The 230,686-nt window shown below is 48.9% G+C and carries 199 protein-coding genes, 1 tRNA gene and 1 pseudogene (2 of these 201 cut by a window edge); 57 read left to right on the plus strand and 144 right to left on the minus strand.

Annotation, left to right across the window (positions count from 1 at the left end; all coding sequences use genetic code 11):
* Positions 1-979, minus strand: the 5' portion of a protein-coding gene (locus ABEW34_RS09615) for a phosphodiester glycosidase family protein (RefSeq protein WP_430158545.1). Its footprint begins 131 nt before the window's first position; only the first 979 of its 1,110 coding nucleotides appear in the window; the start codon lies at positions 977-979; the stop codon falls past the left edge of the window.
* 216 nt (positions 980-1,195) lie between these two features.
* On the opposite strand from ABEW34_RS09615, the gene ABEW34_RS09620 reads away from it, so the two are divergent.
* Positions 1,196-2,071 carry an aldose epimerase gene (locus tag ABEW34_RS09620; RefSeq protein WP_430157557.1) on the plus strand — a complete coding sequence of 292 codons (876 nt, stop codon included), beginning with the start codon at positions 1,196-1,198 and terminating at the stop codon, positions 2,069-2,071.
* A 187-nt stretch (positions 2,072-2,258) separates the two neighbouring features.
* On the opposite strand, the gene ABEW34_RS09625 is transcribed toward ABEW34_RS09620, so the two are convergent.
* The 4 genes from ABEW34_RS09625 to ABEW34_RS09640 are packed head-to-tail and all read right to left on the minus strand — an operon-like array spanning position 2,259 to position 6,469.
* On the minus strand, positions 2,259-3,281 hold the full coding sequence (locus tag ABEW34_RS09625) for a mannonate dehydratase (protein ID WP_430157560.1): 1,023 nt from the start codon (positions 3,279-3,281) through the stop codon (positions 2,259-2,261).
* A gap of 48 nt (positions 3,282-3,329) precedes the next feature.
* Complete coding sequence (locus ABEW34_RS09630) at positions 3,330-4,679, minus strand: ABC transporter substrate-binding protein (protein ID WP_430157562.1); 1,350 nt, start codon at positions 4,677-4,679, stop codon at positions 3,330-3,332.
* A gap of 60 nt (positions 4,680-4,739) precedes the next feature.
* On the minus strand, positions 4,740-5,570 hold the full coding sequence (locus ABEW34_RS09635) for a carbohydrate ABC transporter permease (RefSeq protein ID WP_430157565.1): 831 nt from the start codon (positions 5,568-5,570) through the stop codon (positions 4,740-4,742).
* Positions 5,567-6,469, minus strand: a complete 903-nt coding sequence (locus ABEW34_RS09640) for a carbohydrate ABC transporter permease (RefSeq protein ID WP_430157568.1) — start codon at positions 6,467-6,469, stop codon at positions 5,567-5,569. The genes ABEW34_RS09635 and ABEW34_RS09640 overlap by 4 nt, the downstream gene beginning before the upstream one ends.
* Positions 6,470-6,729: 260 nt before the next feature.
* Here ABEW34_RS09640 and ABEW34_RS09645 point away from each other — a divergent pair, with 260 nt between their 5' ends.
* Positions 6,730-7,635: an RraA family protein gene (locus ABEW34_RS09645; protein ID WP_430157571.1), complete on the plus strand. Its 906-nt coding sequence runs from the start codon at positions 6,730-6,732 to the stop codon at positions 7,633-7,635.
* Between the two features lie 424 nt (positions 7,636-8,059).
* Positions 8,060-8,738 (plus strand): annotated as a pseudogene (locus ABEW34_RS09650) (Rpn family recombination-promoting nuclease/putative transposase).
* A gap of 75 nt (positions 8,739-8,813) precedes the next feature.
* Here the strand turns inward: ABEW34_RS09650 and ABEW34_RS09655 are convergent.
* Positions 8,814-9,983: a helix-turn-helix domain-containing protein gene (locus ABEW34_RS09655; RefSeq protein WP_430157574.1), complete on the minus strand. Its 1,170-nt coding sequence runs from the start codon at positions 9,981-9,983 to the stop codon at positions 8,814-8,816.
* A 63-nt stretch (positions 9,984-10,046) separates the two neighbouring features.
* Positions 10,047-10,694 carry a GntR family transcriptional regulator gene (locus ABEW34_RS09660; protein ID WP_430157577.1) on the minus strand — a complete coding sequence of 216 codons (648 nt, stop codon included), beginning with the start codon at positions 10,692-10,694 and terminating at the stop codon, positions 10,047-10,049.
* A gap of 198 nt (positions 10,695-10,892) precedes the next feature.
* Between ABEW34_RS09660 and nagZ the strand changes: the two genes are divergently transcribed.
* Positions 10,893-12,200, plus strand: a complete 1,308-nt coding sequence (gene nagZ / locus ABEW34_RS09665; RefSeq protein WP_430157580.1) for a beta-N-acetylhexosaminidase — start codon at positions 10,893-10,895, stop codon at positions 12,198-12,200.
* A gap of 14 nt (positions 12,201-12,214) precedes the next feature.
* Here nagZ and ABEW34_RS09670 read toward each other — a convergent pair whose 3' ends face one another.
* Positions 12,215-13,174 (minus strand): hypothetical protein, encoded by a 960-nt coding sequence (locus tag ABEW34_RS09670; RefSeq protein ID WP_430157582.1) that lies wholly within the window; start codon positions 13,172-13,174, stop codon positions 12,215-12,217.
* A 101-nt stretch (positions 13,175-13,275) separates the two neighbouring features.
* Entirely contained in the window at positions 13,276-14,103 is an 828-nt protein-coding gene (locus tag ABEW34_RS09675; RefSeq protein ID WP_430157584.1) for a uroporphyrinogen-III synthase, read from the minus strand.
* A gap of 335 nt (positions 14,104-14,438) precedes the next feature.
* On the opposite strand from ABEW34_RS09675, the gene ABEW34_RS09680 reads away from it, so the two are divergent.
* Positions 14,439-15,287: an AraC family transcriptional regulator gene (locus tag ABEW34_RS09680; protein WP_430158548.1), complete on the plus strand. Its 849-nt coding sequence runs from the start codon at positions 14,439-14,441 to the stop codon at positions 15,285-15,287.
* Here the strand turns inward: ABEW34_RS09680 and ABEW34_RS09685 are convergent.
* The 6 genes from ABEW34_RS09685 to ABEW34_RS09710 all read right to left on the minus strand — a co-directional run bounded on the left by ABEW34_RS09685 (position 15,242) and on the right by ABEW34_RS09710 (position 21,518).
* The gene (locus tag ABEW34_RS09685) at positions 15,242-15,886 is read right to left on the minus strand and encodes an HAD family hydrolase (RefSeq protein ID WP_430157587.1); all 645 of its coding nucleotides are present in this window, start codon (positions 15,884-15,886) and stop codon (positions 15,242-15,244) included. The two genes, ABEW34_RS09680 and ABEW34_RS09685, sit on opposite strands and share 46 nt — an antisense overlap.
* Before the next feature lie 68 nt (positions 15,887-15,954).
* On the minus strand, positions 15,955-16,548 hold the full coding sequence (locus ABEW34_RS09690; RefSeq protein ID WP_430157590.1) for a DUF1349 domain-containing protein: 594 nt from the start codon (positions 16,546-16,548) through the stop codon (positions 15,955-15,957).
* Positions 16,549-16,656: 108 nt separating this feature from the next.
* Positions 16,657-17,901: an MFS transporter gene (locus ABEW34_RS09695; RefSeq protein WP_430157593.1), complete on the minus strand. Its 1,245-nt coding sequence runs from the start codon at positions 17,899-17,901 to the stop codon at positions 16,657-16,659.
* 96 nt (positions 17,902-17,997) lie between these two features.
* A complete protein-coding gene (locus ABEW34_RS09700) occupies positions 17,998-19,029 on the minus strand; it encodes a zinc-dependent alcohol dehydrogenase (protein ID WP_056029850.1) in 1,032 nt (343 codons plus the stop codon).
* 35 nt (positions 19,030-19,064) lie between these two features.
* On the minus strand, positions 19,065-20,336 hold the full coding sequence (locus tag ABEW34_RS09705; protein ID WP_430157596.1) for an aminotransferase class III-fold pyridoxal phosphate-dependent enzyme: 1,272 nt from the start codon (positions 20,334-20,336) through the stop codon (positions 19,065-19,067).
* A gap of 24 nt (positions 20,337-20,360) precedes the next feature.
* The gene (locus tag ABEW34_RS09710) at positions 20,361-21,518 is read right to left on the minus strand and encodes a glycosyltransferase family 2 protein (protein WP_056029856.1); all 1,158 of its coding nucleotides are present in this window, start codon (positions 21,516-21,518) and stop codon (positions 20,361-20,363) included.
* 369 nt (positions 21,519-21,887) lie between these two features.
* On the opposite strand from ABEW34_RS09710, the gene ABEW34_RS09715 reads away from it, so the two are divergent.
* Entirely contained in the window at positions 21,888-23,720 is a 1,833-nt protein-coding gene (locus tag ABEW34_RS09715; RefSeq protein WP_430157599.1) for a UbiD family decarboxylase, read from the plus strand.
* A gap of 210 nt (positions 23,721-23,930) precedes the next feature.
* Here ABEW34_RS09715 and ABEW34_RS09720 read toward each other — a convergent pair whose 3' ends face one another.
* The 5 genes from ABEW34_RS09720 to ABEW34_RS09740 form a co-directional block, all read right to left on the minus strand.
* Positions 23,931-24,692 (minus strand): spermidine synthase, encoded by a 762-nt coding sequence (locus tag ABEW34_RS09720; protein WP_430158551.1) that lies wholly within the window; start codon positions 24,690-24,692, stop codon positions 23,931-23,933.
* A 212-nt stretch (positions 24,693-24,904) separates the two neighbouring features.
* Positions 24,905-25,903, minus strand: coding sequence for a biotin synthase BioB (gene bioB, locus ABEW34_RS09725; protein WP_430158553.1), 999 nt, complete (start codon positions 25,901-25,903; stop codon positions 24,905-24,907).
* 282 nt (positions 25,904-26,185) lie between these two features.
* Positions 26,186-26,683, minus strand: coding sequence for an SRPBCC family protein (locus ABEW34_RS09730; protein ID WP_430157601.1), 498 nt, complete (start codon positions 26,681-26,683; stop codon positions 26,186-26,188).
* Entirely contained in the window at positions 26,676-27,047 is a 372-nt protein-coding gene (locus ABEW34_RS09735) for an ArsR/SmtB family transcription factor (RefSeq protein ID WP_430158556.1), read from the minus strand. The genes ABEW34_RS09730 and ABEW34_RS09735 overlap by 8 nt, the downstream gene beginning before the upstream one ends.
* A 272-nt stretch (positions 27,048-27,319) precedes the next feature.
* A complete protein-coding gene (locus ABEW34_RS09740) occupies positions 27,320-27,604 on the minus strand; it encodes a hypothetical protein (RefSeq protein ID WP_063892464.1) in 285 nt (94 codons plus the stop codon).
* A gap of 217 nt (positions 27,605-27,821) precedes the next feature.
* On the opposite strand from ABEW34_RS09740, the gene ABEW34_RS09745 reads away from it, so the two are divergent.
* The 6 genes from ABEW34_RS09745 to ABEW34_RS09770 are packed head-to-tail and all read left to right on the plus strand — an operon-like array spanning position 27,822 to position 31,355.
* Entirely contained in the window at positions 27,822-28,043 is a 222-nt protein-coding gene (locus ABEW34_RS09745; protein WP_056029873.1) for a sugar ABC transporter permease, read from the plus strand.
* A gap of 38 nt (positions 28,044-28,081) precedes the next feature.
* Positions 28,082-28,600 carry a hypothetical protein gene (locus tag ABEW34_RS09750; protein WP_430157605.1) on the plus strand — a complete coding sequence of 173 codons (519 nt, stop codon included), beginning with the start codon at positions 28,082-28,084 and terminating at the stop codon, positions 28,598-28,600.
* Between the two features lie 12 nt (positions 28,601-28,612).
* Complete coding sequence (locus tag ABEW34_RS09755; RefSeq protein WP_430157608.1) at positions 28,613-29,137, plus strand: tubby C-terminal domain-like protein; 525 nt, start codon at positions 28,613-28,615, stop codon at positions 29,135-29,137.
* Positions 29,138-29,153: 16 nt separating this feature from the next.
* A complete protein-coding gene (locus tag ABEW34_RS09760) occupies positions 29,154-29,504 on the plus strand; it encodes a LytTR family DNA-binding domain-containing protein (protein WP_430157610.1) in 351 nt (116 codons plus the stop codon).
* Complete coding sequence (locus ABEW34_RS09765; RefSeq protein WP_430157613.1) at positions 29,501-30,448, plus strand: ABC transporter ATP-binding protein; 948 nt, start codon at positions 29,501-29,503, stop codon at positions 30,446-30,448. The genes ABEW34_RS09760 and ABEW34_RS09765 overlap by 4 nt, the downstream gene beginning before the upstream one ends.
* Positions 30,417-31,355 (plus strand): ABC transporter permease, encoded by a 939-nt coding sequence (locus tag ABEW34_RS09770; RefSeq protein ID WP_430157616.1) that lies wholly within the window; start codon positions 30,417-30,419, stop codon positions 31,353-31,355. The genes ABEW34_RS09765 and ABEW34_RS09770 overlap by 32 nt, the downstream gene beginning before the upstream one ends.
* Before the next feature lie 101 nt (positions 31,356-31,456).
* Here the strand turns inward: ABEW34_RS09770 and glpK are convergent, their stop codons facing one another.
* The 3 genes from glpK to ABEW34_RS09785 all read right to left on the minus strand — a co-directional run bounded on the left by glpK (position 31,457) and on the right by ABEW34_RS09785 (position 34,401).
* Entirely contained in the window at positions 31,457-32,947 is a 1,491-nt protein-coding gene (gene glpK, locus ABEW34_RS09775) for a glycerol kinase GlpK (protein WP_430158559.1), read from the minus strand.
* Between the two features lie 20 nt (positions 32,948-32,967).
* On the minus strand, positions 32,968-33,510 hold the full coding sequence (locus ABEW34_RS09780) for a glycerol-3-phosphate responsive antiterminator (protein WP_430157618.1): 543 nt from the start codon (positions 33,508-33,510) through the stop codon (positions 32,968-32,970).
* Between the two features lie 243 nt (positions 33,511-33,753).
* The gene (locus ABEW34_RS09785) at positions 33,754-34,401 is read right to left on the minus strand and encodes a hypothetical protein (protein WP_430157621.1); all 648 of its coding nucleotides are present in this window, start codon (positions 34,399-34,401) and stop codon (positions 33,754-33,756) included.
* Between the two features lie 252 nt (positions 34,402-34,653).
* On the opposite strand from ABEW34_RS09785, the gene ABEW34_RS09790 reads away from it, so the two are divergent.
* From ABEW34_RS09790 to ABEW34_RS09825, 8 genes are all read left to right on the plus strand, one after another.
* Positions 34,654-35,211: an RNA polymerase sigma factor gene (locus ABEW34_RS09790; protein WP_430157624.1), complete on the plus strand. Its 558-nt coding sequence runs from the start codon at positions 34,654-34,656 to the stop codon at positions 35,209-35,211.
* A complete protein-coding gene (locus ABEW34_RS09795) occupies positions 35,198-35,962 on the plus strand; it encodes a hypothetical protein (RefSeq protein WP_430157627.1) in 765 nt (254 codons plus the stop codon). The genes ABEW34_RS09790 and ABEW34_RS09795 overlap by 14 nt, the downstream gene beginning before the upstream one ends.
* A 1-nt stretch (position 35,963) precedes the next feature.
* Entirely contained in the window at positions 35,964-36,845 is an 882-nt protein-coding gene (locus tag ABEW34_RS09800; protein WP_430157630.1) for an ABC transporter ATP-binding protein, read from the plus strand.
* Complete coding sequence (locus ABEW34_RS09805) at positions 36,842-38,023, plus strand: hypothetical protein (protein WP_430157632.1); 1,182 nt, start codon at positions 36,842-36,844, stop codon at positions 38,021-38,023. The genes ABEW34_RS09800 and ABEW34_RS09805 overlap by 4 nt, the downstream gene beginning before the upstream one ends.
* A 14-nt stretch (positions 38,024-38,037) precedes the next feature.
* Entirely contained in the window at positions 38,038-39,192 is a 1,155-nt protein-coding gene (locus ABEW34_RS09810) for a hypothetical protein (protein ID WP_430157633.1), read from the plus strand.
* A 437-nt stretch (positions 39,193-39,629) separates the two neighbouring features.
* Positions 39,630-41,030 (plus strand): discoidin domain-containing protein, encoded by a 1,401-nt coding sequence (locus tag ABEW34_RS09815; RefSeq protein ID WP_430157636.1) that lies wholly within the window; start codon positions 39,630-39,632, stop codon positions 41,028-41,030.
* 244 nt (positions 41,031-41,274) lie between these two features.
* Positions 41,275-42,081 (plus strand): alpha/beta fold hydrolase, encoded by an 807-nt coding sequence (locus ABEW34_RS09820; RefSeq protein ID WP_430157639.1) that lies wholly within the window; start codon positions 41,275-41,277, stop codon positions 42,079-42,081.
* A 170-nt stretch (positions 42,082-42,251) separates the two neighbouring features.
* Positions 42,252-43,406 carry a PQQ-dependent sugar dehydrogenase gene (locus tag ABEW34_RS09825; RefSeq protein ID WP_430157642.1) on the plus strand — a complete coding sequence of 385 codons (1,155 nt, stop codon included), beginning with the start codon at positions 42,252-42,254 and terminating at the stop codon, positions 43,404-43,406.
* A gap of 136 nt (positions 43,407-43,542) precedes the next feature.
* Here the strand turns inward: ABEW34_RS09825 and ABEW34_RS09830 are convergent, their stop codons facing one another.
* The 14 genes from ABEW34_RS09830 to ABEW34_RS09895 form a co-directional block, all read right to left on the minus strand.
* Entirely contained in the window at positions 43,543-45,225 is a 1,683-nt protein-coding gene (locus ABEW34_RS09830; protein ID WP_430157645.1) for a hypothetical protein, read from the minus strand.
* Between the two features lie 54 nt (positions 45,226-45,279).
* On the minus strand, positions 45,280-46,443 hold the full coding sequence (locus tag ABEW34_RS09835; RefSeq protein ID WP_430157648.1) for an MFS transporter: 1,164 nt from the start codon (positions 46,441-46,443) through the stop codon (positions 45,280-45,282).
* An 11-nt stretch (positions 46,444-46,454) separates the two neighbouring features.
* Positions 46,455-47,330, minus strand: a complete 876-nt coding sequence (locus ABEW34_RS09840) for a carbohydrate ABC transporter permease (protein WP_430157650.1) — start codon at positions 47,328-47,330, stop codon at positions 46,455-46,457.
* Positions 47,331-47,356: 26 nt separating this feature from the next.
* The gene (locus tag ABEW34_RS09845; RefSeq protein ID WP_430157652.1) at positions 47,357-48,259 is read right to left on the minus strand and encodes an ABC transporter permease; all 903 of its coding nucleotides are present in this window, start codon (positions 48,257-48,259) and stop codon (positions 47,357-47,359) included.
* 150 nt (positions 48,260-48,409) lie between these two features.
* Positions 48,410-50,008 (minus strand): extracellular solute-binding protein, encoded by a 1,599-nt coding sequence (locus ABEW34_RS09850; RefSeq protein WP_430157654.1) that lies wholly within the window; start codon positions 50,006-50,008, stop codon positions 48,410-48,412.
* A 385-nt stretch (positions 50,009-50,393) separates the two neighbouring features.
* Positions 50,394-52,664 (minus strand): helix-turn-helix domain-containing protein, encoded by a 2,271-nt coding sequence (locus ABEW34_RS09855; protein WP_430157657.1) that lies wholly within the window; start codon positions 52,662-52,664, stop codon positions 50,394-50,396.
* Between the two features lie 303 nt (positions 52,665-52,967).
* Positions 52,968-53,624: an urease accessory protein UreH gene (locus ABEW34_RS09860; RefSeq protein WP_430157659.1), complete on the minus strand. Its 657-nt coding sequence runs from the start codon at positions 53,622-53,624 to the stop codon at positions 52,968-52,970.
* A gap of 33 nt (positions 53,625-53,657) precedes the next feature.
* Entirely contained in the window at positions 53,658-54,497 is an 840-nt protein-coding gene (locus ABEW34_RS09865; RefSeq protein WP_430157662.1) for an urease accessory protein UreD, read from the minus strand.
* Positions 54,490-55,206 carry an urease accessory protein UreG gene (ureG, locus tag ABEW34_RS09870; RefSeq protein WP_430157663.1) on the minus strand — a complete coding sequence of 239 codons (717 nt, stop codon included), beginning with the start codon at positions 55,204-55,206 and terminating at the stop codon, positions 54,490-54,492. Before ureG ends, ABEW34_RS09865 begins: the two co-directional genes overlap by 8 nt.
* Before the next feature lie 59 nt (positions 55,207-55,265).
* Positions 55,266-55,988 carry an urease accessory protein UreF gene (locus tag ABEW34_RS09875; RefSeq protein ID WP_430157666.1) on the minus strand — a complete coding sequence of 241 codons (723 nt, stop codon included), beginning with the start codon at positions 55,986-55,988 and terminating at the stop codon, positions 55,266-55,268.
* Positions 55,989-56,015: 27 nt separating this feature from the next.
* Positions 56,016-58,046: an urease subunit alpha gene (gene ureC / locus ABEW34_RS09880; RefSeq protein WP_430157669.1), complete on the minus strand. Its 2,031-nt coding sequence runs from the start codon at positions 58,044-58,046 to the stop codon at positions 56,016-56,018.
* Positions 58,043-58,369 carry an urease subunit gamma gene (locus ABEW34_RS09885; protein ID WP_430157672.1) on the minus strand — a complete coding sequence of 109 codons (327 nt, stop codon included), beginning with the start codon at positions 58,367-58,369 and terminating at the stop codon, positions 58,043-58,045. The genes ureC and ABEW34_RS09885 overlap by 4 nt, the downstream gene beginning before the upstream one ends.
* A gap of 207 nt (positions 58,370-58,576) precedes the next feature.
* The gene (locus ABEW34_RS09890) at positions 58,577-58,954 is read right to left on the minus strand and encodes an ester cyclase (protein ID WP_430157674.1); all 378 of its coding nucleotides are present in this window, start codon (positions 58,952-58,954) and stop codon (positions 58,577-58,579) included.
* 45 nt (positions 58,955-58,999) lie between these two features.
* Positions 59,000-59,584 (minus strand): TetR/AcrR family transcriptional regulator, encoded by a 585-nt coding sequence (locus ABEW34_RS09895; RefSeq protein WP_430157677.1) that lies wholly within the window; start codon positions 59,582-59,584, stop codon positions 59,000-59,002.
* Between the two features lie 201 nt (positions 59,585-59,785).
* Between ABEW34_RS09895 and ABEW34_RS09900 the strand changes: the two genes are divergently transcribed.
* Complete coding sequence (locus tag ABEW34_RS09900) at positions 59,786-61,030, plus strand: MFS transporter (RefSeq protein ID WP_430157680.1); 1,245 nt, start codon at positions 59,786-59,788, stop codon at positions 61,028-61,030.
* A 561-nt stretch (positions 61,031-61,591) separates the two neighbouring features.
* On the opposite strand, the gene ABEW34_RS09905 is transcribed toward ABEW34_RS09900, so the two are convergent.
* From ABEW34_RS09905 to ABEW34_RS09915, 3 genes are all read right to left on the minus strand, one after another.
* Positions 61,592-62,611, minus strand: coding sequence for a Leu/Phe/Val dehydrogenase (locus ABEW34_RS09905; RefSeq protein WP_430158562.1), 1,020 nt, complete (start codon positions 62,609-62,611; stop codon positions 61,592-61,594).
* Between the two features lie 316 nt (positions 62,612-62,927).
* Positions 62,928-63,152, minus strand: coding sequence for a DoxX family protein (locus ABEW34_RS09910; RefSeq protein WP_430158564.1), 225 nt, complete (start codon positions 63,150-63,152; stop codon positions 62,928-62,930).
* 30 nt (positions 63,153-63,182) lie between these two features.
* Positions 63,183-64,844: a helix-turn-helix domain-containing protein gene (locus tag ABEW34_RS09915; protein WP_430157683.1), complete on the minus strand. Its 1,662-nt coding sequence runs from the start codon at positions 64,842-64,844 to the stop codon at positions 63,183-63,185.
* A 194-nt stretch (positions 64,845-65,038) separates the two neighbouring features.
* Between ABEW34_RS09915 and nikA the strand changes: the two genes are divergently transcribed.
* Both nikA and cntE read left to right on the plus strand, forming a co-directional pair.
* Positions 65,039-66,676 (plus strand): nickel ABC transporter substrate-binding protein, encoded by a 1,638-nt coding sequence (gene nikA, locus ABEW34_RS09920; protein ID WP_430157685.1) that lies wholly within the window; start codon positions 65,039-65,041, stop codon positions 66,674-66,676.
* Position 66,677: 1 nt separating this feature from the next.
* Complete coding sequence (gene cntE / locus ABEW34_RS09925; RefSeq protein ID WP_430157688.1) at positions 66,678-67,874, plus strand: staphylopine family metallophore export MFS transporter CntE; 1,197 nt, start codon at positions 66,678-66,680, stop codon at positions 67,872-67,874.
* Positions 67,875-67,905: 31 nt separating this feature from the next.
* Here the strand turns inward: cntE and ABEW34_RS09930 are convergent, their stop codons facing one another.
* The 9 genes from ABEW34_RS09930 to sbnA form a co-directional block, all read right to left on the minus strand.
* Positions 67,906-69,486, minus strand: a complete 1,581-nt coding sequence (locus ABEW34_RS09930) for a helix-turn-helix domain-containing protein (protein WP_430157690.1) — start codon at positions 69,484-69,486, stop codon at positions 67,906-67,908.
* A 45-nt stretch (positions 69,487-69,531) separates the two neighbouring features.
* A complete protein-coding gene (locus tag ABEW34_RS09935; RefSeq protein WP_430157692.1) occupies positions 69,532-70,485 on the minus strand; it encodes a FecCD family ABC transporter permease in 954 nt (317 codons plus the stop codon).
* 44 nt (positions 70,486-70,529) lie between these two features.
* The gene (locus ABEW34_RS09940; protein WP_430157694.1) at positions 70,530-71,519 is read right to left on the minus strand and encodes a FecCD family ABC transporter permease; all 990 of its coding nucleotides are present in this window, start codon (positions 71,517-71,519) and stop codon (positions 70,530-70,532) included.
* 97 nt (positions 71,520-71,616) lie between these two features.
* The gene (locus ABEW34_RS09945) at positions 71,617-72,609 is read right to left on the minus strand and encodes an ABC transporter substrate-binding protein (protein ID WP_430157696.1); all 993 of its coding nucleotides are present in this window, start codon (positions 72,607-72,609) and stop codon (positions 71,617-71,619) included.
* A 146-nt stretch (positions 72,610-72,755) separates the two neighbouring features.
* Complete coding sequence (locus ABEW34_RS09950; RefSeq protein WP_430157698.1) at positions 72,756-74,630, minus strand: IucA/IucC family protein; 1,875 nt, start codon at positions 74,628-74,630, stop codon at positions 72,756-72,758.
* 4 nt (positions 74,631-74,634) lie between these two features.
* The gene (locus ABEW34_RS09955) at positions 74,635-76,452 is read right to left on the minus strand and encodes an IucA/IucC family protein (RefSeq protein WP_430157701.1); all 1,818 of its coding nucleotides are present in this window, start codon (positions 76,450-76,452) and stop codon (positions 74,635-74,637) included.
* The gene (locus ABEW34_RS09960; RefSeq protein ID WP_430157704.1) at positions 76,449-77,699 is read right to left on the minus strand and encodes a type III PLP-dependent enzyme; all 1,251 of its coding nucleotides are present in this window, start codon (positions 77,697-77,699) and stop codon (positions 76,449-76,451) included. Before ABEW34_RS09960 ends, ABEW34_RS09955 begins: the two co-directional genes overlap by 4 nt.
* Entirely contained in the window at positions 77,690-78,709 is a 1,020-nt protein-coding gene (gene sbnB, locus ABEW34_RS09965; RefSeq protein ID WP_430157706.1) for a 2,3-diaminopropionate biosynthesis protein SbnB, read from the minus strand. Before sbnB ends, ABEW34_RS09960 begins: the two co-directional genes overlap by 10 nt.
* The gene (gene sbnA, locus ABEW34_RS09970; RefSeq protein ID WP_430157709.1) at positions 78,706-79,743 is read right to left on the minus strand and encodes a 2,3-diaminopropionate biosynthesis protein SbnA; all 1,038 of its coding nucleotides are present in this window, start codon (positions 79,741-79,743) and stop codon (positions 78,706-78,708) included. Before sbnA ends, sbnB begins: the two co-directional genes overlap by 4 nt.
* A gap of 232 nt (positions 79,744-79,975) precedes the next feature.
* On the opposite strand from sbnA, the gene ABEW34_RS09975 reads away from it, so the two are divergent.
* Complete coding sequence (locus ABEW34_RS09975) at positions 79,976-81,205, plus strand: MFS transporter (protein ID WP_430157711.1); 1,230 nt, start codon at positions 79,976-79,978, stop codon at positions 81,203-81,205.
* A 28-nt stretch (positions 81,206-81,233) separates the two neighbouring features.
* The gene (locus ABEW34_RS09980; protein ID WP_430157714.1) at positions 81,234-83,027 is read left to right on the plus strand and encodes an IucA/IucC family protein; all 1,794 of its coding nucleotides are present in this window, start codon (positions 81,234-81,236) and stop codon (positions 83,025-83,027) included.
* 457 nt (positions 83,028-83,484) lie between these two features.
* Here ABEW34_RS09980 and ABEW34_RS09985 read toward each other — a convergent pair whose 3' ends face one another.
* From ABEW34_RS09985 to ABEW34_RS10040, 12 genes are all read right to left on the minus strand, one after another.
* Positions 83,485-84,411, minus strand: coding sequence for an ABC transporter ATP-binding protein (locus tag ABEW34_RS09985; RefSeq protein WP_430157717.1), 927 nt, complete (start codon positions 84,409-84,411; stop codon positions 83,485-83,487).
* Complete coding sequence (locus tag ABEW34_RS09990; protein WP_430157720.1) at positions 84,375-85,478, minus strand: ABC transporter ATP-binding protein; 1,104 nt, start codon at positions 85,476-85,478, stop codon at positions 84,375-84,377. Before ABEW34_RS09990 ends, ABEW34_RS09985 begins: the two co-directional genes overlap by 37 nt.
* Before the next feature lie 13 nt (positions 85,479-85,491).
* Positions 85,492-86,505, minus strand: a complete 1,014-nt coding sequence (opp3C, locus tag ABEW34_RS09995) for an oligopeptide ABC transporter permease (RefSeq protein WP_430157723.1) — start codon at positions 86,503-86,505, stop codon at positions 85,492-85,494.
* Positions 86,498-87,439: an ABC transporter permease gene (locus ABEW34_RS10000; protein ID WP_430157726.1), complete on the minus strand. Its 942-nt coding sequence runs from the start codon at positions 87,437-87,439 to the stop codon at positions 86,498-86,500. The genes opp3C and ABEW34_RS10000 overlap by 8 nt, the downstream gene beginning before the upstream one ends.
* A gap of 80 nt (positions 87,440-87,519) precedes the next feature.
* The gene (locus tag ABEW34_RS10005; protein WP_430157729.1) at positions 87,520-89,205 is read right to left on the minus strand and encodes an ABC transporter substrate-binding protein; all 1,686 of its coding nucleotides are present in this window, start codon (positions 89,203-89,205) and stop codon (positions 87,520-87,522) included.
* Positions 89,206-89,421: 216 nt separating this feature from the next.
* Positions 89,422-90,918: a monooxygenase gene (locus tag ABEW34_RS10010; protein WP_430157731.1), complete on the minus strand. Its 1,497-nt coding sequence runs from the start codon at positions 90,916-90,918 to the stop codon at positions 89,422-89,424.
* Positions 90,919-90,948: 30 nt separating this feature from the next.
* Positions 90,949-91,455, minus strand: coding sequence for a MarR family transcriptional regulator (locus ABEW34_RS10015; protein WP_430157732.1), 507 nt, complete (start codon positions 91,453-91,455; stop codon positions 90,949-90,951).
* A 99-nt stretch (positions 91,456-91,554) separates the two neighbouring features.
* Positions 91,555-92,115 carry a nitroreductase family protein gene (locus tag ABEW34_RS10020; RefSeq protein WP_430157734.1) on the minus strand — a complete coding sequence of 187 codons (561 nt, stop codon included), beginning with the start codon at positions 92,113-92,115 and terminating at the stop codon, positions 91,555-91,557.
* Positions 92,116-92,481: 366 nt separating this feature from the next.
* Positions 92,482-93,465 (minus strand): glycoside hydrolase family 43 protein, encoded by a 984-nt coding sequence (locus tag ABEW34_RS10025; RefSeq protein WP_430157735.1) that lies wholly within the window; start codon positions 93,463-93,465, stop codon positions 92,482-92,484.
* Between the two features lie 22 nt (positions 93,466-93,487).
* Positions 93,488-94,288 carry a carbohydrate ABC transporter permease gene (locus ABEW34_RS10030; protein ID WP_430157738.1) on the minus strand — a complete coding sequence of 267 codons (801 nt, stop codon included), beginning with the start codon at positions 94,286-94,288 and terminating at the stop codon, positions 93,488-93,490.
* Positions 94,289-94,329: 41 nt separating this feature from the next.
* Positions 94,330-95,187 (minus strand): carbohydrate ABC transporter permease, encoded by an 858-nt coding sequence (locus ABEW34_RS10035; protein WP_430157740.1) that lies wholly within the window; start codon positions 95,185-95,187, stop codon positions 94,330-94,332.
* Between the two features lie 81 nt (positions 95,188-95,268).
* The gene (locus ABEW34_RS10040; RefSeq protein ID WP_430157741.1) at positions 95,269-96,615 is read right to left on the minus strand and encodes an ABC transporter substrate-binding protein; all 1,347 of its coding nucleotides are present in this window, start codon (positions 96,613-96,615) and stop codon (positions 95,269-95,271) included.
* A 190-nt stretch (positions 96,616-96,805) separates the two neighbouring features.
* On the opposite strand from ABEW34_RS10040, the gene ABEW34_RS10045 reads away from it, so the two are divergent.
* The gene (locus ABEW34_RS10045) at positions 96,806-97,888 is read left to right on the plus strand and encodes a GntR family transcriptional regulator (protein WP_430157743.1); all 1,083 of its coding nucleotides are present in this window, start codon (positions 96,806-96,808) and stop codon (positions 97,886-97,888) included.
* Positions 97,889-97,982: 94 nt separating this feature from the next.
* Here the strand turns inward: ABEW34_RS10045 and ABEW34_RS10050 are convergent, their stop codons facing one another.
* From ABEW34_RS10050 to ABEW34_RS10060, 3 genes are all read right to left on the minus strand, one after another.
* Positions 97,983-99,047, minus strand: a complete 1,065-nt coding sequence (locus ABEW34_RS10050) for an LLM class flavin-dependent oxidoreductase (RefSeq protein ID WP_430157745.1) — start codon at positions 99,045-99,047, stop codon at positions 97,983-97,985.
* Positions 99,048-99,222: 175 nt separating this feature from the next.
* Entirely contained in the window at positions 99,223-100,359 is a 1,137-nt protein-coding gene (locus tag ABEW34_RS10055; RefSeq protein ID WP_430157748.1) for an SMP-30/gluconolactonase/LRE family protein, read from the minus strand.
* A gap of 42 nt (positions 100,360-100,401) precedes the next feature.
* Positions 100,402-101,181 (minus strand): SDR family NAD(P)-dependent oxidoreductase, encoded by a 780-nt coding sequence (locus ABEW34_RS10060; RefSeq protein WP_430157751.1) that lies wholly within the window; start codon positions 101,179-101,181, stop codon positions 100,402-100,404.
* Positions 101,182-101,536: 355 nt separating this feature from the next.
* Between ABEW34_RS10060 and ABEW34_RS10065 the strand changes: the two genes are divergently transcribed.
* The gene (locus tag ABEW34_RS10065) at positions 101,537-102,202 is read left to right on the plus strand and encodes a TetR/AcrR family transcriptional regulator (protein ID WP_430157753.1); all 666 of its coding nucleotides are present in this window, start codon (positions 101,537-101,539) and stop codon (positions 102,200-102,202) included.
* 115 nt (positions 102,203-102,317) lie between these two features.
* Here ABEW34_RS10065 and ABEW34_RS10070 read toward each other — a convergent pair whose 3' ends face one another.
* From ABEW34_RS10070 to ABEW34_RS10100, 7 genes are all read right to left on the minus strand, one after another.
* Positions 102,318-104,384: an ABC transporter substrate-binding protein gene (locus tag ABEW34_RS10070; RefSeq protein WP_430157756.1), complete on the minus strand. Its 2,067-nt coding sequence runs from the start codon at positions 104,382-104,384 to the stop codon at positions 102,318-102,320.
* A gap of 146 nt (positions 104,385-104,530) precedes the next feature.
* The gene (locus tag ABEW34_RS10075) at positions 104,531-105,532 is read right to left on the minus strand and encodes an ABC transporter substrate-binding protein (RefSeq protein ID WP_430157759.1); all 1,002 of its coding nucleotides are present in this window, start codon (positions 105,530-105,532) and stop codon (positions 104,531-104,533) included.
* A gap of 129 nt (positions 105,533-105,661) precedes the next feature.
* Positions 105,662-106,489, minus strand: a complete 828-nt coding sequence (locus ABEW34_RS10080) for a helix-turn-helix domain-containing protein (RefSeq protein WP_430157762.1) — start codon at positions 106,487-106,489, stop codon at positions 105,662-105,664.
* A 146-nt stretch (positions 106,490-106,635) separates the two neighbouring features.
* Positions 106,636-107,475, minus strand: coding sequence for a DNA alkylation repair protein (locus tag ABEW34_RS10085; RefSeq protein ID WP_430157765.1), 840 nt, complete (start codon positions 107,473-107,475; stop codon positions 106,636-106,638).
* Positions 107,476-107,643: 168 nt separating this feature from the next.
* Entirely contained in the window at positions 107,644-108,327 is a 684-nt protein-coding gene (locus tag ABEW34_RS10090; protein WP_430158566.1) for a Crp/Fnr family transcriptional regulator, read from the minus strand.
* Positions 108,328-108,334: 7 nt separating this feature from the next.
* On the minus strand, positions 108,335-108,865 hold the full coding sequence (locus tag ABEW34_RS10095; protein ID WP_056030046.1) for a PadR family transcriptional regulator: 531 nt from the start codon (positions 108,863-108,865) through the stop codon (positions 108,335-108,337).
* Between the two features lie 151 nt (positions 108,866-109,016).
* Positions 109,017-109,892 carry an RNA polymerase sigma-70 factor gene (locus ABEW34_RS10100; protein ID WP_430157768.1) on the minus strand — a complete coding sequence of 292 codons (876 nt, stop codon included), beginning with the start codon at positions 109,890-109,892 and terminating at the stop codon, positions 109,017-109,019.
* A gap of 236 nt (positions 109,893-110,128) precedes the next feature.
* On the opposite strand from ABEW34_RS10100, the gene ABEW34_RS10105 reads away from it, so the two are divergent.
* Together ABEW34_RS10105 and ABEW34_RS10110 are read left to right on the plus strand one after the other, a co-directional pair.
* The gene (locus ABEW34_RS10105) at positions 110,129-110,449 is read left to right on the plus strand and encodes an ArsR/SmtB family transcription factor (protein ID WP_056030054.1); all 321 of its coding nucleotides are present in this window, start codon (positions 110,129-110,131) and stop codon (positions 110,447-110,449) included.
* 94 nt (positions 110,450-110,543) lie between these two features.
* A complete protein-coding gene (locus ABEW34_RS10110) occupies positions 110,544-111,623 on the plus strand; it encodes a saccharopine dehydrogenase NADP-binding domain-containing protein (RefSeq protein ID WP_430157771.1) in 1,080 nt (359 codons plus the stop codon).
* Between the two features lies 1 nt (position 111,624).
* Here ABEW34_RS10110 and ABEW34_RS10115 read toward each other — a convergent pair whose 3' ends face one another.
* From ABEW34_RS10115 to ABEW34_RS10195, 17 genes are all read right to left on the minus strand, one after another.
* Entirely contained in the window at positions 111,625-112,281 is a 657-nt protein-coding gene (locus ABEW34_RS10115; RefSeq protein ID WP_430157774.1) for a M48 family metallopeptidase, read from the minus strand.
* Between the two features lie 3 nt (positions 112,282-112,284).
* A complete protein-coding gene (locus ABEW34_RS10120) occupies positions 112,285-112,761 on the minus strand; it encodes a GNAT family N-acetyltransferase (protein WP_430157777.1) in 477 nt (158 codons plus the stop codon).
* 158 nt (positions 112,762-112,919) lie between these two features.
* Positions 112,920-114,080 (minus strand): hypothetical protein, encoded by a 1,161-nt coding sequence (locus tag ABEW34_RS10125; protein ID WP_430157779.1) that lies wholly within the window; start codon positions 114,078-114,080, stop codon positions 112,920-112,922.
* 167 nt (positions 114,081-114,247) lie between these two features.
* The gene (locus tag ABEW34_RS10130; RefSeq protein ID WP_430157781.1) at positions 114,248-115,459 is read right to left on the minus strand and encodes a VWA domain-containing protein; all 1,212 of its coding nucleotides are present in this window, start codon (positions 115,457-115,459) and stop codon (positions 114,248-114,250) included.
* Positions 115,460-115,462: 3 nt separating this feature from the next.
* The gene (locus ABEW34_RS10135) at positions 115,463-117,772 is read right to left on the minus strand and encodes a DUF5682 family protein (RefSeq protein WP_430157784.1); all 2,310 of its coding nucleotides are present in this window, start codon (positions 117,770-117,772) and stop codon (positions 115,463-115,465) included.
* Complete coding sequence (locus ABEW34_RS10140; protein WP_430157786.1) at positions 117,769-118,872, minus strand: ATP-binding protein; 1,104 nt, start codon at positions 118,870-118,872, stop codon at positions 117,769-117,771. Before ABEW34_RS10140 ends, ABEW34_RS10135 begins: the two co-directional genes overlap by 4 nt.
* A 57-nt stretch (positions 118,873-118,929) precedes the next feature.
* Positions 118,930-120,723, minus strand: a complete 1,794-nt coding sequence (locus ABEW34_RS10145) for a HEAT repeat domain-containing protein (RefSeq protein ID WP_430157789.1) — start codon at positions 120,721-120,723, stop codon at positions 118,930-118,932.
* Between the two features lie 29 nt (positions 120,724-120,752).
* Positions 120,753-122,192, minus strand: coding sequence for an SWIM zinc finger family protein (locus tag ABEW34_RS10150; RefSeq protein ID WP_430157790.1), 1,440 nt, complete (start codon positions 122,190-122,192; stop codon positions 120,753-120,755).
* 242 nt (positions 122,193-122,434) lie between these two features.
* On the minus strand, positions 122,435-125,002 hold the full coding sequence (locus ABEW34_RS10155; RefSeq protein WP_430157792.1) for a LuxR C-terminal-related transcriptional regulator: 2,568 nt from the start codon (positions 125,000-125,002) through the stop codon (positions 122,435-122,437).
* A 363-nt stretch (positions 125,003-125,365) separates the two neighbouring features.
* Positions 125,366-126,076, minus strand: coding sequence for a tautomerase family protein (locus ABEW34_RS10160; RefSeq protein WP_430157795.1), 711 nt, complete (start codon positions 126,074-126,076; stop codon positions 125,366-125,368).
* A 170-nt stretch (positions 126,077-126,246) separates the two neighbouring features.
* Positions 126,247-127,089: a YitT family protein gene (locus ABEW34_RS10165; protein WP_430157797.1), complete on the minus strand. Its 843-nt coding sequence runs from the start codon at positions 127,087-127,089 to the stop codon at positions 126,247-126,249.
* Positions 127,086-128,555, minus strand: coding sequence for an NAD-dependent malic enzyme (locus ABEW34_RS10170; RefSeq protein WP_430157800.1), 1,470 nt, complete (start codon positions 128,553-128,555; stop codon positions 127,086-127,088). The genes ABEW34_RS10165 and ABEW34_RS10170 overlap by 4 nt, the downstream gene beginning before the upstream one ends.
* 75 nt (positions 128,556-128,630) lie before the next feature.
* Positions 128,631-130,034: an amino acid permease gene (locus ABEW34_RS10175; RefSeq protein ID WP_430157803.1), complete on the minus strand. Its 1,404-nt coding sequence runs from the start codon at positions 130,032-130,034 to the stop codon at positions 128,631-128,633.
* A gap of 1 nt (position 130,035) precedes the next feature.
* Positions 130,036-131,466: an aspartate ammonia-lyase gene (locus ABEW34_RS10180; RefSeq protein ID WP_430157805.1), complete on the minus strand. Its 1,431-nt coding sequence runs from the start codon at positions 131,464-131,466 to the stop codon at positions 130,036-130,038.
* Between the two features lie 48 nt (positions 131,467-131,514).
* Positions 131,515-132,960, minus strand: coding sequence for an aldehyde dehydrogenase family protein (locus ABEW34_RS10185; RefSeq protein ID WP_430157808.1), 1,446 nt, complete (start codon positions 132,958-132,960; stop codon positions 131,515-131,517).
* A gap of 45 nt (positions 132,961-133,005) precedes the next feature.
* Positions 133,006-134,046 carry a homoserine dehydrogenase gene (locus ABEW34_RS10190; protein ID WP_430157811.1) on the minus strand — a complete coding sequence of 347 codons (1,041 nt, stop codon included), beginning with the start codon at positions 134,044-134,046 and terminating at the stop codon, positions 133,006-133,008.
* A 12-nt stretch (positions 134,047-134,058) separates the two neighbouring features.
* Entirely contained in the window at positions 134,059-135,282 is a 1,224-nt protein-coding gene (locus ABEW34_RS10195; protein ID WP_430157814.1) for a cystathionine gamma-synthase family protein, read from the minus strand.
* 336 nt (positions 135,283-135,618) lie between these two features.
* Between ABEW34_RS10195 and ABEW34_RS10200 the strand changes: the two genes are divergently transcribed.
* The 3 genes from ABEW34_RS10200 (at position 135,619) to ABEW34_RS10210 (ending at position 137,870) form a co-directional block, all read left to right on the plus strand.
* A complete protein-coding gene (locus ABEW34_RS10200; protein ID WP_430157817.1) occupies positions 135,619-136,266 on the plus strand; it encodes a GntR family transcriptional regulator in 648 nt (215 codons plus the stop codon).
* Positions 136,267-136,401: 135 nt separating this feature from the next.
* Positions 136,402-137,277: a LysR family transcriptional regulator gene (locus ABEW34_RS10205; RefSeq protein WP_430157819.1), complete on the plus strand. Its 876-nt coding sequence runs from the start codon at positions 136,402-136,404 to the stop codon at positions 137,275-137,277.
* 131 nt (positions 137,278-137,408) lie between these two features.
* Positions 137,409-137,870, plus strand: a complete 462-nt coding sequence (locus tag ABEW34_RS10210; protein ID WP_430157821.1) for an Lrp/AsnC family transcriptional regulator — start codon at positions 137,409-137,411, stop codon at positions 137,868-137,870.
* Between the two features lie 12 nt (positions 137,871-137,882).
* Here the strand turns inward: ABEW34_RS10210 and ABEW34_RS10215 are convergent, their stop codons facing one another.
* Together ABEW34_RS10215 and ABEW34_RS10220 are read right to left on the minus strand one after the other, a co-directional pair.
* Positions 137,883-139,094, minus strand: coding sequence for an MFS transporter (locus ABEW34_RS10215; protein WP_430157823.1), 1,212 nt, complete (start codon positions 139,092-139,094; stop codon positions 137,883-137,885).
* A 192-nt stretch (positions 139,095-139,286) separates the two neighbouring features.
* Positions 139,287-140,183 carry a LysR family transcriptional regulator gene (locus tag ABEW34_RS10220; RefSeq protein ID WP_430157826.1) on the minus strand — a complete coding sequence of 299 codons (897 nt, stop codon included), beginning with the start codon at positions 140,181-140,183 and terminating at the stop codon, positions 139,287-139,289.
* 126 nt (positions 140,184-140,309) lie between these two features.
* Between ABEW34_RS10220 and ABEW34_RS10225 the strand changes: the two genes are divergently transcribed.
* The 6 genes from ABEW34_RS10225 to ABEW34_RS10250 all read left to right on the plus strand — a co-directional run bounded on the left by ABEW34_RS10225 (position 140,310) and on the right by ABEW34_RS10250 (position 146,651).
* Positions 140,310-141,083: an ABC transporter ATP-binding protein gene (locus tag ABEW34_RS10225; RefSeq protein WP_430157829.1), complete on the plus strand. Its 774-nt coding sequence runs from the start codon at positions 140,310-140,312 to the stop codon at positions 141,081-141,083.
* Between the two features lie 35 nt (positions 141,084-141,118).
* Entirely contained in the window at positions 141,119-141,913 is a 795-nt protein-coding gene (locus ABEW34_RS10230; protein ID WP_430157832.1) for an ABC transporter permease, read from the plus strand.
* A gap of 44 nt (positions 141,914-141,957) precedes the next feature.
* Positions 141,958-143,178, plus strand: a complete 1,221-nt coding sequence (locus ABEW34_RS10235; protein WP_430157835.1) for a PLP-dependent aminotransferase family protein — start codon at positions 141,958-141,960, stop codon at positions 143,176-143,178.
* Between the two features lie 60 nt (positions 143,179-143,238).
* Entirely contained in the window at positions 143,239-144,585 is a 1,347-nt protein-coding gene (locus ABEW34_RS10240) for an LLM class flavin-dependent oxidoreductase (protein WP_430157838.1), read from the plus strand.
* A gap of 62 nt (positions 144,586-144,647) precedes the next feature.
* Positions 144,648-145,694 carry an aliphatic sulfonate ABC transporter substrate-binding protein gene (locus ABEW34_RS10245; protein WP_430157841.1) on the plus strand — a complete coding sequence of 349 codons (1,047 nt, stop codon included), beginning with the start codon at positions 144,648-144,650 and terminating at the stop codon, positions 145,692-145,694.
* A gap of 222 nt (positions 145,695-145,916) precedes the next feature.
* Complete coding sequence (locus ABEW34_RS10250) at positions 145,917-146,651, plus strand: EcsC family protein (RefSeq protein WP_430157843.1); 735 nt, start codon at positions 145,917-145,919, stop codon at positions 146,649-146,651.
* 157 nt (positions 146,652-146,808) lie between these two features.
* Here ABEW34_RS10250 and ABEW34_RS10255 read toward each other — a convergent pair whose 3' ends face one another.
* From ABEW34_RS10255 to ABEW34_RS10280, 6 genes are all read right to left on the minus strand, one after another.
* On the minus strand, positions 146,809-147,015 hold the full coding sequence (locus ABEW34_RS10255) for a helix-turn-helix domain-containing protein (RefSeq protein WP_430157845.1): 207 nt from the start codon (positions 147,013-147,015) through the stop codon (positions 146,809-146,811).
* 10 nt (positions 147,016-147,025) lie between these two features.
* On the minus strand, positions 147,026-147,508 hold the full coding sequence (locus ABEW34_RS10260) for a DUF2975 domain-containing protein (protein ID WP_430157848.1): 483 nt from the start codon (positions 147,506-147,508) through the stop codon (positions 147,026-147,028).
* Positions 147,509-147,685: 177 nt separating this feature from the next.
* Entirely contained in the window at positions 147,686-148,153 is a 468-nt protein-coding gene (locus ABEW34_RS10265; protein ID WP_430157851.1) for a DMT family transporter, read from the minus strand.
* The gene (locus ABEW34_RS10270; RefSeq protein WP_430157854.1) at positions 148,150-148,878 is read right to left on the minus strand and encodes a Crp/Fnr family transcriptional regulator; all 729 of its coding nucleotides are present in this window, start codon (positions 148,876-148,878) and stop codon (positions 148,150-148,152) included. Before ABEW34_RS10270 ends, ABEW34_RS10265 begins: the two co-directional genes overlap by 4 nt.
* Before the next feature lie 37 nt (positions 148,879-148,915).
* Complete coding sequence (locus tag ABEW34_RS10275) at positions 148,916-149,341, minus strand: DMT family transporter (RefSeq protein ID WP_430157856.1); 426 nt, start codon at positions 149,339-149,341, stop codon at positions 148,916-148,918.
* A gap of 124 nt (positions 149,342-149,465) precedes the next feature.
* A complete protein-coding gene (locus tag ABEW34_RS10280) occupies positions 149,466-149,663 on the minus strand; it encodes an SDR family NAD(P)-dependent oxidoreductase (protein WP_430157859.1) in 198 nt (65 codons plus the stop codon).
* 274 nt (positions 149,664-149,937) lie between these two features.
* Between ABEW34_RS10280 and ABEW34_RS10285 the strand changes: the two genes are divergently transcribed.
* A tRNA-Ala gene (locus tag ABEW34_RS10285) sits at positions 149,938-150,008 on the plus strand.
* A gap of 75 nt (positions 150,009-150,083) precedes the next feature.
* The gene (locus tag ABEW34_RS10290) at positions 150,084-151,304 is read left to right on the plus strand and encodes an acyltransferase family protein (RefSeq protein WP_430157862.1); all 1,221 of its coding nucleotides are present in this window, start codon (positions 150,084-150,086) and stop codon (positions 151,302-151,304) included.
* 95 nt (positions 151,305-151,399) lie between these two features.
* Here the strand turns inward: ABEW34_RS10290 and ABEW34_RS10295 are convergent, their stop codons facing one another.
* Positions 151,400-153,721: an ABC transporter permease gene (locus ABEW34_RS10295; RefSeq protein ID WP_430158569.1), complete on the minus strand. Its 2,322-nt coding sequence runs from the start codon at positions 153,719-153,721 to the stop codon at positions 151,400-151,402.
* Between the two features lie 2 nt (positions 153,722-153,723).
* On the minus strand, positions 153,724-154,428 hold the full coding sequence (locus tag ABEW34_RS10300) for an ABC transporter ATP-binding protein (protein WP_430157865.1): 705 nt from the start codon (positions 154,426-154,428) through the stop codon (positions 153,724-153,726).
* A 238-nt stretch (positions 154,429-154,666) separates the two neighbouring features.
* Here ABEW34_RS10300 and ABEW34_RS10305 point away from each other — a divergent pair, with 238 nt between their 5' ends.
* Genes ABEW34_RS10305 through ABEW34_RS10315 form a run of 3 tightly spaced genes read left to right on the plus strand, consistent with a single transcriptional unit; the run spans position 154,667 to position 156,615 of the window.
* The gene (locus ABEW34_RS10305) at positions 154,667-155,053 is read left to right on the plus strand and encodes a GntR family transcriptional regulator (RefSeq protein ID WP_056030147.1); all 387 of its coding nucleotides are present in this window, start codon (positions 154,667-154,669) and stop codon (positions 155,051-155,053) included.
* 7 nt (positions 155,054-155,060) lie between these two features.
* Positions 155,061-155,930: an ATP-binding cassette domain-containing protein gene (locus ABEW34_RS10310; RefSeq protein WP_430157869.1), complete on the plus strand. Its 870-nt coding sequence runs from the start codon at positions 155,061-155,063 to the stop codon at positions 155,928-155,930.
* Between the two features lies 1 nt (position 155,931).
* A complete protein-coding gene (locus tag ABEW34_RS10315; RefSeq protein WP_430157871.1) occupies positions 155,932-156,615 on the plus strand; it encodes a hypothetical protein in 684 nt (227 codons plus the stop codon).
* A gap of 179 nt (positions 156,616-156,794) precedes the next feature.
* Here ABEW34_RS10315 and ABEW34_RS10320 read toward each other — a convergent pair whose 3' ends face one another.
* Positions 156,795-157,466: a TetR/AcrR family transcriptional regulator gene (locus tag ABEW34_RS10320; protein ID WP_430157874.1), complete on the minus strand. Its 672-nt coding sequence runs from the start codon at positions 157,464-157,466 to the stop codon at positions 156,795-156,797.
* A gap of 169 nt (positions 157,467-157,635) precedes the next feature.
* Between ABEW34_RS10320 and ABEW34_RS10325 the strand changes: the two genes are divergently transcribed.
* Positions 157,636-158,604 carry an aldo/keto reductase gene (locus ABEW34_RS10325; RefSeq protein WP_430157876.1) on the plus strand — a complete coding sequence of 323 codons (969 nt, stop codon included), beginning with the start codon at positions 157,636-157,638 and terminating at the stop codon, positions 158,602-158,604.
* A gap of 111 nt (positions 158,605-158,715) precedes the next feature.
* Here the strand turns inward: ABEW34_RS10325 and ABEW34_RS10330 are convergent, their stop codons facing one another.
* From ABEW34_RS10330 to nrdR, 5 genes are all read right to left on the minus strand, one after another.
* Positions 158,716-159,069: a winged helix-turn-helix transcriptional regulator gene (locus ABEW34_RS10330; RefSeq protein WP_046230239.1), complete on the minus strand. Its 354-nt coding sequence runs from the start codon at positions 159,067-159,069 to the stop codon at positions 158,716-158,718.
* Between the two features lie 65 nt (positions 159,070-159,134).
* Positions 159,135-159,692, minus strand: coding sequence for a 6-phospho-3-hexuloisomerase (hxlB, locus tag ABEW34_RS10335; protein ID WP_430157879.1), 558 nt, complete (start codon positions 159,690-159,692; stop codon positions 159,135-159,137).
* Positions 159,693-159,697: 5 nt separating this feature from the next.
* The gene (gene hxlA / locus ABEW34_RS10340; RefSeq protein ID WP_056030167.1) at positions 159,698-160,330 is read right to left on the minus strand and encodes a 3-hexulose-6-phosphate synthase; all 633 of its coding nucleotides are present in this window, start codon (positions 160,328-160,330) and stop codon (positions 159,698-159,700) included.
* Positions 160,331-160,474: 144 nt separating this feature from the next.
* On the minus strand, positions 160,475-160,921 hold the full coding sequence (locus ABEW34_RS10345; protein ID WP_430157882.1) for an N-acetyltransferase family protein: 447 nt from the start codon (positions 160,919-160,921) through the stop codon (positions 160,475-160,477).
* 162 nt (positions 160,922-161,083) lie between these two features.
* Entirely contained in the window at positions 161,084-161,563 is a 480-nt protein-coding gene (gene nrdR, locus ABEW34_RS10350) for a transcriptional regulator NrdR (RefSeq protein ID WP_046230243.1), read from the minus strand.
* A 110-nt stretch (positions 161,564-161,673) separates the two neighbouring features.
* Between nrdR and ABEW34_RS10355 the strand changes: the two genes are divergently transcribed.
* Entirely contained in the window at positions 161,674-161,892 is a 219-nt protein-coding gene (locus tag ABEW34_RS10355; RefSeq protein ID WP_046230244.1) for an alpha/beta-type small acid-soluble spore protein, read from the plus strand.
* A gap of 76 nt (positions 161,893-161,968) precedes the next feature.
* Here the strand turns inward: ABEW34_RS10355 and ABEW34_RS10360 are convergent, their stop codons facing one another.
* From ABEW34_RS10360 to ABEW34_RS10410, 11 genes are all read right to left on the minus strand, one after another.
* Positions 161,969-162,634, minus strand: a complete 666-nt coding sequence (locus ABEW34_RS10360; RefSeq protein ID WP_430157886.1) for a lytic transglycosylase domain-containing protein — start codon at positions 162,632-162,634, stop codon at positions 161,969-161,971.
* A complete protein-coding gene (gene coaE / locus ABEW34_RS10365) occupies positions 162,550-163,149 on the minus strand; it encodes a dephospho-CoA kinase (protein WP_430157889.1) in 600 nt (199 codons plus the stop codon). The genes ABEW34_RS10360 and coaE overlap by 85 nt, the downstream gene beginning before the upstream one ends.
* 17 nt (positions 163,150-163,166) lie before the next feature.
* Entirely contained in the window at positions 163,167-163,904 is a 738-nt protein-coding gene (locus tag ABEW34_RS10370) for an MntP/YtaF family protein (RefSeq protein WP_430157892.1), read from the minus strand.
* A gap of 140 nt (positions 163,905-164,044) precedes the next feature.
* On the minus strand, positions 164,045-164,902 hold the full coding sequence (gene mutM, locus ABEW34_RS10375; protein WP_430157895.1) for a DNA-formamidopyrimidine glycosylase: 858 nt from the start codon (positions 164,900-164,902) through the stop codon (positions 164,045-164,047).
* Between the two features lie 48 nt (positions 164,903-164,950).
* The gene (gene polA, locus ABEW34_RS10380; RefSeq protein ID WP_430157898.1) at positions 164,951-167,626 is read right to left on the minus strand and encodes a DNA polymerase I; all 2,676 of its coding nucleotides are present in this window, start codon (positions 167,624-167,626) and stop codon (positions 164,951-164,953) included.
* 216 nt (positions 167,627-167,842) lie between these two features.
* The gene (locus ABEW34_RS10385) at positions 167,843-169,078 is read right to left on the minus strand and encodes an EAL domain-containing protein (RefSeq protein ID WP_430157901.1); all 1,236 of its coding nucleotides are present in this window, start codon (positions 169,076-169,078) and stop codon (positions 167,843-167,845) included.
* Positions 169,029-170,636, minus strand: a complete 1,608-nt coding sequence (locus ABEW34_RS10390; RefSeq protein ID WP_430157904.1) for a GGDEF domain-containing protein — start codon at positions 170,634-170,636, stop codon at positions 169,029-169,031. Before ABEW34_RS10390 ends, ABEW34_RS10385 begins: the two co-directional genes overlap by 50 nt.
* A 255-nt stretch (positions 170,637-170,891) precedes the next feature.
* A complete protein-coding gene (pstB, locus tag ABEW34_RS10395) occupies positions 170,892-171,650 on the minus strand; it encodes a phosphate ABC transporter ATP-binding protein PstB (protein WP_056030197.1) in 759 nt (252 codons plus the stop codon).
* 14 nt (positions 171,651-171,664) lie between these two features.
* A complete protein-coding gene (pstA, locus tag ABEW34_RS10400) occupies positions 171,665-172,552 on the minus strand; it encodes a phosphate ABC transporter permease PstA (RefSeq protein ID WP_430157906.1) in 888 nt (295 codons plus the stop codon).
* Complete coding sequence (gene pstC / locus ABEW34_RS10405) at positions 172,549-173,472, minus strand: phosphate ABC transporter permease subunit PstC (protein WP_430157908.1); 924 nt, start codon at positions 173,470-173,472, stop codon at positions 172,549-172,551. Before pstC ends, pstA begins: the two co-directional genes overlap by 4 nt.
* A 76-nt stretch (positions 173,473-173,548) precedes the next feature.
* Complete coding sequence (locus ABEW34_RS10410) at positions 173,549-174,505, minus strand: phosphate ABC transporter substrate-binding protein (RefSeq protein WP_430157911.1); 957 nt, start codon at positions 174,503-174,505, stop codon at positions 173,549-173,551.
* Between the two features lie 167 nt (positions 174,506-174,672).
* Between ABEW34_RS10410 and ABEW34_RS10415 the strand changes: the two genes are divergently transcribed.
* Positions 174,673-175,575: a LysR family transcriptional regulator gene (locus ABEW34_RS10415; protein WP_430157914.1), complete on the plus strand. Its 903-nt coding sequence runs from the start codon at positions 174,673-174,675 to the stop codon at positions 175,573-175,575.
* 65 nt (positions 175,576-175,640) lie between these two features.
* Here ABEW34_RS10415 and phoU read toward each other — a convergent pair whose 3' ends face one another.
* The 5 genes from phoU to ABEW34_RS10440 form a co-directional block, all read right to left on the minus strand.
* Complete coding sequence (phoU, locus tag ABEW34_RS10420) at positions 175,641-176,300, minus strand: phosphate signaling complex protein PhoU (RefSeq protein ID WP_430158571.1); 660 nt, start codon at positions 176,298-176,300, stop codon at positions 175,641-175,643.
* Between the two features lie 66 nt (positions 176,301-176,366).
* A complete protein-coding gene (pstB, locus tag ABEW34_RS10425; RefSeq protein ID WP_099519433.1) occupies positions 176,367-177,122 on the minus strand; it encodes a phosphate ABC transporter ATP-binding protein PstB in 756 nt (251 codons plus the stop codon).
* Between the two features lie 331 nt (positions 177,123-177,453).
* Complete coding sequence (locus ABEW34_RS10430) at positions 177,454-178,671, minus strand: methyl-accepting chemotaxis protein (RefSeq protein WP_430157917.1); 1,218 nt, start codon at positions 178,669-178,671, stop codon at positions 177,454-177,456.
* Between the two features lie 299 nt (positions 178,672-178,970).
* The gene (locus ABEW34_RS10435; protein WP_430157920.1) at positions 178,971-181,082 is read right to left on the minus strand and encodes a methyl-accepting chemotaxis protein; all 2,112 of its coding nucleotides are present in this window, start codon (positions 181,080-181,082) and stop codon (positions 178,971-178,973) included.
* A 177-nt stretch (positions 181,083-181,259) separates the two neighbouring features.
* Complete coding sequence (locus ABEW34_RS10440) at positions 181,260-183,326, minus strand: beta-galactosidase (RefSeq protein ID WP_430157923.1); 2,067 nt, start codon at positions 183,324-183,326, stop codon at positions 181,260-181,262.
* Positions 183,327-183,468: 142 nt separating this feature from the next.
* Here ABEW34_RS10440 and ABEW34_RS10445 point away from each other — a divergent pair, with 142 nt between their 5' ends.
* Both ABEW34_RS10445 and ABEW34_RS10450 read left to right on the plus strand, forming a co-directional pair.
* Complete coding sequence (locus tag ABEW34_RS10445; RefSeq protein WP_056030225.1) at positions 183,469-184,296, plus strand: AraC family transcriptional regulator; 828 nt, start codon at positions 183,469-183,471, stop codon at positions 184,294-184,296.
* A 216-nt stretch (positions 184,297-184,512) separates the two neighbouring features.
* On the plus strand, positions 184,513-185,688 hold the full coding sequence (locus ABEW34_RS10450; RefSeq protein WP_430157926.1) for a M20 family metallopeptidase: 1,176 nt from the start codon (positions 184,513-184,515) through the stop codon (positions 185,686-185,688).
* Positions 185,689-185,837: 149 nt separating this feature from the next.
* Here ABEW34_RS10450 and ABEW34_RS10455 read toward each other — a convergent pair whose 3' ends face one another.
* The 3 genes from ABEW34_RS10455 to ABEW34_RS10465 all read right to left on the minus strand — a co-directional run bounded on the left by ABEW34_RS10455 (position 185,838) and on the right by ABEW34_RS10465 (position 188,177).
* The gene (locus ABEW34_RS10455) at positions 185,838-186,422 is read right to left on the minus strand and encodes a GNAT family N-acetyltransferase (protein WP_430157929.1); all 585 of its coding nucleotides are present in this window, start codon (positions 186,420-186,422) and stop codon (positions 185,838-185,840) included.
* Between the two features lie 190 nt (positions 186,423-186,612).
* Complete coding sequence (locus ABEW34_RS10460; protein ID WP_430157932.1) at positions 186,613-186,885, minus strand: CD3324 family protein; 273 nt, start codon at positions 186,883-186,885, stop codon at positions 186,613-186,615.
* A 323-nt stretch (positions 186,886-187,208) separates the two neighbouring features.
* The gene (locus tag ABEW34_RS10465; protein WP_430157934.1) at positions 187,209-188,177 is read right to left on the minus strand and encodes a 2-hydroxyacid dehydrogenase; all 969 of its coding nucleotides are present in this window, start codon (positions 188,175-188,177) and stop codon (positions 187,209-187,211) included.
* 137 nt (positions 188,178-188,314) lie between these two features.
* Here ABEW34_RS10465 and ABEW34_RS10470 point away from each other — a divergent pair, with 137 nt between their 5' ends.
* Positions 188,315-189,181 (plus strand): AraC family transcriptional regulator, encoded by an 867-nt coding sequence (locus tag ABEW34_RS10470; RefSeq protein ID WP_430157936.1) that lies wholly within the window; start codon positions 188,315-188,317, stop codon positions 189,179-189,181.
* Positions 189,182-189,584: 403 nt separating this feature from the next.
* On the opposite strand, the gene ABEW34_RS10475 is transcribed toward ABEW34_RS10470, so the two are convergent.
* The 9 genes from ABEW34_RS10475 to ABEW34_RS10515 form a co-directional block, all read right to left on the minus strand.
* Positions 189,585-190,310, minus strand: a complete 726-nt coding sequence (locus ABEW34_RS10475; protein ID WP_056030237.1) for a response regulator transcription factor — start codon at positions 190,308-190,310, stop codon at positions 189,585-189,587.
* Positions 190,311-190,401: 91 nt separating this feature from the next.
* Complete coding sequence (gene pnpS / locus ABEW34_RS10480; RefSeq protein ID WP_430157939.1) at positions 190,402-192,177, minus strand: two-component system histidine kinase PnpS; 1,776 nt, start codon at positions 192,175-192,177, stop codon at positions 190,402-190,404.
* Positions 192,178-192,617: 440 nt separating this feature from the next.
* Positions 192,618-196,775 (minus strand): DUF5695 domain-containing protein, encoded by a 4,158-nt coding sequence (locus ABEW34_RS10485; RefSeq protein ID WP_430157942.1) that lies wholly within the window; start codon positions 196,773-196,775, stop codon positions 192,618-192,620.
* A gap of 496 nt (positions 196,776-197,271) precedes the next feature.
* A complete protein-coding gene (locus ABEW34_RS10490) occupies positions 197,272-199,275 on the minus strand; it encodes a glycoside hydrolase family 127 protein (RefSeq protein WP_430157945.1) in 2,004 nt (667 codons plus the stop codon).
* 27 nt (positions 199,276-199,302) lie between these two features.
* Complete coding sequence (locus tag ABEW34_RS10495; protein ID WP_056030239.1) at positions 199,303-200,154, minus strand: carbohydrate ABC transporter permease; 852 nt, start codon at positions 200,152-200,154, stop codon at positions 199,303-199,305.
* A gap of 4 nt (positions 200,155-200,158) precedes the next feature.
* A complete protein-coding gene (locus tag ABEW34_RS10500) occupies positions 200,159-201,088 on the minus strand; it encodes a carbohydrate ABC transporter permease (protein ID WP_430157948.1) in 930 nt (309 codons plus the stop codon).
* A 283-nt stretch (positions 201,089-201,371) separates the two neighbouring features.
* Complete coding sequence (locus ABEW34_RS10505; RefSeq protein ID WP_430157951.1) at positions 201,372-202,739, minus strand: ABC transporter substrate-binding protein; 1,368 nt, start codon at positions 202,737-202,739, stop codon at positions 201,372-201,374.
* A 210-nt stretch (positions 202,740-202,949) separates the two neighbouring features.
* Positions 202,950-203,987, minus strand: coding sequence for a LacI family DNA-binding transcriptional regulator (locus ABEW34_RS10510; protein WP_430157954.1), 1,038 nt, complete (start codon positions 203,985-203,987; stop codon positions 202,950-202,952).
* Between the two features lie 282 nt (positions 203,988-204,269).
* Positions 204,270-205,211, minus strand: coding sequence for a bile acid:sodium symporter family protein (locus tag ABEW34_RS10515; protein ID WP_430157956.1), 942 nt, complete (start codon positions 205,209-205,211; stop codon positions 204,270-204,272).
* A gap of 224 nt (positions 205,212-205,435) precedes the next feature.
* Between ABEW34_RS10515 and yfbR the strand changes: the two genes are divergently transcribed.
* Complete coding sequence (gene yfbR / locus ABEW34_RS10520; RefSeq protein WP_430157959.1) at positions 205,436-206,035, plus strand: 5'-deoxynucleotidase; 600 nt, start codon at positions 205,436-205,438, stop codon at positions 206,033-206,035.
* 177 nt (positions 206,036-206,212) lie between these two features.
* On the opposite strand, the gene ABEW34_RS10525 is transcribed toward yfbR, so the two are convergent.
* The 4 genes from ABEW34_RS10525 to ABEW34_RS10540 form a co-directional block, all read right to left on the minus strand.
* On the minus strand, positions 206,213-206,560 hold the full coding sequence (locus tag ABEW34_RS10525) for a hypothetical protein (protein ID WP_430157961.1): 348 nt from the start codon (positions 206,558-206,560) through the stop codon (positions 206,213-206,215).
* A gap of 7 nt (positions 206,561-206,567) precedes the next feature.
* On the minus strand, positions 206,568-209,573 hold the full coding sequence (locus ABEW34_RS10530) for a DEAD/DEAH box helicase (RefSeq protein ID WP_430157964.1): 3,006 nt from the start codon (positions 209,571-209,573) through the stop codon (positions 206,568-206,570).
* Positions 209,570-211,180 carry an SWIM zinc finger family protein gene (locus ABEW34_RS10535; RefSeq protein ID WP_430157967.1) on the minus strand — a complete coding sequence of 537 codons (1,611 nt, stop codon included), beginning with the start codon at positions 211,178-211,180 and terminating at the stop codon, positions 209,570-209,572. The genes ABEW34_RS10530 and ABEW34_RS10535 overlap by 4 nt, the downstream gene beginning before the upstream one ends.
* Before the next feature lie 296 nt (positions 211,181-211,476).
* Positions 211,477-211,875, minus strand: coding sequence for a hypothetical protein (locus ABEW34_RS10540; RefSeq protein WP_430157970.1), 399 nt, complete (start codon positions 211,873-211,875; stop codon positions 211,477-211,479).
* Positions 211,876-212,125: 250 nt separating this feature from the next.
* On the opposite strand from ABEW34_RS10540, the gene ABEW34_RS10545 reads away from it, so the two are divergent.
* A complete protein-coding gene (locus ABEW34_RS10545; RefSeq protein ID WP_430157972.1) occupies positions 212,126-213,130 on the plus strand; it encodes a hypothetical protein in 1,005 nt (334 codons plus the stop codon).
* 636 nt (positions 213,131-213,766) lie between these two features.
* Here the strand turns inward: ABEW34_RS10545 and ABEW34_RS10550 are convergent.
* The 4 genes from ABEW34_RS10550 to ABEW34_RS10565 form a co-directional block, all read right to left on the minus strand.
* Positions 213,767-214,354 (minus strand): NAD(P)H-dependent oxidoreductase, encoded by a 588-nt coding sequence (locus ABEW34_RS10550; RefSeq protein WP_430157975.1) that lies wholly within the window; start codon positions 214,352-214,354, stop codon positions 213,767-213,769.
* Positions 214,355-214,387: 33 nt separating this feature from the next.
* Complete coding sequence (locus tag ABEW34_RS10555) at positions 214,388-214,813, minus strand: MarR family winged helix-turn-helix transcriptional regulator (protein ID WP_430157977.1); 426 nt, start codon at positions 214,811-214,813, stop codon at positions 214,388-214,390.
* 162 nt (positions 214,814-214,975) lie between these two features.
* Complete coding sequence (locus tag ABEW34_RS10560) at positions 214,976-216,733, minus strand: sensor histidine kinase (RefSeq protein WP_430157979.1); 1,758 nt, start codon at positions 216,731-216,733, stop codon at positions 214,976-214,978.
* Between the two features lie 101 nt (positions 216,734-216,834).
* A complete protein-coding gene (locus tag ABEW34_RS10565) occupies positions 216,835-217,509 on the minus strand; it encodes a tetratricopeptide repeat protein (protein WP_430157982.1) in 675 nt (224 codons plus the stop codon).
* 218 nt (positions 217,510-217,727) lie between these two features.
* Between ABEW34_RS10565 and ABEW34_RS10570 the strand changes: the two genes are divergently transcribed.
* On the plus strand, positions 217,728-217,952 hold the full coding sequence (locus ABEW34_RS10570) for a helix-turn-helix domain-containing protein (RefSeq protein WP_006040330.1): 225 nt from the start codon (positions 217,728-217,730) through the stop codon (positions 217,950-217,952).
* 246 nt (positions 217,953-218,198) lie between these two features.
* Here the strand turns inward: ABEW34_RS10570 and ABEW34_RS10575 are convergent, their stop codons facing one another.
* Entirely contained in the window at positions 218,199-220,211 is a 2,013-nt protein-coding gene (locus ABEW34_RS10575) for a GDSL-type esterase/lipase family protein (RefSeq protein ID WP_430157985.1), read from the minus strand.
* Between the two features lie 406 nt (positions 220,212-220,617).
* On the opposite strand from ABEW34_RS10575, the gene ABEW34_RS10580 reads away from it, so the two are divergent.
* From ABEW34_RS10580 to ABEW34_RS10600, 5 genes are all read left to right on the plus strand, one after another.
* A complete protein-coding gene (locus ABEW34_RS10580) occupies positions 220,618-221,514 on the plus strand; it encodes an ABC transporter permease (RefSeq protein ID WP_430158574.1) in 897 nt (298 codons plus the stop codon).
* Positions 221,515-221,531: 17 nt separating this feature from the next.
* Positions 221,532-222,407: a carbohydrate ABC transporter permease gene (locus tag ABEW34_RS10585; protein ID WP_430157988.1), complete on the plus strand. Its 876-nt coding sequence runs from the start codon at positions 221,532-221,534 to the stop codon at positions 222,405-222,407.
* Positions 222,408-222,458: 51 nt separating this feature from the next.
* Positions 222,459-224,051 (plus strand): extracellular solute-binding protein, encoded by a 1,593-nt coding sequence (locus ABEW34_RS10590; RefSeq protein WP_430157990.1) that lies wholly within the window; start codon positions 222,459-222,461, stop codon positions 224,049-224,051.
* A 78-nt stretch (positions 224,052-224,129) separates the two neighbouring features.
* On the plus strand, positions 224,130-226,400 hold the full coding sequence (locus ABEW34_RS10595; protein WP_430157993.1) for a helix-turn-helix domain-containing protein: 2,271 nt from the start codon (positions 224,130-224,132) through the stop codon (positions 226,398-226,400).
* 141 nt (positions 226,401-226,541) lie between these two features.
* On the plus strand, positions 226,542-228,152 hold the full coding sequence (locus tag ABEW34_RS10600; RefSeq protein WP_430157995.1) for an RICIN domain-containing protein: 1,611 nt from the start codon (positions 226,542-226,544) through the stop codon (positions 228,150-228,152).
* A 213-nt stretch (positions 228,153-228,365) separates the two neighbouring features.
* Here ABEW34_RS10600 and ABEW34_RS10605 read toward each other — a convergent pair whose 3' ends face one another.
* The 3 genes from ABEW34_RS10605 to ABEW34_RS10615 form a co-directional block, all read right to left on the minus strand.
* Positions 228,366-228,626 carry a hypothetical protein gene (locus tag ABEW34_RS10605; protein WP_430157998.1) on the minus strand — a complete coding sequence of 87 codons (261 nt, stop codon included), beginning with the start codon at positions 228,624-228,626 and terminating at the stop codon, positions 228,366-228,368.
* A 348-nt stretch (positions 228,627-228,974) separates the two neighbouring features.
* Positions 228,975-230,198, minus strand: a complete 1,224-nt coding sequence (locus ABEW34_RS10610) for an MFS transporter (RefSeq protein WP_430158000.1) — start codon at positions 230,196-230,198, stop codon at positions 228,975-228,977.
* 229 nt (positions 230,199-230,427) lie between these two features.
* Positions 230,428-230,686, minus strand: partial view of a YhcN/YlaJ family sporulation lipoprotein gene (locus ABEW34_RS10615; RefSeq protein ID WP_430158003.1) — the final stretch only. It continues 530 nt past the right edge of the window; 259 of the gene's 789 nt are visible here — the last part of the coding sequence; its start codon lies beyond the right edge, outside the window — the gene reads right to left on this strand; its stop codon occupies positions 230,428-230,430.

A 230,686-nucleotide genomic window follows, 5' to 3' on the forward strand; every position in this document is an offset into this window, starting at 1 on the left:
GCTTATTAATGAGGTCGCCACCCTCCTTGATTAGCACGGAAGAGGAGCCGCCATCCAGATTGGCAGCAATGACCGCGCCATGCTCCAGCATAATTTGCTGGCAGTCATACAGATCGGCGCCAATGCTGTAGCCGATCTGCCTGCCGTCAATGACGAGGAACAAAATCGAGCCGTCCTCCTTCTGCCCCATCACCGTCCGTGGCGCGACACCCCAGCCATCGGCGTGATTTTTGATCAAGCCTTTGCCATTCACAATCATTCGCGGCTCGAAGCTGACCGCCTCAGAAATGCCCAGCTTCATAAGCTCCTTGATCGAATAGCGGCCTGCCAGCATTTTACCTTGCTTGTCCAGTCCGACAATTTGCGCACTTGCATCCTTGCCAAGGCCGTTATAATAAATTTCCCCCTGCGTAATGACAAGCCCAATCGGCTGAAAGCCATTGCCCTGCCACTCTGGATCGGCAAACCCTCCGGCATTGACGCCAGCAACGGCACCTGTCCGCTTGACCATGCTTCCTACCTTCTCGCCTCGTCCCGCTTTCTCCGGTACGACGAGCCGGATTTTCGTCGGGTCCTTCACCGTCATGAGAAAACCGTGATAACCTTTGCCATCGACTTCCTCTACGCTGGTCAGCGACTCTGCAGCATGGTCACCTGCACCAGTCGGCAGCGTAATTTGATGGGTGTCCAGCTCCTCGCCCATCTCCTGAAACTGCTTGGCATAATCAGCTACACGATCAGCAAGGCCCTGCTCGCCTATTAAATATTTTGCCAGAAAGCGGTGCTGGGTTGTAATTAACGCATCCGCCAGCTTATAGCGAAGGCTCGTTCCTGAAGCGGTAAAGAAAAACCAGCTCAGGAAAAGCAGGGATGAAATCAGGATGGCAGCGAATAACGCTGCCACTACCCGCCAAAAGCCAGGCTTCTTGCGTTTGCTCACAGGAGAACTGTTCTTCCTTGCAGAAGTACGGCTTCCCATCGACGGGGCAGAATGTGGTGCATGCGGTAAATTTGAAATGGTGCCCACTCCCTAATCCATAAATTTGATCAATGAATAGACGGGTGCAGGAGGCAAGTTGTTGCAAGCGGGCTCACTTTCACAAATCATTCCATTATTGCTGCTGAACTTGTTATAATGGACGGGAAGTGTTAAAGGCATTACAAAAACAGGAGTGCACCTATTGGAGGTAGAGAAATGACTGCAAACCAAGCAGGCTATGAAGTAACCAGCTTTACAGATACGTATCAGATCTATGAGCTTACAGAAGATGCGACTCATTCCCGCGTCCTCATCTGCCCTGAGCGCGGCGGCATTGTAATCGGCTGCCAGCTGCAAGGCCAAGAGCTGCTGTACCTTGATCGCGATACCTTTATTGATCCAGATGCCAACATTCGCGGCGGCATTCCCGTCTTGTTTCCGATTTGCGGCCAATTGCAAAATGGTGTCTATGAATGGGATGGCGTAAGATATAATATGCGTAATCATGGCGTAGCCCGCCAAGCATCATGGGACGTTGAAGGGCAGTCTACCGACAATGGAGCCTCGCTTACGCTTTCTCTGGAAAGCAGCGCACAGACGCAGGCGGCCTATCCTTTCAATTTCAAGCTGATATTCACTTACCGCTTGAAGGATGGCAAGCTGAGCATAGAACAAATATACAGCAATTTGTCCGAGACCAGCATGCCTGTACATGCCGGCTTCCATCCTTATTTTGCAATTGCCGATAAAAATCTGACTTACCGCTCTGACGCGCAGCAAGCGCTGGATTACAACGATAATCAGGTCAAGCCGTTTGCTGGCCCGCTGGATTTGAACGGGCTCGTTGAATCGGTCGCTTTGCTTGATGCTACTACACCGGAAATTTCCTTCCCCTTCGGTGATCAGCATATTAAATTGAGCTACAGCGAAGTATTCGGGACAACCGTCATTTGGTCGGTAGAAGGCAAGCCTTTTATATGCGTCGAGCCATGGACTGCCCCGAATGAAGCCTTGAACCACAAAAAAGGACTTGTCATGGTGCAGCCGGACCAAGCTTTGGAAGCCAGCTTCACGATTGAGCTGGAGGCTTAATTTAGCTGCAACAAGGTGAAACGGCTGTCGCCATCCTCTGGCGGCAAAGCTACCGTTTCGCGTAGAAATATAGAGAAAGGATGAGAAAATCATATCCTTTCTCTACATTTTAAAAAAGGTGCTGCTCTTGGCCAGCATGTCAACATGCCAGCCGAGGGCAGTACCTTTTTTCCCCTATAACTGTATCTTATTCTACCGCTATTTTCAGTGCTGCTGCCGCATTTGCGCTGGCTTGCGCGCCTTCCGTTTGCCGTCTGGACGCCGCCTCCATCAACCCTTTAATGTAGCCTACCCCGAACAAACGTCCCAGCAGCTCATAGCCAGGATTATCATTCGTTTCGCCTTCCATTGTCGGCACATGATCGGGCCTTGCCGGTCCTGTGAAGCCGACATCATAGTAGGTGTACATCGCCTCCAGCATGTCGGTAATGCCATCATCGTGGAACGTTTCCTCAAATTTCTCCGCTGTGCCGCGCACATCTCTAAAATGAACAAAAAACATTTTATCCTGCCCGGCAAAATGACGAATGACACTGGGGATATGCTCCCCCGCCGTCGCCAGCGTACCTTGGCATAGCGTAATGCCATTATAAGCGCTTGGCACAAGATCAATGGCGCGCCGCAAAGCATCTGCACTGCGCAAAATACGCGATACCCCGCGAATCGGCGTAATCGGCGGATCATCGGGATGCAGCGCCAGCTTCACCTTCGCTTCCTCCGCCACAGGCACTATCTGCTCCATAAAATAATGCAGATTTTCCCACAGCTGCTGCTCGGATACGACGCCCGCCTCGGTAAGCGGGGCATCGCGCATTAAGCTGTGATCGTAGCTGGAGACGAGCGCCCCTCCCCGCGTACGCGTCGTCGTTGAGGTGCGGAACCAATTGAACTGCGCCATAAAATTGTAGCACAGCACAGGAATACCCGCCCTCCCCATATTGACAATAAACTGCTGAAAGGTTTCAATTTCCGCATCGCGCCCCGCTGTGCCAAGCTTAATTTCATTGCTTGGCGGCATCGATTCAATGACAGCCAGTTCAATGCCGCTGTCAGCAAAACGCTGCTTCATGCGAATAAGAGGCATAAGCTCCCAAGGCTTTTCGCTTTTTTCGTCCCATGCCAGACCGCTCACCGCGTGATTGACATCCATTTGCTTCGCGAGCTGCCATAGACGGTCAGGTCGCGACGAGAAAAATTCTGCCAGCTGCATTTAAAATTCCTCCTACTTCGTTTATAAGCTCTGCATCCATTACGCGAATTAAGATTTTCCCGCTTTGGCGGCTAGCTCCTTGCCCAGCTTGTCGATTTTATTAAAGGCGTCTTCAAGCGATTGCTGGCCGAAGGAGACGGCATCCATTTCTTTTTTGTACGTATCCACCCATTCCGAAAATCCAGCAGCAGGTGAATAAAACGGCAGCGCTTTGTCCACCGACATATCATAAATCTCCTTGCCCAGCAAATCCTTGGCTTCGAGCGTCGGCTCAAGCGCCTTGAATATTTCCGGATTAATGGGCAGCCCGCGCGTCAAGCCAAGTGCCTTGCCCGCCTCCTGATCCGTTATAAACCATTTCACAAACTTCTTCGCTTCCTCTTTATTCTTCGAATTGGCGCTTACGCTAAGGAAAATCGTCGACTGCGCCCAGCCGCCGCCAGCCGGTCCCGTCTGCAAATTGACAACGCCCAGCTTGCCAGGCATCAGCTGCTCCAGCGCGCTTACAGAGCCAGTCGTCGCGCCTCGCGTCAGGACTACGCCTGAAGCCATAGGGTCGGCTTGCGGGTCATTTTCCAGGAAAGAAGCGGCTAGCTCTGCTGGTGGAACGATTTTATTTTTGCGGAAATCATCATAAATGCCATAAAACGTCATGAACAGCTCCTTGTCGAGCGTGAACGTTTTGCCGCCGTCTGACATAATGGGCGGTTTGCCCATCGCCGTCTGGTAATAGTTGAAGCCATCCCAGGTCGATGTATCGCCAATCGGATATTTGCCCTCCGGCAGCTTGGCACGAGCATCCCTCGCCCACTGAAAAAACTCATCATAGGTCCAATCCTTATGCGGCAGCGGGATGCCGAGCTGCTCCAGCTCTGTCTTGTTGTAAGCGAAGCCCTGCGCGTTCTGGCTGAGCGGGATGCCATACAGCTTGCCGTTTATTTGCAAATTTTTCAGCACATTCGGGTCCACAATGCCGGTCAAGTCTATGTCGGATAAATCCTCCAGCTGGCCTCTGGATACGTATTCCTGAATGTAAGCCGCATCCATTTGCAGCACATCGGTAATCGACTTGGAGGCTGCCAGCGTCGGAAGCTTCTGCCAATAAGCATCCCAGGCCATAAATTCCGGCTTGAAGCTCACATTTGAAAATTGCTGAGCATAAATGTCCAGCGCTTTTTTCGTCGCTTCATGACGAGCATCCGAGCCCCACCACATAATGCTGAGCGTCGTCGCTGCCTCGCTTGATCCCTCAGCCGCTGCCGTCTCCGTTGCCGAGCTTGGCTGCGCACCCTGGTTGCCTCCGCCGCTCCCGCTATTGCCGCTGCATGCGGTCATTGTCAGCATTACAGCGAGCGTCAGCATTGCCCAGCCTTTGCTTTTCAGCCACCTTTTTTCCATTATCCGCTCATCCCCTTCAAATGAAATACCTTTTTCTAGAAGCGCTTTTCACAAAAGCCGTTACCCTTTGAGTCCTGTTGTAGCAATGCCTTCTACAAAGTGCTTCTGGGCCAGAAAAAAGATGACAACGGAAGGCATAATCGACAGCAACGACATCGCAAGCAGCTGCCCCCACTGAATATCGAACTGGTCAATGAACATGCGCAGCGCAAGACCGACCGTGAACTTCTCAACCGAGCTTAAATACAGCACCTGCGCAAAAAAATCGTCCCAGCTCCAAATAAAGGTGAAAATTCCCACGGTCACAAGCGCTGGCTTAATGAGCGGAAAAATAATGCGCAGAAAAATGCCGTAGACGGAAGCTCCGTCGATTTTGGCCGCCTCATCAAGATCACGCGGGATGCCGCGAATAAACTGCACTAGCAAAAAAATAAAGAAGGCGCCGCCCCCGAAAAAATGCGGCAGCACAAGCGGAACGTAGCTGTCCACCAGCCCCAGCTTATTGAACAAAATGTATTGCGGCACGACCGTTACCTGGCCTGGCAGCATCATCGTCAGCAGCAAAATCGAAAACCAGAAGCCTTTAAGCCCGAAATACAAGCGGCCGAAGCCATAAGCTACAATGGCCGCTGTCAAGACGCCGCCTGCTACATTGCCCAGCTCCATCAGCAGCGTATTGCCGAAAAAGTGGGCAAACGTATATTCGCCAGAGAAATGCCAGCCCTTGCTGTAATTTTCCCACATCGGAATGGAAGGCCAAATGGTCGGCAGTCTCAGCTCGGACGTTTTTTTGAGCGAAGCGCCCGCCCACCAAATGACGGGGTAAATCATGATAAAGGAGAACAACGCCAGAAATACATGATCGAAGCTTTTTGCCCGCAGCCTTCTCATTTCGCTTTCCCTCCATCCGACTCGTAAAATACCCAATAGCGGGAAGCGGCAAAGTTTATGATCGTCAGCAGAGCTACAATGACGAGCAGGATCCAGGCCAGTGCAGAGGCATAGCCCATCTGATAATGCTTAAATGCTTTTTCATAGAGGAACATGGCGTACATGTAGGTTGAGTTGATCGGCCCGCCCTTCGTAATAATGTACGCGGACGTAAACGTTTGAAAGGATCCAATAATGCCAAGCACCAGGTTGAAAAACATAACGGGAGAGAGCATGGGGAGTGTAATGCTGAAAAATTTCCGCGTCTTGCCCGCTCCGTCCACCGAAGCGGATTCGTACAGCTCCTGCGGAATTTGCTTAAGCCCCGCTAGAAAAATAACCATGGTGGAGCCGAACTGCCACGTATTAAGCAGGATCAGCGTAGCCAGCGACGTATCGGGATTGGATATCCAGGCGACGCCTTGAATGCCAAACCAGCCAAGCACCTGATTCACATACCCGTCCAGGCTGAACATATTTCGCCACAGCGCCGCTACTGCAATGCTGCCGCCGATGAGCGACGGAAAATAAATCGCAGTGCGGTAAATATTCATGCCGCGCAAGCTTTTATTCAGCGCCAGTGCCACCATTAGCGAGAAAAATAGCTTCAGCGGCACGGAGAACAGCACGAACATGAACGTAACCTTGAGCGATGTCGTGAAGGTGGAATCATTCGTAAAAATGTTGACGTAGTTGTCCATCCCGGTCCACTGCGGCGCTTCGAGCAGCGAATACTCCGTAAAGGATAGATAAAATGACTGGGCAATCGGCCACAATGTCAGCAGTAAAAATCCTAGCAGCCATGGCGAAATAAATACGTAACCAGCCAAATGGGTAATCCGGTTATCTTTACGCTTCACCCCATTTCTCCCCTCCCTTTGCTTATTCGAGTCAAATGCTTGCCTGAGTCAGTTGCTTTTTGTCTAGCCTTACTTTATACGAAAACGCTTTCACAAATGAAGGAGACAATTTTATGATATGGTTGGATTTTTTTATAGTTCGCTTTGTAAAACCTTAAAAACGTCGCATCGACAAATTTGCCGCAGTCCGCAACAATAAAACTATAGCTTGAACAGCTCTATCCTTGAACCAATTACAGTAACGGAAGAGGTGCTGCAAAATGAGATTCGATAATCCGGAGGATATAAGGCAATTGACCCCGCTTTGGGAGGGCGAGCGCTTTGAGAATGGACGCCCTAAAGTAGATGAGGATATATTGCGACGCATGCGAAAAATAACGCTGGAGGAAGCGTGGGGTCCGCTGTGGAATCGCGGCTACACGTTTCAATTCGAAGGAGAGTTCAAAATCATGCATCCCGAGCAGGTGATGGTCGGGCGTGCGGTTACTGCGGTCATGGTGCCCAAGCGGCCCGACCTGCATGAAACGCTGCTTGATTACGGGCATGAGCAGGAGAATCGCCACGGCTTTTTCAACCAGTGGGTCATTGATTCTCTAGTGGAGGATGATGTGGTCGTCGTCGACATGTTCGATAAAATTCATAGCGGCACTTACGTTGGCGGCAATTTATCTACAGCGATTGCCACCCGCACGAAGCGCGGCGGGGCCGTGATCTGGGGCGGTATTCGCGATAATCAGCAGGTGAAGGAAATCGGCGGCATTAACGTCTATTATCGGGGCAGCGATCCGACAGCGATTGCCGATGTGACGATGGTCGGAATGAACGTGCCAACACGTATAGGCAAGGCGATATGCATGCCAGGGGACGTCGTGCTGGGCACGCCAGCGGGAGTTATTTTTATTCCGCCGCATTTGGCTGAGCTGACCGTTGTACAGGCGGAGAAGTCGCAGGTGCGCGACGTATTCGGCTTCATTCGCCTTAAGCAGCAGGTGTATTCAACGGCGCAAATAGACGCTGCGTGGAATACAGCCCTTTGGCAGGACTTTATCGACTGGTTTAACAACGATGATGCCGCAGCGGAATATCGGCATTTGAGCTGGGACGATGAGCTTGAGGATGCGAAGAAGAGAGAGCATGATGGGCCGCGGAGCGATGTGCGTCTATAGAACGCAAAAGGAGGTTAGGAAAAATTTCCTGACCTTTTCGCATTTTTCAATTAGCCCTTTTTAGGAATCCGCTGAATCAGTCTATCATTGCTGTCGTAGACCAGAATACATAAGTCTTTGAATTCTCCCTTCAATTCGAAGTACCTTTTAATAGCCTCTTCCTTTGACATTGCTTCGCCAAATCGCTCACTCTTGTATGCAATATAATATTTTGTCATAAACAAATACTGACAATTATCTACATTTTTATCAATTTTCTATTTTCACTGGACAACCATTAGTTCGATTAAACCATACCATGCTTTCAACTGCATTTGTGCCAACATGTTCTCTCCCTGAAATCCCTCCCTCCACGAATTGATCAACTTTCGTTAAGGTTTCTTATTTTGCATGGTATAATCATGTTGAATGGTGCTGATTTGGGATGAACGAATTGCTTGATCCTCGTAATGATTTCGTCTTTAAGCGCATTTTTGGCAGTGAAGAAAATAAAGATGTATTGCTCGCCTTTTTAAATCGCACTTTTGCCGAGTCAAATGAACCTCCGCTAACTGAAATTGTACTTTTAAACCCCTATACGGATAAGGATGCTCCGTTGGACAAACAGTCCATTTTTGACATTTGGGCCAAAACATCTGAGGGTAAGCTGATTAATATTGAAATGCAGTTATTCAACAAATACGATATAGAGAAACGTACTCTGTTTTATTGGAGCAAACGGTACTCTGCCTCATAATGGCGGCTTAATCAATTGGCTGTTATTTCTGAAAGGTGCCCATAAATCAAATTGGGAGGTGCTAAAGATGAATGAACCGACGCTAGGCAAAGCGATGGATACATTAGAGTTTCTAAGCCAGGATGGGGAGGCTCGCCGTTTGTATGAGGAGCGGCAGAAGTTTTTGCACGATGAGGCTTCCATGATTGAATGGGCTACGGAAAAGGGCATGAAACAAGGAATGGAGAAAGGAATAGAGAAAGGGATTGAAAAAGGCGAACGCCAAAAAGCGATTGAAATTGCCAAAAACATGCTGGCATTAGGCATCGAAATTGCGCTTATCGCCAAAGCAAGCGGCTTGTCTGAAGCAGAGGTAAGAGCATTATAACTGGCTGCCAGACTGTCTATAATACAGAGGGAGCCCGCCACTGCGCGGGCTCCCTCTTCATTTATGCTTCCCAATCTAATGCCCTGCCGACTCCCGGTACTCGCTTGGAGACAAGCCAACCCGTTTCTTGAAAATTTGGCTGAAATAGCGTGAATCCTGATAGCCTACCTTTTCCGCCACTTCATAGTTTTTAAAATGCGTCGTCTTGAGCATGGCTTTCGCCTTGTCGATGCGGATATCGGTCAAATGCTCGATGAACGTTTTACCGGTATTCGTCTTGAACAGCAGACTCAAATAGGTCGGCGTCATATACACCTTCTCCGCCACGCTTTGCAGCGAAACATGCTGGCATTCCTGCTCCATATAATACATCGTTTTCTTAATAATGCTGCGATGGCTCTCGCCCTGATAAGGCGACACCGCCTTCCACAAGCTCGTAACAAATTCGCTGACGCAGCGAACCAGCTCATGAAGCGTTTTCATTTTTAGAATGGATAAAATCTCATAAGGTTTATTAGCTACAGCGGCATCCGTACCAGCCAGCACTCTTCGTTCCATTCCCACGAGCAAACGCAGCGTCAGCTCATACATATGTGAAATCGCAATCGGCCCGCTGCGCATCACGCTGCGATAAAACACCTTTACCGCTTCTTCGAGCTGCCCTTCCGACGTCGCCGCCTGGCAAGCATCGTACAGCTCCTTCTCCTTATGCTCCGGATAGTCCTGAAGCGGCACATAAGCACGAAGCTCGCTATAATAAATAATTTCGCCAATGCCCTGATAAAATTGATGCTTAAGCGCTTGCCCTGCCTGTTCATAAGAATGCTTCACTTCATGCAAATAGCCACAGGGCTTCCCTACGCCAATCGTAATCGGATCGGAAAATTGCTCCCCCAGCATCGCCTGCACATTATCGAGCATCTTCTTCGACACCCAGGAAAACAGCAGCACGAGCCGATGCTCCTCATCTAAAAAAAGAACGCTTCCCGCCGGAATGCGCGGCTGCAAATATTCCCTTATTTTCTCCATATAACCGACCCGATCATGCTCATGATGAAAAAAAGCCGCAGGCGCAAGCAAGGCTACAGCCGGATACGTAAAATAAGGGCTTACATTCAGCTTCGCCAACTGCTCCTTCATATTCGCTCGGCCACCGCCTCTTTCCGACATCAGCTCTTGCAGCAAACGATCCCTCATCCATGTCAGCATATAATCGTCTTTCAGCCATTTCTCTTCCTTCAGCATGCTCCATTTCCCCTTTAAATTGAAAGGTTAACAAGCAAGTTGCCCCTCGACTTTCGTCGCGGCCTAATCCAGATGAATGATTTTGTAGGCGTGCATATGGTCGATAAACGCCTGCTCGGCCGCTGCAACATCCCCTTTGCGCAGCACGTCAATAAGTACAGTATGGTAATCTGCCAGCCCTAGTGTCGTGTAATGCCGATTGGAAATCGCCATGAATCGCATAAGCTTCGTCTTCATATCCTTCCATAGCGTTAAAATGGCCCCGTTGTCGCATTTACGATAGAAAAAACCGTGAAAATCCATGTCCAGCTCCAAAATGCTCAGTATATCGTTTTGCTTAACAGCTTGATCCATTTGCACAATAATACCCGCCAGCTCGGAAAAATCCTGCTCCGTCAACAGCGGCATCGCCTGCCTAACTGCGAAGCCTTCAATCATTTCGCGCAGCACGAACAAGTCCTTGATTTCCTTCGCCGTTATGTTGGACACTACCGAGCCTTTGTTCGGAACGCCAATAATGAGCCCTTCCTGCTTGAGCCGTTCAAGCGCCTCCCTTACAGGAGCCTGGCTAATCTGGAATTGGCCGGCGATTTCAAGTACAATAAGGCGGGCACCCGGTTGAAGCTCGCCAGCCAAAATCTCTTTCTTGAGCTTCATGTACACATGTGTACTAATAGAATGAATTGGTACGATTGCTGGATTTTCTGGCACATGAACACGTCCCTATTCCAAATTATCGATTATCGTTAATTTATTTACTTCCATTATATCGGCTCATTTCCTGCTTAACAACCCCATTTTGGAAATGATGCCGCAACAGCCCTGGCGGCAGCTTTTACTTCTAACTTGGCATAAAGTATGAGAAGCTGGCCTAAAGGGGATATTGCAAGAAAAGGAGGAACTTTCCACATGCTTAAAAAAATCACCTCATTACTTCTTGCTTCATTTCTCGTTATAGGTGCGAGTTCCTGCGGCAGCGCGAGTGATCGTCCCAACGGCAGCAAAGGCAGCAATTCCAGCTCTAATCAACCAGCCACTGCCGAGGCGCCAAGCCCTTCCCCCACAGAGCCCGCAGCGGCAACTCCAGCTGTATCGCCAACGCCAAGTGCGACGGAAGCGCCTGACCTAATCAAACAAGAAATCGCCGGCATGTCGGTCGATGAGAAAATCGGACAGCTGGTGCTTGTTGGCCTGGAGGGTACCACCCTTCAAGAAGATGCGATCGAAATGATGGATACGTTTCATGTAGGCGGCTTTATTTTGTACAAAAGAAACATTACGGACGCTTCGCAGACGCTAGCCCTGCTCAATGAGCTTAAAAAACAAAATAAAAAAAATCCCGTCCCGCTATGGCTCAGCATCGACCAAGAGGGGGGAACCGTGAGCCGGATGCCCCAGGATTTCGTGAAAATTCCATCCGCACAGTCTATTGGCAGCAAAAATAAACCGAAGTACGCCTATGGAATAGGTGAAGCTATCAGCGCCGAGCTGTATGCCCTTGGGTTTAATATGGATTTTGCCCCTGTGCTCGATATTAACAGCAACCCGGACAATCCGGTTATTGGCAACCGGGCGTTTGGCTCCACAGCGGAAAGCGTCATTGCCAGCGGCATTGAGACGATGAAGGGCATACAGGCGGGACATGTCGTCCCCGTTGTCAAGCATTTTCCCGGTCATGGCGATACATCAGTCGATTCGCATCTGGATTTGCCGGTAGTCGACAAAAGCTTGAAACAGCTTGAGCAGTTCGAGCTGCTTCCCTTCAAGGAAGCGATTAAGCAGCAAGCGCCTGCTGTCATGATTGGCCATCTGCTTATTCCGGCAATGGACAAGCAATATCCTGCTTCCTTGTCCAAAGCGATCATTACCGATCTATTACGGGAGAAGCTCGGGTTTACCGGTGTTGTCATTACGGATGACATGACGATGGGCGGCATTACGAAGCATTATGGCATTCAGGATGCGGCGGTCAAAGCAGTTCAAGCGGGTAATGATATTCTTCTTGTCGGACATGATGCCAAGCAGCAGATCGCCGTGCTGAAGGCGCTAAAAAAAGCGGTCAAAGCAGGCGACATCTCCATGCAAGCACTCGATGACAGCGTCTATCGGATCATTAGCCTCAAAAGCGACTTTACGCTAAAAGACGAGCTCATCAGCCGTACTAACGTCGATGCGGTCAACCGTCAAATTAAAAAAGCGCTGAACGCTTCTAAATAGAAGCATTCGGCGCTTTACACTGGCGACATATAGCGGCCATAGCTGATGTCAAGCTCGGATAATTTGCCATCCTGCTCCGAAAGGAACGATACATCTTCCCCTTCCGCCCCCATCCATTTGACCCCGAGAACGATACCTTCAGCTGTCTTTGCAGCGAATAGGAAGGAAAACATTTCTGGCATAACCTCACCGCCATCGTCTACCCGCCACGTCGAGCTTTCATCGAACTCAGCTGGATAGTCTTGAAAAATAAAGCCGTCTGAGGTTTGCAGCGCCAGACTCGCCAGCATGTTCTTGCCCTGTCGTTCAAACTGCACTAGATACAAGGTATTTCCTGCAGTGCCTATTTCCTCAAGCGGCCATAGCTTCTCTACGCTGCGATTTTTGCTCTTGGCAATGGCCGACTTCACATCATCTGCTGCCTGAACGCTTCGTTTATCAGCAATGGACAGCAGCATTTCCGGCTTTAACGACTGATCATCGGTTAGAAAATACGTTTCATTCGGCTCCGCCTTGCCCTCCACGACCTCAAACAATTGGCCTTGCTGGTTTGCAAAATTTTGCGCCGTTTGCCTGCCGTTATCGGCTTCGGTCGCCGTTTGCTCATTTTTGTATTTAATTTTGAGGAGCTGCCCATTGTGACCAACCGCGAGGTTGAAGCTGGCCCCCTGCTCGCCGCCCCCTTCAGCCGGGCTGACTAGCAATTGCTTGCCCGCTTCATCGGCAAAGCCAAATGCTCCTTTGCCAAGCACAGCGGTATCCAGCATTGGCGCTGCCGTCGGCTCCGCGATGGGCTCCTTCGTCGCGGTTAAAGCATTAGTCCCATTTTCCGCTGGCGCATTAGAAACAGTTGGAGTCTCCGCTGCCCCGCTTGCGGCAGTCGAAGCCTCTCCAGATGGCTTAACCTCCGAGGAGCATGCCCCCATACATATAGTCAATATGAGCAACAATATGAACAAGCTGTTTTTTTCCATTATATCTCCCCTTTTAAACAAATGATGCAACGACTACAAGCTTAAGACGAAGCAGCCATTCAAAAGGGTGCAGCCCAAACGTACTCGAATGAGCCATTCGTTTATTTACTTAAACCTAACGCTTCATAATAATGCGCTACTTCAATAATCATCGCACCCATTCGTTCAATATCCGGCACGATATATCGTTGTACGCCATTTAATTGCAGCGCCTCGGCAGTTACTTTGCCCACAGCTGCCGCCAGCACCTGTCCAGCGAATAGTTCCAGGAGCTGCTGCTCAAGACCTATTTTTCGCGCATAGCGGAATAAATATTGGACTTGAACAGCTGTTGTAAAGCAGATCGCGTCAACCTCGCCTGTAGTGAGCTCTTCCATGAGCTGAGTAAGTACGCTTACCTCGGGCGGAACATGTTTGTAGGGCAGCAGCGAAATAACCTCACCCGCTTTTTTCGCAGCAAAAAAACGCTCCAGCTCGGGCGAAGGCTCGCCATGCAGCTGAATGACGATACGCTGGCCGGCAAAATCATGCTCTGCCAGCTTTTCGATTAGATTTTGCACCGTGCCATCATCATCCGCAACAACCGCTTTCAAGCCGGTACGCTTAAGATAAGCCGTCGTCTTGTAACCTCTGGAAGCAATCGATGCTTGCGTCAGCTGCTCCAAGAACGCCTCCTTAATATCCAGCTTTTCCGCGTTGCTGGCAAGCGTCTCCGAGCCAATGCCCGTCGTTAAGACGACCCAGTCTGCCCCCTCCGCCGCAAACCGCCGCAGCGGTGCTTCCAGCGTTTCCTCATCCAGCAGCGTCATTCCCTGAAGCGACCGCACGACCGATGTCCCGCCCTGTTTTTCAATGATGGCGCTCATTTCCTCTGTCTTTCGAGATCCTGCTATGACCAGTCTTTTCCCCTTCAATGCACCTATTCCCATGCTTGCCCCGTCACCATGCTTTCTCCAAATGTGTTTGTCATATATCTTAACACAAGCGGAAACAGCTGTCGCCATTTCGAGGCAGGCAAAACTTATTTTACCCTTTAATAGCTGCGGCACACATGTAAAAAAACCGTTCTTTAAGTCAAAAACGGCAATTTCTTAACTTCAAAAAAATGTTCCAAAATAACGATAAATAGCGAAAAACATAGAAAAACATCGGAAACTAGATATAACATATATTTCTTTATGTATGTTATAATTCCAATTGTCAATTAGGCGTCCACCGTTTCGTTATCATTTTAATTCCACTTTTAGGAGAAAAGAGGAAGTTGATGCAGGAAGCAATAGACACAGGCAGCACCTACAATGAGCTACCCCTATTGATTACCGGATCTGGAAGCGTTACCGTCACTGAGCCCGACCGTTGCCCTGGAGGCAGCCCTGATTACAAAATCGTAAACTGCGTAGGAGGTACAGGCCGCCTTGTTTTTCAAGAACGGGAAATTCAGCTAAAGGAAGGCGTCGCCATTCTTTATTTTTCCCACACCGCTTCTATTTCCTGCGAAATTAGTGAAACGCTCAGCATCAAATATTTAACCTTTAACGGTTATTTGCTGCCAGCATTTCTGCAGGCATTACATATCGCCAACCTTTCCGTATTTCGGCTGGATCCCGCTCCACAAATGCTCATTGACGAAATTATTTTAAGCCAGCAATCCACCCGTCAGGAGCGTATTTTCACAGGATCAGCGCTCTTGTATATGCTTCTTATCAAGCTGAAGCTCTCCAAGGACCTATACCTCGTTCCTGAACGCAAGGAGCAAACACCGAAGCTGTCCAGTATCCTGACTTATATTAAACAAAACTATCATCTCGATATTTCCCTATCCATGCTGGCCGGACAGCTCTACATAACCGAGCAGCATTTGAATCGCATGTTCAAAAAAGAATATGCGATGACCCCGCTCGATTTTTTAACCCGCTACCGACTGCTCAAGGCAAAAGAAATGCTCATTCATGACGATTCCATGACAGCTCATGACATTGCCAAGGCGGTCGGTTTTAATAGCGCGAGTTATTTTGGCTCCGTTTTCAAAAAGCATGAAGGCTGCTCGCCGATGGTGCTGCGCAAAAGCTACAAAGCTTCGAAATCAAATTCGGCGATTGAGGCTAGCCGCTGATCATAATTCAAAAATTCCAAATCCCTTGTCACTTCATTCGGCACCACGATACAGCGGATGCCAGCCGCCTTCGCAGCTTTCAAACCATTTGGCGAATCTTCAAAGACGATGGCTTCTGAGGCATCAATGCCAAGCCGTGCCAGCGTCAGCTCATACAATTCAGGGTCAGGCTTTACCCGCTGCACATCTTCAGAGGTATGAATCATATCAAAGGCTTCAAAGATGCCGAGCTTCTTCAAATAGCTATGAACCCAGTCACGCGTAGAGCTCGAAGCAACCGCAAGGCGCAGATTTCGCTGCTTCACGCTCGCCAGCAGCTCGGCAACTCCAGGCAATAGCCCGGCTTCGCCAATATAAACGGCATATTTTTGCTCAGAGAGCTCTTTAATATGGTCATGGTCAATTGGCGTTTGCAGCGCTGCCTCCAAATAATGATAAGGATTGAATTCGTCGAAATTTGTGCCCACATTGTGAGACCACAGGCCCAGCGACAGCTCTACGCCATGCTCCTGATAAATGTCCCGAAAAGCATAATACCAAGGGGTCTCGGTATCCATAATCAAGCCGTCGAAATCAAAAATGATCGCTTTCAGACTCATCGCTACTATCAGCTACCTTTCCTGCTTATACTTGCAGCTTACCGCCAGCGACTTTCAGCTTGCAGCTGCTAGAACCGGCTTTCCACGTTAGGCTCGGTGAGATGGACAAAGCTGAACTCAGCCCTGCTGCCGCTGCCCTTCGGACATTGCGCGACGACGCCGGCCTTTACTTCATCAGGTGTACGCATGCCGAAATAACGGATCAGCCTCCAATCCTCGCCATCAGGCGAATAATAGAAGGACACGCAGTCTTCTACTTTATTGATTCTCAAATATGGATTGTCCGACTGAATCTCTTCCGAGTTGCAATCATCTGACCAGCCGTCCTTGGTGACGACCGAGACGATCGAGGCTGCCCGCCCATTAAATTCAAAGCATAATTTGCACCAATTGTCTTTATCTACGTATAGCATTAGGCATCCAGAGTCATACTGCTGCTTCATTTCCACCGTTAGCCTTGCCGTCAATTCGAAGGAGCGCTTGACTGGCGCATACAAAAAAGGAGCTGAGCTGGCAAAATGCTTGCCTGATGGATCGCAGAAAAAATCCGCCTCCGGTGGCGCCTCAATAATAACGCCGCCCTGCTCTGTGAACTGCCACTGAGAAGGTTCGTTCATCCAAGCCAGTTTATCGCGTGTTTCATGATTCAATACATTAATCATTAATTATCCCTCCGTAGCCATTTTCTGTATAACCATTCGACCTAATTAGCTTAAACCCTTCTTTTGTAAAAATATAAGAATTTATAAGTTTCACCTTGCAAATGGTTATTAGGCATGATGGTTCGCTTTCACCGCCTGCTGCTGCCTGGAAGAAACCGGGAGGAAAAACACGACAGCCATGAGCACCATATACAGTGCAACAATGACGGCGAACAGCAGCTTCGGACTGTAATTATAGAGGAGTCCCGTCAAATAACCGGAGGGAATGGCAATAAGCGTCATAACCGTCTGTACGGCCGAAAACATATCGGCTTTCTCATGCGTGCCAAGGCGATTCATCAGCAGCGCATCCCGGTACGTTTGCAAAATAAACGTTCCTGCCGCCAATATAATAATTGTCAGCATGAGCAGCGGCACATTGCCGGAAGGAATAAAGAGCAGCAGCAAGGAGCCGGCGGTGCATAAGGCAATCGACAGACTGACGTATTTTTCATCCGAGCGTTGTTTCAGCCGGGGAATGACGACCAAGTATAACACCATGACCGTTACCGCAGTGACGACTGGAATGTAGGAAATCGTCCAATCGCCGAAATGCAGCTCCTCCTTGAAAAACACGACCTGAAAAAAATTCAGCTGCAAAATAAAATTCGACAGCACCGTTATGATAATAATCGGGAACAACCGGCGGGTATAAAACGCTTTGCCAAATAATCGCAGGCTGGCTCCCAAGCTTTTCAGCACCTTGGTCTGGCTATGTACCTCAATGAGCTCTTTGCCCGCCTCCGTCTCCTCTGTCAGCCGGTTCCTTACAATAAACATAATCGTCATCATGACGCCACCGGCAAAATAAATGACAGCGAGCGTCTTCCCGATACCAAAATCGGCGATGACAAAGCCCGCTAGCGGCGTAAGCACTCCAGCTGCGGTAATAATCATATTCATGATGCCAAACACTTTCGGTCGCTTTCGCTCCTCAACATCCTCAATAATGAGCAAATTGAACGACACGGTGACGAACTTGGACGTCGCATTTAATAAGTAGGCAATCATAAACAGCCAGAAGCTTTGCGAGAACGCCCAAATAAACATCGGAACGCTCCAGGCTACAATATCAAAAATGAGCGAGGTGCGTTTTCGGCCCAGCTTGTTCGTAATCGATCCGGCAAACAACTGAAAGACAAAAGCAAAATACAGGTTAATGGAATTAATCAGTCCAATTTCAATATCGCTTAGTCCGGCATCCTTCATATAGAGCGGCGCATAAAACAAAACGATCGTTCCAGGAATCGCCCAGAGCGGCTCCAGAAAAATCGAATACCGCGGATTTTTTGGCAAATCGGCAAGCAGCTTCATATTTAAGGCTCATCCCCTCTTCTTCATGCGTCATTGCTGCGCGGCGCCCCGTAAGCCTTCCGCCGCGCAGCCATAACGCCCTTGCCTTTCCCTACATTATGAAATAAGTGCTGTCTTCACGGAGGTCATCGCTCTTGGCGCGCCTGTGCTCATGTCATAACCAATCGTTTCATTAAAAGCGCCTTCGTAGTCCTGCAGCTTTTTGGTTGAAGTGACCATGTTTTCGAGCTCTGGCAAGCTTTGCGCAAACTTGAGCGCCGTGCTGATCATTTGATGAACCGCTACATCGCCAATGACATTGACACCGTTATTAATAAAATCCGTCGGCTTAAACGAAACTTCATAGCTGTCGTCATAGCCCATTGGAATAATTCTGCCGCCTTTGCCGATCAGCTCAAGAGCCACATGCAGCTGATTGCCGACCGCATCGATAATAATATCGAATTTATGGCCATTGTTAATTTCGAGCACTTTCTCAAGCGTCAGCTCCTGAGGATGGAACACATAATCTGCAATGTTTGCAGCGAAGCTTTTACGGTATTCATCTACCTCTGTGCCAACGGTCAGGCGGCCCAGCCGCTTGCCAACAAGCTGGCATAAGGAGCCAATCGCGCCGGAGCCAAGCACAAGCACCGAATCGCTTGGTTTAACGCGAGCTTTCAAGAAGCTGTTGAGCACGCAGCCGAGCGGCTCGACCATCATGGCCGCTTCCCAGCTCATCGTGTCAGGAATTTTGAACACATATCTTTCTTCGCCCGCGTAATACTCCGCGAAAGTGCCATGGATGGTCATGCCAACCTGATGATCCTCGAAGTTTTCGCAGTAGCAGTGCAGCCCCTCACGGCAATAGGAGCAAATGCCGCATGATTGGGTCGGATCGATGAGCACACGGTCGCCTACTTTAACGCTTCTTACTTTAGGACCAACCTCAACGACGGTCCCAACCCCTTCATGTCCAATAATCGTGCCGGAATTGGCCGGAATTTTTCCTTTTACAATGTTAAGGTCTGTTCCGCAAATGCCCGAGCCAAAAATTTTAACCTTGACGCCTGTCGGCGATACGATGGTTGGCTCCTCCATCTCCAGAAGTTCCACCTTGCGATAATCCTGATAAACTAATGCTTTCATTAACTTGCCTCCTCTTTCGATTTGTGAATAATCGTTTAAACAGCCGACTTGCTGGATCTATGTTCTTGTTTGCTCCACTCCAGTAAAACTTCCTTAAGCGTTTCCTGTACGAGCAGCAGCTCCGCCTCCGAATGAGCATCCGAGAAGACGAAAAATCCCTTCGTAAAAATCCCCTGCTGAGCGAGCCGCTTCATCATATAAGCGCGGAAGGGATCGCGGTAGAAGTCCTGCTCCGCCCGCGACCTCAGGCAGAAGCTCGCATAGGTGCCGTGCAGTGCGAGCTCCTCTGTCAGTCCCAGCGCATCCAGCTGAGCCTGCAGCTCTGCCATCAGCTTCTGCGTACCGCCGCGCCAGCTTGGCCAGCTCGGTGCCGCCTGCATCAGCTTCTCGCAGGCAATTAGCGCTGCCAGTGCAATCGTCTCGCTCGAATGGGCGCTGCTGAACTTGACCTGCCCACATAGCCGCATAATCGGCTCTGAGCCTAGTACGACGCCAAGCGGCAGGCCATTGGCCAGCCCCTTCGACAAGCAAAGAATATCCGGCCACAGCCCGTATTCGCCCGCAGTCGCCTGCTTGCCCATTCTTGCGCCTGACGTAACCTCGTCGAATACGATTAGAATGCTGTGGCGTGCGGCCAGCTCCATCACCTTGGCCAGCTCCTCACGCTGCCACTCGCTGGGGCATAACACGATGCAGGCCAACTGGTCGCCATGTCGGCGCACCTCGTCTTCGATCCGCCGCAGACTTGCATGCGGCACCCAAACGGTACTATTGCGGATTTCCGCCGGAATCCCCATCGCTTCCGCGTCTCCGCCGTAATAGCCATAGGCCGACCAATCGCTCCAGCCATGGTAAGCCGTCGACATCACCTTTGGCCTGTGGGTGTAAGCTCTTGCCAGCCGGACTGCGCCGCTAACTGCATCGGCTCCGCCTTTGCAGAAGCGCAGTGCCGCATAACGCTGCTCGAAGCGGGCGAGTATAAGCTCCGCTGCCGTCAGCTCCACATCAGCGGGCACCGAGAAGCTTGTCCCTTTGGCGAGCTGCTTTACAATCGCCGCTTGCACTTCCTCGCGGGCATGTCCCCATGAGGCGGTGCCCATCGCCATCTCGCAATCGAGCCACTCATTGCCATCGATATCGATAAATCTGGATTGTCTGGCTTCTACGCAGCAGATGGCCGTTTCGCCGGGGAATAAGCGCTCTGGCGTCTTCGCCAGCGTGCTGCATCCGCTCGGAATTACTTGCTGCACGCGCTCCAACCATTGCAGGCTTTGGGTAAATACCGCCTGCTCCTCTCTCGTCTTCATGGTTTCTCCTCCATTTAGCGCGTACTAGCGCACCTTAGTTCCTGGCCAGCAGCTTTCGTAAATCCGGTCGATGGAGATGACATTGCCGTAGAGGTCAATAATCAAATCCTGTGCCCGGTGAGCGTGGCGCATTTCAATCCAGTAGCGATTTTCCAGCAGCCGCGTGAAGTTGTCTACGAGGAACAGCAGACGGCTCCGGCTCTGAATAAGCTCCTTGCCCAGCACCTGCGGCAGCCAAATCGCCCCATTCGAGTTAAAGCGGTTCGAATAGTCATACACCTCGGTCAGCGTAGCGAATTCTGCCTCGCGAAGCTGGCTCCAGAACATATCCGCATCGCTGCGCACCTCCGCCAAATCGACGCCAATCATCGGCAGCGATGCAGATGCTGCATCCTGCTGCTCCAGATGCGACTTCAAATGGTCAAACATGAACGGCCAAATATCAGCCTTAATGTCGCTGCCCCATTTTTTCCAGAAGCGGGCCAGATTGTTTTTGCGATTGAAGCTGCGGTGGATGCCGCTGCTGCGCTCCCAGTGATAGGCCAAAACTTCCGGGTTAATCACGATGTCATACCCGGCTGCCCGCGCTCTCATCTGGTAATCGAAATCCTCGTAGCCGTTGAAAAACTTCTCATCAAGCAGCCCCACCTTCTCATACACTTCGCGCTTCATGCCAAACATTGCGAAAATGACGAGCTGCACGGAAAACGTCTGCTTCGGAATATCCATGGGTGATGCGTTTAGAAATAGATGACGGCCAATCGTATCCGCAAATGCAATGCCGCAATGCTGGACGCCGCCTGTCTGCGGATACAGAAGCACGCCGCCTGCCATGCCGATTTCGTCGCTGCTGTCGAGCGTCTCGCTCATCAGCTGCTGCCAATTGTGATTCAGAATCGTGTCAGAATCGAGAAAATAAATATATTGCCCCTGTGCAATTTTTAGCGCGCTATTAATAGAAACGGCGCATCCAAGCGGATAGTCGTGCTGCAAAATCTCCACCGTCACGCCTTCCTTGCACTCTGACTGAAGCTTATCCAAATGCTGTCTGACTGCTGTGCCGGAACCGTCATTGATGAAGATAATCTGGGTGGATGGGCTTACTGTCCGCAGCAATGAATCCGTAAATAAGTTCAAAATGTTATAATCCTGGTTTACTGGTACAATAACTGTGTGTAGCATGTAATCTCCTCCACGTGATTTATAGTTTCAATTTCGTTCGACGCCAGCTGCCCTCCCTTTATCCCGACTCGACTCTATCTAATTTTGGAATTTATGACGTGTGGCTGGAATAGAATCTGGTTACAGTGTATGTTTATGCACCTTGCTGTGTAAATCTCAACATCTGAACTCTATTAAATTTTGAACCTGTTCACTAGATTAGGCGACAAATTTGACAAGGCGTTTTAATTCGTTTTAACTAGAGATAACTGGTTTTTTTAATATATTTCTCGGATTGAAACGCGCCGCGCCGCCAAAGGACGGCGAAAGCCTTTTCACTTTGGCAGATAAGCATTTCGCAAAATTCATATAGATCGGAGCTATTTCAACATGTATCGCCACTTGGAGCAATGTGTACTGGATTTGGAGCAGAATGGACATCTCGTCCGGATAAAAGAAGAGGTCGACCCCCATTTGGAAATGGCGGCGATTCATATGAAGGTATTTGAAGCTGGCGGTCCCGCCCTATTGTTTGAAAATGTAAAAGGCTCCAAATTTCGTGCCCTATCGAATTTGTTCGGAACGGTTGAGCGGAGCAAATTTATGTTCCGCCATACATGGGACTCCGTCGAACGCGTCATGGATTTGCGCGGCGACCCCATGAAAGCGATGAAAAACCCGTTTGGACATATCGGAACGGGTCTTGCAGCATGGAAAGCACTTCCGAAGCAAAGCTCAGGCACCGTGCCAGTAGCGGCGCAGGAAATTCAAATTTCCGACCTGCCGCTCATTAAGCATTGGCCGGATGACGGCGGCGCTTTCGTGACGCTGCCGCAGGTGTTTACCGAAGAGCCGGGCAAGCCGGGGCTCATGAATGCGAATCTCGGCATGTACCGCGTTCAGCTGAGCGGCAATGATTATGAGCTGAATAAGGAAATTGGCGTCCATTACCAGATTCACCGCGGCATTGGCATTCATCAGGATATGGCCAATAAGCTGGGCAAGCCGCTGAAGGTCAGCATTTTCGTTGGCGGTCCGCCAGCCCATACACTTGCAGCTGTTATGCCGCTGCCGGAAGGCTTAAGCGAAATGACCTTTGCCGGCTTGCTGGCAGGACGCCGTTTCCGCTATAGCTACCGAGATGGATTTGTGCTTAGCAATGACGCTGATTTCGTCATTACGGGGGAAATCCATCCTGGAGAGACGAAGCCGGAGGGTCCGTTTGGTGACCATCTGGGCTACTATAGCCTGACGCATCCGTTCCCACTAATGAAGGTGCATAAAGTGTATGCAAAGCCCAATGCGATCTGGCCGTTTACGGTTGTCGGCAGGCCGCCGCAGGAGGATACCGCCTTCGGAGCCCTTATCCATGAGCTTACGGGAGATGCGATCAAGCAGGAAATTCCCGGCGTGAAGGAAGTCCACGCCGTCGATGCAGCAGGTGTGCATCCGCTGCTGTTCGCGATTGGAAGCGAGCGGTATACACCGTATCAGCAGGTCAAGCGGCCAACGGAAATTTTGACGCTGGCGAACCGGATTTTGGGCACGGGGCAGCTCAGCCTGGCTAAATATTTATTTATTACGGCGGAGGACAAGCAGCCTGTAACGACGCATCATGAGGCGGAATTTCTCGCCTATGTGCTGGAGCGGCTGGAGCTGCGCCGCGATATTCATTTTTATACGAATACGACGATCGATACGCTCGATTATTCGGGAACGGGGCTTAATGAAGGCAGCAAGGTTGTATTTGCCGCTTATGGAGAGAAGATCCGCGAGCTGTGCCTCGAAACGCCCGAGGCGCTGAAGGAGCTGCGCGGATTTGAGAATGCGCGGCTCGTTATGCCTGGCATCGTAGCGATTCAAGGGCCAGCATTCACGAGCTACGCCGATGCGAAGGCGCAATTGCAGAGCTTAAGCGAAGCAATTGCCGAGAAAGGACCGCTGCCGTCCTGCCCGATGATTGTTTTATGCGACGACAGCACGTTTTTAAGCGCGAAGGTGGATAACTTCCTGTGGGCTACGTTTACGCGCAGCAACCCATCCCATGATATTTACGGGGTAAATAGCAGCTACGAGCACAAGCACTGGGCCTGCGACAACGTCATTATTGATGCGCGCACGAAGCCGCATCAAGCGCCTCCTCTCATCGCCGATCCGGCGGTGGAGAAACGGCTTGAGCGTTTGTTCGCAGCCAGCGCAAGCCTCGGCGGTCTTAAGCTGTAGACTGATTAAATGCCGCCGCATTATGAATAGACAAACAAAAGGAGTACAGGCTCATGTCCTGTACTCTTTTGTTTTGCTCATCATGCGTTGATTCATCCGCTTTATAGTTAACTATGCGATTGTACAAAATAATACGCTAAGTAACTCGCTTGGCCTCGTCGCACAGAATGTGCTCGCGGCCGCTGCTTTATTTTTCCGCTGCCGAGTACTTTAATCTCGAATAATATAGCCTTGAACGGGCTCAAGCTCCACGAATCCAGCCATGTGGCGAGCTTGAAAGGCGACGGGCCGATCGCTGCCCATGAGGATGATATTTTGCAAATCAGCTGATCCATCTGTTGGCAAAATGAACGCTTTCGTATAAGCAAAAACCTCCCCAAGCGTCGTTTGAATGGCATGAATGAGCCTGTCCCGCTCCCCCCTGCCCATGAGATTCAAAAGGACAGCGCCACCTTCGCCAAGCTTGCTTCGAATCAAGCTAAAAAACGCCAGCGACACAAGCTGCTTTGGCGTCCCCTGTCTGGTGAAGGCATCAACAATGACATAATCGTAAGCATGTTCCGCTTCTCCTTCCAGCAAAGCACGCCCATCTCCAATGACGACATTATCCTGATTATAGCCAAAATACAATCGGCTCAACTCTACGACTGTCTCATCAAGCTCGGCTACCTTGAACGTTTTATCTTCAAAATAACGGGCGATCGTGCCGATGCCATGACCGATGAGAAAAACCTTTTCAAAAGCCGCTTGATTGCTTTCCATCAGATGAATGATCGCCCGTGGATATTCGAACAATATACGTCCCGGGTGTTCCAGATCAAGTGCGCCCTGCGTCGCATCTCCTGAAAATTGCAGGACGCGAAAGCGCCCTTTTTCCCCATCCAGCTCTGTCGTGTCGTAGACGGAAATTTCGTGATGAGCGGTGTGCTGCTCAAACCAAATGCGTCCGATTTTATTTCCTGAATGACCCATCTCATTATTCACTGAGCTTCGTATCCAATATGCTTTTCATAAAATCAATTAATACCCCCGAGCTTTCCCCAATTTTCAATAAGTTCGCTGCTCTTCATATGCATCTCCTAGAATTCGACAATTTTCTATAAATTCCTTTTCAATACTCATAAGTCAGGAAGCAAACGGAGACTAGCGCAGAATTTTTTTTGCAAATGATGGGGCGCCATTAATTAGAGCGCATTCAGCTCAATTTCAAAGCCCAAGTCTTGTATCATTTGATGGTCAATCGAAATATCCTGGCCCTCTGTCGTCAAATAATCGCCGACGAACAGCGAATTTGCCGCATATAACGCTAAAGGCTGGAGCGATCGCAGACTGCGCTCCCGTCCGCCAGCAACACGAATTTCCCGCGACGGGCAGATTAATCGAAACAGGGCCAGCACCTTTAAAGCTTGCAGGGGCGGTACGCAGCCTGCATCTGCAAGCGGCGTGCCTTGTATCGCATGAAGAAAGTTAATTGGAATCGAATCCGCTTCAAGCTCGCGTAAAGCAAAGGCCATTTCAACGATCTCCTCGTCTGTTTCCCCCATTCCGATAATGACGCCCGAGCAAGGCGATAGACCGTGGGCTTTAGCTATTTTCACCGTATTAACACGTTGCTCATATGTATGTGTCGTTGTAATGGAAGGATAGTGCCTCTGGCTCGTATTCAAATTATGATTGTATCGATGAACGCCTGCATCAGCTAAACGCTTCGCCTGCTCCTCTTTCAGCAGCCCCAGACAGGCACAAATTTTCAATGGCATCGTCGCGCGTATTTCCTCAACCGCTTCCACCACCTGGCTGAGCTCCTTGTCTGTAGGTCCTCTGCCTGCTGCAACTATGCAGTAGGTTCCCGCTTTGCGAGCCAATGCTTCACGTGCGCCAGCTAGCAGTGTCGTTTTATCAAGCAAGGTATATTTGGGGATAGGGGCGGTCGACACAATCGATTGAGAGCAGTAGCCGCAGTCCTCTGGACAGAGGCCGCTTTTCGCATTTATGAGCATATTCAGCTTTACCTTTCTGGCAAAAAAATGCTGCCTCACTCGAAATGCTGCCTGCAAAAGCGGAAGCAGCTCCTCCTGCTGCGCCCCCAGAATTGACCGCCCCTCATCTAACGTTAGACATTGCCCAGCAAGCGCCTTTTGCGCCATCGCTTCCCACTTGCTCCCATTAAGCTGTTGCTCCATCATCATTCGACCTGCCTCCCCACCGAATAAAAAGCTGCACCACATTTATCCGGTCATTTATCTATTATTTTAAATCCGATTAAATTGTTAACCTAAATAAATAAATTTTAGTTAACAATTAATCTTTGCTAGTTTAGCAAAACATGCCTCCTCTGTAAAGATCGACTTCATTCCTTTCCTGAGCACTGCATAACAAAAAGACTGTCCCCTTGCAGCTTGCACTGCGAAAGAAACAGCCTTCGGTATTGCTTAAAACCTGCATAATTACTCGATTAAAAAGGCTTAGCCTGCTTGAACGTCTTTCAAATAAGCTTCGAGCTGGTCGAACGTGCCGCCAAAGCCTTGTCTCATGGAATCGAACATGCCCATGAAAAATTGGCGTTCTGCCTCCGTCGCATTAACCGGTCCTCCAAGCAAGGTAAGAATAGTTTTGCCATCCTGCTCGGTAAACGTTAACGTATTGGACACTTCAATCGGGAATGTTTCGCTGAAAGGCGCACGTACGGCATTGCCATCCTTGTCCGAAAAAGAGTTAACGAAAACGATTTTTTCTGGCTCCACGATTTCTCCAAAAACGAATCTGCCCCACATTTCAGCACCATCCGACGCCGTCATCTTGTAATGGAACATGCCGCCTGGTCTAAAATCCAGCTTGGCATAGCTAATTTCCAGTCCAGTCGGTCCCCACCATTTTTTCAAATGCTCGACCTCAGACCATACTTTAAATACGAGCTCACGCGGCGCATCCAGTTCTCTTGTAATTTCCAATCGATCAGCCATGTTCATCCTCCGTCTTTAGCTTAGTAATTGATTGCTGTGCTGGTGCTGCTTCTTGCTTCTGAAGCTCCTTCAAATAAGCCTCCAAATTGTCAAAACGCTGCTCCCACATGCTGCGGAACGTCTCCGACCATTCATTCAATTGCTGTAAAGATTGCGGCCGCAGCTTGTAAATTCGCTTATTGGCAGCCGGCTGCACCTCAACCAGGCCCGCGTCGCTGAGCACGCGAAGATGCTTCGACGTCTGGGGCTGGTTCAGCTCCAGCTGCTCGGCAATAGCTCCTACGGGCAGCGGTCCGTCACGCAGAAGCTCCACGATACTCAGGCGGTTCGGCTCGGCTAAAGCGCTGAAGGTCATCGCTTTCATCATCATAAATCTACTCCAGACTTGTTATCCATTAAAGTATACTTCAAAAGGAATATTCCTGTAAATGCATATTTAATTCAAAATGTTTTGCAGGTATTCTCTTCATCATAACAAGCCGAGCCGATTTGTACCACAGCAGAAGGAAAATAAACAAAAGAAACGGCCGTCCACGGAAAAATACCGTGAACGACCGACTTGTTTGCCCATTATTATCCTGATCACTCTACTAATAGGACAACATTTATTCAAACTAACATTCTACTAGTAGAAGACTAAAGAATATTAGCGCTTCCCCACAGTACCGAGATAATGTCTGCTATTTTCCCTGCCGGCGTTAAGCTCAAAATGAATTCTCCTAGATCAAGAATGACGCCGCCCAGATCTGCCCAAGAGAAATTGCCCCCAAATGAATTGTAAATAGCACGGAACTTCCATAGCAAGGAGTTATAAAGTGAAACAGCATCCCCTGCAACATTAAGCTTTCTGAAAATCAATTGTGCAATAGACCAAGCTGCGTCAGCAAGACTCGACGTACCAGTAAAAGCATTGTATAACATAATCCAATTTCCTCCTAAAAAATATGTTTTTGACTACAAACACATCGTAACCTGATTATTACTATTTTTTTCCGAATCTATTCGAACTAGTACGTTTGATACTTAAAACAATCATTTACCAATACGTAATGGTAAAAAATCTATTCTAAATAATCATTATTGATTAGTCTGGGCATTTTTGTTATTATTAATTTCAAGATGAAAGGGGGTGAATGGGTTGAAAAAACCATGGTTAGCTATATTACTTTCTTTTATTTATCCGGGTCTGGGGCATTTATATTTAGGATATGTAAAAAAGGGAATTATTTTGCTTGTTGTTGAATTTATTTCTATTCTACTTATTTCAGTCGTTGTCGGAATTTTCTTATACCCTATTATCTGGATATACAGTATTATTAACGCTTATCAATTATCCACAAAATCGCAAGCGGCTTCATAGTTCGGCCATGCTTCCATATCCATTGAAGGGTAATTCAAATGATGAATTTTCGAAAAAAATTGATTTTATTTTTCTGCATGTTGTCCTTTATTTTTTTTCTAATCGGCTTTTTTTCGCCAGGGCAATCTGAACATCATGAAATAAGTCAACTAGGCTTCAATGATGCTCTATTTATCTTTGTTTTCAACAGTATCAATCTATTAATCTGGTTCATGCTTTCTTTGACGGGCTTGTCCCCATTGCTTATATTAAAAGCGATTTTCGGTATGGGCACAGGCTGGCATGCGTTGTCTATCTCTCCTTTACTCTATTACAGCACTTCATTTTCACATGGGGTTTTGGAATGGATAGCCTGTCTTATCGTCTTTCTTTTTACAATCGATCATCTTTATCATTTAACTTCCTATTTCAGGAAAAAAATCTCTTATGAACAATTGAAAAGCTTTTATTGGGTGACTGTAAAGAAAACGATTCCAACGGCCCTGTTCATACTTTTCGCCGCAGCTTTTTTTGAGGTATATGTATCTAATAGGCTGTTGCTCATTCTAGTTCAATAAGAAGGGTGTCCTATGATTTATAAAACGACTTTACCTTTTCTAAGACTGAGTACCTCATCGTCCATACTAGAAGATGAGAACGGCAGCTCTGTTGGGCGTATTCAGCGCTACTACTCAAATAAGAAACAGAAGCTCATGAATTATTTATTCGATAATATGGTGAATAATGTACATGCCTACGATGAAGATAACAATCTACTCGTAGATATTAAAGAAATAAACACAATAAAAACGCTTGTAACAGAAAAATGGCATGTGCAAATTGGTCAAGATCAGTTCGTTTGCGAGAAAAAAACAAAAATCAAAACCAATCCACAATTTTTATATAAAAAGGATAATGAAGAGATTTGGATCAAAAAAGATTTTGCCGATAAAGCTGTCCGCTTTACTTTAAATGGACAGATCATTGCTGAAGCTGTTCCAGACGGTCTAATACCGCCGAAATCCAATCACATTACATTCAAAATATTCGACTCTCGATTTGAAGTTCATGAAATTGCGTCTTTATATTATGTTTTTTCTCTAAAAAATAGCTAATATTTAGGAGTTAATAATGAATATTCAATTAGTGCTTAATCGACTGATTATTGCGAAAAGAGATCAGATTGTTTACCTTGACCTGTCTGAAATTATTTTTATTGAGCGTATTGGACAAAAAACCTTGATTCACACGGATACACAGGAAATTTATGTATATGTCTCTTTGAAAGATTTAATGAGCATACTGCCCGATATGTTTGTAAGATCGCATAAGTCTTTTATAGTAAATGTCTTTAATTTAAAAGAGCTTAATTTTTTCAACCGTAATACATATGAAGCTTACTATAAAAACCGTAAAACCGCTTTAGTAAGTAAACGTGTAATACGACAATCTATTACATTGAACCAGGTGGGAACTCAGTGACCATTCATCCATTACAAATCGAAAATTTGAGCAAGACCATTCGGGGAAAAAGCATATTACAAAATATTTCACTTGAGGTAAGAAGAGGCGAAATTTTCGGATTGCTCGGGCCCAATGGAGCAGGTAAAACAACGCTATTTCGCCTAATTTCCAACCTGATATTTCCAACACAAGGCTCCATATATATTAATGGAATAAATGCTAATCAAAATCATGTTCTCGCCGCAAAATATATTGGGGCAATCATTGAGACACCGCATATGTACCCTTTTTTGACCGCCTATCAAAATCTAGTTCATTTTTCTCTCTACAGCCAACAGGAACCAGATAAAAACAGCATTTTGGAAATTTTAAAAGTCGTCGGCCTGCAAGAAGCTGCAAGAAAAAAAGTGAAAACCTTCTCGCTAGGGATGAAACAAAGGCTCGGACTAGCACAGGCATTGCTTCATAATCCCGACCTTATTTTGCTCGATGAGCCAACCAATGGCATGGACCCTGTCGGCATGAGGGAGTTCCGAGATTATCTCCATCATTTGACCAAGGAGCAGAACAAAACCGTCATTATTTCAAGTCATTTGTTAAATGAAATGGAAATGATTTGTGATCGTGTTGCGTTTATAGTGGATGGTGAAGTCAAATCAATTGAATCCATGCAAAAAACAGAAAACGTTAGGCAAGTCGTTACAATGGAGATTGACTCAACCGAACGAGCGTTAGAATTACTTCATAGGCATGAACGAATGTCAAATTTGCTCAAGGTAGGGGAATCCGAATTGGTTTTCCTGTTGCTTCGCGAAGAAATCTCGGAAATGCTTTATCTCCTGATTCATCATCAGATCAGTGTATATGCTGTTCAAAGCAAACAGTTGAGCCTGGAAGACAAGTTCATGAGCTTGACAGAGGAGGCTTCCATTGATAAGGCTTATAAGAGCAGAGCAAATTAAAATATACAGCCGTCCTATGGTATGGGCCATGGCTATCATTTTTGTAATCATTGTTATTATGACGGCACTGTTTAATATCGATAAAAGGAACGCTTCTCAAACAGACGATTGGAAAACCGTTATAAACGAAGAAAATCAATTGTTAAAAGAACAAATGAAGGAAGCTCCAGAGGATGTCCTTCCCTATTTAAATTCACAAATTCAACGTAACGAGTATGCCTTGGAAAATGGAGTGTCTCCCGATCGCATGACATCTTGGAAATTTTTAAGCCTGGTCTCCAATTTTCTTCCATTCGTCACGTTATTTACGCTTATTGTTGCCAGTGATATCGTAGCTAGCGAATTTAAATGGGACACCATGAAGCTGCTGCTCATCCGTCCAGTTCGCCGTTATAAAATATTGTTAGCGAAATATTGTTCCGTCCTTATGTTCTCAGCCTTGCTTATCTGTATGATATTTCTTTCATCTTGGATTATTGGAACCCTTTTATTTGGGGTCGATGGCGCTTCAGAACCATTCATATTTTCAAAGGATAAACAAAATTATGAACACATCCCTATGGTTATGCATGTGTTCCTATCATATGGATTAAAAATGATTACCCTTTGCGTTATTGTCACGATGGCATTTGTCATCTCTATACTGTTTCGAAGCAATTCTCTCGCCATTGCATTCTCTGTGTTCATCTTGTTTGGCGGCAATATGATCTCTGCCTTCTTAAGTCGGATTCAACCGGAATTCGCAAAATATTTTTTATTTTCTCATTTGAATCTTGAGGCTTATTTTACAGGCACCCCAATAGTAGAAGGTGTTACCCTTCCGTTTTCATTGATCATTCTCTCCGGTTATATGCTATGTTTTTACGCCGCCGGCTGGGTCGTATTCACTAGAAGGGAAATGGGCTAAAACTCACTTATAAACAAATAGGGCAATTCCTAAAGTCATCTTTCATGACAGCAGGAATTGCCCCTATTTATGACTGCCCCGGCAACCAGGGGGCCGTTCTTTTATTTAAACGCCCTCGCGGCGTTCACTGCTTTTTTCCAGCCGGTATAGAGCTTTTCTTTACGCTCTTCCTCCATGGCGGGCTGGAACGACCGCTCCTTGTGCCATTGCTCCATAATTTCCTCGCGGCTGGTCCAGAAGCCTACGGCGAGTCCAGCTAAATAGGCTGCGCCAAGTGCCGTCGTCTCTGCATTGACCGGGCGCTCGACCGGAACGCCGAGAATATCGCTCTGGAACTGCATGAGGAAGTCATTTTTCACGGCTCCGCCATCGACGCGCAGCGTTTTCAGCGTTAGCCCAGAATCAGCCTCCATAGCCGCAAGCACATCGCGCGCCTGGTAAGCGAGCGCCTCTAGCGTCGCTCTAATAAAATGCTCCTTGGTCGTGCCGCGTGTCAGCCCGAATACCGCACCGCGCACGTCGCTATCCCAATAAGGCGTGCCTAGTCCAACAAACGCCGGAACGACATAAACGCCTTCCGTCGAATCGACACGCGCGGCGTACTGCTCGCTGTCCGTCGCATTTTGCAGCATGCGCAGGCCATCCCGCAGCCATTGAATAGCAGAGCCCGCTACAAAAATACTGCCCTCCAGTGCATATTCAACCTTGCCGTCTATCCCCCAAGCAATTGTAGTCAGCAAGCCATGCTCGGACACCACTGCTTTTTCACCCGTGTTCATCAGCATGAAGCAGCCTGTGCCGTAAGTGTTTTTTGCCATGCCTTCCTGGTAGCAGGCTTGGCCGAACAAGGCCGCTTGCTGGTCGCCTGCGATGCCGGAGATCGGAATTTTGCAGCCGAAAAAATGATATTCGTCAGTATAGCCGTAGACCTCAGAGGAAGGACGTACTTCTGGAAGCATATTAGCTGGTACCGTTAGCAGCTCCAGCAGCTCTTCATCCCATTTTAGCTCGTTAATGTTATACATTAGTGTGCGCGAAGCATTGGAATAATCCGTTACATGGACTTTGCGCCCGGACAGGCGCCAGATCAGCCACGTATCGACCGTTCCGAACATAAGCTCGCCACGCTCAGCCTTCTCCCGCGCGCCCTCCACATGATCAAGAATCCATTTCACCTTCGTGCCTGAGAAATAAGCATCAATAAGCAAGCCCGTCTTGCTGCGGAACAACGGCTCATGGCCATCAGTCTTAAGCTGCTCGCAAATCTCTGCCGTTTGGCGCGATTGCCAGACGACGGCATTGTAAATCGGAACCCCTGTTTCGCGATCCCATACAATCGCCGTTTCACGCTGGTTCGTAATGCCGATTCCAGCAATCTGCTGCGTTTTAATGCCTGATTCAGACAAACAGGCGGCAATGACGGCGAGTATAGAGCCCCAAATTTCATTGGCGTTATGCTCGACCCAACCTGATTTTGGAAAATATTGCTTAAACTCCTGTTGGGCGGTATGAACCTTTTCCCCTTTTTTATTAAAAAGAATAGCTCGTGAGCTTGTCGTGCCTTGATCGAGCGCCAATATATATTTTTCCATCAATTCAATAACCTCCTGATTTACACGTTCCACAGCGCCGCATTGCTGGATGAAACCGCAATGGCCCCAGAACCGAACAAAGCGGGCAAATCCTCACGCGTATGCACAAAGCCGCCCAAAATAATTTCCGTATTCGTCTCCTGCCTGATTTTGCCGACCATGGAGTGGGCGAAGCTTGGCAGCAGCTCGATGTAATCGGGCTTCACATGCGCCGCCGTATTAATAATCGTCTTGACCGAATGCGAATCAATGAGAAATCCGCGCTGGATGGCTGCCAGCTTATGCTTCTTGGCAAGTAGAAGGCTCGATGTTCTTGTGCTGATGACGCCATCAATCTTGATTGCCTTGGCTAAATAATGAATGGAGGCCTCATCGTCCTTAATGCCCTTGACCATATCCAGATGCAAAAACAGCTTTTTGCCCGCACTTCTTACCGCATCCGCAATGCCCTGCAATTGGATAAGCTCGCCCTCGAGCAAAAATAAGATCTGCTGCGGCGAGGCCAGCGCCTGCTCTAATTCCTTGAAATTCCGAATCGCCGGAATAACCGTATTCGGCTGCATGCTTGTTCCCTCCAAACCTCGCAACCATTCACGGCTGCTAATATCACTGCTTCGGCTGTAAAGCTGTAAACGATTTCAATGGCTATCAATTAAAAAAAGCCGACAGAAAGAATGTATACACCCCATATTTGGAATTTATATACTCAATCCAGCGGCTGTTCTCATTAGTCTCACAGCGAGTTTTATTTACTTGTCAGTGACGATTATAATATACTCCGATCAAGCTGTAAACCCACTCATTCCTTATGAAAGTGCCAGAAGGCCAAGCGATTCCAGTTCCTCCAGCGCTTCCTCAGCGTCTCGCTCCGGATTCAGGCTGGCGATGAGTTCTTCTGTTATCTCGGCACCTTCAAAAACCGCGCGCACGGCTGCCAAATCCAGCTCCTCCTCAAAGTAGCCTTGCGCCCACTCCTGATAGCTTTCGGGCGAATCGCACAAATAGCCTAGGAGAAAATCCGCTCCATCTTCCCAACCATCCGGCTGCTCATATTCGCTACTGTGCCACACAGAATTTCCATTTTCCCACCATATGCAGAAGGTAACATCCTCATGGGTGAATGCCACATCCCGTATACGATGCAGCAGCGCTTCTGGCACCTCATCATAAATGCCCGGCCAGGTGCCGTATTCCTCCTGCGCATGCGGACTGTAAGGCGATTCATGGTCGAAACCTTTGATAATGGCCCCTTCCGGTGCAAAAACGACAAATACAACATCGCCCGCTCCATTGTTCAAGCTGCCCATCGTTTCATCATTCGACCATGCGGAATCATAACGGTGAACGCGAAGCCATTCTTCTTCGCACATCATCAAATCCAGCGCAGCGAGTATGCGCATCTGCTTCTCCAACTGCTCCGGTACCGGCAGCTTCGGCATATCCCATATCTTCATTCGTATCTGCCTCTTTCCCCATTAACCAATTTATGCGCTGCTTTCCTTTAATAGAGTGTTCATATATTTCCCATTATACAACAAAAGGATTGGATGTTCCGCCTGATTTAATACGAGAATGCCTGCAGCGCTTTTTCAAGTGGGCTGGAAAAAGATTTATTTCAGCCAAACTATTTTACGCTACACTACGAATATATAAATAAGCGGCAAAACATGTCGAGCAGCATAACGTTTTAGGAAAAGAGAGGGCGCATGGAGACGGAAGCAGCATGGATTAAGCAAATTCAAAAACAATCAAGCGAGGCAGCAGCGAACGCGCTGATCCGCCATTATTACAAAGAAATGTACAGCTATGTGTATAGACAGACGACGAATAAACAGCTGTCCATGGATCTCACACAGGACATCTTCATCCATATGCTGCAGGCGATCGGGCACTATGACGGAGGCAAGGGTTCCTTTCGAGCATGGCTGTACAAGCTTGCGACGAACCGGATCGTCGACTATTACCGCTCGCGGTACTATCGCTACGATCAACGAACGACAGCGATGGATGAAGAAATCGCCGAGGAGGAGGATTTCACGCTGGAAATTGAGCAAAAAGAACAGGTTGAAGCTGTTTTGCAGCTTGTAAACGAGATGGATGCTGCCGCTCAGCATATTTTCCGGCTCAAATTTTTCGCCGAATATACGTTTGCCGACATTGCTCCGCTGCTGCATATGCCGGAATCGACCGTCAAAACGAAATATTATACGATGCTCAGAAAGCTGAAAAACAGATTGGGAGACGATTACGATGAAAACCGATAAAACGGAGACGATTGAGCTGCCAAGCGAGCTGGAAATCGAGCAGCAAATCAATCTGATTGTGGCACGGGGGCTTGTGCCGAAGCAAACCTTTTCAGCCTACTTGCGCTTAATGTATACCCGTCTTGGCTTTCGTTATATGTTTCATGACTGGACGGAAATTGCCTTTGCGCTTGCTGCCGGCTCTCTGCTTTTGCTATTCGCCCTATTTTTAGAATCAAGCCATTCGCAGGTCATAGAGGAGGATATTTATGCCGCTATCTTTATTGGATCGCCCGTCCTCTACCTCCTTGTATCCACCCTCTTCTTCGTTCGCCGCAAGCATAGCGATACGTATGAAACGGAAATGGTGTGCAAATACAATGTGTATCAGCTTGCTTCGCTGCGGATGCTAGCTTTTAGCCTCATCTGTCTGGCGCTGAATGTAGCGCTCGTGCTTGCTGCTTCCGCTATGTTTCAGCACATTCATTTGCTGTTTGCGCTGGCGCTTTCAGCTTCGTCACTGTTTTTGTTTTCCGTTGTTTTTCTGTATATCATACTCCGCATTCGCTCGGACATAACGAAATACGCCCTGATCTCGCTCTGGTTTGCCGGCAACATCGGCTTGAAAGCTTTGTATAGCACAGGGTATATACAGCTGCTTCAAACGATTCCTGTCTCCGTTTATTTGCTTTTAACAGCTGTCTGCGGGGCGTTATATATCAAAAGTCTGAACCAATTGCGAAAACTGCAAAATCCGGAAGGAGCGATTTAAGATGCTGACTGTACAGCAGGTTTCCAAACGCTTCGGCAGCTTTAGCGCGCTGGAGGACATTAATCTTGAATTTACGAATGGCGTATATGGGCTGCTTGCCCCAAATGGCGCTGGCAAAACAACGCTCATTAAAATGCTCGTCACGCTGCTGTTTCCAAGCGAAGGCGAAATTTTATACAACGGGGAAAATATTATAAAAGCGGATGAGCGCTATCGCGAGCAGCTCGGCTATCTTCCGCAGCAATTTGGTTATTACAAGCATTACAGCCCGCGCAAATATTTACTTTACATCTCCGCCTTGAAAGGCATGCGCGCAGCGGAAGCCAAGCCGCGAATTGCCGAGCTGCTGAAGCTCGTTGCGCTGGAGGATGTCATGGATAAAAAGATGCGCAAGTTTTCCGGCGGCATGATCCAGCGCGTCGGCATTGCGCAAGCGATGCTGAATGATCCGCGCATTCTCATCCTTGACGAGCCAACCGCAGGGCTTGATCCGAAGGAACGCGTCCGCTTTCGCAATATGCTGGCCCAGCTTGCCCGCAATCGCATCGTCATTTTATCGACCCATATCGTCTCTGATGTGGAATCGATTGCCGATGAAATTATTATGATCAAGGACAAGCGGGTGCTGCACAAACGCCCCATCGCGGACATTTGCCGCCTGCTTGAGGGAATGGTATACGAAACGACTGTCGATTATGAGGAAGCTGATCACTTTCGGGGCAAGTATTTGTCCATCTCGGAGCGTCAGGAGCAAGGAAGGCTGAAATTCCGTTTTATTGGCAGCGGCCAACCGCAGCCGGATTGGACGATAGCTATTCCTAATTTGGAGGATGTGTTCATTTATATTTACCAGGATGAGGCGCAGGCGGATAAAACGCCATGAGGGGGATTATCTGGCGCTATGAGCTGAGAAAAGCGCTGCTCTCTCCGGTTATTTTAGCACTGCTCGCCCTCTTTCTCGCATTTAATCTGCTCTACATTATGCAGCAGTCGTATAAACGGCAGGATATGGCGGTGCTGAACACAATGGCTGGACAATTCGGTGCGCGAATAACCGATCAGATGCTGGCTGCGCTTGAACAATATAATCAGCAGCCGGGCCTATTTCTGGAATCTGAAATCGCCAGCTTTCATCGGCTGAGCATTTTGCAGCATTATGCTGCGCGAATGCAGGAGATCGATGAAGTCTATGCCAAGCTGGATACGAGCCGGATGGCTGAAGGACAAATCCAATTGTACGGCCTTAGCGGGCAAGCTGCCACTGCTTTGAAAGAGCGTTATGCCAGGCTGGACACACGGCTTCAGCAGCTTGAGGCAAGCGGTGAATATAAGCATTTATTTTTCGATGGCAAGCTGTATGGAACGCACTCGATGCTGTTTAAAAGCCTGTTTCGGATGCTTTTGCTTGAGCTAATGATTTTAGCCGCGCTCCTATCCGTCTTTTTAAGCAAAAATGAATTTGAACAGCATACGCATTTATTGTTTTATTCAGCCAGGCATGGACGAAAGCTGCAAACGGACAAGCTGCTTGCCGCGCTTGCTGCTACCGCTGCACTGACAACTATACTGGCTGGCATTTCCCTTTCCGCCTACTTTCTCACATTCAGCTACAAGGGACTGTGGCAGGTGCCGATCAGCAGCTTTTTCACCTGGGAGCCAGGCATGGCCTTTCCATTTCTCACTTGGCACGATCTATCGTTCGGCAAATATTTGGGCTGCGCTGTAGCACTTATGTACGGGCTTCAGCTGATTTTCGCTGCCTTGGCCTTTGTACTCGGATTTTTTATCCGCAGCAGCTACTTTGTATATGGCAGTTTTGCCGTACTATTCGGCAGCCTGCTCCTGCTAGGAAGAGTCGTACCGACGAGCTCGGAGCTACTATTTTATGCGGGCTTTACTCCCTTTCAACTCATACTCAATCCGCATATATGGTTCACGGCAGGCGGGGCGTTCAATATGATCCGGGATTGGGAATGGATGACCGCAGGCGGCTGGGCCGTTGTGCTGGCTGCTCTCTGTTACGTGTGCCTAAAGCAATTTAAACGCCAAAATATCCATTAATCGGAGGTGCAGCCATGAGGATCGTCCTTCACGAAATGAAAAAGCTTTTTAGCCTGAAAATGATCGTTTTAGTCGCTGTACTGAACGTCCTTTTTTATTTGATGTTCATCCAGTTTTATTTTGAATATTTCCCGAATGGCAGGCCCGATAAAGATACGTATAAGGTTGTCATCGAGATGCAGGAGCAATATGGGCTGGAGCTTGATGAAGCGGAATTCGAACAGTTCAAGCTGAGCTATCACGAAAGGGTTCAGGAAGCTGAGCAGCTTATGCATGATGACCCGCAGTTTAAGAAGGCTGGCATTTCTACTTATGAGGCTTTTCGTGCAGTGGATGTGTTCAGCGGCAATAAGGAATGGGATGAATTAGATCGCTACGCGATGTTCAACCCCGGCATTGATTTGTTCTGGGAGCTGCAGGGCAGAGAGTATTTAATCGAGCAATATGAACGCAGGCTGGAGCGACCTTATGCCAATCTTTCAAATGAGGATGCGGCCGCCCTGCAGCGAATGGATGAAATGGTGGCGTCTGGCACGCTGAATACGATTTTTCCATCCATGATTTATGATAATTTTAAAAATGTGATATTTTATGTGTATGCCATAAGCATAGTCAGCATTTTGCTAATCGTATCGCCGATTTTTTTGCGCGACAGGCGCAGCCGGGTCGTTCATCTCCAGCATGCCTCGCGAATCGGGCGCAGCCTGTTCCGCAGCAAGCTGATTGCAGCACTGCTGTCCGCTGTGCTAATTATTTCGATACAGCTCGGATGCTTTTTTCTATTGTACAGTCAGCAGCCGGGCATTGAATTATTTTACGAAGCACCCATCAACTCTGCCTTTAATTTTCCCTACTTCTGGTATGATCTTACGTTTGCCCAGTTTATCATGCTGACGGTTGCCGTCCTTTATGTGCTTGGCTTGATTACTGCTCTGGCGGCAGCTTTCTTCTCCAGCATCTCTGTGAATTATATGGCGCTCGTTGCGCTGCAAATTCCTTATATCTATCTCATTATACAGCCGCTTTCCCGTGTGCTGATTGAGGAACTCATTATGTTGTACAGACCGAAGTACGCACAGCCACTTGCTTACGGGTTGTTTTTCACAATCGCAGCTGGTTTGCTTGCATACAAGTGGCATCGGGAACGAAAAGGAGATTTGCTTCTATAAAACTTGCTTTGCCATCAAGCATCAGCCTACCCACAGGCCTCGCTTGATGGCTTTGGCTGTTTAAGCAGCGGGTCCTTGACTGCCGATGCTTGCTCAATATTTAGATAAAAAAAGACGTTCCCTCCAATTCAGGACAGCTAAATGGGGAACGTCTTTTTTTGCCTTTCTGTTTATTTTTAGTTTAATCGGCCAGCACCGCACTACCCTCACCACAACGTTATTTTCCGCTCGGCGGCTGCATGATTCGACGGTTATCCACAAATTTCAGCAGCAATTTACAAAATAATACTTTCCTATTTTTTTCATCTATTGTAAAATGATAGACGAAATGATATTTTGCTAGATGTATCCAAAAATTCAAAATCAAAGCACATGTGGGGATGAGGGTCAGCTAGCCGTTTTAAAAAAATCCAATCACAGAAAATGGAGGACCACAAATGTTAAAGAAAACCAGCCTCATCTTGACTTCCTTCTTGCTCTCGGGCTCCCTGCTTGCAAGCAGCCTTACCGTTGCATCAGCAGCTCCGGCGCTGCCAACGATTACGCCAGCAATCGCTTATCAGGCTTCAGCCGCCGCGGTCAGCAGCATTACGCTTGCAGACATGCCTGCGAACCTCAAAAGCTCCGTTGAGTGGGTATGGACTAATCGCATGGTAACGGAAGGCTCGACAATTCGCAAAAACCTGATTTTTGATCAAATCGTTGCTGGAAAAGGTACTTTAAATTACGTCGTGCGCTGGCAATCGGGCAAAAACTTGACGCTCCAGCAGCGCAAGGATCTTGCCGCCATGCTCCAGCGCCAAATGAATAACTGGACGAAGCATTTGAAGGATTATGACGGCTGGCCTTACGGAGACATTCAAGTGAAAATCGTGGGCTGGGCCGTAGCCAACTCCGCGCAAATTTTAGACAAGCAAGCAGATGAAATCATCTATACAGATTATATAACTGACCAATTGAGCACCTCTAATCCCGCTATCCCATCGAAGCTGCCTGTAGCGCCGAGCGCTTTGTCTCGCTTTGACCATTTTACGAATCCCAACTATGTTTATCCGGGCGGACTCGACAAGCGCTTTGATATGTATTTGTGGGCAACATCAGGCTTTGGCGGCGGAGCAGGCGGCGATTGGGGCCAGCGTATGTCCGACGATTACATTTTGAGCACCGTCAACTCCAATGAAATTCAAATTACAGAACATGAAATTGGCCATGGCTTTGGGTTGCCAGACTTTTATGAGGCGAACGAGCGTCCTCCGGGCGGTTTCCCAGTACCTACCATTATGTGGGCAGGAAATTCGCCAACGATTACGAACTGGGACATTTGGATGCTGCGTTATACATGGACCCAAGTGAAGAAGGATGCTACGCGATTCCCGGGCATAACTGATAATGGGAATACGAATTTGAGCAACATTGCGCTTAACGCTTCCGTTACATCCTCTTATGTATCCCCTTGGGAAAGCATTAGCGCACTCAATGACGGCTTTGATCCGATTCATTCCAACGACCGCAACCATGCGGTTTATGGAAACTGGCCGGAAACCGGTACGCAATGGGTTCAATATACGTTTGATAAAAGCTACACCGTTACACAAACGGATGTGTACTGGTTCAAGGACAATGGCGGTATTGATGTGCCGAGCTCGTATAAAATCAAATATTGGAACGGCAGCGCTTGGGTAGATGTCCAAAACGCCGTCGGCCTCGGAACGAGCATTAACCAATTCAACACAACAACATTCAATCCTGTCGCAACGACATCGCTGCGAATCGAAATGGTGTCGAAAAACCCGGCATCCACTGGCATTTTGGAGTGGAAGGTTAAAGCATCCAGCTAGCATTGGAGCCTGGAAGTCTAGTGAAAAATAAGCTAGGCTGCGCGTAAAGCAAAACAGCATAAGCATAAAAGGAACGTCAAAGGAGACTATCCCCTTTCGGCGTTCTTTTTTTACCAATGACAATTAGTAGAAACATAGACAGAAGCTGTGCAAGCCTATCCCCTATTCATCTTCCCTGCTTATGGCATGACGGCCCGCCGGCTCGAATATAATGATAAGCATCCTAATGTGGAGGCCTATTCCTATGAACGAGCTTCTAGTAACTGCTCGGCACCTGTCGTATCGCAAAAGCAGCATAGCTTATCAATTCCTGCCTAACCCTGGAAAACAAACGCTATTGTTTCTCCACCCGGCCTTCGCGGATCATCAGGTATTTTGCGCGCAGACGAGCTATTTTAAGCGCGGCTATCAGGTGATAACCCTTGATATGCCAGGGCATGGCCGCAGCCAAGTTCATGGCACCAAAGTGACGTTAAAAGATATGCCGCACATTGTGGCAGCGGTTTTAGATAAGCACAACATTGCCGCCTGCCATGTGGTCGGCGTTTCCCTCGGCTCGCTCGCAGCTCAAGCTTTCGCAGAACGTTTTAACGAGCGGGTGCTATCCGTTACGATTGTCGGAGGTTATTCCATTCACCGCGAAAATGTGGAAATTTGGAAGGAACAGAAGCGCGAGGGACTGCGGTGGCTGTTTTATTTTTTATTTTCCATGGGGCGGTTTCGCCGTTATGTGACGACCATTTCCTGCGCCAGCAGCTATGGCCGGGATGTATTCGCCCGAGGAGCGAAGCTGTTTAATCGGCGTTCTTTTGTTGCCATGTCGGGGCTGGGCGATTTTTTCACGAAAAAAGATACGCCTGTCCCCTACCAAATGCTGCTCGTGTACGGAGATCAAGATTGGAAGGTGCTTGTCGATCACGCGCACAGCTGGCACAAGGCAGAAACGCTGTCGCAGCTTGTGCTGCTGCCCGGTGCCGGCCACTGCGCCCAGCTTGACGCGCCGGAGCCGTTTAATCGCATATTGGAGTGTTTCATCATGTCTGTATCCTGACGAGTATGATATTCCTTCTGCCAAAGATACAGGTGCTGGAGCCAGCGCCTGTTTTTGCTTGCTTGCGACGTATGGCTGGGATGAAGCTTTCCCTTTTTATTTTTCTGTTTCGTCGAAGCGCCTGAAGCGTAATAATAGGTGATAGAGGAACAAGAAGGAGAGGATGAATCTTGAAATGGACACGAGTATCATCAGTACTTATGTTGAGCCTATGGTTAGGGGTATTGGCCGCTTGTGGACAAAATGAAGATCCGGCGGCAGCTACGCGCTCCACGGAGGCATCGCCAGCAGCAGCATCGGATGCAGCTGTGCCAGATGCATCCGATGCAACGGAACCATCGACTGAATCGACTGAACCGTATGAGGTTGTCGCAGAAAAACTGCGAGCTCCTTGGGTCATTGCGTTTGCCGGTGACGTTATATACGTTAGTGAGCGGGAAGGCCATATCGTCCGAATTGAGGGCGATCAATCGACGAGACAAAACGTTAACCTGTCTAAATCGGTTCATGGCGGCGGCGAGAACGGATTTCTGGGCTTTTTGCTGGCGCCGGATTTTGAACAGTCGCAGCAGGCGTATGCATACCATACGTATGAGGAAAACGGAGAAATGCTCAACCGCGTCGTGCAGCTGAAGCATACCGGCGAGAGCTGGGATGAGACACGCGTAATGCTGGAAGGAATACCCGGTGCTTATAATCATGATGGCGGCAGAATGGCCTATGGACCGGACAAGCTGCTGTATATGACGACAGGGGATGCCCAGCAGCCTGAGCTATCACAGGATAAAGACAGTCTGGCAGGCAAAATATTGCGCATGACGCTCGCTGGCGAAGTACCAGCAGATAATCCTTTCCCGGATTCGTACGTTTATTCATATGGGCACCGCAATCCACAGGGACTGGCTTGGACAGATACAGGTGTCATGCTTGTAACGGAGCATGGTCCATCGGGCTCGCCTGGCGGTCATGATGAGATTAACGTTATCGAGCCTGGCGGCAACTATGGCTGGCCCACCGTATATGGCGATCAAACTGGCAGTGGGATGACCCCGCCCGTCTATCATACTGGAGAACCGGCTATCGCGCCTTCCGGTGCAGCCATTGACGATCAGAACCGAATGCTGATCGCTACGCTAGTGGGCAGTGCACTGTATCGCTATGACGCCGCAACAAAGGATATGTCGGTCGTGTTTGATGGAGAAGGGCGGCTGCGCGATGTGAAAATCAAGGATGGCCGCGTATATGTCATCACCAATAACACCGATGGCAGAGGAAACCCGGCAAAGACGGATGATCGGCTGTTGATCGTGAACGAGTTGAAGTAAGCGTACCCATTCGCCTTTTGATCAGGCAGCGCTATTAACTGGAGAGTCGCAGCAGGATCAGCAGCAAATGCCGCCGCTTGAATGAAGCAGCGCCCCCATTTCTAACGGAAACGGGGGCACTGTGCTAGACCTTTCACTACACTCTGCTGAGCAAAAATTTCATTGCAGTGGGCGCAGCAGGCGTTGCTAATGATTTTTTCGCTTGTACCAAATAAATGATTTCCAGACGATCGTCAAAAGCTTGCACAACGGGAGCTGGAGCATCCGTCTCAACTTCAAGCGTCAGCCCTGGCAGCGTCCAGCGATTGGCCGCAATGCCGCGCGCGTCTACCCCTTGCCCCGTAATTTCAAAATAAAATTCAATATCAACGGCGGCACCGCACTGAACCTCTACCTCAAGCTCGCGTTCATTCACTGCCGCTTCATAATAGACACCTCGCAGATGGGTGTTCCAGTGCTTGCCGACTTCGCGCCGAATGAGACGGAGATCGTATTTATGCCCCTCCGCCGTCTTCCAATGAATAGTGGCCGGGTGAAGCTGGCCGTTCGTGTTTTTGCTGCCTGACATGGCGCCCATCATCAGCTCTTGCTCGATCCATGCCCTCGCCATACATAAATTTGTATTTGCATCCGGCTGATCCCGCTCACACAGCTCCCGGAACGGCTGCTCCACAAGCCGGTCACGACGATGCTCGGAAAGCTGAGGAAGCAGCTCCTCCGGTACATCTACGCCGACAAGCGCGATCATAATATCATGCTCCGTCTCGCAGTTTATCGCGGTAAAATGCTCATAGCCTTTGCCGAGTGCCAAATACAGCATAACGCCCAGCGAGCTGTGGGCGGTCATTTCCATTTCATAGGCGCGGGCAAACGGGCCGGAAAGATTTTCGATATACGGATTATAAAAATCAGCGATGTTAGCCCAAAGCCCCTTCTCCATCGCATGCCCAAGCTGCTTGAAGGCCACCGTCTTTCCGTATTGCCGCCATAAACCAAGCACCGTCAGATCGACGCCATAATAGGTTGTCGTATTGAATTCGGATAAGGAGCCAAACTCCGCATAACGGGCGTGAAGCTTCTCCGCCTCACGGCCCGCATGCTCCAGCCAATCGCTGCGCTGCAGGCGTGTGCCGTAAAAATGGACAATAAACGTATGCATCAGCTCAATATTGGAATTCATCGGGACGACATCCGACAAGCGGCGTTCTATGGAGCCGGTAACCGCCTTGATCATCGATTGCTCCATGCGACCGAGCAGCGACTGCGGTAGCTTATCTTCGAAATGCTCCAGGATGACTGCAAAAATGCAGCTGATAAACTCCCGCCAATTCGGATCGTAGCTTTTCCAAACCGGAGGCAGCACTTCATCTACCGCCGTCACAAGCCGATCGGCCCACTCCTTCTTCGCTTGCTCGCCCTCTAGGCCGCTGACCAAGCGATCGGTTATTTTTTCAACCGTTTGCGCTAGAAAATAAGCATGGCCCTGCCCTAAGCTTTTCCAAGGGTAGTTGCCCGCTGGCGGGTCGATTGACTCCAGTGCGCTTTTGAAGGTGCCATGGTAAATTTCATCTGGCGCATCGAATTGCAAATCGATAATTTTATGGAGCACTTCGCAAGCCCGCTCTATATCGCCCGGCTCGCTGCGCAGCAGCAGTCCGAGTGCGTAATGTCCACTGCCCCTCGTGCCGTGCTTGCCATGTTCCTCGCTGTCGCCAATCAGCTTCGCCTTCTCATCATACTTTGCATCCATATAAGCCAGCGCTTGATCGACTAAATAACGGCGCTCCTCCGACAACTGGCTCCATTCTTTCCATGCCATGCCCTTTCTCCCCCTAGAAGCTCCGCCATTATCCGCCCGGTTTTTATGCCTTAATTAATGCCCAGGCACAGAACGGCTTCTTTTATTAACGCCATGTAACAGCAACAAGCCCATTATAGCACTGACCGTGCATGCCAGATACATCAATTGTGCGCCGCCTTCATTGTATAAAAATCCATTAAGCAGGTTGCCAATAATGCCGCCGAGCCCGACAAAAACCATATTAAATACACTTTGCCCGGTCGCCTGCATTTCCTTGCCCGACACGTTTGCTACATACTCGACCGCTGCAACATAAAAGAGTCCGAACGACAAGCCATGCAACGCTTGGATGCCGATCATGACAGGCGGATACGGAAACAGCCATTGCACAGCCCAGCGCAGCGCATAAGCAAAAGCGGCAATGACGAGCGTTCGTTCCTTGCCAAGCCTCGCAATAATTTTAGCTGCAAGCAGCATCGAGGGCACATTGGTCATCGAAGCGAGCAGCAGCGCAAAGCCGACCATGGAGAAGCTTCCGCCTGCCTCTTGAAAGGAAAGCACAAAAAAAGAGTTGTAAGCGGTCAGCGTCTGATTGACAAAAAAGCAGGCCACAAGAAACCATAGGAAATTGCGGTTGCTGAGCAATTTTTTGAACCCTTCGGTTAAGCTCACCGTCGCTTGGTAACTATCCGATTTATTCGAGAGCGTCAGCACCATGGCCACTCCAGCCGCACTGAATATAAAAAACGGCAGCCACAGCTGGGTAATGTAAAAATAAGATAAATACAAGCCGCCCGCATAACCGCCAAGCGCCGTGCCTAAACTCCCCAGGCTGCGAATCGTCCCATAGGAGGTGCGCCCTTCGCGGGCAGCGGTAACGGCATAGGAATCGGCGATTGGGCTTTGCGTCACGCTGAAAATAATCGACGTTGTATACACGATGACAAGCAGCGCAAATAGTTGAACATTATAAAAGTAAGCGAGCAGCGCAGGCATCCCAATGCTGCATACAAGCACTAGCTTCGTCTGGCGGTAACGGTCCACCATGTAGCCCCAGAACGGCTGAACGATGATGGACAGCAGCGTGCCAAGCGACATCATCATGCCTACCTGACCCGCGGACATGCCTTGATGAACGAGCAGCGTCGTTAAATAAGGATTGAACAAACCGCCAGCAAGCCCTGTAAACAAGTATAAGGCTCGCAGCTTGAGCAGCATTTTTTTCGCGTCATTCATGATGAGGTTGATTATCCTTTCACTGCTCCAAGCATGACGCCGCTGACAAAATAACGCTGCAGCCATGGGTATACGAGCAAAATCGGAACCGTAGCAAAAATAACACTCGCTGATTTCAAGCTTTCCGGCGTAATTTTTGGTCCACCGCTGTTGCCCTCAAGGCTGGACAGCTCAGAAACCATATTGTTCTGAATCATTTGATACAGCTTGAGCTGAATCGGATACAGCTCCGGCTTGGATATATACATGAGCGTATCCTGAAAGCCATTCCAGCGCCCGACGGCGTAAAAGAGGCAAAGCGTCGCCATAACGGGGAGAGAAAGCGGCAATATGATGCGCATCAGCGTTCCAAAATGCGAGCTGCCGTCGATTTCAGCCGCTTCCTCCAAGCTTTGTGGAATGCCATTAAAGAAAGAAATCAGAATAATCAGATAAAATGGGCTAATCAGACCCGGCAGGACAAGCGCCCATACCGTATTGAGCAAATTCAAGTCACGCACGAGGATATATTCGGGAATGATGCCGCCTGTGAAAAACATTGTGATGACGATTAGAATCATAAACAGCTTGCGTCCTTTAAGCTGCGATTTCGTTAACGGATAGGCGGCCACAATTGTCATCGCCATACAGAGCGCAGCGCACAGCGCCGTAAGAAATACAGTAAAGCCTAACGACCGAATCATCGTCATATCCGAAAAAACCTTGCCATACGCATCCCAGTTGAACCCGACGGGGAAGAGGGTGACCTTGCCCGACGTAATCGCTAGGTTGGAGCTGAGCGACACCGCAATAATATGCAGAAACGGCAATATACAAACGACAACTGCCAAGGCAAGCAAAACCATATTTACCGTGTCAAATACGCGGTTAGCCGTACGTTCATTCATGAATCCTCCGCACCTTTCTGCAAGAGCTATAATATGCTCTCATCTGTTAGTTTTTTAGATGCATAATTGGCGCCAAGGACGAAGATGAGTCCCACTACCGCCTGGAATAAACCGACGACGGTCGCCAGCGTATATTCGCCAGACTGAATACCAACGCGGTAAACGAAGGTGCTGAGCACATCCGAATATTCGCGAACGGCCAAATTGCCTATAATATACGGCCGTTCAAAGCCTATTGTAATCATATTGCCTAGATTGATAATGAGGAGCGTGACAATTGTCGTTTTGAGGCCCGGAAGGGTAATATGCCAAATCCGTTTGAAGCGCCCTGCTCCATCAACCTCCGCTGCTTCGAATAGCTCGCGGTTGATGCCCGTCAATGCGGCCAAATATAAAATCGTTCCCCAGCCTGCGCTTTGCCACACGCCGGTTGCCAAATACGTCACGAGCCAATCCTTTTTATCCGTTAGAAACGGAATCGCATCAAAGCCAAGCGAGCTTAATACATTGTTAATCATGCCGGATTGCGTGCCAAATACTTGATAAACTATGCCGCCTATAATGACCCATGAGATGAAATGGGGAATATACAAAATCGTTTGCGATATTTTTTTGAACCAAACCCATTTCGCTTCATACAGCATGATCGCTAAAATTAATGGAGCCGGGAAGGAGACGATTAAATCCAAAATATTCAGCATTAACGTATTGCGAAGCGTCAAATAAAAATCCTTCATTTTGAAAACTTCTACAAAAGCATCAAATCCAATCCATTCACTGCCCGAAATGCCTTGAAACAGGTTGAAATCCTTGAATGCGATTTGCACGCCCCACATCGGTCCATATTTGAACACCAGAAAATAAAGGAGCGGAAGTGAAATCAGCGCGTAAAGCTGCCAATACCTGCGAAAATAAATGTTTGTGCTCAATGTTGTTCGCCCCTTCTTTCATTTACAGTTGGCGCAGAGGGAGAACCGCCTATATCGATTCAGTTCGGCTCCCCACTGTCCTCCTGTCTTTTACTTGCTGCTAGTTTGCTAGCTTGCCTGCCTAGTCTATTATCTAAAACGTAAGCTGCTTTACTTCGCTTCTGTATAAGCTTTCGTACGCTCGTCCATTACTTCCTTGCCGCCACGGGACATGTAATCTTCCAATGCCGTATCAAAGATGCTGTCAAATTTATCTGGGGAAGCCATCGTTGTTTTTACGATCATTTCATCAAGCTTGCTTTCAAGCGAAGTGCCGTATTTCGTTTTACTCTCGATCGGACGGGCAAATTTGACCGGGGCGATCGTATCCGTATCGGCAAATTCCATCGATTGGCGAACGCCTTCTTGATATTTCGTCGGCATCCCGTAAATAAAGGCTTCTTTATTTTTCTCGTCATCGCCTGCGATTCTGCCATTAGCTACGATGACAATATCGCCGAGGTTATAAATTCTGTCTTTCGCTTCCTGCGACGCATTTTCCAGTACGACTGGAATGCCATCCTTCAGCTCGTAGTTTTCGCCTACAACGCCGTTTTGCATATCGATCAGCACATTGGTCGAGGACATCCAATCCAAATATTTAACCGCTTCTACAGCATGCTTGCTTGATTTAGGAATCATGATGTAAAGGCCGTTGGAAGCATATTCAGGCTTTGCATGCAGTCCTTCCGCATTCGTATACGTATCGATTGGAGCGAGAACCGCTTTCGGATTGTTCGCCTGCAGGTTCTCATACGCCGCATCGTTATAATAAATGTTGTCGTAGTCATCGCTGAACATGCCGATTTTGCCGCTTTGAATATCCTGTGTGAGCTGCTTCTTATCTTGATCCAGTCCAAAATCCTTACTCATCAGTCCTTCGTTATACAGCTTGTTCATAAAACGCAAGCCTTCCTTGAAGCCCGGCAGCACTGGCAAATAATCGCGGTTGGCGAGCTGCTCATCCGTTGTCAGGCTGTTTTGCGGCTGAACGAATGACCACAGCAATGGCTCCAGCTGTCCAGGCTCAATGGTCATGCCGAGCGGAATGACGCTGCCTCCCGTTTGACCCGGGTCCTTCTCTTTAAACGCTTTAAGCGTTTCGTAAAGCTCGTCTGTCGTCGCCGGCATCGGCATGCCAAGCGCATCCAGCCAATCTTGGCGAATCCATGAGGAATATCTAGCCGTGATCGTTCTTTTGCCCGGAATAGCAAATTGTTTGCCTTCTACTTGTCCATACTCAAGCGTATCGTCGCCCAGAAACGTCTTAAGATTTTGTCCATGCTCATTTAATAAGTCCGTCAAATCGGTGAGGCCCCCTTGCTCGGCATACCGTTCGAATGTCGCTTGATCATACGTAAATACGATATCCGGCACATCATCGCCGCTTGCCATCAGCACATTCAGCTTGGCAATTTCCTCTGAACGGGGAATCGGTACGAATTGAACATCAATGTTGCTCGTTTTACTGAAGTTGTCCTTCACGTAACGGGTTAAGTAGCTGTCCGTAATCGTGTAGCCCTGCGGCGTATTGCCGCGGTCAAAAATTTCTACTTTTAATGAAGAAGCTGCTGTGCCGCCTACATTTGAGCTTGAGCTTGCGCCAGGCGTTTCCCCGCCTCCGTTTGAACAGCCCGTAACCAATACAGTTAATGCGAACGTACCCGCCATCCATTTTCTGATCGCCATTTTACTTTTGCTACGCTTCATTTGTTCACAGCCCCTTTTTGTTTGGTTTGCTTCGTCTATTGAGGTAAGCTTTCCTGACCTCTCATTGACGATGCCGCTTGTGGAGATGAGCCAAGTATGACACTATGATAGGAAATCTGACAATGAACAGAATTCCACCCCAAAAATCAGGTGGAAAATCGTCGCAAGCTACGTATTTCCGTCGATGTGACGCTATTCCTGTAAACATACCTTTTTCCGATTCACTTGAATTGGCCATCCAAGGTGAAACGGCTGTCGCCATCCTCTGGCGGTGCAGCGTGTTTCAGTCCGAGAAATATAAGCCTATTTATACGTGTGAAACTTATACATTCTTATATTTAAAAAAGCCCCCGAATTTGTTCGGGAGCCACCTTCTAGCTTCAGCTTATTCACTTGTATGCTCTGGCTTCATTTCGTATTTTCTATAGTCTCCCGGCGTGACACCGACAATCCTTTTAAACACCCGTCCGAAGGTAACGGCATTAGCGTAGCCGACCTGCAAGGCGATTTGCTGGATAACCTCATCGGTTTGGCTCAGCAAATTTTGGGCATGCACAATTCGAAGCTGCGCCAAAAAATCAACGAATTTTGTATGAAACTCTTCCTTGAACAAATGGCTCGCATATTTCGCAGATACTTGGAAGCGATCGCTCAATATCGTAAGGGACAGATCCGGATTCGTGTAATGCTCTTCAATGTAAGCTTTCATCTCACTAATCATCGCCCGGTAGCTTTTATTTTCATTTGTCGACACATATACTCGGTAAACCTCATTCATCATTTCCAGCAGCAAAGCTTCCATTTCGGGCAGACGCTGCGCTTTATCCAGCTCTGCCCGCCACAGCTGCGCCTGCTGTCCGACGAAATAATCCTTCAGATTGTCAGAGAGGTCCATCAGCTCTCTGCCCAGCATTTGGCGCAGCCAATGGATGAGCATACGAATGTCATGATCCGCAAGCAGCTCGGAGCCGACCATTTGAAACAGCGTATGCACCTGCTCCCGCCATCCCTGATTGGTCAAGCGAAACATTTTGACGATGCCAGCCATAATCGGGAAATATTTATAAGACTCCATATGCGGCTGCAGCGGCACATCCGAGCCAAACACCATTTCATTCTCACCTAGCGACAATACATATTGCAGTGCCGATCCTGCAGATTGGTAAGATTCCTTTAAGCTTAAGCTGTCGTCCAAATGCGCCACAATGCCGATGCCGAACTTCATCGTCAGCTCGAATTGGCTCGCGGCCCACTGGTGAGAGCTCCTGACAGCTAATCGCAGCCTGTCTTTGAAACCTTCTTCAGCATCTTCTACATCCTCTGCGGCACCACTTGTAAAAATAATGCCCAACTGGCTGCTGCTTATCCATTCCGCCCAGCTATCCAGTTCTCTTTCCCGTGCCAGCTCCTGAAAAAGGTTCATGAGCGTCAAACGGAACGTTTGCTGGTCCTGATGGGAGAAATCGCCGTAGGAGGCGTCAAAATCATGCATTTCCGCAATGACGACTGCGGCATGCACGACATGCTCTGAAGCTTGCAGCACGGCTAAGGAGCGGCATTTTTCAACGCGATCCCCTTGAGCATGGCCTTCGATTAAATCGATAAAAAACTGCCGCCTGCGTATAAGCAAATTCTCATGATGCTGCTGCTCATAATCTGCGGTCTGCTGGATAAGCTGCTCCAGCGCATGGTCGATTAACGCCAGCTCATCCCTGGTCGTGACATCGGAGGAGCGCGCCGGAAGCGCCTGAATACGGCTCATCATCACCTGAATGGGCTTATAGTTTTTGCGCGTAATATAAATGATGTAGAGGACGGCTAACAACAAGGTAGCCAGCCCAATAATAATCCATACATAAGAAATGACGGATACCCAGGCGAACAGCTGACCCGCGCGGAGGCCGCTGCTGAACGTCCAGCCCAGCTTTGGAGATACTAGCGTCGTTAACACATTGCCTTTCTCGTCAATACTCCCCGTTCCTAAATTACCTTTCGGAAAAATAGTTTCGCCTTCCTTGCCCGTTACATGAAGAAAGGAAACGTTGCTGCGCGTCATATCATCTATCATCCGGCCTAAAGGATAGGCGCCCAAATTAATGACCAAAACCCCCTCCTCGCCGAACGGAAGCGGCAATCGTTTATGCATGCTGATCACGTCCTCCGGTTTATCGGACTCCAGCAGCTTAAAGGAGCGAATTTGCGACCAGCCCTGAAAAGCCGGTTCATCCAGCGCCTGCTCCAAATAAGCGCGATCAGCAAACACCTCTTGCGTCGTAAACCCATATTTACTGACGATTCGCTGATCGGACAGACGGTATATATAAATGGAATCCAGCAGTTCATTGTTGCTTTCCATGACCCATAGCTTTTTGGCTAGCTCCATAAATTCGGGACTGCCCTTCTCCACATCACCCGCGAGAAATTGACCGTAAATCGGATCATTTTCCATTTGGCGCAAAATTTCCATCTCCACTTGATTGAGCGCCCTGTCCAAGCTATCTACCACATAGGAAGTGGAAATGCGGCCCGCCTTCTCGGTTTCGTTCCGTGAAATCTCATTCACAATGAGGAAGGATAGGAAAATGACAATAGATATCGTCAAGATGAAAATCGGAAAATAAGAAAAAAGCAATCTGCGATACCAATTTCTCGACATAAACCTCACTCCAAATCTGACAGTATCGAAATTGGCGTGTAATTACTCATAACAAACGCCATTCAATGATAGCTTTCCTAACATTGTAACAGATATATCGAGAAAACAAAGCTTAATTCAAAAAATGCTGGCAGGAAAACCCTTACATTTACTATAGATATGAACGGTTTAGATGGACAAAGAAAAAAAGAGAATGCCTCGGAGCTTTGGTCAGCCCCTCACATCCCCTTTTAGTCGCACCGCTTACTTCAACTATGATGGCTCCTTTAATCGAATTAGGAATTTACGGTTGGCGAATATGGGCTATACCCATAATTCAAACAATCCCTCATTCACGCCGAGATTATACATATAATACAACCCAAATACAGCGCTAACGACGCCGGTTGCCCCGATTAGGACGCGATTCAGCTTGAAGCGGCTGGAAGAAAGAATAAACGGAATGCTGATGAAGGTAGTAAAGCATAACATGCCGATTACCGTACCAACGCCAAATACGACGATATAGATCAGCCCTTCGCTAATACTGTTCACTGTACTCATCGTCAGAACGACCATCGCTCCGCTGCCAGCGAGGCCATGAATGAAGCCAATCAGCAAAGATTTACGATAGGAGCCATGAAAATGCTGACTATCCTTCGCACCCGCAATCGCACGCCTGTTTCTAAGCGAAATAATCGTATTTACGCCCAGCACAACGATCATGACACCGACAAGAAATTCTAGCGACATCGCCCATTTTTCCGTCATCTCGCTTCTCATGGCCATGAGGATAAACCCGACAATAAACAGCGTCAGCGAATGTCCGATCCCCCAAAATACGCCGGAGAAAGCGGATTTGACAATATGCTTGCTTTTAATCGCAATCGTAGATACCGCAATGACATGATCCGGCTCAAGCGCATGCTTGATGCCCAGCAGAAACCCGATAGCCAGTACAGAGAGTATACCTGCATCCATTTCATAACCCCCTGTTTTTAATTTCTATTCCCACTACTTGCGCAGCTGAAAAGCATCCATTCCTAGCAGCAGCGGGCGCAGCTCGCTCCAAATGACATGGAACAGCGCCTCAAGCGCTGCCCCGCTATTGCCAAGACAGCGCACGACTAGGCCATTCGCCTCCAAGAGCGACACGCCGCCGTAAATCTCCTGCCCCGATCTACTACTATTTGACGGCTTCACATTCGAATAACTGTCCAGTACACGCCGCACCGCATCCACATGCTCTGCCGTAATCTTTTCAGATAAACACCAAAAATTTCCAAAATGAGAATAACCCCCGAGCACCGATTGGGGCGGAAACTTCGGAGGCTCCAGCCTTAATGGGTCCCATACGACAAGCCGATCCTCCCAATATATCGCCAGCTCGCTGTGCAGCATCTCGTATTCGAATGTTTCACCGTAGCCTGCACGGCCAGGCGTAATGATCTCGCTCAGCAAAAACTGCGCCCCCCGCTGCAGACGAACTTCCGTATTCCCTCTATAGCGGACATCCTTATAAGGAACGAGCGGCCCAGGAAAATATTCCAGCACAGCATCTTTCCCCACTCGAAAAAGATTGCTCTGTCCGCTCGTCGCCTCGCCCATTCCCGGATGCAGCTTGCATGATGACTGTGTCGTAAGCAGCAGATGTGCGTTTTCCCCTACTAGGCAATCCAGCTCCTGAACATCTCCGCCGAACAGGCCGGGAGACGATTCCATTAAATAAATAATCATCTCGCCGGACGGCCCTTTGAACGGGCGGGTAATTTTCAGTGGTGCTTGATGAGCCGAATAGCTCAAAACATTTTTTCCATGAATATAATCAATTTCACCCTGCCATCGGCTATGCATGGTCGTGATGATGCTCGTGATGGTGGTGATGCGTATGGTTATGCTTTAGTGCAGGACAAGCTGCAATAATCCATTCCACAACTTTAGCGGCACTTTCTTCGCTTTTGAGATTTGTCATTACAAATGGACGATCACCGCGCATCCGCTTGGAATCCTCGCTCATCACCTCAAGGCTGGCGCCTACATAGGGAGCGAGGTCAATTTTATTAATGACGAGCAGATCGGAGCGGGTAATGCCCGGCCCGCCTTTGCGCGGAATTTTCTCGCCTTGGGCAACATCAATGATGTAGATAAACATATCGACCAGCTCTGGGCTGAATGCTGCCGCCAAATTATCGCCGCCGCTTTCAATGAACAGCAGATCCAGATCGCTGAAACGCTCCTCCAGATCCTCGACCGCTTCCATATTCATCGATACATCCTCGCGTACAGCCGTATGCGGGCAGCCTCCTGTTTCCACCCCAATGATGCGCTCCTGCGGCAGAACGCCTGTTTTGGTCAATATGACCGCGTCCTCTTTCGTATAGATATCGTTGGTAATAATACCAATGCTGTAGTCCGGATACATGATTTCGCTGATTTTCTCCAGCAGCGCTGTTTTCCCCGAGCCGACAGGTCCGCCTACTCCGATACGAAGCGCTCTTCCTCCTTGAAACGGTGTGCTGTTCCAGCTGTCATGGGCATGGCTATGATTTGCTCCTCCACACATATGCTCATCTCTCCTTCAACTTTTTTAATTGCTAACGCGGCGGCTAGCTTCATCCACCATTAAGACATAAACAAGCGGGAATACAGGCTTTCATGGCGCATAGCTGCAATTTCCTGCATGACGTTCGCGGTATACATCTCGCTTGGCAAAAGCGGCTCCGCCGTTATTGCCGCCGCCTCACGCTCCAGAAGCGGAAACAAGGCGGTCATTATTTTTTGGCCGTCCGTCTGGCCAAGACTCCACATTCGAATTAAATTTTGCAGCATGCTGTTAACCGTCTGATATAAAAAGCTCAGCACCGCCATATGTGGCGTCAGCTGCAAAAACGCGCAAATCCAGCCATGAACGATCGCCGCGTTCGCGTCCCCGCGTTCATGCTTGATCCAAGCCGCATAATCGCCCAGCAGCGATTCGGGGTATACCGCCTGTACGGTATGCAAATACCGTTTGCCGATTTTGCTTGCCCCTTCTCTGGACTCCCGCGCAAGGCGCGTGCCCGTCATCCTGCGCGATAAATCCAGCAGCTTCGACTTTATCTTTTCCTGTTCCTGCTTCCCAGACTGCTGCAAGTAGGCTGGCACCCATATGGCGCTCCAATACGCGCCAGTGCCTTCAATAGGGGAAACGGTGCCTTGAATATAACCTTCCATCCACGCCAAAAAATCGGGAATCGTGCGAATTCGCTCCTCCTGCACATACGTTTCTAGGCCAAAGGAATGGGAAAATGCCCCTGTCGGAAAAGCCGAGTCTACTAATTGTGCCACCTGCAAAAAAGACATCATCCTTGGCTTCTCCCTCCAAGCGAGCTTCTAAAATAAGTAGTAACGCTGCGCCATCGGAAGCACGCTCAGTGGCTCACAGATCGCCTGCTCGCCATCGACCAGCACCTCGTACGTATCTGGATTAACGGTAATATCCGGCGTTAAGTCATTAAGCAGCATATCGCGTTTGCCAATTGTGCGGCAGCCCGATACAGGCAGCACATGCTTTCCAAGGCCCAACTGCTGCTTAATTCCAGCTTCAGCTGCTGCTTTCGATACAAAGGTAATACAGCTGCTGTATTTCGCCTTGCCATGCGCTCCGAACATGAGCCGTCCGATTTTGGGCTCCGGTGTTGGAATCGAGGCATTAGGATCGCCCATAATTGCAAAGGCAGGCATTCCGCCCTTCAGCACCAGTTCCGGCTTCGTCCCGAAAAATGCCGGCTTCCACAAAACGAGATCCGCCCATTTCCCCGCTTCTACCGAGCCTACATATTCCGAAATGCCATGTGCAATCGCTGGATTAATCGTATATTTAGCTACAAACCGCTTTACCCTGCTGTTGTCATTGGCACTCGCTTCTCCCGCCCCACCATCCCCAGCCAATGGGCCGCGCTGGCGCTTCATTTTATCAGCCGTCTGCCACGTACGGGAAATGACCTCTCCCACTCGGCCCATCGCCTGTGAATCAGAGCTAATAATGCTAAGCGCCCCCAAATCATGCAAAATATCTTCCGCTGCAATCGTTTCAGGACGTATGCGTGAGTCAGCGAAAGCGACATCCTCAGGAATGTTGCGATCAAGATGATGACAAACCATCAGCATATCCAAATGCTCTTCGATCGTATTAATCGTAAAAGGCTTTGTTGGGTTCGTCGAAGACGGAATGACGTTCGGATGGCCTGCGAGTGTAATAATATCTGGCGCATGGCCGCCGCCCGCCCCTTCGGTGTGGTACGTATGAATCGTCCGTCCATTAATGGCTTTAATCGTCTCTTCCACAAAGCCCGCTTCATTCAGCGTATCGGTATGAATCGCTACCTGGACGTCCATTTCATCCGCGACTGTGAGCGCCGCGTCGATAACAGCTGGCGTTGAGCCCCAATCCTCATGAATTTTAAGACCAATCGCTCCCGCCGCTACTTGCTCGCGCAGCGTATCCAGACCGGATGAGTTGCCTTTGCCAAGAAAACCGATATTCATCGGGTATTCCTCAGCCGCCTCCAGCATGCGATGAATATGCCAGCTGCCCGGTGTACAGGTCGTCGCTTTCGTTCCCTCTGCCGGACCCGTTCCTCCGCCAATCATCGTCGTTACACCCGAAGACAGCGCCGTTTCGATTTGCTGCGGGCAAATAAAATGAATATGTGTATCGATTCCCCCCGCAGTAATAAGCTTCCCTTCTCCGGCAATGACCTCTGTGGAAGCGCCTACGATGAGCTCAGGATGAACGCCCTCCATCGTATCCGGGTTGCCCGCCTTGCCGATAGCGACGATTTTTCCATCCTTGATGCCAATGTCACCCTTCACAATACCGGCGTAATCAATAATGACGGCATTCGTAATAACCGTATCGAGCACCTTCTCATCCCGAGTGCGAAAGGCTGACTGCCCCATGCCATCTCGCAGCACCTTGCCTCCGCCGAACTTGCATTCATCGCCATAATGGGCATAATCGCGTTCAATTTCTATAAACAGCTCTGTATCAGCGAGCCTCACCCGGTCTCCTATCGTCGGCCCAAACATGCTGATATAGGCTTCTCTAGAAATCGGCAAACCCACCTGCTTATCCTCACCCTCTGTGCTTAACGGTGCGGCCGCTCCGCCATAAGCTACGAGCTGAACCGGCTTTTCCTCGCCTGGCTCGAAGCGTACAGCCGTGCCTGATGGAATATTGAGGCGAAAGCCTTCTGCTGTCGCACGGTCAAAATCCAGCTTCGGATTCACCTGCGCAAATGGAAAATGCGACCCGACCTGAATCGGACGATCACCACGGTTCATTACTAATACGTCTCTCACTATGCGGCCTGTATTTTGCCAAACAACATGCTGCTTCGGAACTACCTCGCCGGGGATCATTGTTCACTCCCCTTCCTTCGCGGAACAATGGGGTCATGAATCGTAACTAGCTTCGTTCCATCTGGAAAAGTGGCCTCGACCTGCACCTCATGAATCATCGACGAGATACCCTCCATTACATCCTCCTCGGCAAGAATGGTACGCCCGTAACTCATAAGCTCAGCTACCGTCTTCCCGTCCCTTGCACCTTCCATAATCTCATAAGTAATAATGGCAACGGCCTCGGGATAATTAAGACGCAGGCCGCGAGCTTGCCTTCTCCGTGCCAAATCAGCCGCCAGCACGATAAACAGCTTTTCCTTCTCTCTCTCCAGCAAATACATAGCTACACTCCCTTTATAGCATCATCTTCATCATGTTGTATAAACTACAAAGTTCTTGTCATATATACTAACATGAAAATCCTTATTTTTGGATATTTTGTTTAAAAAAATAAATATTTCGTCCGAACGCCAGCAGGCCTCATATAAAAAGAAGCCTCCAGCTCCACGAGATCCGTGGTTCTGAAAGCTTTTTTTGCGCCATCTAACTCATGGCCTAGCAATCTTAATTGGAATAATAAGCTGCATAATGACGCTAAACGTACTGCCGTTAACATTTAACTTAAAGTTTAGCATTTTGCTCCAATTGAACACGAATGCCCTCACGATCGATTTGAATCCAATATTCGACGATTTATTCCAGCGCACGTAAACCTGATCATCCTGCACTAAAAATTGTTCAACCGTTAACGTAAACTCCCCATATATTTGCATCATTTCGCGGACATGAGCTGCATAATTCGCTGGCGACCGCTCTACCGTTACTTCCTTTTCCGATTGAACCTGATGGGCCAATACGCGTTCCGCCATTACTCCATATACCGCATCAAGCTCCTTGCCTGAACGGACCTTTTCAAAAAAAATCACGTACAACCTGCGCAGCCGACATCCTCATCCTACTTTTCCTACTGGTTATGAATCTAGCAAACTCAATATCATATTCATGCTATTGTCAACAAAAGAACGATCTGGGCGGGCTTTCATCAAAACCGTAAGTCCTATAAGCGACACAACCAGCGTTTGGGCCAACCCCTTGGCGTTGATATTGGAAGCAAGCTCGCCCGTACTAATACCTCGTTCAATCGTCTCCTCAAAAATAACAGAGAGATACATCTGATGCTCCCTCGTCAAAATTTCAAATTTCTCATCATGAGGGGACAGCTCCACCATCGTATTGAGGCAAAAGCACCCCATACTTGGCCCTTCCCGGTATTCTTTATTCAGCTTTTGCTCAAAAAAAGCACGAAACGCTTCTTTAACCGAAGCCTTCTTCTGCAGGCTCGTACGTACATGAGCAGCATGTTCCCTTGTATATTTTCGCAGAGCAGCTTCAAACAGTGACTTCTTATCACCAAAAGCCGCATAAATACTCGGACGCTGAATTCCCATCGCCCCAGTCAAATCACTTAAAGAAGTCGCTTCAAAGCCCTTCTCCCAAAAAATCTGCAGCGCCGCATCCAATGCCTGCTCCTCATTAAATTCGCGTAATCGGGCCATAGCAACCTCCAATTAAATAACGATCGGTATTCTATTATATTAAAATCAAACAGGCACATTGTCAATGTATAAGCATTCAAAACTTGACAAGTGTACGGTTTTAAAATTATAGTAATCAAGCATAATTATGTACTGATCAGTATTTTATATTAGGCAATGAACAGCCCTCACAAAACCGAATCCACGAAGGAGTTATTTTTGATGATGAAAAAAAGAACACCGTCTGCGAACCTCGACGCCGCAGCCGTACTGGGTGAGTCCAAAGAAAGCCCCGTTCCGGCTTTATCGCGAAAAAAAGCGTTATTATTCGCCTTCTCCTGCGGACTTGCCGTAGCGAATATTTATTTTGCCCAGCCCTTGCTGGATACTATTTCGGGCGAGCTGGGCATAGCCGCCTCCTCGATAGGTGCGGTCATTACTGTTACCCAAATTTGCTATGCGCTTGGATTACTGTTGCTGGTACCGCTTGGCGATTTAATAAATCGCCGCACACTTATTGCCACGCAAATGCTGCTATCCGTCATCGCCTTGCTCGTCGTAGGCTTCTCAACAAGCTCGTCTGTACTGTTTGCTGGCATTGCCATTGTCGGACTGCTTGCTGTCGTCACCCAAACCTTGGTCGCATTCGCAGCGGCGCTAGCTTCACCTGCTGAACGTGGGCAAATCGTTGGAGTTGTAACGAGCGGCATCGTGTTGGGTATTTTGCTTGCTCGCACCTTTGCCGGCATTTTGACAGACATCGCTGGTTGGCGCTCTGTATATTTAGCTTCTGCCGCCCTTACTCTTATGATGGCCGTCGCGCTGTACCGCATATTGCCACGTGATGAGCGGCAGCGTGACAGCCTATCGTACTGGCAGCTGCTGCGCTCTGTAATCGCCTTATTCGCGGAAGAACGGGTGCTTCGCGTCCGTGCTGTGCTAGCACTGCTCATTTTTGCCGCCTTCAGCATATTGTGGACGTCTTTGGTACTGCCGCTTAGCGCTCCGCCCTTCTCACTTTCGCACACCGCTATTGGCGCCTTCGGTCTAGCCGGCGCGGCCGGAGCTTTAGCCGCAGCAAAAGCAGGACGGCTTGCTGACCGTGGCTTTGGCCAACGAACAACAGGCATCGCGCTTGCGCTGCTGCTTATTTCCTGGCTGGCCATTCGTTATGCCGACCAATCTCTTTTTCCATTAATAATAGGGATTATCTTGCTGGATTTAGCCGTACAGGCCGTACATGTCACCAATCAGGGCATGATCCTTAGCGTTCGACCAGAGGCGCGCAGCAGACTGACTGCAGGTTATATGGTGTTTTATTCCATCGGCAGCGCAGCTGGCTCTATTGCTTCTACCAGCATTTACGCTTATGCAGGCTGGAGCGGCGTATGCTGGCTAGGAGCAGGCGTTAGCGCCATAGCGCTGCTATTTTGGGCGGCAACCCGCTTGCCCAAAGCTGCTGCCTAGCTCTCCATTTTTTCAACGGTGCATCCGCCAATTGTATTGGGGGTTCCATTGCTTTAGGCCGTTATCCCCTTAGCTCAGAAAAAAATATCGGCGCACCATTTGACACACCGTTTCTGAGCTAAGGGGATAACTTAGCAAAGCGCAAAAAACAGCATCAGCGTTTCGCATGAACGATAAAATTGCGGCGGAAAGACGCACGATGTAAACAGTATGATTTGTCCGCAATAGCGTCGCGATAAAACCTTTAATGCGAATCCAGTCGTTTCAATTCAGTGTTTCAAATACATTGGAATAGCTGATGCGAACAAGCCAATAATTCCCCGGGAAATAAAGGATGATATTACGGCTATCGTAAGAAGCTTGAGGATAACTTTAAACATGTTAAAACTCAGTTTTCCCAGTGATTAACTTTAAATTCTTACCCGGATCAACACAAAGCAGCCACTTTTGGAATAATGAGCAGCATATGTGCCAAATAGGGAGGCGGCATTGGCATTAGTGCAACCTGGATAAGCTTACTTGGTGGTTGCAATTCTCCATTGCGTTAGCAGAATTTCACCACTAAACAGAGTCCCGGTGTTTATTTATCCGCATCTCCGCAAGCCGATCTGCTGCACGGAAGGAAGGAATTTGCTGCTCTTTCGATAGTTCAAAAATACGCTGGAGCTGGCTGTAAATTCCCTCTACCTTGCTGAGCACCCGCTCCCTGTTATAGCCATACAATTCGTCAGCCACATTCATTAATCCGCCGGAGTTGACGACGTAGTCTGGAGCATATAATATGCCTTGGGCAGTTAGCTGATCGCCATGCTTTTCTTCCTTCAGCTGATTATTGGCAGCACCAGCAACCACTTTCGCCTTAAGCAGCGGAAGCGTGTCATCATTAATAATTCCACCCATCGCGCATGGTGCAAAAATATCGCATTCGACGCCATAAATATCATCCACGCCGACCATTATTGCCCCAAACTCAAGCACTGCACGCTCTGCATTTGCTTGCACGATATCGGTCACAATCAGCTTTGCGCCCGCTTCATGCAAATAGCGGCATAAATGATAGGCAACGCTGCCTATACCCTGTACCGCAATCGTTTTTCCCTTCAGTTCCGTTGATCCAAAAGTTTCAAGGGCAGATGCCCGGATGCCATGAAATACACCTAGTGCCGTAAAAGGTGAAGGATTCCCCCCGCTACCAAACTTAGGCGATACTCCTGTAACGAACTTCGTCTTCTGACGAATAAAATCCATATCTTCCACATTCGTCCCTACATCCTCCGCCGTGATGTATCGGCCGTTCAATGTTCCAATGAATCGTCCAAACGCATGAAACAGCTCCTCGCTTTTATCCGTCAGGGGGTTGCCGATAATGACTGCCTTGCCCCCTCCCAGATTAAGCCCTGCAACGGACGATTTATAGGTCATGCCTCGCGCAAGCCTGACGGCATCGTGGACGGCAGCCTCCTCCGTTGCATAGGGATACATGCGAGTACCGCCAAGCGCCGGTCCAAGCGTCGTATCATGAATAGCGATTATCGCCTTTAAGCCCGATTTGTGATCATAACCAAAAACGAGCTGCTCCATCCCATATTGCTCCAACCGCTCAAAATACAAAACACCCACTCCTATCCCCTTCAAATAATGTCAGATATAATAACAGGCTTTAATCGTTTTAGAATATCCCTCTCGATAATCTATTCTTCAAAGCTATGATTTGACTCATCAGCATGCCTAGCCAGCCATGCAAGTTTTACTAGACGGTTTGCCTTCGATGAACCGCCCTTATAGATGAGCTGCAAACTAAAACAGCCTTATTTTCTCGGCGACCCGGAACCGTAATCGTTCCGAACGCGAGCAAATAAGGCTGTTTAGGCAAGCAGCTTCTCACCCAGTTCCTTTTCTATTTCTGAAAAGGAATTAATTTGCGCACCTGCTCATTCCGCAGCCAAATGCCACCCCAAGCAAGCACAGCAAGATATACAGGAAATAATGTGTTGCTCAGCAATGGTGCATCCAAGCGCAGATGCGTCGCGATAACCCCGCCGAAATAGCCAGTCAGCAGCACAACGCCGAGGAAAGACGTACGCGGCAGCGCATACAAGATCGAGGAAATGAGTGCAAGCACGCCCAAAATGACAATATGATGCTCCTACTGCTACGGCAAGCGGAAAATTCGCGGCAGCGCGGGTAAAAGCCTGTCCCTTGTAATGGGATCATCGAAATTCCATTTGGCCTCCGTTACATAAACCCGGCTGCTGTCTAACGACTGCCAATACGCGCTTTTTGTAATGCGCGCCGCCTCGGTTCTAGAACGCTCGCTCTCCCCTACTAATAAAAATAGGCGGTCAGCATGATATTCACTCATTTGCTCCAGAGCAATCGCTTGGAAAAGAATTCCCTCTCCAATTAATTGCTTCACTTTGTCTGCTGGCTCAAACGCCATCGGATGGTAAAGCGTCAAGGCGATGCCTCTCATGCCCATGACATATAAATCGCCATCTACCAGAACGAAAATAGCTGCCGTTTCCCTCTCCTTGGTATGTATATTCAAATACCGCCACATTTCCCCAGCTTTGCGCTCATAGCGTTCAATCCATTGCTTCGCCTGCTCTTCCTTTCCGAACAGCTCCGCCACTTGCATGAGCCGACTATAGGTCGGCTGCAAGCGATCAATGGATACGGTTGGTGCTATTTTGGACAGCTCCTCCATTCGATCCTGACGAAAGCTGCTGTAGAGAATCAAATCCGGGCATAGCGCCTTCACCTTGCCGAGCTCCCCCAGCAAGCCAATATCTGAAATATTTTTCAGCTCATTGCGATAAACGACCTTTCTGCCAATGACCGCCATGTCCGCTCCTACAGGCCTAATGCCCAGAGATAGCAATTCGCCAAGCACATAACCAACTACAACGACTCGTGAAAAAGGGCTAACGTCCTGCTTAATCGTTGGATGGCTGACGCCGCGAGTTTTAGCATATTGCTTCGGAGTCAGCCCCATGGCATGCCGGAACCTGCGGGCAAAATAATATTCATCCTTGAACCCTGCCTGGCGGGCAATAACACGCAAAGGATCATTCGTTAGCAGCAGCAGTTCCTTCGCCCGATTCAAGCGAAGCTCCGTCAAATAATCGAGCGGCTTTTTGCCCGTCAGGGTTTGGAACAATGCGCTATATTGCCAGCGGGCTACACCAGACATTTTCGACAGCTGCTCCACGGTCATCTCCTCCCGGTAATGCTCTACCATATAAGCGATGCTTTCCTGAACGGCCAGCTTAGCATCCGAAGAGGAACGTGAAGCTTGCACATGCTCCATCAGCAACACAAGAAGCTCCTGCAGCCTAATCTGCTGCTTGATTTGGTCCACTTGCTTGCAGCCTTGATGATTTGCAGCCCCCTCAGCAGTTTGCTCCAGCAAATCAACGAGCCGGGCCATCGCGGTCACATCAATTCTCGTCTCGTAGGGCAAGGTTAAGCCTATTTCTTGCGCTGGTTCCCGTTCTCCCACTCGATGAGCATCGAAAGCAATCACATATACCGCTCCCTGATGATCGCCTGTCTCACTTCCTTCCACTTGCGCCTTTGCTCCAGGAGCAAGAAGAAAGCACGCCCCTTTTTCGGCATAAATAGAGTGGCCCTCCAGATGGAGCCTGCCCCCGCTTTGAGCAAAAGCAATGAGGCGATGTCCTTCGCTTTCTAATGAATGGATCGGCCAATCAAACGTACAATCTACTATGTTAACAGACGTAAGAATATACAAGTAAGGCGGCGATAGGGAAGCTGATGTTTCACCAGGTTCTAACAAGGGATGTTCATCCATTGGCGGTTCCCCTTCTCTTCATAATTGTATTAGTATATCGGAATATACATGGGCTATCAAGAAACATCCGCGCCCGCTCTTCATTTTGTCCAATAAAAAAACAGACATTTCTCTATTGCTAGCCAAGTGAAGAATCCTTAGTATTATTGAACGTAATAATCATTCTCAATAGATGAAAAGGGGTACCTGCTAAGATGTCCAGAATAAAAAAAAATACCACCCTGCAGACGATTTCCGCTCTGTTCGTATTAGTCATGCTCGCAATGGGATGCTCGCAGCAAGAGGCGGCCTCTACGGACAACGAGGCGGGAACAGGCACAGCCGCCCCGCAGGAACAAGCGATTACCGTTGCTTGGCTAAGAGATATAGGTCCGCTTAATCCTCATGTCTACTATCCATCGCAACTCTTTGCCCAGTCCATGCTCTATGAATCATTGGTCAGCTACAACGAAGGTGGAGAGCTTAAACCGCTGCTCGCTGAGTCATGGATCATTTCAACCGATGGCAAGGAATATACGTTCAAGCTCCGCCAAGATGTCAAATTCGCGGATGGAACGCCGTTTAACGCAGCCATTGTCCAGAAAAACTTTGATGCGATCATGCTTAACAAAAGCGTACACAGCTGGATTGGACTTGTCAAAGTGCTTGAAAAAACGGAAGCTGTCGACGAATTTACGTTTAAAATAACGCTGACCGCTCCCTACTATCCAACCTTGCAGGATTTGGCGATTGTGCGGCCTTTCCGTTTTCTTGCCGAAGCCGGGTTCCCGGATGACGGAGATACGACGAAAGATATCAAGCAGCCGATCGGCACCGGACCTTGGCAGCTCGCTGATTATAAGAAAGATGAATATGCGGTTTTCACCAGAAATCCGAATTACTGGGGAGAAATGCCGAAGCTCGACAAAATAACAGTCAAAATTATACCGGATGGTGAAACACGGGTTCTCGCTTTCGAGAAAGGCGAGCTGGATCTGATTTTTGGCGAGGGCGCAATCAGTATGGACGCTTTCCAGCAATTAAAGGATTCAGGCAAATATGAGACTGGGCTATCCGAGCCTGTTGGCACAAGAAGCCTGCTGCTCAATACGCTAAACGACAAGCTGGCTGACCACCGGGTGCGGCTCGCGCTTCAGCAAGGCTTTGACAAAGCAACCATGGTAGATGGCGTAACGGGTGGCGTTGAGGAAGCTGCAAACAATATTTTATCCAAAAACTATCCTTATTCCAATATCGACTTTGAGCCTATCGGTTACGATGCCCAGAAAGCAAATGCCTATTTGGAGGAAGCGGGATGGAAGCTCGAGGCTGGTAAAACAGTACGCCAAAAAGACGGCCAGCAGCTCGAGCTTGAGTTAATGTACGATAAGGGCGATCTTATTCAGAAAGCGATGGCCGAAACGATTCAATCCCAGTGGGCAGAAATCGGAGTCAAGCTGAACCTCAATGCTGTGGAACTCGCGATGATTCCTCAGCGCTTGCGGGAAGGGACCTTCGACATCCACTTCTGGTTCAATTACGGCGTGCCTTATGATCCGCATACGCTTATTAATTCGGTCAGGGAGCCGGGCTTCGGTATATCGGAAGCACATAGCAGCCTCCCCATGAAGGCAGAACTCGATCAGCAAATTGTCACAGCACTCGCTTCCACGGATGAAGCCGAACGCCAGCAGCTGTATACGACCATTTTGAAAACATTGAATGAACAGTCGGTTATTTTGCCAATTTCTTATATTAAACAAACCGTCGTTTACCAGAAAAACTTGAAAAATTTCAAATTTCCCGCCAGCCGTTGGGACCATCCTTTTGAAGGGCTCGAACTAAATCCGTAAAATGGGCAAAAGCATAGCTGTATCCGTATCCCCGCCTTTTATGCGGCTTTATATTGTTACCTTTTTATTTTTCAGCGCGAATCCGATTATTAATATCGTTGTTCCGCTGCGCGGGAAAGCCGAAGGAGCAAGCAATTTCGAAATTGGCATGATGATGGGCGCTTATATGCTTACCAGCATGCTGCTTCGGCCCTGGGCAGGCAATGTGGTCGCCCGTTTTGGCCCACAGTTTGTGCTGCGTTTATTATTGCTCGCAAACTTTATTATTTTGGCGTTATATGCGCTTCTCGGCCTGGAATGGTATTTTCTGCTGCGTGCGCTGCAGGGCGTGACGACCGCCTTTTTTTCCTTGGCGCTGCAAATGGGCATTGTCGATACGCTGCCTGAAAAGGAGCGTTCGCAAGGACTGTCGCTATATTTGTTAGCTGGCATGCTGCCAACCGTTATCCTGCCTATGGCAGCACTTTACTTATGGAACTGGGGCGAACTGCACACCTTCGCAGCCGCCATGCTTATGATTGGTCTTGCAGCAGGCTTTGTGGGGTATAGTTCCCCCCTCCCTTCCCGCTTGGCCAGTTCTAGCACTGGTGTGAAGACAAGCTCTACACTGGCGCAGCTTAACCAATTATGGAGCAATCGGGCTTTTCTCGTGTGCAGCTTGGCCATGCTCATTGCTTCTATTGGCTTCGGTGCTGTCGTCACCTTTATTGCTCTGTATACGAAGCAAAGCGGGGTCGGCGATGCCGGCATTTATCTCATGATCCAGGCTGGCATCATCGTCATTTCCCGCTTTGCGCTGCGGACAAAGCTGCCCTCCGATGGCAAGTGGCCTGCTGGCTTAACAATCAGTTTGCTGCTGAGTATGACGATAGGTACCGAGCTGCTAGCGTTGTCCATCCATTGGGGAGCCGCCTATATGTATGTGGCAGCCGGATTAATCGGGCTTGGCATGGCTCTGCTTTATCCAACCTTAATGACCTATTTGACCTTTGTGCTGCCAGCCGCCTCCCGAAATACGCTCATTGGCTTATTTATTGCCATGTCCGACCTCGGCGTTGTGCTCGGCAACATGGCGATGGGGCCAGTCGCCGATCATTTATCCTACTCCGTTATGTACAGCATGTGCGCCTTATTATTGCTTGCCGCTGCTGCGATTGTACGCATAAGCGGCCGCCGCTTGACATCGGAATCCCACTAATACCAGAACGAAAAAAACGCTCATTGATCGGCTATTTTGCCAGCAAATCAATGAGCGTTTTTATAATTTGCTGCCTTCCCAACGGCGTCCAGCTCATCACGAACCAATTAGGAATCGCATGTACATTCCCCTCTTGAATAGCAATGGTCTCCTGCCACGCAGCTGTTTGTAACATCAGATTGAATATTTCCTCGCTGCCTGCCAGTACATGATGCTTCTGAATAAACAAATGCTCTGTTTCCAATACAGGCAAAGCCTCCGGCGGAATTTCCAGTCTCCACATCTCTTTAGGCACCTGTCCACCCGGCTTTAGAGCTAGCTCTTTATAAATCAGCTCATTAAGTGGATGGTCCGTTTCCCCCTGAATGCCGACTGCCCGGTGACTGACCTGCATGACCGTAATTCGTTCCTCGCCCATCGAATGGTGGAGCAGCCGCTTAGCATCCTCAATGCTCAAATCCAGACGGGTCAATACCGCTTCGGCTTCACGTTCCCGGTTTACAAGCTCGGCAATTTTCACAAAGTTTCGTTTCCAATCCCACACGGAAAAATCGAGAAAATACGGAGTTGCGATTTGTTTAAAGCTATCTTTAAAATGCAAATGGTAATGGTCTGCAATAATTAAATCACACTTGGAACGCTTTAGCTCGCTAAACTGTTCATCAAGTTGTTTGCTATACGCCTGTTCCCCTATTCCTGGATATTGAAACAAATCGACGACGCATACAGGCTCGATGCCAATGGACTGCAAATGCTCGTGAAAGCCAAGGGAAGAAGCTACCGCTATTTTCATCGTCCCGCGTTTCATATAAACGGTTGGCGATACGCCGACTAAACGCTGAAACATGCGGCTGAAATAAAACTCACTGCGAAAGCCGACACAATCGGCCACTTCCTTCACGCGCCGATTTTCCTGATCGAGTATTTGCTTAGCCTTTTCCATCCGAATTTGGCTCAAATATTCAACAGGGCTTGCGACCTTCATTTTGCGAAAGAGGCGTGAATAGGCGGTCGTCGTCATTTCGGCTGCCTCTGCCAAATGGTCGATGTTTATTTTCCGCATATAGTTTTCTTTCATATAAATGATGCTGCGCTCAATCCGCTCATCGCTCGCTTCACGCTGCTCCGGTGCATTTGTAATAATAAAGCTTATAAACTCTTCCAATAGCAGCCGCAAGGAAAATGCATCTGCCCTTGCTGCCCCTCTGCTTTGGTCATACATATGCAGCAATCGTTGAAGCACCTGCTGCGGTTGGCGAATAGGAATATGGCCCGGCAAAAAAGCGCCGGACAGCGCTAATGATTTTACCCCTTCGAACTTTTTGCCTTCCTTCACAAGCATGACGGGCTCGAAAAAAAGACCGTAATACGTAATCGTGCTGCAGCGGTCCGGAAAATCAACGATCATTCCCGGCACTAACAAATACAGCTCGAAGGGGAGAATTCTGCACAATACACCATCTATTAAAAGGCTTGCTTCACCTTCCAAAATAAAACACAGCACATGCACGCCTATCCGATGGCTGCCTGCTCCTTGTTGAACGGGGAACTTCCGTTTCCGCAGGGATGAAAATAAATAGAGCTGATTCGTCTTCGAAGAACGCAGCAGCATTCGGTTGAGCACCGACCTTTCGTAAAACCGTGACAATTTCTTCTATTATATAGGATTACGCCTCATCAGCAAATAGATCATATAAGGTGCGCCAATACATGCGGTAACTAGACCCGCTGGTATTTCATAAGGAGAAAATACGTTCCTCCCTATCAAATCTGCAACGATAACGATTAAACCGCCAAGCAAAGCTGTAACGGGCAGTCGTTTTATGCTGCGCGTACCAACTAGTCGCACAGCCATATGAGGAGCGATAAGGCCAACGAACGCAATCGTCCCCGCCATCGATACGGCAGATCCCGCTAACGCAACGCTCATGAGAATAAACCAAAATCTCATCCGCTCCAGGCGCAAACCCAGCCCTTTGGCCGAATCATCGGTTAATTGAAACAGATCGAGCTGGCGTACGCTTAACAGCACCAAGGGGAGCAGCACCGCCATCCACGGCAGCAAAGGCCAAAAGTGCTCCCATGTTCGACCGTACAAGCTGCCCGCCATCCACACCGACGCTTGGGAAACGCGAAATATATTGCCAAGTGTCAGCAAATAAGTAATGCATGCTGCTGCCATAGCTGAAATGCCAATTCCGACTAATAGCAAGCGAATGATCGAAATGCCATTGCTCCAGGACAACCAATAGATTAAGGCGGCTACTAGGATGGCTCCGGCAAAAGCGGCAAACGGCAGCTGGCTCATCGGATACGCAGGCACAAGCACCATGACAGCGACAACAGCCGCGGCTGCGCCCGAGTTCAGTCCAATAATGCCTGGCGAGGCAAGCGGATTGCGAGTAATGATTTGTAAAATCATGCCGGATACAGCGAGCCCGCAGCCAGCTAAGAAGCCAGTGAGTACTCTCGGCAGTCGAACTCCACGAATCGCAAACGCAAATTCATCATTGCCGACATGCAGCGCCGTTCGAATCGCCTCGAGGGGAGGCACCGCTCGTTCGCCAAGTACGATGCTGAGAAGCAGAATGAGCAGATTCAAGCCAAGCAAGAGCAAAATGATTCCTAAGTAGCGCCCCTTTATAATAGAAGAAACTATTTCGCTCCCCCCTTTCGCTGTGCCAAATAAATGAGAAAAGGCGCCCCCAGAAAAGCAGTCACGACGCCTACAGGCAGCTCCTCACCAGGCAATATAAACCGGGCTGCAATATCAGCCAGCAACAGCAGCAAAGCGCCTAATACAATGGCATACGGCAAAATCCAGCGATAATTGGTTCCGGCCATAAATCGGGCCATATGGGGAACCGCCAGCCCAATGAAAGCAATAGGTCCCGCAATAGCAACGGCGCTTCCGGCTAAAATAATAACGACGCCGATACAGAGCAGCTTAATGAATATGACCCGCTGTCCTAACCCTTGGGCCATTTCCTCTCCCAAGCTGATGACATTCATATGCCCAGCTAATAAAAACGAGCCAACCAAACCAAGCAGCATATAAGGAAGCACCGTTAAAAACAACTGCATATCCCGACCCGTAATGGAGCCGGCAAGCCAGAAACGCATCGTATCCAGCGATTGTTCGTTTAAAATGAGAAGGCCTTGTGTCAGCGAGGCCAGCAGCAAATTAATCGTCGCCCCGGCTAGCACCAGCTTGACCGACGTTAGCGGCTGTCTGCCGATGGAGCTAAGTATAAAAACGGAAAAACCAGCTATAGCCGCGCCCGCAAAGGCTGACCAAGTAAACAGGCCAAGCGAGGTTGTGCCAAAAAGGAAAGAAGCGATAACGGTCGTTAAAGCAGCCCCATAATTAATACCGAACAATTCCGGGCCTGCGAGTGCATTGCGGCTAAGCGCCTGCATCAGACAGCCCGCTGCTGCTAATGAGCCGCCAACCAGCATCGCGATCATTGCCCTCGGCAATCGTACCGACCTTACGATGAGCTGATCCCGCGATTCGTCAAAAGCCCAAAAAGTATCTAAAACGGCTGCAAAAGGCACCCGAACAATGCCAAACATAAGGCTGGAAGCCCATGCCAGCACAAGAAAAACAAGCAGCACTGCCAAACCGGTCATTCTGCCCCTCAATGTTTCTACCTCCGAACGTAAAACGGTATAATCATACAGAAAGATTGGGCCGCCAATGCGGAACCCAATCTCCAATGAAACGATATGCTCAAGCCTTTTAACCTGCAACGTAGGTGTTTAAATCATCTGCCACTTTTGTAGCGGCTTGAATGCCTAGGCCACTCATCCAATATTCCCAATCTACCGGATGAACGCTATTATTTTGCGCGCCTTTTAAGGTTTTCCATAGCGGGCTGCTTTCCAGCTTGGCAAAGGCATCCTTCTCCCGATCGAACCATAGGATAACATTACCATCAAGGTCAGCGATCTGCTCCTCGGTTAAATCTTTAGAGAAGCCTTCATCGGTTTGCGCAGCTGGACGGACGATGCCCGCTTCCTTCATAATACCACCAGCAAATGTGCCTTCCAAATAAATTTGGATTTTATCCTGACGGGGACGGAAGAGCGATACTTCCTTGCCCTCGACTTTTGCTTTCAGCTCATTTATTTTTTGCGTGTAGCCCTCCAGCAGCTTTGTTCCTTCAGCCTGCTTATTCACGGCGTCGGCATGCAGCTGCAAGTTTTCCTTCCATGTTACGCCTAGCGTTTCTACGAATACGGTTGGGGCAATTTGCGCCAGCTGATCATGAATCGCATCATGTGTATCTTTATTTCCAATAATCAAATCCGGTTTGAGTGCATCAATCGCTTCTAAATTAGGCTCATTGACCGATCCAATATTTTCAATGCCATCCGTTCCCGTCAAATAGGCAGGATAGGGATCACCAGCAGCCAAAATCGAAGGAGCACCGACTGGTTTGATGCCCATCTCCAGCAAATTGTCCAAAGCGCCGATATCGAGCACAACAACACGCGTTGGATTCGTAGGCACTTCAACATCGCCATATGTATCCTTAACCACTCGGTTCGTTGCCGCTGGCTCCGCGCCGCTTGTGCTTTCAGGTGAAGCAACTGGCGATTCAGCTGGTGAAGCGGCATTTGTTCCGCCAGAAGCCGCATTGCCGCAGCCCGATAAAATGAGGAGCAAAATCATAAACCCTGCAAAATGAATCGTAAAACGGTGTTTTTTGTCTAAAGCTCTTACTAGCATGTACGACATCCCCCTGCGATTAATAATGATTATCATTAATAATAAGGATACCAAGCCCCCTAGCAAGCTGTCCATGCAATAAGCTGTCGATCTCATGCATTATTTTTAATATCAGCAAAAATTCACCCATTTTTATCCATAAATCATCAGTAATCAGCTAAAGGATTGCGAACTTGATGAATGCGCAGCTCATTATCCGGGAACAGCCTTCTTTTCGTCAATTGCTCTACGCCTATGACCGCATCGAACAGCGAGAAACGTTCAAATCGCTCTGCATGCTCTGGAAACTGCTGCTGGTACGCCACAATAATCCGTTTAACCAGCTGCCAAAACTTCTCCTCGGCGAAGCCATAATGCTCCTCCATAAACAAGGCCAGTTCCCCTAAGTTAATAAAGAAAAAGGCATCATGGACAAAATCCCGTACAGCTGCCGGGTCATCCGTTTCCAAAAACGAATTGCGATTGACCCGCTGATGATATTCCGGCACTTGTACAAGCTGCGGACACTTGTCTGGCTGGGCAAGAGCTGCTTTCATAAATCGGATGCCGTCATGAAAATCCTTCAGTGCAACCCGCTGCGGCAGTCCCGCTTGATGAATCAATATCATATTTTGGGCGTGAGTTTCGAGAGCGATGCCATGGGCAAACAGAAAATGAATAATCGGTCGTACGCTCGCGTCCAGCAGCTCAGTCAGCCAGTTTTCCGCACCATGCTGCTTGATCCATGGATCAATGATTGGTGCGCCGTCCAGATCCGTCGCGCATAGGGCATTGAACGGTACGGCGGATTCTTCCGGCAGCAGCAGCGGGTGCAAGCTCTCCCGCCATATGCAGGCAAGCACGCCATAGGTTTGCGGCTGCAAAGCAGCGGGAATATCAGCATTGACATAAGCTGCCCCCGCAATCTCGCCTAAGAGGATGACGCGCAGCTGCTCGCGTAAATAACGGTCTTCGGCTGCCAAGCCTTGCAGCCAATCCGTAATGATCGGTGCATTTTCAACCGTATGAGGAGCCAGAATCCTTCCGGTTGATGTATTTAATATACTTAAGGCCAGCTTGGCATAAGGTTTATGCGGAGCTGTCCGATTGGCAAGTGTGCGAATCGATTGCTGGGCGGTATAGCGATCACCAGCTGTGCCTAGCAGTATCATTTCTCCCCCGCGAATTTGCGCTGCGAATACGGCCGTTAATTTATTATGCCATTGCCATGGATGCACGGGCAGCAGCACATAGGAGTCTGCATCAACGCCAGCCTGCTTAAAACAAGCGGCGAATTTGGAACGGCTGCCCTCATCCAGCTGTGCGCCGATCCATCCGTATAGGCCAGTTTGCGATGAATGGCCATTTTGGACTGTGGCTGAGCGGCTTATCCGTGCGAACTCTCGATGCACGGCTACCCATAGCGGCTCGATAGGCTTAGCAAACTCCGGTCCGTACGCCCAATGATCCGAAACATTAAAGCCAATACGCGATTTGTAGCTCGGATGATACGGATGCCCATCCATAATCAAGCTTTCCCAGTCCTCATAAGGCTGCTGATGGATAGGAATGGCCACTTGATGCCGTTCATATTGCGCGAGTGTATCGTTGATTAACGTCTGTTCAAGCTCTTGGATAAAATGCAGCGTCCGCGCCTCGTCTGCTCCACTCCCCGCAGCCGTCTCAAGCAGAAACAGCGAAAGCGAATCCGCCTCGGCTTCGCTGTTATGGATCCGGCGCCTTAGCGGCTGGCCATCCATCCGCAAGCGGTCGAACGTAAGATGCCGCGTGCCCCCGCAAATATAAGCGATCGTCTCTCCGCTTTCGCTCACCCCTTGAATTTCACAGGACCAGCGATTATCCGGCTCCGACCTCAAGCCATCGACAATCCCTTCGTAGAGCATGGACTGAACAAGCTGCCGAAAAATCCGGCGTCTTACTTGCACAAAATAAGGCGAGCGCATCGCAAGCGCATAATTGTATTCCTGCATCGCTCCCTCTTTCGGCATTGCTGTTAAAGCTTCTGTCTTACCGTATTCCATCTTCTCACTCCCCTACCAATGTGCGGTGCTTCGGGCGGAATGCATACAGCGGGTTGCTTACGCTATGAACGCAATCGTTCGGACCTACGTATAAGCGGCGTTTGGTCAGCTGTTCCACCTCGATATCAGAAGCAAATAGATCAAACATGTCAAAACGATCCTGAAGCTCTGGGAATTTCTCCTGATAGCCGGCGATAATTTCAGCCGTCATTCCCCACCATGCTTCTTCGGTCAAGCCATATTGCTGCTCCAGAAAGAAGGCCAGCTCGGTTAAATTAATAAACATAAACGCATCAAGCAAAAAGTCTTTGACCTCTTTGACATCTTCCTTCGCAATGAATGAATTGCGGTTAACGCGTTGATGATTAGCCGGAGGATGCATAATGTCCGGATAGCCCAGTGGATTGTGAACGGCTGGCGAATAGCGAATGCCATCGTGAAAATCCTTCAAAGCGATACGTGTCGGCAGCCCCCGCTCCAGCACAATCATCATATTTTGCGCATGGGACTCCAGCGCCGTTCCATGCGCATACAGCAAATGAATCAAAGGAATGACCGAGACGCTAAGCAGCTTTTTCACCCAGCCCTCCAGGCCATGCTCCTGAATCCAGCCATCAATGACCGGCGTCCCGTCCGCTTGAAGATAACTTAAGGCCCCAAACGGAAGAGCTTCCTCGCTTGGCTCCAAATAGGGATGCAGGCTTTCGCGCCAAATGGCGCCAAGCGCGCCATAAACCTTTTGCTCAAGCAGGTTCGGCAGCTGCTGATGCTGATAAGAAATACCCAGCACCTCCTTCAGCATAATGAGCCTGAGCTCATCACGTAAAAAAGCATCGCTCGCCACCATTTCGCCAAGCCAATCTGATATGCGCGCCGCATTAAGCAGCGTATGCCGAGACAAAATACGGCCGGACGATGTATTCGTAATACTAAGCGGCAGCTTAACGTATGCCTTGGACTTGTCCGCCCGATTGCCAAGTGTGCGAATGGACTGCTGGGGCACGTAGCCTTCGCTGCCATAGCCTAAATAAATGATTTCTTGCGACTCCAGCTGCTCAAAAAAAGCAATCGCCGCAAATCGCTCCCACTGCCATGGATGAACGGGCAGCAGCCTGTACTCAGAGGGATTTTTACCCGCTGCCTCAATTGTCGCTTGAAATGCTGCGTAATCGGCTCCAAGCTCATGCTGCATATAGCTAGTCAGATCAAGCATGCGAGAAATCGAAAAACTCGCAGCTGAGTAGTGAACAGCCACCCAAGCCAATTTCAGCTCCGGCTTGAATTCCGGTCCATAGGCCAAATTATCCTCCAGCGTAAAGCCGATTCTTGATTTGTAGCAGGGATGATAGGGATGTCCCGCTTGCACATAGCTCTCCCAATCGTCATAATCGGCTGGCTTGTGCTGCTGCAATTCCAGCATCCATTGGACAGCCATCGTATCCTTCAGCAGTGTTTGCTGAATTTCATCGATAAAGACGGACAATAATGTTTCCGTCGTCCCTATCGCAGCTGCGATTTCCAACAGAAAGCGCGGCAGCGAATCGGCCTCAATAGCATGACCCGCCGCACAGCGCACAACGGGCTCCTCCGACAAGCGGATGCGGCCAAAGCTTTTTTTACGGGAAGCCTTAAACCGATAAGCGACCTGCTCGCCAGAGTCTGTTTTTCCGTGAAGCTCATATTCTGTTTCTGCGCTGCTTGCGATAGCGGGCCCGGTTATAATTCGCTCATACAACAGCGACTCTATCAGTTGACGGAAAATACGCCTTCTTACTTGAATTAGCTCATGGGAGTGCATCAATGACAAACTTATATGGCTCACACGGCACCTCCAAAAAGAGTGTTCAGCTCTTCGACATAAACATGATCAGGATGCGGATGGCTCAAAAAATCATGATGCGAAATCGCCCAGCCGTATGCGCCCGCATAACGAAACAGCAGGATATCGCCTACGCGTACCTCTTTCATTTCAACCTCATGCGCCAGCACATCCTTCGGTGTGCATAGCTGGCCGACTATTGTAGCCCAGCTGTCATAAAGCGCCGGGCGCTCATAGGAATGCGGCCAATGCTCAATGGCGATCCGCTCAAACGGATGATTATGATTCCAGGAGACAGGCAGCCGAAAATGATGGGTTCCTCCACGAATAATGACATAATCCTTCCCGTGATTCCGCTTAATATCCAGCACCTCGACGGCATAATACCCGCTGGAGGCGGTAAGATAGCGTCCGCATTCAAAAAGTATGGTGGTGGTTGGCGGCAGCTCCTTTTCCAGCATTGGCGCTAGACCAACGACGAACTTATCCCAAGCAAACTGCTGCTCCAAATCCGCATAATTGACACCGATGCCGCCGCCTGCATTGATATAGTTCAAGGTCAGGCCGTATTTTACAGCCCACTGCCGGGAAATGCTGCAATAATATTCGACCAGGCGAACATGCTGCTCTGCATCCAAATTATTCGATAGGGAGTGAAAATGGAATCCTTCCACGCGGACATGCCGCAGCTTCTGCAATTGCCCCATAACCTCCGGCAGCGACTCCTCGTCAATGCCGAACTGCGTTGGCTTCCCGCCCATTGCCAGCGTCGCCTCTGGAAGCGGGCCCCGCAAATTTATGCGCAGCAGAATCGGTGCCACAATGCCGCGCCTTTCAGCAATCGCATTCAGCTTATTCAGCTCATGCCCACTCTCCACATGGATGAGACTGACGCCGTATTCGATTGCGCCTTCGAGCTCCTCCTCCGTCTTTCCGGGTCCGCCGAATAAAATCGGAATTTCTGCGGAGATTTCGCGCACTTTTCTGATTTCGCCTAGCGATGCGACCTCAAAGCCGTGCACAATTTCAGCGAGTGCAGCAAGCACCTCGCGCTCCGAGTTTGCTTTAATCGCATAAAACAGCTTGCAGCGCCGGGGCAGCGACTGCACCCGCTCCCTCACATGACTGCGCAAGGCATCCATATCACGCACATATGCACATAATAGGCCGGGCTGCTCCGCCTTCAGCTTTTGAATATAAGGAACGATGTTCTGAATTTCTGAACGTACGCCGCTTGAGGTTACAGACATAGACGGGTACCTATCCCTTTCTGCACAGCCTGCGCATAAATTTCTGCCGCGCTTGAAATATCTTCAACCGCCATTCCCATCGGATTGAGCAAAATAATTTCATCATCGGTTTCACGCCCCGGCTTGCTGCCGATTACGATTTCACCCATCTCAGCGTGCAGCTGCTCACGCGAAAACTTGCCCTCCAGCACAAGCTGATTAATCGTTTTTTTCTCGCGGTTGGATTGATCCCAGTCGTCGACAACAACTTTGTCCGCATGAACAAATACGTCCTTATGCACATCCATAATCGAGATATTGCTAATGAACGTGCCTTTGTTCAGCCATTCGTACGGGATATATGGCGAAGAGGCTACGGTTGCGGTGACGAGCACTTCCGCCTGCCGAACGGCTTGCTCAGCCGATTCCTCCACCTTGAAGTCGACCTGCTTAAACTGCTCTCGCAGCTCTGCTGCCAGCAGCTCGGCATTCCCCCTGTTCAGGTCAAATAAACGAACGGTGTGAATCGCCGAAAATTGCTCAACCAAAGAAGTAATTTGCATCTTCGCAATGACGCCGCAGCCGATGACCGACACCGCGCCAAAACCTTTTTTAGCTAAATGCTTTGCACCAATGACGGTCACCGCGGCTGTACGCATGCCGCTTATGAGACTTCCCTCCATGACCGCGATCGGATAATTGGACTCGGGATCATTCAAAATAATAAGCGCGCTTGCCCGTTCCTTGTTGCGCTTCGCCGGATTATCGTGCTTGCTGCCAATCCATTTCAGCCCACTTACGGCAACTTCGCCACCGACATAAGCAGGCATAGCAATAATACGATCAGCAATATGGCCTGCGTCCCCGTTCACCCGCAAATACGGTTTTAGAGGCTGCATAAATTCTCCCTTAGCATGAAGCTCAAACGCCCGGGTCACCGCTGCGACATATGGCGCTGAATGCGTTCCGCCAAGCTCCACAATATGCTGCTTGCTCAAATATAAAATTTCATGCTCCTGTACTTGATTCATTTGTTGACCACTCCTTGCTCGTAATGGTTTTGCCCAACTGCATCGTTGCCTTGCGGCAATTGCTGTACCCATCGCTCATCGTAAACCGTATCCAAATAACGCTCTCCCCGGTCTGGCAGTACCGTTACTACATTGGCTGAAGGCGGCAGGGTCGGAAGCAGTTTTTGCAGTGCGGCTACAAGGGAACCTGATGATCCACCTGCAAAAATCCCTTCGCGCTCCAGCAATTTGCGGCAGCCCTGCACCGATTCGCGATCGTTGACATGAATGACCTGATCGATCTCAAGCGAAGCAAACAATTCGGGCACACGATTGGCTCCGATTCCGGGAAGCTCGCGCGGCGCAGGCGGTGTTCCAAAAATAATAGAGCCTACCGCATCTACCGCGATTATTTTGGCCCGTGGAAATGCCTCCTTTACGCGGCGTGAAATTCCGAGTATACTGCCAGTTGTACTCACAGCGCATACTAAATAGTCGATTGGGCTGTCCATTTGCTCCACGATTTCTTCTCCTGCCCCATAATAATGCGCTTCCCAGTTAAGCGGATTCGCATATTGATTGATCCAGTAAGCATGGGGATCTTGGCTCACAAGCTCCTTCACTCTGCTTATTCGCGATTGCAAATAACTGCCGAATTCATCAGGCTCCTTAACCATGTCGATATGGGCACCCAGATACGTAATCATTCGCAAATTGGTCGAGGTAATCTTCGGATCCACCACACAGGTGAACTTAAGTCCATACATCTTGGCAGCGAGTGCCAGGCCAATGCCCAGATTACCCGACGTGCTCTCGATCAGATGAGTATTTGCCTGAATCGTTCCTTCCCTCAGACCCTTCTCGATAATGTAGCGGGCAGGACGATCCTTCATGCTCCCGCCGGGGTTCATCATCTCTAGCTTGGCGAAAATAGATGCCCCGTGTGAACCAAACAGGGAATTCAAGCGAACTAATGGCGTTCGTCCAATGCAATCGATGATCGTATTGGCGATTTTCGGCGACCGTTCTTTAACCTGCAAAGCGTTTTGTTCCATGCATGAACACCAGCTTTCCTCTAGTTTTGATGCCGCTTATACGCCAAATGATAATGATTATTAATTTCAAAAATGCGACATAGGCTACATTATGCTATTCCTTTATTTGACTGTCAATATATTTTTATTTTTTATATTTTTCATTTAACATCATTGACTTTGACAATATTTGTTGATAATATCGGGTGGTATTTGATTATTTATCACGTTAGACAAGGCAGGCGAGGATAAAATGCAGCAATTATCTTGGAATAGGAGTGTACGTGTATTATGGGGAGGAAGGTTCCTTACCAGCGCAGGATTAACAGGCATTAGCCCATTTATTCCGTACTACATGGAGTCGCTTCATGCAGGAAGCCCCTCCCAAGTACTCATGTGGACCGGACTTGCCGTATCGGCGCCAGCGGTCTCTTATGCGCTGCTGACTCCTTTATGGGGTAAGCTTGGTGACCGCTGGAGCCGGAAATGGATGGTAGTCAGAGCTTTGCTCGGGCTCGCGCTAAGCATGTTTCTGATGTCCATTGCCGCTACGCCGTTTCAATTTTTTCTGTTTCGGCTGTGCCAAGGCGCGTTCGGCGGCATCTCCGATGCAAGCAGTGCGTTCATCGGAACCCACGCCCCGTCTAAAAAGCAAGGCTTGGCGCTCGGGCAAATGGAACGCGCTTCCGCGGCAGGACTGCTCGTTGGCCCTTTGCTTGGCGGCATTTGCGTAAATACATGGGGAAGCGGTCCCCTGCTGTTCATAACTGCCTCTTTAACCGCATTATTTGCCATAATTGCTGCCTTTGTTTTACCTGGCTCTGCACAGGAAAAGCCGAAAACCGCGATTACTCCCTCTAAGCGGAGCGGTATTTTCGCTGCTTTTGCTGCGCTGTTGAAGCATCCTGTAGCACGCTCCTTTATCGCTGCCGGCATTTTGTTCAAGCTTGCGGACTTCGCAACCTTTACGATTTTTACGCCGTATATGCGGGAGCTGCTAGATTCCCCCGCTAAAGCGGCGACGGCGGTAGGCCTACTTATTGCCGCTTCTTCTGCCGGAGAATTAGTGGGCGGCCCATGGTGGGGAAAAAGAAATGATAACCACCAGCCCGCGCGCAATTTCACCGCAGCCGGACTGTTATGCGCTCTGTGCATCATAGCCCAAACGCTGCCCTTTGGCGTTATTTGGCTATTTATTGTCCGCTTTCTGCAAGGCTTTTTTTACAGTGCCTTATTGCAAACCGTCATGCTGTCAGTCCTCAAAACCTCATCCGACCATGACAGAGGCGTGAGAATCGGGGCAACGAACAGCCTCCTCATGGCAGGACAAATATCAGGTCCAACCATCGGTGTCTTTATTGGCGCTCAGCTAGGTCTGTCCTCTGTCTTTTTAGTAATGGGAGGCTTCATGCTGCTTGCCTCCATGCTTGTCTGGTTTCCCGCTGCCCACACTAGGAAGCAAAAACATTTTTCCGCCCAATAAAACAGCGATTGAAAGGAGCAAATCCAACATGCCGCAAGCTCAAACAAACGAAAGCACTTTATCTACCCCATCGATTCAACGCTCGGAAAAGGAAAGCATCAGCCGCTTGTTAAATGCCTACCTTCGTGAATCGGGGCAATTCGAGCCCAGCGATGTTTCCTTTTTTCATCCTGAAATAACGAAGGTCGTCTGGCTCCCGCACACGAAGCTTGGAATCTATGGAACCGTTTTGCATTTGTCTGCGGGAGGCCACCATGTATTCGGGGAGCACTTTTATACGAAGGAAGCACAGCAGTGGAAAAAAAACTCGTTCGCCGAAATTATTCACCTCGTGTTGGATGAAATTTGCTTCATCGAAGCAGACTCAGCGTCTAAAACGCAAAAACGGGCGGAACTGGAAGCTCTTATTCATAATAGCCAGCAGCGCATGAATCACTATTTGGCTTATGCGGCTGAGCAGGAACAAGAACAGGGGGAGCAGCTGCTCGATTTCCGTTATTTGGAGCAGGCGCTGCTGTGCGGACATCCTTTTCATCCGACGCCAAAAAGCCTGCAAGGCTTTTCGGGCAGTGATTCACAGGCTTATTCGCCAGAATTTGGAGCAGCCTTCACCCTCCACTGCTTCGCTGCGGCCCCTGCCTATATCGCAGAGGATTGGCTTGGCGATCGAACGAATGAGGAGCAGTTCGCATGGATTCCGCCTGCGATGAAAGCTGCAGCTGAAGCGAAGCTTGGCGCAGCAAGCGGCGATTATGTGCTGCTGCCTTGCCATCCTTGGCAGGCAGCATACGTACGCAGCCTTGCTCCTGTGCAAAAATTGCTAGAGCAAGGACTGCTCGTAGATTTAGGGGACACAGGGCCACTCGTATACCCAACCTCATCTGTGCGAACGGTATGGAACCCGGAGCAAGCTTGCTTTTACAAGCTATCGCTGCACATCCGGATTACGAATTTCATTCGTGAGAACACGCCCGAGCAGCTGCTGCGAACGCTTGATGCCTCAAGGGCAATTTATGCTATTCGCGAGGAGTATACGACGGGGTCATTTAAGCTTTTGCTTGAGGAGGGTTATCGCACGCTGCACATACCTGATGCCGAGCAAAGCTTGAACGAGGAGTTGATGTCTGCATTCTCAATGATTGTGCGCGAGGCACCGGAAGAATGCACTTCTGCCGAGGAGCCACCATTTGTCATCGCCTCCTTGCTCGAAGTGCCGCCCGGACACAGCGAGCCACTGCTATTCCAAGCCGTGCGCCAAGCGCTGCATCCAGAGCAGCCTGACTGGGCAAATTGGCTGCGCCAATATTTGCACCTGTCGATGAAGCCGCTGCTGCATTTATATGCAGAAACGGGCATCAGCCTGGAAGCGCATGTGCAAAATGCGATGCTGCGCTTGCAGCAAGGCATGCCCGGCACTTTTTATGTCAGAGATCTTGAGGGCATTAGCATGAACGTGGAAATGGCCACGGAGCGGGGCTGGATTAACACCCTGCTGCGGGAAGACAGCCCTGTCCTCTATTCCGAGGAGCAAGCCCGCCATCGCTTAAAATATTATTTTTTCGTTAACCATCTCTCCCATCTCATCGCACGAATTTCGTATTATAGCGGGCAGGAAGAGCAGGTGTACTGGGCAATCGCAAGCGATGTGCTGCAAGAAATCAAGCAAGCTTCCTCCCATATGCCGCTGCACAATCTTATTCAAGATTTATTAACCAGCGCCACACTGCCGGCAAAGGCAAATCTGCTTAGCCGTTTTCATCAGCGCGGCGAAACGCCATTATACGTGGAAATACCAAATCCGATGCGCATAGATGCACAATAAGAAAAGCAAGCCTGCTGTTTACACATAAAAAAGGCCTGTCCTTCCGTCATGATAAATCATGACGGAGGACAGGCTGTTTTTCACCCAACGCTGGCTTCGCCTCTTTAATGGACAACTCTCTTCAAACATAGTCGCATGCTTGGCAGCACTGCACTTTAGGCCGTTATCCCCTTAGCTCAGAAAACTTGGAGCTAGAGCCGAACACAGCGATTCAGAGCCTATCATCTAACAAGCATGAACAAAGAGAAGGTTAAACACGGGGATTAAGAAGAGGCTTGCAGGTTTGAAGTTATCTCTTTATTTTATCTATTTATGCGATCTTCTGAGCTAAGGGGATAATAGCTGAAAGTAAACGATAACTAGCCAACAGCACCCGGCAGACGGTTACTAGCCATAACCATCCGCTCATAGCTAACTATGCTATCAGCGCCCTTTAACAGCATGCCGCTTGCATTCATTATCTGCCGGTCCACAACGAAAAATCCTCCTCCGTCGCAAGCACGCTATGAGTCGCCGAAACGGCCTGCTGTACCCCTCTTGCATAGTCGATCCCGCTGTCGGCATAGTCGTAGGAGAGGGCGACTCGCGTTTTTTCCTTCAACGGATTGGCATGGGGAATCGCCGACAGCAGCGACTTTGTATACGGATGTACAGGACGCTCGAAAATATCCTCCGTCGTTCCCGTTTCGACTAAATAGCCTAAATGCAGCACACCAATTCGATCGGAAATGTATTTAACCATCGATAAATCATGGGAAATGAACAAAAAGGCCGTGTTCGTCTCCTCTTGAATGCTCTTAAGCAAATTTACAACCTGCGCCTGAATCGACACATCGAGGGCGCTGATCGCCTCGTCAGCGATAATAAGGCCCGGCTCCATAATGAGCGCCCGGGCTATGCCTATGCGCTGCCGCTGCCCGCCTGAAAACTGGTGCGGATAACGGTTCGCATGCTCGCGCGACAGCCCCACTTTTTCGAGTATGCGCTCTACCTTTTCTTGGCGCTCCTGCTTTGTGCGGTACAGCTTATGAATGTCCAGCCCCTGCGCAATAATGTCGATTACTTTCTTTCGCGGATTAAGCGAGGCCATCGGATCTTGAAAAATCATCTGCATCTTGGTGCGCAGCAGCGTCTGCTCCTCCTCCCTCAGCGCGCCGGAAATATCCGCACCTTGAAAAGAAATCGCGCCCGCTGCCGGCTCATACAGCCGAATAATCGTTCGCCCAATCGTCGATTTGCCGCTGCCCGACTCTCCGACAAGCCCATAGGTTTCCCCTTTATGGATGTCAAAGGAAACCCCATTTACCGCCTTGACTGTATAATGCTTGCTTACTTTAAAATGCTGCTTCAGATCAGCAACTCGCAAGATCGTTTCTCTTCCCACTCGCTCCCCACCTCCTTCGCCACCTTGCCCAATCTCGCTTTCAGCGTCTCTGACATTTCGATCTTCGGCGCATTCTCATGCAGCAGCCAGGTCGCCGCATAATGCGTATCCGTTACTTTAAACATGGGCGGCTCCAGCTTAAAATCAATATTTAACGCATGGACATTGCGCGGCGCAAACGCATCTCCAGTAATCGGATGGAGCATATTCGGCGGACTGCCGGGAATCGTGTACAGCTTCTCGTTCGGCGAGCCCATGTCCGGCATCGAGGAAAGCAGTCCCCATGTGTACGGGTGACGGGGATCGTAAAAAATTTCTTCCACCGTCCCCCGCTCAATCATTTTTCCCGCGTACATGACCGTCACATAGTCGGCTACCTTCGCAACGACGCCTAAATCATGCGTAATGTAGATGACGGAAATGCCCGTTTTCGCTTGTAGCGTTTTTATCAGCTCTAAAATTTTTGCCTGAATCGTCACATCAAGCGCCGTCGTTGGCTCATCGCAAATAAGCACCTCCGGGTCGCAGGCGAGCATAATCGCTATGACGGCACGCTGACGCATGCCGCCGGACAGCTGATGCGGGTAGCATCTCATCCGCTTCTCAGGATCGCTTATGCCAACGAGCTGCAGCAGCTCTAGAGCCCGCTTGCGCGCTTCGGCACGGCTTTTTTTCAAATGGATGATCATGCTCTCCATAATTTGATTGCCAACGGTCATCGTCGGATTCAGCGACGTCATCGGATCTTGAAACACCATGGCGATTCGCCTGCCATTGATTTGCGAGCGCATTTCCTTTTGTGACAGCTTGAGCAGATCACGGGTCACAACTTTGCCTTTATCCTCATAGTGGAATAGGATAGAGCCGGCATTCATTTGCCCATTGCTGCTCAAAATTCGCATAATTGCTTTTGCCGTAACAGACTTGCCGCTGCCGGACTCCCCGACAATCGCTACCGTCTCCCCTTTGCTCAATTCGAGATCCACTCCGCGTATCGCATTGACCAGCCCGCTCGCTGTCTGAAACGATATCGATAAATTACGAATCGAAAGCACCGTTTCGCTCATTTGCTTTTTCCTCCTAGCTTTCCTTCATTTTCGGATCAAGCGCATCGCGCAGCCCGTCTGCGAGCAGATTGAAGCTCAGCATCAGCAGCGCCAGCACAACGACAGGTGCGACAAGCATATACGGATAAATCGTCATCGACTTGAAGCTTTCGCTTATAAGCGAGCCTAAAGATGCCATTGGCTGGGGAATGCCGAGACCGATAAATGCCAGAAAAGCTTCTGTGAAAATTGCGCTCGGCACTGAAAACATCGACATAATAATGATTTGCCCGAAAATATTAGGTAAAATATCTTTGAAAATAATACGGAAATGACCCGCCCCGAGCGTTCGGGACGCCAGCACAAACTCCTGCTCCTTCAGCTTTAAAATTTGTGCCCGTGCTACCCGGCTCATCCCAATCCAGCCTGTGATCATTAAGGCGAGCGTTATCGTTACAAACCCCGGCTTCAGCACGACAATGAGCAGCGTCACAATGACCAAATTCGGGATGCCGCTTAAAATTTCAATAAATCGCTGCATGACATTGTCAACCGAACGGCCGAAATAACCGGAAACCAGGCCATAACACATGCCGATAATCACATCAACTGCAACGGCAATTACCGCGATGTACAAGGAAATGCGCGTCCCCTCCCAGGTACGGGTCCATAAATCGCGCCCCAGCGTATCGGTGCCGAAAATATAATAGACGTCGGTCAGCCCCTTCTGCTCGTACGCATGAACCCCATTGGCTGCTCCATTAAAAATAAAAAAATGATCCAAGCCCTCGATGCGTGGAGGCAAGCTTTTATGCTTAATATTAATTGATTTATACGTGTGCTCACTCATCATCGGCCCGAAGGCGGCGAAAAAAGAAATGATAATAATAATGACTAGGCCCATAACCGCACCTTTATTCGCCTTAAACCGCAGGAAGGCATCCCGCCCATACGATTGGCTCGTATAGGTATGATCGATTTGCACCCGCTCGCTATTGCCAGCAAGCTCGAAATCGCCGCCTGTATAAGATTGAACCGGATTACCCATGCTTCTCCCCCTTCGCCAAACGAATGCGCGGGTCTATGACGCCATATAAAATATCTACAGCCAGCATAATCGAAATAAACATCGTGCTGTAAAGGAAGGATACGGCGATGATGACGTTGTAATCATTGATTTGAATCGCTGTCACGAGCAAGCTGCCGATGCCGGGAATGGCGAAAATCTGCTCAATAACGAGACTGCCGGTCATTAAAGCGACAACGAGCGGCGCCAGCACCGTAATAATGGGAATGAGCGCATTACGCAGCGCATGTACGATGATCAGCCTCGCGCTTCCCACACCCTTGCTCTCCGATAGCCGTATGTATTCTGAGCTAAGCACTTCGATCATTTCAGAGCGAGTAAAACGCGCAACGGTCGCAATCGTAAACATCGAAAGGGCAATCGTTGGCAGCACCGTAGACGCAAGCGGCGATGCAGAGCTATATAAGAGCGGAAACCACTTGAGCTTCCATCCCAAAAAATACGACAGGGCAAGGGCAAATACATAAGAGGGAAAGCTGACACCAATGACCGAAACAAAAGTCGTCAGGCTGTCGGCAAAGCTATTGTGCTTAAGAGCGGCTGCAATGCCGAGCAGCAATCCAATCACCGTTCCCAGCAGCACGGCCTGAAACCCGATTTGTATAGATACGGGCAGGCGCGCCTCCAGCATGGCGGAAATCGGCATATTTTTCTGAATGACATAAGAAACGCCGAAATCACCGCTCAGCATCGCTTTCATATAATGGACAAAGCGATTAAACACGGGCTGATCCAGGCCATATTTGGCATCCAGTACGGCCCGCTGCGCCTGGGTAATCTTCTCATCGTTAAACGGCGAGCCCGGCATAAGCTCCAGCATAAGGAAGAGCGCCAGCAAAATAACGAGCAGAGTCACAACGGCTAAGCCTAATCTTTTTAACACATAGTTTCTCAAGCGTTTCACCTCTCAAGCGTAAACGGCTGTCGCCGTCCTCTGGCGGCAAAGCTATCGTTTCGCGATGAAATGTAAGCCCGTTATTGTTTGTCAGCTAATTTGTAAGAAATGCTGCCACCTATAGCGCCAAGATTAACTCCGGTTACCTTCGGTTTAATTAAAATGGCGTTGCCCTTCTGATACACAGGGAAAATAACCGCTTGCTCCAGCACTTTCGCTTCCAGCTGCTTTAACGCTTCCCACCGCTGCGCAGGCTGGCTGGCCAGATCGCCTCTGCTCACCCGATCCGCGAGCTCATCATAGGCTTTATCGCTCCATTTGCCAAAATTGTTCGGATTGTCCGTCGTCCACATCGCTAGATAGGTCATCGGATCGTTATAATCTGGCCCCCATCTGGTCAGGCCCACTTCATATTCGCCGTTGTACATCAGCTCGACGCGATTTTTCTTCGGCTGGGACTTGAGCGCAAAGGTTACGCCGGGCAGCGTCGTTTCGATTTCCGATTGAATGTACTGCGATACGAGCGTCGCCGATTCCGTATCCTCGAACAGCAGCTCCAGCTCAATGGCATCAATGCCAAGCTCGGCTTTCGCTTTTTCCCAGTATTTCAGTGCTTCTTCTTTATTGCCCGATGGATAGCTGCCTGCCGTTTCCCTAAAGTCCTTTCCATCAGGTCCGGTCGCCAGAAACTGCGGAACGGCAAAGTCTGCTACGATGGAGCCATCCTTCAATATTTCATCGACGACCGCTGTTTTGTCATAAGCAAGCGAGAGCGCTTTGCGCAAATTGACATTTTCAAGACCGGGAACCTTCTGATTCGGTGACAAATACCATAAGAAGCCTGTCAGCACGCTATGGTATTCAGGACTTTGCTGATAGCTTGCAATTTGTTCGCCAGAGAGGGCGACATAATCGATGTCTCCATTTTCGTAGGCAAGGACAGATTGCTGGGTATCTTTAATAATTTTATAGTTTAGACCATCCAGCTTTACGCTGTCTGCGTCGTAGTAGTCGTTATTTTTCTCCAAGTAAAAGGTTGTACCGCCGACCTCCCAGGTTTTCAGCTTGAACGGGCCATTCGCCAGCAGCGCTTCTGGAGTCAATGCGTATTCTGTGCCTTTCTCCTTCAAGAAGGCTTCATTTATAGGAAAGAATGAAGGAAAGGCGATTACAGAGTTAAAGAAAGGGATCGGGCGTTCAAGCTCCACCGTCAGCGTCTTGTCATCAACAGCCTTTACGCCAAGCTCATCGAAGCTTTTCTCGCCGGCGATGATGGCATCGGCATTTTTCAAACCGGCTACCCCTGCGATGAAGCTGTATTCACTAGCCGTTTCCGGATTAACAAGGCGCTTCCATGCAAATTCAAAATCATGCGCTGTGACTGGAGTGCCATTGGACCACTTCGCATCTCGCAGCGTAAACGTATAATGGAGGCCATCCTCGCTCAAATCTACCTTTTCAGCTAAAGCCAGCTGAGGCACGCGATCCTCATCAATCGTATACAAGCCTTCTGTTGTAGCGGCAATTACTTCGAAGGACAGCCCGTCTGTCGCAATGGCCGAATCCATGGATGCAAGCTCCACATCTTTTCCCAAATTAAGCACCTTCAGCGCTTCAGGACTTGCTGCTGGCGCCACGCTCTCTGATGGGGTACTAGAGCTTTCAGCTGAAGCTGGCGTCGTACCCGAGCCCTGCTTTGCGCTTGTGCAGCCTGCTAATAATAAAAGGACCGAGAATAGGGCGATTGTTATCTTTACTTTTTTCAACAAGGTTTCCTCCCCAAATGCTAGAAATAAAAAGGAATCTCATTCCATGTAAAATTCAGGATGTTTCAACCTTTTTATGCATTATACAAGTCGATTTTTTTAAAGTCAACTATTCTTATCGGAATTATAAAATTAATTGATATAACGATAGAAAAATCAAATAACCCCTATCTCGGCAGCGAGAAAGGGGAACTAGACTAGCCATTCAACGATTACTTAACCAAGCTCACACCAGCGGGCAAGTCCTGCATTGACCGCCTCCAGCGGCGCCGCTTCTGCACAGTCAATCGCCCACGCAATATAGCCATCTGGGCGAATCAATGCCGTATGGACATTTTCCCAATCGGCAGCCGTTTCTGCTATAGAAGCTTGCACGCCTTCCACATGCCCATATTTCTCCCAATCGACTAGCTCGCCAAATTGGGGATCACCAGCAAGGTGAAGCAATACATAGGAGCCAGCATGCATGAGCTTATAGGATTTCAGAAGAGAGCCGCTCGCCAGCCTCAACGTAAGCTCCGAGAACCGGCGTCCATTCAGGGCATGCGGCGGAGAGTGCGGGTCAGGCGCATAGCCCACATTAAAGGCTGAAATTTGGTCAGACAGCAACGCATTGGCTTCGGGAATTTGCAGAAGGGATGACATTAGCTTTCTTAACTCCATTATGCCCGGAAGCTGTCTAATCAGTAGAGCCTGCGCTTCGGTATTGCGGAGCAGCGCCGTGCTGACAGGGTAACGTTCCTCATGATAGCTATCCAAAAGCCAGTCCGGGGCCCAGCCATTCAGCTTGGCAGCCAGCTTCCAGCCCAAATTCACAGCCTCCTGCAAACCGACATTCATCCCCTGCCCTCCTGCTGGGAGATGAATATGCGCCGCATCTCCGGCCAGGAAAATCCGTTTTTTGCTAAAATGCTCAGCCTGGCGAGTTGCATTGCCGAATCGCGAGAGCCACTGCGCTTCTCGAATACCAAAATCTTGTCCATAAACACGCAGCATGCTGGACTTCAGTTCATCCAGTGTTACGGGTTCATCCTTAGCAATCGCCATCCGCTCAGGATCGAACACAATAACCCGGTGAATGTGCCTAGTCACGGGTACAATCATGATGCCGCCCTGCTCCGTAAATTGCGATACGGTTTTGCCTGGCTCAAGATCGGGCAGTTTGACGTCTCCAAGCATACCGGTAAAAGTAGCATCCGTTCCTAGAAATGCGATCCCCAATTGTTTGCGGACAAGGCTCCCGCCGCCATCAGCGCCCACAGCGTATTCGGCAGTCAGCCTATATTCCCCTTCCGCTCCTATCGCCGTCACTTCAACACCTTCGTCGTGCTGGCGGATCGATTTCACTTCCGTTTCCCGGAAAATAGCTACCCCTAGCACTTTTGCCCGTTCCTCCAGCAGCTTCTCGGTTTCACTTTGCGCCAAAAATAATGTATAGTTCGAGGCTGAATCCAAAATCGAAAAATCCAACGGCGTTGGGAGGCCGGCAAAATGCCCTCTTGGTATCGGCCTCCCCCTCTCCAGCAGTTCCGGCGTCATGCCTCGCATATCTAAAATCTCCAATGTGCGAGGATGAATGGTTAATGCCCGGGAATAAGGCGTTGTTTCCTTCAAACGCTCCAGCAAGCACACTTTTACATTAGCTAATGCCAGTTCAGAGGCTACCATCAAGCCGACCGGTCCACCTCCTACCACAATTACGCCATAATGCATCTTTCGTCACACCTTTCCATCGATTATTCATCATGTTTGCTCCGTTATCTTTGCAATGCTTTGCTCATAAAAACCGATCAAATCGAGCAGTAACCGTTTGACTACTTCAAGCTCGGCCTCGTTATAGGCATGCAATATCCCCATAAATTGCGCTTGTACCTTGTCATGTATCTCTTCATGAATGGCATACAGCTGCTTGCCCGGCGAAGTCAGACGAAAAAAAACTTCCTTTTTGTTGTCATTTAATTGTGTTCTACGTACCCAGCCGTTTTTGAGAAGACGATTCGTCACCTTGGAGATATTCCCTTTGCTCAGTGCCATTTTATCAGCAATTGCCGTCAAATTAAGCGGCTCATGCTGTCCGATGCAGGCTACCACATGAATCTCCGTCATATTAAGCGGCGTATCGAATTCAATGCTTTTGCGCAGCTCCTGTAAAAACAAGCTGCCTTCCTCCTGCTCAAACTGCTCCTGCTGATGCAGAAGCTTTATCAGCATTTCATAAACATATTGCTTGTTCATTTGATGTTTTTCCATGCTTAACCCATCCTTTTTATCTTCACTCCTTTCAGTATAACTCATAAATTGTTTCAAATGAAACAATTTGGCCAATAAAAAATGTCCCGCAGCAGCAGATTACAGAACGGTTAGTTTCTTTTCAGCAGGCGTCCGGGTCTTTGCTTTCGGAATTTTATCATAATAGCCCATATGCAGTATACCGACTATTCGCTCTCCCGGCTTGACGCCTAACCCTTCACAAAATATAGGAGAATGGATACATTCAAGCGTCGACCAAACCATCCCAATCCCTTGCTCCCAAGCGAGTAGTTGAAAATTTTGAATAAGGCAGCTGACAGCAGCAAAATCCTCCTCCTGCTTATGTGCATCTTTGTCTGCTTTCATCACAACAATTAAAAAGGCCGGGGTTTTGCTGTAATGCTGCGACATCATTTGCTTCATCTTTCCTGGCATCAGCTTAAGGCGCTTCAGATGGGACATTGATTCCATCATGAGATCGACCAGCCTGGCTTTGGCCTCCATACGTTCGGCTGCAATAAAGCGCCAAGGCTCCCGTAATCCATGATTAGGTGCCCACACAGCATCATTTAACAATTGGAGAAGCAGCTCCGTCGCAATCGGTTTATCGTTAAACTGCCGAATGCTCCGCCTTTCACGAATCGTAACTGCAATGCTCATTGACATGCCCCTCCTTTTATTTTTCAATCCAAAATTTTTGTTTCAAAGGAAACAATCCAGCTATAGCAAGAGAATTTAATTCCGAAACCTCGTGCAAATTGTTTCCCTTGAAACAATTTAATCACAACTATCTGCCATTCGTCAATGAAGCGTTGAAAATAGTAGCTGCACCAAAACCTATCGCTCCATTCCGCAATCAAAAAAACAAGAAGTGTCTTCAAACCGCTTAAACACTAAACGAGGGATAGATAGCGCGGTCCCAGCCGTTCTAGGCGGATGAGCCCGTTTTTCCCTATCATCGTTTATGAATCGCCCTGTTTGAAGACACTCCCTAGCTAACTTCATTTTTTGATCATGACAGAGGCATTAGGAAGGATCGTCAGCTGCTGGTTCACCGAATACCGGATTCCCATCCTCATCCCAGTCGATTTTTTTTATTCTGGCATGGCGATTGGGGTCATACAGCGGATTGCCCACGATCTCCTTATAACTGCGTCCATGATAGACAAGCACATCCTCAAGCCCATCCTCCGTAACCGTAAAGCAGCTATGCCCTGGCCCGTATTGCCCTGTCCGCTCGCTCGTCTGAAACACCGGCTGTGGCGATTTGCTCCAAGCAGCCGCATCAAGCGGATCACAATCCGCATCTGCTGTCAGAAGTCCCATGCAATAATGATGATCCGTTGCGCTTGCGGAGTAGGTGATAAACAGCTTGCCGTTGCGCGCTAGCACCGCAGGCCCTTCGTTTACCTTGAAGCCTATGATTTCCCATGGAAGCTCCGGCTTCGTCAGAAGCACCTGCTCGCCGCGCAGCGTCCACGGATTTTCCAGCTCTGAAATGTACAAATTGGAATTGCCGGCAATATGCGGCGCTTTCTGCGCCCAAACCAGATACTGCTTGCCTTTATGAGAGAAGCTGGTCGCATCAAGCGCGAACGTGTCCCAGGCGGTATGGATTTGTCCCTTCTCCGTCCAATTGCCTTCCAGCGGATTGGACGAAGCATTTTCAAGGACAAACATGCGATGGTTGAATAAGCCGTCAACGATTTCCTCGGAAGGCGCCGCCGCGAAATAGATATACCATTTTTCTTCAATAAAATGAATTTCCGGTGCCCAGATTAAAGCGCTCATTGGCCCCATGCCCGGCTTCGTCCATACAACGACTGGCGTACTTTCGGCAAGCTCCGTCAGCCCCTTTGCCCTGCGCAGCTCAATTCGGTCGAATTCAGGCACGGATGCTGTAAAATAATAATATCCGTCCGAATGCCGGTAAATCCACGGGTCCGCTCTTTGTTCGATAAAGGGATTAGGAAAAAGCTGTTTACTTACTGGATTAGCTGCATCTTTCATCGTTGTGAGCCTCATTTCGTCGTTAGCCTTTTACCGCGCCCGCCGTTACGCCGCCAATAATATAGCGCTGAGCGAATCCGTAGAAGATCATAATAGGAATCATGGACAGGATAATAGCTGCGAATGCCATATTCACCTGGGACGTATATTCGCCGAAAAACTGGAATTGCACGAGCGGCAGCGTGGAAACCGCTTTTTTCTGCACAAGCACCATAGAAACTACAAAATCGTTCCACGCCCCCAGGGCGCTAAGTACGATGATCGTCATGTTAATAGGCTTTAGCAGCGGAAAAATAATACTAAAAAACGTACGATACCTTGAAGCTCCGTCCAGCAAAGCCGACTCTTCCAGCTCCCTCGGAACCGTCTTAATAAAGCCGACATAAAGGAAGCAAAAATAACCGATTTGCACGCCCGTAAGCGAGGTGATGAGCCCCGGCAGCGTATTCAAAATATGAAGGTCCGCCCAGGTTTTGTACAGCGGAAACATCAGCACCTGAAACGGCAGCATAATGCTCGACATAAATAAATAATAGAAAAACGTATAAAAGCGGTTATTGTTTCGGGCAATGACGTAGGCTCCCATGGAGCAGACGAGAATCGTCAGAGCAACCGTCGCCGACGTTGTCACCACACTGTTGCGCAGCGCAAGGAAAAAGTTGGAGGCTTCAATAGCATCCGCATAATTGCTCCATGAAATGTGCTTGGGAAAGCTGAGCGGACTTTCGGCCGTCTCTATCGGTGTCTTAATGGAATAGACGATTGCGATATAGAAGGGGAACAAGAACAGCAGGCCAATGGCATAAAGGATAGCAATGCGCATTCGTTCCACCCACTTAGACTGTTTGGTAGCTCGCGATGTGTTCAATATTCCACCTCTCTTCTGCGGAAATAGCCGGTAACGAGAACGGTAATAAAGAGAATGAACGCGAAAAGCACAATGGCAGACATCTGCCCGTAGCCTGCCTTGAAATAAGGGAATTCGTAATTGTACACATACATAGCCATCGTCTGGGAAGACGTTCCTGGACCACCTTTTGTCGCAACCATCGAATAATCAAATTGCCTCAAGCCTGTACCGAGCCACAAAGGAATGCAATACGTAAAGGCAGGCATCAGCAAGGGGATCGTAATGCTGCGGAACTGCTGTATGATGCCAGCGCCATCAATGCGGGCCGATTCATACATGTCTTTGGGAATGGTTTGCAGGCCCGCATAATAGATGACCATCGCCAGACCAACCTCTTTCCAGACAGCAATGATGACAATGCCCAGCATGGCAGTTGAAGGATTGCCAAGCAGACCGCTATCGGTGTGGAATAAAATCGGATAAATATCACTGTAAATATAGCGCCAAATAATGGAGGCCAACACAAGGCTGATGACCATCGGCATAAAAATGAACGTCTTTAGCAGGTTGACCCCTTTGAATTTGGTATTAAGCGCCACGGCTAGCAATAGGCCCAATACGTTCACGAGAAGCGTCGTGGAAAAAGCGAAAAACAACGTATTTTTAATCGGCTCGATCGCATCGGTGTCGCTGAACAGCAGCTTGAGATTGCGCAAGCCAACATAGTCATAGGTTGGGCTGATGCCATCCCAATTGGTGAACGCAATGTTCAGCCCGCGGAAAAAGGGGAAAATGACAACTAAAGAAAAAAATAAAAGAGCCGGAATCAGGAACGTAAAGGTTACGAGGTTGTTTTTGTATAGTCTCTTCATCCACTCACCGCCAAATCTTTATTAAGAATGTAGAGCTTTTCGGCGCCCCTATGCGATTCAAGCGCCGAAAAGCTAGAGCTGTTAATTCATTTTATTGATTTTTGCAAAGCCATCGTCCAGTTTCTTAATCGTCTCATCCACATTGCGCTCGGCAGGGTCGGTCACGAGGAAGAAGGTCATCACTTTTTGCCATGTATCGTCATATTGGCCGTACCAAAGCGGTTTCACCTGATTGTTGACAATTTTTCCGGATTGGAAAACGGCTTGGAACTCAGCCGAGATCGGATCCTGCTGCGCCGGTTTAATATCTTTAGATATGGTGCTGATTGTCTGTACGCCATCCGCCCAAATTTGCGCTCCCTCATCGGAGGCCATAAAATCAAAGAATTTTTTTGCCATCTCGACATTCGCCGACTTGGCCCCGATCATCCATGTATCATCCGTGGAATACGTCATGTAGTTGTCTTCTGGATTATCAGTCGCCGGGTACATAAACACTCCGAAATTGCCGCTCGGATTGTAACTGCGAATGCTGCCAATCGCAAAGCTGCCCATAATATCCATCGCGGCTTTGCCTTGTGCAAAATATTGCAAGGAACGGTCATAATCAATATCCTTGGCGTCGCTGTTCGCATAGGCGCTAAGCTGGTTTACCCGCTGCAGGAAGTCCTTATAGCCAGCAACGTCCGAGAAGCTTTTTTCACCAGCTATAATTTTGCTCGCATAATCAGGGTTGTTCACAAGCAGCGTCCCCCACATGTCCGGCCACATAAAGCTCATGTAGGAAGCTCCATCCTTCCATGAGGCTGCAAATGGCGTAATGCCTTTGGATTGCAGCGTCTCCGCAGCCTTCAGCAGCTCCGAATAGGTTTTCGGCACCTCAACGCCTGCCTCTTTAAATAAATCCTTGTTGTAAATGACGGCATTCGTCATCAGGTCAATCGGCAAACCGTAAACCTTGCCTTCATACGTAACATTTGGAATATAGGCTGGGTCGACCCTTTTTACAAAAGCCTCATTCGTGACGTCCAGAAAGGCTCCGGCCTTCGTCATGTCAACCATGCCTGCAGGGCGTCCAAATATAATGTCAGGCGTATCTCCTGCGCTGACTTTCAGCTTAATGTTATCGTTGTATTTATCTACTGGCATAACCGAGATATCGAAGCTTACGTTTGGATTCAGCTCAGTGAATTTGTCTGTCAGCTTCTTGAAGGTATCGACCTTCGGCTTCTCAACCATGTAGTGAACGACGCTCAGCGTAACTTTCTCGCCTGCGTCTGTTTTGGCAGGAGCGGATGCCTGCTCCGATGGAGATGCACCTGTCTGGGAGGAACCCTCATTGCCATTGCTCGCACTTCCGCAACCAGATAACATCGTTACTGCCAAAAACAAGGTGCTTGCCATTGATATTGCTTTCGCTTTTCTCATTTTGTTGACCTCCGCTTTAGTTATGGATGGGTATTTCGAATTGTAACCGCTTTCTATTTGGATTATAGAATAAAAAATAGCGATATTATATATCCAATTGGTTATAAAAATCACTTAATTATATTTTTTATTTTAAGTCCCTCTATTTTGATGATATATTATAATTATCATTCCTTTTGAGGTGGCGCCAATGGTTAAAATGCCTTTATACAAACAAATACAAAGCTATTACAGAGAGCGGATTCTAACAGGCGAATTGCGCTACAAGGACAGAGTGCCTTCCGAGCAAGAAATTATGGAGGAATTCCGGGTCAGCAAAATTACGGTGAAAAATGCATTGATCTCTCTGGCGGAAGAAGGATTGATCACCCGTATTCAAGGGAAGGGCACCTTCGTCGCTCAAGTGAACGATGAGGCTCTCAGCGTGAAATCGGAGCTGCAAAGCGGTTCGCCTGCTGAAGGCATGAATAACATTATTGGGTTTATCATTCCTACCTTGAAGACGAAGGTCATTCAGAAGCTGGTAGATTATGTAGAGCTTCATGCGAAGGAAGCGGGGTACCAGACGATTTTGCATATTACGAGGGAATCGTCTGTGGAAGAGTCAAAGGCGATTAACAAATTGACTGAGATTGGGGTAAAGGGAATTATCGTTTTCCCAACCGAGGACGAGAAATACAACGAATCGCTGCTGCGATTATCGCTCGATAAGTTTCCCTTTGTATTTATTGACCGTTACCTGCGCAACATTGATACTTATCAAATTATTTCAGATAATGAAGCCGGGTCCTACGAGACGATCAATTATTTATTAAGCAAAGGACATCAGAATATTGCTTTAATCTCGCCTGACAATACGAATACAGCGATTGAAGACCGTACGCTGGGTTTCGAGAAGGCGTATATCGATAAACGTATATCCATCGACAAAACACTATGGTGCCATGTTCCGCTCGATATTTTACGCACAGATCGGGCCGAGCCATACGTAACGGCCTTCCTAAGCCTTCATCCCGAGGTAAGCGCCATCTATGCTTTGTCCGCTGAAACAGCGCAAATTGCCTATCAATCGCTTGGGAAGCTTGACCGCAGGGAAACCGAAATCGTCTCCTTCGATAATCCCGACCTTCCGGGCATTTCCTATGTCAGCCAGAACGAAAATCTGCTTGCCCAAGCAGCTGTCACCTTGCTGAAATCGCAAATAGAGGGAGAATATTTGCCGCAGCAAACCGTTATTGAGGTAGAGCTTATTTTGTGCGAACAGCTCCCCTAAAATTAGAAAATCCCATTTCAAACAGCATGAAGCCAAGAGGAATTTCCCCTTGGCTTCATCATTAAAGATAAAACGTTGCAGTATTGCCTGACTATCAGACCTTCTGGTACGAGAATAACGGTTTGCCCTCCCATACCTTGCTCGGAATTTCCCGCTTCAATACCGGAATGACATCAGCGGCAAAACGCTCCATCTGCTCGCGCTGCTCCGCCTCCGTCAGCCCATCCACGCTTATGCTCAGCACCTCGTGCCCAAACGCTTGATGATAATCCAAAATCTTCTCAATCACATGCTCCGCACTTCCGACAAGGGCTGGCCCATTCGCAATATTATCCTCCAAATCTTTGAACGGCGATTGATTATGCTTCGCAGAATCCGTCGACTGAAAGGCGTTATAATAGGGGCGGTAGCGCCGAATCGCCTCTTCCTTCGTGTCCGCCAAATATAAGCTGCCTGCCCCCGAGCCAACGACCGCATCCTTCGGATCATGCCCGTAAAACGCCCAGCGCTCGCGGTAATGATCAATCAGCGCCTTATATTTCGCCTGTGGATGAAAGCTGTTGGAGGAAAAAATCGGCTCACCGTATTTAGCCGCCAGCTCCGTCGATAGCGGGCTTGATGCGCTGCCATGCCAGATCGGAATGCGCGCTTGGAAGGGGCGCGGCTGCGTCGTCACCTTGTCAAGCGGAGTACGGTAGCGGCCTTCCCAGCTTACCTCTTCCTCGGTCCATAGCCGATTAAGCAGAGCATACCGCTCCGCCATCGATTCCCACTGCTCCTCTTCCGTAATGCCAAACAGCGGATAATGCCGCGGATCATTGCCCTTGCCAATAATGAGCTCCAGCCGCCCGCCGGACAGATGGTCCAGCGTCGCATAGTCCTCGGCTACGCGCACCGGATCAAGCACGCTTAATACGGTAACTGTCGTAAGCAGACGAATGTGCGACGTTCTGGCGGCAATTGCGGTGAGAATGACCGGCGGCGACGAGGACAAAAATGGCGCGCCATGCCGCTCCCCCACTCCATAAGCGTCAAAGCCAAGCTTTTCTGCCAGCACCGCCTGATTTAGCACATTTTGAAATTTTTGCTGCGTGGTGAGCGCCTCTCCAGTGACGGCATTGGGAATATTCATCAGCAAGCTGAATAAAGCAAATTTCATGCTTGTGGCTCCTCTCAGGATAAAAGGTCAATATACTACTATTCACATGATTATAATATGAATTAAGTTAAATTCACCTTATCACCTGTTTCCTGCTGCCGTCTAATAGAGATTATTGATTTTCTAATTTAAATATCCGATCCGCAACAAGCTACAATTGGTGAATACGACCAGCCTATGAGGACAAAGGTACGCGGTATACACCCTCGCTGCCTCCAGGCGCTGTTCCGATATATAAATAGCCGTTATGATTGACCGCTGTCGTTATGCCATAAAGCGTGCCCTCCGGGTCATGCCAGCTCTCGAGCAGCTCTCCTTGCGGGCTGTACTTGGCAATAAGCCCATGCTTCACCGGCGCGCTGGCACCATTCAGCAGCGCTTGCGGCACTTTAGCCATCAGCCCAGCCAGCCACGGGCTGTTGTGCATTTGATCAACAAATGCCAAGCGGCTCGTGAAAATGCCGACCCAGAAGTTTCCTTGCGCATCCCGCGTTACATTATCCGGGAAGCCAGCCATATTTTCAGCAAAAATATCTGCCGTCCCCTGCTTCTCCCCTGAAAGCCAATAGCGGGTCATCTGATAGCGATACGACTCTGCCACCAGCACATACTCCTCATCTGCCGACAACGCAATTCCGTTGGCAAAATAAAGTCCTTCCAGCAGCACTGACGTTTGCTTCGTCGCCGGATCATATTTGAGCAGCCGTCCATGCGGTTTATTTTCTGCCATTTCCTTGAAGGTCACCTTGCCATAATTCGACGTATCGGAAAAATAAACCGTGCCATCCTTCGCGATATCGAGCTCATTGGCTAAATAAATCGGCTCTCCGTCCACTGAATCGGCAAGCACCTCTATGCTCCCTGTCTGCGATACCGAAAGCAAGCCTTTCTGAACATCGGTCACTATAAGATTCCCGTTAGCATCAAACATCATGCCATTGGGTGTTCCTTGCGTATCTGCAAACACTTCTGCCTGCCCGGGATTGCCCTGCGCATCGAACGGAACCTTATAGATTTTACCGTCGGAATCGCCTGTATAGAGCTGTCCCTCCTTATCAAAGGTAATAAACTCTGGAAAATGCGGGGCAGCCGTAACCAGTTGGGCGGAGCTGAGCTTGTCGTTCTGCTGCCACGGCCCTTCCGCCTCGAAAGCAGGCGCGGTTGGCGCGATCCATTTTACCGGGTCGACTGGGGATGGTATTGCAACAAAAACCAGCGCTCCTGCCACGAGCAGCCCTACTAGGGATAAGGCCACCCGGCTGATGATTTTTCTTTTAGCGGAAGCTTTCGTTTTTTTCACTGTAGTTGTCATTTAAATAACTCCTCTAAGTTGATGTAATAGCGAATGGGATGGTTAGCGAGGCTTGAGCATGCCGCCTACGATCCGTAGAGACTGCTTGCGCGTTACGAACCGCGACAGTTGTGCTCCGAGATAATTTTGCATACCCGGTACAAAATACGACTTGCCTTGCGCCAGCTTGCGCAGCGCCTCCTTGACGATTCTTTCCGGTGTATCTTTTTTTCCGACGGAAGCTGATTCCGTACCTACGACCTTAAAGAAATCCGTATCGGTCGAGCCGGGACAGAAGGCAAAAAATTTCACGCCGCGGTTGCGATTTTCCCACGATAGAGCATCCGTGAACGATAAGACAAAAGCTTTCGTCGCCCCGTAGACGGCCATATAAGGAAGCGGCTGAAAGCCAGCAGTGGAAGATACATTAATGACGGTACCCGAATTTCTGCGCAGCATGCTTGGCAAAAACAGATGGGTCAGGCTCACTACCGCCGCAACATTGAGCATGATTTCCTCATGCTGGCGCTCACCTGATACTTGCTCGAACAAACCATGCGTAGCAAAGCCTGCATTATTAATAAGCAGCTCAATATCCAGCTTCAGCTGCTGGCATTGCTGATACAGCTCGCTCGGCGCACTTTCCTTGGACAGATCCAGCGCAATGACTTTTGCTTGTATGCCGTGTTTTTTGCTAAGCTCGGTGGCGAGGCTGTTCAGCTTGCTCTCCGACCGCGCTACAAGCACCAAATGGCTGCCTTTCTCCGCCAATTGTCTGGCGAACTGCTCTCCTATACCTGATGATGCCCCCGTAACAAGTGTCCATTTTCCTTGAATATTCATATAACGTCCTCCTATTGATATACAATGTAATTTTAAAGAAACACTGTTACCAAACCTTTAAAAATAAGCACCATTACCGTGGGTTAGCCAAGTGAGCTTTCGTTTGGTAACAGTGTTTCTTTATAGAACCATAGTAATTCAGTCTGTTCATGCTGTCAATGCTTTTTTTATCAATCAAAAAAATTCCTCTACAGCCGGTTTCTAAGCTGCTCGGTCAACCTTCCACCATACCCCGCTTCCAGCCTGCTGTTAGTTCGCATTGACAAGCCCACGTCGTCTGTATAGAATTTGGGTAAGCAATTTGGAAACTCTGTTTCTGATTAAAAACAGCTCGATCGAGACGAAGGTGATAAAAATGAGTGAACAGGATCGTTCCCTTAATACGAATAAACGCGAGCTGAAAACCTACCAGGAAGCACGGCTGCAAAATACCGAAAATCTCCGCAAGCTTGTCGTAGATGCTGCGGCTACTATTTTGCAGGAGGAAGGCCCTGAGGCGGTTACCGTTCGTAAAGTTTCACAGAAAATGGGCTGCTCCACCAAAATCATATACAGCTTGTTTGTGAATAAAGAGGGTCTAGCCCAGCAGCTGTACCTCGATGGCTGCAAAATAATGGCTCGCGAGTTTGAAGCAACGCCTGCACTAGCCGACCCGAGAGCGCATTTGCTCGCTTTAGGCGAAACCTATTGGCAGTTTGCCCAGCGCTACACCAGCTACTACAAGCTTATGTTTGGCGGAGCATTCGGCGATTTCAAGCCGGATGAGGAAAGCATGCAGGGCACCGTGACGGCTATGCGGCAATTAATCCATGTCATCGGCAGCGCCCAGCAGCAGGGTCTCCTATCAGCGGCGGCACCGACGGATACGATAGAAATTGTCCGCCTCGTCTGGGGAGCTCTCCATGGTGTCATCCATCTGCAAATGGGCGGGCATTTTGGCGATGTTCCCTCCGCCCACGCCACTTATCAGCAAACGATCTCCCTATTAGCGAGCACCTTGTTCGCTAAACAGGAAGGCTAAAATCGCACCCTGCCACTTAGTTGTTAGTCAAACTTCTAGATGAATTATCAGACGTCCATATCCCAGCGTGAAAAAGCCGCCAATCCTCTAAACAGGACTGGCGGCTTTCTACCGATTATTTTTGATTCGCCGTCATGACGTTGACGATTTTCTCCAGTTGAAGCTCCAGGGAATACGGATCTTCCATAACGAACTCATCGTCTTTTTCACCAGATGAGCCGTAAGCATACACTTGGCCTTTCTTCACAGCAGGAAGCTGCTTCCACAGCTGGCTGTTCAATATTTCTTCGTTGCCTTCATCATCTGCCCCGTATAAAAAGATATGATCGCCCGTATACTCAGACAGAACTTCCAATGAAATACTTGCAAAGCCCTCCTTCATATCTTTCGCCTGCTGCGTTGGCGACAGCTCCAGCATTTGATAAATGGTTGAGCTGCCATAATTGCCGCCCTCAGCCGCCATTACATATAGCGCATTGTATCCGAATTGGACGATGGATACCGTTTCGCCTTCTTTGACGATTCCGGCTATTTTCGCTTTGGCTTCTTCAACCTTTGCAACATATTCCGTAATCCACTGCTCAGCTTCCTGCTCTTTGCCGAAGATCGTGCTTACTTTGCGGAATTTATCCAGCGGTCCCGCTGTCTTCAGCCCTTCCCAATAAGGCAAAAACACCGTCGTTCCAACCTTCTCATATTGCTCAATATTTTCATCAATAGAGCCAATGATGAGATCCGGCTCCAAATACGTCAGCTTCTCCAAATTCAGCGGAAAATCCCCCAGATCCTCTATGCCATCCAGAACGTCCTGTGAAATACCGGATTCGCTAATCCAAGCCTCATTCAACATATAGCTTCTAACTCCAACTGGAACAATGCCGAGCTTTAACAGATGGCCCATATATTGATCGGCCGCAACTCGCTGCGGATTGGCAGGCACCTCTACGTCACCTTTAGGCGTAGCTACGATTCGGGTCGCGGCTTGTGGCTCCGTTTGCTGAGCCGCAGGCGATGTCTCCGCATTCGCAGCACCAGCCGACTGGTTAGTCCCAGACCCCGAGGGGCTGACACTCGTATTTGCCGCTCCCCCGCATGCGCTTACGAGCAAGGTAAAACACATCACTAAAACCATAACTGCTATTTTCGTTCTTCTTTGCATCAATAACTCTCTCCCTGTCCAATAATGAAAATGATTTTCAGTATCATTATAAGGATAAAAAGGAGGCTGCAGAACGGCAATTCCTTGCATCGATAAGGGCAAATCCCGACCTTTCCCTTCCATGCCATATTTCTCTCTATACCGAGCTGGAGAAATCCCCTTATACTTTTTGAAGCTGCGGCTTAAAGAATGGGCATCCGGGAAGCCTACGTTTTCGGCAATTTCCTGCAAGGTGGCATCCGTCCGCAGCAGCAGCTGAGTCGTTCGCTGGGTGCGGATCAGGCCTAAGTAATGCATAGGGCTGCTGCCTGTTTTATTTTTGAACAATCTCGATAGATGCCCTTCACTGCATTCCAATGCTGCAGCAATTGTTTCCAGCGTGAGCGGATTATTGTAATGCTCATGAATATAGCGAACGGCTAGTGCTGCCAAGTCCGGCCGAATCGGGTCCATTTCCTGCTGATGCCATTGCCAGAGCAGCTCATGGACAAACTGGTAAAAGCCCGCCTTCACCTGCAGCCTGCCCAGCCCCGTCTCCTGCCTCCACTCCTCATACAGACGCTCGACTTTATCGAACAAAGCAAGCGGAGCGCTGGGCTCAAACGCATATTGAAAATGGAAAGGATTATCCTTCTCTATCCGCTTCGCTATATCCTGTGCGCCCGGCAGCGCAAGCGTCGGCTTGTACAAAATCATATAATATTCCAGCTCGTCCTCTGCTAAAATAGTCAAGCTCATGCCTTTGCCGCCATGAAAAATATGAAATCGCTTGGCCATATGCATTTGGCGGTCCAGCCAGATTTTCGCGCTTCCGCGCACCGTATACATAAACGCACTAGCAGGCAGCCGATAAGAGGAAAGCTCTTCCCCTTTGTCCATTGCCGAATAGCGAATATCAATTATTTTAATGAAAACATGGTTCCATAACCGTAGATGTTCATTTAATTGCATACTGCCGCTCCACTCCCCTATTGCAAGCTCAACCGAACGATTAAATTTTACTCCATTATAATTGATAATCATTCTTAGTGGCAACCAATTCAGGATGATTGAGTGAGCAGTAGCCAGTATAAAAAATGTTATGCAGGCGGCGACCTGCCACAATAAAAAACGCTCTGCTCTGAATGATAAGAGCAGAACGTTTTATTTTCAACATAGCCGTCTTATGGTCACTTGCTCGATGTGGTCGCCAGCAAAGCGTTCGTAATGACATCCAGCTGCGTATTCAAGGAATAAAGATCGGTGTAATAAAACAAGCCAAAATCCGCTGCAATAACATGTCCAGCCTTCACCGCAGCCAAGCTGCTCCAAACGGCATGCTCAGACAGGTCGTCCATTCCCTCCCATGAGGAGCGCAGCACATAATCACCCATAAATTGTGGCAGCACTTCCATGGATACCATTTCGCTTTCTACCGTTTTTGTCTTATCGATCTTCTGCTGAATAATCTCCGGCGCTTTCATGCCTAAATAATCATAGACGATTTGCGAGCCCCGACCATACTCCTTGCTTTCAATGACCAGCATTTCTTTATTGCCGCCTTCGACAATCGTAATCGTCTTGTCCAGCAAGCCCGCTGTGCGAAGCTTTTCTTTGCTTTCTTCTACTTTGCTCTGGAAGCTGTCCAGCAGCCCCTGCGCTTCCTTCTCCTTGCCGAATACTTCGCCAAGCTTCTTAATCCGCTCCTCTGTCGAGATTTGATCAGCTGGAATAAGCACGGTCGGCGCAATATCCTTGAGCATCCTATAATTATCCTCGGAATTGGCAATAATCAGATCCGGATCAAGCACCATAACCGCCTCCGGGTTCGCTTCATTCCAGTGGCCCAGCGATTCCACACCTTCCAATTGCTCAGAGAAGGCTGCTCCATCATAAACCTCAGAAATACCGATTGGCTTAATGCCAAGAGCAACCGCATCACCAAGCATATACAGCACAACGATCCGTTTCGGCTCCGCTGGCACGACAACATCTCCTGTTACCGTGGAAATTGTCCTTGTACTCGCTTCACCAGCCGTATCGGCATTGGCCGCAGAAGTTGCTGTTACGTTCGTTGTAGTCTGGGATGTGTTTGAACCCGCATTGGTTCCTCCCGCTGAGCAAGCGCTAAGCAGCAGCGTCAAGCTGAGCAGCACGCTCAATATTAGTGCTGAATTTTTATTTCGTTTCATATTTGTAAACCCTCCGCCATAATATTGATAATGATTATCACCACCATCCATACTATAACGTTGCTGTTCGTACGATCCAATGGACAATTTGGTACTGTCGAATGGACTATCTTCCTTTATGCCGCTGCCTCACTCCTTGGCCTGATAATGCGCTGGCGATAGGCCCGTCTGCTTCTTAAATAAACGGCTGAAATAATATTCATCCGCATAACCGACATACGCCGCGATATCCCGAAGTGTGGCCCCCGTCTCCAGCAGCAGCTTTTTCGCTTCCTTAATGCGAATTTGAATAAGATAGTCAATCGGGCTTGCGCCCGTCTGCTTCTTGAACCTCATCGACAGATAACGCGGACTGTAATTAAAGCGATTGGCAAGCTCATCCAGCGAGATGCCCTCCTGATAATGCTCGTGCAGAAAACGTATTGCCTGAGTCACAAGATCCGGCTTGCTGACGGCCGCCTCCGTTGTTTTCAGCTGGCCCAGCACCTCGTGCACAAATTGGTAGAACAGCCCCTTAATTTGCACGCTGCCGAGACTTCCTTCATTCTTCAGCGTCTGATTCATCGTTGACATCAGCACGAGCATGGCCAGCGGCTCATCGGGCTCAAACCCATATTGCATTTCAAAAGGGCATCGGCGCTCCAGCAGCTGGCGAATTTCCCTCCAGCCAGAGAAAGCAAGCTTTGCCCGATAATACAGCAAATAAAATTCAAACTCTTCCTGGGCCTCGATTTCCAGCCGCATGCCCTTTGCGCCATGCAGCAAATAAAAACGCCGCGATTTATGAAATTGGCCGTCCAAATGCAAGCTCGCTGTCCCTTTTACCCCATACAAAAAACCGCTAGCAGGAAAACGATAGTCACTCAGCCGTTCGCCAGCATTCACGACAATATGTCGAATATCAAATATTTTCACCGCTGTATGATTCCATACGGCTATATGCTCACCCAGCTTCACCCTGCTTCTCCCCTACTGTAGCCAAACCACTTTTCCACCATTATAAATGATAAACCTTCTCAATAAAAGTTAAAAAGAAGAGCATGTGCCCCTGCGCATGCTCTTCATCAATACGATTCACCCGCTTCCTGTTGCGGGAGCTGTTATTATAGGCTCAGCAGGTTTCGTGTTGCCCTTGTTACAATCCGCTTCGTTTGCTTCGACTCGGACTGCTCCTGCCAGCGCCTGCAAACCTGAAGCACCCAATCCGGATTCGTTTTGCCAGCATCATTCAACCAGTTGCTTACCGAATCCTGCACATATTTTGCCGGGTCGGAGCAAACAGCCTCCAATAGCGGCAAAGCAGGTGCAGGATCTTCCTTTAAAGCTGCAATATGCTTGGCCCATACGCCTACCGGGCGCGTCGCTTCAATAGCGAACCGCCGAATATGGGGATCAGCATCCGTTACCCAGCCCTTGAAACAAGCCAATGCTGCGCTTAATTCGCGAATAATGGGCTCTCTGACGGCCATCCAAGCGATTTCGCGCACGCCAAAATGAGGGTCTGCTGCATATGGACGGATGCCTGCCAATTTCTGCTCCAAGCTCAATTGGGCATCGAGCCCGATGATGTAAGCGGCCCAGCAGCGGACACTGTCTGAGCGGTGGCCCGCCAGTGCCTCGCAGAGGCTAGATCGCTCCGCAGCATCTTTGCCTTCAAACCATGCCAGCCATTCTCCAGCTATGGCCGGAATGACCTTCATGATTTTACGCTCGCTGAATGCGTTCATCCGCAGCAGCATGGGCTCAGCATCCTGTCCAAGGCTCAGCTCACCTGTTACGGCATGCAGCAGCAATTTATGGTCAACGGCCAGCCATTCGGTCAAATTGGCACTTTCAAGCTTGCCCTCATTCAGCAGACTGGCAACCTTAGGCGGAATATCATCTATTTTTCGAGCTCCTTTACGGTGCAAAATAACATCCGGTATCCGCATATCGTTATCCATGAAACTCTCCCTTTCCTTTTTGAAAATAGCAGCATGCCAGCACGCATCGTCGGGTAGTAGCCGATAATGCCTTCAAAGCAAGCTGCTATTTATAAAATACGCGAAAAGGGAACGTAAAAGCTGTAAGGCAGCTTACAGCTTTTGTTTTGTTTAGTTTTGTTTCTGCAGCTAAGTTGCCAGACGCTCCAGAAGCTTGCCTTGATGAATGCAAATCGTTCTAAAGCCGGTGCTAATCAACCCTTCTTTAACGAGCTCTTGCAGAGCGATCGTCACGGATTCCCGGCTAGCCCCGACGAGATGGGCAATTTCCTGATGCGAGAGCGGAAAGTTAATTTTATCGAATTCGCCCGCGCTAGTAAGGCCGAAGTCCTTGCCGAGCCGCATAAGCGCATGCAAAATTTTATCATGCAGGTTCCCGAGCGCCAAATGCTGCGTCAACTGGCTCATGCCATTCAAGCGTTCGCTTAATACTTGAAGCAGTGACAGCATAAACCGGGGCCGATGAAGCAGAAAACTTTCAAATCGCTTTGGGTCCATTAAGCAAATATGGCTGTCTTCGGCCGCTTCAATGTAATGGTTCCGCGTTCCAAACGAAATCATCGCCATTTCCCCAAATACATTGCCTTCACTCAAAATATCCGAAGTGAACTGCTTGCCCTCCGCGCTAAGCTGATACAAGCGCACCTTGCCCTTTTTCACAAAATAAAGTCCTTCGGCAAAGGATGCCGGCGTCTGAATAAATGTATTTTTCGGAAAAGGCGTAATGACGGTCAGCTCCTCCATCTCGATTAAATCTTCCATCGACAAGGAATGAAGCAGATTAAATTGCGACAAATATTGAATTTTATCCACGATGGGCCTATTCGCTTCGCACATAAACGAGCAGCTTCTGCAGCCAAGCGACGTCGCTCTGGATCAAATGGTAGGCATGGTCCGTCAGCAGCTCAAGCGGCTGCTGCTTGTCCTGCGGAATTTGCAGCGTATCCAGATCGGTTTCCTCAATCAGCCTGAGTTTAGCCTGGCGCTTGTCAATCGCTTCCTCAATCAAATAAGCCAGCTTGTGTTTATCGATCTTGTCCAAATAAAAAAGCGTAGCATATAAAGCCGTTATGCTCGTGACGTTCTGATAAGCGGCATAAATTTCGGTTTCCAGCGCTTTGAGGCCTTTATCTGTAATGCCGTAAGTCGTCTTTTCTGGACGATTATCCGATTGGACGACCTCAAGCTTTTGAATAAGCCCTTTTTTTTGCAGCACATCAAATTGGTAATACAGCGTTCCATCGTTTATGGGAATCGTATTGCCGAGCGACTTAAGCAACCGTTTTTTTATATCATACGGATGGCTTTCCGCTTCACTCAACGTTCCAAGAATAAAAATTTGCAAGGTCATTGCATCGCCTCCATCACTAGCTTAAAGGGCTGGCAAGCTGCTAATCCGCCTGCCAACCCTTTTATTTTACATGAATTGCGGCTGCGCTGCAGTCGTATTTTCCTCGGTCGTTGTTTTAACCCCTTTAAATTGGTGAATCTTTATTTGTTTGCTATAAGGCCTGCTGATTCAATCGCTCCAGCTTATCCGGATTGCGGATAATATAAATATTTTGCAGCAGCTTGTTTTTCATATGGAGGAATATGGCGGAGGTTATGCGCTCATGCTGCCTGAACAGGATGGCGGTCTGGCCGTTCAACTTCGTGATTTCGATGTTGAAGCGCTCGTCCTCTCCTTCGCCTGCCTTGCGAATGATGCCCATCAGGAATCGGGCCACATGATCGCTCGTCTGGATAGGACGTATAGCGGCGCTCACCTTGCCTCCTCCATCGGATAACAGCATGGCATCTTCAGCGAGCATAGACAGCACCGTATCGACCTTCCCCTCGGACAAAGCTGCGAGAAATTGCTGCGCCCACTCGTCGCTAACGGCGCCTGCCCCCGCAAGCTCCTGCTCCGAAACGCCCATTTTTCCCCGGGCGCGGCTTAGCAGCTTGCGGCAGTTCATTTCACTTTTGCCCGTAATTTCCGCTATGGCGGCGTAATCGAACGAGAGCGCTTCTCTGAGCACAAATACCGCCCGCTCGGCTTGCGATAGACGCTCTAACAATGCAAGCATCGCATAAGACAGCAGCTCACCGCGAACGACGGCTTCAAATCCATCATCCGCGTTCATTTGCAGCGGCTCGGGCAGCCATGGCCCGATATACTGCTCCCGGCGTTTGCGCGCAGATTTGAGCAGGTCATAGCAATGATTCGTCATCATTTTGCATAAATACGCCTTTGGCTCCTGCAGCCGCGCCGGGTCCACTCGCTGAAGCTTGATGAATACGTCCTGAACTGCGTCCTCCGCGTCACATACCGAACCCGTTAGCTGATAAGCCAGCTGGAATAAAAGATTTTTGTACCGTTCATAAAGCTCCGTCACTTCGCACGCCCCATCTATGCTTACCAGCATTTCTTGTATCGATCATATCAAGCACACCATTTGGCGTCCACACGCATTATTAAGCATACACCTGGTCTCCTGTAAATCATTTTGCCCATATAACGAGTAGAAGCTGGTTTTTGTGACATTTTGTGTGGATTTGAATTTTTGTGTGAAATGAATTATACTTGGCGATATGTTTAAACAATTAAACCATATAGCAGAGGAGTGGAGCCATGAGCGAATTTATCGGCAATCAGAAAGCGATTCACATTTTTGAAAGCTTAAGCCCGTATTTTCAAGGCTTGGGGGACCCTGTTCGCCAGCAAATTATATCGCTGCTAATCGATAAAGACAGTATGAATGTAACGCAAATTGCTGAGCATATTCCGATGTCGCGGCCTACCGTTTCCCATCATCTGAAAATATTGCGTCAGGCAGGGCTGCTTACCGTTCAGAAAAAAGGAACCGAAATGTATTATCGGCTTGAAATCAATGATGCGATTGCGCTTATGAAACAGCTTGTCCAATTCGTAGAAGAGGAATGCCAATGCTAGTGCCAATATTAGGCTAGCTTGCTGCCATTCCTTTTTCAAACGGCTATAGGTTGAATAACTTAAACATATAAACATTTAATCGGAGGTTCATTTTATGAATAGAAACAAGGTTCTTATCGTTGGGGGATATGGAGAAGTTGGCAGGCAGATCGCCCACATTTTACTTGATCGGCATGCGGATTTGGAAATTATTTTGGGAGGAAGGTCGCCGGGGAAAGCCGCAGCCTTTGAGTCTGAACGGGTACATATTGCGGTTGTAGATACGAATGCGGAAGATCCGCTGCAGCATGCAGGCGAGCATATCTCGCTCATTATTAGCGCTGTCAACGATTTGCAGGATAAGCTGCTTCTAGCTGCCGTGAGAAGAAAAATCCCGTTTATCGACGTGACGCGCTGGACGGAGCTATTCGAGCAGGCTTCTGCTAAATTGAGAAAGGTGGAGCTCCATGCTCCTGTCGTGCTGTCTTCAGGCTGGATGGCAGGAACGGCCTCTCTATTCGCTATGCTGCATGCCGATTCGCTTGACAACGTAGCTGTCGATATCCATGCCCTCTACTCCCTGCGGGATAAAGCAGGCCCAGATTCTACCGCATACATGGATCGCATGAGCATCCCCTTTCATATTACGGAAGCGGGGAGAAACCGACTTGTCCATCCGATGACCGATCCGGTGAAGGTCCAGTTTCCCAATGGCTATAAGGCAAAATGCTATCGGCTTGACACCCCTGATCATGTGACACTGCTTAAGGCAAGCCATATTCACACAGCCAGCTTCCGCATCTCCTTCGACAGTAAAGCATCCACCTCTCTGCTTGTGGGACTCGTTAACAGCGGCATATGGAAGATGATCAGCGGAAAAAGGTTCCGTTCGTTCAGACAACGCCTGCTCTACAATCCAGGTACCGGCAGCGCCCATCATGTGCTTATTCACCTAAAGGGACAAGACCCTAATGGACACCCTGTTGAACGGCGAATCGCCATTTCGGACCCTCTTGGCCAGACTCACCTTACCGCTTTGGGAGCTGCTGTCCAAGCCGAGAAATTGCTGTTGATGCCTGAAAATGAACCGCTCGCCCCTGGCGTTTATTATCCAGAGGACCTGCCGGATTCGCGGATGGACAAGGCTGCGATTATGGGCTTTTTCAAGCAATATGGCGTGCTTGTCTCCTACTAGATTAGAGCGTCATGAAGCTTCCGTATCTGGCCAAATACTGTTCCTTTTCTTTATAATCCGGCATAATGCTGCCAACCCGCCGCCAGAAAGAACGATCATGATTCATATGCAGCAGATGGCAAAGCTCATGGATAATGACGTAATCAATAACTTCAATCGGCGCCATCGCCAGACGATAGTTGAAGGTCAGATGCTTCGTTGCGCTGCAGCTTCCCCACTTCGTCGTGGACTCTACGATTTCAACCGTTTTGGGCTTTACCTTCAGCTGCGCCTGATAAAGAGGCAGACGTTCGCCAATTATTTTTTTGCAGCTTGAAAAATAAAACTTTTTGAGGTTTTTTCGCAGCTCCTCCTCAGTTAAACTGTTTGTCTCGATTAATTCATGCAGCAAATGCTCTTTGCCAAGGTAAAGAAATTTTTCTTTATCTTGGTATTGCTTCGTTTGGGGCGCTTTATTAGCCTCCGCAAGATGCCGCGTCTGCTCTAAAATCCATTTCCCATGCCGCTCGACAGCCCGTTTAATGATTTCTTCGCTTGCCGCTTTCGGCGCTTTAACCGTGATGAAGCCTGAAGGCTCGATCTGAATGGAGATTTTCTTTTCCCGATTGCCATATTGAACATGAAACGATATCGTATGATTTTCAAATTCAATGTTCATCGGCTAGTTATAGGTCATCCAGGCTGTCGTGCCGAGTACTTCAAAATCTTGCTTGAACCAGAAGTTGCGCGATTTATCCAGCGTGTACACATACATTCTCTTTTTCGGATATTTCGCTTTAAGCCAGCTGATAAAGGAAGCCGCATGGCCTTTGCCTTCATATTCCTTCAGCACATCGAGCGCTTCTATAAAAACAAAATCTTTTTTATTTTTAATATCGATATAAAAATCTTTTTCCAAATATTTTTCATCATCGCTAAAATAATCTTTTTCGGCTTTTTCGATCAGCTGCTTGCCGCTTGCATATTCCCAGATGACGCCGTATCCGACCATCGTCTCGTCTGCTTCAATTACATAAATGTTTTCCGGCAGCTCCGCTTGGTCCTTCTGGCTCAATTCGCTTGCATGATAGGTCGTCGTAATCTCGCCTAGTGTGTTCTGCATTTCTTTATCAAATGGTTTCGCTATAATGCTAGACATGATTTTGATCTCCTTTTTTTGCTTCAAAGCTTAGATGATTAGTCGCTCTGATTCGTGACTGTTATCATACCATACTCGGTGTATTGAAAAAATAAAAAAGACACGGAGAGCCCTTTCCGTGTCTTTTAGGAAACAAATTTCCACTAGCTGAATGATTTCTATTTCAATTTATATTTAGCTATTTTATTTGCTTTTTTCAAGTGAGAAAATAAGGTATTGTCATTGTAATAAATGATCTCAGCATCAGTATCATTTAGTACGAACTCTTGAAGTACAGATAATTTTTTCTGATCAAGAACATATTGAGCTGTTCTAAGATTTAATAATATATTATCGTCTCCTGTCATTTCTGCTAGTGGATATATCGGAATTTCAGTATTCAAATTACTAAATGTCTGCTTTGCTACAAGTCCCTTTGTATTATACAATGAGACCGTTTTATTTAAGTAAACCATGTAATTGTCTCCGGCTGCAACGATCTCTGAATTTCCTGGAATATCACGTCCCCACAACACCTTGCCTTTTGATGAAAGGGCTATGAGACGATTGCCTGTTTTGTTCAAATTAGCCCTAAAAATAATATTTCCATTAGATAACAGCAGAGAATGGCTTAGATCTGTATAAGAGCCTTGCGGAAAGTTATAACGAAAAACTCTGTTCATCGAAGAATTGTAGATATCCGCTTTAAAATCTGTAAAGGATGCCGAATGATTTTCAACTATAATTAAAGTATCTGATACTTTTGCAACAGTCCCTTTAATTAATTTTTTAAACAATTGCTTACCTTCCTTATTATATCCATACACCGTACTTGTTTCCTCTCCAGCTTTAGATGAAGTAGAAACGACATGCAGCAATGTGCCATCTGACATTAAGTGCATTTTTCCTTGATCTGGAAGTCGAATCATCCAATTCTCTTTGCCGCTTGCATGAATTGAAAAGAGAACATTTTCCCATTCAAAGTAGGCGTACACCGTTCCATTGGGAGCGTATAAAAAAGAATTATCTGTATTAAAATAACCAATGCCTGCTTTATAAAAATGATACGTCCATTTAATTTTCCCTGTGTCTAAATCAACAGCCTTCAGAGTATCATAAGGCCATGCTTTGGTATAAACTTTTTCATCCTGCATATGCATATAAACTGTTTTTTTATTGGGCAACACATGAATGTCATTCTTTACTTCCAGATAATCGGAGCCAGTCCCTTGTGTCCATTGAGGTGTAGGCAGCTTGCTCCACTTTTCTGCCGAAACGCTTGCACTGAATGATAAGAATAATAGGCAAGAAACTAACAGAACAGCAATTGATTGTTTCATGGAAAACGCAACCTTTCGATCATCAATAGTTGGCCCATTTCTTTCAATAAAAATGGAAGAAATGGGCCAAATTTTATATACATAATACGACTAGAAACTGTAGTAGAAATGCAATTTAAAATCCCCATTTTACAGAAACATATAGGCTATAAGCTGCCGCTTCAGCCTTACAAAGTCCCAATCCGCTTCGACAGCTCTGCCAAATCCTGTCCTTTCAGCGCGCCTTCCACAAGGGCAGGGAGCAAGGCGGGCGTACAGGCAAAGCACGGCGTGCCGTCGCGGGACAGCTGTTTGGCAAGTCCCTCGTCGTAAAATGGCTTGCCCTTGTCCGATAAAGCGAGCAGGCACATCGTGCGCACACCCGATTCCCGCATCTCACGCATTCGGCGAATAAGCCCGGACTGATTGCCACCCTCATAAAGATCCGAGACAATAATGAACAGCGTTTTCTTCGGCTCTTCAATAAATTGCTCACAATATTTGACCGACTTATGAATATCCGTGCCGCCGCCAAGCTGAATGCCGAACAGCATATCCACGGGATCGTTGGCACATTGCTCGGTCAAATCCACAACCTCTGTGTCGAATACGACTACTCTTGTATTTAGGGCCGGGATGCTGGCAAAGATCGAGCCGACAACCGAAGCCCAAATAATCGAATCGGCCATCGAGCCGCTCTGATCAATGTCGATAATGACCGTCCATTCCCTGCTGCGCTGCGCCCTGTCAAAATAATAAAATTTCTCAGGAATGATGACCCGCCGCTCCGTATCATAATGCTTCAAATTCCGCTGAATGGTCCGCTTCCAGTCCAGCCCGCTCAGGGAAGGCAGCGGCGAATGCTGTCTCTTGTTAAGCGCTCCCGTCACCGCGCGGCGAATATCGGTTTCCAGCAGCTTCACCAGCTCATCTACTACCGCTTTCACAAGCAGGCGCGCTGTATCTTTCGTTTTCTCAGGAATTTTCCCTTTAAGCGACAGCAGTGTGCCCACGAGCTGAATATCCGGCTTTACGGAAGCGAGCAGTTCCGGCTCGAACAGCAGCTGCTTCCAGCCTTTGCGTTCCATCGCATCATTTTGAATAATAGACACGACATCCTCTGGAAAAAACGACCTCACATCGCCGAGCCACTTGGACAGGTTAAGCGATCCGTGGCCTGCGCTTGACCCTCTGCCGGCTCCAGTGCCGGAGCCGCCCTTCGCGCTGCCAGCCGCGGCGCTTTCATCATAAATCGCTGCCAGCGCCGCATCCATAATAAGCTCTTCTTCCGTCAGGCCAAGCTGTCCGTCTTCATTGCAGCTAGCCAATTGGCTTTCCGCTTCTTGTCCCAAAATCAGCCGCCAGCGCGATACTGTATTTTCTTTCCGATTTTCCTCCATACGTTAAAGGTCCTCAAAGTCAAAATCATTCAGATCATCCAGCATTTTCATCTCTTCCTCCATTAGCTCACCTGTTATTATTTCCGCAGCCTGTTCCCCGCTTACTCCCCACAGCTCGCCCAGCAGCTCGCCAATCATCGTCTTCTCCCTTGAAGAGAAGGAGCTGAACGCTCTCCGTAAAAAGACAAGCGCCCGCTTAAACTCATCGCCTTGCAGCGAATTGATGTAATGGTTCAGCTGTTCCCACAAGCTTGTCCGTGAGAGCAGGCTGTAGCGATTGCGCATCGATAGCCCTTCAAACCAGCCTGCACCAAGATCAGCCGTAATGCCTGGGGAAAGACGCCGTGAAACTTCCGCAGCACACTGCTCCGCCGTAATCGCACCCCGTTCCATCAAAATAGCACAGGCAAAGCCCGACAATTTGGGATTGCGGTCATCCCGCTCGGATAAATGCAGCAGCTCTTGCACCCACTGCTTGTCGTCAATGATTTCACTATGGTCCTGCGAAATGCGGTTGAGCTCGTTTATCGCCGTAATCATGCCGCCTGCTGCTTCATCATTGCAGCCCGCGCCATCCAGCAAATACAAGGAGCCGCGGTGAAACAGCTGCTCCAGCAGCGGAATAAGCGGCTGTGTATCTACCTTGCGAATATCGCCATAGCCAATAATCATCGATAATCCCCGTGCCGCTGCTGCAATTTGCACGACATCGCGGCTGTCGGCAGCCAGCGTCTGCAGCACTCTGCTGCCTTCCTCCATCTGCGAGGTCATGCCACAGCAGCAGGAAACATGAATGAGCGCCGAGGCTTCTTCAATAGAGCGGCAGGCAAGAAGCTTCTCACGAAGCACATAGGCACACGCCACTTCAATCGTTTCCCCGAGCAGCGTCGCTTCCACAACTTGAATTTCAGCTTCCGGCGACCACTGAATGAGCCAATTTTCCGCCCAGGTTGCCCCTTCCTGACCGCTTGGCTGGCTTTTCACAAAAGATATGCCCAGCAAAAGCAATCGGTGGCATAAGATGGAACGGTTTAAGTCCAAGAAAGCAGCTTCCACTGAAGCGACCCTGCGGTTTTCTCTGAGATCAAGCGTTAGGGTGCTGGCGACTATCGTCTTATACTTTTCCAGCTTTAATCTTTTTAGCTGCCGGTTCAAATCGTCTTGAATAGGGGTTTGGCTCACTCCTTCTGCCAAGCGGCCTATCGCCGTTCCCACGTCAACTCTTGCCAGCGCCTCAGCGACAGCAGATAACTCCCCATGCCCGAGCAGCGTTTGAGCAGCATCATGAAGATCGCGCAAAGTAGGCGCGCTGCCGTCATGCAGTGCAGCGAGCGACTCTGCCATGCGTACAGCTTCAATCACCTCGGCGGTAGAGCGGCGAGTGCCCCCGCTCCGTACAAGTCTGGCAACCGAGGCGAGATAACGGTGTGGAAGCTGCTCCAGCATTCCGCTCTCCATCGCTTCCCACATCATTTGGAAGTAGTGGGGCGCATCATTTCCGGCACCATAACCCGACATCGTCGACAGCTTATAATAGGAATAAGGCATTAACGTATGCTTGGTGCTGCGGGAAGGCAGTCCCGCTGCCTCTTCATCGCTCATCGCCTGTGTCAAATCCGCTAGAGCAGCAGCATGATAGGCGCCGCAGACGACTACAATACGCTGCGGGTCATGGCCCGCAGCAATCGTTTGCTGGATCTGTCGCCGCATATAAGACTCTCGTAATGCATTATAGGCATGCTCAGCTGGACGCTCGCGCTGCTCCTTCGCCTCGCCGAGCTCGCGCATCTCCGCCGAAAAAGCGAGAATGGCTTCCCGGTATGCGCCGGGATTGACATTATGCTCAAAGCTGCGCTCCCAATACATATCATAATCGCTCTCACCCGCAAGCTCGGCAATCCGGCTGTAAATGGAGCGCTTCTCCTCCCCTTCGGGTACAGCAGAAGGCTCCTTTTCCTTTGATCGGAGCGCATCCTGCAGCGCTAGCGTCACCGATGAAGGAAGGTCAATAAATGCCGCGGATGCGCCATGCTCCTTGGCCCATTTCATCGCCTGAAACTCCGGCGAATATACAGCGAAGGGCCATAACACGGTACGCACGGGAAGCTCTTCGGTAAAGGCTAGTATGGCTGCGGGCAGTTCAGTAGCGGCATGTGTCAAGTGCTTGATCTCGCCAGTTGCATCCGAGGGACCTTCAATAAGCACCGCCGTCGGCTCACGCTCATTCAGGTACTCAAGCAGCTGCTTCGCCCCGCCAGGAGACAAATGGCGAACTCCGAAAATAAACACCTGATCGTCAGCATTTACATTCACTCGTTCATCTCCTTGCAGGCTTGATACAAATTCCGCCACTCCGCTCCCCGCTTCTTCATGACGTTGTCCAAATATTCCTTCCAGACGAGCTTGTCCTTATCATCATCCTTGACAATGGCGCCCTGCAGACCGGCAGCCAAATCGCTATCTGACAGCTCCCCGCTGCCAAAGCTCGCGGCCAGCGCCATGCTATTGGTCAGCAGAGAGATCGCTTCCGCAGTCGAGATGACACCTGCTGGCGATTTCAGCTTCTCTTTCTTGTCGAGCGTCATGCCGCTGCGCAGCTCGCGGAATATCGTAACCACTTTGAGCAGCGCCTCATCTGCTGGAAGGGAAGCCTCCAGCTCATAGGACGCCGCAATTTCGCCGACCCGTTTTTTCACAATTTCAAGCTCTGTTTCCAGATCCGATGGTGCCGGAAGCACAATGATGTTGAACCGTCGCTTGAGCGCCGCAGACATTTCATTCACTCCGCGATCCCGGGTATTGGCTGTCGCAATAATCGAGAACCCTTTGCGGGCGCTCGTCTCTTTTCCAAGCTCGGGCACCGATATCGTCTTCTCGGAAAGGATCGAAATGAGCGCATCCTGCACCTCCGACGCACAGCGGGAAATTTCCTCAAAGCGGGCAATGCCGCCATCCTCCATCGCACGCATAATCGGACTTTTCACAAGCGCCTCAGGCGTAGGCCCATTAGCCAGCAGCATGGCATAGTTCCAAGAATAACGCACCTGCTCTTCGCTCGTTCCGGCAGTTCCCTGCACGACGAGCCCGGAATTGCCATAGATCGCGGCTGCCAGATTTTCCGACAGCCATGATTTGGCGGTGCCCGGCTCCCCAATTAACAGCAAGGCGCGGTCCGTAACAAGCGTAGCAATCGCCATCTCAATTAAGCGGGTATTGCCGATATATTTAGGCGTAATGATCGTCTTGCCGGCTTTGCCGCCAACGATGAAGGTCAGCACCGAGCGAGGCGACATTTGCCAGCCTGCCGGAATTTTCCCTTTGTCTGCCTTGCGCAGCGCCTCCAGCTCGTGGCTGTACAAAACCTCTGCCGGCAGCCGCATCATATCCTGAAGCTGTTCTTGATCTGTACTCATTTGTCCATCTCCTTTAAGTTTAAATAGGCTTTTGAACATTCAGCATTAGGACAGCCCTTATTTCCGCAATAAGGCGATAACTTCTTCCAGTTGTCTCGCACAGTCGTATCTATAGCTCGGAAGAATAGCTTCCAGGCGGTCTGCATAGCCCTTCGGGAAACGAAGCATTAAATGGAACAGATAAACAGAGAAACTGTACAGGCTTCTGTCCTTTGAAACCTCCAAAATCTCCATTAACAGCTCAAGGCGCCTAGCTTCTTCCACTCCGGCATGCTCCAACCCCTTAAAAACATGTACGCCAATTGTATTTAAACTGGTTTTCTTCTTCTCCTCCTCCTTCCACTCTTGCAGATTCTGCAGCAGAAATTCCTCTACCCTCTTGTGCCCAGGCCGTGCAAAAACAGCAATCAGCTTCCAATGCTTACGATCAATGAGCCAGTCCAGCCAGCGGCCATCCCAAGCTTCAATCAGCGGCGCCGCCGTATTGATCTCCCCATTGTAATAGTCATAGCTGGCTACCATGTACTCCATCGTATCCAGCATCTGACGATCACGGGCGCTGGTTGCTCTGGTGAAGACCGATTTCAGCTTGCTCGCAGTAGAACCCACATAATGCATGTATAATTCCTCAGGAGGCAAAAGACGCTTCGCCATGCGGAATGAATATGGCAAAAAACGATGATTTTTGTGATCCAGCTCCTGCAGCAGCCTTAATACTTCCGTGGAATTCGTTTGCTCCAAGTATTGCGCTGCTTTGTCCAGCAGCGTAATCCAGCTTAAAGCGGTGAATCGGTCCGCTTCACGCACAATGTGATAATAAAGCTCCTCAAGCTGGGGCATGCGCACATATTCGAACGCTCTCAAAAACGGCTGTACTTTCGCCCACGCTTTATCGCTAGCCTTCTCATCCTTATTATTCACTGGAGCCTGATCCAGCTCTGCCCTAAACAGGGGAATAAGCCTTTCCGTCAGCGGCTCAGAAGGCCAGCTGTTGAGCGCCTCCGCCGCAAGCTCGATGTCTTTTCCAGAAAACGCCGCAAATAAACGCTCTGTGCCCTGATCGGAAGCTCCTGCTGCCAAGGCGGCATAAGCCGCTTCACGAATGGGCTTCTTTTTGTCCAGCGTCCAGCCTATTATGGCATCGATATATTTCTCATGAGCGGCAAGGCATTCAATGGCCGCAGCCCTAATTTCATCTGCCCCATACTCCGCCGCATCAAAGATGAGATCCAGCTCCGCTGCACCACCTGCCTTATAAATAACACGCAGCTTACGCACATCGCTTTTGCCGCCAGAGCGGTTAAAGCATCGGATCAAATACGGAACTACCGCTGAGCCATAGGAGGGCAAAATTTTATCCATGGCAAATTCGGCCATTTCGGAATAGGGATCGTCCAGTGCACGAATCGCAAATGGAAATAGGCGCAAATCGTTGAATAGCCCTTCGGCAAAAGCATCAGTCACGATTTCGTAGCGGCCGCTGCCTGTCGTAGAAAGCGCCTTTTGCACCTCGGCCAGCTTGCGATAGGAGTAGCTTGTGGATAATGGAGCCCCTTCGCTTGCCAGATCCAAAACCTCGCCATCCACCGCTGTTTGGCCTTGCGTGTAGAGCACAGAGCCAAGCAGTACGGCCAGCTCTTGCAGCTTCACGGATGCTCCCGTGCCTTCGGCTGATTCAAGCAGCGCTGCAATGCCCTCTCCCAGTCTTTTGAAAATGGCTGCGCGTTCGCCTAGCTGCTCGAATTGAGGCAGAAGGCGCTTCAATCGAAAATCTCCCGCAGCCAGATCGCTCCCGGCAATATAAAGCCTTCTTACCTCTTGATGAAGCTCTTGCAATAACGCTGTACTCATGGGCTGTCCCCCTAAATTGATAATAGAAGCTAGTATAAAAGCCGAGTTATATTTTCACCCTTTATGATAGTCAGCGGCTGGGCAGCAAGCCGCCCTTGGTCCATCCGGTGCTCAAACATAACCAGAACGCAGCAGTCCTTCAGCTGAGCGTCATTCAGATAAGGCAGCAAGGATACGGTGCCTTGCGGCAGCGCTGCAGCATCCTCCAGCACAAGCTGTCCTCCCGCTTCGTCTACTAATGCAAACTGCCCGCTTTCGGTTGCTCCGACTTTGGCGGCGTGCAGCAGCATTACAGGCGACTTGTCGCTGAGCGGGTTTTTCAGCTGGTTCTTTACACGCTTGACCGCTTCTGCATAAGTACCGTTCGCCTTGGAAGATACGTTCGCCAAATCAGCAGCTGTCACAGCTCTCGGCACCATTTCCTCAAAGCGCACCCGGGCATTCATATCTCCTGGATACTTGTACAAGCAAGGCACCTGAGCGACTTCAAAAAAGCTGTCATCCTCGCGCATATGCTTGGCCGCTTTGCGGGGGCGATATTGCACGGTGCGATGAATTTCGCCGCTGGCCGCTTCAAGCCAATAACCAACATCTACAAACTCCTGGCGGGCATCATCGTCATAGCTGTAGAAGGCCAGCTGCAGCAGCTCGGCTTGTTCTGTTACAAGGCCATATTCCTTCAGCTCGGTTAACTGCCAGGCATGGCCCAGCCACTCCTCAATTGTTGACGTATGATCCAGCGCAAGCTCCGGATCCTCCAGCTTGGAGAGCAGATAAGCTCGGCCTTTCTTGATAAAAGCATGCAGCCTGCTCAGCTGCTCCGCCGCGTAGGTATAACTCTCTTCACGGTCACGACCATCTGCAAGCAGCAGCGCAAACCGCCGCAGCTCAATTTGGGCACCCGACAAATAATAGTTGCCCAATTGCTTGACGTGCTCTTGGATAGCTTTAAGCATTTTGCTGTCGATGGTGCCAAGACCGCTGCGAATAAGCGAAAGAATGAGCTTTTCCAGCACATCAAGCCCCTCCAGCTGGGAAGCTATTTTTTTCTTCAGCGCCGTCTTGTTCACCTTCTTCGGTTTAGGCGGCTCATCACTATTTTCCTTTTGCGCTTTATTTTCAACGCGTTTTTCTGCTTTTTCGCGTTTGCTTATAATATCTTCAGGAATCGGTGCCACTTCAAAGGACAACCCATCCGTGTATGCATACAACAAGCCTAAACCATGCTTGCAAGGAAATTGGCGGCTGGGGCATGTGCAGCGAAAGCTCGGCTTCTCTGGGATGAGAAAGTCAACCGAGCACTCATAGTTGGACTTGCCGCTGCCTGCACATTGCCCAAATAAAAGCTCTCCATCTTCAGAACGGTTTAATTGCACAAAGCTTTTTTTCTTAACGAGTCCTTGCCCGTTCTTAATAGCGGCAGCATTCGGAGCAAGCGAATCGACATAGGATGCTGAAATTTCAAGCAAAAAAAATTCCTCCCTACTCATTTCCTATAATTTACTTCACATTCTATTATAAGACATTTGCTATTATTTTTGATAGAGCACTAGAATCTGAATAAATCGCCGATTTAAAAATATATTGTTACAAAAATAGGTCTTTCTACACAGAAAATATTGTAATTAATCTTGTTTACTCATAAAAAATAAGCCTTGCCCCGCGGCAAGACTTACAAAGCTGCATCCTAGTTCATGCGGAATCGGCCGATTTAGGGCAGAAAAATATTAGATTCCCTAGCAACCTGCAGCGCCTGGACGCGATTGCTCACACCAAGCTTTCTATATATGCTCTTAATATGCCACTTTATCGTCTCGCTCGCATTGCCGAGCTTGGCGGCGATTTCCTTATTCTCCAAGCCATCAGCAATGAGCCGCAGCACCCGTATTTCCTGTTCCGTTAAAATTATTTTCACCTGCTGCTTCTCTCCTGCTTCCGCATTCAAAGCAAGAAGCAGCTCTCTTACATATTCCAGTGTTACAACAGGCAGCCGCTGCTCTTTAGCGTTCTTAATTGCATGTCTAGTCTTTGTATAAGCGATGAGCAGTACGGCCATCCGTTCGCCTTCATCAATGAAGCTGCGAATGTAGCCTTGCGGCTCGGCAAGCCGCAGCGCTCCCTCCAGCTGTGCAAGCGCAGCATCCATCCGGCCCACTTGCTCAAAAATTAAGCTTTGCAAAATCATGCTTTTTATGCGATCGCGCAGCCGATCCTCCGCGCTTAATAGCTGGAGCAGCCGCCCTAGCAAATGCAGCGCATCGTCCGGTCTGCCGCAGGCAGCAAGCACTCTGGCCATTATGAGATGCTCAGGCACACGGCCTAGCGATACTTCGTCCGTATGCAGCATGCCGCAATGATAGAGCCAGTTTTGTGCCTCTTGGATGAAGCCTTGCCGCAAAGCAAGTCGAGCTTGCTCCGCCTCAATTCGCAAATGGAACAATACCGCATCGGGTGAATCGATATGCGACTTTAGCTGCATGAGCAGCTCCGCAGCCCGCTCGCTATTTCCCTTAGCCTGCTCGATTTGTGAAGCGCTAACCGCCAATTGTATCATAATTCGGGCAAAGGGCTTAATATCGTCGCGTCCAAGTGCTTGATTCGCATAAAACGAAGCGTCATCCAGCTGATTCCATTCATAAAGCAATTTGCTGTACGACACGTTGAGAAAGCCGATAAACGGGTATTGTTTTTTATGCTCCCATGCTTTAATCCATCTCAGTAAAAATGCACTCGCTGCATGAAGATCGTTTATAAATGCCAAATGGTCGTCAAAGGCATCATAGCCTTGATAGCGATTGCGTCCCATCGTTTGAAAAAAACTGCCCTCGGGCATGTATTGCTCCATTTGCTCCAAATATTCCGACGTCAGCTTGAGGTCTTTATGCAAATAGGAAACGATGGAGCAAAAGAAATAAATGTTGCCCATTGCCCGCTTCCAATCCGCTTCAGCTAATTGCTCTTTCAATGAAGCAAAGCGAATTCGGGCTTGCTCGATTTTGCGGAAAGCGGCTTTCCATTCCCCCACCCCGAGCAGAACCGAAATGTAAAACATTTCGACCATCGGCTTATCTGCAAAGGTGCTTTCCGGCAAGACGGACAACCATCTATTTAATACAACGCTTTTCGTTTGCATGAAAGCAATGAGATTTTTCTCCATTAAGCGTACGGCATCGCTATACTGCTGGCCCTGCAAAAAATGCTCGACTGCCCCCTGCTCAAGCCCCTGGCTCTCCAGCCATTGTGCGGCACGAATGTGCGCTTGCAGCTTTTTATCCGGCTTTTCCCTCAGCAGCTGCTGCTGCAAAAAATCCGAAAGCAAATGATGATACCGATACCAGCCGCGCTGCTCGTCAAGCGGGATAATAAATAAATTCAAACGTTCGATTTTCTCCAATTGCTCTTGGCTGTTGGCACAGCCCGTTACCGCCTCGCATATAGAAGCGTTCAGCCTTTGTAATATAGACGTTTCCAGTAGAAAATCGCGCAATTGAATCGGCAGCTGACTAAATACTTCCTCCAGCAAATAGTCCGAAATATGATGATGATGCCCATTAAACTGCTCAATCGATTCCGGAATATTGCCGCTCTGCTTTAAGGAAATGGCAGCCAGCTGCAAGCCGCTGATCCAGCCCTCCGTCTGGAGGCACAGCCGCGTCACCTGTTCTTTCGTTAAATGCAGCTCCGTCAAATCGCGAAAAAAAACAAAGCCTTCCTCCAGCTCAAACCGCAAATCGGGCATCTTGATTTGATGAAATTCCCCTTTCGCCCGCAGCCTTGCTGTAGGAATGGGAAGTTCATTGCGGCTGGCGATATATATATGAATATGGGCAGGCAGGTGCTCCAGCAAATAAATGAAGGAATGCTGAATAGACGGCAGTTCAATAAATTGAAAATCGTCAAGGATGATGGAAAGCTCGCTATCCAAGCCAGCAAGCTCATTCAGCAGCATGCTCATCGCAGGCTCTGCGGACACCGATGGCCCTTTCTCGATCAAGGCTCGAAGGAAAGGAGCAAACCCAGCAATACGGGCTTGAATGGACGCTGTCACATAGCTCCAAAAGGCAATCCAGTCATTGTCATGCACATCCAGTGAAACCCATGCCACTGGCGAGCTGCATAATTTCGCCCACCCGCTCAAGGCTGTCGTTTTCCCATAGCCGGCTTGCGCGGAAACGACGGTCAGCTTCGCTTTCATTCCCTCGTCGAGCTTGCTCATCAGCTTCGGCCGAAATACTAAAGAGCTGCGAATGGGAGGAATATGAAGTTTAATGCTTGCCATTACTTGCGGACACCTCCGAAAATGCCTATGTATTAATACTCAATATTCCAGGCCACCCCTAGTATAGCAGAAAACAGGGCATTAAAAATACGGCACATACTGTTTGACCAGTACCCGCCGTATTAGATAGGTTAGCTTATGAAATAACGATTGTTGAGGTGTCCCACAGATGGGCAGCGCCTCTAAGTGGAGGCGTCGCCGCGATCTGCAAGTATAGGCTGGCATCATTGGAGCTGAGCAGCTCGGCTGATGCCTTGAGAGGCAAAATGCGTCATATTGTGTCACCGAAAAAAACAATGCTGTATTCTTGTTTATCATAATAGGAAGCAAGCGATTAGAAAATCCCCCGTTTGGGGGGGAGGATCAACTCGTTTCTTGAAACAGCTGCTTCGCTGCTTGGATAGCAGCTGCGGCACGCGGCCAGCCCGCGTAAAAAGCAAGATGGGTTAATGCCTCCACGATCTGCTCCTCCGTCAGGCCATGCTGCCTCCCTAGACGAATGTGGAAGGGCAGCTGCTCCGTGGATCCGCCGGCCACTAATGTTGATATCGTAAGCAGGCTGCGATCCCGAAGCGACAGCTGCTCTCTTTTCCAAACCTCTCCGAAGAGCAACTCCTCCGAATATTGGACAAAAGCGGGCGCTATATCTCCGAACGTTTGCCGGACATTTGAAGCGACTGCTTCTGGAGGGTTAATCATTTGGGCGATCCCGCTGCCGAACGTCCAATCTTCCAGTTCCGTCCCGACGAGCATGATGAATACATCTTCCTCGCGAATGGCCAGCTCGCTCGCCAAACGCTGCGCTACCCTTTTATAAAAATGCTGCTTCTGCACCGTGCTTCTTCCAGATTTCAAAGTAATTTGGATAAAAAGCAACTCATCGGTCCGCCTAATATTTAGATAATGTGGACTGTAATAAAATTCGCTTGCCCGATGCCCATGGAATACTTGAAAAAAATCATCCTCCGGCACATGGAAATGCTCCATGAGTGCACCCATAATGACCTGACTAATGACTGACAGCTGTGGCTCATCATATTTATTTTCCAAATAACTGACTCTGACGAATGGCATGCTGGCTTCCTCCTTCAATGGGTTGCCCTCATTGTACGCCTTCGTCATTTATTTGTATAATTGAATAAAATCATATTCTTATTCAATTTTATCGAATAAGATGGTTAGCTATTTGTACAAGGAGCTGTTCAGCATCAATTTGAAGGAAATAAGGCCTAGGCCTATGGCGCTCACTCTTTTTCCCGCAGCGAGTTGAACCCCTCTCCGAACACTTCGACGACGTCGTGAACGGTAACAAAGGCGTAGCGGTCCGTATCGTGGACCAGCTTTTTGAGCCGGCCTACTTCGGAGCGGCTGACGACGCAGTAAATAATTTTTTTCTCGGCATCGCTGTAACCGCCTTTCCCGTGGAAAAACGTCGTGCCTCGCTCCATTTCCGTATGGATGCGGGCCGATATTTGATCGGCATGGCTCGTAATGATGATCGCCGCTTTGCCTCTACCCGAGCCTTCCATGACGTAGTCAAGCACCCGCGAGCCCACGAAAACGGCCACAATCGTATACATTGCCCGTTCCCGATCCAAATAAATAAGCGACAGCACAATGGTGGCGCAATCGAACATAAAAACGCTTCTTCCGACAGGCCATCCCCAATATTTTTTGAGCACCTGCGCTAAAATGTCCGTTCCGCCGCTTGTCCCGCCATACCGGAAAACAAGGCCCAAACCGACACCGACCGTCACGCCGGCATACAAGGAAGCCAGCAGCAGATCGCTCATAACAAAATGAATGTCCCGAAAGACGTATACAAAAAACGAGAACATCAACGTTGCAAAAACGGTATAAGCCAAAGAACGCCCTCCGAGCGCCTTCCAGCCAACAAAAAAAAGCGGGAGGTTAAGCAAAAAATTGGTTACTCCTGCATCCCAGCCAAACATATATTTCAGCAATAAGCTGGCTCCGGTAATACCACCCTCGGCCAGCCCGTTAGCTGCATTGAAATAGTTGATGCCAAAGCCCATAATCGCCGAGCCGACGAGGATGGCGGCACCGTTTTTCAAATGCTCGTTCATGCAAATTCTTCCTGGAGCCGCGCTTCGGCCGCCTCGTTCGTGGTCTCTTGGCTAAGGCTGCGGCGCGCTACGCCCGACTGGTAGGCTGCGGCAATGACGGCTTCCCGCACTTTTTCCACAACGTGTTGATTAAATACGCTTGGAATAATGTAGGACTCGTTCAGTTCCTCCTCCGTAACGACGGAAGCGATCGCGCTTGCCGCGGCCAGCTTCATCTCCTCCGTAATTCGCGAGGCACGGCAGTCGAGGACGCCGCGGAACAAGCCGGGGAAACAAAGCACGTTGTTGATCTGATTCGGGTAATCCGACCTTCCGGTCGCCATCACGCGGACGTACGGCTCTGCTTCTTCCGGCGGAATTTCCGGCGTCGGATTCGCCATGGCGAAAACGATCGGATCGCCAGCCATATTTTGTACATCGTCCACACTGAGCACCTTCGGCCCGGACAGTCCGATGAATATATCGGCGCCGCGGATCACCTCGCTCAAAGCGCCGCTTAGGCCCTCGGGATTCGTATGCTCGGAAAACCATTGCCATGCAGGATTGTCATAGGTTTGCCCCCGCACGATAGCGCCTTGCCGATCGACGCCGATAAGGTTCGTCACCCCGGCGGCCAGCAGCATCTTGGTGCAGGCGATGCCCGCCGCTCCGATACCGCATACGACTACCTTGCAGCGGCCGAGCTCTTTTTTCACCACTTTGACGGCGTTCAGCAATCCTGCTAGCAGGACGACCGCCGTCCCATGCTGGTCATCATGGAAAACGGGGATATCCAGTTCCTCGATCAACCGGTTCTCGATTTCAAAACAGCGCGGCGACGAAATATCCTCCAGATTGATGCCGCCGAACGTCGGCGCGAGCGCTTTAACAATTTGAATAATTTCTTCGGTGCTCTGCGTATTCAGGCAAATAGGAAACGCATCTACACCGGCCAATTGCTTAAACAGCATCGCTTTGCCTTCCATAACCGGCATCGCCGCCTCCGGTCCGATATTGCCGAGTCCGAGCACCGCAGAGCCGTCGGAAACGACTGCAACCGTGTTACGCTTGATCGTCAGCGAATGCGCTTTTCTCGGGTCCTCGTGGATCGCCATGCAGACTCGCGCTACGCCCGGCGTATAAACGCGCGACAAATCCTCGCGGTTTTTGATCGGCATTTTCGGCACCATTTCGATTTTCCCGCCGAGATGGATCAGAAAGGTTTGGTCGGAAACATGCAATACTTTGATGCCTGCCAATTTTTTGACAGCGCTTACAATAGAGTCGGAATGCTTATGATCGCTCACATGAACCGTAATATCCCGAATCGTCGTCGCTTTGCCGGATTTCGCGACATCGATCGCGATAACATCCCCGCCGGCATCGCCGATCGCTGTCGCGATCTGCCCGAACGTCACCACATCCTGGCTGATTTCCAGCCTAATAATAATACTTGTGCCTCCACTTACACTAGCCTTTACCGTCATTCACGATCACTCCCAGTCCACAAATTGCCGCTGCTGGAATCGTCCATTCCTACCGATCCCAAAGAGCTGCTCCATTTATTGCGCAGGCGGCGTCGCCGCTGATTTTTTGTTTTTCAAATAATAAATAAGGTAACACATGACGACGAAAGGAACTCCGCAATACAAAGCGATGCGCTGAGCAGGATCGAAATACAATCCTATGCAGGACGTCAGACAGAGCAGAAACGCCGCAATGGGCACATAAGGGTACAGCGGAGTCCGGTATTTCAAATCCTGGAGCTTGCCGCCCTGCTTGAGAAACTGTCTGCGGAACATAAATTGCGAAGCGACGATGCCCATCCATACGGCTACGACGGCGAACCCGGAGATGGCGATCAGTACGACATAGACGGTATCAGGAGCAATCACGCTGGAGAGCAGGGACAGGCAGGAAACCATCATGCTGACGATCAGCGCATTCATCGGTACGCCATGCGATGTCACTTTGCCAAGCCACGGGCTGATCATTTTTTCCTGGGAAAGCGCCCAAAGCATCCTCGTCGAAGCATACAGTCCCGAATTGCCCACCGAAAGCAAAGCGGTCAAAATGACAAAGTTCATAATGTCGGCCGCATACGGAATGCCGATCTTGTCAAATACGAGAACGAATGGACTTTCGATAACTCCCGCTTCCTTCCATGGAATAAGCCCGGCCAGCACGATAATCGCACCGACGAAGAAGATCATCGTCCGCCAAACGACTGTACGGATGGAGCGCGGAATGCTGCGGTCTGGATCTTCCGTTTCCCCTGCGGTCACGCCGATCAGCTCGGTGCCGGAGAAAGCGAAATTGACGGATATCATGACGAATAATACCGGCAGGAAGCCGTTTGGAAACAGCCCGCCCTGATTGATCAGGTTAGAGAACATCGGAGCCGAGGCGCCGCCTTCCATCGGAATGAGCCCAAACATGGCCGCTCCGCCAAGCACAATGAAAAGGATAATAACAATGACCTTAAAGCCGGCAACCCAAAATTCGGATTCTGCAAAAAATTTCGCGGATAAAGCATTTAAAGCAAACAGTAAAACGGCGAATATCGCGCTCCAAATCCAAACCGAGATATTGGGGAACCAGCGCTGCATCAGCAGACCAGCCGCCGTAAACTCCGATCCGACCGTCACGACCCACGTCAGCCAATAAAGCCAGCCGATCGTAAAACCCGTAGCAGGCCCGATAAATTTGGTCGCATAAGCCGGGAATGAACCCGTAACCGGCATCGCTACGCTCAATTCGCCTAGGCAAAGCATCACTAAATACATAATCAGCGCTCCGACCAGGTAAGCGAGCACAGCCCCTCCCGGTCCGGCCAGGTTCAGCGTATAGCCTGTGCTTAGAAAAAGTCCTGTTCCGATGACACCGCCAAGTGAAATCATGAAAATATGCCGGCTTTTCATCGATCTTTTCAATGTGTGCTGCTCGTTCTCACCGATTCTGCTCATCCTATTTCGCTCCCTTGTCGAAGTTTTCGAGATACTCAAGGCCCGCAATTCCAGGGGTTGTCATTTCAAAGGGATTTAATATAACATCTAACTCTTCGGGGGTCAAAAGATTTCTTTCCAGACATATTTCCTTGATCGTTTGTCCGGATTGGAGCGCTTCCTTTACTAGCCTGGCAGCGGTTTCATAACCGAGATGAGGATTCAGCGCCGTCATGACGCCGAAGCTTCGTTCCACGTGCAATCTGCAGGTTTCCTCATTCGCCTGAATGCCTTCCACGGCCTCGCGCAGGAAAACGTTGAGCCCGTTGCGCAAGATGAGTAAGGATTGGAGCAAATTATGGGCCAAGACCGGCCCCATCACATTCAGCTCAAACTGGCCCGCTTCTGCGGCCAAGCAAATCGTATGATCGTTGCCGATCACCTGAAAGGCGATCTGGTTGACCATTTCCGCCATGACCGGATTAACCTTGCCCGGCATAATCGACGATCCGGGCTGCTTGGGAGGGAATTGAATCTCGCCAAGCCCGGCACGAGGTCCCGAAGCCATAAGCCTGAGGTCATTGCAAATTTTAGACAGATTTACCGCCATAATTTTAAGCGCCGCAGAGAGCGCCGTAAAGGCGTCCGTATTTTGAGTAGCGTCCACCAAATCATCCGCCGCGGTTAAAGGAAGCCCTGTCTGCTGAATCAAATTCCGCACGGCCAGCTCGCTGTACCTCAGATTGGCGTTGAGCCCCGTACCGACGGCCGTCGCGCCCAGATTAACCGTCAGCAATCCGGCTGCCGCCGCGGTGATTCTTGCAAGATCCCTGCCGATTACGCGGGCATAGGCGCCGAACTCTTGTCCCAGCCGGATCGGAACCGCATCCTGCAAATGGGTGCGTCCCATTTTCAGAACATTGTCGAACTCCTCCGCTTTCCGCGCAAACCCCGCTTCGAGAGCAGCAACAGCGGCCAGCAGCGGTTCGGCGAGCCGGTAAGCGGCGATGCGGATCGCCGTCGGAACCGTATCGTTCGTCGATTGGGACATGTTGACGTGATTGTTTGGCGAGCAGTGGAAGTAATCGCCTTTCCGCTTGCCGAGCCGCTCCAGCGCCCGGTTGGCCAGCACTTCATTCATATTCATATTGATGGAAGTGCCAGCCCCGCCCTGGATGGCATCGACGATAAAATGCGCCGACAGCTTGCCCGCAGCCGCCTCCTCCGCAGCCTGCACAATCTCGAAACCGATCGTTTTCGGCAGCATGCCGGTTTCCATATTGGCCAAAGCCGAGGCCTTCTTGATCTCGGCCAAAGCCGTCATCAAATGCGGGCTGACCGGGGTTCCGGTCACCGGGAAATTTTCGGTGGCCCGCAGCGTCTGAATGCCGTAGTAGGCTTCGGCGGGCACCGCCTTTTCACCGAGAAAATCATGTTCGATACGCACTGACATGTGGATCTCTCCCCGAAGTCATCTTGGTGGAATACAAGTTCGTTTCATTTATTTCGACATCTGAAAGCAGACCACTTTCGGCTCGGTCATCTCGTGAAGCGCGAAGGCAACGCCCTCCCGGCCAAGTCCGGAGCCTTTAACGCCGCCGAAAGGCATGGCGTCAATGCGGTAATCGGAGCTGTCGTTGACCATCACGCCGCCAACGTCGAGCTTGTGAACGGCCGTAAAGGCATGCTCCAGATTTGCCGTGAAAATTCCTGCCTGCAGCCCGAAATCGACGCTGTTGGATTCGCGTATTGCCGTATCCAAATCAGGCACACTGAAAATCGTCACGACGGGACCGAACACTTCCTCTTTCACGACTTTGCACGTCTTCGGAACGTTCGCCATAACAGTCGGCTCCACGAATGCACCGCGGCGCTGGCCGCCGCACAGCAGTTCTCCGCCCTGCTCTACCGCTTCCTGAATCCAGCTCTCCACGCGCTTCGCTTCTCTTTCGTTGATCATCGGACCCATGTCCGTGTCCTCCTTTAGCTTGCTGCCCATGCGGTACAGCTTCGTTCTGGCGACGAATTGGGCGACAAAGGATGCGTATACCGCCTCCTGCACGTAAATGCGCTGCACGCCCAGGCAATTTTGGCCCGCCGCCCAGAATGCGCCGGATACGGTCGCTTCGACCGCATCGCTAATATTCGCGTCGTTCAATACGATAGCCGGGGAGTTGGAACCGAGCTCCATGCCCATTTTTTTCAGTCCGCCCTTTTGCATGATCGCTTTGCCTGTCGTCAGTCCCCCGGTAAACGAAATCATTCTCACATCGGGATGCGTTACCAAGGCATCGCCGATTTCGCTGGCATTGCCCGTTACGACCGATAAAATTTTGGCGGGCAGACCCGCCTGATCAAAAGCTTCCGCCAGCATCAGCGCGCTAAGCGGAGTTGCAGGCGCAGGCTTTACAATAATCGCGTTGCCTGCGGCGATTGCCGGGCCGACCTTGTGCGCAACCAGGTTGAGCGGATCGTTGAAGGGCGTAATCGCCCCGATGATGCCGATCGGAAAACGGTAGTAGTAGCCGAAACGTTTTTCACTGCCCGGCATTTGGTCGAACGCGATCGTCTCGCCATGGAGCCGTCTGGCCTCCTCCGCGCTGATGCGCAGCGTCTCCACGCATCTTCTGACTTCCTTCCGCGCTTCTTTGATCGTTTTGCTGCCTTCGCGGGCAATCGTCTCCGCGTAGTCTTCCTTATGCACGTCCACCCAGTCGGCTGCGCGGTTCAGAATGGCGATCCGCTCATGCGTCGGAAGCTCCGAGCTCAGCCGGAATCCTTCCTTCGCCTGCTCGATGGCAAACAGCATGTCCGCCGTCGAGGCAGCGGGCACGGTTGCGATCAGGCTATCGTCCTGCGGATCGCGGACTTCCATCAAGTTCTCGCGCAGCACCCATTGTCCGGCCAAATACATCTTGCTTTTCTTTACCATAGTTTCCATAGTCATTGTTTACACCTCATCCTGGTTGTTTAATTTCTATGATTGCAGAAGCTACAGTTGATTGCGGTGAATGTTGATCAGATCAATCAAAATCGAAAAGCCTGTTTCCTTGCGTCCGGCCCCGGCGCCCATCAGCGTGATCGGCCCGGCCAGATCGCAATCGTACGTAACGGCATTCAATGCACCGCCCACGCCCGCCAGCGGATCGCTGAGCGGAATCGCCTCCGGCCCTACCTTGGCGATGACCTCCTCGCCGTCGCGCCAGCAGCGTGCGATCAGCTTCCAGCGCTTGCCTTCCTGTTTGGCACGCTCCATATCTTCCCGGGTCAGCTTGCTAATCCCTTCGCAGGCAACGTCCTCCCTTTCCAGAGGCACATTCATCACGATATTGCTCAAAATCGTAATCTTGTACTGCGCGTCATAGCCTTCGACATCGCTGGTCGGGTCCGCTTCCGCATAGCCTAGTCCTTGCGCCTCGGCAAGCGCGTCCGCATAGCTCATGCCCTCTTCCATCCGGGTCAGCATATAATTGGTCGTCCCGTTCAAAATGCCCTTGATCTCGTTGATCCGATTGCCCGAAAGCGCGGTGATCGGCATGCGGAGCGCAGGCGTTCCGCTCATGACCGTGCCCTCGTACCCCCAGCGAACGCCGTTTATGCGAGCAAGCTCCGACAGCTCCTGATAAGCAAGCGCGACCGGGCCTTTATTGCTCATCACGACATTTTTCTTGCATTTGAATGCGGCGCGGCAGTGATCGATCGCCGGCTGGCCCGTCTTCACATCGGTAAAGGTCAGCTCTACAATCGTATCGGCATTCGTTTCCTGAATCGTTTTGAAGCTGTCCCAACCGCGGGTTAGCCCCGGCTCTTCAGGGTAAGCGTCGAGCCTGCCCGTTTCTTTTACAGCCCGCAGCGCTTCCACGATATTCAAGCCGTCCGGATGATACAAAGAGCCTTTCATCATGTCCGAGATCGCGACAATTTTCGCCTGAAACCCGGTATCGCTGTGCAATGCCTTGCTTTTCTCTTCCAATATTTCCGCCAATCCCTGACCTACGACGCCAAAGCCAAGCAGTGCAATTTTGAGTTCCATATCGATCTCTCCTTATAGGTTATAGATGCTTAAAGGCATCTGCGATTCTACATAGGCTAGCGCCTGCGACAAGTCGGCGATCAAATCCTCCGTATCCTCGATGCCGACAGAGATGCGCAGCAGGCCTTCGGAAATGCCCAGCGCCCGGCGCTCTTCCAGCGTGCATTCGACATGGCTGGTCGTTCTCGCCGGTCCGTAAATCGTTTCGACGGCGCCAAGGTTGCCTGCCCGGTTCGCATACTGGAGCCGCGGCAGCAGCAGCTTGATCGTTTCCATTTCCCCTTTGAGCACAACGCTCAAAATGCCGCCAAAGCCGTTCATCTGCCTTTTTGCAATATCATGATGCGGATGTGTCTCCAGACCAGGATAGTTGACTGACTCGACAAGCGGATGCTTTTGCAAAAAGCGGGCGATTTCCATGGCGCTTTGCGCCTGTTGACGGACGCGGAGCTTAAGCGTTTTCATCCCCCGCAAAATCAGATAAGCCGCCCACGGATCGAGGTTCGCCCCGTGAATTTCCCGGTAGTGGTACACCTTCTCCATCAAAGCTGCGGACCCGCACACGACGCCTCCGAGCACATCGGCATGGCCGCTTAAAAATTTGGTCGCACTATGAATGACGAGATCGACGCCGAGCTTCAGCGGATTTTGATTGATTGGCGTTGCGAACGTATTATCGACCATCACCAGCGCGCCGACGGCTTTCGCCGCTTTGGCCAAACGTTCGATATCGGTAATTTTCAGCGTCGGATTCGTCGGCGACTCTAGGTAGAGCACGTTGCAGCCTTTAGCAATCTCGCGCTCGATCTCCTCATGATCACCGGTATTGCACAGCACCGTTTCTACATGAATTTGCGGCAAAAATTCCGTGAAAATTTTGTTCGTTCCGCCGTAGGTGTCCTTGACGGAGACGACGCGGTCGCCAGGCCGCAAAAACGTATAAAGCGCGCTGCTGATCGCCGCCATGCCGGATGAAAAAGCGATAACCTCCTCCGCCTCTTCCAGCAGCCGCACCTTTTCTTCCATCGCCCGGACGGTCGGGTTCGACATCCGATTGTAGGTATATCCCGGTTTGTTCCCCAGCGCCACTTCCTGCCATTCGTCAACGTCGCTATAGTCATAAGCTACGCTGAGCACGACGGGAACCTGAGTGGATCCGAATACTCGAAAATCCTTCTCCCCGCCCCAAACCGCTTTTGTGCCTATTCGCGCATTGTTATCGATGTGTTCACGCATTGCTTCCTCACCCTTTGCTTTTGTTCATAGATTCTAGGAAAACTTCGCTTGCACCATTATAAATTGTATATTGTATACAATTTATGGCGCGATTGCTCCTTTTGACAGCGGCATGAATGCCCCCTGATCAATTTTGTATTTTGTATACAATATACAATTTTCTTGTTTATGTTTTTGATCATATCATGCATTCTTTTGAAAATCAATAAAATTATAAAGCGCTTTCAAAATGGCTTCGCCGCTTGATCAAACCCTATGACAATGGTACTATGAATCGTAGATTTCCCTGCAGATACTGGAAGTCGCATTTTTTATTCGTCCTAAAGGAGCGCTACGATGACCATCAAAAAGTACCAGTCTTTAAAAGATCATGTGTACAATTATATAGCAGAAAAAATTCAAAACGGCTCTTTGCTGCCTAATCAGAAATTGAACGAAGCCTCCATTTGCCAAACGCTGGGGGTCAGCCGCACCCCTGTCCGGGAGGCTCTGATTCAGCTGGCCTCGGAAAATTTGCTGGAAAACTTGCCCCGCCGAGGCTTCATCGTCAAAGAGCTGGATACGAAAAAGAAGCTGGATGTTTTTCAGGTCGTCGGGGTGCTGGATTCGCTTGCCGCTACTTTATCCGTTTCACATTTAGACGAAGACGATATCGCGACGATGGAGCGGCTGGTTGAAAAAATCGACTTGGCGATCCAGCAGCAAAATTATACCGATTACCAGCATTACCAGAACGATTTCCATAATGTTTACTTGCTGAAATGCAACAACAGCACCTTAATTGAAATATTAAAATCGCTGCAAAACAGCTTTATCCGGCAAATTTACTTAAGCGAGGACAAGCAGCGGCTGTTTTCGGTATTGTCGCAAATGAATGAGGAGCATAAGCAGATTATTCAGCTTTTCAAAGAAAGAGATTCCGTAAAGCTGGACGAGTTTATTAAAACCGTGCATTGGAAAATTGATTACCTCGATATGATATAAACGGCAAAAACCAGTAGACGAGAGACTTGTCCGTGTACTGGTTTTTTTGTTTTCCTCCGGATAATTGAATAAAATCATAATCATATTCAATGTTATCAAATGAGATTATTAGCCATAAACAAGGAGCTGCTCAGCATGGATTTGAAGGAGCTAACGACGTTTCAAACGATTGTTCAAGAAGGCAACTTTTCCAAAGCCGCCCTCAAGCTGCATTATGCCCAGTCTACTGTCACGAATCAGGTGCAGCGGCTGGAGAAGGAGCTTGGCATTCAGCTGTTCAATCGGGGCTGGGATGCCGAGCTTACGGCCGCAGGGCAGCTGTTCGCCGCCGAGGTGGACAAGCTGATTGGACATTGGCATCATGTAGCGGAGCAGGCGAAGGCTTTGCAGCAAGAGGAGATTGGGACGGTCAGCATAGGAGCGTTAGAATCGCTTGCAAAGCAGGTACTGCCTGCTTCACTCCGGCGGTTCCAGGCGCTTAAACCCCGTGTTTCCTGCCATTTTGTTATAGGCAACACCGATACTTTGTCTCGCGCAGTGCTGCAAGGCAGACTCGACTTTGCCATTTGCGGGGAACCTGCTGATTCGGCTGCCTTTCGCTTTGAGCCCTTATTTGAAGAGAGAATCGCTTTTGTGGCAGCTAACGATCATCCGCTTGCGAGCAGGAAAGAAATAGATTTTGCCGAGCTGCTTGCTTATCCTCTCCTTATTGGAGGAGCTGCATGCCTGTATTATTTGCGATTATCCAAGCAGTTTTCACGCTATGACAATGCTCCCCTCCTGCATACGATCAGCCAAATTTCTGCTATTCCGGCATTTATCCAGCAGACAGCCGCTATAGGCGTTGTTCTTGCTTCGACACAGCTGGCGCCAAATCTTGTTGTCCTTGATGTACAGCTCAAGGATGCCTCCATTCCCATTGGCCTGCTGCAGCTGCGCAATGAGGCCTATGCGTCCACATCGAAGCATCAATTGATGCAGTTTATTAAAGAGGAGCTTTCACTTGCTTAAAGTAAGCTTATAGGTTTATGATAGTCGTATGAACGGCTTAATCACCTATAATTATTAAGAAAAAATTTATAATACTTATAAAGTATATGTATTTATATATTTAAACTTTAAATTTAAAGGAGGTATTTTTCATGGATCATGTGGACAAACAAATTTTATTTCATTTGCAAAATCAAGCGAGAATTTCCATGACGGAGCTTGGCAAAAGCGTGGGCCTGTCCCAACCCGCTGTAACGGAAAGAGTCAGACGGCTGGAGGAAAAAGGTACTATCGAGGAATATCGCACGATCATTTCTCCGGAAAAAATCGGCAAGCAATCCATCGCCTATATGCTGTTTCAGACGCGGGATTGCCATGCCTTTCTTGATTTTGTCCATTCCTCTTCCGATGTTATCGAGTGCCACCGCATCAGCGGCCAGCACAATTACTTATTGAAAGTGCTGACCGACTCCACCCGCTCCCTTGAAGAGTTCGGCAATCAATGTGATAAATATGGCACCTATACGATTTTGATTGTGATGTCATCACCCATTGACCATAGGCATCTTATTCCCGCTCTTGCGGGAGCACCTTACCTCACCGATTTAGGCTGATGCTCATACAGCTCAGTTTATGTTCGCACGAAAACCATGCTCCTTGGCAAGCCACGCGATGAGCAGAGCTGCGATAACCAACAGGAACAGTACCCATGGGAAGGAAATAACACCAAGCGTTTCAAGCAAAATCGCACCGATTAATCCGCCCCCGCCAATCGCCAAATTCCAGGCCGTCACCAGCATGGATTGCGCCACATCTGCATGATCGCCAGCGGCTTCGGCCACCGCTGTCTGCAGCAGCGTCGCCGCCCCGCCAAAGGTCAACCCCCACAAAGCAATGGCTGCATAGACGAGCATAGACTGGCTGCTGCCTATGCCCAGCAGGACGGATGCGACGGCAAAACCCGCGAGGCTTATAATGACCAAAGCCCGCTGCATGCGGTCAATTAACAGGCCAATGAATAGGATGCCCGCAACCGAAGTCACTCCAAAAACCAGCAAAACGACATCTACGCGTTCCACAAGCCCGATCATAGCCAAAAAAGGCGCTATATACGTATAAAGAATGTTGTGTGCAAGCACCCAGGCCAGGACAACGGCTAAGACAGGCCTTACTCCCGGGATAATAAATACGTTGTAGAGGGAGCGTCTCTTGGCTGAAGCTTGTCCTGCAAAGTCCGGCATCTTCCACATGATCCACAAGATGAGCAGCACGGCAAGCAGCGACATCATTCCAAAAACAAACCGCCAGCCCGCAAATACACCAAGGAAAGTACCCGCAGGAACACCAAGTGCAAGCGCGATCGGTGCCCCAAGCATCGCTATAGCCATTGCGCGGCCCTTCAGTGCATCAGGCACCATGCGGCGAGCATAGCCAGCTGACATGCCCCATAATATGCCGGAGCTTACTCCCGCCATAAAACGGGCAATTATCGTCAGCCCATAACTGGAGGAAAACGCCGTTACGCTGTTGAACAGCAGAAAGCCGACCATACATAGCAGCAGCAGAGGACGCCTGCGCCAGCCGCTTGTAGCCGCAGTCAAAGGAATGGCTGTCAATAAGGTGCCCAGCGCGTACGCAGTGACCAGTTGACCCGCTAGCGCCTCTGAAATGTGCAGCCCCTCCCCGATTTGCGGCAGCAGGCCCGCGGGAATCGTCTCCGTCAAAATACATATAAACCCTGCCATAGCGAGCGCTAATAATGCGGCCCAAGGCAGACGATCAGTAGCTGGGGAACTGGCTGCCGCTCGGCGGGCAGAAGTAAGTTGATGCTTGTTCAATGTAAAAACACTCCCTTAATAATAGGTTCACTCTTCAGCAAAGCCATCCATCGTTTTGCTGATTTAAGTTTACATAATCAAGAGCTTGATTTACATGCAATGAACAAGGCATACTTGTTATTTTTCAATGGAATTGCATTTATATGCCCTTCTCTGCCGTTAATTTAAAGGCCTATCATCTTTAAACCGTTCTTAATAAAATCGCTGCATGCGATTAAATTGGTCAAGCTGCAAAAACAGCTCCTTCATAAAGGCCTCGCTTGCTGCGGTCAGCTTTTTTTTCTGATGCACCCAATATAAATGCACGACAGGCTTTTCTTTAATAGGGATCGGAATGATTTGTCCTGTGGCCACATAAGGGTCCATTTTCAAGGACATATCCATATAAAAGCAAATTGCCATCCCTTCCGCCGCTACACATTTCGCCGCTTCTGTGCCTTTCGAATGAAACAATTGCCGAGGTGTGCCGTGCGGCTTCAGCAGCTCCTGCATATGGCCCGAGGCGCCCAAAATCGGATATTCCAAAATCTCCTTCAAGGAAAGGCTTTTTCGCGTAGCAAGCGGCGACTTGGCACCTACACAGGCCATAATTTCACAGGACAGAAAACGCTCGGCCGTCAGCTGCTTATGGGAATATTCGCCCGTAATGCCCATCAAGCCAAGATCGAGTTTTCCCTCCAGCAGCCGCTCCTCAATTCCCCCGGAATGATCCTCTACGACTTCCATTTCCACATAAGGATATTTACTGGCATAGCTGGATAAAGTACGAGGAAGAACGCTTGTGCAAATGCCGGAAATGGCGCCAATAGACAACTGCTCGTCAAGCAGCGTCGAGTGGACCTTCGCAGTTTCCTTTAAATCATCGAGCTGCAGCAAAATGCTCTGCGCTTTGGCAATAATCGATTTGCCAGCCTCCGTCGGCGTCGTTCCTGCACGTGTGCGATGAAATAAAGTAATGCCGACCTCCTTTTCCAAGGTGGAAATCGCATGGCTTATATTCGGCTGTGATACGTGCATCCGCTCTGCGGCAATGGATATGGATCCGGTTAATGCTACTTCCACAACGTATTGCAACTGCTCAATTCGCATATTGGCCCCCATTACATAAATGAAATTTATGATAAGATAAAAAATTCATATTTTACATCAGAAGTATTTATATGAGTTAATAATAGCAGTTAATAACCCACTAATTCAATAAGGTTAGGTGATATTTTGACGCAAAAAGGTGAATTGACGATACGTTCCTTGCATAAATCATTCAACCGCGGAGCCGAAACGCTGAACGTCTTATCGGAAATTGATTTTAGCGTCAAGCCTGGACAGTTTGTGAGCTTTATCGGCCCAAGCGGCTGCGGCAAAAGCACGCTTCTCAAAATCGTCGCCGGACTCGATGCGGAATATGAAGGAAACGTCATGCTGAGCGGGAAAGAGGTCACTCGGCCCGGCAAGGAAAAAGGCGTTATTTTTCAAGAGCATCGCTTGTTTCCTTGGCTTACGGTCGAGCAAAATATTGCGGCTGATCTGTCGCTGCGCACTCCTGAAGTTAGAAAACAGGTCGATGACATCATCGCCTTGGTAAAGCTGCAAGGCTTCGAAAAGTCATACCCGCGCGAGTTGTCAGGGGGCATGTCACAGCGGGTTGCCATTGCTAGAGCTTTGCTGCGTAATCCTGAGGTACTGCTGCTCGACGAGCCATTCGGTGCGCTGGATGCTTTCACGAAAACACATATGCAGGAAGCCTTGCTCGATATTTGGGAGAAAAATGGCACAACGATGCTGCTCGTCACCCATGATATCGACGAAGCTGTATTCCTGTCGAACCGCATCTATGTAATGGGCGCTCGGCCCGGAACGATCAAAAGCACAATTACAATCGATCTTCCGTATCCGAGGGACCGGACAGGAATAAGCTTTCAACAATTCCGCACCAAGGTGCTGTCTGCGCTCAATGATACGTCCCCTGTGCTGACAGGCTGGGAAATTTAAAGCAAATGGACAAGCTCAGGAAGGATTGAAATGCGATGACCAAGCTAACGAAAAAAAGTCACAAAAGAAGCGCAGCGAGCCGCTTCCTTATAGGAGCTGTCCTGCCGCTGCTCGTACTCATAATCTGGCAGTATTTATCCTACGCCGAGCTGATTTCTGCTCAATTATTCCCATCGCCGCTCTCTATTATGAAAGACTTCTACGAGCTGCTGATTTCGGGGGAATTTATCAAGCATTTGCGAATCAGCATCTACCGAGCTGCGATGGGCTTTCTAATTGGAGGTACGCTCGGCCTGTTAATCGGGCTATTGGTTGGCCTGTCCAAACGCACCGAGGATGTGCTTGATCCTTCGATTCAAATGCTGCGAACGGTTCCGCTGCTGGCGATTACGCCGCTGTTTATTTTATGGTTCGGCTTTGGCGAGCTTTCCAAAATACTGCTGATCGCCGTGGGCGCTTTCTTCCCGTTGTACGTCAATACGTTTCTCGGAGTTCGCAACGTCGATTCGAAGCTGTTCGATGTAGCGCGGGCACTTGAATTCACAAGAGCCAAGCAAATCACCAAGCTGGTGCTTCCAGCCGCTTTGCCTAATGTGCTGCTCGGTCTCCGGCTTTCGCTCAGCATGGCTTGGCTGTGCCTCGTCGTTGCCGAGCTGATGGGCGCGGATCGCGGCATCGGTTATTTGATCCAGGATGCCCGCTCTTTCATGCGCACCGGCGTCGTCTTCGTTGGCATCTTCACCTTCGCTACGGTCGGCAAGCTGACCGATTCATTCGTACGCCTGCTTGAGAAGCGCCTGCTGAAATGGCAGGACAGCTATAAAGGTTAAATTTTCTGCACTCATTCTACTCCTAAAATAAGAGGTGACCTGCCATGACAGCTATTATTCCACAAGACTTTTCATTCGCACAGCGACTCCCTGCTCTGCCGCCGCTTGGAGCTGCGCAAGCAGCAAGCCAGGCAAACAGCATTCCGCTCTCTTTCGGAGCACCGCATTCCGATACTTTCCCTTATGAAGCATTGAAGGAAGCGGCGGCTCAGGCTATTATTTCACAAGGCCGAAATGCCCTCCAATATGCTGGAGCTGGCGGGCCATCCGCGCTGCTTCAATGGGTGGCGAACCGTTCAGCCCGCCGCTCGATTGATGTTGATGCCTCTCATGTGCTGTTAACGTATGGCTCGCAGCAAGCGATTGACTATGTTGCCCGTGCTTTGCTAAACCCCGGCGACCATGTGTGGCTGGAGGCCCCGACTTATTTTGGAGCTGTCAGCACATTCCGTACAGCTGAAGCCGTTCTAACCTCCTTCCCCATTGATGCAGATGGCCTGCTCGTCGATGAAGTCGAACAGGCACTGGAGCAAGCAGCCAAGAATGGCAGCCCGATTCCAAAATTTATTTATGTCATGCCGAACTTCCATAATCCAGGCGGCGTCACGCTTTCGCTGGAACGGCGCAAGCAGCTTGCTGCGCTTGCTTATCAATATAACTTTTTCATCTTGGAGGATGACGCTTATACCGAGCTTTCCTTCGAAGGCGACCCGCTTCCATCGCTCTATTCGTTCGCTCCGCTGCGGGTCATCCACCTGAGCACCTTCTCCAAAATTGTCGCGCCAGGCATTCGGCTAGGCTGGGCGATTGCTGCGCCGGATGTTATTGCCCGCATCAACGTCTTCTTTCAAGGCAGCAAGGCGAGCGTCTTTTCGCAGGAAATTGTCGCTCAGCTGCTGCAAAGCTTTCCTTTCGAAGAGCATTTGGAGCGGAGCATAAGCCTGTATCGCAACAATCGGGATGCTATGGTCGCAGCGCTGGCGCATTATTTGGGCAATGACGTCAGCTACCACGTGCCGAAGGGCGGCTTCTTTATTTGGCTCACCTTCCCGCCACATATCGATACGAGCAAATTCGTAGCGGATGCGAATGCCAGTGGTGTGAGCTTCATCGACGGCAAGCAATTTTTCGTCAAGCCTGAAGGCCATAGACATGCCCGGCTTTCCTTCAGCTATTGCAATGAAGAGGATATTGTACGGGGTGTGGAGTTGTTTGCCAAAGCCTATTACGATTACATCAAAAACAGCAAAAATGGCTCAGTATAGCCTGACCCAGCATCCCCCTTGCTTGGATAAACTCAGCCTTACATGAAGGAAGTGAACGCTTTGAAGCGCAGCGATAAAACTAACCAAAAGCAAATGAGCTTGGGCGCCTTTTTATTCAGCTTCGGTCATCATTTTGCCGCTTGGCGCCATCACGATACAGGAGCCAACTCCCCCATTGAAATGAACTTTTATAAAGAAGCTGCCCAAATGGCGGAACGTGGAAAAATGGATATGCTGTTTTTCGCCGACGCGCTGTCTTTACCGGATAAAGCCGATGTGCAGCATGATGTCAGCGCTGTTTATCCCGATGCGATGATTGTGCTTGCGGCATTAACTGCTGTTACGGAGCGAATTGGCCTTGCCGCTACCGTATCGACCACTTTTAATGAGCCTTATAACTTGGCCCGCCGATTTGCAACGCTCGATCATTTGTCAGGTGGCCGAACAGCTTGGAATGTCGTCACTTCAACCAAAAATACAGAAGCGCATAATTTCCAAGGCGAGGATCTGCCTGAGCATGGCAACCGTTATGATCGGGCGCATGAATTTATCGATGTCGTCCATGCTTTATGGGACAGCTGGGAAGAAGAAGCGCTGCTTCTGAATAAAAAAAGCGGCATTTTTGCAGATCCATCGCGCATTCATTCTATTAATCACAGCGGCGCTGCGTTTCAAGTGAAAGGCCCGCTTAACATTCCGCGAACGCCGCAAGGACGCCCCGTCATCGTTGAAGCTGGCACGTCGAAGGCCGGTCAACGGCTTGCAGCTCAAACCGCTGATGTCGTATTTACTGCCTGCTCGGACAAGGAAGAAGCGATTCTTTTTTATGATGCTTTAAAAGAACAGCTCGCCGAGTTTGGCCGAACAGCGGAGGACTTGAAGGTTATGCCGGGCGTCATGTTCTTCATTGGAGATACGGAGGAAGAAGCGAAGGCGCAGGAAGCTGCTTTTAACGAGCTGATCGTGCCAGAAGCGAGCACCCGCTACTTATCTCGGCTGCTAAATGTTGATTTGAGCAGCTATCCGGTTGACGGTCCGCTGCCGCAGATCGCCCTTGAGAACAATTCAAGCCGGGCACGCATGGTCGTGGAAATGTCGCAAAAGGAACAGCTTTCGATCCGCGAGCTTGGGCTGCATTTTTCCGTAGCCCGTGGACATTTGACCGTATGCGGCACAGCTGGACAAATCGCCGATCAACTGGAGGATTGGTTTCTAAGCGGCGCTTGTGATGGCTTTAATGTCATGCCGCCGCATTTGCCGGGCGGACTTGAACCGTTCGTAGAGCAGGTTATTCCGCTGCTGCAGGAACGGGGACTTTTCCGCCAAGATTACGACGGTTATACGCTGCGCGGCCATCTTGGCCTACAGCAGCCGGGCAACCAATTCCGCGAGCCCTCTTATTTTTGACTGGACAGCCAGAACATCATAGATGCTTTTCACCATTCGAACACACTTTAGGAGGAAATTTTATGCAACCGAAGAAGAACATCAAGCTTCTGCCTCTAGCTGCTATTCTGCTCGCCATTGCCATTATTGCAGGCTGCGGAACAGCTAATCATGCTTCACCAAGCAGCTCGCCAAGCACGGCTGAGGGCAGCTCCGCCTCGCCAGAAGCAAGCAAAAGCGCAGACGGTGTACAGGTTAATATTGAAGCCAGCCAAATTGGCCCGATTCTGATCGCCAAGGAAAAAGGCTTTTTCGAAGAGGAATTCGCAAAATATGGAGCAACCGTGAGCTATCAAACGCTGCAAAGCTCCTCGCAATTTTTGGAAGCTATCGCCTCCAATCGCCTTGATTTTGCCCGCATCGGCTATGTAGGCGCGATTACTGGACAAGCTGCCAAGGTGGATTTCAAAATTTTGAGCGAAGGCAGCGACGGCGCTGGCGACGGGATTCTCGTCCAGAAGGACAGTCCGGTTAAATCGTTTAAAGATCTGAAGGGCAAAAAAGTTGCCGTTGCTAAAGGCAGCAGCTCGTGGGGTCTGCTTCTGCGGGCACTGGCGAAGGAAGGCATGACAACTTCGGATATCGAGCTGATTAATTTGCTGCCTGATGAGGCACAAGGCGCATTCCAGTCCGGCCAAGTTGACGCATGGGGCGTATGGGAGCCGCATCGCACGAATCAAGTCAATACGAACGGCGCTGCGATTATTGCTGATTCTAAAATCATCGATGCTTACACGCCAGGCTATAATATCGCCCGCACCAAATTTACAGAAGAGCATCCCGACCTCGTTATCGCCTATTTGACAGCCTATGAAAAAGCGCTGCAATGGGAAAAAGAGCATTTTGACGAAGCGGTTACGCTGCTTGCAGCGATTAAGAAGCTGGACGAAGAAACCGTACGCATCTCTTTGAAAAACAACGTCGACTTGAACAATCCGGTATCGGATAAAGCAACGGAAAGCCAGCAAGTGACTGCCGATATTTTGCTGGAGCTAGGCGAAATCAAGGAGAAGCTTGACGTCTCCAAGGTCGTAGACAACAGCTTTATCAACAAAGCTTTGAGAAAATAATTATCCATTAAATAAAAAGCTAAACGACCTTTGTCCTGTTTTCCACGGGACTCTAGGTCGTTTAGCTTTTCTTGTCATTGTTCAACTATCGTTTCTCATTGGCGAACTAAAACATCCGTGCATCCACGACTTTGGTCGGGCGCCGCCACCTGCCGCAGTCGGTTCCAAATCGCGGCGTTCTCCGTTACAATATAGCCACATATGTTGGAGGAGCGATTGAAAATGAATTACGAACAGAAAGTGCACAACGAAATTGCCACTTGGGAGCGCCAGTTGTTCAAGCCTCCCAGTTGGCTGGAGAGAACATCGAAGACGATCGGCAAGCGAATTAACGACTTAATTCCACCCAAGGTTCACAACGTCATGACGGCCACCATAAAATCCATCGTGCGGACAGCGTTGTTCGGTGCGGAATATACGCCTCAGCGACCGGTGCAGCGGACTCTCTCTCTAGAACTCGCCGATCAAGAGGCGAAACGTTTATTTTCCTTATACCAAAAAGTAGCGACTGCCGAAGGAGCAGGCACCGGGGCGGGCGGCATTGTGCTTAACATCGTGGACTTCCCTGCGTTAATCGCGATTAAGATGAAATTTTTGTTTGAACTGGCTCATAACTACGGGTATGACACGAAAGATTTTTCCGAGCGCGTTTTCATTCTTAAGGTTTTCCAAATGGCGTTCTCCGGACCCGAACAGCGTGCGAAGCTGCTGGACTCAATTAAGCATTGGGATACTGAAAAGGAACTGGGGCTCTCGGATACCGATTACTCCAAAAACATGGACTGGGAGACGTTCCAGAAAGAATACCGTGACTCCATCGACTTTCGGAAAATGCTGCAGATGGTGCCGGGGATTGGAGCGGTGGCGGGCGCTTGGGCGAATTATACCATTCTCGAGGAGCTAGGCGAAGCCGCCATGAACGCCTATCGGTTGCGCAGATTGAGCGAGGGCCGATAAAGGCATGTTGATTGATTGTCAGCATCGCAGCCAAGCCATTGACCGGCTGCAATGCTGCTCCTTGATTGTTCAACTGTTGTGTCTCGCTAGCGAAGCGAGGCTGTAGCATCGTTCCCCTAAGTTCAATAAAGTCGATGATTTCTCCAGCCTTTTAGTTTTAGTCGCTTTTATATTCTAAAATATCTCCAGGCTGACATTCTAATGCCTTACAAATCCCCTCTAAAGTTGATAATCTTATCGCTTTTGCCTTTCCATTCTTCAATATAGAAAGGTTAGCCATCGTTATTCCAACCCTCTCCGAAAGCTCTGTTACGCTCATTTTCCTCTTCGCTAGCATTACATCAATATTAATGATTATCGCCATTTCATTCACCTCAGACCGTCAAATCATTTTCTGATTTTATATCAATAGCCTCTTGCAAAAGCCTCTGGAGAACTGCAGCAAACACAGCAATCACCAATGAGGCAAAAATGATGACCAGTCCGATTACCATGATGCCTGGGGGATCGACCTTCTGCGCGATCAGATAGAAGAATGGCATGCCTGCCATATACAGGAAGCTGATTAGGATTGCACAAAATTTTATGTTCTTTAAAACACGTACAGATAATTCCGAGAAAGCTTTATTGTGGTCAATATAGCTTAAAAGTTTTAAAGCTTGAAACAATGCAAAATAAAAAGGAATCGCTGCTGCATATAAATCGATGAAAAAGAGATATTTCAAATATGCATGATCTGGATATGAATCTGCTATAAAATTCGCAATTTCCGGCACTAAAAATAGGCATATAGCAAGAACTGGAATACCCATGACCATAACCGCTGTTTTTAAAAAAAGTGTTGTTCCCCGTTCCATAAGAAGCCCCTCGCTTAGGATTAAATTTAATTAGACTTTAACATGAAATTTATCGTTTTACAATAAAAATTTCATCTTATTTAATATATTATTGTTGCTGTGTAGAAATCCATTTTCAATCAAAAAAAAGAGCATTCCTCTACCAGAGAAACGCTCTTTCAATCCAATTGCAGAAGGCTAAGCCGCCTCAGTCACTTTCTGACGTTCACGCTTACCACCAAATTTCAATACAAAAATGCCGCCGATAATGACCAATACACCCAGCAGCTTGTTGACTGTAAATGGAACCTGCTCCAGCCCCATCCAGCCAAGTGAATCCCATAATAGGGCAAATAAAACCTCAGACGTCATAACAATGGCAATCGCGATCGTCGGGCTAAGCCGCTTCATCGCCTGAACCAGGCTCATGACAACCCCAACCCCAATGAACCCACTGAACCAAAACCAAGGCTGCATCTCCTGCCATGCAAACAGCTGCTTCCCTTCTAAAATAAAGCCAATGGTCATGGAGGCCAGAAATCCGAGTCCCAATACGAGCGTTGTAGTCGACCACGTTCCTGCCCGTTCATTTACCTTACTGTTAAAAATCGCCTGTATGCTGACGAGCGCACCCGCCATTAGCGAAAACAATATGCCTGTCATCATTGACCCTGTTCTCCTTTCTGATCAGTTAATGTATAAATATGATGATTGGCCCGTTTGCTTAACGCATCCTTATTTTTAATGACAATCCATTGCTTCGTACGCTCGACGAGGCCTTCCTCACAAAACCGCCGAATGACCCGGTTCAGGTGCCGATAGCTTGTGCCAATCAAATTAGCGACATCCTTCAAATTGTCCGTGCTGAGTTCCCCTTTAAATTGCGCATCGGATTCATCGTAGGAAACCGACAGAAAATAGCTTGCCAGGCGTACTTCCACAGGCTGCATCACATTCAAGCTCATGGAATTGGCTTTAAAATAAAACTTCCGCGTAATTTTCTCCAATAAAAATCGCAGCAGTGGCGCATAATCCCTTCCATGCTTATTCAGCCAGCGATGCTGAACCCCAATCATTATAACGGGAGATACAGCCTCCACTGTATTGAGAAACTCCGTGCCGCGAATATATTCCACATCGCCAATGACCTCAAGGGGCGTCTTAAAGGAAATAATGAGCGTCTTTCCCTCCGGCGAGTTCGTATATACTTTAATTTTCCCCTTCACCAGCACAAACATATGCTGCGGCGTCTCTCCTTGGCCGCAAATGAGCTCCTCCTGTTCAAAGCTGTACAAGGTCAGGTGAGGAAGCAGCAGCTCACTAAACACGGACTCCAACTGATGCAGCTGCAAATAATGACCCAGCAGCTCGCGGTCTTTAATTTCAATCATTTCTCCACTTCTTTCATGGCTTTGTTCGCCTTCGGCATCAGCCTTTTAATAAAAACACACCGCAAATCATCATGCCAATGCCTATCAATTGTGCCCCGTTTATTTTTTGCTTCTTCATGCCAAAAAAGCCATTCGTCTCTATTATAACCGTCATGCCGAGCTGGGCAATGAGAAGCATCGCTACCATCAGCGTGACGCCGATCTGTTGAATGGCCGTTACATTACTGAAAATAATAATAGCTGCAAAAGAGCCACCTGCTAAATAGATAGGCTTCACCTGCTGAAATTCACGCCATTTCCCGGCACCTACGCTCATCAAAATAATTAATGCCACAATAAAGCCTGTAAATTGGGTAAGCGTAGCCGCCTGCCACGTCCCGATGCTTCCGCTAATTCGGGTATTTGCTATTCCCTGCAGCGTAATACATGCCCCTCCTAATATCGCAAACAAGATCCCTTTCATGATTGCTCTCCCCGTCCTCGTCGTTTCCTTAATTAAACGGCAGGACGCTGCATATTGGGAAGGACATATGTCCCGAGTGTCACTTTTTAACCTTACAGCAACTATTTAAACTGCAGTGTATCCTCTATCTACAAGCAAGCTTGCACCTGTAATTAACACGAATACCTTTTGACGCATATGCCACCGCTGTTGATTTTGTCAGCATGTTGACACCTCCTTTCGCGGAGACATCAGCAGGGCCCCTAGCTTTACCGACATAACTGTGGACAGAGCCGCAATTGACAATCTCCCCTCCATCAAAATGGAGCTGGCTATATTCCATGTGGACTGTTTGATTCGATAACCCCTTTTGCCCGTTATTATAAAATCAATGCCCCTTTGTACAGATCGTAACTTATCAGTTGCTCATCCCCATCAGCATTCCGCAGCAGCAGCTGTTTTTCTGCTTTATTAATGTTTGTAACGGTTGCTTCAATTGCTTATTTGCTATATTTATATTTCCAGCCATCTTGCGCGGAGTGACTGTTCTATGTATAATAATAAAAGTGTCACTTGGGGTCTTAGCTCAGCTGGCAGTAATGGGGTCACATTGCAAAGGGGCTATAGTTTAGGGGGAAAATAGGTCGCTGGCAGCGATCAGTCCGCGGTTCGATTCCGCGTAGCTCCATATTCCTTGAACACAAACGGCAGAAATGCCGTTTTTTTGCGTTTATTTTGTTCTATTCATGAAAGAAGGGAAAAAATGAGTAAAGAGACATCCGAAAAAAAGCTGTTCTATTTGGATGGCATTAGGGGACTCGTAGCATTTGCCGTAGTAATTTCGCACTACATACAAGTATTTTATCCAGCTGCGTTAAATGGAAGATCGCAACAAGCTCATTTTGAATGGGATATCTGGTACGGACATTCTCCGATTAATTTATTTTATAATGGACAATTTGCCGTTTGTTTGTTTTTTGTGCTAAGTGGTTATGTACTCAGTGTCAAAATGTTTGAAACAGAGCTCGATAGTGACACCTTTCAAAAATTATTGCATTCCAGCGCCATACGAAGGTATATTCGGCTTGCCGTGCCGGCAGCGGTATCCGTCTTGCTTGTGTATCTAGCCATTATTACGAATGCCTTTCATCTCCAAGAAATATGGGGAGCAACATGGACGGATATGAAAAAGGACTACTACGCTTTAGATACAAATGTATATACCGTTATCAAAGCTGCTATTTTTGATCCTTTTTTTCGTTTTGATGCACATCCTTACAATCCAGTCCTTTGGACAATGGGCTATGAGCTATTAGGTTCTTTTTTAATTTTCGGTTTTCTTGCTTTATTTGGACGAGTGAAAAAAAGATGGATTGTGTATGTGGTCTTATCCATTGCGTTAATTCAAACCTATTTTGTCGCTTTTTTGTGGGGAATGCTGCTTGCCGATTTGCTTAAGCACAAATGGGTCCAAAGTAAAATAACGGCAGTACTTGTGCTTTTAATGGGGATTTACTTAGGTTCGGCACCTTATACTGCATTAATGGGGACTATGTACGAACCTATAGAAGTGTGGACAAAAAATATTAATGAATGGTTTCTTTTTAACATCGATCCACGACTTCTTGCACGAACACTAGGTTCTGCTATGATTTTGTATGCTCTGCTTCGTTTAAAAGGTCTGCAGCATGTGTTTGGATGGAAGCCGTTTGCTTATTTAGGACAGATTTCATTTTCCCTTTACCTCATTCATTTCACTTTCCTAAATACGTTCTCCGCATTCCTGTTTAGTAAAGTGATTCATCATTTCAGTTATAATTTTGCTTATGCAATTACGTTTCTGGTTTCCATGGTGCCCTTATTTATTTTGTCGCATTATTATATGAAATATATCGATCAAGGCGCATTAAAACTGGCACGAAAAGCTGAAAAAAAGATGACCGCATCAAAGATTCGGACATCCCATGAGGGATTTACGATGTAGACGAAACCAATCCCATAGGCTCCATACAAAAAAAACGTCACCACATATCGCGGTGGCGTTTTTTTGTATGGAATGCTAACAGCGTACCCGCTGCACTATTCGATACTTTTCAAGGATTCAATCATATTGATGCGTGATACTTTTCTTCGAAGCAGCAGGCTCGAAAGAATGGTGAGCCCGAATGCAAGAATAACAGATTTCAGCATGACGAACAAACTTATTTGATCCGGGATTTGCTGATGAGTGCTGGACAGCCCCATGACAACGAGGTCATACATATAGCCACTGATTGGCAACGCTACAAGTACCGCAAAGGTGGTGAGGATGATGTTTTCAAAGAAAATTAACCGGTTTATTTTATGCTTGGGATAGCCTAATACCTTTAGTGTGGCCATCTCACGGTTTCGTTCATAAATGTTTATGGAAGATATCGTATAAATGGCGCCAAAAGAAAGAACGACGGCACTAATGATAAACATGATAAACATAAAACTATTTTGCTTCAAAATAAATTCAGCCGATTTCTTAAGATCATCTTTATCTTCAAATGTATCTACCTGCTGAGTTTGTTCGAAAAATTGGTGAATGCTTGCAAGGTTCGTGGTGCTGGCTTCCACTAAAAGCGAGGTTGGCTTGTAGTCGATGCCAAGGCTCTCGAGATAAGCTTTCGTGCAATAAAACGAAGGATTCGCATACTGGTTGGTTATTTTTATAACCTTCAGATCGACTGTTTTATTGGCAAGCGCTGATTCGGCGAGCTTGAGTTGGATGGTATCTCCTTCAGCAATCTTATAGTGGTCGGCATATGATTTGGGTACCAGCACACCATTGTCTTCCAAAGCGATTCGATTGTCATCTTCATCGAAGAAAGTAATGAGATTGTTTTCTTTTTCCGTAACCACTAACGTAGCATTTTCGTTATCATCGCCCTTTATGAATTTCACAGGAAAGCTGGATAGACCATAACTGCTTTTAACGTTGGAGGGCAGTTGCAAAGTATTCAGGGCTGCTCCTTTCTTGAAATCGACTTTTAAATCATAGGTATTCACCTCTGCAACCTGGTCAGCTACCTTTTGCAAGGAAGTTTGAGTACCGAAAGCCGTAATCAATAAAACCGTGCTTACCACAACACCAAGGGAGCTTGCTAACGCTTTTTGTTTATTTAAAAATATATTTCTTAAAATGATCTTGTAGCTGTAGGGAATCCGACCCCAAATCCCCGGAATTCGTTCGATGAGCAGCTTCTTCATTTTCTTGGGCGGTTTTGGGCGCATTGCCTGGGCTGCGCATTCTCGAAGTATGGCTTTGCTGCTCAAAAAACTGGCCAGCATTCCAAACGCACTCGAGAACAGGATAGGTGGAATCACCGAGAAGAAGGAAAGCGAGAAAGTAATGTCAGGCAGCGAGTAGGAATTTGCATTCGACGCCCTTACTAATGGAATAAATACATTAGCGGCAATGATGCAACCTAGAATGGAGCCTATGATCCCTACCAGTATCGGGTAACCCATGTAATGAAACATGATGTTTCTGTTTTTTATACCTAATGCCTTCATAATACCTACTTGGTTTCGTTGAGAATCAATAATCCGCGACATAGTGAGGAAAAGGATAATCGCTTCAATTATAAAGAGAACCAGCGGGATTACACTGCTCATCAATTGATTGTTTTTGATCGTTTGTTGGAGTTGAGAATAATTGAATGTCCGCTCTTTACTCATATGCTCGACATAGGAGAGATCCTTGGATTGTGCTTCAATGGCTTGACCCAATCGGTCAATATTGATGCCTTCTTCCGCATCAACCAAGATTTCATTATAGTACAAGCTGTCTGTAATTCGTAATATTCCCGCTTCAGCCACATACGCAAATCCATATGCTTTATGATCTTGGATTTCGTTCTTTTTGGCATATTCCACGTTCTCGCCCAAGCCGCTAACGGTGAACGTCACATTTCTGTCATTCACATTTAAATGTATCTGCTCTCCGATTTGGTACTGATGCTCTTTAGCATAATGGGAATCTAGCAAGATTTCATTGTTATGCGACGGAATTCTGCCCTCAATGATCAAAGGTGTATTGATTTTATTGTTTACAGGGATTGAATGAACCTTTAAGATCGCTTTCTTATTTTCAAAAGCTTGCGTCGCATTGAAGCTGTACCGTCCTTCGATTTTGTTTATACCTTGGATTTTGCTTAACTCCGCCAAGTCCTGATTGGAAATATGGTTGTAATAGACATTCAGGTCGCTTAAATTATGCTCTTTAAAGTAAGCCTTCGTATAATGATTAAGATTATCGCTTAACGTGATCAGTCCTGCATAGAAAAAAGCGCCCACTGCAATTACCAACACAAAGGCGAGAAATTGACCGCTTGATTGTTTGATGTCCCTTAATGACTTTTTAAATAACTTCATCATTACCACTCGATCCCTTCAACGCTTTGTTTGTTATGATTCACCGTAACGCTTTCGATCCTTCCGCTTTTCACCTGAATGATTTTATCCGCCATTGGAGCAATCGCCGTGTTATGTGTGACCAACACCACACACTTCTTCGTTTCCTTGTTCAAATCTTGAAGCAGTTTTAAGACGGCCTTCCCTGTAACATAATCCAAAGCTCCAGTCGGTTCATCACAGAGTAGAAGTAACGGATTTTTAGCTACCGCTCTCGCAATCGCAACGCGCTGCTGTTCCCCTCCAGAAAGCTGGGAAGGAAAATTTCGAATGCGGTCCCTCAATCCAACCTTATATAAAATGTCTTTGGCATCGAGGTGGTTTTGACATACTTCCGTGGCAAATTCAACATTCTCCAGCGCATTTAAATTCGGAATCAAATTATAAAATTGAAAAACAAAGCCAACATTTTCACCGCGATATTCGGTTAATTTTCTTTCGCTCAACTTTGTAATTTCTTCATTGCCAACAAACACTTGACCTGAAGTAGCGTTATCCATACCGCCAAGGATATTCAGAATCGTGCTTTTACCAGCACCGCTAGCACCAAGAACAACGACAAATTCACCAGCATTTATGGAAAAGTCAACACCATTAAGAGCCTTGATAGGCACTTCACCTATTTTGTATTCTTTCGTTACCTTTTTGAATTCGATTAACGCTCCCATTTTTACAGCTCCCCATATCGTATTGGATTATACTTTCCAAGTACTCTATTGGCTAGGCCAGGCCAGGCCAGCCCCTAGGTATATTGGTATGTTACTAATGTAGTATACTATAATACCGCATTGGATATCTGTCAATAACCGGAGCAGTTATGTTGCCTATTGTTTTTTCGGGCGTTTGTTTGTTGACAATTGTTTGTACATAAGATATGGTTTGCTACTAGATGGGAAACAAACTACGATGCTGAGTGGTGAGGCAATGAACGTCACTTTCGACGATAAGCAACCAATATATCAACAGGTAGCCGATATAATTGAAGACGATATTCTGAACGGAACCTTCCGAGTTGACGAGCAAATTCTTTCCGTGGCTCAGTTTTCTCAGCTGTTTCAAATTAATCCAGCGACCGTAGTCAAGGGGATTAGCCTGCTCGTAAATGAAGGTGTTTTGTACAAAAAAAGAGGGCTTGGCATGTATGTCTCAACGGATGCGAGACAGAAGATTCAGAATCGGCGAAGAGAGCGCTTCTATAAGGAGATGTTGTCCAATCTGCTGATCGAAGCGGACAAACTCGAGCTGACGACCGGCGATATCGTAGACATGATCAAGCAGTTGAGAAAGGATTGAACGCATCGTGAGCATCGTATTGAGTTGCGACAAATTAATTAAAAAATACGGTCGAACTTACGCCTTACGGAATCTGGATCTTCAGCTGGAAGAAAACGTCATTTATGGCTTGCTCGGGCGAAACGGCGCTGGCAAATCGACGTTGCTTAACTTAATCGCAGGCGGAATCCTGCCGAATGAAGGCACAATTGAGGTAAGAGGAAAAAAGCTCGGCAGGGGAGAACTTCCGAAAGATTTCTGTTTCGTACCGGAGAATAACAAACGCTTCGGCGGAGCGCGAGTGATCGAGATTTTGCAGTTTGCTGCGAGTTTTCATCCCAATTGGAATTGGACATTAGCTCACAAGCTGCTCCAGACGTTTCGGCTCGATCCGGACAAAAAAATCAGACAGCTATCAAGAGGCGCGGGAACACTCGTAGGAAACACCATTGGTCTGGCCAGCCGGGCACCATTGACATTATTCGACGAGCCGGTGCTCGGACTTGATTTTTTGATGCGTGAAAAGTTTTACAAAGAGTTGATGGAAGATTACGCAAATTACCCTCGAACGATTTTACTGTCTACGCATTTGATTGACGAAATCGTCCCCGTCGCAGAAAAAGTTTATATCATTGAAGATGGCTCCATTCTGCTTCATGATGATTTGGATCAAATACGAATGGCAGCTTTTTCTATTCGGGGAAATTCAGAAGCGGTGAAATCGTTCACAGCCGGGAAACGCGTACTGTATACGGAATCCTATGGCCACGGCACACTTGCGGCTATTTATGAACCGTTGAACGATAAGGACATGCAGCAGGCCCTCATGATGGACATTTCGATTGAAAATATGTCGCTTCAAAAGTTTTTCTCGTATTTGATTGAAGGAGGTCACTAAAGTGGGGGCATTGGCCGTTCATCTTAAGGCAACCTATTTGCAAATGAGAATTTACATCTGGTTTATCATTATTTTAACTGTGCTTGGCAGGCTGGCGGAGTTTATTGTTAATCTTCTTGTTAACAATAGTGGAGGTACTATCCTTTCGGCTGGCAACATGCTGATTCTTATTTTGCTTCTTTTCTCTGTCGTGCTGCCGCTCAGTTATTACAAACGCATCGTACATTTAGGTGCAAGTCGCAAACAATATTTTTGGGGACTTCAATTCGTCTATGCCGTCTGGGCAGCAGTGCTCGCTTTGCTTAATTCTTTGTGGACTCATATTGAAGTAAATATGCTCCAAGATCACGAGAGCACCGTTGGTCTTATAGAAGCGTTTCATTGGGATGGTTTTGGCTTGGCAGGTTCTTTTCTCTACCAAACCGTTTTTTATTTGATGGCGATGGCGCTGCTAAGTATGCTGACCTCCGGTTACTACCGCTTTACCGGCTGGCTGCTATGGGCCCTACTCGCTGCGGCGATCCCGGTCGGAACGTCGATTCCATCGCTGCGCGTTCATGTCGTCTCTTTTTTCAAAGCTCTATTATTCAATGGCTCGTTATTGGCGGGCGTTGGATTTAATCTTATCCTTTTCCTCATTTTCGTAGCAGGCGGCTGGCTTTTTACAAGGGGAAGAACGCACTGAATCATAACAAGCCCCGCTTCGAGTTAGTAGAGACATAGAAGAGGCCTATCCCCTCCCTAGACTGCATATAAAAGAAACGCCACCAACGTCATCATACAACGTTGGTGGCATTTCTTTTATATGGAATACCTTGGAGCGAACACCCGGGGTTTATTCCGCGCGCACGGAGCGCCACTCCCCTATTGCCTCGACAGCTTTTGAACCATCTGATTCAAAAACAAATCCATCTCCGAACTATATTCTAAGTTAATAAATTCAGATTTTATGATTTGGTGTCTCATCACTTCGTAATAATCGGATAATGCCTGCTTCAGCGACAAATGATGGAGCATCAGCAGCTTGGGATCAATCATTTTCCTAAGCATCGTGTCCATTTGAATAAGGAGAATAACGGAATTCAGTCGCTGAAACACATCATTTTCCATCCCCCTGTTAAAAAACTCCCTCACCTGTTCATTTCGCAGCTCAACCTCATTTGAAAGCCTGTCATATAAGTGTGGATACAGGCTGCCTAACTCCTGTAAGAAAATATCTGACAAGTATGCCGCCATAAGCAAAGACTGCTGAAACACTTTATCAAAGGATTTGACATAGGACAAATGATCGGCCAAGGACCAGTCCTTCACCATGTCCGAAATATATGCCACGTAGCGACCTACAACCGCTTCAATGATCTCATCTTTGGAAGCAAAATATTTATACATGGTCGCCTTGCTAATATCCATATATTTAGCTGCATCATCCATCTTCAGCGAGGAAAATCCGTTTTTTTGCAGCGCGGGTATAATCTTTATAATAAGCTTTTGGATGGTTTTATTTCTCTTATCCAATGACTGGGAATTCATATCCATGGGGTAAAGCCTCCTATTTCTTCATACCACGAATTATAACCCAATCCCACAAAAATATGAACATTTTGTACTAATTGAACTTTTATTGATTATTTAGTTTACTTTTTAGCTTTTCACGTGCTATTGTTATCTTCAAGAAATGTAAAAATAAAAAGGAGGCTTGAACACGATGGAAACTTTGGCATTAGGTAGTCAAGGACTGCAAGTATCCCGTTTGGGATTAGGATGTATGGGAATGTCCGAATTTTATGGGGCAACCGATGAGTCAGAGTCTTTAGGCACGCTAAGCCACGCTCTGGAGTTAGGCATTACGTTTTTTGATACGGCGGATATTTACGGTTATGACGAGGACGGCATCGGTGCAAATGAAAAGCTGGTTGGCAAAGGATTAAGGACGCATCGTCAAGCCGTGCAGATCGCAACGAAATTTGGCTCCATACGCAATAAAACGCAGCATCTAGGCTACAATGGAACGCCGCAATATGTGAAGCAAGCCTGTGAGGCTAGTTTGCATCGCTTGGGCACGGACTATATCGATCTGTATTACTTGCATAGAGCAGATCCTAATGTTCCAATTACAGAGACGGTTGGAGCCATGGCTGAGCTCGTGAAAGAAGGAAAAGTCCGCTATTTGGGCCTGTCAGAAGTAACCTCTCAACAATTGGCCGATGCTCACGCTGTCTTTCCCATTACAGCCGTTCAAACGGAATATTCCTTATGGTCCAGAGAGCCTGAACTTGGTATATTGAATGCTTGCAGAGAATTAGGGGTCGGTTTTGTCCCCTACAGCCCGCTTGGAAGAGGATTTTTGACAGGCACGCTCTCCAGTCGAAGCCAACTGGCACAAGACGATTGGCGCAAGTATAATCCCCGGTTTTCTGATGAGGCATTCGAACAAAATAGGAAGATCGTCCAAGGGATACAGCTGCTCGCCCAGCAAAAAGGAGTGACTCCCGCCCAAATCGCACTGGCGTGGGTAACCGCGCAAGGCAGCGATATCGTTCCGATTCCAGGTACAAAGCGTGTGAAGTATTTGCAACAAAATGTAGAGGCTTTATCCATCCGCTTAACACCTGAAGAGCTATCCCGATTGAATGAAATTGCCCCTGCTGGCAGTACCTTCGGAAGCCGTTATTAAGCATGAATAAATAGAGAAGCCTCTTTTTTTAATAATAAAAACAAAGGCTGGGGCCAGAAGCATCCTCTGCCCCTAACCCCAGCCTTGCTTAGCTATCAAGCTGCTAAGCTGCTATTTCCATACGACTTCCTCGCCGTAGTTTTTGCCCCAATCGTACATCATGCGCAGCACAGGCATCAGGCTTTCGCCGTAAGCCGTTAACGTATATTCCACCCGCGGCGGAACCTCCGCATAAACTTTGCGCTCAACCAGCAAATCCTCCTCCAGCTCGCGGAGCTGATTCGTCAGCATTTTCTGGGTGATATGGGGAATCATTTTCTTCAGCTCACTGAAACGTTTCGTTCCTTCAAGACCAAGATGCCACAATATAATCAGCTTCCACTTGCCCCCAATGACGGCCAGCGTAAGCTCCTTCTCGCAGTTGATTTCCCGTAAATTAATACGTTCCTTTAATTCCTGAGCCATATCCATTCCCCCTCCTTCCCAGTATACATGATGAAGCAGCTTCCAGCTATGCTGCGCGCCACCTGCTACTCCAGATTCGCGTGATTGCTGTACATGGTGTTGCCGCTAAGCCCCTTCTTCTCCATCAAGCTTAAGATAACCGCATCATAGAAAATTAGAAGGCCTTGTTCAAAAAGAGAAGCCATCGGCTGCACGGTCTGCTTGGCCCCATCCTGCTCTTCCTTCGCCGCAGCCTGCAGCGTTACGACGATATGCGCCGCACGTCCAAGCTCCGACTCTGGATTCGTCGTAATGACGGCCAGCTTGCCGCCGAGCGCTTCTGCCTTTTGTGCCATCGCAATGAGGCTGCTCGTCCCGCCGGAGCCCGAGCCCAGCACAAGTACATCGTCCTTGCCGAGTGCACGCGTCACCGTCTCGCCAGCCACATAAGCGTCAAAGCCCATATGCACGAGCCGCATCGCAAAAGCTTTGCCCATTAGGCCTGAGCGCCCAGCGCCTGAGACGAAAACCCGCGGCGCCTGCATAATCGCATCTGCCAGCTCGCCTGCGGCTTCATCCGGAATGAGCTGCGTCAGCCGCTCCAGCTCCTGTACGATTTCTCCTGCAAGCTGACTAATACGCATCAGCTTTAGGCCTGTTTGATCCACTGCTGCATTTGCGATGCAGTTGCGGATTTATTTTCAACACCCGTAATTCCGCCGCCTACGATAACCAGATCAGGCTTTGCCGAAATAACCTCTTGCAGCGTGTCGATCTTGATGCCGCCTGCGATTGCTGTTTTTGCTTGTTTGACAACACGCTTAATCGCTGCCAGCTCTTCGAAGGAGTTTTTGCCTTCAGCCTGGTGATCATAGCCGGAATGGACACAAATATAGTCTACCCCAAGCGCATCAATTTCCGCTGCACGGGCTTCAATATTTTTCACATTAATCATATCGACCATAATTTTGTTGCCCTGCTTGCGAGCTTCTTCAACCGCACCTCTAATGGTGGAGTCGTCGGAAACACCAAGGACGGTAATGATGTCTGCACCCGCTTCGGAAGCCTTCATCACTTCATAGCCGCCAGCGTCCATAATTTTCAGATCAGCCAGCACTTTGAGGTTAGGGAAAGCTTCTTTAATCGCTTTTACCGCATGCAGTCCCTCGTTAATAACGATAGGTGTTCCAATTTCTACGATGTCGATAAATGACTCAACCTCTTTGACCAAAACCTTTGCTTCCTCAATGTTCACCAAATCAAGCGCCAATTGCAATTCCATGTATACGCACACTCCTTCATCAAATGTTGGAAAATGTTAACCTTGCTACAGGTTTTAGTCTAGCCCCTTTCCGACATTTGAGGAAGTACGCACTTGAAAGTGGTGTAGTTACTTGAAGGATACTATTGGAGTTTATCAGGCTTTCTAGACAATTGTATAGTTCACCCAGCTGCCTTGAACCGCATCCATTTTAGCGAAAAATTGTTGAGCCCGCTTATTTTGCGGAGCTGTTATCCAGAACATATGAGCAAAGCCTTGCTCCTGTGTGTACGTTCTGCATGTCAAAAATAGCTCTTCCTCCACTTCCGTATCCCGATACGGCTCCAGCAGAAAAAAGTCATTCATTAGCGTAATCCGCGCTGTCTTCATTGTACTAATCGTAAAGTATAAAGTAGCAAAGCCAATCAGCTGCTGCTCCTTCTCTACGACAAACTGGATACCACCCTGTTTCTCCAGCAGCTGCTCAATTAATTGATGAATTTCTGGTGTGCCCGGCCAAGGATTGTGATAAAAGCCTACGATATAGTCGTGCATTAATTCGGTCAAGCCGCCGATATCCTTATTTTCCGCCAGCCTAATTTTGAATGACATATAAAAAAACCTCCCTTTCAACAATGAATAATTATACACTTAACTGTTTTAATATTCAATCCTACTATTGTTTAAGGCCTTCTAACGCAAAAAAAACAACGCCTGGAGCGGCGCTGTTTTCTCCAATCTATTCATGTCACTGCTTCGGAAGCAGCATCAAATTTAATCCTTCATTCCATTGGGTGAGCTGTCCTTCGACAGCAGACTGCTAAGCTCCTTCATGAACATATCAATGTCCTTGAACTGCCGATAAACAGAAGCAAAACGGACATAAGCTACTTCATCTACAGGATACAGCTGTCCCATCACCAATTCGCCAATGACACGGCTCTCCACCTCGGCGTGTGCAGTTGTGCGCAGCTCCTTCTCCACCTCAGAAACGACAACCTCCAGCCTTTCAGCGGGCACGGGGCGCTTCTCGCAGGCACGGATTAAACCACGCAAAATTTTATCACGGCTGAACTCTTCGCGGCTGCCGTCCTTCTTGATGACAACGAGCGGCGTTTCCTCAATCATCTCGAACGTCGTGAAGCGGCTTTTGCATTTCTCACATTCCCGGCGGCGGCGAATGGATTTGTTCTCGTTAGCGGGACGCGAGTCCAGCACCTTCGTTCCGGAGTAGTCGCAATATGGACATTTCATTCTCTTTTCCTCCCTTCTAAGCTATCCCTAAAAATTACCAAACAATTCCTGTAATGAAGTTCGGATTTTCGCACATAATACTTTTACCAACCGCGAGGAGGTGAACACACATGAGCGCAAACCGCAGCAGCAACCAACTGGTTGTACCACAAGCGACAGCAGCACTCGACCAAATGAAATTCGAGGTTGCTCAAGAGCTTGGAATCGCGATTCCACAAGACGGTTACTACGGTAACATGGCTACAAAGGACGCTGGTTCCATCGGAGGGTACATTACCCGCCGCCTGGTACAAATCGCAGAGCAATCCCTTGCAGGGGGCTCCCATTAATAAATAGCTCTTGTAATAACAGACAGCTTTGGCTGCTTAAGTCCTGAAGTGACGAGCAGCCAAAGCTTCTTCCTGTTTACGGCTCAAGTTCCGGGTACAAGTCTTTGTACTTATTATAATACTTCACGACCTTTTGTACATAATCGCGTGTTTCTTTATATGGAATTTTAGCGGCTTCTTCGAACGTGCCGTCCCATTCCCCCGAATCGAGCCATTGCCGAACCTTACCTGGTCCTGCATTGTAGGCAGCAATGACAACGATATTATTTTCATCAAATTGTTTGTGCAGCGAAGCCAGATACCATACCCCCAGCTCGATGCTCACGTCAGCGCGATTGCGCAGCGTCTCCTCAGTAACCTGCTCGAAGCCTGCCTTCTTGACAATCCATTCGGCGGTGGTCGGCATTATTTGCATAAGTCCGAGCGCACCTTTCTTCGAAACTTTACCCGTCTGAAAATTCGTCTCCGCTTTTATAATGGCCGCCACCAAATGGGGATCTACCTGATAGCTAATAGCACTTGCCCGAATATCGGCCTTATAATCAATGGGATAGAGCTTCTTGAGCATCCATGCGGGTTGAGCGACAATAATGACAACAATAATAATAAATAATAACAAAAACAGCCTTCTGCGAGCGACCTTTCTTCTCTTGGCCCTCAGCATGTATGACCCTTGCTCTGCCAAAACGCCTGAACCTGCTCCCTCGTCTGCGCCAGCGTTCCACTGTTGTCGATGATCCAATTAGCTCTGCGCTTCTTCTCTTCCATGCTCATTTGCAGCCCCATTCGCCGCCTGGCTTCCTGCTCATCTACGTTGTTGCGCACCATCAGGCGCTCCATCTGGATGTGCTCCGGCACATACACAACGAGCACGCCTTCATATAAGTGCTCTTGCTCCGTCTCATAAAGCAGCGGTATATCAGCAACGACCAGTTTGCCCGGATGCTGCCGTTCATAGTCAGCCATTCGCTGCTGCATCGTAGAGCGAATCGCCGGATGCAAAATCGCTTCAAGCTGCCCCAGCTGCGCTTTATTATTAAATACGATTTGGCCTAGCGCGGCCCGATCAAGTGTACCGTCCTTATGTAACACAGCTTGTCCAAACGCAGAGGCGACCGCCGCTAGAGCGGGCTCCCCTGGCAAAACAACTTCCCTTGCTACCTGATCGGCATCCACCAGCAGCGCTCCGAGCTCCACTAATAGGTGGGCAACGGTACTTTTTCCAGTAGCAATGCCGCCGGTTAATCCGATCCTCATGCCCTTCCACCTCTTCTTTACAGCAGCTTTGATATTCCAATCATAATAAGCAAAATGCCTGGCAGTACCGCCAGCGCCTGCATGCCTTTCCAATGCGAGAAGCGGAAGCCGAAACTGATGCCCCCTAGCAAAAATAGGGCGCTAGCCGCAGCGATCACAATCGCTGTCAGCAAAGCAGGCAAACCAATCATCGCGGCCCCGATTCCCGCGCCGAAAGCATCGAGCGAAAGTGCTACGCCGAGCATAATCGCCTCTGAGGCGGAAATCGTGCCTGACTTATCAACGTCCGCAGCCTGCGGTGTCCGTAAAATCTGAATGACAAGCCCAATGCGCCTCAGCTCAACAATCACAACGAGCACCGGATGGCTTGCCTCCGCAGCGTTTGTTTCTACAGCTGCCAGACCTGAACGATCCTCTGAAAGCGGGCTGCTGGCACCAGAAGCGGCAGACGCATTTTCCGCATCCACCTTCTTGCTTTCATGGCGATTTCGCCGCAGCTGGAGCAGCGCCCAACAGCCAATACCCATCAGCACGATGGCGCCAATCAGGCTCGCCGAGCCTGGCGACAAATATTTGGCGATAACGCTGCCTAGCTTCATGGACAATAAAATGATCAGGCCTGAGCAGCACGCGATAATCAGCACGGACAGCAACGGGATGCGAATGCGGCGCAAACCATACGTAATGCCAACGCCGAAGCCGTCCACGCTCACAGCAAAAGCGAGCACGATCAACGAAACCAGATGCAAAGCCAACCCTCGTCACTCCCTGCATACGCAGGTGCCCCGATTTCACCCTACAGGGCATCTGCCTATTGTTCTTCACAACAGCATATGCAGCTGCATGCCTAGGGTGAATGACTACATCATGGAGAGCTTGGCTTTAGTTATCGCGATTAGCCTGCGCTTTGCTCGCCTGCTTGCTCCGGCGCCTTCTGGCAGCTCGGGCAAATATGCGTGCCTCTGCCTCCAACAACAAACTTCTCAATGGCTTCTCCGCAAACTGGGCACGGCTCATCCTTTCGGCCATACACGAGCAGCTGATGCTGGAACATGCCCATCTCGCCTTGCCCATTTACATAGGATTTAATCGATGAGCCGCCCGCTTCCACCGCTTTGCCAAGCGTCGAACAGATCGCTGCATGCAGCTTATCCCATTCTTCGGCAGCAAGCGAGCTGGCGCTCCGCTCAGGATGGATACCCGCTTGAAACAGCGCCTCATCTACATAAATATTTCCGAGTCCAACCACATACTCCTGATTGAGCAGCAGCGGCTTGATTTTCGTAGAGCGCCTTGCCAGCTTGGCATGCAACACATCGCGAGTAAATTCAGGCTCAAGCGGCTCAAGGCCCAGCTTATTCAGCGGCGGCAGCTCAAACTCCGTGCCCGGCGTGAACAAGTGCATCGTGCCGAACTGTCTGACATCTTTATATCTTAAATCCGTTCCATCCTCAAAATGGAACAGGACATGCGTATGAAGCTCGATGGGTTCATCGCTTTGAAATAATCCATAGCGGCCTTCCATGCGCAAATGCGATACGAGCACAAGCCCGTCCATGACGATACGCAAAAATTTTCCGCGCCTCTCGACCGTCTCGATTGTCATGCCGACGAGCGCATCCTCAAATTGCTCCGGCACAGCCGGACGCTGAATGATGCGGGGCAGCCGCACCGTAACCGATTTAATCTTTTTTCCTGCAACAAGCTCAATTAATGTTCGTCTAACCGTTTCTACCTCTGGAAGTTCCGGCATTGCATCTCACCTCAACGTCTATTATACCTGATTTCCGCTCCCAGCGGGTTATTTCGCTTCATACCAGTTCGCTCCAAAACTAACGTCCGCCTTAAGCGGAACATCAAGCTTGATAGCGGATTCCATCACCTCGGGAAGAAGTTTTTTCATCTGTTCAAGCTCATCCTCCGGCACCTCAAATACCAATTCATCGTGTACTTGGAGCAGCATGCGGCTTTTGAGCTTCAGCTCGTGCAGCTTCTTATTCATATGCACCATCGCCAGCTTAATAATGTCCGCTGCTGTGCCTTGGATCGGCGAATTCATGGCTGTGCGCTCTGCGAATGAACGTTTATTGAAGTTCGAATGGTTAATATCCGGCAAATACCGTCTGCGATCGAGCAAAGTCGTCACATAGCCTTGCTTCGCCGCCTCGACTTTAATTCGATCCATAAACGACTTCACGCCTTTGAAGACGCCGAGATATTGCTCAATAAACCGTCCGGCTTCATTTCGCGTAATGTTCAGGTTGTTGGAAAGGCCAAAGTCGCTTATGCCGTACACAATACCGAAATTGACTGCCTTTGCCGAACGACGCATATTAGAATCCACCTGATCCTCGGTTACGCCAAATACGTCCATCGCCGTTTTCGTATGAATGTCCATGTCCTGAATGAACGCTTCCTTCATATTCTCATCGCCGGAAATATGGGCGAGCACGCGCAGCTCAATTTGCGAATAGTCCGCTGCGAGTATGGTCCAGCCCGGTTCGGACGGGACGAATGCTTTGCGGATTTTGCGGCCCTCTTCCAGGCGGATCGGAATGTTTTGCAAATTCGGGAATTGGCTGCTCAGACGGCCTGTTGCCGCTATCGTCTGGCGGAAATACGTATGGATTTTGCCCGTCTGCTGGCGAATCTCTTTGAGCAGCCCTTCCACATAGGTGGATTGCAGCTTCGCAAGCGTCCGATAATGCAAGATGAGCGGCACAATTTCACTGTAAGGTGCCAGCTCCTCAAGCACCTCGGCATCTGTAGAGTAGCCCGTCTTCGTCTTTTTCCTTGCGGGCAAGCCCAGCTTCTCGAACAGCACCTCGCCCAATTGCTTCGGTGAATTCAAATTAAATTCCATGCCCGCCTGCTTGTAAATTTCCGTCACCAGCGCCTTCAGCTGGCGCTCCAGCTCGCTGCCGAGTGTCTCCAGCTCCGCCTTCTCGACGCTGATGCCCTGATGCTCCATCCCCGCCAATATAACGGAAAGTGGCAGCTCCAGCTCTTCATACAAGCTGAGCATGCCTGTTTCCTTCAGCTCTTCGCGCTGCAAAGGCGCCACTCTGCGCACCGCATCGGCTTTCGTTGCCAGATGCTGATACAGCACAGCCGCAGCTGGTACTTTAAGCTTTGCTCCTTTGCTGTATACCGACTCATCACTAGGGACAGCTGGCTGTTCGTAGCGATGGGTAATGCCGGAGAGCAAAAGACTCGACTCCGTTGGATCAATCACATAAGCGGCCAGTTGGACATCAAAGCTCACGCCGCTCAGCGCTATGCCCTCCCACTTCAAAGCCAGCTCGACTTTATGCGTATCAAAGCCGATTTTCTTCTTGCTTGGATCGGCAAGCCAGCTCCGCAGCGGCTCTGCGAAAGCTTCCTTCAGCGCGGCGAAAGGCAGCGCATAGGCCGCTTCGGCGCTTGCCAGCGCGAGCCCGACCAGCTCAGCCTGATGCGGATTTTCGCCTATCGCCTCTACATACAGACCGAAGCCGCTCTCATCCGCTTCAAGCGCCTTCATCAGCTCATCGAGCTTCGGCGCGTCCGCAGCCGACTCGATTGGGATCAGGTTCAGCTCGGCCGCTTCGCCTGCTGAACCGCTTCCTTCGCCGCTCAGTCCGAGCCGTTCCTGAACGGATCGGAATTCCAGCCGGCGCAGCACATCCGCAAGCGCCGGCCCATTAAAGCCGCCGTAGCGAATCGCTTCAGGCTCCTGCTCCGGCGCAAGCGGCACCTCGCGGTGAATCGTCGCGAGCTTCTTGCTCATTACCGCATCCTCTTTATGCTGCTCGACCTTTTCCTTCATCTTGCCCTTCAGGCTCGCTGTATTCGCCAGCACTTCTTCAACCGTGCCGAATTCATGCAGCATCTTGAGCGCTGTTTTCTCGCCAACTCCCGGAATGCCCGGAATATTGTCGGAGGCATCGCCCATCAGCCCTTTCAAATCAATGATTTGATTCGGCGTCAGTCCGTATTTCTCCTTAATTTCAGCCGGCGAATATCGCTCCTGCTCGCTCACCCCTTTGCGCGTCAGCGCGACGGTCACATGCTCCGATACGAGCTGGAGCATATCCTTGTCGCCCGTGACGACAAGCGTCTCGACCTTCTGCTCGTCCGCAAGCCGGGTGAGCGTACCAATAATATCGTCCGCCTCAAAGCCATTCAGCTCAAACTGCGCAATTTGAAAAGCCTGCAGCAGCTCCTTGAGCACCGGAAATTGTTCCGACAGCTCCGGCGGCGTTTTCTCCCGTCCACCTTTATATTCTGCATATCCTTCATGGCGAAAGGTTGCCTTCCCTGCATCAAATGCAACGAGTACATGCGTCGGCTTCTCGTCTTCCAGCAGCTTAAGCAGCATCGTCGTAAAGCCATATATCGCATTCGTATGTAAACCAGCCGAATTCGTAAGCGGAGGCATTGCAAAAAATGCCCGGTACGCAATACTATTGCCATCTAATAACATCCATTTATCCATTATTGACACCTCATTTATCGGTTCTAATGGTTATCATACCATAACTGCAAATGCCTTTGCTTCCTTCTCGCGCTAGGTTGCCAACATTCCTGAAAATCCGCATCCGCAGCTAGCATTAGCAAGGCTGCCGACCACTTCATACATGGCCCATTTCGTGAAAAAAAGCTCTCTCCAAGCTCCATATGGATCGCTCAGAAACAGCTTTTCTCATCCCGGCTATCGCCGCTGGACCAGAGCGGCAATCTTACCCGGGCGCCCTAGCAAATAGCCTTGGGCATAATGAACGCCCATTGCCTTTACTTTGTTCAACTCCTCTTGATGCTCAATGCCCTCGGCGATGATGCCAATGGCCATTTTGTCGGCCAGTTGGACAAGCGTATGCACAATATGCTCCTTCATCTCGTGCTCATGAATGCCCATAATGAGGGAGCGGTCTACTTTTATATAATCCGGCTTCAGCTCGATAATAGCCTGCAGCGACGAATATCCCGCGCCTACATCGTCGATTGCGATTTGAAAGCCTTGGCGGCGATACTGCGCAAGTGTAGCTAGTACTGAGCCATAATCCTGAATAGCCGAACGCTCCGTAATTTCAAAGACGATATGATGGGGCGACAACCCCCGCTGCTCCATCATTTTGGCCAGCCGGTCGGGGTAAAAGCTTCCTTCATTTAGCAATTGCGCCGTCATATTTAGAAACAGCTTCTGATGCGAATGAAGGCCGCTACTGCTCTCCACTGCCTGCTCGCGCGCCGTCTGATCCAGCCGCGCCACCTCTCCCGACTCTTCTGCGAACGCAAACAAGTCAAGCGGACTGGAAAACCATTTATTTTCAGGAAACCGCGTGAGTGCCTCATATCCGAAGGCTGCCCGCTCGCCTCCAATTTCCTGTAGCGACATAATCGGCTGATAGACCGGAATGAGCAGCTTGCCGCGAATTAGGCCGTTCAAATATTGCAGCCGCATGGCGCGTGTTAAAGCTTCCTTCTGCTGCCCATATAATAGCGCTCGCTTTGAAGCTTCATACAGGCGGGAGACTGAGCTTCCGGTATCGCTGCGCTCTACCAAACCTACGCCTGCATGCAGACGCATATCCGACATGGGTCCAAACTCGGCCCCACTGAACCCCCGCTCGGCTTCCTCCTGCCATTTGCCTGCGGCTTGCAGCAAATTTCCCAGCAGCTCCTGCTGCTGCAAATCCGGCAAAGCCATCACAATATACAAATCATCGCCCATCCAAAACTTGTCCCGTACATGGGCAGCTGTTTCCGGGTTCGCATAAATCATCATCTCTATGTATAGCTTCCATCTCTTCATAAATGAGGGGGGCAGCTGCTCAAAGGTGCCTGCCGAATGTACACTGTGCCAGGATAAATAGATAACGCCAATATTTTCCGGCTTTTCATCCACTATAAGGTTGCTTCGCTGCACTATCGCTTGATGATGTCCCACGTCTCACTTCGATCCCCTCTGTAGCATTACTTTCTTGTGTGCAAAAAGCCATATCCTGCATGACATATACACTGCCTTTTTGCATCTTGGCACGCTTCTTGAGCTTCGCTGTTAAAGTGGATATGTGGCTTGGCGCCGTGCCGCCGGCAGCAAGCATTAAAGATAGGGACAAGGTTACCCCTTCCTGCTCCACAGTGTTGCCGTGACGATCCTCCACCATGCTGACCTCCACTCCACCGTAATACCTTTTCACCCCGCCGTCGAAACGTTCAATCAGCCTGGTGCAAACTTTTTCAGCATAAGAGGACTCCGTTACCATAATGAAATCATCACCGCCGATATGCCCGATAAAATCGCTCGCCATCCCGTATTCTTCCTTAATCCCGACTAGCGTATCCGCCAAAAAACGAATAAGCGCATCGCCTTGGCTAAATCCAAAGCAATCATTAAACCATTTGAAATAATCCAGATCCGCATAAATGACGGCGAACGGCTTGTCTCCCCTGCTCCTGCGAGCCAGCTCCAGCTGGATGCCCTCATTGCCGGGCAGACCCGTCAGCGGATTGGCTGATCTAGCCGCCTCCATGCGCAGCGTCGTAATGCGCTCCAGAATATCGCGAACCGTCGTTGCGCCAAACAGCTGGCCTCCCGCTGTAATGATAACGACATCATACAAATGGGAAATATCCCGTGCCATCGCCAGCTGAGATACATGCTCTATCGGCATGTCAGCGTCCACAATTAATGGCGATGCATTCATAATTTTTTCAACAGGACGAGTAGAATAAAGCGGCAGCCCATATTTCCCCGCTAGCAGCTCATGCAGCTTTTGCTTCATCAGCAGGCCGACGGGGCGCCCCTCCTCCTGTAAAATCACGCACTGCTCCTTGCCGTTCATATTGAAAAAATCGGCAATTTCCGTCACGCGCGCCTGCGCTGAAAACACGGGAAACGGCGCTGCCTGCTCACCAATGCTCATGCCTGGTGCAGCATAATAAGCGATCGCCGCTGCTTCCGGTTCAAGCGCAGCCGCTATCTCCTGCCGACTTTGCCTTTCTGCAAGCGCCATTGCTGCCGCTGTTTCCAGCCGCCTATCCGAATCCGGACTATTGTCCGCTTCCTCTGATTGCTTGCTTGAAACCCGCATGCTGTTCATTTCCGCTCGCCGCCAAGCTTCCCTAAGCGCTTTCCATGCGGCTTGCTCAGCCGCTTCATGGCTCTGCCCCGCAGGCGGATATGCGATCACATGACCTATAAAAACTGACTGCTCCCGGCTTGCGAGCGTATACAGCTCCGCTGCGCTGTCATTCATCGCCTGCTCAGATCCAAGCCTCGAGCCATTGCAGCCGAGCATAATGTAATATTCCTGTCCTAAGCTGTGCTTCCAGATCAGCCTGAACGCCCTCAACTGCCGCTCCCATGTCCTCAGCCATGTTTCGGGCAAGGCTCGTTCCTCCGTAAGCCGCATATATATGATGCCAATTCCCCCAAGCCGCCAGCTTTCCCTCATCACTTGGAGCAGTTCTATATGGATCAGACCAATTGCCATCTCGTCCATGCCAGGTCTCCCTTTAGTCTTGGTTGTTCTGCTTCTACCTTACCAGCCAAATGTGAGCAGAGTAACATATTCATGTAAACTATCTGTAAAGCACAAGACTTTTGCCCTAGATGCTGTTAGCATGCATGGGTGCTGCACCTACTTTTCAGCATATAAAAAAACAACTCCATACCGGCTTAACTTAGCAGGCAGAAGTTGTTGCTGGGGCATACGGGGTTCCCTTGTGGCTATGCTGAGAGCATGCATGCAAGGGGATCACCCGAAACGACCTGAAATATAGTCGCTCGTTTCTTTTTTGCTGGGATTCGTAAACATTTTCTCTGTATTTTCGAATTCCACCAGCTCGCCGGACAGGAAAAACGCCGTCTTGGCCGAAATCCTTGCCGCTTGATGCATATTGTGCGTGACAATAACGATGCAATAGTCCTGCTTCAGCTCCGTAATCAGCTCCTCTACCTTGGAGGTCGAAATGGGATCAAGCGCCGAGGCTGGTTCATCCATCAAAATAATGTCCGGCTTGACCGCAATGGAGCGGGCAATACATAGCCGCTGCTGCTGTCCGCCAGACAGCCTAAGCGCCGACGTATGCAAGCGGTCCTTCGTCTCTTCCCAAAGCGCCGCTTTGCGGAGCGATTCCTCTACCAGCTCATCGAGCTCACTTTTATTTTTGATGCCGTGGTAGCGCGGGCCAAAAGCAATATTTTCATAAATCGACTTGTGAAAAGGGTTCGGCCGCTGCCATACCATGCCGATGCGTCTGCGCAGCAGCACCACATCGGTTTTCGGATTGTTGATATCCTCATCGCCAATCCAGATCTCTCCGGTCATTTTGGCGTTCGGAATCAAATCGTTCATTCGGTTCAGCGTCCGCAAAAACGTCGATTTCCCGCAGCCGGACGGACCGATGAGCGCTGTAACCTGTTTATTTTCAAAATCGATCGATACATTTTTAACAGCCTTATTGCTGCCATAATAAACGCTTAAATCGCGTACGGATATGCCATTTTCAGCCATATGCTGCCATCCTCCTATTTCGTAGCGGTAAACTTGCGGTACATGAAGCGGCCGAGCCAGCGTGCGAGCAAATTAAACAGCAGCACCGTGATGACTAGTACAGCCGAAGCTCCAGCAGCAATTTCCGCAGCATCGGGAGCAAGTCCCTCGGAATTGATTTTCCAAATATGAACCGCAAGCGTTTCAGCCGGACGCAAAGGGTTAAGCGGAGATACCGGGCTAAATGGGTTCCAATCCGAAAAATCGAGTCTAGGCGAGCTCATCCCAGCCGTAAAGAGCAGCGCCGCCGCTTCGCCAAATACGCGGCCCGCAGCCAAAATCGTGCCCGATACAATAATCGGCAATGCGATGGGCAGCATGGTGGACGTAATCGTCTTCCACTTCGTCAAGCCCAGCGCCAGACTCGCTTCCTTCTGCTCTCTTGGCACGCTTTTGAGGCCCTGCTCCGTAATCCGCACCATCAGCGGAAGATTAAACACGGTCAGTGCAAGCGCACCCGCCAGCAAGGAAAAGCCAAGACCGAAATAATTGACAAGCATAAGCAAACCGAACAAACCAACAATAATGGAAGGAAACGAAGATAATACCTCAACGACAAGCCGGATAAAATCAGTCAGCTTGCTCGGCTTCGCATATTCACTCATATAGATGCCTGCACCAATGCCAATCGGAACGGTGATAATCATCGTGAGCACGAGCAGGAACAAGGAGTTGAACAGCTGCGGCCCAATGCCTCCGCCCGCTCTAAACGATTCAGGAGCCGAGGTCAGGAAGCTGAAGCTGATATGGCCTAGCCCGCGCACAAGAATGAAGCCGAGCAAGCCGATTAGCAGCAGCACGATGAATGCAGCTACGCAAATAATGACGGCTGTGGCCATTTTATCTACTGTTTTTGGTTTCATAGTTTAGACCTGCCTTCCAGCCAGCGTACGATAAATACGAAAACGAATGTCATGAGCATCAAAATCATCGCAAGCGACCACAAAGCATTGTTATGCGTGGAGCCAGCAGCCGTGTTGCCCATGCTGAGCGTAATAGCGCTTGTCAGCGTCGAAGCCGACTCAAACAGGGAGCGCGGCACGAAGGGCGCGTTGCCAATAACCATCTGTACAGCGAGCGCCTCGCCGAATGCCCGTGCGATACCGAGCACGACACCCGTCATAAGCGCAGGAAGCGTGGTCGGAATAACGACGCGATAAATCGTTTGCCAGCGTGTGGCACCTAGTGCGTAAGAGCCTTCCTTAAGTCCAGCAGGCAAGGAAGCGAGCGCATCTGTCGCAACCGTCGTCATCGTTGGTAAAATCATAATGGACAATACAAGCGCACCCGCAGCTACACCCAAACCTTGTCCAGGAAAAATATCACGGAATAAAGGCACGATGACGCTAAGACCGATAAAGCCGTATACGACGGATGGAATGCCCGCCAGCAGTTCAATAACAGGCTGCAAAAACTTGCGTCCAAATTTCGGCGTAATTTCAATCATAAAGATGGAAGCGCAAATGCTGAGCGGTGCCGCAAGCAATGCCGCAAGCAGCGATGTGCTGAAGGAGCCGAAGATGAACGGGAATGCACCGAAGGATGGGGGAGTTCCTTCCGGGCTCCATTTTAAACCGCCTAAAAGCTCAAATACGTTTACATGATCTTTGAAAAAGGTGCTTAGTCCACGGGAAGCGACAAAATACACCATCGCAATAATCGTCGCAACCAAAAACAGGACACATAAGGTTGTATATACTTTACCGACCCATTCTTCTACAAAATGGTTATTGCCCGCGGTACGGCCATTGCCCGCCGTTTTTTTCGGTATCGTTTGCGCCATAATAATCTCCTCTATACAGCCAGAAAGAGGCAGATTGCGAATCCGCCTCTTGTGCTGGCCTATGAATGATTAGCTACTACTTCTTAGTGATGTTGCCGTCGAGATCGCGAACGACTTGCATTTGGCTAGTTGGGATATAACCCAGCTCAACAACCAAGCCTTTTTCGTTTTGGATTTCTTCGCTCATCATGTATTCCAGGAAAGCTTTTGCTGCTGCATCAGGCTCGCCTTTTGTATACATGTGCTCATAAGCCCATACTGGATACGTGCCGTTTGCTACGTTTTCTACGTTAGCTGCTACGCCGTCATAGCTTACTGATTTAATGGAATCATCAAGGTAAGAAAGTGCCAGGTAACCGATAGCGCCTGGTGTTTCACCGATAATTTTCTTAACGGTACCGGACGAATCCTCTTGGATCGAGCCTTGAAGATCTTCAGACTTCTGGCCAAGTGCATATTTCTCAAAAGTAGCGCGAGTACCGGAGCTTGCTGGACGGTTTACGATTACGATTGCTGCATCGTCGCCGCCAAGGTCTTTCCAGTTCGTTACTTTGCCTGTGAAAATATCAATCAGCTGTTGCTTCGTCAGGTTGTCTACTTTTACATCCTTGTTCACAACTGCTGCCATAGCGACTACTGCCACTTGGTGGTCAACCAATTCTTTTGCTTTATCTGCATCCAGCTTCTCTTCCGCATAAACGTCGGAGTTGCCGATATTTGCTTGTCCTTCGGATACTTGCGTCAGGCCCGTACCGCTGCCGCCGCCTTGTACTTGAATTGTAACGCCGCTGTTTTTTTCCATAAACATTTTAGATGCTTGGTCAACCAATGGTTGAAGGGCAGAGGATCCTGTTGCAAGAATCGAGCCTGTTAGACCAGATGCTTCTGTTGATGGTTCAGCGGATGGCTCTGTCGATGGGCTGCTTGAGCTTGTTGTGTTGCCTGCTGTTGTACCTCCATTGTTTGCTTGGCCGCATGCAGCCAGTGTAAATGTCAGTACCATTGCCATAATCAACATCAAAGACTTCTTCATTTCTTATTTTCCCCTCTCAATACCTTGTTTGCTTCACAAGACCTATTGTAGATCGGGGGCATTAACCTAATGTTTTCTGTTTGTAAAATTATCAATTAAATCTCATAGATTTTTTCTATGAATGTGGATATGATATAGATAAAATGAAAGATTTCAGGAGGCAGCTCATGAGTTTGTTAAAAATGAAGTTAATGGTCCTCATCGATCGCTATAAACAGATCACAGCGGTGGCCAATGCCCTGCAAATCAAGCAGCCTACCGTCAGCTTTCATATGAAGAAAATGGAGGAGGAATGGGGCGTCAAGCTGTTCGAAATGCGGACGGGGAAAGTGCTGCTCACTCGCAATGGAAAGCTGCTGCTTCATTATGCTTCGCAAATTGACCAATTATATAGCGAGGCGGAGTCGAGGCTTGGTGCCATTCATGCGGCAGAGAAAAATCGTTTTGTGATCGGCTGTACGACTAGTACCGCCGCTTACCTTGCAAACAGCGCCGCAATGGGAAAGCTGCGGACACTTTCCGAAAGCCATGCCGCTATTATGTCCATCGCTGTTCATGATGAGGAGGAGCTTTATCAGAAGCTGCATCTGGGAACGGTTGACTTTATTATGTATGGGGAAGGAAAGCAGCAGGCTGATGGCGGCGAATTCCGCAATCAGACGATTGGCGCCTCGCCGCTCCGGGTTATTATTCCTCAGCAGCATCCTTTATATGCTTGGTCAGGAGAAATTTCATTGGGCTCCCAGCTCGAGAAATATGAGTTTGCCGAGCTTGCTGACAGCTCTGTCGCACAGCGCATTCATGAATGGAGCCGCAAGCACCAGTATTCCTTAACCTCGCATATGTCCTTCGGATCGGTGGAGCTGCTAATAAATACCGCCGCAGCCTGCGGGGACCTTGCTATATTGCCCGAATGCTTACTGCCGCAAGCGGCTAAGCTAGATGAGCTTGGTTTAAAGCTTGCTGCCCTGGACAGTGAGGCAGCCCGGTGGCCGATGATCGCCAGCTGGCGCAGCCAGCACTGGGATCAAGCTTTTATGCAGCAGGTGCTGGATAGCATCAGCTTATAACATTAAAAAAAGGCTCCATTTCCACAGCTGCGCGGAAACGGAACCTTTTTCACTAGGTTATGAGGCTAAACGTTCAAATCCGGTCTTGTGCCTGTCACAATGTAGACGACGCTCTCACCGATGTTGGTGGCGTGGTCGCCGAAGCGCTCCAGGTAACGGCCAACAAAGCTAAGCAGCGAGGATTGCGTAATGTTGCGAGGATTTTCCATCATTAGGGAGTAAAGCTCACGGGTAATTTGCCCGTACAGCGCATCGACCTGATCGTCATCCTTGGCCATTTTGTAAGCGAGGTCGACATTTTCTTGAATGAAGGATTGGATAGATTCCGTTGTCATCATTTGAACAATTTCGGCCATGCGCGGAAGATCGATGAGCGGTTTAATTAGCTCCTGCCCTTCCATGCGCAATACGACCTTGGCAATATCAACCGCCAGATCGCCCATCCGCTCCAAATCGCTGGCAATGCGGAAGGAAGATAAAATCCGGCGCAAGTCCTTCGCTACCGGCTGCTGCGTCGCAATGAGCTTTGCTCCAAGCTCCGTTACTTTCTCCTCCAGTTGATTGAGCGAAAGATCAGCGGCGATGACCTGCTGCGCGCGCTCTACATCAACAGCTTTTAGAGCCTCGATGGATTCGACCAATGCATTCTCAACAAAATTCCCCATCTCAATTACAAAATCATGAAGCTGCTCGAGGCCGTGGTCGAACTCCTTGCGTGTTGTCATCATTTTAATTTTCCTCCCAAATGATCAATCTTTACATGGAAAACGCATGAGCCCGCTTATTCAGCATTAGCCGAAGCGTCCGGAAATATAATCCTCCGTGCGCTGGTCGGACGGATTGGAAAAGAGCTTTTCCGTATCCGCATATTCAACAACTTCGCCGTTCAGGAAAAATACCGTTTGGTTGGATACCCTAGCCGCCTGATGCATATTGTGAGTGACCATAACAATCGTATATTTGTCCTTCAGCTCCTGGGTCAGCTCTTCGATTTTCAAGGTAGAAATCGGATCAAGCGCCGAAGTCGCTTCATCCATCAGCAAAATATCCGGGTTAACCGCAATCGCTCTGGCGATACAAAGCCTTTGCTGCTGACCGCCCGATAAGCCCAGTGCCGAGCGCTTCAAGGAATCCTTCACTTCGCCCCACAGCACCGCAGATTTCAAGCTCGTTTCTACAATTTCATCAAGCTCTTTTTTGTTTGTAATGCCGTGCAGGCGCGGACCATAAGCCACATTATCATAAATCGACTTTGGAAAAGGATTCGGCTGCTGGAACACCATGCCGATTTTACGGCGCAGCGCTTCTACCTCCACCTCGTTAGAATAAATATTTTGCTTGTCAATGATAATGCTGCCTTCGATCCTCGTTCCTTGAATCATGTCATTCATCCGGTTAAGCGTCCGCAGCAAGGTTGATTTGCCACAGCCGGAAGGTCCGATAAAGGCGGTAATCGCCTTAGCCGGAATCGTAAGCGATACGTTCTTCAGTGCGTGGAACGCCCCGTAATAAAGATTCAGCTTGTCTATGTTAATTAGCGCTTCCAAACGTTCTCCTCCTTATTGCTTTCCATTGCCCGTTTACCCCTTATTTATGGGTTGTATGTGATTCATGCCGCAACTAGTCTGTTCCGTTCTAGAAGTGTGGTGAAAAAGAGACTGCACTGCACGAAAAGCTTGGCTTACGATCGCCATTACCCTTGAATTTCTTTGAATAAGCTATTAAATGGAGAAATTCAAGGGTAAAAACGAACGCTACCGCTTCTCCAGCTCAAGCTTTCCATTCCGTTACGCCTTTCCCACCACGCTTCTATATGTTACAGACTGTTTGTAAATCTTATATTGCATTTATGTTAACGTAGTGTTAAAAGTAGACGTTTTATGAATGAGTGCTCCTTTGGAGGCTGCTCATTTCTTGTGCGACGTGCTGCACTTGCAAATAAGCCTGCTCGGACAATGCCCCAATTTGCCCGGCATTGCCGCGATTTTCGGCTGCCGCATGAAACAGGCTATTGAATGCGCCTTCTACCTCATGCACATGCGCTTCGCTAGACGCCGTCTCCAATCTGCCGTTTTTCGCCAGCTGCGCCGTTTGTTCGATTTCATGGATAATCGTTTGAATAAGCGATGTAATCGTACCTGCTGATGTTTTCGTCTGGTTCGCCAGCTTCATCACTTCGCCAGCCACGATTGCAAAGCCTCGCCCATGCTCGCCAGCCCGCGCCGCTTCAATGGAAGCATTGATCGCCAGCAAATTGCTTTGTTCTGCCAGCTCCTTAATCAGCCCCGACACCTTGCTAATCGAACCAGCTTCCGCCTGCAAGGCACGCATTCGCTCCTCCTGAAGCTGGGAGTTGGCCGCGATGGAAGCGAATGCCTTCGTTACGTTATCCAGCTCGTTTTTCCCCTTCAACGTCAAATCGACCATCACGACTGAAAGCTCCTCGCCTTCCTCCGTGGAGCCTCGTACGCTCTGAATCGCTGATTCGATCTCCTTTACGCGCTCTTCTGCAGATCGAATCGTCCTACGCTGTGCCAGCTCCGCTTCTTCCTGCAGCCTTTTGGAAAGCTTCAGCAAATCGGCAACCGTCAAGACGCCGGTGAATTTGTCTGCATCCGTCACAAGCACGCAATCATAGAGTACTTTCTCCTGACGATTAAGCGCCCGCTCAATAAGATGGTCCGGGGCACTTTCGAAGTCAATAATAAGCGGAGCTGCATCCATCATGACGGTTATAGGCTTTTCATAATATAAATCCGCACTAAAACGATGGCCCAGCTTTAGAAAAAAACGATTCCGCATCATGAGTCCCTTCACTCGATCAACAGCGTCACAAACGACGACACATTCCGATTCGGGATGCTGCTTGAAGACCGCTATCGTCTCTTTGCAGGTCCGCTCCTCCCGCACAATCGGCGCCTGACGAATAAAATCGGCAAGCCGAGCAGCCGACTGCGACGGAGCGCCTGTCTGCTTTCCCGAACCGGCAGCCTCCGCCGTTAAGACGTTTTCTGCCTGCTGCTCTGGATGCTTGGCTTCTAATTCGTCCATTTCCAGCTTCATATCCATCGGATGCGCTAGCTCAGCAGTCGTCATTGGTCATCATCCTTCCGTAATTCCTTCTTCCTTCACTATAGGTCTTTAGCATCAACGGAAATACTTTGCTATGTTAACGCAATGTCAAATTAGACCAAGCCCGCTTCTCGGAAATTCCACTTTGAGGAAAAGGAGGCAATCGCAAACAGCTGAAGCTGTCCTTTGGCGGCAAAGCTTCCGTTTCGCGATGAAATATAAGCCCATTTATAAGTGTGATACTTATAAATGGGCTTATATTTCAAAAAAACCGCTATTCACGCTGCTGAATGAGCAGGCGAATAGCGGTTTTTGGACAGAAATTAAATTTTAAACTGCGATAGTTTTTCCAGCAGCTCCTGAACCATATGGTCCAGTGACTCGGCCGCCGCCGAGATTTGCTGCATCGATGCCAGCTGCTCCTCGGAGGCCGCTGCGACATTATGGGAATTGGATGCCGTGTCGCCCGCTATAACCGCCATTTGTTCAACGCTTGCGGTCATTTGCTGCGAGCTCGCATTCATCTGCCCAGCCGCTGCTGAAACCTCTTGAATCTGGCTGCTGACTGCGCTCATTTCATTCATTATCGCATTGAACAGCTCGCCGCTTCCTTCTACCGTTTGCGCGCCGCTCGCCACTTCTTTAGAGCCTCTTTGCATCGTTTGCGCCACATGATCCGTATCGCTGCGGATGCCATCCACAAGCTGTGATACTTGATCCGCTGCCTGCTTCGTCTGCTCCGCCAGCTTGCGCACCTCCTGCGCTACTATGGCAAAGCCCCGTCCATGCTCGCCTACCCGTGCAGCCTCAATGCCGGCATTCAGCGCAAGCAGATTCGTTTGTACGCTGATCGCTGTAATTAGGCCCGTCATCTGACCGATTTGGGCCGAGCGTTCATTAAGCCGTTCAATCGCTGCTTCCGTCTCCGTAACCGAATGCTGGATTTGGCCCATTTGCCGGACGGCCTCCTGCATCAATTGATAACCATCCGCTGTCTGCAGCGCGACACCATTCGCCGAGGAGGCTACCTGATCGCTCGATTCAGCTATGCGCTGAACATGGCTGGACATCGCATGCATCGCTTCTGCGGTGCCGCCGGCATGCTGATTTTGCGTCTCGGCATCCATCGCTACCGTCTGAATCGATTCGGCAATCGTCTCGGACGCTTTGCTCGTCTGATCAGCGCTAGCCGTCAACTGCTCCGACGTTTCACTTACGGCTACCCCGAGATTCGTCACGAGCTGGAACATGCCCCGCAGCTTCTCCGTCATCCTATTAAAGGAGGCAGCCATCTGGCCTAGCTCATCCTGCTGTTTAATGGCAATCGTCTGGGTGAGGTCGCCCTCGGCCATTTTTTCAAGTCCTATATTAAACCATTTCAGCTTGCGAATGACCATAAAGCGGATCAGGAGAGAAATAATAACACCCAATAAAATCATCGAAGAACAGGCAATAACCAGCGATGCCGTGCGACTGGCATTAAAATCTTCAAATATTGCTGCTTTAGGAACGACGCTCTGGCTATACCAAAATTGATTGCTTCCCGGCAGCGCTATCGGCTCAAACAGCCGCATAACTTCGTCGCCATTCGTATCCGCCGTGTATCCCGAATAACGCGTACCTCTCATCACATCATCTAGAAGCGCCTGCTTCCCTTCATTATCCGCGAAAGCCTCATTCAGTGCTGCCGTATCATTCGGATTTGCCAAATAATTTCCTTTTTCACTAATCAGGGATACATAACCGCCCATTGGCGAATACTCGGCTGCCGACTTTTGGAAGCTCTCAATGGATAAGTCTGCTCCGACTATCCCTAGGAAGCTCCCGCTTTGATCCAATATAGGAACAACAATCGATGTAATAAGCGTCTGCTGACCGGCTACATTATAAAAATAAGGATCAACGTACGTTGTTTTTTTCGATTGCTTGGGCAGCAAATAATAGTCTCCCGCCCCTTCCACCGTATAATCCGAAAGCGGATTGATTGCCGTTCCACTGCCGTTACGGAAAACATAAGGAATAAAACGGCCTGTTTTATCATCGTATGTCGAGTAGTTACTATTGGCCTCGTCTTCTTGGTCAAAAGCATCGGGCTCCCATAACGTATAATATGCCAGCACACGTGGATCATTTTCGACCATGGTTTGCAGCATTTCAACGACTTTTTGACGCGATAGCTGTTTTTCACTTCGCGTTTCCTTCAGGATAAGCATCAGATTTTCCAATTTTGCTTCGGTTGCCGTAAGCTCACGCTGTATCGACATCACAAATTCAGTTCCGGCCAACTGTGCTTCCTGCTCACCCTTCGTCACAGCAAGCGACTCCAGTTGATTAATATTCAGCACATTCATTACAGTAAAAATGACAAGCAAGCAAATGACCACACAGGATACCAATTTAACCGTCAAAGATAAATGCAGCTGCTTCCTTCTCAAGCTACCCACTCCTCCATACAAAACAACATGAATCGTTAATCGTCAATATGCCTATATTTGATTATAGGTATTTAGAACTATATTCAACTTTCCGATTATTTCAAAACTCAATAAAGCGTTTTCCAGCACAAAAGAACCGCGAACGAGGTTCGCGGTTCTCTCATCATTTTGAAACGATTAACGAGATTTACGTTTTAAAATCCGAACATCATACGCAGCAAGTGTCAGTGCAGACTCCGCTTGACCACCATTCAAAACATCCTCATAGGAATGGCCATCGAGCACTACCTGCTGCTCTTGCGGCGTGAAGTTGGATACGAATACATAGTCTGACTCCCCATCGCCACGCAGCTGCGCAGTCACGCCTTCAGGAAGCTCGGTATCGAGCACTTTGCGAATGCCCTCCTGCTCCACAAGCGTCTTGAAGAAATCTGTGAAAAATGGTTCTTTGTTGCGGGAAGCTACATAATACGCTTTCCCCTTGCCCAAGCGGTTCACCGTCAATGCCGGACGGCCAGCATAGAAATCTTCGCCGTATACGGCCAGCGCCTCTGCCCCTTCCAGGTGAATAAGGTCGCACAGCTCATGCGCTTCGTACTCGCCGGACAAGCCCAGCGCATTGCCTTCCGTCATGACTACGCGATTCGTCTCGCCGTCATGAAGGGAATCGATTTCCTCCGACCAGATGCCGAGCGTTTTGCGAAGCGGCCCTGGGAAGCCTGTCAGGAAGCATAGATCGCTTTCGTTCACGATGCCGGTCCAGTAAGTCGCAATAAACGTGCCGCCATTTTCAACAAACTTCTCAATAGCCTCGCCCACACCTGGACGCACCATGTACAGCATAGGCGCGATCACGATTTTATATGAATCCAAAACGCATTCGGAATCGATAATATCCACCGGAATACCTAGCTCCCAGAACGGACGGTAATGCTTGCGCGCCGTCTCCTCATAATGAATGCCGCAGTTGCGCGGCCCTTGGGAGTCTTTAACCGCCCAGCGGTTTTCCCAATCATAAATAATCGCGACTTCCGGCTTCACCGTTGTCCCTACGACTCCCCCAAGCTGTGTAAGCGCATGGCCTACATCCGTTACGTCTTTAAATACGCGGGTATGCTCATGTCCGACATGGTCAACGACCGAGCCGTGCAGCTTCTCGCTGGAGCCGCGGCTTTTGCGCCATTGGAAATATTGCACCGTATCCGAGCCATGGGCAACGGCCTGCATGGAAGAAAGCAAATGCATCCCCGGCTTCTTCAGCTTGCTGACCGGCTGCCAGTTCGTCATGCTTGGCGTGCTTTCCATCAGCATAAATGGCTTGCCGCCTTTGAGCGAGCGGAAAATATCATGGTTGAAGCCGATCCAAGCCGCAAGCTCGCTATCGCTCTCCAGGCTGTGCCAAGTTGGATAAGCATCCCACGAAATCATATCGAGCATATCTGCAAACTTCCAATAATTAAGCCCTTCAAAGTCGAGCATAAAATTAGTTGTAATTGGCAGCTCCGGGTTGATTGCGCGAAGCGGCTCCATTTCCTTGCGGCAGAAGTCCACTGTCTGGTCAGTAACAAAACGCATCCAGTCCACATTCATGCCGTGAACCGCCCGTTCTCCGCGCCGCGTTGGCGTATCGACTTGGCTCCAATCGGTATACGTATGGCTCCAGAACGTCGTCCACCAAGCATCGTTCAATGCCTCAAGTGTACCATAACGCTGCTGCAGCCAGCCGCGGAACGCCTCTGCACACAGATCGCAATGGCATTCGCCGCCGAACTCATTGGAAATATGCCAGCCAATAACAGCCGGATGGCTGGAATAACGCTCAGCAAGCTTCGTATTCATCATTTGCACTTTCTCGCGGTAGACCGGAGAGGAAAAGCAGTGATTATGACGTGCGCCATGCAGATTGCGAATGCCGTTCTCATCTACACGGAGCACTTCCGGGTATTTAGATGACATCCAGGCCGGTCTCGCTCCGCTCGGCGTTGCAAGCAGCGCATAAATGCCGTTGGCCGCAAAGCGGTCGAGCAATTGATCCATCCACTCAAAAGTGAAGACGCCTTCCTCAGGCTCCAGTGCAACCCAGCCAAAAATGCCAACCGACATGACATTGCTGTGCGACAATTTCATTAAACGAATATCTTCCTCCAGAATATGAGGATATTTAAGCCACTGGTCCGGATTATAATCCGCGCCATGAAGCATTTGGGGAATTTTCGAGCTGATTGGTGGAAATTTGCTGCTCATCTGTGTAACCTCCTGTAATAGCGGCATTCGTTTGACGAACGCTCATTCTTTAACTATATTCATATTATATATTTCGTTTTATCGAAACTAAATCTCACAATATTCTTATCTCTATAAAAATATGAAACAGGATGTGCAGCATATGGATACAATCGCATTCCCGCTTGTAACGGATACCGAGCTTGCGCTGCCGCTTTACGTCGACATAATCGGACATTGGGGCAATCAGGAGACGATCGATCGCATGAATGGCTTTCCCCACTATCAATGGCTGCAGGTTGCATCTGGGGAAGGCGAGCTTATTATCGGAGAAAAAAGCTATTCGGTGAAAAATGGCCAAGGCTTCTGCCTGTTCCCCGGAGTGCCGCATCGTTATTATGCAACCCGCGAGCCGTGGGATGTGCATTTTGTCAGCTTTGGCGGCAGCCTGTGCGAAACGTTGTTTGAGCAGGCCGGCATCACTGAATCCGGCGTCTATGCAACAGCAGATGGAGAAGTATTAATTTCACATATGCGCAGCATATATGCCATGTCGCAGTCGGACCGTCCTTTTCTCGGTCTGGAATGCTCGAAGCTGCTCTATGCGATGCTGCTTGATCTGCTGAAGGTCGTTCGTGTCAGCTCCCATTCGGCGCATCAAAGCCTATCGCGGCTCCATCCCGTCATTCAATATATTGAAGCGCATGCGGGCAGCCTCATTACGATTGAGGATTTAGCAGGTGCGATTAATGTAACGCCGCAATACTTATGCCTTTTATTCAAGAAAGCGATGCGCATGCGGCCGATGGAATACGTCAACCGTGAGCGAATCAGCCGCAGCAAGCAGCTGATGTTCCGCGAGAGCACGCTGAAAATGCAGGAAATCGCCAAGCTGTCCGGCTTCGACAGCGCCAGCTATTTCAGCTCCGTCTTCAAACGGCTGGAAGGCGTCGGTCCCGAACAGTTTAAAAAAATGCACGGCATGCGATAAACCGCCTATTCGCATAACGCTCGCTGGGACTAGAAGCTTATTAATCGCTGAACAGAGGCTTAGTAAAGGCTTGGTACTGCGCCTGATTGGCTTGTTCGCCTTGCATCTCCACTTATGCGGCTGGCTATCTAGCAGACTGCACGGCATGTTATAATGCCAGCATCTGCTTTATTTAATATGTTGTGACAAGCGGTTGTTTAGAAAGGAATGAAGAGGATGTTGAATAAACCTGCGATTTTTGAGGAAATCGATCGTCATAGCGAGGGCTTCAAGGCAATTTCCCGTTCCATTTTTGCAAATCCGGAGCTTGGGCATGAGGAATTTAAAGCCTCAGCAGCGCTGTGTGCGGAGCTTGAGCGTCAAGGCTTTAGCGTTGAACGGGGCACGCTTGGACTGGCTACTGCTTTCATCGCTACCTATGATACAGGCAAGCCTGGCCCTGTTTCCGCTTTTCTTTGCGAATACGATGCTTTGCCGGAAATCGGCCATGCCTGCGGCCATCACCTCATCTGCATGATGAGCATTGGAGCTGCGGTCGGCTTGAAATCGGTTTTAGAAGCGGGAAGCATTCGCGTCTATGGTACGCCTGCGGAAGAAACGAAGGGCGCCAAGGTACCGATGGCAGAAGCTGGCTTGTTCGATGATTGTGATTTCGCCCTGATGGCGCATCCTTATCATACGTTTGAAAAATCCGGCGAATCGCTGGCGATGGACGCTGTGCAGTTCGAATTTACGGGAGCGGCTGCACATGCGGCTGCAAGCCCCTATGAGGGGATTAATGCACTTGATGCAGTTATCCAGCTGTTCAACAGCGTCAATGCCTTGCGCCAGCAAACCCGCAGCGATACGCGTATTCACGGCATTATCGACAATGGGGGCAAGGCGCCCAACATTATCCCTGACTATGCCTCGGCGAAATTTTATATTCGCTCGGCTTCGCGCACGTATACGAACGAGTTGACGGCAAAGGTGCTTCGCTGCGCCGAAGGAGCCGCCCTGCAAACCGGCTGCGAGCTGCGCACGAACAATTATGAGCTGTCTTATGATGAGCTGCGCACGAATGAGGCGCTGTCAGAGCAATTTTCCGCCAACCTGATTGCGGCAGGCATTCAGCCAAGCGAAATTCAAATTGGCAAAGACCATGGCTCGGTCGATCTCGGCAATGTGTCCACGCACTGCCCAGCCATTCATCCTTATGTGAAAATCGTCGAGGATCGCCTGCTGCTGCATACGGAAGGATTCCGGGACGCAGCTATTACAGAACGGGCGCTGGAGCGTATGATCTTTGGTGCGAAAATGCTCGCTGCCACAGCTGCGGATGTATATAGTGATCCAGCTTTGCTGGCACGGATTAGAGCAGAGTTTGAGCAGCAATCGTTAAATTTGAATTAAGTTGGTAACATAAGCAGCGGCAGAGCAAGACTTGAAAAGTAAAGTCTTAGACTGCCGCTACAGTCATTTCATTTACATTCTCCGATAGCTTAATGATCGAAATCGGCTACACAGGTTTGCCACCAAAATGCTGTTGAACCTTCGAATAATCATATAACTTGGTTAGAACTCGTACTGAAGCGAAAGATTAGCTTATCACCATCTTCAGGATGATGTCCGAGCTCTTCGGAGTAATTCCCATTGGTACAAGTGTTAAGAGTCTTGCGCCAGAAATGTTTGGCACGTTCGTTTCGATCGGTGGGATTCGTTTGCAGTTCCCAATTTCCTGGCATTTTTTTAATAATCTGCCGAAATGCTTCTTCTCCGATGCCCTTGCCTCGATAATTACGTAATAGGAAGAACTCATTCATGTAATAATGGATAGAGGGAGGACATGGTGTGAAAGGCGGAGTCGCAACAAAAGCAAGACCCGCAGGTAGATGATCCACTGTGATAAGATACGGGAATAATACGTTCGGGTGCTCCCACCAAATATCAAACACGCGATTTTGTTCAGTCAAGGTACGGGTATCATCATTTTCAAACACTCCATAACGATTAATTTTGTGTTTCCACACTTCGGATAAATCATGCAAATATAGAGGGTAAATGTTATTGATAATAAACTTCTCCTCTACACCGCATAGTCGAACAGTAACCTTTAATTGATTGATTTCATTATTAATGCGATCCACTTTGCAGCCCCTCCGGTTTCGATACTCTCAATGCTTGATATTAGTGAAATCACTGGTATGACTAATACCATGATTCTTTCCTAGCCTCATTATAGAGTGGCTATCGAAACCTTTATAGGCAGAGAATTCGTCCAATCATTTCTTACCTAACAAAAGGCTCGTGTTGGGTTTAACCAACGCGAGCCTTTTGTTAGGCTTTCGTATTATAAACAATCTTCTTAATGCTCTCATGTGATAGACAAAAGGAGCTCGCGAGCTCATCCACCGTTATGCGCTGCTGGAAAAGCTTCCGAATCTCTGCGTTTCGGTTCATAAGAAATTCACGATGTCCTGAAACATGTCCCCACTTTTTTCTACTTCCTTTGGGTGCGGGGATGTACAGCGTCTTGCCTTGTATATATTTTTGAATTTCACGAAGTAAATTTTCTGGTAAAACGTCACTTGCTGAAACATAGTTTTTCATTGGCTTCGCCCCTTCCTCATATTAGCGATGGAAAGTTGCAAAGCCTACATGACATACGATGTTTTAACAGCCTTTTGTCGTTAACGTCTTGTTATACGGTAATAATAGGCTCCATGCAAACAACCGCGTCACTGTCATATAGACTTTGCATGGAGCGAGCCTCGAAACTTCGCATCGGCAAGCCTTCACGAAGCATGGTTTGACTAACATCCTTCATAACGATATCCCTCTTTTCCAATAAAATATGCTTTGTTAAAATTATTTCTTCATGATGTGGATGAATTCCTTTTACATTTCTGCATATAAATCCTTCACTAGAACGACTACTTCAGCTCCGGAATTACATATTTCGGCTCGCGTCCATATAGGCCGTCTACCAGATTGCGGGCGGCAAGCATCGCCATATTGAATCTCGTCTGATGAGTAGCCGAGCCAATATGCGGCAGCAGCACCGCATTGTCGAGCTGGAGCAGCGGATTATCCGGCGTAACCGGCTCTTTTTCAAAAACATCCAGCCCTGCGCCCCGTATCGTGCCGCTTCGCAGTGCCTCTACGAGCGCCGCCTCATCAACCGTCTCCCCTCGCGAGCAGTTAATAAAGATGGCACTGCGCTTCATCCTTGCAAATTGCTCCTTGCCAATCATATGCTTGGTCTCCAGCGTTAGCGGCGTCATCAGGACGATGAAATCGGACTCTTGAAGCAGTTGATCAAGCGAGCTGTACTGAACGCCAAGCTGCTGCTCAACGTCTGGCTTGCGGGAACGATTGTAATAGCTGACGTCCATATCAAAGCCGTATTTTGCACGTTTAGCAATCGTTTCACCGATGCGCCCCATACCAATGATGCCGAGCTTGGCGTGATGAACATCAATGCCAAAGGTGGATGTGCCGATGCCGCGCTTCCACTGGCCTGCGCGGACGAGCCTGTCAAGCTCCGCTACCCGGCGGGCAGCAGCGAGCATGAGCGCCATCGTCAAATCTGCCACCGTATCGTCTAGCACGTAGGGCGTATGTGTACCGATTATGCCGCGCTTCTTCATCGCATCCAGATCATTATGGTTGTAGCCAACGGAAATGTTGCTGACTACTTTCAGCTTCGGAGCAGCCGACAGCAGTCGCTCGCTGATCGCATTGCCCGCAGCAAGCAGCCCTTCCACTTCGCTAATTTCTTGCGCCAGCTCCGCGCCGGTAATCCCTTGCTCGCCCTCCCACATCCGGGTATCGCAATGCTCATCGAGGTATTTTTTCACCTCTGGGGGTATTTTGCTCGAAATAAATACTTTTGGTTTCATGTTATAATCCTCCATTTTCCAGAATTCATGATGTTCCTGCTTTCCTGCTCTTGCCTTTCAGCTCTATCCCCTCTACAATAAATCATATTGCCTCCCGGTACCAACAATCGATTTCGTTCCCTGAAGGAGGAGCAGCCTTGGAAGCTTTTAACGAGCAGGTTCCTTACGAGAACCCGTTGCTTTCTATCCGAATTTTTCGAACACAGCGCTCGACCAGCGAATTGATCAAATGGCATTATCACAAACAGCTGGAGCTCATCTATATTATAAAAGGCAGTCTCAAAATCGATATAGAAGACGACAGCTTTGATCTTGAAAGCGGAGACATTGTCGTGCTCGGCTCAAGCCAGCTGCATCGCGACCGTAATATTGGCAAGCTGGACTATATTGTGCTGCAATTTAATCTCGAGGATTTTTTCGACAACAGCACCATTCCTTATATCCGCTATTTTTCCGAGACGGAAAATCCACTGAGCCGCGCCAATTATATTTTTCGTGAAAATAAAGCCATCCGGCAGCAGGCAAGCGAAGCGATTACTAAGCTGCTGCATGAAGCAACCCATAAGGAAACCGGCTATGAAATCGCCGTCAGCATCCAGATCAAGCAGCTGCTGCTGCTGATGCTGCGCGGCGATAGCCAGCGCATCCTTGCCAGGCAGGATGATTTTGACCATATCCGGCTCAAGCCTGTCCTCGACTACGTCGAAAACAATTTGGGCGAGCGCATTCAGGTGGAGGACATGTGCCGAATTGTGAATATGAGCTATTATTATTTCGTTAAGTTTTTCAAAAAAACGATTGGCCTTTCCTTCACCGAATACGTCAATTACCGCAAAATCAAGTGGGCGGAGCGTATTTTGCTCACGAAGGATTTAAGCATTGCCGACGTAGGCGAGCGGATTGGCATGCCGAATATGGCCCATTTTTATAAAACCTTCAAAAAATACAACGACTGCTCCCCCAAGCAGTTCCAGCGCAAAATGCTGGAATGGGACCGCAGCTAAAGCTAGTAGCTTCTCTGATTTTAGATTCCCATTTTCGTCTTCGTTTGCTACGCACTTACTTTGTTGCTCTTTGTCTTTTACTCTTTGTCTTTTTCTCTTGTCTTTTACTCTTTGTCTTTTTCTCTTCGGTTTTTGCTCCTCCTGCTCTACAGACTTTGCATTTTTTATTGTTTTTTAGGAGGAGCGAGGAGAGGAGGGGCTGATGTGGAGAGGAGTGAAAGGATTGAGCTGGAGAAGCGAAGCGTTCGCTTTTGCTGCCAGATTTCTTCGATGCGGAGCATTGTTAAGAGAAATCTGGCAGCAATGGCGATCGGAAGCCAAGCCTTTCACGCAGCGCAGCACAGCCTATCCTCACCGAGCCGCCGCGCGCGCCCTAACGAACGATAAAAAAAGCTTGTCCACCTTAACTTTTAGGTGTGACAAGCTTTTTGTGCATAACGAGCTTATAGCCGACGCCGCGAATCGATTCGATTTGCACCGACTGCTGTCCAAGCTCCAGCTTTTTGCGAAGCGAGCTGACATGCACATCTACGGTGCGCTGACCGCCAATGTAGTCAAAGCCCCACACAACATTCATGAGATCGTCGCGCGTAATAACCATGCCTGGCCGCTGGACAAGATACAGCAGCACTTCAAATTCCTTCGGACGCAGCGGAATCGATTCCCCATCCAGCACGACCTCATACTTATCCGGATAGATCGACAGCTCGCCCGCTGTAATGATCTTTTCTGTCGTTTCAGGCATCATGTTATCGTCCTGAAGCTGAGTCCGGCGCAGCACCGCAGATACGCGCGCCAGCAGCTCGGCAACGCCGAACGGCTTAGTAATATAGTCATCCGCACCATGCTTCAAGCCTTGCACGACTTCTTCCTCGGCATTGCGGGCTGTCAAAATAATGACCGGCGTCCGCAGGCCATTTTGACGCAGGCGATTTAAAATGTCGAAGCCGTTCATTCCCGGCAGCATAATATCCAAAATAATAAGATCGAAGCTGCGCTGCAGCGCCGTTTGCAAACCTTCTCCACCATGATCGGCGACCGTAATTTCGTAGCCTTCCTGCGTCAAATTGTATGACAGAAGCCTAGCGAGTGTCGGTTCGTCTTCAATGACAAGCACTTTATGCGACATGGTAACCTCCAGCATTATTGCATTTATTCAACCCTATTCTAACATGAAATTATATAGAAGTGGTAAACCTTTTGCGCTAAGCGTGAAACCGCTACTGTTGAAGCACCGGAAGCTCAATAATAAATGTCGTTCCACGGCCCACTTCGCTCGTAACCGTTATCGTTCCTTTATGCAGCTCAATCAAATGCTTAACGATCGACAAGCCAAGTCCCGTGCCGCCTGAACTGCGCGAACGCGCCTTGTCCACCCGGTAGAAGCGCTCAAAGATGCGCGGCAAATCCTTCTTCGGAATGCCGATTCCCGTGTCGCTGATACGTATGCGGATATGGTCTTCGTTTATGCCTTCCATTTTCACGTTCACCCGCCCGCCCTCTGGCGTATAGTTGATGCCGTTCGAAAGCAAATTCATTACAATTTGCCGCAGCCGATCTTCATCCGCTTCCATATATAGGCCTGCTTCCAGGTCCATTTTCAGCTCAATCACCTTGCGCGATGCCTCCGCCTCCAGCAGCTTGAGCGTTTTATCCATAAATATATCCATATTGACCGGTGAAAAATAAAGCGGAACTCGCCGCGACTCGATTTTTGACAGCTCCAGTATATCCCCGATCAACCGGTTCAAGCGATCGCTCTCGTCAAAAATAATTTGCAGAAACGAACGTGACGTTTCCGCATCATCGACAGCTCCTGCGATCAGCGTCTCTGCGAAGCCTTTAATCGCTGTAATTGGCGTTTTCAGCTCATGCGATACATTCGCTACGAACTCACTGCGCATCCGCTCCAGGCGGCGAATAGCTGTCACATCCTGCAGCACGAGCAGCATGCCCTCATATTCCTCTCCCTCTTGCTCAATCGGCACCAGATTCAGCTCCAGCAGCCGCTCCTCGGGAAAATAGAACGTAACCTCCTCGCGGATATGCTCGCGAGTTTCCAGCCCCTCTTGAATCATTTGAGCCAGCTCAAATTGCTGCTTGCCTTCGGCGTAATGGCGCCCTACGAGCTCGCGTGCCGAGAAGCCGAGCAATTCCTCTGCATGCCTGTTCATCAGGACGAAACGTCCGGTACGGTCGATCATGACGACGCCGTTGATCATGTTGTCCAGCACGCTTTCCAGTTGACTTTCATTTTGGCGGATTTGCGTCATTTGCACCTGCAGGCTGTCCGCCATGGCGTTAATCGCATTGCCAAGCTCGCCAATCTCATCCTGCTTGGCTACTACCACGCGCGCCTGATAATCCATATTTTTAATCCGCTTCGCGACGCTTGTAATTTGCTCAAGCGGCCGCGTCAGGCTGAGCGCAATGCGGTAGCTGACAAAGGCAGCAGCCAAAAACAGCAGCAGCAGCCCGCCGCCAATAACCGTCCATACGTTGCGGATGCTTTGCTCGACTTCACTTAGACTCATGGCCAATCGGATCACATTGGAGTTCGGATTGCTGCTATCGGTCAATATCGCCACATACAGCAGATTCTGATGCAGCGTATCGCTTTCCCTGATCGTTCGTCCAACGCCGTCCTCGCGCGCTTCGACTATCTCCGAGCGGCTGTTGTGATTGTCCATCGTGGACACTTCATGATCCGAGTCGCCTACTACGACGCCATCACCGGAAATAAACGTAACTCGGGCGCCGGTGAAGCCTTTGAGACTTTTTGCTTCCTCGGTAAAATAAGGCTCCACCTCGCTCAGCGTGCCCTGCTTCCACTGCATTTTCGCCAAAATGATGTGCATTTCCCGTACCATATTATCTTCCAACGCACTAATATGATTTTGCTTAAACGTATTTGCCATAATAAGTCCGGCCGCCGTAACGGATAATGCAATCATTAAAATCATAATAATCGTCAGCCGATTTCGAAAGCTGTTCACGCCAACCACTCCTCGTGTTCTTTGCACTCGTTTATTATAAATCTGGGGGACTAGGAACTTCGCTGCATGAAAGGTATATCTTCCGATCGCTGTTGGATTTGATTTTCCTGAATAATAAAGTCTTTATCAGTAGAAAACCAAATCCAAAGGCGAGCACTTCGTTTCTCCAGACATACCTTTCATTCCACTTGCCTTGTCCACCAGATTTCTAAAAAATCTTATCCATCCTGAACATCTTATCATACAGATATAGAAAAATGGCACCCGCATTTTTCACAAAAAAATCCCTGTAGGGCTGCGGTGAGGAGCTTATCTTTACAGATAAACTTGCCCACTGCAAGCCCTATAGGGATTATGCCTCGCTTTTCAACTCAAGCTAAGGCCGTTTAACGAAAATATTTTGTTTTTGTAAATTCCATTAACAAAGCCTTTTCATACCTTTAATATCCAAATACCTTCAAAGATTTGAGTCCAGTTAGCACCGACTCATCGCCAGGAATAAGCACGCGAATTTTATTCGTCTTCACCGGCGTAAAGCTCGTTTCATTGTCTTCATTCGCCTTCAAGCCAAGACCCGATGCTTCCGCTACGTCAAGCCATTGCTCGCCGTCCCAATATTGAACGGAATATTGCTCCGGCAGCTTAATCGTACCTTCCCCATCGTTCCAATGAACACGAATGCTGCTAATCGTATAGTCTTGGGCAAACTCGTATTGCGCCCATTGAACAGGCGCTTCAACAGCCTCTGAAGCAGGAGCAGGAACACTCGGTGCCTCGGTTGCTGAAGGAGCTTCCGCACTTAGTGCGACAAGCTGCAGCAGATGCAGCCCAACTGCCGCTGCTGGTGTCACCGCACCAGTACCAGGCTGGCCCTCTGCCTGTTCACCGCTGGACTGCGTTCCTGCGTCCACGCCTTGCGCTTCATCCTGCGAAGTCGTCAGTGTGCCTTGCTCTGAAATATCCGCAGCCAGCGAGGAACCGCTGAATATGGAACCGATTTCCGTAGCGCTTAACGCACGGCTGTAAATTTTGAAATCATCCAAAGCTCCATCCAAATACGGATCGCCATATTGGGATTTGCCGAGGTAATTCAAATTCGTATTGCCAAGGCTTGAAGGCTTTAAGGTCATCGACGTATTAGTCGCAACCTGCACCCCATCGACGTACATTCTGCCCGTCGTGCCCGAAAGCGTCACTGCGACATGCTTCCAGACGCCAGTTGGCAATACTGGTGCATTAAGCTGCTGCTCTGCGCCATTGCCGCTAGTCGTAATGGCAAAGCGCAGCCCGCTGCCGCCTGCACGCGGCGTCAGGAACATATTGGCATTCGTTCCTGTGCCAAAATCGAAAATGCGCGACCAGTCGCTAATGGTATCTAATTTGACCCATGTCGAAATCGTAAAATCATTTACAGCGCTGACGATGCCCGTCGGCAAGGACGCATAACCGCTCGTGCCGTTAAGGTCGAGCGCATTGCCGGAATGCCCCGCTACCCATGCCGTCGTGCCGGATAACGTTGCATTTTTCCCATTGCCTGAGGAATCTGTCGCTGTCGTTCCGCTTGTCTGATTAAACAAGTAATTCACAATGACCTCTGGCAAAGGAGCCGCCGGGTTAACCGTATGCGTAACCGTTGCATTCGCAGTCAGGCTGCCATCACTTGCCGTAAGCCTGAATACATAGGTTCCCGCCGCCGATACCGTCGCCGTCGTATTTACAGCTGCTGCGTTTGCGAATACTGCCGTTCCAGGACCGCTAACAAGCGTCCAGACGCTCGTAAGAGTGCCAGAAGGCAAACCATCATCCGTTGCTGTCCCAGCCAGAGCAACTGGCGATGGCAGCGTGAACGTGCCTGCTGTACCCGCACTTACAACGGGTGCTGTATTCGTTGGCGCTGTTCCTTGCGAAAGCTCAATGTCATACGTTGCAGCCGTACCAATGTTTAAGGTAACCACAGCTGCCCCACTGCTTGAAACATTGATTCCGCCAGCTACAGCGTTGTTAACCAAAATATTATAATAACCAGCTGCCAAGCCTTTGAAGGTTACTTTCGTGGTGTGCGCCGTTCCCGACGTCGAGTTTTTCAAATTGAATTTCACATTGTTTTTGGCCTTCGTAATCGTTGCTGTTGCAATTTTGTCACGCTCCAGCTCCATGCCGAATTTCTCGGTAATGAGGTTAAGACGCTGGAATACGCCATCCTTCGGCACAACCGTATAGCTGGTGCTATTGTCGGTTGCATCGCAGCCATAACAGTAGACGCCGAAAATAGGATCAACGGCTACGTCGGAGCTCAAAATTTTAATGGCGCCGAACAAGCCCAGATCTGCTTCTCCCGCCATGCCGCGCCAGCCGTTTTGCAAGGCGCCGCCGCCTACTCCTAGTGCTGCATAGTTGCCTTTTTCCGCCTGATACGTCCAGGCTACAGCACCAAGATCTGCTGCATCTGCGCTGATCTGACCGGAATTGATCGCGCCGACGTTGGCGATTTTAGCTGCATAGGACAAGCGCTGCTCCACTTCCGCATTGGTCGAGTTGTTGCGAACCCAATCGTCCATCGCATAGCCCGCCAGCGACACCGTATACTGGAAGTTCCACCAGTTCTCTCCGGTAATCGTGACCGGATCGGCATAATAATACCAGACCGGCATATGACCGCGTGCTGCCCGCGTTTTCAAATTGATTTTGCTTTTCATCGTATTGTTGTTGTTCATCTTGGCAAGCGTGTAAACCGCTTCTTCGCCCGTATTGTCGTAGTTGTACTCCGAGCCGTAAGGGTACGTCGTGTTTGCGAAATTATTGTATTTGGTCGCCATTTTGGCGATCAAATTGTTCGCTTCCGCCGTGTAGCCCTCGTCCTGAAGCGCCTTAATAATGTCCGGCGTCGTCATTTCGCCCATCAAGCCTGTGTTCCAGTTGTAAGCGACACCTGATCCGTACAGGGCGTTGAAAATGTTATACGCCCGCAGCAAATAGGTGTTCTTCGGGTTGTCATACGTAATCAAATTCGGATACAGCTTAGCGATTTTGTACATGCTGAAATACGTGTTGTAAATGTGCGGATATGCGTAGCCGCGGTAGGTTGGCGTGTCATTTGGCTCTGGCATCAGGAAGTCGTGGATTAAATAATCCGTCTGATGCTGCGCCATCAGCCTGCCCCAAATAGCGACCGTCAAATAATCGTCAAGTGCCGTAACCTCAGAGGCAACGGGGGTTTGAACATTTTTCTCCGCTAGAAACTGTGCATGCGTGTAACCCCAATCATCGCCCCAGCCCCAATAGCCGTTGAATATATTGCGTTTGGAGTTGGTATCCATCATCCAGTCGTCAAACACCTTGTCGCGAATATCGCCCGGAACGTTCCACTGCGTGCTGTTCACCATGAAGGTCGAATGCCGCTGGAGCGCTGCATCAACGGGTTCAATCGCATAAAACTGCAGAACCGTCTTTTCCCCGTTTCCATAGTTGACCGTTATCAAATTCTGGCCCAGCTTGTTCATCGTAATCGAATACAGCTTATGATTCGTGCCCGTTGTACCGAGTGACGTAATCGTCGTGTCGGATGGGTATTGCGCTGTAATCGAATTGATCGTTTTCGTCGTATGCAGATCGAATTTAGCCGTTTGGTTCGTTGGCACGATCATGCCCGGAACGACCGTTACATCGATATGGCCCTCGTTGTAAAGACGATCCTTCACATCATTTTCGTTCGCTACTTTGAAAAATTTAAACGCATACGTTTTGCTTGCGCCCGGTGCGAGCGTCAGGCTCGTATTCGGCAAATAGCCGCGATTCGTGCTTTTGATCACATTGGAGTGGATGTAGAAAACGTTAAGGCCTTCAATCCAGCCGCCTTGATCCATCGCCCATTTGCTGCCCGGATGCTCCTCAACTCTCCAGCGATCCTGGTATTCAAAGCCTGCTCCTGTGCTTGCATCAGGAACCATCAGCAAATAAGGGCCGATGCCGCTTGGCCGTGCTGCTGTAATATAGGAGCTGTTGTTGCCGACAAAGGAGTGGGTAAGCACGCGTGTTTCATAAATTTGCTCGTTGCTGCCCCCCGTCCAAAATTCATTGAACGGCAATGGCAAACCAACGTCGCCAAATTCAATCGTTTGCGTACTCGTATTCGTCAGCTCGATTTTCCATAAAAAATAATCGTTTACGAGCGAATACGTATTAACCAGCTTGAAATTTTTGACGCCATTTGCATTTGTCGAGTTCTGGTAAGTAATCGTAACGTTGTTGCCCGTCTGGCTCTGTGTTCTGCCGTCGGAGGAGCTTTGAGTCAATGCCGTCTGCCAAGCTCCTGTACCGAAGCGGTACTTGAACATGAGCTCGCCCAGCCACTGGTGATCGGCGGTGTTCTGGTTTGGCGTCACTGTCGGGTTCATCACATATTGCGTGTTGAAGGTGTCTCCCGTCAGGCGCAGTGAGTTAATTTCTCCGTTTGTACCGGTGGAAATGTTGAAATTGCTGTCGGAAAGCGTGTAAGCGGAAGCGATGTGAGGAATCAAAATCACCATTAAAGCGGTTACAAAAACAGATGTTGCCAGCTTAAGCATTTGCCTTGAACGAGGTAGCCATTGCATGGTCATGCGGTTTAGCCTCCCTGAACCTATTTTTATAATGCATCTGTCCTCCCCAGGATGTAAAAGCCATCTTTTTCTTGAAATATAGGAAAGTATAAGATTTCGCCATCCTTTCCCTATATTTCTCGGACTAAAACGCGCCGCGCCGCCAAAGGACGGCTTTCGGCATTTCACCTTGGGGCAGCGTCTTGCACTACCGGTATCGTACGCCGGTATGCCGCTGTGCCGCCTTGCCGCTTTGTAATCCCCACACCACCTCCTCTCAGCGCTTTCTTTCTAGCGTAAACGGCTGTCGCCATACTCTGGCGGCAAAGCTACCGTTTCGCGTTGAAATATAGAGAAAGGATGAGAACCTCACATACTTTCCTATATTTCCATCAAAAAAGACCCTATCACTCAGAGCTGCGACTCCGTTAGCCTGCTGCTGGCAATAGGGTAGATGAGGGAGTAAGCCTCACTCCCTCATCAGGCAAACCATTTGATACTATGCTTCCATTTACTTCTATGTCGTTTCTCTCACCCAAACGGCCATTTCCCCTGCACCGCGATTTGCCCAAGCAAAATACGGAATAAACTTCAGCTCGGCAGCTTCCTGCTCCCAATCAGCATTATGACGGTACAGCTGTCCTTGCCAGCCGTCCGAAACCTGCCGCTGTCCAAGTGCCGAAATCGTCTGCATGCCTCCTAGCAAAGCAGGCTCAAAAACGGTACTAAGCCCGCTTCCCGCAGGCAGCGCCAATTGGTAAAGCTGCTGGCCATTGTCCGTTTCCTCCAAGCAATAAACGAAGGGACCGCGCTGCAAGGCCACTTTGCCGGCATTCTCGCGCACTAGCGGATGGCTTTTCATCCGGTGAATCGGCATCGTAAATACAAGCTCCACCGTATCGCCGCTCTGCCATACACGGTCGATTTGCGCATAGCCATTATCGATGTCACTGCCTTTAATTTGCTGTGGCTCGCCACCATTAACGACCCACGATGCTGCACCGCACCAATCCGGAACACGCAGCTTGAGCGCAAACGCAATCGGACGCGCCGTGCTGATCGTAAAGCTGACTTCACCGTCCCAAGTATAGGCCGAATTTTGTTCAAGCTGCACTTCGGTATCCGCTACTTCAAGCGTTGCCGCTCCCCCTACATACAAGTGCACATAAATGGCTGATTTCTGCACGGTGTACACATATTGCCCAAGCGAAGCCAGCAATCGCGCGATATTCGGCGGACAGCAGGCGCAGCCGAACCAGCCCTGCCTTTGCCCGCATACATGATGCGTATTTTTATTCCCGGCCAGCTGTGAAGGATTCACCTCCAGCGGATTGACGTAGAAAAAGGTTTTGCCATCCCGCGCCATCCCGCTGACAACCGTATTGTAAAGCGCCCGCTCCATCACATCCGCGTAGCGGCTGTCCGGCTCGATTTGCAGCATGCGATGGGCGAAAAAAATCAGGCCGATCGAGGCACATGTTTCGGCATAAGCCGTATCGTTCGGCAGATCATAATCGGAAGTAAAAGCTTCTCCCTCCGCCATCGAGCCAATGCCGCCTGTAATGTACATGCGCTTGGCTACTATGTTGTCCCATAGCTTTTTGCACGCTTGCAGCAGGGCTTCATCTCCTGTTTCTGCGGCCAAATCGGCCATCGCTGTGCACATATAGACGACACGTACCGCATGGCCAACCGCTTGCTCCTGCTCCTGAACCGGAAGATGTGCCTGGCTGTAGGGCAAATCATGGGCGATGTCCAGCTGTGGAAAATGAACCTTCCGCCCGCGCTTCTCCCACTCTTGCTCATAGAAGGACGGCTTAGCGCCCCTTTGCTCTATAAAATAACGGCTTAGCGCCAAATAATGGTCTTTTCCCGTCGCATGGTAAAGCTTCACAAGTGCCAGTTCAATTTCCTGATGACCGTCATAGCCGTTCAGCTTGCCGGGTTCCCGTCCAAATACACGATCAATATAATCTGCGAAACGGCAGGCTACCTGCAAAATCGTCTCATTGCCCGTTGCCTTGTTATAGGCGACTGCCGCTTCTATTAAGTGGCCCGCGCAATAAAGCTCATGGCATTCCGCCAAATTCGTCCACCGGTTTTCAGGCTCCTTCACCGTAAAATACGTATTTACATAGCCATCGGGCTGCTGGGCTTTCGCAATCAGCTCCACAACGCTGTCTGCTACCTGCTGCAGCGCCGGATCGGGCTCCGTTTCCAGCAAATAGCTGACGGCTTCCAGCCATTTCGCCACATCGCTGTCTTGAAATACCATGCCGTGGAAAGCGCCTTCCGCTTCGCCAGCGGCGATTTTGAAATTTTGAATCGCATGGCTTGGCTCAGCTTCCGGCACCCGGTCGTTCAGCGCCTCCCATTGATAAGGCACAACCACCTCGCGCACAAGCCGAATATAGTCCGACCAGAACGGGTCGCTAATTCTCACCTTATCCAGGGTTAGCGGTTTTGAGCGATCCGCTAGCTTGCTTCCTTCCTGCAGCTGCTCATTCATTTGGTTATTCATTCTCTTCCTCTCCTCTTCTATCTATGGTCAGCCTTTAACGCCGCCTACTGTAAGTCCTGCTATGAAAAAGCGTTGAAAAAACAGGAACAGCACCAAAATCGGAATAATCGTCATTATCGAGCCTGCAAGCAGCACCTCATAATTGTTGCTCGTAGGCGACAGCAAGCCGGACAAGCCAATCGGCAAGGTGAATTTCTCGGTTGAGCGCAGTACGATGACCGGCCACAAAAAGTTGTTCCAGCTGAACAAGGCTTGCAAAATCGTCATCGCGCCAAAAGCAGGCAGCATCAGCGGAACCATAATCCGAAAGAAAATGCCGAATTCCGTACAGCCATCTATGCGGCCCGCATCCATAAAGTCCTTCGGCAGCCCAATCGCAAATTGGCGAAAAAAGAAAATCGGCAGCGGCGCTACGACAAATGGCAATATAACGCCCCAAATCGAGTTGATGATCAGCAGATCAATCGACAGCTTATACAGCGGAAGAATAATAATTTCCACCGGAATCATCATGACGGCAAGCACGAGTGTAAATACGAGCGCCCTTCCCTTGAAGCGGTACATCGCTAGTCCATAACCAACCATCGAGGAGAGCAGCAGGCACAGGAATGTAAACAAGAGCGTAATGACAAGACTGTTGCGATACCAGTCGAAATAATTTTGCGAGCCCCCTTTTCCCGAAAAAATCATTTTGTAGTTGGCCAGCGTCATCACATCAAAGTCCAGCCTCACATTCAGTCCGTATCGAAACAGCTCTGACGCCGGTTTAAACGAAGCAAGCAGCAGTGCAAACAGCGGAAACAGCGCGAGCACTGCAAACGCCCCAAAGAGCAGCACCAGCAGGAGGGAGAACCCTTTATTCCCCGTTTTTTCAGCCATCTCCCTAATCCTCCTTTTTGAAAAATCCGAGCAAATTCAGCTGGATGACGCTAACGACCAAGGTGATGCCCAGCAGCGTAATCCCAATCGTTGAACCAAATCCCAGATCAAAATACTGAAAGCCTTGCTGATAAATGTAGCCGACCATCGTCAGGCCAATATTTTGCGGTGACCCCCGGCTCCCCCACAGCATAAAGCTTTCCGTAAACATCGCATAGCCGCCATAAATGGTAATCGTGAACACATAAATGGTGATCGGCTTCAAGAGCGGAATCGTAATTTTGAAAAATTTGCTCAGCGTACCCGCACCGTCCATGTCCGCCGATTCATACAGCTCACGCGGAATGCCCTGCAGCGCCGACAGAAAATACAGCATATTAATGCCTGCCCAGCGCCAGGTGGCGAGCACGACTAACGCGAACATGCTCAGCGAGGGGCTAAGCAGCCATTTTTGACTGGATAAGCCAAACAGCGAAATGAAGGAATTCATAATGGCCCCATCCAGCTCGCTAAAAATAAGCCGAAAAATAATGCCCGCGACCACGATGGAGGTCAAAGCCGGTATAAACAAGCTGGCTCTGAAAAAGTTTTTCGCCCGCATCATGCTGGAGTTCAGCAGTGCCGCAAGCGTGAGCGGCAGCGGAATGAGCACAAGCACCGTCCAAAACACATAGCGCGAATTGTTCCATAATGCCTGATAAAAGTCGCTGTTCCACAATTTGCGGTAGTTGGCTAAGCCAATAAATTTCACATCGCCTGGCAGCACCTGCTGAAAGCTCATAATGACCGCATGAATGAGCGGATAGGAGAAAAACAGCAGAAATGAGACGATAAACGGCATTATAAACAAATAGGGAGCGAGCTTCTGTGAATTCATGCGCCTGGGCGCTGTTTTTTGCTTCTTAAGGGCGAGCCTGCCCGTGTTGGCATTCATGCTGATTTCACCTCCGACTTACGCATACTTAGGAGCTGCGAGGAAATTAGCCGTGCTTTATTTCGTCGCAGTCACTCTAATAGTTAACATTTTCTGTATAGAAGCAGCGCTTGCACAGGCTGCCTATGCCAACCAGGCCGAGTTGACCCTTTCGGCTAGAGCACTGGCAGCCATGCGAGCGCAGGCTTCTTGCTTAAACCTGTGTCCCTCTCTACTGCTTCTTTAGCTTTTTGGTTGATTAATTCTTTTGATCTTTTGAATATTTTGATATTTTGGCATTTGGTTATTTTCCTGTATCCTTGCGAAGCTTGGCTGCGACTTCATTAATAACGGTTGCTGGATCTTCATTGAATTGAAAGATTTTAGGAACGATTTCATTACGGACAGCATCGAACACAACAGGTGACGTCTCACGAATGTTAACCGGATAAATTTCATCCTTGATTTCAGTCAAAGTTTTGAAAATATCTGTGCCGAAGTAGTCGGTAAATTTATTCGGCTCCGCCATCGCTGGATCGCTCCATACTTCGGTACGGATTGGGTCCATGCCAAGCTGCTTCCAAACTTGAATGTTTCCATCTTTGGACAGCTTCGCATAAGCAAGGAATTTTTTGGACAGCTCCAAATTCTTCGTCTGAACAGTAATCGACAAGCCGGTTCCACCCATACCTGCTGAACGGTTGCCGCCTTCTTCCCATGCCGGCATTGGACGAATGATCATTTTGCCTTTCAAATCAGGCATTTCATCCGTGAAACGGTTCATAAACCAAAATGGCATAAATACCGATGCTGCTCCGCCGCCATTCATAAAGGCTTTGTACTCTGGCGTATCATGACCAACACCTGGTGAGACCGCTGCGATTTTTTCATCTACCAGCTTTTTAAAGAAAGTCATCGCTTCGATATTGCGCGGATCATCGACGGTAATTTCACCGTTCGGGCCAACCTGATCGGATTTCAGCTGATTGATGGCCGGCCACCATGACCAGTTGCCCGCGCCTTCAAACGTGATAAACGGCACGCCTGTTTTTTCCACTACCGTTTTCCCGTATTTCTCAACATCGGACCACAGCTTAATATCATCCGGGTTAACGCCTGCCTTATCCATCAGCTCCTTGTTGTAATACATGACCGTTGCGCCAACGTGCATATCTACGCCATAATACTTGCCGTCTTTGCTGTAAATATCGACACGGGATTTAACGATATTCGGAATTTCCGGATCAACGATATCATTGAGCTCCGCAAGCTGAACCTCTCCCTTCATAAAATTCGGGAATTTGCTTTGCTCAATATCGACCAAATCCGGTGCCCCTTCATTCGATTGCAGAGCAAGCAGCAGACGTGTATGCATGTCATCATAAGGGATCGTTTGAGCGTCCAGCGCGATTTGCTGTTCAGGATTGTTTTTGTTCCACTCATCCGCCATAAACGTGTAGAAGTCTGCATGCTGCTGGACGAACGTCCACAGCGTCAGCTTGACCGGGTCCGCTGCAGGCGCCACCGTCTCTGCGGAAGCTGCTGCTGTCGGCTCAGTCGTTCCGCTGTTCGCTGGTGCAGCCCCTCCATTCCCATTTCCGCTGCTGCAAGCCGCCATCAGCATTGTGACTGCTAAAATGCTTGCGGTTATACCCAATCTCCCTTTTTGCATTCCATCATCCCCCGTGAACGTTTTTTATGCTCAATCCTTGCGGATTATAGCTGTACATTGGTAAGCGCTTACAGTCAAAAGTTAAACGTTTAGATTTATATTGAAAAGTAACGGATGGTACCGTTTTTCACCATATACTTCCGTATTACAGCAGGTAGTGGGCATCCATCCGTTAATGTCATACTCATTTTTAAAAATCAGGGTACCTATTCATGTGGCAAGCTCGGCTACTGAATCCCGTTCAATCAGCTTGCAGACAGGCTTCTCACCTGTTTCGACTTTCTCTCCTTGCAGGATATGCGACAGCGCCTCCATGGCCTTATATCCCATTTCATGAAGCGGAAGATCCATCGTTGTAATACTTGGACTTACATATTCGCTAAATTCGCGGTTGTCGAAGCCGATAATCGACAGCTGCTCAGGAATTTGGATACCCAGCTCCTTTGCGGCCCGCATGACGCCGACAGCCATGACATCATTCATCGCTACAATGGCTGTTGGCGGCTCGGGTGTCTCCAGCAGCTCTTTCGCCAGCCGGTAGCCGGATTCCGCCTCCCAGTCGCCCATTTTAATCCACTGTGGATTGTAGGGCAGCTCGAATGCCGTAATCGCTTTATAGAAACCTCCCAATCGCAGCCGCGAGGGCATGGAATCCACCGCCCCGCTGATAATTGCAATGCGGGAGTGGCCCTTGCTGGTCAAATAGCTGATAGCTTCAAAAGATGCTTGCTCGTCGTCGTACTGAATGGACACATCGTTTTGCGTATAGCAATACGTATAGACGATGGGCTTGCCTTCCGTATCGAACAGTCCCGTCAAATCACGGGGATGCGCGCCGATGTAAATCATGCCGTCCACTTGCTTGCCAAGCAGCTCAGACACGGCATCTTCCGCATATTTGCGGTAAGCGTCCACCTGGTCGAACTGGCGGCCAATCCGCTTATCCAGCCGCAGGTTGGTCAGCAAGATATGCATGTCGAGGCGGTCTGCGCAGTCGTTGATGCCGTCGATAATCTCCGGCACATTAAACACCGTCACATCCTCTGCAATGACTCCAATCGTATTCGTCCGCTTGCGCTTCAAGCTCTGAGCCGCATTGTTAGGCTTGTAGTTCATCTCCTCAATGACCTGCTCGACCCTTTCGCGCGTCTTTCGGCTGACATTTCGCGTGCCATTTATGACATAAGAGACTGTGGCGGTTGAAACCTGGGCTTTGGCAGCGATGTCTTTAATGCTAATAGTCGACAAACCGTCACTCCTTTATGTTAAACGATTAGATTTTGTTCTAAATTGGTTATAACACATGAAATCCTTTTTATGCAAGCGCTTTTTTGTTAGGCCATGCCTAATCCCCCCATTCGTTGGAATAGAGGGCGTGGGTGTAGGCTCCATTCGCTTATTTTCCATTGTGCGATACTGATCGTGAAGGGCGTTTCCCCCTAGCGAACTGGCGTCGGCGTCAGGTCGATCTGCTTGCTTTTGTTCAAATATAAGAATTTATAAGTTTCACACTTATAATAGGCTTATATTTCATCGCGAAACGGTAGCTTTGCCCTCAAAGGACGAATTCAGCCGTTTACGCTTGATCTTTTGCAAAATAAAATGATGGAGCGTCGCCAGCGGCTGCTGCACCATAATTGACAGAACAACTGGTACAGCGGCCAGTGGGCTGAAATAGCCGAGCGCCAGCACCATGCCTAAGGAGATGTTGCGCATACCGGTAGCAAACGATACCGTAATTTGCACCTCCTTGCTTGCTGCACGCATCGTTCCGATAAAGCCGACTGCGTAGCAAAGCGAGACGAGCAGTACAACGAGCGGCAGCAGCTTGAACAGATCGCCCTTAAGCTGCTCGGTATAGGGAGCAATTGCCGCTGCATTCAGTGCAACTACCGCCACAAAGCACAGCTTTGAAAGCGGCGCTGCGACAGGCTTAACCTGCTCCTGCAACCGCCCGCGGCTCAGTTGATGGAGCAGCACGCCGAGCAGCGTTGGCAGCACAATGATGAGCAGCAAATCCAGCATGAGCGGCGCGCTCTTGATCTCTACTGCCGTTTGGAAAAATAAATGAAGCCCCGCAGGCACGACGAACGGGCATAATGCCGAATCAATAACGACCATCGCAAGCATGAGCGGCACGCTGCCGCCTGACATGCCAACCCATAGAACCGTAGACACACCCAGCGGAATAATGGTAAACAGCACAAGCCCCACTACATAGGGCGAAGATGCGCCGAACAGCAGCGTCCCAAGGCCATAAGCGATAATCGGACAGAGCACATGCGCGAGCAGAAACGTCCAGGCAAGCACGCCCGGCCTCTTCATAACCGCTCCAAGCTCCTTCACCCCGCAGCCAAGCGCCATCGTCAGCGTCACATAAGCGAACAAATAAGGCACGGCCGCCACCATACTGCTGAGCGTACCTGCGAATATAAAGCCAGCAATTAACGATAAGGGAATAATAACAAACATCCATTGCTCAAAATAACGGTTAAAAGCTAGTCCAAATGCTTTCGTAAGCCATCCCTCTTTTGCTAGGTTCTAGAAGTCTATATAAGCCGTATTTTCAATAAAAATAAAATCAAGATACAGGCGTGCAGCCTAGCTGCCCTTGCGTTCAGCCTTTATAATAGCATAGAACAGCAATCGTCTCTTGCTATCATTTCTATTTTATCGCACAAAGGAGTCTGCATCTCATGGACAGTCATTTTTTTGCTTATATGTACCGCCTGAACTATATTGAGCGCTGGAGCCTCATGCGCAATACGACAAAGGAAAACGTCGCCGAGCACTCCTTCCGCGTTGCCCTGCTCGTGCATATGCTTTGCGAAATCGGCAATTCGCTTTTTGCAAAGCAATTTAATGCCGATCGCGCGGTGACTCTCGCTTTGTTTCACGATGCAACGGAGGTATTCACTGGCGACATCCCTACGCCGGTCAAGCATCATAATCCTAAAATGCTCGCCAGCTTTCGCGAGCTTGAAGCGCTCGCCGCTGAGCGGCTGCTCGCGATGGTTCCTGAACCTATGAAGAAAACTTATGCTCCGCTGCTCGGCAAGCATCACGGCAGCCTTTCTCCTGAGGAGCAAACACTTCAAGCGATGGTGAAAGCCGCTGATTTGCTCGATGCCTACTTGAAATGCCTCTATGAATTATCAGCAGGCAATCGCGAATTTCTTGTGGCGCGGGGACAAACCGAACAAGCGCTGGCTGCGCTAAGCATGCCAGAGGTCGAATGGTTTCTCGCCCATATGGCGCCAAGCCTAGGCATGACGCTTGATGAGCTTTCTGACTGAAGCTAATCTAACTCCAATCTAAGCTTAGCGATACTAAACTAACCCAAGCCAAGTCGTGTCCGCAGCTGGATATTGCTGCCCCTAGCGTAACATCTAGGCTGCTCCATACACGAAATGGAAGAAAGGACGGAATAAACCCGTCCTTTCTTCCATTTTTTTCGCTAAGCAGCCCTGAGCTCAGTCGCGCATCTTCGCAACATAATGGCTGACCGCCTCATAGAAAGCCTTCCATTCTTCATTCGGTTGTTCAGCTGAACTAGTCTCAGGAAGCACCTTCAGCTGATCATCGGAAGGCCGTACAGGGTTAATCGCCCCAAGCTCCTCAGCCCTTGATGCTTCGTTTCGTGCATCGATAGGCACATCTCCTGCTGCATTTGAAGCTGTGCTCCATGCTTCGCTAGAAGCCGCTCCCAGCGTTTGGGCCTGCAACTGACCTACTTCGGCCTCGGCTGTTCCTTCGCCGCTGCGCTTGCGACGCTCGGACATCACTTTCGTTAACTGGTCTCTCAGCTTCTCTTCCGCCATCTGGCACTCATCCTTTCAGCCAGTTTTTCCGCAGCTCAAACAGTTCCTTCAGCTCATCTGTAGACAGCTCGGTTATCCACTGCTCAGACTGACCGACCACTTGGTCATTCAGCGACTGCTTGCGTTCAATCATTTCATCGATTTTCTCCTCAAGCGTGCCTAGCGTAATAAACTTATGAACCTGCACCTCGCGCGTCTGCCCAATCCGGAAGGCACGGTCGGTCGCTTGATTTTCCACCGCCGGATTCCACCAGCGGTCAAAGTGAAATACATGATTGGCCGCTGTAAGATTGAGTCCCGTACCACCTGCCTTAAGCGATAGGACGAAAGCGCTGCAAGGCTGCTCGGGATTTTGAAAGCCTTGAATCATCTCATCACGCTTTATTTTGGGCACTCCGCCATGCAAATAAGGAACGCTCGTGCCCAGCCGCTCTTCCAGCAGCCTCTTGAGCTGATGACCCATCTCAACGAACTGGGTAAAAATCAGGCAGCGCTCCCCTTCGGCAGCGACCTCCTCCACCATATCCATCAGGCGGGCGACCTTGTTCGAGCGATCTTCCTCCCACTGCTTCGCTCCGCCGTTATCCCCTTCCATCAGGCCGGGATGATTGCAAAGCTGCTTAAGCCGGGTCAAGGAAGCCAGAATAAGACCGCGCCGCTGCATCGCCCCTAGCGTATCGAGCTTCTCCAGCAGATCTGAAACAATATTTTCATACATCGCGCCCTGCTCTGCCGTGAGCGAAATATACGTCTTGCCTTCGAACTTCTCTGGCAACGACAGCTGGATGGCCGGGTCCTTCTTAATTCGGCGAAGCATAAACGGCTTCACCCAGCGCTGCAAGCCTGCGATCATCTTCTCATCCCGCGTCCGTTCGATAGGAGCGACTACTTCCTTGCGGAACTCATTAACTCCGCCCAAATAACCTGGATTAATAAAATCATAGATGGACCACAGCTCGGTCAACCGATTTTCCATCGGGGTGCCCGTCAGCGCTACCCGGTGCCTTGCAGGCAGCTTGCGAATGGCTGCCGACTGCTTCGTGTAAATGTTTTTAATATTTTGCGCCTCATCCAAACATAATGCATCCCAGGAAACTGCGCCTAAATCCTCTTCATCCAATTGAGCCAGCGAATACGAGGTAATGACCAGATCCATGTCATGTACTGCTTCCTCGAATGCTTCCCCCTTCTCCCGCTTAGGGCCATAATGAAGATGAACCTTAAGCTGCGGAGCAAATTTCTCCAGCTCCTTCTCCCAGTTGCCGATAACCGAAGTCGGGCATACAAGCAGCGAAGGCGCATGAGCGAGCGCCGGGGAATTCCCCAGCCTAAGCTGCTGCTCGCGCTGCTCCTTCACATAAACGAGATAAGCCATGAACTGAATCGTCTTTCCGAGACCCATGTCGTCAGCAAGGCAGCCGCCAAAGCCGAATCTCCGCAAAAACAACAGCCAAGAAACCCCTTGCAGCTGATAAGGACGAAGCTCACCGAGGAAACCTTCCGGCTTGTCGATAAGCGGAATTTCCGACGTATGCTGAAGCTGCTCCAGCCATCTGGAAAGATGCTCATTGAGCTCTACTTCAGCCCGCAGGTCGTGGACCTGCTCCTCCTCTTCCTCCAGCACAGCTCCGCCCATCAAGTGCATTTCCATGACATCGCGGAAAGACAAACCGCTTTTCTTGCCCATTTTCGAAACCCAGCTGCGGATTTGCGCCACATCCTGGGGATCTAAATGCACCCATTCACCGCCAATTTTCATCAGGCGCCGATTTTCCTCTGCGAGGCGCATAAACTCCGCCTCAGACAGATCGACATTGCCGAGCGCCATTTTCCAATCGAATTGCACGATTTGGTCGAGCCCGAACATCGGCTGCGCATCCGAGCCAACCGATGATTTCACCTTCGCCTTTAGCCGCAGCTTGCGTGATCTAACGGCTTCCCACCAGCTTGGCAGCAGTACGGGACAGCCCGCGTCAAGCAGCGTCAAGCTTGCCGACTCCATGAAGCTCCATGCTTCATTGTCCGACAGCTGCAGCTTGATTTGTCCGGCTGTTGCCGGATCCTGCCAACCCGGCAATGCGCTAACCCACTTCGCTTCCTCTTTCGCAAGCTTTGCGGGCAGCAGGGGCAGCCACTCTTCGGGCAGACTAGCCTCAGCCTCAGCAGGCACTAAACCTTCCGTCCCCGCCTTCCACGAAGGCGGAGATTCAGGCTTGCTGTCCGCAGCCAGCTCCCATGCTCCGGCAGCGCCGCGCGCTAGCGGCAGCCAGGCACCGCCGCTGCGGCTTTGCAAAGCCGGCCGCAGTGTCCATTCCGGCTGCTCGCCCGGCTCCACGAGCTGCAAAGCCACCTTGAACGGCAGCGAATCTTTACGCAGCCCAAGCGCAATCAGCCAATCTTCCTCCTCGGCCGCTTTGCGCAAGACGACGATTTCGCCGCCAGCTGCTGTGCCGACCTTCTGCCACGCTTCCGCAGCCAAGCTATCCGGCTGCTGTAAAACCTCTTCAACGGCCAGGCTTAGCCAGCGCTGCACATTAACATCTCCCGCATGCCCTGCTTCCTGAATAAGCCGTTCCCACAGCGCACTTGCCTCGCCGCCTGTCTCCGTTTCCGGCACATTCAGCTTCCACGCCCGCTGCTCCTCCGACCAGCCGCTCCAATCCGGCATAAACCAGCCTTGCAGCAGCGCCTCCCGAATCAGGGAAGCCAGCTCTCTCAGCCGCTGGGCCCGCTCCGTCCACTCTACCTGCAGCAGCCGTGCATGCTTGGGCTGCGACAAATAATCGACCGCCAGCAGCGGCGACAGCAGCAAAGCTTTGCGGTCGCCATGCTGGGCGTCCTCCACTTCCGTGCCGTACCAGGATGCTTTGTGCCAAGCGAATAGCACGGAACGCAGACGTATCGCCGACTCCTGCTGGTCGCCAGCAAGCAGAGCAATCCGGTATTCGCCACTCTCCGCTTTCATCCAGCAGGCGTCCATCGTTAAAATTCCAGTGCCAATAGATGCTCTCATGTCACAATTTTTCCTTTCCACAGCTCCTCTTGGAACGCGCGCAGCCGCTGGTATTTACGGCTAACGCCCGTAATATAAACCTGCCATCTTTCCATTTCCTTCTCGGCTTTATAAATACGCTCCAGCTTCTTGAGCTGCTTCACCGCCATTCGATAGCCTTGGCGATTGCGCGAGCTGATCCAATTGTCGATGGCCTGATGATAGAGCGGCATCATGACGCGCGGGTTCACCTTCGACACCTCGCGCACATCCTGAATCGGCAAATCATCGGGCTGGGCGCCAATCAGCATTTGCAGTTCCGCCCATTCCTCGTATTTTTTCTGCGCAAACCAATGCTCCGTAAGCTCCGAATAAGAATGCGGCAGCAGCGATGTCATGTAAGATGTCCATTTCAAATTATCCGGTTGATCCGTATCCGCGCGGCGGCATAAAGTTAGAAACGGTCCCACTGTCCTTCCGCTCCGAATCGCATAAACTTGCTTGTAAAGATAGGTCATCCAAGCCTCAAACGGCTTCCAGTCGCCTGCTTCCAGCCGCTGAGCTGCGCATGTATATACCATTTTTTGCGAGCCTCTAAAATCCGTTTTCCCGAAATGGGCCAAAGCTTCCTCATCCTGCCCATCGAAAAAATACATCATCGCAATCGCCGTATGAATAAACGTGTCGTTTACTTGCTCATCAGCGTTCTCCGTCTGCTCGCCTGCCGAAGCTAGCATCGAGGCAAGCTCACGCTGCTGCCAGTCCCGGTTTTCCGACATCTTCCCGCACAGCGCCAAATAAATATAAGGCCAGTCGAACAGCTGCTGCTCCTTGCGCAGAGCTCGGCTATAGGCATATCTAACAACCGCATCGGCCCAAACACGCTCATCCTCCAGCATTTCGGCAGGAGACAGCTCCAGTACGAGCGTATAATAATGCTCCAGCCATGGCTCAGCCATACGGACGAACGACATTTCGTGATAATAGCGACTGAATGAATCTACCGCTTTAATCGCCAGCTCCGCCTGATCCAATACGAATAAAATGACATTCATCCAGTGCAGGCGCTGCTTTTTTTTATCCCACTCTTTGGACGTGCCTTTGAGTGCAGACAGCACGGGCTGCAAGGAGTGCAGCGAATGGCGGCATACGCGCCATGAATCGCCATACTCCTGCTCCATCCACGCCTGCCAAGCTGCAGGAGACGCATCCATCCCCGGGGTAGAGGCGGCCTTCCCTCGCTGCTCCACAACGACAGCCGCCCGCGGTGCAGGCTCCGGCTGAAGCCCTGTCAGGCGGCGATGCGCAGACTCCGGCGTACCATGCAGCGCCTGATTATGGTCGCAAAAGGCAAAAAACACGGCGGACATATGCTTGCAAAAACCGCCATACGGACACGTACATCTGCTATAGGCAAAATCCATCACATCAATGCTTACCGCATACAGCTCCGACCCTGCAACGACGCCTGTCAGCAAATGCTGATCGTGCACCTCTACTTTACGAACATAGCCTTTACGAAAATATTCCCAGCCGCGCTCGACAATAACCTGCTGCATATGCTCCCTGATATTGCCCTCTAACAGCTTCAATAGCTGACCGTCATTTCTAGTCAAAGCTTTGTTCACCCGCTTCCTTCCGCTCAAGTAACATTCTTTCCATTATAACACATGAGAAGACGACTTTCCGAGAAGTCTATAGCCCTAACGCGAAGAGACAACCAACATCTGTGAAAAGCTGCAAGCCCTCATCAGCTTTTGTTAGAACTTTAATAATTAGACAAGGTGGCTATTCCAATCGAGTATACCGAGAGCAGGATTATGCCGAACAGAAAAAAACAAGGCAATACCCCGCATTCAACACCGGAGAATCGCCTTGTTATAAATTTATATAGCTGTTTCAATCAGCGTATATTTTCCAATCCCTATTTTGAAGAGGCTTCCAGCAAGCTCAGTTCAAGCCCTTCCGCCCAATTTAACAGAGCACTCTTTGACGTTTTTAGAGGAAAAAGCTGACCCTCATATTCAGAAATCAACAAATAGCGGTCTGTAGCCCATTCATACACCCATCGCAGAAAAAAATCCTCCTCAATATGCAGAAAATAGCTGTTATACTTTTCTTCTGGAAAATGCTTTAGCAAATGTATAAATGCATGTACGACTCTATTCGTCCAGCCAAAACGACTTTCTCGCTCCGTTTTACCATGACGACCAAACGCAACAAATAGCCAGCTTCCCTCGTCAGGCTCGGCATCATGACTCAAAAAACGAAGCTCAATCCATGTCCCTTGTTCTTGTTCATCCCTAAGCACATCATTCATCAACGTGTTACCTCCTTACTTAAAAATCCACGTTGCCTTTTTCAATCTACCGTTGAAGCCCTAAGATCACATGACACCGATCGCGGGCTAAATAATTGCTAACAGCTTCTATTTTCAAGAATACAGGCCGGCTGGAGACCCTGACTGTGCCCTTCGCCAACCCAGGACTATAATAATATTCCCAAATATACATAAATATGGCAGTATAAAAAGTGTGTTTAACTAATACATTTAAAAAATGGAGGTTTTTACGTTGAGAAAGATCGTGTTTTTTTGTTCTGTATTTTTATTGTTATTTATTACTACAGCCAATGCTAGTAATGCAGTCGAGATTAAAAATAATGATGAGTTATTATTAGATTTAGGCTATGATCAATCAGACATAAACAACTTTACAAAGACCAACACAATAGTATTGGTGACAAGTCATAACAATGAGATTACTGGAAAAGAACTAAAAAAATACGCACAACTCGGTTATTCCGAAAAGGAGATTATAGACTTTGGAAACAATGAAATTTCTTACCTCAATAATCTTGAAGGTGAACTTATATCTGTAGATAAAAAGTATATGGAAGATGATACAAATGGAATGGTAGAAATCACAAAAGAAGAATACGATCAAAATGTACAAGAGTATCTGGCGATTATGGCGATTTGTAATTTATCCTCTCAAACATGCTCTGATACTAAACCAACTACTAACTGGATTGTATTAACTACCTCAATCTCGAAAATCTCTAATACAACCCCTCAAGAATACATTATAAAGCATGATTTCACTTGGACGAAAAAGCCTTTTTATACTTTCAAGGACGCAATTGGAGTAGGTAATCATGTTAGTATGTCTCCAGTCCAAAATAGCGAATATCTTAAATATTCGGCTGATCGATACTATTCTAATAACCCAATCAATGGACTAGGTCCATGGAATGCTGATGGCATCGCCGACAACTGGATTTATACGGCAAATACTCAAAGTGGCGGAATAGGATTTGAGTTTCAGCTCTATAGTGATTGGCAGTTGTCCACTGGAAAGCAGTATAAATATGAAAATCACCGAGGAACAATGGCTTATAGAGTGATTCGTAATAACAGCAGCTTTACTGCAGCTAATTTTTCGGGACACTACATTCATACGGAACAGAGTTTTTCTGGTTCGTTGGGAGTAAGCTTTCCAGCTGCAGGTGCCTTCTCAATATCAGCAAATATAACTAAAACACCCGCAATAGAAACTGGTATTACATTTAATTACTAGAATCAAAATAGTGCGCACAGAATTGTTAACTCAGCGTGCTATTTTCAACCTAAATTACGAAAACCCATAAAACAAGCAGTTGGGTGAGAGGCTACGGGGAATCGCGACCAAGCATATTGGTTCTGAAACGCCTAGCCCAAGCCAATCATTTAGAGTAACGCCAGATCGATTTTTCTTTCTGCAAAATTTGTGGAATTTTTCGTAGAAAACTCCGTTTTCGCACTCGTGAATTTTATGGTAAACTTCACTTTGGAAGTGCTTCTCTCTATGGGTGATGCTGTTTTCGTCAAACACCATTCTGCCAAAAATCAGGGTACTTTTTAGTATTAATATGAGAACTCACTTTCATAATTTAAACTTAATTGTACACATCAAGATCAATGTTATATTATATCCAACATATCCACAAGGAGGGATTTCATGGAATTAATTATCATTGCACTACTCGTTATAATTCTTATAGTTCTACTTCACATTAATACCAAAATACCCCCTCGTGATTATGTTAAAGAAGCAATGGAAAGGGATAAACGTAGTAAAAAAACTACCTAAACAAACTTTTCAAAAAAGCCTCTAGCCGAACTGCTTAATCAGCAGTCGTGCCAGAGGCTCTTAAGTCATTTCTACTACCATTCATTAACCCGGAAAAACCGTTTTAATCGTCTGCTCCACCTGCTGCAGGTTCGCCTTCAGCTCAGCTTCACCGATTTGGCCAATGCTGCCGAAGAACAGATGTCCAACGGACTCTATGCCGACAAAATCAAAAATGCCTGTATCGGTTGTGATTTTCATGCCAGCGGTCATGCCGATTTGATCATATATTTCACTTGGCGTGCCGTGCGTGTTAATGATGAAGCCTTTTTTGCCGGTAAGCAGCTTGTCAATGCCTGTTTCTCCGTAAGCATAAGCGTAGCCGTAAGCAAATACGCGATCAACATAACCTTTCAAAATAGCAGGAAGACCCGTCCACCAAATCGGATAAATAAAAGTAACCGCATCAGCTTCAGTAAGGTACTTCTGCTCTGTCAAAATATCTTCCGGCGTCTGGCCAGCACGCATGGCTGCTGTATCTTCCAGAGTCAGCACCGGCTGAAACTTCAGCTCATACAGGTCACGCACCGTTACTTCATGGCCTTCTGCCTTCAAGCTTTGCAGCGCTGTGTTCAAAATGGCACGATTGTAGCTATCTTCATTCGGATGGGCAAATACAATAAGATGTTTCATGGGGAAACTCCTCCTAAATAATCTTTATATTTTTTAAAACTGGGTGTGTACTTGCTCCAACAGCTGCTCTAGCTGCAGGCTCTGTTCTTCGCTTAAGCTGCCATAAATCGCATCATTAACCTGCTGGGAAACAGCTAGAAAAATCGGTTCCAGCCCTCGGCCCTTCTCGGTCAAAAGGATCAGCGATACGCGGCTGTCTTTCTCGTCCTTTGTCCGATCTACAAAGCCAAGCTGCTCCAGCTTGTTGATGAGCACGGTGGTCGTCGGCTGTGTGCGATGGATTTTCTCCGCTAATGCCTTGACAGACAGCGGCTGCTTCTCCCGATAGAGAAACATGAGTATATCACCATGGGAGGGCACAATTCCTGTAATCTGATTTGCTTCCAGCTCACTGACAATCAGCTTATTCGCTTTGTCTCGAATTTTAGCAACTAAGGATAAGGCGTTATGTTTTATCATAATACGATTATACATAGATGTCTATGTATTTTCAAGCGCTTATTTTTCACTGTTAGCATTTCCCCCGTTTCGCTCCAAATACTCTTATAAGTGGCTTATTTATAAAATAAAGCAGCTCCCGGCTTTCATAAAGAAAGCAAGAGCTGCTGCGCTGCAAAACGATTATATTTTATGAGGAATCGTAATAAAAAAGGTCAGACGGTCAGGTCCATCAGCATAAATATTAATCGTGCCTTTATACTTGTCTACAATTGATTTCACGATGGACAAGCCCAGCCCTTGGTGATCCTGATCACCCTTCGTGGAGTAGCCCGCTTGGAAAAGCGGCATGGCTGCCACCTTCTCGGCGTCCTCGCAAGTATTCGTAATCGTGAACTCAAGTAAGCCATTTCGCTGCAAGCCTTGCAGCTCTACAACTCGCATGCTCTCCGGATATCTCATCGTTTCATCAAACGCATTGTCAATGAGATTGCCAAGTATACGGTTCAAATCAAGCGTCTTAACGCCCATTTCCAGCTTGTCAAAGCTCGTAAAGGTGCATTCAAACATAATGCGGTAGCTTTCCGCCTGTGATGTTTTTGAGCGAATGAGCGCAGCAATCGCCGGGTTGCCAATATTAATAATATCGTTCATTTGCCGAATTTCACCCGTCAGCTCCTTCGTATACGCAATGAGCTCCTCGTGCTTGTTCAATTCTGCAAGTGAATGGATCGTCTGCACATGATTAAGAAAATCATGTCGCTGCGCCCGAATTGATTGAAACATCTGATTGATTTCATCGACGTACGTTTGCTGGGTGACCTGCACCGCATTATCGCGCGAACGGCGGTAATAGTTCATCACGACAGCTGCCGTTACTAGGCTTAGTGCCGTTACAAGGACAATAATGATGGCAATATTAAGCAGCTGCGTAGACATTTGGTCGCGAATTACCTGATAATCGGACACCAGCGTCAGCACATAGCTGTCCATTGGCACGCCGTTCTCATCTACAATATTCAGTCCTTTGTCCTCGGTAAAGACGGGAATGAACATTTTGAAAACATGCTTGCCGCCCACTACCTCATCGACGGTTACATTTTGCTTCGTGTTGAAGGCCTTCGACACATTAGCTACGTCGCTGCCCGCAACATAATTATAGCTTCCGTACAAGATTGGCTGCTGCAAAATATGCTCCTGCACCTCGCCATTCGGGTGAACCGTCTCAAAAGGCCCTTTCGCAAACGTCTCCGGATTAAACACCGTAACTTCCAGAAGGGCCTTATTGCTTTCAATCGTCTTCTTAATCAACGAATCTACACCTGTCAGCTCCTCATATTCCGCCAGCTTCGTGTAACTAACATAAGGATCGGTTATGTAATTCGTCGTCCCGTCAAAATAATAGCCCCATTTATAAATGCTGCCTGGATCGGTAGAAGCCACCTCGAAGGGACCGCTCCAAAAGCCCGGCAGCGATTTGCCTAGCCAGTCGATTTCTACATTTCGCTGATCGAACAGCTGGTTAAACACGACGAACCACGGATCCCATGATTTTGTGCTTTTGCCAAGCTGCGTCTCATCGGACGATTTATACAGTAAAATATCGTCCTTCACACGTTTAAGCAGCGTAATGTGGTTGACGCCAAGCTTCGCGCTCAACTCCACCAATTGCTCATTCGTTACTTTATCGACGTCGGGATCAAGGGCATATTGAGCAGCAATCGATACGACCCGAAGCTCATCGCCGATTAAATCCTGATAACGCTCCGCCCCTAGCCGCGATTGCTCTACAGAAAACTCAATCTGCCTGGCCACGGCGGCAACTTCCCGATTTAACGCATCTTCCAATGATTCTTTCGTTAAAAAATAATAAGCGGTGTTATTCAATAAAATAATGACCACAATAACTGAAATCGCCATAAACCATATATTCCGCTGCATGTATTGCTCCTCTATCGTGTAAGCTATTAACTTGATTATGTACGATTTTTAGGCAAACGACAATATACGTTTTTTTATATGCCCCATTGTAATCTTTGCCATTACTTGCTCCATCTTCTGAACCATAGACGAAGAGCCCATTTTCGCTCGCCGCGCTTTTTATATTTCGGCAGTGTTCGATAAATGCGCAATCCTTCCTCGATTGCTTTTTTCGCCTCCTGCTCCTTGCCCATCGTCTTGTATATGCTCGTAAGGCGCTCATAAGCCTCGCAGGAGGACGATTGAATGCGTTGAAACGCTTCAATATAGGAAATAGCCTGAGCTGCATCTTTGCCTGCATATAATGCAGCCAAACGCAAATATGGCGCGCCGTATTTCACCCGCTCGTTTAGCGATAGCGCCCGTTTAATGGCTGCTTCGCCTTGCTCCGTCTGCCCAGCCTGCAGCAAGCAAAGACCTAGATCGTCCCAATATTCGGCGGAATCCTCAAGCGTATGCTCCATTGGAGAAAGCCAGCTTAGCGCTTCGTTATATTTTTTCTTCTCGATTAAAATTCTCGCGATTTCCTGCTTGGAGGATACATCATTGGGAGCCATATCGACATGGCGTCTCAGCTTTCTGAGCTGGCTCGATCTTCGCAAAGGACGCACAAAGCTAGGCATCAAACCGACAAATCGGCGATCCAATGCATACAAAATAAGCAGCAGCACGATAATCGCAATAAACGGATTTCCCGTGAGCCAAGTCAAGAAGAAAAATAAAAAGATTTTACTCATTCGTTCCTCCCATGCCTGAATAACACCGCGAGCATATACAGCAGGGGCTCCGGCGTCAATTGGTTAAATTTTCATCTATCATACCATAAAATGCGCCGCTTGCGCCCATTTTCTCCACCAACAGCACCATTGGTACCCATCATTCATACTATATTTTGACTGTATCCCTTAACCTTGTTAAACCATAAAAACCCAAGCAAGGAGGGGTGACTGAAAAGGTGAAAGGTAGCGACCATAAGAGCAAGTTTTTACTGACACATCGTGAGCGCGAGGTATTCGAGCTTCTAGTCCAAGACAAAACAACACGAGATATTGCGCAACAGCTGTTCATTAGCGAGAAGACCGTCCGCAACCATATCTCTAATGTGATGCAAAAATTAAACGTTAAAGGTCGTTCGCAAGCGGTTGTCGAGCTAATCAAGCTCGGGGAGCTGCAGATTTAATTCACGGCTCTCCCTTCTTCATTGCTATGGCAAAAGCGATTTGCTAATAGGTTGTTACCATTTATGGTATTTCGCGAGGCAGCATAGAGCGCTATGCTGTCTTTATTTTATTGTGGGTGGCTAGCGGGATGAGTCGCTGGATATTTGGAGAGGATCACAAGCATATTATTACGCTGTGAAGCGGGCTTCACAGCCCGCTAACATACGCGTGATGAGGAACATACTCATTCCGTTTCCTTCTTGCAGCTAGATTTTCCGAGACTGCTGGCTTTCCATATTCGACGGATTCATTAATACCCATATAAAATATAAAGCCTTTGCCGCCTTCTCGCGGGTTACCAGACCTAGCGGCTCAAGCGCTGTGCCGTTCAAAAGCCTGCCCCTTCGTATCCCCATCTCGGAGCGGATTAGTCCGAGCTCATAGGCATCCTTCACTTTTGCTGCCAGCTTCGGTGTTAGCTGCCCGCTATCTTCAAGCTGATTAAACGGAACGAGCGGATAATAGGTCAAGCCTTGCGCTCCAGAATCCAGATTCGGATCGTAGCCTGCATCCCCTGCGCGAACAGCTTGGCCATTGTAGGCAGTCATATAATCCGGCTTGTCCCTGAGCTTTGCATGATAGGCATCAACTATAATGGCTCCCATCGCTTCCCGAGTTAAATCGCCAGCAGCATATTCACTCCAATGAGCTTCATCCAAGCCCGTAAGTCTGCCCATTGCCCTAATAAATTCACCAGCTGTTATGACGAGCTCCGGATGAAAAAAGCCATTTTGATCCTTCTCCATAACACCGAGCTGAATCAATTTCTCAATTTGATTCCGATAGTAGGAGCCTCGACCTTTCGTCGTATCTTGTGCCATTTCCGGGAAAACCACGCACCACTGCTCCGAGACAATTGCAGCCTTCACATCCTCGTTTAAATAGGAGGCCAGTTCACTAGCAACCGGATCGCCCTCCGCCGCTTTTCCTGCTAATAAAGTCACGATCATACGGGAGAACTGCTTGGATAACACCTCTTTATAATGTGTTCCATCCACTTTGTTGGCCGGATGACCGTTTGCATACGTACCATCATTGGTTTTACCTGGAGTCTCCCCTGCCTCTATGGACATGAAGCTCGCTACCGTCGCCTCGCCCCCGATTTCATGATAATACCGCAAACTTTCCGTATTTAAATCGAGAACCGTAACGTCTAATTCTGTACCTAAACGGAGCATAATTTCTGGAAACCTGCGGGCTTGAAAAGAATTCTCGTAAGCACCGCTCAAAGCGGTCTCTCCGTTTACGCGGGACATTGCCGTTACGAACAGCGGCGTTATGCCCCGTGCACGAATGGCAGGAATATATAATTCTCTAATAAAGCTTTCGTACATGGCTTCCGTCGAGCCTCTGCCGAAGCGCCGATGCTCATCGAGGCTCTCATCATTATGACCGAATTGTATAACGATAAAATCTCCTTCGCAGGCCGTCATTAAAATGTCATTGAGCCGTCCTTCCCAATAAGCATTTTTAAAGGAGCGCCCTCCCATTGAATAATTCAGCACCTTCACTTTGCTTTCATCAAACATCGAAGGCAGAATTTGGCCCCAGCCGCTCATTGGTGCTTCAACGAATGTGTACGATTTAACCGTTGAATCCCCCAATATGAATACGGTAGGCTTCTTTCCTTGCTGACGAGCATTCGGAGCGATGGACGTGAGTACAATTTCCTCCAAGCCGACTGCAATTCCCTGCACTCTAGGCTCAAGCTCAATATCAATATAAGAACGGCCATTCACATAACGGTAGCTCCATTCTGTCTCGCTCAACTGCTGGGCAGTTGTATGGATTGGAATCAGGCCTGCTGCATCCCAACAGCCGCCTGTTAGCAACCGATCCGCATGCATGCCTGAAACCGTAATGCTCGTATATTCCGCTTTTGAAGCCGTTCGGACATAGATCTCATAGGCTCCCGGCGGAGTTTGTATACGAAAAGCCATGCCGTAGTTATTGAAATGATCCTGCTCGTAGCCCGCTTCCTCTTCAAATTCCGGTTCCGTAATAAAAAAGCCTGTTTCATCGAATTCAAGCTGTGCGGCATGCACCTCCCTTGACGGGGAGGAACTAGTTTGATTGATAAAGCCATAACCAGTTGCTTTGTTGAACAAGGGAGCTCCCTGTTCCAAATCATACTTTACACTTATAAAGCCTGGTCTCGATTTAGCCGTGAAGTTAAATTTCCTAATCGTCTTTTCGAATTCTGTACTGTGTACTCTCATAGCTTCAGCCTCCATTCGTTAAATGCAATAATGCCTCTATTGTAGTACATGAAAGTGATTATTTTCTTATCTTTCCTTGCTTAATTCATTAAAATTTAAACTTTCTTGCTCCTCATCCGAATCGACTCTTCCAAAACAAGTAAGTGCAAATTTGGCATAAATGTGCAATTTTCCGCCTAGACTTCACAAAAATGCTTGTATTATAATGAGGCAAATGCCGAACTCGTCAATAAAACTTGTATATATAATTTTTGGAAATTGATGAAGCAGTTCCCTCAGTGCTATAGTCAGATTGCTCGTGACAACTGTACAGCAAGGAGGTGAGTATGTGTCAGAAACATCCGCGGCGATAGATTCAACAAAAGCAGGCCCAGAGGCAAAATTGGTTTTTTCCAGTTACATAGCCATGCTGAAGAAGGACTTTTTCAAAAACAAATATATTTACTTCTTAGCTTCCTTTGGAGTCGCTTATTATTTTATTTTCAGCTACATCCCGATGTACGGAATCATTATCGCATTTAAAAACTATTCGCCCACGAAGGGAATATTGGAAAGCTCTTGGGTCGGATTCAGCCATTTCACGGACTTCTTCAACAGTTTTTATTTTTGGAGATTGCTGCGAAATACGCTGCTGATTAACGTATATGAGCTGCTTTTTGCTTTTCCAGCCCCAATTATATTGGCGCTGCTGTTAAACGAAGTAAAAAAAGTGATGTTCAAACGTATTGTGCAAACGGTTACTTATCTTCCGCACTTCGTATCCATCGTCGTCATTTGCGGAATGATCGTAGATTTCTCGCGAACGACCGGTCTTTTCAATAAAATTCTCACCTTGTTTGGCGTAGAGGCTCAAAATTTGCTGCTCGATCCTTCCCTGTTCCGGACTATTTTTGTCGGCTCTGGCATTTGGCAAGGAGTGGGCTGGGGTACGATCATCTATTTAGCCGCATTGACGGCTATTGATACCCAGCTGTACGATGCAGCGACTGTGGATGGAGCGAACCGCTGGAAGCGAATGTGGCATGTTACATTGCCAGGCATTATGCCAACGATCGTTATTTTGCTTATTTTGCAATTTGGAAGCATGATGAACGTCGGCTTTGAGAAGATCATTCTGCTGTACAATTCGCAAACCTATGAAACAGCAGACGTCATATCCAGCTTTGTGTACCGTCGAGGGATTTTGGAGGCCAATTACAGCTACAGCACCGCAGTCAGCCTGTTTAATTCCATCATCAATTTCCTGCTTCTCATAGCCGCCAATAAGCTAAGCCGTAAAGTCAATGAAACCAGTCTCTGGTAAGAAAGAAGGAACTAATTATGATAGCTCGCAGCAGGGGTGACAAAATCTTTGACACGTGCAATATTATTTTTCTGTGCTGCTTGATGCTCGCCACCCTATATCCTTTTTTATACGTGCTGTTTGCTTCAGTCAGCGTCCCTTCTGAGCTTGTTAAGCATACGGGGATTTTGTGGAGACCGCAGGGCTTTTTCCTCGACGGCTATAAAATAGTATTAAAGAATCCTATGATTGTAAGCGGTTACAAAAATACGTTGTTTTACGTAGTCGTCGGTACGATATTAAATGTATTTTTTACAGCGCTATTCGCCTTCGCCCTCTCCCGCAGAGATTTATATTGGAAGAAACATATGATGATTATGGTTGTCATTACGATGTTTTTTAGCGGCGGCATGATACCAGGCTACATTCTGGTCAAGGAGCTCGGTATGCTCGACACGAGATGGTCGCTCATTATTCCCGGTCTCATCGGCACCTGGAATTTAATTATTATGAGAACCTCCTTCCAGTCGATCCCTTATGAGCTGGAGGAGGCCGCCAAAATCGACGGTGCTTCAGACTTTCGTATATTCGGGCAGATCATACTGCCGTTATCCGTTCCTTTGCTCGCGGTGATGATGCTGTTTTATGGCGTTGGACATTGGAATGCTTGGTCCGGGGCGCTCATCTTTTTGCGGGATCGTGAGCTGTTTCCGCTGCAGCTCATCCTTCGGGAAATTCTTATCAACAATGACACAGCGCAAACGACGCTATCTGCCGCCAGCAGTGACCCCTTTCTTGGTGAGGTAGTCAAATACGCTACGATTATAGTCGCAACCGTCCCTATTCTCGTGCTTTACCCGTTTATTCAAAAATATTTTACCCAAGGCATACTCGTTGGCGCACTCAAAGGCTAATCGCTAGAGCATCCGCGCAAGTTTGTGAAACCGTTTTCAGGAGGGGAAAGCATGAAACAATGGATGGGGTCGAAAATAATGTTGTCAGCAACGGCTGCGGCAATGCTGCTCTCTGGCTGTGCCAGCTCAAGCTCCAGCACTAACTCTGCAACAGCAGAAAAGGATGCATCAGGTAATGAAATCGTTGAAATTTCCTTTTTCACCAATAGCAAGATGAACTCCAAGGTCATTAAAAGCTACTCTGAAATGGAATCTTTCAAAGAAATCGAGAAGCGCACGAATACAAAAATCAATTTTCAGGAGTCCGCTGACGACAGCCAATTCAACATTATGCTGGCATCCGGCACCTACCCCGATTTAATGTACGTTCGAGGCTCCTACCCCGGTGGAATTGCCAAGCTCGTCGAGGACGGCGTCGTCATTCGCCTGAATGAGCTCATCGACCAATATGCGCCTAATTACAAAAAAATATTGGAGGAAAATCCCGAGGTCAAGCGGCAGATTGCCCTCGATGACGGCACCATTGCCAAGTTTCCCGAACTTTCTCTGGATTTAAGGCGAAATGCGTGGAGCGGTCACCTCATTCGTCAGGACTGGCTGGATAAAGTAGGCTTGCCGGCACCCGCGTCGCTTGACGACTGGTATACGGTTCTCAAAGCCTTTAAGGAACAGGATCCGAACGGCAATGGCTTAGCCGATGAAATTCCGCTGGCCGATCAGAAGGGAGCCGGTAGTCTCAATCTATTTAGCGGGGCATTTGGGCTACTAGGCGGTTTTCAGGTACACCCAACTAACGGAAAAATTACATTTGGCCCGTACGAAGAGGTTTATAAGGATTATCTTACTATCATGAATAAATGGTATTCGGAGGGACTGCTTGATCCCGAATTCGCAGCTATTGACCACAAAGCATTTGAAGCCAAGCTCGCGAATAATACGGTTGGAGCCTACGGGGGGGTCATAACAGGCATCAACACCTACAAAGAGCTTATGCTGAAAGACCATCCTGACTTTAATCTCGTCGGAATCAGTCCTCCTATTGGCCCTGCTGGCAAAGCCTTCAGCGGAAGCACACGGCTTGTTCAAAATGCGCCCCTTGATGGCGTCGTTATTAGCTCTCAGGCTAAAGATCCGGTAGCGGCTATCAAGCTGCTTGATTTTATGATTGGACCAGAAGGCAGCCTGCTGCAAAACTGGGGCATTGAAGGCAAAAGCTATGAGCTCGTAAACGGCAAAAAGCAATTTACCGATGAAATTATGAACAACCCGGACGGTCTGCTTCCGTGGGAAATTATCGGCAAGTATGCCCATCCGACAAACGGCATGGCGCAAAATTTTGATTTTGATGCCTGGGCGGCTTTCGAGTTGAAGCAGCCGGCTCAAGTGACAGCTAATGAGCTATGGTTTAAGGCGGACCCCTCGCTCCTGCTGCCTCCACTACTGTTCAAAGGGGAAGAAAGCCAGCGAATTAGCAGCATTATGAGCGAAGCGGACACTTATGTTCAGGAAATGCGCCTTAAATTTGTAATGGGCAATGAACCTCTTGCTAACTTTAGCAAATACAAAGAAACGTTGAAAAAAATGGGCATCGAGGAAGCCATCCAAATTCAACAGGCAGCGTACGAACGCTATCAGGCGAAATAACGCTGCTTGCTGCATGGGGCAGGGCTTGCGACGAAGGTCCGGCCCTGACCTTTTTCCAAACGAGCGGAGGATCACGATATGAAAACAAATACCTATAGAATTTTTCTAAAGTACCTGATTTCGCATCTGATTCTTTTACTGTTGCCCATAACGATCTTGACATTCGTTGTGTTCGGGTCGTTTGCCCATACGCTCCAAGAGGAGCTTATTTCGGGCAATCTGAATACGCTCGATAAAGTACGCTATGCGATGGATGATAAGTTGAAGCGCGTACAGGAGATTACAAATCAATTAGTCATTGAAGACAACAGCCTCTACCCTTACCGGATAGCTGAGGATTGGGGCTATAAATCCTTTGGCATGGTCCGAGAATTAAAGCGTTTTCGAATGCAAAGCCCGTTTGTTCATGAAATTTGGCTCCATTATAAGGACGAGGACGCTATATTTACGAGCAGCAGCGTCTATTCGCAATCGATGCTGGTCAACGATATTTACCAGTTTGAGGATTGGCCGCAAGCACAGCTGCTGCAAGATTTGAATGTCAATAACGAGATGAAAATCCTTGCTCCCGGGACGGACATCAAGTCCGGACAACGCTATATGCGCATGGTCGTCCCTATATTTCCGAATCGGAGCCATTCCTACGCCACGATGGTTTTTCTGATTAACGAAGCCTCCATCCACGACCTGATGTCAACCTACACCCCAACGGATGGCGTTACTTGGATTATTGACCAGAATAACCAACCGGTTACGAGCATCGGTACAGCGGTTGGCCCTTCGGGAGCAGATATAGCGAAACAAGCTCAATTATATAAGGACAACCCTTATCGGGAGTGGCAAATAAATGATGAAAAATATTACCTGTTTCTCGTTAAATCCGAGAAAACCGGGTGGAAATATGTAACGCTGCTGCCAGTAAGCAAAGCGCTTAGTAAGGTCGAGCAGACGCGGCAGCTGTATATGTATGGCGTCGCCTCTATTCTAATATTTGGAGGAGCGATTATTTTCTTTAGTCTGCGGTGGAATTACCGCCCGATCCATCGCCTACGAGTAGCGAGCGATCAGGTGCTGCTTAAACGAACGGATGGCCTTAATGAGCTTGAAACGGTCCATTTTGCATTAAATACGCTAGTCAGCCAAAATCAGAAGCTCGGTGAACGCGTCAAAACCCAGTCTCAGGCCGTTAAGAAGCAGCTGCTCCTCTCTTTACTGAAGGGAGAATTTGACACGGCGGAGGAGCTGCATGCTTATGGTGAGGAAGTGGAATGCTTGATTTCCGGCACGCTGTTTTGGACAGCCATTGTTGAGTTTCCAGCCAACCTGAATTCAGATGCCCATCCAGCGCTGGAGGAAATGGAGCTGCTCATCCCGCCTCCTTTTCAAGCATACGGGATGGAGCATTTCGAGAAAAACCGTTATGTATTGCTCATTACGGCTGATCAGGCGGAGCTTGCAGCAGGAGATTGGCACAAAGCATTATGCCTGTTTCGGGAATCCATTTGCTTGGCTTCTTCAAGCGCCGTCACCATGGGCGTAGGAAGCATGAGCGATATAAATGGAACGCCTCGCTCATATCTGGAGGCAAAAACAGCCATTGGCTATCGTTTTGTTCAGGGACTGAACCGGACGATTTTTTACGGGGACATTCCCGTGCAGGCCGCTGTGGCGGAGGAATATCCGCACAAGGATCTTAAAGGGCTTCAGCAGGCCATTAAATCAGGCAGCACAAACAAAATTAACACTTCCATTTCGGCAATAATAGCCTTTATTCGTGATCGTCAGCCTCCACTCGATGTCGTAAGGGGATTATGCTTCGAGATCATCCGCACCGTTAACGGCGGCTGGCGGGAAATGGGGCTGAACGAGCAAAGCCCGAACCGCTATCCCGATATTTTTTATTTGGAGCGTCTGGAAACGATTGATGAATTTGAGCAGCTTATGCATGCGGTAAGCCGGGATTTAAGCTCCGCCTTCGGAAACAGTCGTAATGACAACGAGCCAACCCCAGCTAACCAGCGATCGGCAGAAGCCATGCTCCAGTATATAAGGGATCACTATAAAGACAGCAGTTTCTCACTTCAGGAAATGTCACAGCATTACGGAATGGCCCTGCCTAATTTAAGTCAATTTTTCAAGGAAAACACCGGTCAGACGCCATTGGAATTTACAACGTCGCTTCGAATGACCGCTTCCAAGCAGCTTTTATTATCAACGAAAAAGCCGCTCAAAGCCGTTGCGGAGGAAGTCGGATATAACAATGTTTGCAGTTTCATCCGGCGCTTCAAGCAGTTGACCGGCTTGACACCTGGGGAATTCCGTTTAGCCTCCAAGGAACCATCATCCTAGTTAAGAGATTGTTTATTTCATTTTAAGGAGGTGGTCCGAGCTCTGGATCAGCAGAGACAGCAACAAGGCAATCAACATCAGCTAGTTCCCAGACTAGCTCGTTTTCCATAAACCCCAAACAAGGAGGCGTAAGTGTTGAAAATGTCTAAATCCTTACATTTCACCTGCATTACCCTTTGCTTCGCTCTGATTTTGAGCATATTGCCATTCACTGCTTCTATTCCAAAGGCCGAGGCTGCAGATGCCAGCTCCTATCCCTATCAAGCAATGAGACTGGAAAACGTCAACAAAGGCTGGAATTTAAACATTCTCGGCTACAGCAGCAATTCTGAAGTGAACGTATGGCCTACGAATGGTGAAAGCAACGAAAGATGGAGATTTGAAACGACAGACGGAGATTACTTCAAGCTCATTAATGAAAAAACGGGCCTGCTGCTCTCTCCGCTTAATTGGTCATTGGCAGATGGAACCGCCGCCGTGCTTTATGCGGAAGCTAACAGAGACGAGCAATTATGGAAAATCGTTGGCACCGATACCGATGTTAATGGCGACTACATTTCCTATCGCGTCTTAAACAAGGCTGACAACACAAAAGCGCTTATCCTCAATCTATCGACGAATAAAACGATGATAGGCACATATGCAGGCAACACTACCCACAAGTGGAAGCTCGTCTCAGACGGCCTTGTCGGCTTTGCCGGATTTGCCAAGGATTTGAACGGGGCCAATAAAACCGGAACGATCGGCGGCTTGCTGGGAAAAACCGTTTTCGTCAATACGCTTGCCGAGCTGAAAGCTGCCTTGCTCGATACAAAACCGCTGACGATCGTCATTTCCAGCAATATCGATAATGCCAACTCAGAGGTTTACGATTTACGAATTGCCTCCAATAAGACGATTATCGGATCCTTTGCGGCCAACAGGCTGACCGACGCGCGTCTGCGCACCGATGACTATTTTAAGGTAGAGGGCGTCAGCAACAATGTCATCATTAAAAACATCAATTTTGAAATTAAGAACAGGAGAGATGTTGTGACCGTTGCGATCTATGGGTCGCGCAACGTCTGGATTGACCATAACACCTTTACCTCCACTCTCGGTATTGATGTTGGCGAGGTCGGAAAATTTATTTGGGTCAATACGAGCGTCTATTCCAACACCGACCCAGACTATGTCACCATCTCCTACAACAAGCTATCTCACCGATATTGGACCGTTGCTTTTGGCACAGTAACGGCACTAAACAAAAATAATGCGACCGTTATGCTGAACAACTTTGATTCGACGGTACGCAGAACACCGCAATCGGGCAACGGCCGGCTGCATGTATTAAACAATTTGATTCAGAGGACGCTGCCAAGCACCGATGACGCCGGCTATGCGGCCATTATCGGAGGCTCGGGCGCACATGTATATTCGGATGCCAACCGCTTCCACAACTTTAAGAAAGCATCCAGCGGCTATTGGGATACAGAAATTACGATTGATCCAAATGCTACCGTCAAAGATGTCGGCTCCTACACCAATAAAGGTGAAAATGCACCCGTAGCGACACCTTATGCACTACCAACTCCAAGCGGCACGGTGACGACCTTCAATCCAGCCACTAAATACAGCTACCCAATCTTGAATGCGTATGCAACTTCAGGAAACGACGTAAAAACCTTCGCAACCAATTTTGCAGGTGCCGTAAGCAGCGCCTCAAGCTTGAAATACATTCATTACCCTGAATTCGCAAGCTATCTGCAATAAGCTTTAGGATATGGCTTGTGAAATCTTTATAATGTAAAAAAAGCGCAAGTACCGCGGCTACTCCAGCGTCGATACTTGCGCTTTCTCCTTCACCGTTGCCTACTTTAACAATAATCAATCTTCATCGTTCCAAAACATTAGCCAGATAAATTGATTGCTGTTGGTGTTTCAAGGTCAAGGAAACAATAGGCAGGCCATTTAAGATTTGAATCTTCATGAACGCTGCCTTATTCCTGAGAAAAACTCTTCAACCTCTTCCACATCCGTCCGGCTAGTATGAAAAACATATAATTCACGCATTGGAAATTGTTTATGAAAATGTTTATATCCGTCCCACGCTTCCTGAGGGTTGTCATAATCCTGAATAATCGCCATATCTTGAAGTCTGCGAATTCGGTTGTTAGAGCTAGCTTTAATCGCTTCCACCAACACAAAACGATCCGGAAGTGAATCAACTATTTCTTCCCATTTCATTGGCTTCACCTCGCTTTGGTATGTTGTGATTATTATACCATATTGCTGAGATTGGTAGGAATTTGTAAATGAAAACTTAGTTCATCATGTCACTTCAAAAACCATAATTAAGGCACATCCGCCACTTGAAACATGCACTATATAAGCTACTTAACTAACTATTGATGTTTTAATTTCCACTCTCCTAGAAAATAAATGATATACGCTTGCGGAACCACATCACATTGGTAATGCAAAAATCAAACATTAAATCTACCACATTAAAAAGAGATTGCCCTAAAATCAAGGCAACCTCTGCCCCTTCTCCATATATCCTGCTTTCTTAGCTACTTCTTACAAAATTCCTCACTACCCCTCCGAAACCTCCGGCAATTCCGCCTTCATGCGCTGGAACAAAGCAAATGTGACAGCACTCGTCAAAATAATGACAATCCCCGACCAGAAAAACCATACCTGCACGCCGTACTTATCGACAATAGGTCCTGCTAATGCTAGCCCAATCGGGGAGGAAAGCATCATCACGCTTGTGACGAGCGAAATAACACGTCCCAGCATCGAAGGCTCGAAAGCCCTTTGGATCATCGCCATATAAGGCCCATTGAAGAAAGGCGCTGCCGCTCCCATAAAGAAAGATACGACCACAAACAGCACAAAAGCCTCCTTGCTGATCACACCGCTCAGCACACAGGTCAGACCAATCATGGCCAAGCTCAGGCTCATATACGTAATGTCCTTCCATTTAGAAGCAACTACCGACAGCAGTACGCCACCCGCAATCATGCCAATGCCAAAAATCGCTTCAACGAGGCTGGCACTGTATCCCCCACGCCCGAAATGAGATAACGTCATGAAAGGAAACAATGTCGCCAAAGGCATAAATCCAATGCTGAAAATAGCTGTAGCTATCGTAATGACGACAATTGGCTTTACTTTAATGAAAGCATCCCAGCCCAGCTTAAACTCCTTGAAAAAGGATGGCGCTTGTGTTGTCTCCGGCTTTGGCTGATGAATCCTCACAAACAATAACATGACATTGGCGATTAACGCTCCGGCCACATCAAGGAACAGCACCGCTCCAAGCGACGTCGCGGAATAAACTGCAATGCCCAGCGCCGGTCCGATTACACTGGAAAAGGAAAAAACCATCTGCTGCCAGCCCGCCACACGGGTCAGCTGATCCTCAGGCGCCATTAATGGGATCGCAGCTTGAAAAGCCGGCGCATGGAAGGCAGAGGCAGCAGAGCGAACCATCAAAATCACGTAGACAAACGCTAGACTCGGCTCGCCAAAAAAGAAATACAAGCCTAAAATCAAACTAAAAAAGGCAATTGCACTATCGGCTATAATCATCGTCAATTTACGGTTCCAGCGATCCAGCCATACGCCAATAAAAGGCCCTAAAATCGCCTGCGGCAAAAATCCAGCCAAGCCCGCTATCATTAAAACCGAGGCGGACCCGGTCGTTTGCGTCAGATGCCAAATAACCGAAAATTGCACCATCGAACTCGTCAATATGGAAAAGATTTGTCCGCTGAAAATAACCGCGAACGTTTTTTGCCATTTAAGCTGCATGGATATAGTCTCCTTCATTCATTTTGACTATGATATATGCACCTTAAATTAACGTAATCGCATGGAATGGGTCAAGAAAGACACCTCCTAAAATTTAGAATTATTATAGCGACAAATTAAACGGAACGCAAACAAAAGCAGCCGGTTATAATTCGCCGGCTGCTTTCATTATATAGATGCTTTCGCGTGCTTCACGCTGAATGCTTCATGCCCTATTTTTCACTAAAAGTTAATCGTAAATCATCGGGCTTCTATGCGCATTTGTATAATTATCGCGGTCTGTGCGATCGGTCATGCTGCGGTAGTTCATGTCGCCATCATAACCTCGCGTTTCGATTTTGTTAGCGTTGGCCGGGAACAGGCGCTCAGCCATTGCGTTAAATTCGACTATGAAGCCTTGGATCGGATGTCCGTTGCGGACATCGGTCATGTAGCTCGTCATACGGCCAACAAAATCGGGGTTAGCCGATACGTAGACATTGTTAACA

It is taken from the genome of Paenibacillus algorifonticola, assembly GCF_050481745.1.
GTDB lineage: Bacteria > Bacillota > Bacilli > Paenibacillales > Paenibacillaceae > Pristimantibacillus > Pristimantibacillus algorifonticola_A.

Coding starts and splice junctions, on each gene's coding strand:
- ABEW34_RS10140 (WP_430157786.1), bottom strand. CDS start 118,872: ATGAGTACAGATCAAGAACAGCTTCAGGATATGATGCGGCTGCCGGCA.
- ABEW34_RS09865 (WP_430157662.1), bottom strand. CDS start 54,497: ATGCATAGCCGATGGCAGGGTGAAATTGATTATATTCATGGAAAAAAT.
- ABEW34_RS10200 (WP_430157817.1), top strand. CDS start 135,619: ATGACCATCAAAAAGTACCAGTCTTTAAAAGATCATGTGTACAATTAT.
- ABEW34_RS10125 (WP_430157779.1), bottom strand. CDS start 114,080: ATGAAACAATCAATTGCTGTTCTGTTAGTTTCTTGCCTATTATTCTTA.
- ABEW34_RS10355 (WP_046230244.1), top strand. CDS start 161,674: ATGAGCGCAAACCGCAGCAGCAACCAACTGGTTGTACCACAAGCGACA.
- ABEW34_RS10110 (WP_430157771.1), top strand. CDS start 110,544: ATGAATAGAAACAAGGTTCTTATCGTTGGGGGATATGGAGAAGTTGGC.
- ABEW34_RS10060 (WP_430157751.1), bottom strand. CDS start 101,181: ATGAATATTCAAGGAAAATGGACACTTGTTACGGGGGCATCATCAGGT.
- ABEW34_RS10210 (WP_430157821.1), top strand. CDS start 137,409: ATGGATCATGTGGACAAACAAATTTTATTTCATTTGCAAAATCAAGCG.
- ABEW34_RS10530 (WP_430157964.1), bottom strand. CDS start 209,573: ATGAGAGCATCTATTGGCACTGGAATTTTAACGATGGACGCCTGCTGG.
- ABEW34_RS10195 (WP_430157814.1), bottom strand. CDS start 135,282: ATGCGTGAACACATCGATAACAATGCGCGAATAGGCACAAAAGCGGTT.
- nagZ (WP_430157580.1), top strand. CDS start 10,893: ATGCTTAAAAAAATCACCTCATTACTTCTTGCTTCATTTCTCGTTATA.
- ABEW34_RS09885 (WP_430157672.1), bottom strand. CDS start 58,369: ATGTATTTGCTGGAGAGAGAGAAGGAAAAGCTGTTTATCGTGCTGGCG.
- ABEW34_RS10415 (WP_430157914.1), top strand. CDS start 174,673: ATGAGTTTGTTAAAAATGAAGTTAATGGTCCTCATCGATCGCTATAAA.
- ABEW34_RS09630 (WP_430157562.1), bottom strand. CDS start 4,679: ATGGAAAAAAGGTGGCTGAAAAGCAAAGGCTGGGCAATGCTGACGCTC.
- ABEW34_RS09670 (WP_430157582.1), bottom strand. CDS start 13,174: ATGGAAAAAAACAGCTTGTTCATATTGTTGCTCATATTGACTATATGT.
- ABEW34_RS09915 (WP_430157683.1), bottom strand. CDS start 64,844: ATGGATGAACATCCCTTGTTAGAACCTGGTGAAACATCAGCTTCCCTA.
- ABEW34_RS10305 (WP_056030147.1), top strand. CDS start 154,667: ATGCTGAGTGGTGAGGCAATGAACGTCACTTTCGACGATAAGCAACCA.
- ABEW34_RS09645 (WP_430157571.1), top strand. CDS start 6,730: ATGAGATTCGATAATCCGGAGGATATAAGGCAATTGACCCCGCTTTGG.
- ABEW34_RS09730 (WP_430157601.1), bottom strand. CDS start 26,683: ATGGCTGATCGATTGGAAATTACAAGAGAACTGGATGCGCCGCGTGAG.
- hxlA (WP_056030167.1), bottom strand. CDS start 160,330: ATGGAATTGCAATTGGCGCTTGATTTGGTGAACATTGAGGAAGCAAAG.
- ABEW34_RS10010 (WP_430157731.1), bottom strand. CDS start 90,918: ATGCATTATGGCGTAATTGTGGTAGGAGGTGGACCGGTCGGCTTGATG.
- ABEW34_RS10410 (WP_430157911.1), bottom strand. CDS start 174,505: ATGAAGAAGTCTTTGATGTTGATTATGGCAATGGTACTGACATTTACA.
- ABEW34_RS09860 (WP_430157659.1), bottom strand. CDS start 53,624: ATGGATGCAGGTATACTCTCTGTACTGGCTATCGGGTTTCTGCTGGGC.
- ABEW34_RS09945 (WP_430157696.1), bottom strand. CDS start 72,609: ATGCTAGTAAGAGCTTTAGACAAAAAACACCGTTTTACGATTCATTTT.
- ABEW34_RS09675 (WP_430157584.1), bottom strand. CDS start 14,103: ATGGGAATAGGTGCATTGAAGGGGAAAAGACTGGTCATAGCAGGATCT.
- ABEW34_RS10115 (WP_430157774.1), bottom strand. CDS start 112,281: ATGAACATTGAATTTGAAAATCATACGATATCGTTTCATGTTCAATAT.
- ABEW34_RS09820 (WP_430157639.1), top strand. CDS start 41,275: ATGAACGAGCTTCTAGTAACTGCTCGGCACCTGTCGTATCGCAAAAGC.
- ABEW34_RS10345 (WP_430157882.1), bottom strand. CDS start 160,921: ATGTCATTCAAAATTAGGCTGGCGGAAAATAAGGATATCGGCGGCTTG.
- nrdR (WP_046230243.1), bottom strand. CDS start 161,563: ATGAAATGTCCATATTGCGACTACTCCGGAACGAAGGTGCTGGACTCG.
- ABEW34_RS09795 (WP_430157627.1), top strand. CDS start 35,198: ATGAAAACCGATAAAACGGAGACGATTGAGCTGCCAAGCGAGCTGGAA.
- ABEW34_RS09875 (WP_430157666.1), bottom strand. CDS start 55,988: ATGATGTCTTTTTTGCAGGTGGCACAATTAGTAGACTCGGCTTTTCCG.
- ABEW34_RS10030 (WP_430157738.1), bottom strand. CDS start 94,288: ATGCGCATTGCTATCCTTTATGCCATTGGCCTGCTGTTCTTGTTCCCC.
- ABEW34_RS10450 (WP_430157926.1), top strand. CDS start 184,513: ATGTTGAATAAACCTGCGATTTTTGAGGAAATCGATCGTCATAGCGAG.
- ABEW34_RS09980 (WP_430157714.1), top strand. CDS start 81,234: ATGCCGCAAGCTCAAACAAACGAAAGCACTTTATCTACCCCATCGATT.
- ABEW34_RS09695 (WP_430157593.1), bottom strand. CDS start 17,901: ATGAAGCTGCTTGCCGATTTGCCAAAAAATCCGCGGTATTCGATTTTT.
- ABEW34_RS10320 (WP_430157874.1), bottom strand. CDS start 157,466: ATGGATATGAATTCCCAGTCATTGGATAAGAGAAATAAAACCATCCAA.
- pstC (WP_430157908.1), bottom strand. CDS start 173,472: ATGGCGCAAACGATACCGAAAAAAACGGCGGGCAATGGCCGTACCGCG.
- bioB (WP_430158553.1), bottom strand. CDS start 25,903: ATGGAGCAACAGCTTAATGGGAGCAAGTGGGAAGCGATGGCGCAAAAG.
- ABEW34_RS09680 (WP_430158548.1), top strand. CDS start 14,439: ATGCAGGAAGCAATAGACACAGGCAGCACCTACAATGAGCTACCCCTA.
- ABEW34_RS10075 (WP_430157759.1), bottom strand. CDS start 105,532: ATGAAACGAAATAAAAATTCAGCACTAATATTGAGCGTGCTGCTCAGC.
- ABEW34_RS10330 (WP_046230239.1), bottom strand. CDS start 159,069: ATGGCTCAGGAATTAAAGGAACGTATTAATTTACGGGAAATCAACTGC.
- ABEW34_RS09900 (WP_430157680.1), top strand. CDS start 59,786: ATGATGAAAAAAAGAACACCGTCTGCGAACCTCGACGCCGCAGCCGTA.
- ABEW34_RS10605 (WP_430157998.1), bottom strand. CDS start 228,626: ATGAAATGGGAAGAAATAGTTGATTCACTTCCGGATCGTTTTGTGTTG.
- ABEW34_RS09950 (WP_430157698.1), bottom strand. CDS start 74,630: ATGGAATACGGTAAGACAGAAGCTTTAACAGCAATGCCGAAAGAGGGA.
- ABEW34_RS10235 (WP_430157835.1), top strand. CDS start 141,958: ATGACAGCTATTATTCCACAAGACTTTTCATTCGCACAGCGACTCCCT.
- ABEW34_RS09620 (WP_430157557.1), top strand. CDS start 1,196: ATGACTGCAAACCAAGCAGGCTATGAAGTAACCAGCTTTACAGATACG.
- ABEW34_RS09815 (WP_430157636.1), top strand. CDS start 39,630: ATGTTAAAGAAAACCAGCCTCATCTTGACTTCCTTCTTGCTCTCGGGC.
- ureC (WP_430157669.1), bottom strand. CDS start 58,046: ATGATCCCCGGCGAGGTAGTTCCGAAGCAGCATGTTGTTTGGCAAAAT.
- ABEW34_RS10175 (WP_430157803.1), bottom strand. CDS start 130,034: ATGAGCAGAATCGGTGAGAACGAGCAGCACACATTGAAAAGATCGATG.
- ABEW34_RS09800 (WP_430157630.1), top strand. CDS start 35,964: ATGCTGACTGTACAGCAGGTTTCCAAACGCTTCGGCAGCTTTAGCGCG.
- ABEW34_RS10245 (WP_430157841.1), top strand. CDS start 144,648: ATGCAACCGAAGAAGAACATCAAGCTTCTGCCTCTAGCTGCTATTCTG.
- ABEW34_RS10515 (WP_430157956.1), bottom strand. CDS start 205,211: ATGTTTGTTATTATTCCCTTATCGTTAATTGCTGGCTTTATATTCGCA.
- ABEW34_RS10300 (WP_430157865.1), bottom strand. CDS start 154,428: ATGGGAGCGTTAATCGAATTCAAAAAGGTAACGAAAGAATACAAAATA.
- ABEW34_RS09810 (WP_430157633.1), top strand. CDS start 38,038: ATGAGGATCGTCCTTCACGAAATGAAAAAGCTTTTTAGCCTGAAAATG.
- ABEW34_RS09740 (WP_063892464.1), bottom strand. CDS start 27,604: ATGTTATACAATGCTTTTACTGGTACGTCGAGTCTTGCTGACGCAGCT.
- ABEW34_RS10440 (WP_430157923.1), bottom strand. CDS start 183,326: ATGAGCAGCAAATTTCCACCAATCAGCTCGAAAATTCCCCAAATGCTT.
- ABEW34_RS10505 (WP_430157951.1), bottom strand. CDS start 202,739: ATGCAAAAAGGGAGATTGGGTATAACCGCAAGCATTTTAGCAGTCACA.
- ABEW34_RS10610 (WP_430158000.1), bottom strand. CDS start 230,198: ATGCAGCTTAAATGGCAAAAAACGTTCGCGGTTATTTTCAGCGGACAA.
- ABEW34_RS10040 (WP_430157741.1), bottom strand. CDS start 96,615: ATGAGAAAAGCGAAAGCAATATCAATGGCAAGCACCTTGTTTTTGGCA.
- ABEW34_RS09760 (WP_430157610.1), top strand. CDS start 29,154: ATGAATATTCAATTAGTGCTTAATCGACTGATTATTGCGAAAAGAGAT.
- ABEW34_RS09685 (WP_430157587.1), bottom strand. CDS start 15,886: ATGAGTCTGAAAGCGATCATTTTTGATTTCGACGGCTTGATTATGGAT.
- ABEW34_RS10485 (WP_430157942.1), bottom strand. CDS start 196,775: ATGACCATGCAATGGCTACCTCGTTCAAGGCAAATGCTTAAGCTGGCA.
- ABEW34_RS10595 (WP_430157993.1), top strand. CDS start 224,130: ATGAAAACAAATACCTATAGAATTTTTCTAAAGTACCTGATTTCGCAT.
- ABEW34_RS09830 (WP_430157645.1), bottom strand. CDS start 45,225: ATGGCATGGAAAGAATGGAGCCAGTTGTCGGAGGAGCGCCGTTATTTA.
- ABEW34_RS10160 (WP_430157795.1), bottom strand. CDS start 126,076: ATGCCATTCGTCAGAGTCAGTTATTTGGAAAATAAATATGATGAGCCA.
- ABEW34_RS10465 (WP_430157934.1), bottom strand. CDS start 188,177: ATGAAACCAAAAGTATTTATTTCGAGCAAAATACCCCCAGAGGTGAAA.
- polA (WP_430157898.1), bottom strand. CDS start 167,626: ATGGATAAATGGATGTTATTAGATGGCAATAGTATTGCGTACCGGGCA.
- ABEW34_RS09790 (WP_430157624.1), top strand. CDS start 34,654: ATGGAGACGGAAGCAGCATGGATTAAGCAAATTCAAAAACAATCAAGC.
- ABEW34_RS09705 (WP_430157596.1), bottom strand. CDS start 20,336: ATGAAGACGAGAGAGGAGCAGGCGGTATTTACCCAAAGCCTGCAATGG.
- ABEW34_RS10500 (WP_430157948.1), bottom strand. CDS start 201,088: ATGAATGCCAACACGGGCAGGCTCGCCCTTAAGAAGCAAAAAACAGCG.
- ABEW34_RS10035 (WP_430157740.1), bottom strand. CDS start 95,187: ATGAAGAGACTATACAAAAACAACCTCGTAACCTTTACGTTCCTGATT.
- ABEW34_RS09710 (WP_056029856.1), bottom strand. CDS start 21,518: ATGCTACACACAGTTATTGTACCAGTAAACCAGGATTATAACATTTTG.
- ABEW34_RS10050 (WP_430157745.1), bottom strand. CDS start 99,047: ATGAAATTTGCTTTATTCAGCTTGCTGATGAATATTCCCAATGCCGTC.
- nikA (WP_430157685.1), top strand. CDS start 65,039: ATGTCCAGAATAAAAAAAAATACCACCCTGCAGACGATTTCCGCTCTG.
- ABEW34_RS10265 (WP_430157851.1), bottom strand. CDS start 148,153: ATGATGACAGGCATATTGTTTTCGCTAATGGCGGGTGCGCTCGTCAGC.
- ABEW34_RS10260 (WP_430157848.1), bottom strand. CDS start 147,508: ATGGAACGGGGAACAACACTTTTTTTAAAAACAGCGGTTATGGTCATG.
- ABEW34_RS10585 (WP_430157988.1), top strand. CDS start 221,532: ATGATAGCTCGCAGCAGGGGTGACAAAATCTTTGACACGTGCAATATT.
- ABEW34_RS09975 (WP_430157711.1), top strand. CDS start 79,976: ATGCAGCAATTATCTTGGAATAGGAGTGTACGTGTATTATGGGGAGGA.
- ABEW34_RS10185 (WP_430157808.1), bottom strand. CDS start 132,960: ATGACTATGGAAACTATGGTAAAGAAAAGCAAGATGTATTTGGCCGGA.
- ABEW34_RS10565 (WP_430157982.1), bottom strand. CDS start 217,509: ATGAGTAAAATCTTTTTATTTTTCTTCTTGACTTGGCTCACGGGAAAT.
- ABEW34_RS10460 (WP_430157932.1), bottom strand. CDS start 186,885: ATGAAAAACTATGTTTCAGCAAGTGACGTTTTACCAGAAAATTTACTT.
- sbnB (WP_430157706.1), bottom strand. CDS start 78,709: ATGAATCAAGTACAGGAGCATGAAATTTTATATTTGAGCAAGCAGCAT.
- ABEW34_RS10390 (WP_430157904.1), bottom strand. CDS start 170,636: ATGGACGAGATGGCAATTGGTCTGATCCATATAGAACTGCTCCAAGTG.
- phoU (WP_430158571.1), bottom strand. CDS start 176,300: ATGACAACACGCAAGGAGTTCGACCACGGCCTCGAGCAGCTTCATGAT.
- ABEW34_RS10055 (WP_430157748.1), bottom strand. CDS start 100,359: ATGACAACTACAGTGAAAAAAACGAAAGCTTCCGCTAAAAGAAAAATC.
- ABEW34_RS10430 (WP_430157917.1), bottom strand. CDS start 178,671: ATGACGACTGCTGAGCTAGCGCATCCGATGGATATGAAGCTGGAAATG.
- ABEW34_RS09700 (WP_056029850.1), bottom strand. CDS start 19,029: ATGAAAGCATTAGTTTATCAGGATTATCGCAAGGTGGAACTTCTGGAG.
- ABEW34_RS09735 (WP_430158556.1), bottom strand. CDS start 27,047: ATGAAAGCGATGACCTTCAGCGCTTTAGCCGAGCCGAACCGCCTGAGT.
- ABEW34_RS10525 (WP_430157961.1), bottom strand. CDS start 206,560: ATGGCGGAAGAGAAGCTGAGAGACCAGTTAACGAAAGTGATGTCCGAG.
- ABEW34_RS10025 (WP_430157735.1), bottom strand. CDS start 93,465: ATGAAAGATGCAGCTAATCCAGTAAGTAAACAGCTTTTTCCTAATCCC.
- ABEW34_RS09990 (WP_430157720.1), bottom strand. CDS start 85,478: ATGAGCGAAACGGTGCTTTCGATTCGTAATTTATCGATATCGTTTCAG.
- ureG (WP_430157663.1), bottom strand. CDS start 55,206: ATGTGTGGAGGAGCAAATCATAGCCATGCCCATGACAGCTGGAACAGC.
- ABEW34_RS10560 (WP_430157979.1), bottom strand. CDS start 216,733: ATGCAGCGGAATATATGGTTTATGGCGATTTCAGTTATTGTGGTCATT.
- ABEW34_RS10290 (WP_430157862.1), top strand. CDS start 150,084: ATGAGTAAAGAGACATCCGAAAAAAAGCTGTTCTATTTGGATGGCATT.
- cntE (WP_430157688.1), top strand. CDS start 66,678: ATGGGCAAAAGCATAGCTGTATCCGTATCCCCGCCTTTTATGCGGCTT.
- ABEW34_RS10020 (WP_430157734.1), bottom strand. CDS start 92,115: ATGAGCATTGCAGTTACGATTCGTGAAAGGCGGAGCATTCGGCAGTTT.
- ABEW34_RS09835 (WP_430157648.1), bottom strand. CDS start 46,443: ATGAATGACGCGAAAAAAATGCTGCTCAAGCTGCGAGCCTTATACTTG.
- ABEW34_RS10120 (WP_430157777.1), bottom strand. CDS start 112,761: ATGTCTAGCATTATAGCGAAACCATTTGATAAAGAAATGCAGAACACA.
- ABEW34_RS10145 (WP_430157789.1), bottom strand. CDS start 120,723: ATGAGTACAGCGTTATTGCAAGAGCTTCATCAAGAGGTAAGAAGGCTT.
- ABEW34_RS09750 (WP_430157605.1), top strand. CDS start 28,082: ATGATGAATTTTCGAAAAAAATTGATTTTATTTTTCTGCATGTTGTCC.
- ABEW34_RS09635 (WP_430157565.1), bottom strand. CDS start 5,570: ATGAGAAGGCTGCGGGCAAAAAGCTTCGATCATGTATTTCTGGCGTTG.
- ABEW34_RS10590 (WP_430157990.1), top strand. CDS start 222,459: ATGAAACAATGGATGGGGTCGAAAATAATGTTGTCAGCAACGGCTGCG.
- ABEW34_RS09785 (WP_430157621.1), bottom strand. CDS start 34,401: ATGAAGATATGGGATATGCCGAAGCTGCCGGTACCGGAGCAGTTGGAG.
- ABEW34_RS10220 (WP_430157826.1), bottom strand. CDS start 140,183: ATGCGAATTGAGCAGTTGCAATACGTTGTGGAAGTAGCATTAACCGGA.
- ABEW34_RS10270 (WP_430157854.1), bottom strand. CDS start 148,878: ATGATTGAAATTAAAGACCGCGAGCTGCTGGGTCATTATTTGCAGCTG.
- coaE (WP_430157889.1), bottom strand. CDS start 163,149: ATGAGGATCGGATTAACCGGCGGCATTGCTACTGGAAAAAGTACCGTT.
- pstB (WP_056030197.1), bottom strand. CDS start 171,650: ATGGCTGAAAATGGCATATCCGTACGCGATTTAAGCGTTTATTATGGC.
- yfbR (WP_430157959.1), top strand. CDS start 205,436: ATGGACAGTCATTTTTTTGCTTATATGTACCGCCTGAACTATATTGAG.
- ABEW34_RS10230 (WP_430157832.1), top strand. CDS start 141,119: ATGACCAAGCTAACGAAAAAAAGTCACAAAAGAAGCGCAGCGAGCCGC.
- ABEW34_RS09720 (WP_430158551.1), bottom strand. CDS start 24,692: ATGGGTCATTCAGGAAATAAAATCGGACGCATTTGGTTTGAGCAGCAC.
- ABEW34_RS09905 (WP_430158562.1), bottom strand. CDS start 62,611: ATGGAGCAGCTCGTTTTTGGTTATGATCACAAATCGGGCTTAAAGGCG.
- ABEW34_RS10180 (WP_430157805.1), bottom strand. CDS start 131,466: ATGTCAGTGCGTATCGAACATGATTTTCTCGGTGAAAAGGCGGTGCCC.
- ABEW34_RS10045 (WP_430157743.1), top strand. CDS start 96,806: ATGGTTAAAATGCCTTTATACAAACAAATACAAAGCTATTACAGAGAG.
- sbnA (WP_430157709.1), bottom strand. CDS start 79,743: ATGGAACAAAACGCTTTGCAGGTTAAAGAACGGTCGCCGAAAATCGCC.
- ABEW34_RS09805 (WP_430157632.1), top strand. CDS start 36,842: ATGAGGGGGATTATCTGGCGCTATGAGCTGAGAAAAGCGCTGCTCTCT.
- ABEW34_RS10275 (WP_430157856.1), bottom strand. CDS start 149,341: ATGAAAGGGATCTTGTTTGCGATATTAGGAGGGGCATGTATTACGCTG.
- ABEW34_RS10490 (WP_430157945.1), bottom strand. CDS start 199,275: ATGAATAACCAAATGAATGAGCAGCTGCAGGAAGGAAGCAAGCTAGCG.
- ABEW34_RS09930 (WP_430157690.1), bottom strand. CDS start 69,486: ATGCTGCTGCGTTCTTCGAAGACGAATCAGCTCTATTTATTTTCATCC.
- ABEW34_RS10250 (WP_430157843.1), top strand. CDS start 145,917: ATGAATTACGAACAGAAAGTGCACAACGAAATTGCCACTTGGGAGCGC.
- glpK (WP_430158559.1), bottom strand. CDS start 32,947: ATGGAAAAATATATATTGGCGCTCGATCAAGGCACGACAAGCTCACGA.
- ABEW34_RS10130 (WP_430157781.1), bottom strand. CDS start 115,459: ATGGAGGAAAATCGGAAAGAAAATACAGTATCGCGCTGGCGGCTGATT.
- ABEW34_RS09715 (WP_430157599.1), top strand. CDS start 21,888: ATGTATCGCCACTTGGAGCAATGTGTACTGGATTTGGAGCAGAATGGA.
- hxlB (WP_430157879.1), bottom strand. CDS start 159,692: ATGCGTATTAGTCAGCTTGCAGGAGAAATCGTACAGGAGCTGGAGCGG.
- ABEW34_RS10555 (WP_430157977.1), bottom strand. CDS start 214,813: ATGATAAAACATAACGCCTTATCCTTAGTTGCTAAAATTCGAGACAAA.
- ABEW34_RS10170 (WP_430157800.1), bottom strand. CDS start 128,555: ATGACGGTAAAGGCTAGTGTAAGTGGAGGCACAAGTATTATTATTAGG.
- ABEW34_RS09855 (WP_430157657.1), bottom strand. CDS start 52,664: ATGTCGAGAAATTGGTATCGCAGATTGCTTTTTTCTTATTTTCCGATT.
- ABEW34_RS10105 (WP_056030054.1), top strand. CDS start 110,129: ATGAGCGAATTTATCGGCAATCAGAAAGCGATTCACATTTTTGAAAGC.
- ABEW34_RS10600 (WP_430157995.1), top strand. CDS start 226,542: ATGTCTAAATCCTTACATTTCACCTGCATTACCCTTTGCTTCGCTCTG.
- ABEW34_RS10445 (WP_056030225.1), top strand. CDS start 183,469: ATGGATACAATCGCATTCCCGCTTGTAACGGATACCGAGCTTGCGCTG.
- ABEW34_RS10190 (WP_430157811.1), bottom strand. CDS start 134,046: ATGGAACTCAAAATTGCACTGCTTGGCTTTGGCGTCGTAGGTCAGGGA.
- ABEW34_RS10580 (WP_430158574.1), top strand. CDS start 220,618: ATGCTGAAGAAGGACTTTTTCAAAAACAAATATATTTACTTCTTAGCT.
- ABEW34_RS09780 (WP_430157618.1), bottom strand. CDS start 33,510: ATGCAGCCGAATACGGTTATTCCGGCGATTCGGAATTTCAAGGAATTA.
- ABEW34_RS10295 (WP_430158569.1), bottom strand. CDS start 153,721: ATGAAGTTATTTAAAAAGTCATTAAGGGACATCAAACAATCAAGCGGT.
- ABEW34_RS09755 (WP_430157608.1), top strand. CDS start 28,613: ATGATTTATAAAACGACTTTACCTTTTCTAAGACTGAGTACCTCATCG.
- ABEW34_RS10070 (WP_430157756.1), bottom strand. CDS start 104,384: ATGATTATCAATTATAATGGAGTAAAATTTAATCGTTCGGTTGAGCTT.
- ABEW34_RS09655 (WP_430157574.1), bottom strand. CDS start 9,983: ATGCTGAAGGAAGAGAAATGGCTGAAAGACGATTATATGCTGACATGG.
- ABEW34_RS09960 (WP_430157704.1), bottom strand. CDS start 77,699: ATGTCTGTAACCTCAAGCGGCGTACGTTCAGAAATTCAGAACATCGTT.
- ABEW34_RS10085 (WP_430157765.1), bottom strand. CDS start 107,475: ATGGATAACGATATGCGGATACCGGATGTTATTTTGCACCGTAAAGGA.
- opp3C (WP_430157723.1), bottom strand. CDS start 86,505: ATGGGTAATCCGGTTCAATCTTATACAGGCGGCGATTTCGAGCTTGCT.
- ABEW34_RS10575 (WP_430157985.1), bottom strand. CDS start 220,211: ATGAGAGTACACAGTACAGAATTCGAAAAGACGATTAGGAAATTTAAC.
- ABEW34_RS10065 (WP_430157753.1), top strand. CDS start 101,537: ATGAGTGAACAGGATCGTTCCCTTAATACGAATAAACGCGAGCTGAAA.
- ABEW34_RS10255 (WP_430157845.1), bottom strand. CDS start 147,015: ATGGCGATAATCATTAATATTGATGTAATGCTAGCGAAGAGGAAAATG.
- ABEW34_RS10015 (WP_430157732.1), bottom strand. CDS start 91,455: ATGGAAAAACATCAAATGAACAAGCAATATGTTTATGAAATGCTGATA.
- ABEW34_RS10550 (WP_430157975.1), bottom strand. CDS start 214,354: ATGAAACATCTTATTGTATTTGCCCATCCGAATGAAGATAGCTACAAT.
- ABEW34_RS10475 (WP_056030237.1), bottom strand. CDS start 190,310: ATGTCGCATAAAGTGCTTGTCATTGAAGACGAACCGACACTCGCTAGG.
- ABEW34_RS10165 (WP_430157797.1), bottom strand. CDS start 127,089: ATGAACGAGCATTTGAAAAACGGTGCCGCCATCCTCGTCGGCTCGGCG.
- ABEW34_RS09840 (WP_430157650.1), bottom strand. CDS start 47,330: ATGAATGAACGTACGGCTAACCGCGTATTTGACACGGTAAATATGGTT.
- ABEW34_RS09690 (WP_430157590.1), bottom strand. CDS start 16,548: ATGATTAATGTATTGAATCATGAAACACGCGATAAACTGGCTTGGATG.
- ABEW34_RS10095 (WP_056030046.1), bottom strand. CDS start 108,865: ATGACCTTGCAAATTTTTATTCTTGGAACGTTGAGTGAAGCGGAAAGC.
- mutM (WP_430157895.1), bottom strand. CDS start 164,902: ATGCCGGAACTTCCAGAGGTAGAAACGGTTAGACGAACATTAATTGAG.
- ABEW34_RS10325 (WP_430157876.1), top strand. CDS start 157,636: ATGGAAACTTTGGCATTAGGTAGTCAAGGACTGCAAGTATCCCGTTTG.
- ABEW34_RS09895 (WP_430157677.1), bottom strand. CDS start 59,584: ATGGCCCGATTACGCGAATTTAATGAGGAGCAGGCATTGGATGCGGCG.
- ABEW34_RS09625 (WP_430157560.1), bottom strand. CDS start 3,281: ATGCAGCTGGCAGAATTTTTCTCGTCGCGACCTGACCGTCTATGGCAG.
- pstA (WP_430157906.1), bottom strand. CDS start 172,552: ATGAAACCAAAAACAGTAGATAAAATGGCCACAGCCGTCATTATTTGC.
- ABEW34_RS10155 (WP_430157792.1), bottom strand. CDS start 125,002: ATGGCAAGCATTAAACTTCATATTCCTCCCATTCGCAGCTCTTTAGTA.
- ABEW34_RS10495 (WP_056030239.1), bottom strand. CDS start 200,154: ATGGCTGAAAAAACGGGGAATAAAGGGTTCTCCCTCCTGCTGGTGCTG.
- ABEW34_RS10205 (WP_430157819.1), top strand. CDS start 136,402: ATGGATTTGAAGGAGCTAACGACGTTTCAAACGATTGTTCAAGAAGGC.
- ABEW34_RS10280 (WP_430157859.1), bottom strand. CDS start 149,663: ATGGAATATAGCCAGCTCCATTTTGATGGAGGGGAGATTGTCAATTGC.
- ABEW34_RS09850 (WP_430157654.1), bottom strand. CDS start 50,008: ATGAAGCGTAGCAAAAGTAAAATGGCGATCAGAAAATGGATGGCGGGT.